The sequence below is a fragment of the Prosthecobacter sp. genome (assembly GCF_044222565.1).
In the GTDB taxonomy this organism is placed as follows: Bacteria; Verrucomicrobiota; Verrucomicrobiia; order Verrucomicrobiales; family Verrucomicrobiaceae; genus Prosthecobacter.
On sequence record NZ_JBGANA010000004.1, the window covers coordinates 288,358 to 485,742 of the forward strand.

Here is a 197,385-nt window from a genome sequence, read left to right on the forward strand (position 1 = left end):
TGCTCCAGGCTTACGTAGCCAATGTGGCAGCGGCATTCGCCGATGCTGCATGGCCGTGGCAGCAGCGCCTGTGCAAAATTCGCATCGTAAATGTTGCCGATGACGGTTGGAATAAAATGGCACCTTCGTGCGTCGCCGCTGCCATCCACCGTAAACGCCGAATGGCCGGCCCTGCACGCCCTTCCCAGGCTCGCATGCGGCACCACATTAAAATCAAAGTGCGGATCAATGCCGCGCAGCATCGCGAGCTCCTCCTGTGAGTAATAATCCTTCTCGCGCTTCCACGCATTGATCCATAGATACGTTTCCTTCGGCAGCGCCGCCCTCAGGGCATGGATGTCATCAAAAGCTTCCCGTTTTCCCACGATCCCCACACTGTGGCGGATCCCCGCCTCCCTCAGCGCCGCGCATTTCGCCGTAAAACGCGGAATGGTTGTCTCAGTCGGATGGTACGTCGTCCACAGCGCGGCCGTCTCGCGCTTACACCCGCTGAGCGACTCCACCGGAAAAGCCAGATTCGTCTGCACAGCCACCCGCCACACATTCGCCATGTGGCTCAGCCGGCACAGTGCCTCCTGATAGTGCCGGTGAATCATCGCCTCTCCCCACGGCGTGAAAAGAAAGCCAATCTGCTCAGGTCGTGATTCCACCCAGTCACAGAATCGCTTCAGGCACTCGGCATCATGCGCCAGCTCCGCCCTTGTGTTTCGCGTTTTCGCAAATGGGCAGTAGTCGCAGCCATAGTTGCAGCTCGAAAGCGGACCTCGGTAGAGAATGGACCAGCGCGGATTCATCATCGGAGTTCAAATGCGGCAATGGCCTCTTTCACCTGCGCGGAATAGAGCCATGGCCCGATCACGTCGCTCCATTCCAGCCCCAGTTGCGTCGGCTGCAGATGCGTTTCCGTCAGCACCGCCGCTCCATGCTCGGTCAGCATGTGGAGCTGCGGGAAATCTTCCATCGCAGCACTCTGGAACATGCTTTTGTAAGCCGCCAGTTCCAGGCCCCTTGCTCGCAGGATGCTTTTGATCACATAGCGCCTCTTCTGGTCACCGAGATCCAGCGTCGCCCCGTACGTGGCCAGCCCATGATCTTGCGTCGCTGAATAATGGTCCAAAATCTCCTGCACACTGTTTCGGCCCACCGCCCATTCCTTCGAGTAATGCAGCGCCCGTGTATAAGACCTCGCCCCTGCGCCCAGTCCCACCATTCCATCCTCCTGGCAGCAGTAATGCACATCACATTCACCCGGATGCTTCGCTGAACGAAACAGCCGCATCGAGATCTGCGTGTAGCCTTCAGACAGCAGAAAATCGCGCCCGCGCCGGTACAGCTCCTCCCGCGCATCCGTCGGCCGTTTGTCCTTCCGCCCCAGCCCCGTGAGTGGTCTCACATAAAGTGGGTAAAGAAAGATCTCCTCTGGCTCATGCCGCAATGCCGCCTGCAACGATGCCTGCCAGTCCTCCCAGGTCTGCCCTTCCACCCCATAGATCAGATCCAGGTTCCTCACTGGAAAACGTGCATCGCTCATCGCTGTCAGCGCTCTCTCCACGTCCGCTGCTTTTTGCGGCCTGCCCAGCGCACGCGTGTCTTTTTCCACAAAACTCTGCACCCCCACGCTCGCCCGCGTCACACCTCTTTCTCGAAGAAGGGCCAGCTTCTCTGCATCCACGCTGTCCGGAGACATCTCCACCGCCAACGGCACATCCGCATTCGTTCGTTGAAAGCTGCCCAGCAAATCGAACAGTCGCCCCAGCTCGCTCGTCGTCAGAAAAGTCGGCGTCCCTCCTCCGATCGCCACACGCGCCACTCTCGCCTCAGTACCCAGCGACGCCTGCAGCGTCTCCACCTGCCGCTCCAGTGAATCAAGATAGCTGATGACACGATTTTTCGCCGCCCCTTGACCCGTCACCGTGAAAAGATTGCAGAACCCGCAGCGCACGCTGCAAAACGGCACATGCGCATACAGAAAGAGCGCATCCTTCGGCTCCTCCGCCCATGCCTCCCTCAGTGGTACCGCCGGGCTCAGCGCGCGATATGCCATCTTGTGCGGATACCCGTACGCATAGCCCTGAAACAATCCGCCTTCGCGCACCTGCTCTCGGATGTCTGTCATGCCTTCTCCTCCCATTCTCTCAAATCCACCACCCCATGCGCATACGGCACATCCCATACCGCGGGCACCGCCATGCGATGTCCCGTAAAACCCTCTTCCCCATACGCCGTCCCATGGTCCGAGCAGGTGATGTGAAACACCGGCCTGCAACGCCGCTGAAACGCCTCCATGAGCACCGGCAGTGCCTCATCTACCGCTCGCAATGCCGCCGCATGACTCTCAAGATCATCCGGTCCCGACTCACGGCAGTAAAAATAGTTCGGCTGATGCAGCGCTGACACATTGATGAAGCAGCACAGCGGCTTGTCCGCTGCCACTTCTCCCACACGTCCCGCCGCAAAACGAAACTGGTTCACCGGCGACTCCCGGCACGTCACCCCAAACTCCGTGCACCAGTGGCTCTCATCAAAAAGGTCCGTCAGCACTCGGCTCAGCGCGGTCTGCTGGTTGAAAAACCCCACCCCGCCGATGCACATGGTATGATATCCCTCGGCTCGCAGACCGGCGATCACATTGGCCTCTTCAAACACCTTCGTGCCGCCTCCCGTTGTCTCACTCCCCGCAAACCGCGCCGCAAACAGCCGCTCACGGCTTGCCTCCGGATCGGCGGGTGTCGGCAGAAATCCCGCAAAGAAGGCCTGATGGGCCGGAAACGTAAAGCTTCCCGGCGTGTGCCTCTTCTCCCAGCCCCCTGGCCCCGTCAGCCGCGCCAGGTTCGGCGTGCGCCCGCCCTCCCACTCCGCCACCGCCACGTCATGCCGCAGCGAATCCAGCACCAGCCACAGCACATCGTGCCCCGGCAGCAGTTTATTCATATTGGGCTGGCTCGTCATTACAGGTTGAAGAACCCCACCCTTGGCGCAAGCCCCCGCACAAGTCATCCATCTCTTCCGCTTCCCAATGGAATGCCAGCCGTGACACACGCCCACAAATATTCCCTCCTCATCCAAAGCTAACCGAAAACCGAGAACTGCTCTTGCCCCCCTTCACACGTAAACCTGATCGCAACTTCACCTTCCCGCAGTTGAAATGCTCCAAGCATGGTACATGTTCGTTTGCCCACCATTTCCCAACCCATGCTTTCCTTCCTCAAAATCCGCAATCTCGCCCTCGTTGAAGACGTGACCTGGGACTTGGCGGCCGGTTTGATCGGCGTCACGGGGGAAACCGGCGCGGGCAAATCCATCATCGTCGGCGCCCTCAAACTCATCCTCGGCGAGCGCGCCGACCGTGCCCTCATCCGCAATGGCCAGGACGCCTGCACCGTCGAGGCTGGATTCCACCTCAAGGACACCCGTGCCATCGATGCCGTCCTCCAAGACGCCGGACTAGACCCCTGCCAGGACGGCGAGCTCCTCATCAAGCGCACCATCAGCGCCTCCGGCGCCAACAAACAGTTCGTCAACTGCTCCCCTGTCACCATCCAGGTCCTCAAAAGCCTCGGCGAGTTCCTCGTCGATCTCCACGGCCCCCACGATCACCAGTCCCTCAATTCCCGCGAGCGCCAGCTCGAGATGCTCGACAAATCCGCCGGCATCGAAGACACCCTCGCCAAATACCAGGACGCCTGGAAGCTCTGGCGCGCCGCCGCCACCGAGCTTGATGACCTCGAAAACTCCGAGCGCGCCAGCAGCCAGCAGATCGACATGCTGAAGTTCCAGGCCAACGAAATCGCCGCCGCCCATCTCAAGCCCGGCGAAGAGGAGGAAATCGAATCCCGCCACCGCATCGCCGCCAATGGCGCACGCCTCGCCGAGCTCTGCGGCAGCATCACCAGCCGCCTCAGCGAAGGGGAGGGGAGCATCATCGATGGCCTCCGTGAGCTCAGCCGCAGCATTCACGAGCTCGAAAAAATCGACCCCTCCACCGCCTCCCTGTTCGAAGGCTTCAAGTCCGCCCAGATCGAGCTCACCGAACTCGAAAGCAGCGTGCAGGACTACGCGGACGACCTCGAGATCGACGGCGCAGAGCTCGACAAGCTCGAAAGCCGCATCCACACCATCCAGACCCTCAAGCGCAAATACGGCCGCACCATCGCCGAGATTTTGGAATTCCTCGCCGAAACCGAGCGCAAGCTCGCGAAGATGGAAAACCGCGGCGAAGAAATCGCCCGCCTCCAAAAGCTCGTTAAAGACCGCGAAGCCGATGTCCTCAAGCTCGGCAAACAGATCTCCAAAAAGCGCAACGACGCCGCTCCCAGGCTCGCCAAAGAAGTCGCCGCCCACCTTACCGATCTCGGCTTCAAACGCAGCGTGTTCGAGGCCCAGCTCGCGGTCCTCCCATCTCCCGGACACAACGGCCTCGAAGAAGTGGACTTCCACTTCGCTCCCAATCCCGGCGAGCCCTCCAAACCCCTCCGCCTCACCGCCTCCAGCGGTGAAATGTCCCGCGTCCTCCTCGCGGTTAAGAGCGCCCTCGCCAAGCAGGATGCCGTCCCGCTCCTCGTCTTCGATGAAATCGACGCCAACGTCGGCGGCAACATCGCCGAAGCCGTCGGTCGCAAGATGGCCGCTCTCGGCGCCACCCATCAGGTCATCGCCATCACCCACTTCCCGCAGGTCGCTTCACTCGCCAAAAGCCACTTTGTCGTCACCAAGGAAATCACCGGCAACATCACACGTTCTCAGATCCAGGAAGTCAGCGCGGACCATCGCGTCAATGAACTCGCCCGCATGCTCGGCGGCAGCACCGAGAGCGCCCGCGTCCACGCCCTCAGCCTCCTCAAAGGCGCAGCCTGACCCTCGCCCGACAGGCAGGCTTGTCCCCAAGCTCCGTCGAACGTCCGCCGGCTTTCTACTCAGAAAGCCGTTCTGGTCAGCTGCGCTGCCACTCCTACGCCGTTTGCGGGCTCCCCAGGCTCATGCGTGGCGGGCGCCCCTTCACACGGCTCAGTGTGGCGCGCAGTGCCAGAGATCCCAGTTGTGTCTGTGGGTTCCAGCCCTTCGGCGCTTTCTTTCCGGCGCTGGTCCACGGCATGCCTTCGGCAATCCATTTTTGGCGGTAGTCGTCAATGCTGATTCCTTTGTCATCGTCAGTTACGCCAAATTGGAATCCGCAGCACGCGCAGATTTCCATCGAGGCTCCGCCGGTGCGATTGCGTGGCGGTTCCGCAAGTTTGTCATAGCCGCAAACGGGGCAGAAGTTGGAGGTTAGTTTCATGGTTGGTTTTTTGGAAGATTTTCGGCTCATTACTGTCAGCGGGAGGATAAGCGTAGGTCGGCAGGCTTCACTGCGCGTCCAGGCTGGCGCTGCCAGTAGCTCGGACTGTCTGGCTTGAAAAAGGTCTTGGTCATGCCCGCCTTGGTGTACGCGGCGAACGCTCCTGTCTTGGGATCGAAGATGCGCAGCGTTCCGTCCGTATCGTCCAGCTTCATCGGCAGACTTTCTGCCCGCGCACGCTGCAGAAACAGCCACGCCTTCGCCGCATAGTCATCCGGCGACTTGCTGGAAAAATCGCGCCCATGTCGTTCAAAATGATCCTGTAACGACTCATAGTGCGCCCAGGTCATCCGCGTGGCCGGGGCCTGTTCGCTCACCGCCGTGGCGGGTGCCGCCTTTTTGTCCGGGGTGATGATATTCAGTACCCGCCGTATCAGGGACGGTGCCGCCTCGGCTGCAGGCGCTGCACCCGCGGTGGTAAAGCTCCCCTCTCCCAGTCGCACCCGCGCGCTGCCCACGCTGAAGTAATACGTGGTGCCGGGCTTCAGTTCGTTCAGCAGGAGCTTGTGCTCGGTCGTCACCACCCCTTCCGCTTTCTGGTTCAGGGCCGTGGGGCTCAGGCCATACTGCACTCGCGTGCCACATGCCACATCCGTGTGCCATTGAATGGTCGCGCTGCTTGCCGTGGCAGTGGTCTGCGGCTGTCCGACGAGCTCCACGGCATGGAGCACGTTATTGCCATAATACGCAATAATGCAACCAAGCAGGTAAACGAGAACCCTCATAAAATCTGTGAAGAATCGACCCAAAGCATTTGTGTGACAGCCCTAAGTGATAACCGTTCAAACTGAAAAGGGCAGACGGGGTTCTCTATGCGATCCTTTTGCTGCCGAGTCAATAGCCTCTGTTTTAAGATGGTGTGTATCCTATAATAAAGAAATACCTGATGTATGTTCGGTTCGGGGAGGATGTTTTCTGGAGTTCTTGCACCGTGCCGGAATGACCCTGGAAGTTCCTTTTTCACTGCGGGAGTCTCACGCTCCGTATCGTCCGCGGCGTTCTCCATTCATCCACTTCCACGCAGATTCAATGTGATCCCTCGGGTCCGTATGGACCGCCTGCCATTGTAGCATTTCTTTAGCAAGTTTAGGTTCCGCGACTAATTCTGAGGGGTCTCCCGCGCGGCGGGGTCCATAAATGACCGAAATCTTTTTCCCCGTGACAGCTTCTGCCGTGGAGATGATTTCCTTCACGCTGAAGCCCCGGCCAGTGCCCAGATTCACGGCGATCGTCTCGCCACCTTTGCGCAGATAGCTCAACGCCAGCGCATGCGCGGACGCGAGATCGCACACATGGATGTAGTCACGGATGCACGTCCCGTCTGGCGTCGCGTAGTCCGTCCCAAACACGGTGATGTTCTCGATCTCCCCCGTGGCGGCCATCAGGATGCGGGGGATCAAATGCGTCTCCGGATTGTGATCCTCGCCGATTTCTCCGCTCGGGTGGCACCCGCTCGCATTGAAGTAACGCAGAAACACTGACTTCAATCCCCACGCAGTCCCGCAGTCGCGCAGCACCCGCTCCAGCATCCACTTGCTCGCCCCATAAGGATTCACCGGCGCCTGCGGATGAGTCTCATCGATCGGGATCCGCACCGGGTCGCCATAGCTCGCGCAGGTGGAGGAAAAGATGAACCGCTTGCATCCATGCCGCTGCATTGTTTCCAGCAGCGTCAGCGGCGCTGCCAGATTGTTGCGGTAATACTTCAGCGGATCCGTCACCGACTCGCCCACATACGCAAACGCCGCGAAGTGCAGCACCGCCTCGGGCTTGTGTTCGGCAAAAAGTTTCTCCACCAGCCCGGCGTCCGCCATGTCCCCTTCCACCAAGGTCACCCGGTCCAGGGGCAGGGCCTCACGGTGCCCGAACACCAGATTGTCCAGGACCACCACCCGTTCGTTCTGCTCCAGCAGATGACGAACCGTGTGTGAGCCAATGTATCCTGCGCCGCCGGTGATGAGAAGGGTTCCTTGTGACATTCCGGAAATACAGCAGTCGAACCCGCCGCTGCCAAACAAAGATTGTCTTAAAATACCCTGAGTAAATGGCCGGACGCCTTCATTGGTCCTCCTGCTTCTTCTTGGCCAGGGTCGATTTCAGCCCCTCGTACTCCGTGTTCATCCGCGTCGCCTGCTCCTTCACCCGCTCCATCATCGTCTTCACCACCACCCGGCTGTTCTTGCTGAACACCAGCAGCGCCACCATGCCAAAGAACAGCAGCCAGCCGTGGCCAAACTGAAATTTGCGGTTGGGGGCGGAGTTGCTCATGGCGCTTTCGGCAGCGGAACCTGCACCGGATGCATCAGGTAGGCAATCAAATCGCGCACCTGCTCCGGACCAAACGCCAGCAGCAGCCCCTCCGGCATCATGGAAAGCGGAGACGTCTCCTGTTTCACGATGTCCGCCTTCTCCAGCGTCATTGTCTCCGTCATCGTCCGCAGCGTGATCGTCCGCGCGTTCGACTCCGTCACCACCCCGCTCAGCACCCGCCCGTCCTTGTGCGTCAGCAGGCTCATCCGGTAGTCCGCGCTCACCACCCCGCTCGGGTCCGCTATGTTCTCCAGCAGATAGTCCAGGTTTGCCCGCCCCGAGCCCGTCAGGTCCGGCCCGATCTTCCCGCCCTGCCCGTACATCGTATGGCATGCCCCGCAGATCGCCGTGAACAGCACCCGCCCCTGGCTCAGGTTCGCCTTCGCCAGCACATCAGGCGTCAGCTGCTTCTTCACCTTCTCGATCAGCTCCTTCTTGTCCGCCGCCGACTCCCGCAGCTCCCCCCACGCCTCCACCAGCTCCTTGCTCAGCGCCTCATCCTTAAACGCCGCGATCTGCCGCGCATGAAACGCGCTCAGGTCCGCCCTCGGAATCTTCCCCGCCTTCATGTCCTTCAGCAGCGCCCTCGCAAACGCCGGCCTCGACACCAGCGTGTCGATCACCGCCGGTCTCTCCGTCGCCCCAAACTTCCGATAACTCCCCGCCAGCTTCTCCCCGATCTCCGGATCGCTGAACAGCGCCAGTCCCCGCACCGCCACAATGTTCAGCAGCCGCACATCAAGCAGCTTCGTGCAAATCTCCCGCAGATCGTCCGGCTTGTTCTCGATCAGCGTCTTCAGTGCCGCCTCCCGCGCCCCCACATCCGCCTTCTCATCCAGCGCGATCTTCTTCACATCATCCAGCGCCCTTCCATCCCCAAACAAAACACTCAGCTCCTGAATCATCTGCGGAGCACTCATCTCCGCTCCGGCCGGCTCGTGTACGGCAGTGCCGGCTTTAGCTCGTTCTGAACCCGCATTCTTCGCCACCAGTGCCACAAACCCATCCCAGGCTTCCGGCTTCCCCGCCTTCCGGATGCCCTTGAACCCCTCCGCCATCCCTTCCAGGATCACCGCGCTCTGCTCCGCCTTCGCCTGCGCCAGCACCGCATTCAGCGCCTCCGGCTGCGTCGCCAGGCTGCGCACCATCCACTTCAGCGTCTTCGGCCACGTGCAGTCCTTCGCCAGCTTCACAAGCGCCATCGGGTCCTCCTTCGCCAGAGGCGAAATGCCATACCATACCAGATACGGCAGGAAGGGGTCGTTCGCATCCTCCGCATGCGCCAGCAGCGCCGCCCCCAGCTCCGCCCGCTTGCTTACCGGCATGCGCATCAAAGTCGAAGCCAGCGTCAGCCTCACAAAGCTCGACTTCTCCTCCTTCGCCATCCTCACCGCATCAAATCCCAGCTCGGGATAGACCGCGCCCTTCATCGGCCCATAGATCGCATCCAGCGGCGAGAACTGCGTCAGATCCCGGATCGCCAGCGCACGTGCATGCTCATCCGCGGAGGTCAGATCCCCCTTCGGCCACGCCTTCCTCCACGCAAACGGCACCTCCGCCTTCTTCGCCTCACCATAGCTCACGCGGAAAATCCTCCCGCTCGTGCGGTGCACCCCCGTGGACTCGTGGCACTCCCCCGTGTCACTCCAGTCCAGAATGAACCCGCTTCCATCCGGCCCCGTGCTGATCTCGATCCCACGGAACCACGGATCATCACTCAGAAACACATCCGGCTCATGGCGCCCCACATAGCCGCTCCCGTTGCGCTCCAGCCGTTCCACATTCGCCCGCCGTCCGTGCATGTTCAGCGTGAAAAGCTTGCCCCGATACTTCTCCGGCCACTGCTCCCCTTGATAAATCATCATGCCAATGTGCGCATGCCCTCCACCCAGGCTGTTCGCCTTTCCATCACGCGAGGCCGTCCAGCTCCCGCTCCGGTCATAGTGGTAATGATCCGCGATCGTATCCAGCTTCTCATACACAAACGGGTTCTCCTTGCTCGAATCCATCAGGTGCGCCCCGTGCATCAGGTGCCAGAGATGCCCCGTCACCGTGTTGATGAAAAACATCTCCCCGTTCGCATCCCAGTCATGTCCCCACGGGTTCGTCGTCCCATGCGTCAGCACTTCCACGATCTTCTTCTCCGGGTGGAACCGCCAGATCCCCCCCTTCATCGGCACCCGCTTCTCATCCGGCGTCCCAGGCACCCCCAGCCTGCCCGGGCATGAGTGCCCGCAGCGTCCATACAGCCAGCCATCCTGGCCAAAGCGCAGCCCGTTCGCAAAATTATGGTAGTTGTCCCGCGCCACCGTAAACCCATCCAGCACCACTTCCGGCTCGCCATCCGGCACATCATCATGATTCCGATCTGCGATGAACAGCACCTGCGGCGGACACATCAGCCACACACCATCACGGCCCACCTCCACGCTCGTTAGCATCTGCACATCCTCGGTAAAGACCTTCCGCGTCTCCGCCACCCCGTCCCAGTCCTTGTCTTCGAGAATAATCACCCGGTCCTTCAGCCCCAGCTCAAACCGCTTCGATCTCTCCGCATACGTATAATTCTCCGCCACCCACATCCGCCCCTTCGCATCCCAGCTAATCCCGATCGGGTTCTGCACATCCGGCTCCGCCGCAAACAGCGTCGCCTTAAATCCCTCCGGCAGCTTCAGCGCCTTCAGCGCCTCCCCCGCCGCCATCGGCGTCGGATTCCCCGGCTCACTGTTATACAGCGCCGGAAAATCAGCAGCAGATGCGAGCGACGTGAAAAAGAGGGCAATCAATACAGGCTTCATGGAACCAAAAGCCTATTGCAGACTCCTCCCCTGACAAGACCCTCTACAAATTATTAATCCGCCAAATGTGTCACCACTCCATGAAGGCTGTTCAGCTCTGGCAGGGCTGCTTGTCCTCAAGCAACCGTCGAGTCATCCAACGCCCACGCTGTCCCCAAAATCCGTTTTGCCAAACGCCGTCAATCACCCCTCCCTCCGCAGCTCCACGTCCTTCTCGCGCATCCATTTCCGCAAGCCCGTAGGGCTGTCACAATCGTAGCCGTGGGCGCCAGCCCACGGTAACTGCCACACCCATCTCTTTCTCCCGTGGAACCGCGTAGCGGTGACACACAATCTCTCATCTGCCCCACCATCCTCCGGCATGGCGCTTTCGATGTCGCCCGCGCCCCTCGTCCCTTCCGGCCAATTTAAAATTCTCAGTTTTCAGTTCCCAGTTTTCAATCCCCTCACCGCCCCGTTCGCTCTACCACCCTCTCCACACCCACCACCCTCCGGCCAACAACCGTCAACCACTGTCAACAATCGTAAACCACCGTAAACTCCCCTTTCTTCCCCTTCTGCCCCCTCCTCCCCTCACCCTCTGATCAGCCACACCGCCGCAAACGCCGTCAGCCAGAACAGCACATTCTCAAACACCTTCTGCGGCAGCCGCTTCAAAATCCACCACCCCAGCACCACCCCCAGCACCACCGCCGGCATCAGCATCACATTCGTCATCAGCGACCTCGGATTGATGATGTCCAGTTGCACGCTGAACGGCACCTTGAACAAATTAATAAAAAGGAAGAACCGGCTGAACACCCCCAGGTGCTCCTTCTTCTCCAAATGTTGCGCCAGCAGGTACACCGTCATCACCGGCCCCGCCGCATTCGCCAGCATCGTCACCACCCCCGCCAGAAATCCCATCGTCCACGTAAAGACCTGGTGCTCCGTCAGCTTTAAAAAATCCTGCCGCCGCTTGTTCAGCACCCAGTTGAAAATCAGCAGCACAATGATGATCCACCCGATCACCACCCGCGCCATCGTGTTGTCAAACTTTCCCAGCAGCAGCCATCCCACGATCACCCCCGCAATCGCCGGCGGCACCATCGGCACGATCCGCCGCCAGCTCCCGCCCTTGCGATTGATGATGTACCCCATGAAATCCGCCGCGATCAGCATCGGCAGGATCACCCCCACCGACTGCTTCGCCCCAAAAATCTGCGCCATCAGCACCACATTCAGCGTCGATGTCCCCGACAGCCCCGCCTTCGACATCCCGATGCACATCGCCCCTAGCGCAGCCAGTACCAGCAGCCACCCATCCCCGGGCAGCAGCGTATGTTCAGTAAGCCAGTTCATCATTCAAAAGCAGCGGTGTAAAAAATCGTCCTCGTCCTCCTGCTCGAACTCGCCCTCGATCCAGCCGCGCCGAATCACATGAAAGCCTTGAAGGAGTGAAACCTTGGAAATCCTCGCGCCCATCCTCTGCCACCACTCCCTCGTCCCATCAATCCATTCTTCATCACTTTCCATCCCCCCACCGCTCCCGTCCGTTCACCGCGAAGTGGTCCGCACTCTCCGAGTGCGGCTCCCAGCACATCCAAGCGCCCTCACCCTTCACCGCCCCGCCTCAATAATCCCGGCTCAGCAGATAATCCGCCAGCTGCCGCAGATGCCCCCCCGTTTCTCCAAACACATCCAGCGCCCGGTGGGACGCCTCTGTCAGCCGCTGCGCCTCCGCGCGTGACGCCTCCAGCCCCATCAGCGCCGGGTACGTGCTCTTCTCCGCCGCCACATCCTTCCCCGCGCTCTTCCCCAGCTTCTCGCTCGTCTGCGTCACATCCAGGATGTCATCAATGATCTGGAATGCCAGCCCCGTGGCCATGCCAAACTCGTGCAGTCCCTTCATCTGCTCTGCGCTCGCGTCAGCGCTCATCCCGCCCAGCTTCACGCTTGTCGTCAGCAGCGCCGCCGTCTTGCCTTCATGAATGAAGCGCAGATCCTCCAGCCCCAGTTTCTTTCCCTCGCCTTCCAGATCCGCCACCTGCCCGCCCACCAGGTGCAGGCTGCCCGCCGTCCGCGCCAGCTCCAGCACCATCACCGCGCTCGGGTGTCGCGCCGTTATCGGCGTCTTCGTCACCAGTTCAAACGCCAGCGCCTGCAGCGCGTCGCCCGCCAGCAGCGCCATCGCCTCGCCATAGACCTTGTGGCAGGTCGGTACCCCGCGCCGCATGTCATCATCATCCATGCAGGGCAGGTCATCATGAATCAGCGAGTACGTGTGCAGGCACTCCACCGCGCATGCATTGAAGATCGCGTCCTCCATCTTCCCGCCACAGGCCTCCGCCGCCGCCAGGCACAGGATCGGCCTCAGCCGCTTCCCACCCGCAAACATGCTGTGCCTCATCGCCCGGTGCAGCGTCGTTGGCCGCGTCTCCGCATTCGGGATCAGACGGTTCAGCGCATCGTCCACATACTGGCAGCGCTGGGAGAGGTATTCTTTGAGGTCGGACATGGCATCCACTTTCAAGCCCTGACTGCCCCCCACTTCAAGCACGATTAACACCCTCCGGAACCCCTGCGGCAGTCCTCATTGTCTCGTCCCGCGATACTCCCCGTCCGGTTCCGTAAATATGACTAAAGTCATGCCGTCATACGAATAGTCGCTTATAAGACAAATCTGTGGAATAAGGCCTTTGCATGGTTTCTCTCACGGCGTCTAGATCATTCAACCAAGAAGAGATGAAGAAGGGGCGTGTTCATTTGGAAGGCAAATATCTTTCGGCTGCGTGGATGGTATGGGTCGCGGGCGCCATCCTCGCTTGGATCAGTCTCACCCCCGTCGCCTGGATTGGCTGGCTGCTGATTCACGCAGGCATGGCTTCCCGGGCCTCCATGCTCATCGCCTGTGGGTTGCTCATCTTTTTGGGCAATTTCTTTCTCCTCAAACGAGTGCTCTCAGATCTTTATCAGGAGGACCGTCCGAAACAGGAGGTCTCTCATGACGGGCGCCAGATCGCCTGCATTCTGGCTCTGCAGATCCTCTTCGCTCTCGCCTGCACCCATCTGTCCGGCTCCTTCAACCCCATCGGCATGCAGCAGTGGTTTTGGATGCCCGTTGCTGGATTTGCCGGCGTCCTTTTGCGCCGCCGCAGGCACATGATCTTGGTGCTCCTCATCACCCTCGTCATTTCCACCGCTCGTGAATACATCGTGCAGGGGCCTCATCACGCCGTGTTTTGGATGTTCGGCCAGATCTCCACCAGCGTTTTCATCATGGGCTGCAGTTTTGCCATGACCCAGGCCTCCAGGCAGCGCATGAACACCGCTCGTCTCGCCGCGGAGCTGCGTTCTGCCAATGCCCGGCTCGAGCTCCAGGCAGACCAGGCCGCCGTCCTCGCCGTGGAGCAGGAGCGCAACCGCCTCGCGCGGGACATTCATGATTCAGTCGGCCACAGCCTCACTGTGGTCGGGGCGCAGCTGGAGGCTGCGGAGGCTTTGCTTTCTCATAATTCCTCCCGTGCGCTGGAATCGATCCAAAAGGCTCAGCGTGCCAGCCGGGAAGGCCTGGCGGAAATCCGCCGTTCAGTGTTCTCCCTCCGTGCCATCCCCCAAGATCAGCGCACCTTGGCCGAGTCCCTCACCTCTCTCATCACCAGCGCTGAGCGCCCCGGCCTGAAGCTCGCCTTGCAGCAGTCCGGAAAATCCCGTTCCCTGCCTTCCTTGGTGGAGATCTCGCTGTATCGCTGCGCCCAGGAGGGCATCACCAACGCCTGCCGCCATGCCGGAGCCTCGGAGATCACCGTGCATCTCGATTTCACTGCGCATACCCACGTCGTCCTCAGTGTGGCGGACAATGGCCGCGGCTTCAGTCAGATCCCGGAGAGCAGCCATGGTCTGAAAGGCCTGCGCGAGCGCGCCACCTTGCTCAATGGTGAGTTTTTCGCAGGAACCGGTCAGCGCGGCGGAGGCTGCTGCCGCATGATGATCCCCGCATGATCGTATGAACGCACCCGCACCCATCAGGACTCTTCTCGTCGATGACCAGTCCTTGTTTCGTGAGGCCATTCACACCCTCCTCACGCTCGACAGCAGTGTGGACGTCGTCGCGGAAGCCGCCAATGGAGAGGAAGCCTTGCTCTTGACTGCCCGGCACCTGCCCCAGGTCGTGCTGATGGACCTCCGCATGCCCCTGATGAGTGGCGTGGAGGCCACCCGGCGCATTCGCGCCTCCCATCCTGAGACACGCGTGCTGGTGCTCTCCACCTTCGATCAGGAGGAGGACGTGTTTGACGCACTCCGCGCGGGTGCCGCCGGCTACGTCCTCAAAAACACCCCGTCCTCCCAGTTGGTGGAGGCCATCAAGATCGTCGCCGCAGGGCAGACCTATCTCCAGCCTTCGGTGGCCACCCAGGTCGTGGCAGAGTTCAACCGACTCTCCCAGTCCAGCGCCCCGTCCCCCGAGGAGCGCCGTCTTGCCAGCCTCCTTTCCCAGCGGGAGGTGGACATCCTCCGCCATCTCGTCCGTGGCATGTGCAACAAGGAGATCGCCGCCGCCTTGAACATCACGGAAGGCACGGTCAAAAATCACATGACCCGCATCCTGGACAAACTCCAGGTCCCGGACCGCACCGGTGCCGCCCTCAAGGCCCGCGAGCTCAAGCTGGGCTGAGCTGAGCCACCGCAGCGTCAAAAAAAGCAGCCTTGTTCCTGCGGAACAAGCACCGCCCCCTCCACACCCATCGCCCCCTCTTACCTACCTCGCCACCAGCTCCTCCCCCCGATACACCACCCGCTCCACCATCCCCTGCAGCGTCTGGTCCAGAAACGGCGTGTTCACACTCTTCGACTTCATAAACTCACGGCTGAAAGTCGTGCTCCGGGCGGGATTGAACACCACAAACTCCGCCACGCCCCCCTCCTTCACCGGCACCGGCTCCAGCTTCATCATCCGCCTTGGCTCCGCGCTGTAGCGCTTCACGATCAGCCCCCAGTCCAGAATCCCCTTCGCGATGTAGCGATCATACAGCGACACCAGTGCCGTCTCCAATCCAGTGATCCCAAACGGCGCGCTCGCAAAATCCTGGTTCTTCTCAAACGGCGTGTGCGGCGCATGATCCGTCGCGATCACGTCAAACCACCCGTCCTTCAGCCCCTGCAGCAGCGCCGCATTGTCCTCCGGCGTGCGCAGCGGCGGGTTCATCTTAAAATTCGTGTCGTAATCCCCGATGTGCTCATGGTTGAACATCAGGTGGTGCGGCGCCACCTCGCACGTCACGCGGATGCCCCGATCCTTCGCCCGCTTGATCGTGCTCATCCCCTCGGCCGTCGTCACATGCTGGATGTTCAGGTGCACTCTCGTGTATTCCGCAAGCCGGATGTCCCGTGAAATGCAGATCTCTTCGCTGATGCTCGGGATGCCCGGCAGCCCCAGCGCGTAGCTGATCTTGCCCTCGTGCATGCACCCCTTGCCGCTCAGCGCCTTCACCTCGCAGTGGCTTGCCAGGGGAATGTCAAAATCACGCGCATACTCCATCGCTCGTCGCAGCACCTGCGGATTGTCCACCGCATAGCCGTCATCCGTCAGCATCACACACCCCGCCGCCTTCATCCCCGCGATCCCCGCCAGCTCCTCGCCCTTTCTTCCCTTTGTGATCGCCCCAGAAGTATAAATGCCAGCCCCAATGCGCGTCCGCCGCGCACTCTCCAGCACACTGCGCACCACCCCCGCATTGTCGATCGCCGGCGTCGTGTTCGGCATCATCACAAACCCCGTCACCCCGCCATTGATCGCCGCCTCCGCGCACGTCGCGATGTTCTCCTTGTCCTCCTGCCCCGGCTCGCGCGCATGCACATGCACATCAAACAGCCCCGGCAGCAAAATCCGCCCCGTGCAGTCAATCACCTCCACACCCTCCACCCCCGTCATCCCAGCCGCCACCCCAATGATCCGTTCCCCCTCCACCAGCACATCGGCTGTCTGGAGCTTCGGACTGTCTTCGCTGGCGATCTGGGCGTTGCGGTAAAGGCGTTTCATGCGTTGCCAGGCATGATGCCGCGAAGCTCCGCCTAGGCAAGCTGGCTTCTCGCCCGCCCGCTCCGCCCAGCCTCCGCACTTCGGGTCATGCCCCACCATGACTCCAGATCATGACCTTTGTCTGCATGCACGCAACGCCTGTCTCATTTACATGAGCTGCCGAGTTCAATTATAAAGAAACTTCCGCAGAATGAAACGCAGAATTGAACAGGCACACATCGGCTCCCATCATTCCGCTTTGGCGCTGAGCCCCAACAACATCTCCATCGAAAGACTGTGCCTTCCCACGGAGGAAACTGCCGAGGAGCAGCCTCCGGCGAAAAAGCCGCTCAAATCCCGCCAGTCCCAGTTCAATCCCGACTGGCACGATGCCAAGGAAATCGTGGTGCCCTTTGACGAAAGTTCCTTTTCCGGCCTCCTGGTGGATGAAAAGACCTTTCAGGCCGCTTATTCCCGCAACCTCCCGCCCCAAAGGCTGGACCATTTCCGGCTGAACACCATGCCGACCATTGGAAAGGTGGCGCTGACCCCCGACTGGCTGGAAGACTTGCTGGGCTTCTGCCACGCGTTGCTGCTCTTCGTCGAGCTGCTCCTGCTGGTTTGGACGGCAGCACTGCTTCTCTCGGGCTTCCCCATATCAAAGGGGTTCTCCTATGTTCTGGTGGCCCTGTGGCCCCTTTCCCTCGCCGCGTTCAAGTTTGTCTTGGCAAAGCCCATGGCCTGCCGCCTCCTAATCTGGTTCGGCGCCTGCCTCACGACTGTTTCCTGGCTGCTCTGGTCCCCGTGGTCCCAGGACTTCATCGCCCGCTCCTCCTCCTACTTCTTCCGCACATAGAGCAGCACCCGGTCATGCGTCAGCAGGCACAGGTCCAGCCGCCCGTCCCCGTTCAGATCCATCGCCCCATAATCATGCGGCTCATGCTCCAGCCCCGTCTTCCCCCGGAAATGCGGATCCGTTTCAAACACCCGGAAATACATCGCACTCTCCCATTTCTGCCCTGCCGCCGGCTGAAAGATCTCCACCACCCGGCTCTTCGCCGAGTCCAGCAGCGCGATGTCATCCACATCCTCTCCTGAAAAAGACGCCGCCACCAAATCTGAGGCCGCCGTGTCCTTCAGCTCGCTGTCAAACGTCGCCACCGTCTCCAGCTTCAGCGTCGCCCCATCCAGCGGCGCCAGTTGAAAGCTCGTCTTGCCCAGCAGCAGCAGCTTCGTGCTCTTCGCCACGTTCGTCAGCACGCACTGTTCGGGCGTCATCACCGGCAGTGCATGCGAGTGGTCCGTCCGGTACACCTTGTCCTCACCCGCCGTCAGTTCATGCAGCTTGCTGTGCGCCGCATCCAGCAGCATCACCGTCACCTTGCCATCCTTCCGCGTCACCAGCGCGCTGTGCAGTTCCGCCGCCGCATCCGGCGCGTTGAACTGCTCCACGATCTGCGCCTTCCCCTCCGCATCCACCTTGAAGGCTCGCGCCAGCTGCTGATGCGCGATCACGATCTCGTCCTTCCCGTCGCCATCCAAATCACCCGTGCTCAGCGCCGCCGGCGCCAGCTTGTTCACAAACGAATCGGGAATCCCCTCCACCCGCTTGTACGGCGCCTTCGCGTCCGTCGTGCTCAGCAGCAGCTGCAGCGGACCCAGGTTCGAAAACAGCGCCAGATCCCCGCGCCCGTCCTGGTTCGCATCCACCACCCGGATGCCGTTGATCCGCCCCGTCTTTACCGTCAGCTCCTGCGTGCTCGCCGTAAATCCCTTCGCCCCTGCCGTCTTCTTCAGCGTGATCAGCTGTGGCTTCGACTTGATCTCGCTCACGCACAGAATCCCCGCATCCGTCGTCAGCGTCAGCAGCGTCTCGCCCTCCTTCGCCTGATAGGCCACCTCCGGATACTGCAGCCGGTTCTCCTGCCAGTGCGCCACACCGATCGACTGCTCGCCCGGGCTCAGCACCACCAGCTCCGCCTTCTTGTCCCCATCCACATCCGCGATCACCAGCGCCTCCACACCGCTCAGCAGCGGAAATTCGCGCCCTTCCTTGAAGCTCCCGTCCGCGTTCCCTTCAAACAACCACGCCCGTGCCGCCTTCGGCTCGGACATCACCACATCCGCATTCCCGTCCCCCGTCAGGTCCCCATGCGCCACCGCGCCGTTCTTCGACTCCGTCGGCGGCATCGCATAGCGGATCGTCGCCGCCCGGTCGCTGTTCGGCTCCGCCTTTCCCTGCACCAGCCGCGCCACCTCCACCATGTTCGTCTCGTTCTGGATCCACACCACGCCGTTCTTCTTCTCCCCCAGCCGGATCCCATGCAGCCAGTGCCTGGACGCCTCGATCTCCAGCCGCCACTCCTCTCCAAAAGTCGTCCCCTCATGCTGCAGCCGCACCAGCAGCGCGTCCCCCTCCGGTGCTGTGTAAAAAAGATCCGCCAGCCCGTCCCCATTCAGGTCACAGCACCCCAGCCCCGCGCATTCACCTTCTCCCAGCGCATGGTTCTGCGGCTCCGCCCATTCCCCGGGCTTCTTTTGCAGCAGCACCATCAGCCGGGTGTTCGTCAGCAGCGCCAGGTCATCGCGCCCGTCTCCATTCAGATCCCGCGCCACCAGCGTCTCCGTGTCATCATTCGTGGAGTCCAGCGTAAACTCCTTCTTCGTCGTCCATGCTCCCTTTTCGTCCTGCATCCGCAGCACCAGCTTGGCCTCTTCCGTGATGTAGGCGATGTCCGCCTTCTTGTCCCCGTTCCAATCCCCCGCCACCAGCGCCATCGCCGCATGCCCGATCACCAGCGGCTGCTTCTCAAACCGGGACGCCTCCAGAATCGGGTTCCACCGGTCCGCGCGCGCCGTCTTCTCAGGCTCGCCCGTCTTCACCCCCTCCTTCCGCTGCAGCAGAAACTCGATCCGCGCCCGCGAGCCATTCACGATCGCCAGATCCGTCAGCCCATCGCCATTAAAGTCCGCCGCACGTGGACTCGACGTGTTCCAGTCCAGTTTCACGATCTCCGGGCCGTCAAAATACAGCGCGGGTTTCTCAGCAAGAACACTGCTCGCAAAAAGCAGCGGCAAAAGGGCGAGTCGCATGGCGTGCGGTTGAATAAAACTAAATCAGGAGGTGATGAAATCTGTCTTCTCTTCCCAGCCTACTTCGCCTCCACCGGCGTGGTCAGGTAGTGCACCTGGATCGCGTCCGGGTGCATGTAGCTCGCGCTCAGCAGGCTGCCGAAGTACTTCTCAAACGTCGCGTTGGACGGGCGCGCACCCGGGTCAAACCAGCTGCTCGCCGCCTCGGCCACCGCTTCCTCAGCGCCCGCCTTCTTCTTGCCCGGCCCCTTCTTTTTCGGTGCATCCGCCTTCGCTTTGCCCGCGCCCGACTTGCTCTCCACCGTTGCAGCCGCCGTGGCGATCATGTTCATCAGCCGCCCGGCGTCAGTCACTCCCACGCCGCTGTAGTTCTTCGGCGTCAGGGAGAGCAGGTTCTGCACATTCGCGCTTTCCCACACACTCGGACCAGACGGGTCCTTCATGCGGCCCAGCACCTTTTTCAGCGTCTCCTGCGGCCCTACGGATACCAGGAGATATTTCCCCGTGTTGCAGTACGCCACCTCCGTCGCCGCGTTCGCCGTCTGGGACATCTTCATCGTGTTGATCGTGTACCCCAGGAAGTCGCTCTCCTCAAACGCGCCAAATCCCGCTCCGATGAACCGCTTCAGGCCGTCCAGCGCTCCGCCCAGCTTGTCCGCGTCCTTCACCTTGAAGCCCATCACCTGACTTTCCTTCGTCCCGTCGCCGTCCTGCACCTGGATCACTTCATCCGCCAGGCTCCCCAGCAGATCTTTCCGGATCTTAAATCCCAGCTGCCCTTCCAGTTCCCCCAGCTTCATCGCCGCCACGATCGCCACCGGACCGATTTTTCCCATCAGTCCAAAGATCGAGTCATACACCTTCCCCAGGTCCATGCGCGTCACACTCGCCGTCAAAATCCCCGCAGGAATAAACGTCGGCAGCGTCACCTCGTTTGCCGTTCCACGCATCAGCGAGATCAGCCCCGCCGGCTTCTCCGGGTGCAGGATCGTCAGGTCCATCCGCGCCTGCGTGTCCGTCATTTCCGCTGTCAGCGCCACCGCCTGCAGTTCCTCCGCTCCCAGCAGGTCCATCACCATCTTCGGCTCGAAGCTGATCCCCATCCCGCTTTTATCCTTGTCCCCCGCCTTCTTCTTCGCCGCCTCCGCCGCCGCCAGCGCCTTCTCTCCCAGCTCTACCAGCTTCACACCATTGAAATAGATCAGCATGTCTCCACCGCCGTTCGTCATCTGGCCTATCCGGCTCAGGTGCTCCCGCGGCACCCCCGGTGCATCGCCCGCATTGTTCTTCAGCGCTCCGATCATGTATTCCATCAGCCCGCGCCGGTTTGCCTCGATCATCACATCTCCCACCACCGCCCACGCTGTGTTCCATGCCGCATCCGCCCCTTCGCTTTCCGCCGCGATCTGCACGCTCACCCCGCCGATGTCCTCCGTCCGCACCTTCAGGTCCGGACTCCCCTTTTTCTTCAGCTCCACCTCCGCCTGCTTCTGCGCCTCGATCTCCTTCTGCTTCCCCGCCACCTCGAACAGCGACACGCTGGGCGGATTTTTGTCAAACTCCGTGAAATCACCGATCACCAGATACTGCACCACCGCTCCCGGGTACTCCTTCAGCGTGTCATACATCCCGCTCCCAAACGTATCCTTGAAAAACTTGTCCCACGGCGCGTCGCCTTCTTTACGCATCGGCGCCATCCAGCGCTTCGCCTCGTCGTCCTGCATGAATTTCGCGTAGCTGCTCTTCTCCCAGTCAGCCAGCAGTTCAGGAGTGTTCTTGATCGCTATCACCCCCACCGTGTTCTTCGGCATCAGAGTGTACCATTGCTCCAGCCGGTCGGCGGCGGAGGCGGGGAGAATGCTGAGGCTGGCCAGCAGCAGGGAAAGATAAAAGGGCGCGCGTTTCATGAAATTGGATGGGGAAGGGGATGTGTTGAAATGATTGGGTTGAACTAACTCGACTTCGGTACCTACTGAAACATCAGCCGCCTGTGGTTACAGATTCCACCTTTGTTTTTTCTTCGGGCGGTGCCGGCGGCGGCAGATAGCGGAATCCGCTGTTCGGGTTCCGTGGGTCAAACGCAAACGCCTCGCGGTTCTTCAGAAACAGCTTCAGCACATTGGACGGGATCGAAAATCCCAGGCCCTCCACGCCTACTCCCGCCGCCTTCATGTTGTTCACCCCCACCACCTCGCCACGCGCATTAAAGAGCGGGCCGCCCGAGTTCCCCGGATTGATCTGCGTCGTGCTTTGAATGTACCACCGCCCCCCGCTCTCACGCGCGCGGATGCTCACGATCCCCTTCGAAACCGACCTCTCCAGCCCCAGCGGACTCCCGATCGCAAACACATCCTGCCCCTGCGTCAGCGAGTCAGACTCCCCCATCGGAACAAACGGCAGCTTGTCCACCGCCGGGTCATCGATCTGCAGGATCGCCAGATCCAGAAACCCGTTCATCGCGATGATCTTCACCTTCGTAAACGGCACCTTCTCCAGCCCGTCCGGCTTCTTCCGGTACACCACCACCGTGATCTCACGCTCCCCCGCGATCACATGCTGGTTCGTGATCACATACCCCAGCTTGTTGATGATGAATCCGGATCCCAGCCCCGACGCCGTCTGGATCTGCACCACAGACTCCGCCACCCGCTGCACATTCTTCTCCACCGTCATCGCCTCACGTGCAGGCTCCACAAAATAAATGTCCTCACCCTGCACCGCCGCCGCCTTCGCCCCTGCCGGCAGCGCCTTCTCCAGAAGGGAAATATCCGTGCGCGGCACCGTCAGCACCGTGTGCCCCAGGTCCAGCACCACCGCATCCTCCCGTTCCTTCAGCATCTCCCCTCGCAGCTCCGCACCATTCTTCAGCACGATCTTCACATTATCCGCCGCCGGAGAAGTCACCGCAAAGCACACCGCCGCCAAAATTCCGAAACACAGGTTTTTTCGCATCACGGCCACAAACGTCAGGGAGCCCCCGAATAAATCAACACCGCAGAAAATGAAAAATCACAGATCCTAGGCTCAAAAACCACCTTCCCCGTCAACAGCACCACCCATCAGCTCCGAACCCACTCAGGAGAATCTGGTTCCGCCTGCATTGCTCCAGAGCAACATCATTCCCAGCTCCCGCCCGCCACCGCCATGGCTCTCCCTCAACCCTCTGAAAAAATCTTTTTACCCCCAATCTTTTTACCCTTCCTCCGGACCTTCACCTCCCCGCCCATCCCGAACACCTGCGCACAAATCTCCGGCCACTCCTCCGCTCAAACCCAGCACCATCCCCGTCTAACCACCCTTCCGAAAAAATCTTTTTTTCCCTTTTACCCTCTCACCCACGCACCCTCCTGCGCCGCGCCCCCTCTCCACCACGACTTCTCTCCGCACACCTTGACGGCATCCCCCTCCGCGCATCTCATGCGCCCATGCCCATGCCCATGCCCGCCACCGCACTCATCGCCGCCGCCCAGACCCTTCGCGAGTCCCTCCGTCCCCTCCGCTTCGCCGCCCCCGTCGAGTACGTCTATCAGCCCCTCGACTACGCCTGGGCACCTCACGAGACCTACCTCCGCCGCTTCGGCAGCAGCAAAAAACGCGTCGTCCTCGTCGGCATGAATCCCGGCCCCTTCGGCATGACCCAGACCGGAGTCCCCTTCGGCGAGATCGCCGCCGTGCGCGACTGGATGGGCATCCATGAACCCGTCGGCAAGCCCGAGCGCGAGCACCCCAAGCGCCCCGTCGTCGGCTTTGACTGCCCGAATTCCGAAGTCAGCGGCCGCCGCCTCTGGGGCCTCTTCGCCCAGCGCTTCGGCAAAGCCGAAGCCTTCTTTGCAGACCACTTCGTCGCCAACTACTGCCCCCTCGTCTTCATCGAAGCCAGCGGCCGCAACTTCACCCCGGACAAACTCCCCGCCGCCGAAACCATCACCATGGAAGCCGCGTGCGATGCCCACCTCCGCTCCGTCATCACCGCCCTCCAGCCCGAATGGGTCATCGGCGTCGGCGCCTTCGCCGAAGAGCGTGCCAACCGCGCCAAAGAAACCCTCCGCGGAACCTTCAAAACCGGCCGCGTCCTCCACCCCAGCCCCGCCAGCCCCGCCGCCAACCGCGACTGGGCCGGCGCCGCCACCAAGCAGCTCGTGAAGCTGGGCGTGTGGGAGTGAGGCACTGTGTGGTTCATCCTTGTGCTTCGAGGGGCTTTGCCGCGGCATGCAGCAAACCCACCTGAATTAGACCAGTTCTCGAAAAGATTGTCATATTGAACCGGCGAGCGCAGCGGCCCCAGTGGCAAGGCGGGAGCGCCGTCTGCTATTGAAGAATAACAGGCAAGCGACTAACGCAGCCAATGGGGCCGCTCCGCCGCCCGGGCAATGTGACAAGATTTTTGAGAGTTGGTCTAAACCTAATGCCGCTAAGCAATGTTGGTGATGGTGAAGTTTCTGGGGTTGGGCAACGAAGTGGGTTTCATCATTCGGGGCCATTTGTCCACGGGGCGTCGGACTCTGCGCTGGCAGGATCTTAATCGACGTGGCGGCAAGGCCGCCTCTGCGATCTGAACACGCACGCGTCTGACCAGTTCTCCCTGTGCCTGTTTGTCCATCAGCCCCTCTGAGGACTGCAGCACCAAAAACAGCGCCGCAACGTATTCCTGGCACATCGCAAAGCTGATGCGCAGCGCTCCGGCCTGTCGCACGGCCTGGTCCGGCGAGACTGCCGCAACGGCCAGACGTTCCTCCGCCAGCAGCGAGCAGGCGATCATCATCGCAGCCACCTGCTGCGCTGCTGTCTCGGTGCGCTGCCCTGCCAGCAGGCTGCCCTGGTTGACCTGCAGCTTGAGTTCCTTGTAAAAAAGCTCCTGCTCCCAGCGCCGTGCATAGAGCTCCAGCAGTTGCTGTGCGCAGGCCTGCTGCTCACTGAGGCTGGTCCACAGCCTTACCTCCGCCCACTGGCCGTTGCCACAGCGCATCTTTCCGCGCACCTCACGCACCGTCAGCGAACTGACTTTCTGCGGCGGGTGCTTGCGCGGTCTGCCACGTGTCCTGGACGCTGGTTCAGCGGGTGCTGGCTGCCCGGCATCTTCCGCCGGGACCGGCTCACGCTCACGCAAGGTCACCGTGACTTGCGCGCTGCCGTCACCACAGGGCTGCTGGACTTTGACGTTGAGCTTGTCGCGCACGCGCACCAAAAAATGGCTGCTGCGAGTCGCACAGTGTTTTTGCAGTTCCTGCAGCATCGGGGCCTGCCCGTAGTAGCGGTCCAAAATCAACAGGCTCTTCTCTGGCAGCGACTCCCACAGCGGCTCGATGAGGGCTTTTTCGCTCATCGGCCCAAAGTCCATGGCAACGCCCAGCGGCGCGTGCGTGCCCAGCTCCACCAGCACGCTGGCGGAGAGCTTGGCAAAGGCAGCCTCGGCGCGTCGCGTGCGCACCTTGGCCACCTGCGCGTTGATCTGCGGCGTGTTGAGCAGATCGAACTGGATGCCGTCAATGCCCACCAGCAGCAGGCCTGCAAAGAAGCAGTCGGGATGCTGGTCTGGCCGCGCCATCGGTCTGAGGGCGTGGCGCATGACGGTGGTGAAGGGTTCAAGCTGCATGTGCGCGCGGCGCTGACTTAAAGCCGAACTGCTCAACCGCACAGCAAAATAGCGCCGCATGATATGCTCCAGGCTGCCGCAGCGATGCAAGCACTGTGCGGTAAGCCCCGCGATGATCTGCCAGCCCTGCAGCTTCTGCCGCGGCCCCTGATGACGGCCTTCAACCAACCCGGGAAACTCCAGCAACTTTTGATCCATCCAACGCCACAGCCGTGCCTGGAGAGAGGGTTCAAAATCTGCGGGTGAAGGATCAGGGATGGATGCGGTTTGCATCCATCTTCAGTTAACCGTGCAGTTCATTTGTACAGCACTCTTTTTCGACGCATTCTTTTTTTTGCTTAGCGGCATTAGGTCTAAACCGCAAAGGTGGAGAGAGTGCCCGGAGGTTTCGCGTTCACAGCGCGGAGGAACTCACCCATGAAACGACTGCACCTGCTCATCTGTCTCTGCATCAGTGGGAATGCATCTGGAGCCCTGCCGCACGAACCCATTGAAATCGGCCACACGCCGCAGTTCGTCCTGGACCTTCAAGTGGTGGACTCCACCTGGGGCTTGAAGTCGAAAGGCGAGCCGGTCACTCGCGTGCTGCATCAGGCGAAAAAGCATGCCGGCAATCCGCTCATCACAGAGGATGATCCCAGCCACCTCTGGGTGCTGCGTGAGGACGATGGGCTCTTTCGCATGTGGTATCAGGCCAATGTGAAAAACGCCGCGGTGTCCACGGGCAAGGGCATCTACTCCGTCTCGGTGGCCTACGCAGAGTCGAAGGACGGCATTCACTGGGAGAAACCGGCGCTCGATCTGTTTCCTGATGCAAAGAAGTACTTCCTGCCGCGCAATTGCGTGATCCATCATCTCGACCAGCCGCAGTGCGAATCTGGCGCGCCGCAGATCCTCGAACTGCCGGAGAAAGATCGCCACGGCTATCGCTACGTGATGCACTACCTGATGACTTCCGCGCCAATGAACGGCCTGCGCCTCATCGGTTCCCAAGACGGCATCCACTGGGACTTCGCGAAGGACACACGCATCGCGAAGCTCTCCAGCGACACGCACAACATCATTCAATACGATGCCGGCCATGAGGAATACGTGATGTTCTGCCGCTCGAAGCACATCTACCGCGCCCCCGGGCAGACCAAGGAAATGACCAGCAGCGGCGAATCCCGCCGCGGCATGTCACGCATGAGCAGCAGGGAGCTCTGGACTGAATGGCAGGTGCGCCCGCAGACCATCCTCATGCCCGACGAGCGCGATGCGGAGCTGGGCTACAACTACTTCATGGCCATGCCCGTGCATCAGCACGCCGGCATCTGGTGGGGCATGCTCGCACCCTTTTTATGGAATGACCTCTACGCCAGCGAGATCGCCTGGAGCCATGACGGCTGGGGCTTCCAGCGTCTGCCAAAGCGCGAGCACTTCATCGAGTTCGGCCCCGCAGGCGCCTTCGATCACTCCATGGTCGTCGCCACACCACGCTGGGTTGAGGTCGGCGATGAATGGTGGTTCTACTACGCCGGCTTCGATGCTTCGCACGATGATTCCGTGCACCGCAAAGGGGCCATCGGCCTCGCCACGATCCGCAAGGAGGGTTTCATCTCCCAGCATGGTCCCAAAACCGGTGGCGTCGTCTGCACCCGGGCCATGCACTGGCCCGGCGGTGATTTAATCGTGAACGCAGACGCCCACGCCGGAAAATTGCAGGTGCGCGTCTCAGACGAACTGCGCAAACCCATCGCCGGTTTTGACTACGACGACATGCCGGCCTTCACCGGCGACAGCGTGAACCACGAGGTGAAGTGGAACGGCAAATCCATGGACGAACTCAAAGGCACCGTCGTGCGCCTGGAGTTCCAGCTCCACGATGCCGACCTTTACACCTTCACCGCAAGACCCCCGGCACAGCCGCCAGCCGGCAAGCACCCATGACCACTCTTGCCAGATCCACCCTCACCTTGGCCGGCATTGGGTTGCTCTGCTGCCACTCCCATGCCGCCGTAAAACGGGGACAGGGTGCAAATAATAGACAAAATCCGCAGCCCCTGTCTCCCCGCCTGGTTCTCCGGAGATGAACTTTTCAGCTGAACGCCCGCCGGCAAGCAGATCTCCCCCCTTGCCGTTTCCCCGTTCAGTTTCGTAATACCACCATGAGCGAGTCGCCTGCATCATCCGCAGCCTCCCAGCCTCTGAACACTCACTCCACACGCTCTCCCCTCCCACACTTCAGGCTTGTCTCACCCCAACCACTCCCCTTAGCCTGCCACCCTCCATGACCGTCCGTAAAACAACCGCGGCCGCATTCCTCCTCCTCGCGACCACCCCCGCCTTCGCCGGCATGCCCTCGCTCGATCTCACCGATGTCGCCAAGGCCCGCCTGGACGTCATCTCGTTCTTCATCTTCGTCTATCTCCTCTGCGCCCTCATCTTCCGCTGGCTCTGGAATCTCCTCTCCAAAGACTTCGCCTGGATGCCCCGCCTCACCTTCAGGCGCTCCCTCGCACTCCTCATCGTCGCCGGCCTCTTTCTCTACTTCATCCTCACCATGATCTCCGGCGCCCGCGAGCTCATGACCCCCGGCGCTTGGGCCAAAAACGGCATCACCTACAAGCTCCGCACCCCCGACCGCGATCCCCAGCCCTGGCTCGACGCCGCCCGCCAGCGCTGGCTCGAAACCCTCCGCGATGCCCTGCGCGACTACGCCGCAAAACACGACGGCAAACTCCCCCCGCACGCCTACGTCACTGACTTCAATGCCACCCTTTGGAAAGGCGCCAGTCCCGACGGCCACTGGCTCATCTACATCCCCGGCCTCACCTTCGGCCCCGCCAACCGCGTGCTCGTTTACGAGCCCGCCACCTACGGCCCCAAACGCTGGGCCCTCCTCACCGACGGCACCGTCGTGCAGATGAATGCAGAAGAACTCGACGAACGCGTACGAAAGGAGTTCGGCCCATGAATGACATAGCTGACACCTCGGAAAAATACTCCCCATCGAGAGTGTTTCGCAAGGTGATGAAAGGACTCCTGTTCGTGATCCTCAGTTTGTTTGTGCTGGGCTTCTTCGAGTTTTTTTACCGTCTGGCCTTTGGCTGGGCGCATTATCTGAGCCAGGTCATTCCGCAGACTCAAATCAATGTAGAATTGCTGCTCTGTTCACTGGCCGCCCTGCTGCTCGGCATGCTCGGCCTGCAGTCGCTCATGTCACGCCTGCGGTCATCAGGCCGCTGGCACTGGCGTTACACCTTCGCCTGGTGCGCCATCCTCATCCTCATGTTCAGCACCAGCATCGCCGCCGTCGGCATCGTGCACCAGACCGGCTGGCTGTTTCGTCTGCCCGTCTGGTACGACATGAACATGGGCCGGCAAATGAAGGCCGTGAGCAATACCAAACAAGTGGTCCTGTGTGCCCAGCAGTATGCGAAGTATCACGACGGCAGACTCCCCGACACCATCGCCGACATGATCCCCGAGATCATCTCCGACACCCGCATCTTCTGGGCCAGCGTTGACTACGCCATGCCCCCCGAACCCCTCGTCTATGCCGGAGCCGGCCTGCATGACAACGACGCCGCCACCCTGCCCATCGTCTGGTCTGCCCACGCCAGCGCCAGCGGCAAACGTGTCGTCGCTACCCTGGACGGCAGCGCCTTCGTCATCACCGAGGAAAAATTCCAGGCCATGCTCGCCACCTTGCGCGAACACCTCGCAAAATCCCAGCGCAGCATGCAGCAGCACTGACTCCAGCCCCTCCATCCTTAGGAAGACGAGGTCAGGTTACAAATAATCGACAATTTGAACGACTTTATAAATTAGTTCATTGGCCATTCGAATCTGATTTTCTGACCTCCGATGATTCTCGAAAGGCTTGCTCCAACGCCTTCAGCATGTGCGGTTCCGCCCCGCGATCGATCCAAGGCGAATGCGCCACGTCATCACTGACTACAATGCCCAACGGTTTGCGCTCAAGAATAGCAAGCGGACATAAAGCACCCTTGCCGTTCCCCCGTTTAGCACCATAATACCACCATGAGCGAGTCGCCTGCATCATCCGCAGCCTCCCAGCCGCTGGACACTCACTCCCCACCCGCGCCCGCCAGTCAGGCAAACGAAACCACATCACCCACCGGTCTCGAAACAGCCCGCAAAACCTTCCAAGAAACCGGCCTCGCCTTCCCGCAGCTCCCTCCTGAACTCGCAGTCGCCCTGGAGCAAAAAGACATCTGGGTCTTCGCCACCCGCGAAGTCAAGATGGCGCTCCACGACATCGACCTCTACGTCGCAGAAAGCTTCCACCCACCGCCGCCCTACCTCGTGCTGGCAGATGCCGGCCACGGCTTCAGCGCCCACAACATCATCTACTACCAAGTCTTCGGCCCCCTGCACCTCTTCCTGCAGTCGTCTTGGGGTGGCGTCTCCAAAGTCACCGAAAGAGACGCCCTCGAAATCGAGCAATGCTTCACCCTTGCCGATGAAATCCTGCAGACAGCCAAAACATCCGGAAAGCTCAAGCCAGACGAAAAACTCATCATCGTGTGCAAGAACACCCTCTGTCACTGGGCCCTGTCTTTGTCCGGCGACACACGGCGGTCCCTGATCTACGAAGAACGCCCCTCACACTTCCTCGCCAGAATCTTGCGCTGGCTGAAAAATCCCAAGCCCAGACACCCCCGGCCCGCCCCCGTTCGCCAACAGGTCGTCGTAAGCTGACCCGCCCAGCGCAGCGTCCCAGCCTCAAGCCGACCACCCTGTCCGCCCCTGGGAAACAACAGCCCAGCGCCCAGCTCCGCCAATGAGATCTCCCCTCCTTCCGGTCAGGCGAACAAAAAGAGCGAAGCCATTTCATACCACGACCTATGATTGCGACTCGCCGAATAGACTGACGATCTCGCATTGAAGGCCAACGGCCTTCCGTCATTGAGCCCAGGGATGCCGAGCGATAGCGAGTGATTCCCTGGGGTTTGCAAGCACAGCCCGGGGAGCAAACCCATCGCTTTCTTAGCACACCGCGTTCACCAGCAGCGTCTTCACGTCAATCCGTCACAGCCACAGCCTCCGCATGCCCCCAGCCCCCAGCCCCCGGTTTCAAGCTTCACGGGCATTGCATTCGCGTTAGTCTATTGAGCACTCATCAATAAGTAGCCCCACGCTCTCACCAGCCCCAAAGGGGCCACCTACCGAAGCCCAGGGCAAAGCGAGCCTCAGCGAGCACCGCCCTGGGTCAGACACCACCAGCCACCCAACAGGAAAGCAAACCCACCACCTCGCCACACCCCACGAGTCCCAGCAGCGTCCACCTCACGCCCCGCCCGAGCAACCCTCCCGCCACTGCTCTGCCTCGCCGCATCCTCTCAAGACAACAGCCTTCCCCTTTTCCCCTGCGTCCTTTCAAACGCACCGCTCACATCCCAGCTCCCAAATCACCCCTCTGAAATTTTTCTACCCCTAATCTTTCTACCAAAAAAAATCCGCCCCTGCGTCCCATCACACCGCCCCAACACTCCAACACAAATACAAATCACACCTCCCCTTCTGAAATTCTTCTTCCCAAAATCTTTCTGCCCAAACATTCCCTCCCGTTAGCTCCCAGCCCCAACTCAAAATCCTCACCTCTGCGGTCTTGAAATCTCTCCTTCCGCCTCTGAACGTGCCGATCACTAGCTGTTTCGTCCCTTGCTCTCCTCGCTATGTCCACAGAGTTCGAACACCATCTCACGCAGTACATTCAGGCCAGGCGTTCCCTTCAAAAGCCAAAGCCGCCTGATCCTGTCCTGGCCCTGCCGCCTGAAAAGCAGCAGGAGATTCTGCAGGCGGCTCTGACGCTGCCATGGACTGATGAGATGTACTACCACAACCACTTCGCAGGAGTGCTGCTTGCCGCAGGCGTGCCCGCAGCGGATGAACTCATCCTTTCCTGGCTCATCAGACTCGGCGAATGCACCTATCCCTTCAACTCCTTGCCGATGGAAGACTTGGTGACATGGGCCGAGCAGCGCCAGTCCTCCAGCGGCTTTTCAGTGCGCCTTCTCACCTTCCTGCGGCAGCATCACCCCCAGTTCTCCAAGCTAAAAACGGACAAGCAATATCGCGCCTTGATGCACCGGCTGGCGGTGGCTCTCGCCCTAGTCAGCAGCGATCCCATTCCCACCCCCAAAGACGCGTGGACCGCCAAAGCCCTCGCCTGGCGCGACTCCCTTCCTGCCACGGACCGCGCCACGTGGGAGTCCCTGCTCAAGCTCGCCAGCACCCAGAAGTCAGGCAGCCCGTCCAAATCCTACCTCAAACAGTCCGAAGCTCTCGCTGCCAGCCTGCCGCAGTTCACCATGATCATGCAGGACATCTTGGAGTCTCTCGGACGGGAGGGCCCCGTCGCAGTCGCCTGGCGCGGCTTCGCTACGGACATGAAGAATCTGCTGGATGAGGATCACACCGACCTTCTGCGCGCGCTGATCTGGGTGTGCGCGCCTCACGCCACACTGACCGATTCACTACGCGATGCCAGCGCACGTTGTGCCACCAAACTCAAAAACATCGGCCCGCTGTGTGCCAAGATCGCCGCCGCCTGCGCAGACACCCTCAGCCGTCAGACCGTGGAGACATCGGCAGCCTCCCTGTCCATGCTTCAGAGTTCCGTGAAGCACAAGAACACGCGCAAGGCTCTGGCCAAGGCCCAGACCTCCATGGCGAAAAAAGCCGGCGCAGATTGGAGCGCTTTGGAGGAGCAGCATGTGCCCGATCACGGTTTTAAATCCGGGCTTCGCATCGGCTCATTCAGCGTGAGGCTCGGCAGTTCAGCCTCCGGCCAGCCGGAGCTGGAGTGGTGTGAAGACGGCGGTGTCCCTCAGCGCTCAGTCCCGGCAGGCCTGCGCGTCACTCACCCTGACGAACTGCAAAGCATCAAGACACTGCTGCGCGATGTTAAAAAGACCCATCGTGCACAGGTGCTGCGCCTGGAAAGGCTGATGTGCCAAGGCCGTGATCTGTCGTTCGAGATCTGGCAGGAGCACTATCTCGATCACCCGATCGTCGGCCCACTCACGCGTCGTCTGCTTTGGAGATTGGGCAGGGAGCTAATTCATCTTCACGAAAATCCCGCCACCTCTGGCAGCTTGGGCGCGAGCATAACTTGCAAGGCTCTCGATGGGCGTACCATCACCGCTTCCACTGATATGCCCGTGCGTCTCTGGCACCCTGCCGAACTCAAAGACGATGAAATCGAGGCTTGGCAAAAGTGGACATTCAAGAACCGCTTCATCCAGCCCTTCCAGCAGGCCTTGCGAGAAGTGCTGCGTGCAGAAGGTGACGCAGAGACCACAGAGGATCTCCGCCACCGCGGCGAGCTTCTCCACCAAGGCGCTTTCGCGGCCCTATGTCGTGACCGTGGATGGCTCTACAGCTTTCACGGCACCCCCGAGCAGTTCCAGCCCTGCATCCATCATCCCCGTGCAAACATACGTGGTGCCATGACCATAACAGAGGAGCTATACCCTGACGGCCGCCCCGGCCTGTGGTTGCGAATCGTCTGCGTCCAGTTCTATCAGGGCACGCACCTTCAGCCCCTCCTCTCAGTCCCTGCCGTCATCTACAGCGAAGTCATGCGCGACGTCGGTCTGTTTCTCGCAGCCAGCCAGTCCACCAAAGATTCAGGCTGGCGCGCCATGGTTCCCAGCGCGGAGACCGAGAAGTAGGCCCTCTCCACACTGCCCCAATACTCCAGCCCAAAACGAATCACACCTTTCACTCTGAAATTTTTCTACCCCTAATCTTTCTACCAAAAAAAATCCGCCCCTGCGTCCCATCACAATCTCAACACTCCAACCCAAAAACAAATCACACCTCCCCCTCTGAAATTTTTCTGCCCAAAATCTTTTTGCCCAAACATCCCCACCCATTCGCTCCATCCTCCCTCTCAAGCTCCCAGTCAGAGCACGCAAAGCCCTCCACACGGCCTCACAAAGCGCCCATTCAAAATCCTCATCTCTGCGGTCTTCTCATCTCTCGCGTTGTAAAATCAGTCTCTCCTCGGTTCTCGCCCCTCCCCGCTACTTTTTGATCACCACATCCCCGCCACTCAGCCGCACAAACCCTCGCTTCTCAAAGCGCACCTCCCGCCAATGCTCCGGCTTATCCGATTCCCCGTCACACACCACCCGATATTCCGGAATCCCATTCTGATACACCACCGAAGGCAGCACACAAACCCACGCCCCTCCAAAAATCCCATTCTCCTCGCACATCTTCAGCCGCGCGATCGCCGTCTCAATCCGGTTCAAAAGCCCAACATGCTCCGCCTTCGCCTCCACGTTGGCAAATTCCCTCTGGCACGACAAACTCTCATGCCATTGTTTAAGATGTTGAATGGTCGGGCAGTCCATCGTGAAAGTAATGCGGGTGCTTGATGAACGGCGCAACAAAGCCAGACAAAATGCCCGGCCTTGATGCCACTGGCGCTTGAACTAAAACGCAGGGCCAGTAGAGGAACGGATTGAGTTAGGAGGCTCAGACCGCACTCCCGAAGAAACGGTTTTATAAAAGTCCTCTCGGTAATCGTACTGATTTCGTTCAATGACGTTGTCTCTCCAGTAAAAACTCTGTGATCCCATGAAATCCCTTCCTCCTTCAAAACGAAGCTCGTGACTTTTCCCCGGATGAACAACCCTTCCAAGATCACTCACGGTCAAAATCATCGCCCGATGGTTTTTGCCGATCAGCAAAAACGAGCCAGTTGATTCACTCCGCCAAATTCCAGCAATGTTTGACGGCGCTTGCTTCGAAAGACCAGCCTTCATGGCGGTTCGCAAAGTGGACTGGATCGAATCCACATCGACGCTGCTTTTGTTCGAACATCCCAAGGATGTAAAAATGAAAAGCAGACTAAAACAAAAGGCCGTTTTCATGATCGTTCTTCGAGTGGTGGTGTATAGTTAGAAGGTGATTGTTCCAGAGCCGGAGTAAATAGCGAAGGGCGCAAATAATTGACAAAAAACTACCCGTTCATCCCGCTGCTATTCAGTCCGGCTCCGCGCCCGGTTCCCAGCATATCAAGCGCAAAAATGACTCTCATAACTCTGGACCATTAGTGTTTCATTAGTGTGCGATTAGTGGTTAAAAATTCTTTTCTGCCGACCGCGTTGTGCGCATCTCAACATCACAACCCCGCCCGCACCACCCTCAGCCTCATAAACGCCCGTTCCCACGAAGACACCGCGTTCTTATACCGCACCGTCACCCGATTCGGCGGCACCGGATTCACCACCGCCACCGCTTCCACATCCGCCGTCCCCCACTGCAAAAAATCCGTCGTAACCTCGATCACATACTGCACATCCGCCGCGCTCGGCACATAGCTCAGCGTCAGGTGATCACTCACCAGCATCGGCACCGGCAGTCCTGACGCATCCGGCGTCAGCGCATCCAGCGCCAGCGCATACTCCATCAGGTTCAGCGTCCCATCCCCGTCCCAGTCGCTCCCATCCGCGGCCAGCGCCGTCCCCGCCGCATCTCCAAAGCTCCGATACCGCCACTGATCCACCGGCGTCGCCAGCACCGTGATCCCCGCGCTCGCCAGCGCCGCATTCGCCGTGATGTTCACACCACCCACCAGCGTCACCGTCCCCGTATAATTCGCCGCCGCAGACGCACCACTCAAAGACACCCGGAACAGCGGCCCCTCATACACTTCCCCCGGCAGCAGAATCCCAGGCACATTCGCAAAGAACGCATTGCTCGACAGCGCCGTGTCACTCTGCGGATCAGCACTGAAAGAGATCGCGATGTCATTCAGGAAAACCTTGTCCGTCGCACTCGTGTTCGTCAGCGTCCCGCTAAACAGCGCCTCCCCACCCGCCGCCACCGGCTGCCCACTCGGAGCCAGCGACATCGTCAGCCCCGCAAACACGAACGCCGCGTGCCCCCACACCATCAAAAAGCAAAACACCGCTCTCACGGCACCGCCTCCCCAATCGCAAACAGCACCGCATTCGCGATCACATACACCGTCCCATCCACCCCGATCACCGATGGCGTGTACGCCTCCCCAATCCCCGGCGTCAGCGTCAGCGGCTCGATCAACGAGTTCGTCTTAAAATCCCACCGATACACCTTCCCATCCTCGCTGTGTACAATCGCCGACTTCTTCGCCGCATCAATCGCCACCGTGTTCACACACCATTCCCTTACCGCCCCCGGCACAGACGCATACTCATCATCCGGCGTCGGCCCCAGCACCGTCAGGATCTCCTTCATCACCGTTGCCCCCGTCACCCCATCCGCCTGCGTGTCATTCGGATCCAGCACCGCAAGCTTGTTGTGTCCGTCACCACCCACACCCGCATAGTTGTTGTACTTCGACAGCAGCAGATACTTCGACGTCCCCTGATAACTCGCCACCAACGAAGCCGGCACCACCGACGGCGTATGATCCCATCCAAAAGCCCCCGACACCTTCGCCTGCGTCAGCGTCTTGTCATAGTGTCTCAGCCACCCGCGGTAATGGTTCACACCCCAAGAATGCTCAAACACCCCAAAATACACATCCCCGTCCGGCCCCACCATCGGCGATGCCGTCCCGTCATCCAGCATCCTCGCATCATCCACCGGGCTCAGCACATCCTTCAGCCTCACCTTGCCCGTCGTCTGCAGCGTCCGGCTGTCCAGCATCAGCAGATACCCAAACCCATTCCCATCCATCACCGCAAAATACAGCGACTTATGGTCATTGCTCAGCGCCGGCGCCAGATTGTGCGGCAGCCGCAAAATCGAGCCATCATCCGCCGCACTGCTCGCACTCACCCATGACCCCGTCCCATCCTCCGCGATCCGCGCGATCCCGCTTTGCAGTGCCGGATTCGTCACCCCGGTCACCACAAACCCAAAAAACAGGTTCCCATATCGGTCCGTGGTGATCGGCGTGTTGATCCGCACATTCGCATCAAAAGTTGCTGAATCCGACACATAACTCGCCATTCCATAGAACACCATTTTGCCCGTTCCACCCGTCCCCGCATCCGGCGCATCCCGGTACGAAACCGTCCCTCCCGCATCCGCAAAGCACACCCGGTTCTTCGGCGTCAGCGCCACCCCATAGTGCGGCACCCAGTTATGCGCTGGCAGCGTGTAACCTGTCCCCATCTGCCACTTCGTTCCACCCGTTGCGCCATCATGCGCCTCAATGCGGAACCCGTCACCCGCTCCCGTCTTCACCGGCACGATCACCGTGTTCTGCCTCGTGACCACTGGCGATCCATAATGCGCATACAACGTCGTCCCCACATACTGCGGCGCCAGATCCACCGGCATTTGCCACAGGATGCGCTGCATTGCCTTTGAACTCACCTGCGACAGCCCCGTATGCTGCGCATCATGCCCATGCCCGCTCCACGGCAGCCCGATGCTCTGCGCCCTCACATGGCAAATCAGCGCAGCGAAGAGCAAAGAGCTGCAAACAAGAGCACGATGGCGAAAACGGATCATCAAAAATCAGATGCCCGTAGTTCACCCAATTTCTTTCCCAAGGTCAAGGCTCGCGTTTCTCCAGTTTCATCTTCAGTTCCATCTTCAGCTGCTCGATCTGCTCCTTCACCTGCTGGAGCTGCCGGCGCATTTCCTCCATCTCACCCTGTGTGTTCGGCCCGCCCTGCGGTTTTCCCTCCCTTGCCATCTGCTGCTGCTTCATGCGCTCCTCCATCTCCCGCCGCAGATGCTGCGCTATCTTCTCGATGTTCTCAGCAGGCTCATGCAGCCCCGCCGCGTGCAGGTGCTCCACCGCCTGCATCACATGCATCAGCCGCTCCTGCTCCGGACTCCCTGGCTTGAAGCCGGGCTTCTTCTCCATCTTCATCATCCCTTCGGGAACCTTTTCCATTTTCTTCCCCGGCTCTCTCTCCCGCAGCTCCGCCATCATCCGTTCCGCCGTTTCATGCAGCTTGTGCGCCTCTTCCATGCGTCCCGCTGCCTTCGCTTCGCCCGCCTGCTTCATCAGTCTCTCCACGGCCTCCTTGGGATTCTCCTTCGCATCCTGGGCAAATCCGGTGCAGGCAATAGCAAAACTGGCAATGATAAGGCAGCTCGTTTTCATGGTGAGCAGTAAACGAAACAGCCCCGGCCGATCTTCCCGCCGCCAAAGATCCGCCGAGAGACTTCGGAGCTGCCACCGTTCAAAGCACGGAACAGGGTCCGCCGCGCAATGCCCCATCCACCACTGCCACCATGAGCACCGCACTTGTCATCACTTTCGTACTGGGACTTGCCATTTTCGGCACTCCACTGTGGTTGCTGACCCCGCGCGAGCAGCGCTCACGAGTGCTCGTTTGTCTGGTGCTCATCCTGCCCATGTCCTGGCTCATGTTCCACATGGTGCGCCTTCCAGCCGACAAATGGCTCATCAAGACCCTTGGTGAAGGCGAACTCCTCACCTGGATCCGCACCGCTTACGCACCTCTTACCGAGGAGCCCGCCAAGCTCTGGCCCCTCCTCCTGCCGTGGGTGCGTAAAGCCATTACTCGGGAGAACGTCGCCTGCTTCGCCCTCGCTCTGGGCCTGGGCTTTGCCCTCGGAGAGATGGTCACCATAGCGGATCTGGTCACGGTGCGGCAGCCCAAAATCGCCGCCCTCCCATGGTATGAACTTGGCGGCTTCATTCAGGAGCGCCTCATGACCTGTGGCATCCACGCCGGCATGACCGCCGTCGCGCTCGTCATATGGCGTTTCCATTCCCGCTTCGCACTGGGCCTGCTGCTCGCCATGATCGCGCATTATCTGGCAAACTTCCCCATTTCGATGAAAAACTGGGGCTGGCTGGGCGGCAACGCGAACGTCTCCATGGCCATCGTCAGCATCTGGGTGGTCCTCTGCTTTTTGGCGGCGATTGCCGCATTGGTCCTGCTGCGCTTCGGGCGCTCCAGCCTCAGCACCAGGCTCTATGGCCGCGCTCTCTGTCCCGGCTGCGGCACCATCTATGATCGTTCGATGTGGGCGATGAATCTGGGCCTATCGCTCCGTTACGAGCGCTGCCCCCACTGCCGCAAATGGCACACCACCACCGCCTTGAAGGAATAACCTGACACTTTATGAAACCTTATGCCCCCCTTTGCCTCCTTTTGCTGAGCGTTTGCACCACAGCTTTTGCCGAAAAGGGCGCGCTCATCTTCAGCGATGACTTTTCCTCGCCCGAAGTCGGCAAGGCATGGAAAGCGCAGTGGCCCGCCCTCGCCATTGTCGAGGGTGCCTTGAACATCAGCCAGGCCAAGCCCGAGCACAGCGCTGTCGGCCTTGTGCCGGTGGGAAAAAAGGACGTGCGGGTCGAGTTCAAATTCAAACTCGGCGGGTCCACGGGCATCAATGCCGTCTTCAATGACCGCGACTTCAAGGAAGGCCACGGCGGTCACCTCTGCCGTGTCTCCCTTTCCCCCCGACTGATCTTCCTGGCCGATGACAAGGAGCGCCTCAGCCACGCCATCGAGGAAATGAAAAAAGACCCGGCAAAAAAGGCCGAGGTGGCGAAACTCGTGGCAGGACGCAGCAAAAGCTTCCCGATGAAGCTCGATCCGCAGAAGTGGTATCAACTCGTCATCGAAGTCAGCGGCGATGAAATCAGCGTGACCCTCGATGGCAAGGTCGTCGGTTCATTGAAGTCGTCCGGCATCGCCCATCCCATGAAGAGCGACTTCTACTTCGCCGTCAGTGGCAAGGACGCGCTGTTCGATGATGTCAAAATCTGGGACCTCCAGTGACCTATTGCTGCATCTTTCCATGAAACCGCACCTTCTTCTCCTTTCCACGGCTTTCCTCAGTTTGCAGTCTTACGCAGCCGGCCTCAAATCGGAATCCTTTGACCGCGACCCCGGCTGGGAAGGGCACAACAACCACATTGTGCCAAAGCAGGTGCTGAAGGTGACGCAGGACTTCGGCTTCAGCCCCACCAGCATCGCCGGCAAGTCAGCTGGTGAAATCGGCGGCCGCATCCAGCGCTCCACCACCCCTGCCTCCTACGCGGCGGAGATCCCCGTCAAGACGCTCGATGACGCATTTTCCGCCTCCGGCAGCTTTGCCATCACCAAGTCAGAAGGCGGCGCGGGCGTCTTCTTCGGTTTCTTCAATTCCCAACAACCCGGCGGCAGCGGCCGGCCCATCGGCTCACTGGGTCTCGACTTCGACTTTGAAGGCAAAGGCGGCCGTCTCGCCACACGCCTCATCACCAACACCAACAAGTCCTGCGGCACCTTCGTCACCCCCTACCTGCCCGGAAAGTATCGCACCACCCCCATCAAGAACGACGGCACTCGTTACCACTGGAAGCTGTCCTACGATCCCTCTGGTGACGGGCAATTCACCTTCACTCTGCGCAGTGATAATCACCCCATGCCGGTCATCGATCCCGCCCTGCCTGCCGCCTCTCTGGCGGAGGAGCGTGCGCGTTTCCCCACCACCAGCACCTTCACCGTCGATCTCACTCCCGGCTTCAAAAAAGAAGGAGCCACCTTCGACCGCTTTGGCATCCAGAACATGATGAAATCCGGCGGCTCCGTGACCATGTACTTCGATGACGTGGTGTTCGGCAACCGCGATGAATCCTTCGCCCAAGACCCCGGCTGGGCTGCGGTCGGCAATCGCACCACCTATGAAGACCGCGAAGTCGTCGGCGCTCACGATTTCGGCTTCAGCGCCGCCACCAACCATGCTGGCGGTAAGCCGGGCGAAGTCGGAGGCGGGCTGTGGCGCAGCGGGGACTACGGATATTATGCAGACCGCGTGGGCCCGCTGAATCTTGAGCATCGTTTGGAATCACGTGGAAAAGTGAAGCTCGTCACGGCAGGACCCGACTCCGACATGCACATCGGCTGGTTTAGCAGCGCCACGAAGGACAAATCTCCCGATGAAGCCGGAAATTTCATCGGCATCCACGTCGGCGGCCCCACCCGCATCGGCCACTACTTCATACCACAGCTTGCTACTGCAGACGGCACCAAGGGGAAGGTGGATCAAGGCCCCATCATCACCCCCGGCAAACTCTACGACTGGTCCCTCGTCTATGATCCTGCGGCAAACAGTGGCAACGGGGAGCTTCGTGTGACCTTGGGCACAGAATCCGCCACACTGCCGCTCAAACCCGGCCAGAAAAAACAAGGTGCCACCCTGGACCGCTTCGGTCTATTCACCTCCCAGGCCGGTGGCCAGATGGTCAAAATTTTCCTCGACGATCTGCAATACACGGCGGCTCCCTGAGCTTCCGCATTTGCAACAACCCTCAGCGCCCTGCCGTTCTATGCAGCGTATGAACCTGTCCTGCACCGCCGCGCTGCTGGTTGCCACTGCCTTTACCGTTTGTCGCGCAGGTGACACACCGCCTCCGACCGAGGCGGAGCTTCGTTCCGCCATCACCAAGAGCCTGGGCTACCTTTCCAAAGGCAATGACACATGGATGGAGGAAAAGAACTGCAACGGCTGCCATCATCTGCCGCAGGTGCTCTGGAACTACCGCGAAGCCCGCATGCGCGGCTTTGCCATCGATGAGAAAAAATTCGATGAATGGCTGAAGTGGTCCGACGAAAAGGGAAAGGACATCAAGGCAGGCCGTGAGATGACCGCCTTCATGAAGCTGGCCCTGCCGGACAATCCGGCGCCCGAGCTGACGAAGATCATCAAGGAAGGACAACTGCCGGATGGCTCATGGAAGGCCGCCGGTCAGTTCCTCGGCCAGCGCCGTGCCGCCCCAGAAGTCACCAGCAATTCATCGCGCATCTTCCTGCTCGCCCTTGCAGCCAGTGACAGCGACAAGCAGGCCAGCGAAGAGGTCATGACCAAGGCAGCCGCCTTACTCGCCAAAGACGGCAAGGCCACCTCCGTCGAAACCCTCGCCTATCGCACGCTCTTCGCCCGCCGCTTTGGCAAGCCAGAGGAAGTGGCCGCCATCAGTGCGGAAGTCATCGCGCTCCAGCATACCGATGGTGGCTGGGGCTGGCAGATCAAAGAACCTGCCAGCGACTCCATCGCCACCGGTCTGGCGCTCTACGCTCTGCAGCCCTCCGCCGATCCCGCTATCGCTCGTGCCCAGCATTGGCTCATCAAGAATCAAAAGGAGGATGGCGGCTGGCCGGTGGACTACAGCAAGATCAGCAGCACCGACCGCAGCAAGCCCGAGAAAGCGAAGTCTCTCAAGGACGCCACCATGATCTACTCCTACTGGGGCACCGCCTGGAGCACCCTGGGGTTGCTTCAGGGCGTGCCGGTGAAGCAGACTCAGGCTGCCATTCCATGAAGTCGCATACGCCCGTTGCTGCCGCTTTCATCTCTCTCTTCTGCCTCACGGCTCTTCATGCCGCAGAATTCCAAGCATCCACCTTGGTGCTGCCGGTGACCGTCACTTCCGCGTTGCCCGTCGGCACAATTCCCATGGATGTGGAGGTGGATTTTGCGGCGTTGCTTCGGAAAGCGAAGCTGCCGGGCGTGTTTGATCCCAACTCAGTGGTCGTGACGAATCTGGCCACGGCAAAGCGCCAACCCCACGCGCTGAGCCCGCATGTGGCCTATGGTGATCGCGCACGGGTGCGCTGGCTGGTCACCAACCCGCAGCAGACAAAGTTTGAGATACGTTTCAGCAACGCCGCACAGCGCACCGTGCTGCTGCCACGCGCAGACACGCCGCTCATCGGCTTGGGAGATCTGCTGCGCTACACGGGAGCGAAACCGCAGGCCATCGCCAGCAGCATGGCCACGCGGCTCGTGGATCTCAATGGAGACGGTGTGCGTGATCTCGTGGCCACCGATTACTACACCACCGAGCCGCTGTGGCCTGAGCGTGTTCCGCAGTCCTGGAGCCCCTTTTTGTGCTATCCGGGTGTTCTAGGTGGCAATGCGCTGCTGTTTGGCAATGCCGTGCGGCTGCGCTATCGCGGCAAGCCGGAGGCGCCCAGCCAGTTCTTCATCGGCGGCTATATGCACGCGGATGTCGCCGATTTGAATGGCGATGGACTGCCAGACCTGGCGTTTGCAGCGGCGGACAAATCCTCGGAGTCCAGCAAGGTGCCGGACGTGGCGAAGTTCATTCACCTTTATCTCAATTCGGGAAAGTATGATGCAGGCGGGATGCCGGTCTTCGTTTACAGCGACCGCGTGAAGCGACCGCCCGGCAACTGGGGGCCGGTGCGCATCGGCGATCTGGACCATGATGGTGTGGTGGACCTGGTGGTCGGTTCCTTGTTCAGCGAGACCAATCCGCGCGCCATGTTTTTGCGCAACACCAACCCCGCGGGCTGGCCGCTCAAGCCTGCGGAGCCCGTGGCCTTCTCTCCGGGCGCGATGGCCGGATTTTTGGATGTGGACGCCGACGGCATACCCGACAGCGTCTGCGTGACGCATGATGTGCGCTATGGCACCCGCAACTTTTGCAGCCGCGTGGCCTGGCACAAAGGCCTCGGAGGCAGCCCGCCGCAGTATGGGCCGGAACAGTTTCTTGAAGGCATTGACGATGAGTTGTGTGAATTCGTTTCCACCGTGGACACAGCCGGCAGCAAGGGGGTGCTCGTCAGCGCGGGCTACATAGGCGAGCGCATTGTCTTCTATGAACTGCAGCCGGGCTCCGGTGGAACGCTCCGTTTCAAACGCAGCGAAGCCCTGGCCGTCAATGCGCCCGTCCGCGCGGGCGATCAGCCGACGCCTTTCATCTGTGACTGGAATGACGACGGGAGGTGGGACCTCGTGTATGGCGGCGGTTTTGGCTGGGTGCGCGTCTTCATCAATGAAGGCACCATCGAAAAGCCGAGCCTGGCGCCGGGACAACATGCGATGTCTGAAGGAAAGCCGATCAATCTGCACATGACGCAGTTCTTTCCCGGCATCGAGCAGTACTGGCATGATCTCGGCTACGTGCATCCTTCCTTCATCGACTGGGATGGCGATGGCCTGCGCGATCTGGTGATGTCAAACGTGGGCAACCGCATCTACTGGTATCGCAATGTCGGCACACGCGCCGAGCCGACGTTTGGAGCGCGTCAGCAGGTCATCTGTGATGGCTATGAGGAAACTCCTGAGCGCACCGCGGCCACCGCGAAGGCCCTCGGAGCGGGAACAAAACAGTGGAAGACTTTTCCATCCGATGCATCCTCATCGCCCTTCTGGTGGCGTGCCCGCGTGGGATTCGGCGATCTCAATGGCGACGGTCTGATGGACCTGGTCACGGCAGATGCCAGCACGCAGCATGGCACGAACAATTTCGCCGACAGCCTCAGCCTCTTCACGCGCTATCGAGATGACAAAGGGCAGTTGAGGCTGCGTCGCGACCACGTCATCAAGCCCGAAGGCGCGGCCGAAAACACCGACCGGCTCAGACCTCCCAGTCAAACCCTGGTGCATGACTGGGACGGCGATGGCCTGCTCGATCTGATCATCAACGACGGCAGCACCATGGACACCGCACCCGCCGTGCTGCGCAACATCGGAACGAAAACCGCGCCCCAATTTGCCGCGCCCAAACGCCTCGCCTGCTACGGTGAAGAGCTCTCCGGCATCGCCAAGCATGGTCCTTATTACGGAATTGGAGACATGGATGGCGATGGCAGGCCCGATCTGATCGCGAGCACCGAGGTCGGCAGCTATCTCTTTTTTCGTCGTACCGCGATGGACATGGACAAGGCGCCCTCCATCAAATGGGGGGAGATGCGCACGGAGGCACACAAAGGGCCGTAAAGCGCACTCAAGATCACTTCTTCTTGCCGGGGTCGTAGCTCCAACCGGCAGCGCGAATCGCCCGGCGAGCATCAGGACGCCAGACGTGCATGGTGGACTCGTAGAGTCCGAAGGACGTGACACCGCGCCCGCTATACGCATTCGCCAGCGCTGTGATCGAGGTGGGAGAGAGGAGGGCCTTGGTGGCCTTCCACTGGTTCGCGGGGTCTACGTCGATGGAGATCTCTGCGGCGGCCATCGCCCTGCCGCGTGTGCCCACGGCGGCCACCGTCGCATCCATGGTCGGACGCGGCGCATTGCCGCTGTACCAGTGACCGTCGATGATGGTGTTGACGAGGCCGGCCTCGATGAACTCACTGCCGCGCAAACCAAAGTTGTCCGGTCCTGAGCAGCGGACGGAGATTTCGATGTCGTTGCCGATGGCGGCGCGCAGCTCGACCAGAAACAGGCGGAGATAATCCGAAAAATGCTCCTGCACCAGCGGGTCATTGTAGAGATCAAACGACTCCATATCCTTGCCATACTTTTTCTTGAAGGCCTCGCTGACGATGGGCTCGTAGCCCGCGATGGGCGGATGCCGCAGCAGGTCAATCAGGATGCCCTTCGTGCCGGTCGAAGCGATCTGCTTCATGAAGCTGACGTAAAAGGTGCGGACTTCGGGATAGGCGAAGCTGAGGACGCGAGAATACGGCGTGAGCTTGTAAGGTTTGACCGGAACTCGCGCGCCCGTCTTCGGGTCTTTTTCTGTCACCAGCACTTGGGCGAGGTATTCCGGATGATCGTGCCAGAAGTTCGCAAAGGGCGGGCGGTTGAAATTGGTGAAGCGCACCATGGCATGCACCTCGCTGCCGATTTCGTTGCCGTATTCCACCGCGACCTTCAGCGGGTCAAACCGCCGCGCGAGGTCAAAGTAAGACATCCAGCCCACCTTGCAGTGGTTTTTCGTGGTGAAGGCCTGCTCCTCCTTTTCAGTCCAGCGCGGGGCCGCCGCCGGGACGGCGGGCGAATTGTCGAGGCAGGTGCCGAAGCTGCGCCAGAAGATGCGTCCGAAGCCGGCCTGCTGATGCCGCCAGATCATCGCGTGGATGTCTTCTTTCGTCTCGGCGGTGCCGTTCCAGAAGATCTCATCTGTCGTGTCGAGCATGGCGAACAGTCTTTGATTCACCGGCGGCAGTTCGAGTTCTTGTTTCGCATCGGCGACTTCCTGTTCCGTCATGGGAACGAGCCGCAGATGGGTGACACCGCCCATCCATCCGGCGCCCGCATGCGGCCGCGGTGCCGGAGGCTGGATGATGTGGATCTTTCTGCCGGTCAGGTCTGCGGCCTTCCAGTAAGTCTCCGCCGTCCTCTCCTTGCCTCCTTGAGGTGCCTGAAGGTATTCAGGGAAGGGTTCGTCCGAGAGTTTGCCCTGGAGGTGCGGCGGACTTCCCATCATGTCCAAGTCGTCGCGATACAGTCCGATGTGAATGCGATACCAGCCGGTCGCATTTGGATCGATGACAAGGTCGGGCACGCGGTAGGGCACGAAGCGCGTCATGGGCGTGACCTCCCACAGCCCGCTCCTGGGGACTTCATCACTGGGAGGCCCCGCCATCAAAATGATGCCATCTCTCGCACCCCAGGCCTGGGCATTGCGATTGAGCCACCATTTTCCCGGTGCGGGCGTGTCCGCCTGCTGATCGGGCTTTGCCAGTGCGGTCGCGGGAATGATGATCTCACTGCGCTCGGCGGATGCGTGTGTGACAAAAGCTGCGGCGGCAAGGCAGGCAACACGGAGAAACAGCGGCGCATTCATGCAGGGTCGGGTGTGAAAGGGTGGCTGACCTTCCACAGGTACGTGTTCCAGCCGCTTTGTTTTCGCGGCGAAATCGCTCGGTGCTTGCCGCCTGAGGGATCATCGATTATCCCTCGCGCCTTATGTCAGCCATTCCCGCCGAATTCCCCGGAGTCACCGCCGTCACCAAAGCGAACGTCTATTTTGACGGCAAAGTCGTCAGCCACAGCATCCTCTTTCCTGATGGCAGCAAGAAAACCCTCGGCCTGATCTACGCCGGGGATTTCCACTTCGGCACCGCCAAGGCGGAGCGCATGGAGATCGTGGCGGGTGACTGCGTGGTGAAACTCGACGGCAGCGAAGCCAAGACGACCTACACGGGCGGCCAGTATTTTGATGTGCCCGCCAACAGCGGCTTCGACATCAGCGTCAGCTCAGGAATCTGCGAGTACATCTGCTCCTTCCTGGATTGATTCTGTTTTGACGTGAAGCTCCCCCGTCTTCACACATTCTTAACTCCGCCCTCCAGGCTGTTCACTGGAGGGCGGCGGTTTCCCAAAGAACATGCCGCCGTCATGAACGACACGACAGACAAGCCCGGCCTTCACAAGCTTTCCACCACCACCCTCGTCATCGCGGCGCTGGGGGTGGTCTTTGGCGACATCGGCACCAGCCCGATCTACACCCTCAAAGAATGCTTCAGCCCGCACAGCCCGCACCATGTGGCTGCCTCGCATGAGAACCTGCTGGGCGTCGTCTCCCTGGTGCTGTGGGCGCTGATCGTGCTGGTCTGCATCAAATACCTGGTCTTTGTGCTGCGCGCGGACAACAAAGGGGAGGGTGGCGTGCTCTCGCTCATGGCGCTGGCATCTCATGGCATGTCGGAGACTTTGAAACGACGCACTGTGATCGTGCTGCTGGGCCTGTTTGGCGCGGCTTTGCTGTTTGGGGATGGCATCATCACCCCGGCGATTTCCGTTCTCAGCGCCATCGAGGGTCTCAAAGACGGCGGCCTGCTGGGCAGCCCTCCGGCGGATGCCGCGGCAGCCTTGCTGTGGGATGAGCACCGGGAGTGGCTCATCATGGGCATCACCATGGTGATTCTCGTGGTGCTTTTTTCCGTGCAGTTCCTCGGCACGGAGCGCATGGGCCGCTTTTTCGGTCCCATCACCGGCCTGTGGTTCATTTCGCTCGCGGCGCTTGGTGCCTGGCATCTGATCCATGGCCCTGAGATCCTGGCGGCCTTCAATCCGCTGCACGGCTGGCACTTCCTGACCACCGGCGGCCACAAGTCCTTCGTCATTCTCGGCAGCGTCTTTCTGGCTGTGACCGGGGGAGAGGCGCTGTATGCGGACATGGGCCATTTCGGTGCCGGTCCCATCCGCCGTGCCTGGTTCATCCTCGTTTTGCCGGCCCTTGCGCTGAATTACCTCGGCCAGGGGGCCATGCTCATGCAGAAGCCGGATCTCGCGCATGCGCCTTTCTTCCAGATGGCTCCCGGCTGGGCCACGCTGCCGCTGGTGCTGCTGGCCACGGCCGCGACGGTCATCGCCTCCCAGGCGCTCATCACCGGCACGTACTCGCTCACGCTCAGCGCCGTGCAGCTGGGCTACCTGCCGCGCCTCAGCATTCGCCATACTTCGGAGCACGCCCAGGGGCAGATCTACATTCCGCTGGTGAACTGGCTGCTCATGTTTGCCTGCCTCACGCTGGTGCTGGCTTTTCGCAATTCGACGAATCTTGCCGCTGCCTATGGCGTGGCGGTGACGATGACCATGATCATCACCACCTTTCTGTTTTACTTTGCCGCACGCCACCTCTGGAAGTGGTCCGTGCTCAAGACGCTGCCGCTGTGCCTGCTCTTCGCCATGATTGAACTTGCGTTCCTCAGCGCCAACCTGGTGAAGTTCTTCGATGGCGGCTGGTTCCCGCTCGCAGTCGGCGCGGTCATCTTCACCCTCATGACGACGTGGGCCACCGGACGCCGCCTGGTGCGCGCGTCCATGGACAAAAGCGCGCTCAGCCAGGAAACGTTGTGCGAAAGCCTAAAGCGCAGTCCGCCCGTCTCCGTGCCCGGCACGGCCATCTTCATGTCCAGCACCCAGGGCCGCACCCCCATCGCCCTGCTGCACAGCCTGAAGCATTACCGGGCCATTCATGAGCGTGTGATATTCCTCACCTTGATCACTGAGGACGAGCCCTGGGTGCCAACAGCACGCCGCGTGCAGGTTGAAAACATTGCGGAAGGATTCTGGCGCATCACGGCCCGCTACGGCTTCATGCAAAAGCCTGATGTGCCGAAGCTGCTGCGTCACTGCAGCAACCAAGGCCTCGAAGTTTCGGCCGAAAAAGCGACCTTCTTCATGGGCCGGGAAATCATCGTACCGAGCGTGAAACCGGGGATGGTCAGGTGGCGCGAGCACCTCTTTTCATTTGCCAGCAAACTGGCGCAGCAGCCCGCAACCTACTTCCGAATTCCCGTGGGCCGTGTGATCGAGCTGGGGCAGCAGGTGGAGATCTAGGTCCTGCTTTAACGCTTTTTTGACGCATCAGGTCCTGCCTTTAACTCGGCAGGGAGTGGAGAGCGGGCAACTTGGTGGTGGAACAACTTCCACCCCATCATGAACGATCTCATCTATCTGGGCATCACTGCCGCGTTCTTCATGCTCTGCGCGCTCTATGCGCGCGGCTGCGAAACCCTCTGATCAAACGCCCGCCATGGAAAACATTCTCATCGGGCTCATCGCCTTCGCCCTGCTCGCGTACCTCACGGTGGCGATGCTGCGGCCTGAAAAATTCTAAACTGACGCGACCCCATGCACTCCACCGACTGGCTGCAATTCACCCTCTTCCTCGGCCTCCTGGTCCTCATCACCAAGCCGCTGGGCCTCTACCTCGTGCAGGTGCTGGACGCTGAAGGCCGCACCTGGCTGGACCCGGTGCTCAGGCCTTTGGAACGGCTCACCTACAAGCTGCTGGGCGTGGACCCGAAGCGCGAGCAGACCTGGCTGCAGTACACCTTTGCCATGCTGGCCTTCAGTCTCGCAGGCGTGGTTTTCACCTATGCAATCCTACGTCTGCAGGATGTGCTGCCGCTGAATCCGCAGGGGTTTCCTGCGCTGAGTCATCATCTGGCCTTCAACACCGCTGTCAGCTTCACCACCAACACCAACTGGCAGAGCTATGGCGGCGAAGCCACGATGTCCTACTTCTCGCAGATGGTGGCGCTGACGTTTCACAACTTCACCTCAGCCGCCGTGGGCATCGGCATCGCCGCGGCGCTGGTGCGGGGCATCTCACGCAGCTCGGCGAAGACGGTGGGCAGCTTCTGGACTGACCTGGTGCGAGTCACGTACTATCTGCTGCTCCCGATCTGCCTTGTCTTCGCCATATTCCTTGTCTCGCAGGGCATGATTCAAAACTTTGACGCCTATGCCAAGGCGAAGACGCTGGAAGGTGCGGAACAGGTGATCGCGCAGGGGCCGGTGGCCTCGCAGGTGGCCATCAAGATGCTGGGCACCAATGGCGGCGGATTCATGAATGCGAACGCAGCGCATCCTTTCGAAAATCCGACTCCGCTTGCCAACTTTGTGCAGATGCTCTCGATCTTCGCCATTGGCAGCGGGCTTACCTACTACCTCGGGCGCATGGTGAAGAACCAGGGGCACGGCTGGGCGGTGTGGGCGGCCATGATGGTGCTCTTTGTGGGTGGCGTGCTCGTCTGCGCGCACTACGAAGCTGTTGGGAATCCCATCCATCAGCAGCTCGGCGTGGCTGCAGCGGACGGCAACATGGAGGGCAAGGAGGTGCGCTTTGGCATCTTCAATTCGGCGCTGTTTGCCACCATCACCACTTCTGCCTCCTGCGGCGCGGTGAACTCCATGCACGACTCCTTCACCGCCATCGGCGGATTGGTGCCGCTCTTTATGATAGAGCTGGGTGAGGTCGTGATCGGCGGTGTGGGCGCTGGATTGTACGGCATGCTTGTCTTTGTCATCCTCGCGGTGTTCATCGCCGGACTCATGGTGGGCCGCACGCCAGAGTATCTGGGCAAGAAGATCCAGGCCAAGGAGGTGAAGCTGGCCATGCTGACGCTGCTGATCCTGACGCTCAGCATCCTGGGCTTCACCGCCTGGGCCAGCGTGAGCGCCTGGGGTGTGGCGGGACTGAACAATGCCGGCCCGCACGGCTTCAGCGAGATGCTGTATGCCTACAGCTCCGCCACTGGGAACAACGGCAGCGCCTTTGCGGGTCTCACGGCTAATACTCCCTGGTATAACACCACACTTGGGCTGGCGATGCTTATCGGGCGCTTCCTCATGATCGTGCCCATCATGGCCATCGCAGGTTCTCTGGCAGGCAAGCAGGCCGTGCCGCCGAGCGCTGGCACTTTCCCGGTCAATGGAGCGACGTTTACCGTGCTGCTGATCGGCACCGTGCTGCTCATTGGTGCGCTCAATTTCCTGCCAGCGCTGGCGCTGGGTCCGGTGGTGGAGCACTTCCTCACCGCTCAAGGGAAGCTTTTCTAAACTGTTGCCATTATTGCCATGTCACACAAACCCACCTCTCTCTTTGACGCTTCCATTCTCGTCCCCGCTATCGGCGGGGCGCTGCAGAAGCTGAACCCGCGGCTGATGGTGAAAAATCCCGTCATGTTTGTCACGCTCGTGGGCGCGGTGCTCACCACCGTGAGCATCTTCACCAGCAAGGCGGATCATGGATTCATCATCCAGCTCAGCATCTGGCTGTGGTTCACTGTGCTGTTTGCCAACTATGCGGAGGCTGTGGCGGAAGGGCGTGGCAAGGCGCAGGCGGCCAGCCTGCGTGCGGCACGCAAGGACACCATCGCCCGGAAGCTGAAAAACGGCACCGAGATCCAAGTGCCAGCTCCTGCCTTGGAAAAAGGAGACCTCGTGGTTTGCGAGACTGGCGATGTAATCCCTGCGGATGGCGAAGTCATCGAAGGCATCGCCAGCGTGGATGAGGCCGCCATCACCGGGGAATCCGCGCCCGTCATCCGCGAGAGTGGCGGTGACCGCAGCGCCGTGACCGGAGGAACGCGCGTGATCAGCGACCGCATTGTCATCCGCATCACCTCGGAGAAGGGGAACACGTTTATCGACCGCATGATCTCGATGGTGGAAGGCGCGAAGAGGCAGAAAACGCCGAATGAGATCGCGCTCACGATCCTGCTCTCCGCCATGACGCTGATCTTCCTGCTCGTGTGCATCACGCTGCGTCCGTTTGGCATCTACTCAGCGGTGGAGTTTTCCACGCCGGTGCTCATTGCGCTGCTGGTGTGCCTGATTCCCACCACCATTGGCGGCCTGCTCAGCGCCATTGGCATCAGTGGCATTGACCGCCTGATCCGGCGCAATGTCATGGCTACTTCTGGCCGTGCGGTGGAGGCTGCAGGAGACATTGATGTGCTGCTGCTGGACAAGACGGGCACCATCACCATCGGCAATCGCATGGCTTCTGATTTCCGCCCGGCTCCAGGCATCACGGAGCAGGAGCTTGCCGATGCCGCGCAGCTTGCCTCGCTGGCAGACGAAACCCCGGAAGGTCGCAGCATCGTCGTGCTGGCCAAGGAGAAGTTTAACATTCGCGGCCGCGAGCTGGCCGCGCCACATGCCACTTTCATCCCCTTCACGGCGCAGACGCGCATGAGCGGTGTGGACCTGGACGGCCGCAGCATTCGCAAAGGCGCGGCGGATTCCATCAAATTGCACATCGGAGGCCTGGGAGGCGTCTATCCGCCGGAAGTTGCCAAAACCGTGGAGGCAGCCTCCCGTGCCGGGCGCACGCCGCTGGTGGTGTGCGAGGGCGGCAAAGTGCTCGGAGTGGTGGAACTGAAAGATGTGGTCAAAGGCGGCATCAAGGAGCGCTTTGCCCAGCTGCGCAAAATGGGCATCCGCACGGTGATGATCACCGGGGACAATCCGATGACCGCCGCCGCCATAGCCGCCGAGGCTGGCGTGGATGATTTCATGGCGCAGGCCACGCCCGAGGACAAGCTCAAGCGAATCCGCGCCGAGCAAGCTGAAGGTCATCTGGTGGCCATGACGGGGGATGGTACCAACGATGCGCCCGCTTTGGCGCAGGCGGACGTGGGAGTGGCCATGAACACGGGCACGCAGGCCGCGCGAGAAGCAGGGAATATGGTGGATCTGGACAGCAATCCGACGAAGCTCATCGAAATCGTCGAGATCGGGAAGCAGCTGCTCATGACGCGCGGCTCGCTGACCACCTTCAGCATCGCGAACGACATTGCGAAATACTTCGCCATCATTCCGGCGATGCTCATGGCCACGTTTCCGGCCATCAGTCCGCTGAACGTCATGGGTCTTTCCAGCCCACAGAGCGCCATTTTGAGCGCCGTGATTTTTAATGCGCTCATCATCATCGCCCTCATTCCGCTGGCGTTGAAAGGCGTGCCTTATCGTGCTGCCGGAGCCGCCGCCGTGCTGCAGCGCAATCTGCTTATCTATGGCCTGGGCGGCATCATTGTCCCGTTTATCGGCATCAAGGCCATTGATGTCATGGTTGCCACCCTTCACCTCGCCTAACATCATGAACTCCATTCTCATTTCCCTTCGCGCCACGCTTGTACTAGCGGCGGTCACCTGCGGTGTGTATCCCCTCGTTGTCACCGGGATTTCCAAGGTGGCGTTTCATGACGAGGCCGCCGGCAGCCTTATCAAGGACAAGGACGGCGTGGTGCGCGGCTCCGCTCTGCTGGGGCAGAACTTCACGGCGGCGCAGTATTTTCACCCGCGCCCCAGTGCTGCGGGCGCCGGCTATGACGCCACCAGTTCAGGAGGCAGCAATCTTGGTCCTACCTCGCAGAAGCTCAATGACGCACTCAAGGAACGCATCGCCGCCTATCGCACTGCCAACGGTCTGGCGGCTGATGCAGAAGTTCCGGCCGATGCTGTCACGGCTTCAGGCAGCGGCCTGGATCCGCATATCAGCGTTAAGAACGCCGAGCTACAGGTGGCGCGGGTGGCCAAGGCGCGGAATCTCAGTGCGGAAAAGGTGAAGGAGCTCGTTTTCGCCAGCACCCGCAAACCCGATTTCGGTTTTTTCGGTGATGCTGGAGTGAACGTATTGGAGTTGAATCTCAGCCTTGATGCTTTGAAATAGTCGACGCAGGCCATGAATGACGACAACCGTCCTGATCCGGATGCATTGCTTGCGCAGATGCAGATGGCGGATGCCGTGTCCAAATCCGGCAGGCTTTTCATCTTTCTGGGCATGTGTCCGGGCGTGGGCAAGACCTACGCCATGCTGCAGGCGGCACAGCAGCGTGTGAAGGAAGGGGTGACCGTGCTGGCTGGCATCGTGGAGACGCATGGACGGCATGAGACGGCCTCACTGTTAGAGGGGCTGCGTGTGCTGCCGCGCAGAAAGCAGGAGCACCGCGGCTTCGTGCTGGAGGAGTTTGACATTGACGCCGTGCTGCAGCAGCGGCCCGGGCTGGTGCTGGTGGACGAACTGGCGCATACGAATGTGCCCGGCTCACGCCATGCCAAGCGCTACCAGGATGTGCTGGAGCTGATCGACTCCGGCATCGATGTCTATACCACGCTCAACGTCCAGCACATCGAGAGCCAGGTGGACATCGTGCGCCAGATCAGCGGCGTGGTCATCACGGAAACGGTGCCAGATTCAATCCTCGACGTCGCGCATGAGATTCAGCTCATTGACCTCAGTGTCGAAAAGCTGCTGGAGCGCATGGCGGATGGGAAAGTCTATCTGGGCGAGCGAGCGGAGCATGCCGTGAGCAATTTTTTCAAGGAGGGCAATCTGACTGCCCTGCGCGAGCTGGCGCTGCGCTTCACCGCGGAGCATGTGGACCGAGACCTGGAGGACATCCGACGCGTGAAACGCGTGAGCAGCCCGTGGAAAACCAATGCACGGCTCATGGTGGGCGTCGGTCCCAGTCCGTATGCGGAGAGTCTCATCCGCTGGACCCGCCGCGCCGCCACGCGGTTGAACTGTCCATGGATCGTGGCCTGGGTGGAAGGCTCGCGTGCACTCTCATCCGTCGAACAGGACCGTCTCACGAGGGCACTGGGGCTGGCGCGCAAACTGGGCGGCGAGGTCGTGTCTGTGACCGGGGAGAACATCTCCGAGGCCCTGCTGCAAGTGGCACGTGAGCGCAATGTGTCGCAGATCGTGGTCGGCAAGCCGGAGAAAACGGTGCAGTGGCGCAAGTCGCTGGCGGACACCCTCATCGCCGGCAGCGGTGACATTGACGTCTGTGTTGTCCGGCCCCTGGCCGCCGCGGACAAGGCGCGCAACCTGGCGCCGCTGCAGGCGGCGGCGCCGGATTCCATTGTCGGCGAATACAGCTGGTCCATCGTGGCCATCTTTGCCATCGCCAGCGTGTGCTGGGGCCTGGTTTCCATCACCGGCTACATGTTTGTCGCGCTGGTGTTCCTGCTTGCCATCGTGCTTGCGGCGCTGCGCTTCAGCCGCGGGCCGGTGCTGATGATGGCCACGCTGAGCGCTGTATGCTGGAATTATTTTTTCATTCCGCCGATTTTCACCTTCCACATCAGCAAGCCGGAGGACTGGATCATGTTTGGCATGTTCTTCATCGTGGCGCTGAGCATGGGCAGCCTGACTTCACGGTTGCGCATGCGCGAGATTGCCGAGCGGCGCCGTGTACGCCAGACGGACGCCCTGCTGCGCGTGACCCAGAGCGCGGCGCTGGCCGCAGAGCCGGAGAAGGGGCTGGCGGAGGCTCTGCGCACGATCAACGAACTCCTGAATGCCAGCACCGCGCTGGTCGTGCGCGAGCAGGACCGCTCGCTGCCAAAAGCGGCGCACAAGGCCAGCAATTTCCAACCTTCGCCCAAAGAGTGGGGTGTGGTGGCCTGGAGCTACGAGAACAAGCAGTGCGCGGGCCGCTATACGGACACGCTGCCGGAGTCCGGCGCCACCTGGTTCCCGCTGCAGACCGCCACCGCCACCATGGGCGTATTGGGGGTGCAGTTTGAAGATTCAGCGCGTCTGGACTTTGGCACGCGGCAGATGATCGAGGCCTTCGCGCTGCAGATCGCGCTCGTTTTGGAAAAGGAGCACTTCATCCAGGCGGTCAGCCACGCGGAGATGCTGTCACAGTCGGAAAAACTGCACCGCACGCTGCTGGACAGCGTTTCGCATGAACTGAAAACGCCCATCGCTGTCATCACTGCCGCGCTGGAAGGGATGAGCGGGCAGCCGAGTCCCTATCTCAGTGAAATTACCACCGCCACGCAGCGGCTGCAGCGGGTGGTGGATGGACTGCTGCAAATGACGCGGCTCGAATCTGAGGTGCTCAAGCCCAGCCCCGACTGGTGTGATGTGCGGGATGTCATCTCAGCTGCGAAGCAGGCGGTCGGCACGCCGCTCAGCGCGCATGAGGTAAGGCTCGATCTTGCCGCGGATTTTCCCTTGCTGAAGCTGGACCACTCCCTGATGGCGCAGGCTCTGGCCAACATCCTGCACAACGCGGCCATCTACACTCCGGCAGGCGCCGCCATCGACATCAGCGCGACTTTGCGCGACCAGAAGCTGCGGGTGGTCATCCGTGATCACGGTCCTGGTCTGCCGGAGGGCGCCGAGCGCCGCGTGTTTGAAAAGTTTTATCGCGTGCATGGCTCGCCACCCGGCGGCACCGGTCTCGGGCTGGCCATCGCCCTCGGCTTCATCCATGCGCTGGGCGGGGAGATCACCGCGCGGAATCATCCTGAAGGCGGCGCGGAATTTACGATCGAACTCAAACGAGTGGCCAGTTTTACACCACCCTCCAAATGACCGCGCTGATCATCGATGACGAAATTCAGATCCGCCGCCTGCTGCGCATGGCGCTGGAGGCGAAAGGCTACACGGTCAAGGAGGCGGAAGCGGGCCAGAGGGGGCTGCAGGAGGCGGTCTTTCTCAAGCCCGATGTCATTCTGCTGGATCTGGGCCTGCCAGACATGGACGGAGTCGAAGTTCTGAAACGGCTGCGCGAATGGAGCAGCGTGCCTGTGCTCATCCTCAGTGTGCGTGACCAGGAGGCCGTCAAGCTCGCCGCCTTTGAGGCCGGAGCGGACGACTACGTTTCCAAACCTTTCAGCACGGCGGAGCTCATCGCGCGGCTGGCCGCCATCCAGCGACGCCTTGGGGCTCATGACGCGGCGAATCTGCAATTTGGCCCGCTTGTGCTTGATCCCGTGCATCATGAGGCAGCGCTGAACGGTCAGCCGCTGAAGCTCACACCCACGGAATATGCACTGCTGGGGCAGCTGGTGCGTCATGCCGGGAAAGTAGTCACTTTGAAGCAGCTGCTCCGCGCCGTGTGGGGGCCGCAGGCGGAGGAGCAGAGCCACTACCTCCGGGTGTATGCGAACCACCTGCGCAAGAAGCTTGAAGGCTCTGCGCTGGAGATCAAAAACGAGCCCGGAATCGGCTACCGGCTGGAGCAGGTCTGAGCACTGCTTTTACACTTTCTTAACGCCACGGCAGCGGCTGTTTACTGGCGGGAGCTTCTTTTGCGGTGAAAGGTATGGCATGCCTGACACCAAGACTCCTTCTTCCGCGCCGGTTTCCCTGGCGGAGGTGGGGCAGTACAGTTGCGGGCTTACCCTGGTGTTCATCCTGGCCTCCGCGTGCTGGGTGCTGCTGCCATACACGGGAGATCTTTTTGTCGCGCTGGTGTTTCTGATGGCCATCGTGCTCGCTGGCACGTGGTGGAACCGCGGGCCCGTGCTGCTGATGGCGGTGGTCAGTGCGCTGGTGTGGAATTACTTTTTCATTCCGCCGCAGTTCACGCTGCACATCGACAAGCCGCAGGACATGGTGATGTTCAGCCTGTTTTTTGTCGTGGCGCTGAGCATGGGGCATCTCATCACACGGTTGCGCGCACGCGAGGCCGCGCTGGCGCAGCACCATCAGGAGCGCGAGCATCTGCTGGAACTGAAACACCGTGCCGAACTGCTGGCGGAGTCCGAGCGCCTGCACCGCACGCTGCTGGACAGCGTGGCGCATGAGCTGAAGACCCCCATCGCCATCATTCGCACGGCGCTGGACGGGCTGGGGCAGGGGAATGTGTATGCCGCGGAAATCGAAACCGCCAACCGGCGGCTGCAGCGCATCGTGGAAAGTTTTCTGGAGATGACACGCGTTGAGTCTGAGGCACTGGAACCGCAGCCGGACTGGTGCGAGATCGGCGATGTGCTGCATGCGGCGACGGCGCCGATCCAGCAAGAGCTGGCCGGGCACAAGCTGCGCATCAGCGGTACTGATGATATGCCGCTGCTGCGGCTGGACAGCCGGCTGGTGGCGCAGGTGCTCGGGAACCTGCTGCACAATGCGACGCGTTATGCGCCCGCGGGCACTGACATTGAAATACACGCCGCTCTGGCCGATGGCCGGCTGGAGCTGCGGGTGCGTGATCATGGCCCCGGCCTGCCGCTGGGTGCGGAGGATCAGCTGTTCGAGAAATTCTACCGCGCGCCAGATTCACCCGCCGGCGGCACGGGGCTGGGGCTGGCCATTGCGCGGGGATTGATGCGGGCGATGAAGGGTGATATTGAAGCGCGAACTCATCCGGAAGGCGGGGCGGAATTCGTGCTGCATCTGCCGGTGAAAATTCGTGAAGCCACATGAGCAAGGCCCTCATCATTGACGACGAACAGCAGATGCGCCGTCTGCTGCGCATGGTGCTGGAGGCTCGTGGCTATGAAGTCTGCGAGGCCGCCGAAGGCCAGCTCGGGCTGCAGGAGGCCGCATTTCACCGGCCCGATGTGGTGCTGCTGGACCTCGGGCTGCCTGGCATGAATGGCATTGAGGTTTTGAAACGCCTGCGCGAGTGGAGCGATGTGCCGGTGCTCATCCTCAGCGTGCGTGATCAAGAGGCCGTGAAGGTGGAGGCCCTGGAAAATGGAGCGGACGATTATGTGACGAAGCCCTTCGGCACCGCGGAGCTTCTCGCGCGTCTCACCGTCATTCAGCGGCGCCGTTTTACGCGTCAGAGCGCGGAGATTCTCGCCGGTGCCTTGAAACTCGATCTGCTGCATCACGAGGCATCGCTGGATGACAAGCCGCTCAAGCTCACACCCACCGAGTTTGCCCTGCTCAAGGTGCTGGCCGAGCATGCGGGGCGCATCGTGACGCAAAACCAGATCATGAAGCAGGTGTGGGCGGGGCAGACCAGCGACCCCAGCGAAGGTCTGCGCGTCCACATCAATCACCTGCGCAAAAAGCTCGGGGAGAGCGGTCCGCGCATCGTGAATGAACCGGGCATCGGCTATCGCCTGGAAGAGGACTGAGTCACTGGGCAGGCTTCTTTTCGATCAGCGACAGCACCACCGAGGCGGGCACGGCTTCGTTCAAGGTCATGAGCGTGGGTGGCAAAGCCGGAGCTGAACTGCCAGCAGGAGCTGCGGGCCGCGGTTCGCCAAACAGCGGGCGGATGCGGGCCACATGGCCGAGCACGTTGCCATGGTCGTCGAGAATGGCGGAGCCGCTGCTGCCGGGCGCCCAGTCTGCGCTGACATCCATGCGCTGCTGCATCGGGCCTGCTGGTTTGGCGGGGGAGTGCAGCCGGTTGACCAGCCCGGAGCTGAAGTGGCCGATGACATCGCGCGGATCGCTGAAGCAGTAGGCGGTGTCTCCCACCTGAACATCGTGGCTGAGGGCCAGCGGCTTCAAATCCTTGGCTGAGACGCGCAGGATGGCGGTGTCTCCGCTTTCATCGGCAAAGAGCACCGAGGTGATGTTCAGCACCTCCTTTTCCCCTCGAATGATCACGGGATAGCCCACCCCTGGCTTCATGTTTGCCGGTGGGGCGACCACATGATGCGCCGTGGCGACCACGTCTGGAGCGATGGCATATCCGCCGGCGAGATTGGTGTGCCAGCGGTCGCACTTGGTGCATTGAAACACCCAGCCCACGCGTACGTGGGAATCGGCGGCCCGTTTGGCGATCTCACGTCCGCGCAGCAGCATGGTGGCGGGAGATGCGAGTTCCAAGGAAGCGGGAACAGGTTGCGCAAGCTGTGACTGAAAAGCCTTCGCGGAGGTCAGCGCCTCTTCTGCGGCCATCTTCTGCACGAGAGCGACGATGGGGTTGGGAGTTGCGTCGGCAGCCGGAGTTTTCGCGGCCGGCGGAGTGGCGCTGGTCCTGGCCGTGCGTGGTTTGATTTCCTTGCCCAGGTTTGCCAGAGCCTGCTCCACAGTGCCACGCAGGGCGGCTCCGCGCAGATCCACTGAGGTCGCCACGATGTTGCCGGTATCTCCGTCGATGAGCCAGCAGGAGGGAATGCCACGCACGCCGTACTGTCTGGCAATGCGGCACTGCCAGCCATCGCCATCGCAGACCTGCGGCCAGCTCATGCCCCTGTCTTTCAAGAAGGCTGGAAGGGTCGAGACCGCATCCTCACTGTCCAGGCTGATGCCGAGAACGGTGAAGCCTTTCGCGGCGAATTCATCATGCACCTTGATCACACCCGGCAGTTCATGCAGGCAGGGGCCGCACCAGGTGGCCCAGAAGTCCAGCATCACCAGTTTGCCTTTGTAATCCTGCGGGAAGCGCACGGTTTTGCCATCGATGGTTTTGGCTTCAAAGCTCGGGGCTGGCTTGCCGATGAAGCTCTCTTGAGCCTGGCGTTGATCGGCGACCTTGGAGGCGGTCGCACTCTTTTCTGCCTCCTTGAGCTGCTCCACCGTCTTGTCCGAGCGCACCAGTTCAAAACGTGAGCCGTCGGCGGCGAGATTCTTTACTTCATACACCGTGCCGAGAAGCTGGAAGGGCTTGCCGAGCGGAAAGCCTTCTGTCTTCATGTCGAAGCGTTTGTCAGCGTTCAAGTCGATGCCGAGCCTGGAACGGTCCAAGGTGAACTCGCCCGTGGTGGAGTCGTCGCTCAGGTAGGCGGCCAGTTCTTTGCCATCGAGGGAGATTTTTCCTGCACGGCCATAGTCACGGCGGTAGATGAGCGCTCCCGGCCCTTTTGAGCCGGCATTGCGATAAAAGAACAGCATCATGTCCTGCTTGGAATCGGGATACTGGACCTGCACTTTGGCCTCGCCATGCCAGGAGATGCTTTCCTTTTCACCCGAGCCGCGAACGGAAGGCTCCCATTTCACCTCGGGATCGTTGGTCAGGTCGCCGTCGCCGTTTGCGTCCAGCCACATGTGCGCCTCCTTCGGAGAGCGCTGGTCCAGGATGAGTCCCAGCAGCTTGCGCGTGCTTTTCGGACCGGTCTCCAAGAGCACGTACTGGGGGTTCATGAGGCCCTCGGGAGCCTTGACGATCTGAGCGGGCTTTTCACTCAGGAAGGTGGTCACCTTCGGGGAGTAATAGCGGGAGGTGTTGAAAAATCCCTCGGTCATCCAGTCCAGGCGGACTTCATTATTATCCGCGAGAACGGGGGCAAGGGGCAGCGCACAAAGGACCAGCAGGAGTGACTTCATAACAGCAGAGGGTTGGAAGGTTGGGGAACGGCTTCGGCTTGGCGAGAGGTTGGTTACGTGAATTAGCCCCCCGTCATTGCAATGTGACATGCAGGGGCATTTCGAGTCATGCCGGGGTCAAGATGAAGCATGATTTCCGGCTTTTCGTTCCAAAGGCCCTGTGGTTAATGGACGGATGTCTTTCTCCCCGACCGAGTCCGCCCCATCCAAGCTCATGCGCCGTGCCTGGCTGATCGTGGGACTGCTGTTTCCCGTGGCGCTGCTGAACTACCTGGACCGGCAGATGATCGCCTCGATGAAGGTGTCCGTGATGGGAGACATCAAGGACATCGGCACGGAGGAAAACTGGGGGCACATGCTGGCGTCGTTCAAATGGGTGTACGCCATCTGCAGCCCCATCGGCGGATACATCGCGGACCGCTTCAGCCGCAAGCTGACGATCTGCGGCAGCCTGTTTGTGTGGTCGCTCATCACCTGGCTGACCGGGCATGTGAGCAGCTTCAATGAGCTGTTTTGGGCGCGCACGCTGATGGGCATCAGCGAGGCGTTTTATATTCCGGCGGCGCTGGCCTTGATCGCAGACTATCATGTGGCCGGGACGCGTTCGCGTGCCATCGGCGTGCATCAAATGGGCATCTACTGCGGGGTGATGGCGGGCGGGTTTGCGGGCTTCGTGGCCGATTCACCGGACATGGGCTGGCGCTTCATGTTCGATTTCACGGGGCTGGCGGGCATTCTGTATGCGATTCCACTGCTGTTTCTGCTGCGTGACGTGCCAAGGCAGGCGGATGAGCAGCCAGAGCATGCTGGATACTCCCATGGCGGTTCATTTGGTGAACTTCTGACCAACCGCAATTTCATCCTGCTGGTGCTTTACTTTACGCTGCCCGCTCTTGCCGCATGGGTGGTGCGCGACTGGATGCCGGCGATTTTGCAAAAGGCCTTCAACATCAGCCAGGGCAAGGCGGGAGTTTCCGCAGCTCTCTACTGGCAGGGCGCGGCGCTGGTTTCCGCGATTCTCGGCGGCTGGCTGGCGGACCGCTGGATGCGCCGCAGCGAGCGCGGGCGCATCTATGTGAGCGCCATCGGCATGATGCTCATCATTCCCGCCATGTTTGGTGTGGGGAATGCTCCTGCTCTGAATTCCTTTGGGCTGGCCATTGCGGCACTGGTTTTGTTTGGCGTGGGCTGGGGTTTCTTTGACTGCAACAACATGCCGATCCTCAGCCAGATCGTGAGGCCGCATCTTCGCGCCACGGGCTATGGGCTCATGAATTTCGTCAGCATGATGTGCGGCGGACTGGCCGACTGGGGCTTTGGCAGAATGAGCGACAGGCACGTGCCGCTGAATGTGATCTTTGGCGTCTTTGCTTTGATCTGTGTGCTTTCGCTGGTGATCGTGCTTATGATTCGGCCGAAGCCGGGAACGTGAAGCTTACAGCGGTCTGCCGCCGCGGATCAGCTCTTCATGCACTTCAGCAAACGCAGCCGCAAGTGCCTGCCACTCTTCGGCTGTCGTGTCCCAGCCGCTGCTGATGCGCACGACGCGCTTCAGTTCTTCAGCGCTGGCGCCCAGAGCGGTCACGACCACGGAAGATCCTTCCCTGCCTGAACTGCAGGCGGAGCCGGTGGAGATGCTGAAGCCACGGCGTGACAGGCGGGTGAGCCATTTCAGATTGTCATGCGCGGGCATGACCATGAGCACGGTGTTCCAGAGACGTGGCGCGGATTCGCTGATCACACGCAGAGGGTCAAAATGTGTGCGCATGGAGGCGATGAAATCATCGCGCAGCCTGCTCTGCACTTTGCCCAACTGGGATGTGATTGTTTCCAATGAGGTCACCATGGCTTCAATGGCCGGATAATTCTCCGTGCCTGCACGGCGTCCGGTTTCCTGCGGGCCGCCGCGGATGAAGCCGAGCCGCGAGTCCTCTCTTGGAAGCACGAGGAAACCGCAGCCTTTGGTGCCACCGAATTTATGAGCGCTGCCGGTGATGTAATCGCATTCGCCGAGATGCGAGGAGTCGAGCTTGCCGAGCCACTGGACGGCGTCGGTGTGAAAGAGCACGCCATTTTCGCGGCAGATGGCGGCGATTTCGCGCCAGGGCTGCAAGGCGCCGCTTTCATTGTTCGCGGCCATCAAGGACACGAGTGCGGGGCGTTTGGTTGAGATCAGGACTTTCACCGCGTCGGGATCCACCAGACCGTCTGCATTGACGGGGATTTCCACCACGTTGCGCCTGCGCGCAGCTTCTCGCACACTTGGGTGCTCAATGGAGGAGATCAAGACTACGGCGTCAGGTGGCAGCGTTGCGAAAAGTGCGTTGTTTGACTCTGTTGCTCCTGAAGTGAACACGATGCGCTCCGCTTCCGCGCCGATCAATGAGCGCAGGCGTTCGCGTGCAGACTCCAGCTGCTGGCTTGCCAGCCCGGCGTCGCGATAAAGGCTCGATGGATTGTGCCAGTGTTTCTCGCTTGCCCGGAGCCATGACTCCCGTGCGGCGGGGTGCAGGGGTGTGGTGGCGTTGTGATCAAAGTAGCCGTTCATGCGGCGGGCTTAAAACGTGAGGGCAGGGGGATGTGATACAGCATCATGAGCAGCGAGAGGCCGATGTAGGGCAGCCATGCTTCGCCCCGGCCCGTGGAGGAGAGGCCATTGACGAAGCCGAGGACGCCGATGCCCTCGCTCAAGGCAAAGAGCACAAAATTGCCCGCGACGAAACGGCCGCGATCCTGAGGGTTGTCCAGACTGAGCTTGCCGGCGGAGAATCCGCCCAGAAGCAGCTGTCGCAGGAGGAGACTCAGGATGGTCGAACTCGCGGCGATGATGGCGATGACGCCGCCCAGTGAGCCGGAGGCAGAAGCATTGGGGCCGGGGGCAAAGGTCATCGAGCTCAGCATCGCGGCATACATGAAGATCGAGCTGCAAAGAACTCCCCAGATGATGAAGACTGTCGTTTGGACTTTGTTCATGGTGCAGTGCTTAATCGTTGCGGATGGGTGTAAACATTCATCGTCTCGCCACGCAGAAAACCGATGAGAGTCTGTCCCGCTCCCTGCGCAAAGTCGACCGCCAGACTGCTGGGGGCTGAAATGGCTGCGACGAGAGGGATGCCTCCGGCCAGCGCCTTTTGAATGATCTCAAACGACACGCGGCCGCTCACCAGCAGGATGTGCCGGTCCAGCGGCAGCAGGCCGCGCTGCAAGGTGTAACCGAGGATTTTATCGAGCGCATTGTGGCGGCCCACGTCCTCGCGCAGCACGACTAGGTTGCCGTTGAGATCAAACAAGCCGCTGGCGTGCAGGCCGCCTGTTTTGGAAAAGGTTTCCTGCGCGGCGCGCAGCTTGTCCGGCAGGCTGGCGATGAGTTTTGGCGAGACCTGCCATTCACCTTTAACTGAGGGGAACTGCTGAAACACGCTCTCGATGCTCGTCTTTCCACACAAGCCGCAGCTCGAGGCGCTGAAAACGTGACGCGTAAGCGAATCCCAGTTTACCACGTTACCGCCGAGAAGCACATCGACGATGTTTCCATGCTCGTTGTTGGTGCTGGGGCATTGCGAGACTTCCAGGATGTCTCGCGGGCGCTGCACCACGCCTTCGCTGACGAGAAATCCGGCGGCGAGTTCTTCATCATGGCCGGGCGTGCGCATCACCACGGCAACGGAGCGGCCTTCGACGCGAATTTCCAATGGCTCCTCACGCGCGGTGACGTCGCTGACTTCGCTGCTGCTGTCCGTGACGATGTTCACCTTGTGCAGGCGCACTTCGGCCATGGCTGATTGCTCCGCAGTCATCACGAGGCCTCCATGAAATCGGCTGGCAGCACTCCCGCAGGCACCCGGCGTGGCTCGGCGATGAGGCGCACCATTTTGTCAAAGATGTCGCGGCCGCGGATGATCTCGATTTCCACGCGCATGAAATAAAAGGGGATGTCCGCCACGGGCAGTTTGGGGAAGCGCACGAAATCTTTCTCTGTGGTGACCATGCAGTGAACATCCCGCCGCACGCAGCGCTCGATGAACTGCTTCAGCTCCGGCCCATGGAAGCGGTGATGATCAGCGAAGCGCGAGATGACCTCCACCTTGGCCCCGAGCCTGCGCAGGCCGTTCTCAAAACTCTCCGGAACTGCGATGCCGGACAGCGCGCCAACGAATTTGTCGCGCAAGGAATCGATAGGGATGCGCTCGCCGGTGTGGATGTTTTCAAAGTGCATGGCGCGGTGGCGGCACTCGATGATCTCGGCGGCACGGTTGTAGCGGCGGATCTGCTTGATCACGTCCTCGCTGTCGCCATCGGATTTGGTGATGAAGATGTAGCTGGCGCGGCGCAGGCTGCGCGGCGGTTCGCGCAGGGTGCCGCGAGGCAGCATGTGGCCGTTGTTGCCGAAGGCGGCGGTTTTGTCGATCAGCACGATGTCGTGGCGGTGCTTGAGCTTGAGGTATTGCAGCCCGTCATCAAGCACGAGGACATCGGCACCGAAGCGCTGGATGGCATGCGCTCCGGCCTTCACGCGGTTTTTGTCCACCACGACGGGAATGCCGGGGCAGTTCTTGGCCAGCATGAAGGGTTCGTCTCCGGCATTATGGGAGTCGAGCAGCACCTTTTCGCCATCCGACACGATGCGTGGCAGCGGCTCGGCTGGCCTGGGGCTCAAGCCGAGGCGTGCGGCCAACTTTTTTGAAAACGGCAGCTTCTTCTGGCGCTTGCTTTTGTAGCCGCGGCTGAGGATGCACACGCGGCGGCCATGCTCGTGCAGGGCTTTGGCCAGCATTTCCACCACGGGTGTCTTGCCGGTGCCGCCGACTGTGAGATTTCCCACACTGATGACCGGCACGCCCAGATGGTGATCATGAATGTAGCGGTGGCGGTATAAATAGAGCCGCGTGCGCACGACCGCGGAGTAGATGCCGGACAGGCCACGGAACACCACCCGCAGCAGCGAGGCACGAATGCCGCGGCGGTTGTTGATCACCACGTCGATGATGAAATTTTCGATGTCTTCCAGAGTGTCCTTCACGAGCTGGCATTGGAGGCTGGAAAGCGCATCACGTCAATGAGACGCCTTGCTGTTTGCTGCGATGAATGCCAGCGGTCTGCGTCAAGACCCCGACCAGTGCCCTGAAGAAGTGAGGCGGTTTTCCTTTTCCGCCAGCGCCAGGATCGTCTGGAAATGCGGGCTCTGGCTCTCGCGGTGCACCACGCTCGTTTCGATCTTTTTGAATCCGGCGCGGTTGAGCATGTCATGCAGGTCGCTCTCGGAAAAGCCGAGCCAGACGTCCGCATACAGGTCACGCGCCTGCTCAAACTGGTGCTTCAGCAGATCCAGCACCACGATGCGTCCGCCGGGCCGCAGGATGGTGTGCGCGGCCTTGAGAGCCTTCTCCGGATTCTGCGCATGGTGCAGCGCCTGGCTGAGGAAGACCAGATCCACGCTGAGCGGCGGGATCGGTGGAGACTCGATATCGCCAAGACGAAACTCGAGATTGGTAAAGCCGTGCTTCTGGGCCAGCTCCGCTCCGTAATCCACCATCTTCTCGCTATTGTCCACGGCGATCACCTTCTTTGCCCGCTCGGCCAGCAACTGTGAGAGCGTGCCCTCGCCCGCACCCAGATCCGCGATGACGAGTGGCGGCAGCAGCTTGAGCAAGGTCTCGCCCAGGCCCTTCCAGGAGCGGCCGGGAATGTAGTGGCGTCCAAATTTGCCTGCCAGCGCGTCGAAGTAGGCCTTCGCCGTCTGCGCCCGCTTGCGCAGCACGATTTGCAACGCCTCGGTGTCTTTGGTGACTTCGCGCAGTTCCGCCCCGGCAGCATCCAGAAGCGCCAGAAAATGCTCGTGAGTGGCCAAGTCCTTGGCGCCAGGTTTGTCGAGCTGGTAAAGCCGGTTTTTGCCGCTGCGGCGGTCCGCCACCAGGCCTGCGGCCTTCAGTTTGGCCAGCTGCGCGGAGATGTTGGACTGCGGGAGAGACAGCACCTCCTGCAGCTCCGCCACGCTCAGCTCCTCCTGCTTGAGCAGCAAAAGCAGCCGCACCCGGGTGGGATCGGCGATCAGGCTGAGGGATTTTAAAACGGAGGCCAAGGTGAGAAGCAACGTATCAACGCATCATGATACATCAATGCCAGAGTTTTCTGACGGGACACGCCTTGTGCTCAGAGCTTTGAAGACGCCCAGATTCCCACTTTGGACTCCTGGGCGCGCCGCCGCAGCGCCTGCAACTCCAGGGCATAGTCATTGATCGACCGCGCATCCGCTGGCAGGCTGGAAGTCACTCCTGCCACGCGTGCAAAGCCCTGCTGCACCAGGAGGTCCGCCAGGTACACCTGCTTGCCCGGGCCGATCTCCACCAAAATCAGGGCATAGTAGCGACTGAGCCCCGGCACCTCCTCCCAGCGGGTCATTACCGTGAAAGGGTGGGTTTTGAGCAGCTGGGTGACATACTGCGCGGCCCGCTGGCCTTCCTCAATGACGCGCTGACTGCTCACGCCAAAGTAGCGCGCCTGGTCCTGCACCCGCTGGGGGTGGGTCAGGGAGGTGTCCGCCGCATCCACAAAATAGAGAACAAAGATATGCTCCTCCTCCGTGTCGCTGACTTTGATGCGCAGGGTGTCGGCCTCGTTTGCACGGCTCTCGATGAGCCGGGCCTTCGGGAAAATCTTAAACGGAGGCAGCGGCGCGTTCCCCGTGCCGGCGTTCGTCTGTCCTGGCGGCAGCTGCGCCACGGCCACTGGCAGCGCCTGCACGGGCCGCGGCCTGCTTTCTTTGAGCAGCACCGCCACGAGCACGATGATCAGCACCAGCACGCAGGTGATGGCCATGTTCAGCAGTGTGTCGCGGAATTGCATTCGTTTCGGTCAGGGGAAATGGGGTTCCCCATTGTCCAGCGTTCCCGCAGGTGCTCAAGCTGCAAGTGCCGCGAACATGAGAATGGCATGCGCACAGCCTATAAAAGTTGGCGGGAAAGAAAAGGGCGAATGCCTCGTAATTGGTATGACCTCCTACCAATTGCATGACCATTGCCCCGCTCAAAACCTCCCTGTCGCTCGTCGAACAGGTCTGCTCACGCCTGGCGCGCCAGCTGCGCGACGAAGCGGACTCCGGCGATGGCAGGCTGCCGCCGGAACGTCTCATGGCCGAGCGCCTCGGCGTCAGCCGCACCGTCCTGCGCGAGGCGACCAAGCGTCTTGAGCTCCAGGGGTTGCTGGAAATCCGCCATGGCAGCGGCATTCGTGCGGTGAACCGGCTGCATAAGCCGCTAAGCGGCTCTCTTTCGATTCTGCTTCCCGAGATGCAGGAGCGCCTGCGCCAGCTGAGCGAGGCGCGCGCTGCCATCGAGCCTGAGATCGCCCGGCAGGCCGCGCTGAAGGCCAAAGCGGCGGATGTGAAGCAGCTGCGCGCCATTCATGAGCGTTTGATCGCGGCTGAGGCGCATGATGAGGCCGTGGAGGCGGACATCGACTTTCACCGCACGCTGGCCCGGATCGCGGGGAATGAAATTCTGAAGCTCATGCTCGAATCGCTCGCCGATCTCGGGCGCGAGAGCCGGCGTGTGACGATTGGCAATGTCGGAAGGCAGCGTGCGATCGACCACCACGCTGCCGTCCTCAGTGCGGTGGCGGCGCACGATCCCAATGCCGCCGCCAGGGCGATGAAGCACCACATGGATGAAGCTGCGCGCGATCTCGCAGTCAAAGCGAAAGGCAAACGATGAAACTGACGCATTGCATCTTCATCCCCCTCTTTGCTGCACGGGTGCTGGCAGTCGATTTTGACCGGGACGTCCGCCCGCTGCTGCAGCAGCACTGCGTGGAGTGCCATGGCGAAAAAAAGCAGAAGGGCGAGCTGCGCCTCGATGCCAAAGTCTTCGCCTTCAAAGGCGGGCATGACGGCATGGCCATCGTGGCGGGAGACGTGGGCAAGAGTCTGCTGCTTCAGCGCATCAGCTCCACCGATGACGAGGAACGCATGCCGCCCAAAGGGAAGCCTTTGTCGGCAATGCAGATTGCGCTGGTGAAGGAATGGATCGCCGCCGGAGCCGTGTGGCCAGAGAATGCCGCGGACAAGGCCGCCGCTGTGGACAAACGGCTCCAGCACTGGTCTGTGCAGCCGGTGCGCGCGGTGAAGGGCGCCACCATTGATTCGCTGGTGAGTGCGAAGCTCACGGAAAAAAATCTCACGATGTCTCCGCCTGCGGATCGCCGTACACTCATTCGCCGCCTGAGCTTTGATTTGCTAGGGCTGCCGCCGTCGCCAGAGCGGGTGGAGCAGTTCGTCCGAGATGCCGACCCCAAGGCCTATGAAAAACTGGTGGATGAACTTCTGCGCTCCAGCCACTACGGCGAGCGCTGGGCGCGCCACTGGCTGGACATCGCCCACTATGCGGACACCCACGGCTTTGAGCGTGATCAGCTCCGGCCCAACGCATGGCGTTACCGAGACTACGTCATCGGAGCGCTCAATGCCGACAAGCCCTACGACCAGTTCATTCGCGAGCAGATTGCGGGAGATGTGATCGCGCCGCAGGATCCTCAGGCTGTTATCGCCACCGGCTTTCTCGCCGCCGGGCCGTGGGATTATGTAGGCCATGTGGAAACAAAGAGCGACATGCTCAAGCGCGCCGCACGTGCAGGAGATCTGGATGACATGGTCACGCAGGTGATTACCTCGACCATGGGCATCACCATCAACTGCGCGCGCTGCCATGACCACAAGCTCGATCCCGTGAAGCAGGAGGAGTACTACCGCCTGTGGGCCGTGTTTGCCGGGGTTAAGCGCGGAGACCGTGAAGTGGATGAAGCGGAGGCAAAGCGCAACGCTGGTGAGAAAACACGTCTCACCCAGGAGCTTGCGGTCACGCGTGCTCACATTGCCAAACTCGCAGGGGATGGCATAGACCTAGCGAGCATGGTGGGTGCCGGCGTCAAAGGGTGTGGCATCGATCTGCGCACCGGAAATCTGACGACCGCCAAGCTCGGCTATCATCGCGACATTCAGACGAACCGCCTTCAGCGCATCGAGTGGCCTGCGGAGGTGAAGGATACGGATCGCTACGTTTTGTCGGTCTTTGTTCCCGATGGCCGGAACCCGGTGCCGGTGTTTGCCAAGCAGGAGGTCACCGGACTTCCCGCCACCAGCGGCCACACCTGGGATGTGATTCGCAACGGTCCGCTCAATGCGCAGCGCAGCACCAAGATCGGCGGTGTGGATTACGCGGAGAAAGATCATTCCATTCTCGGCCTTCATGCCAACAGCGGAATCACCTTTGACCTGGCAAAGATCCGTGAGAGCAGCGGCCTCGGCATCATGCATTTCACTGCGGCGCTCGGCTTTGGCGCGGACGCAGGCGCCGCGGCCTCACGCGCTGACTTCACGGTGTATGTGGATGCCGAGCGCAAGTTTCAGAAGCTCAAGATGCGCAAGGATGAATTCACCCACCTCGATATCGCCATTCCCGCCGGCGCTAAAACCCTAAGTCTCATCGCCACGGATGGCGGCGATGGCATCGGCAGCGACCTGCTGTTTCTTGGCGATGCGCGGCTTGTGCCCGAGGTGGAGCATAGCAGGCTCACCGACGCTGAGCGGGAGCAGCTGAAGCAACTGCGCGCCCAAGCCGTGAAGCTGGATGTCGCGCTCAAAGCGCTGCCGGATCCTGCCAAAGTCTATGCCGTCATCAGTGATGCCAAGCCGCCCGCCATCCAGGTGCAGAGGCGTGGCAATCCGGAGGACTTGCAGCAGCAGGAGGTGCAGCCCGGCGCTTTCGCCTGGGCGAAGCACGCCGGTGTGGACTTTGGCACCAACGCAACACCCGAAGGCCTGCGCCGCCGCATGCTGGCGGAGTGGATCACGCACCCTGATAATCCGCTCACCAGTCGAGTGCTCGTGAACCGTTTGTGGCATCATCATTTCGGACAGGGACTCGTCACCACTCCCAGTGACTTTGGCCTCGGTGGTGACCGGCCATCCCACCCTGAACTCCTCGACTGGCTGGCCGACGAACTCCTGAATAGCGGCTGGTCTTTAAAGCACATGCACAAGCTCATCGTCATGAGCGCGGTGTACCAGCAGCAGTCCACCACACAGAACGACACCGCCCTTAGTCTCGATGCGCAGAACCGCCTGCTCTGGCGGCAGAACCCGCGACGTCTGGATGCCGAGTCCGTGCACGATGCGGTGCTGAGCATCGCAGGCACTTTGAATCCCAAGATGGGTGGACCTGGGTTTCGCGACTTCAATTTCACCGAGGCCTACGCGCCGGTGTACGAGTATGTCACGCCCGACAAGCCCGAGCTTCTGCGGCGGAGCATCTACCGCTACGTGGTGCGCACCACGCCGCATCAGTTTATGTCCACGCTGGATTGTCCAGATCCCGCCAATCTCACCCCGGCCCGTGCGCAGACGACCACCGCTTTGCAGGCGCTCACGCTGAGCAACAACGAGTTCATGCTGAGGCAGGCGGGAAGTTTGGTGACGCGGATTGAAAATGAAACGGACTCCCGCGAAGCCGCCATCCGCCGCGCGTTTCTGCTCTCTCTGCAGAGAGAACCCAAACCGGAAGAGCTTCATGCGGCCAGCCACCTCGTCGCGGAGCAAAACCTCTTCGCGCTGTGCCGCATGCTGCTGAACACGAACGAGTTTGTTTACATCGACTAGACATGAACTCCGCCTTTCCCTGCCATAAGCAAAAACGTTCCGTCTCGCGCCGCGATTTCCTCTGGGAGCTCGGCGGCGGCCTTGGAGGTGTCGCGCTTTCAGCCATGCTGAATGACGCGCAGGGCGCGACGAATCCGCTCGCGTCCAAACGTCCGCCTTTGCCTGCCAAGGCGCGCGCGGTCATTCAGATCTTCTGCCCTGGTGGTCTCAGCCATGTGGATTCGTGGGACTATAAACCGGAACTGACCAAGCGCAGCGGCAAGCCCTTTGATCCCGATGGCAAGATGCAGTTTTTCGCATCGAAGCCAGGCAACTGCCAGGGCAGCTACTGGCCCTTCCGGCAGCATGGGCAGTGCGGGCGCTGGATCAGCGATCTTTTTCCGCAGCTCGCGAACTGTGTGGATGACATGGCTTTCATCCATTCCATGCAGAGCAAGAGCGCGCTGCATGGACCGGCGATGTTCATGGCCAACACGGGGTTTATCCTGCCCGGCTTCCCGAGCATGGGGGCGTGGGTGACCTATGGCCTCGGCAGCGAGAGTGAGAATCTGCCAGCGTTTGTGGTGCTGCCAGATCCGCGCGGCCTGCCGCCCGGGGGCGTGATCAACTGGGGTGCGGGCTTTCTTCCCGCCGTTCATCAAGGCACAACCTTGCAGACGGATGCCGAAAAGCCGCCCATCGCCGATCTTTTTCCACCCAAAAGTTTCGCACAACTGCGCGGCGACACCGAGCAGACCAGCCGCGACTTTTTGCAGACGCTCAACCGCGCCCACGCCGCCGAGCGTGAGGGCAACACGGAACTCGAAGCCCGCATTTCCGCGTACGAACTCGCAGCGCGCCTGCAGCTCAGCGCGCCCGAGGTGACGGACCTGCGCGGGGAGACATCTGCCACCAAGCAGCTTTACCAGCTCGAACATGAAGACATCGGCCCCTTTGGCCGGCAGTGTCTCCTGGCGCGTCGTCTGGTGGAGCGTGGCGTGCGGTTTGTGCAGATCTACTGCGGTGCGGAAAACACCAACGCGAAGAAAATCCGCCCCAATTGGGACAGCCATGAGGACCTCGTGCGCGACCACGGCTACTGGGGGCCGGTGCTCGATACCGGCGCTGCTGCGCTGCTGCGCGATCTCAAATCTCGTGGCATGCTGGACAGCACCCTCGTCATTTGCACCAGCGAGTTTGGCCGGCAACCAGCGGCGCAGGGGAAGGGGAGAGATCATAACCCGGGTGCCTTCACTGCGTGGATGGCCGGCGGTGGCATCCAAGGTGGCAGCGCCTACGGCAGCACCGACGATCTCGGTTCAAAGGCGGCGGAGAATCCCGCCTACTGCTACGATCTTCACGCCACCGCGCTGCACCTGCTGGGTCTCGACCATGAGAAGCTGAGCTTCTACAACAACGGCATCCAGCGCCGACTCACGGATGTGCACGGGCATGTCATCCGGGACATCATCGCATAAGCGCGGCTTTTTTCTGGAAGACATCGCGGCGCTCCTCAGTTTGTCATCATCCTTGAATGAAGTTGAGACATCTCCACCTGCTCCTGGCCGCGCTGCTCGTGTTTTCCGCACCTGCCATGGCGCTGGTGGTTGATTCACTCAGCGCCCTGGGCAAAGCCTTCGCCGGCGCTGATTTCGCCAAGGTGCCGCACGATGTCTTTGGTGATTCAAGAAACGGCCGCCTCGAGATTGGTGCCGAGACGTTCTGCTTGGAAGCATCCGTGTGCGGACTTCTGACCGCAGATCAAGTCGGGCCGGATGTACCCTGAAATTCCCACTCCATCCTACTTTTCATGTCCCAACCTCACATAGCCATCATTGACTGGACCACCTCTCCGCAGGGTGATCCTGAATCCACCATCGAGCGCCGGATCATTGGCGGTGCAGCACGTGTCACGCGCACGCTATGCGAAACAGATGCGGATCTGACCGACGAAGTCTGCACTGCCAATGCCATCATCATCTGGCACAACATGCCCCTTACGGCCAAGGGCATCGCAAGACTGCAAAACTGCCGTGCCATTATCCGCAACGGCGTGGGCTTCGACAGCGTGGATGTGGCTGCCGCCCGGGAGCGTGGCATCTCCGTGTGCAACGTTCCGGACTACGGCACCGAAGAAGTCGCCGACCACGCCATCGCACTCGCCATGGCGCTGTGCCGTCAGATCTTGCCGCTGGATGCCGAGGCGAAACAGCTTGGGTGGAACATCCGCGTCAACCCCAATCTCCGCCGTCTCAGCACGCTCACTTTCGGCATCGTTGGCCTTGGACGTATCGGCACGGCCACGGCGCTTCGCGCCAAAGCTCTCGGCTATCGCGTCATTTTTTACGATCCCTATCTGCCAAACGGAGCCGACAAGGCCGTCGGCATCACTCGCGTGAGAACGCTTGATGCGCTTCTCGCGCAGACAGATGTTCTCTCGCTCCATTGCCCATTGAACAGCGAGACACGCCATCTCATCGCAGAGCGAGAGCTGAGCCTGCTCAAACCCTCTGCCTTTGTCGTCAATACCGCGCGTGGGGGTGTTATCAAGAAGACCGCCATTCTCGCGGCACTCTACGAAAATCGCATAGCCGGTGCCGGCCTTGATGTCATCGAGGACGAGCCCCTCCGTACCGAGGAAGAAGCTGCCACGCCCAACCTTATTGCCACCTGCCACGCCGCGTTTTGCAGCGTGGAAAGCAAGATCGAGATGCGAAGCACCTCCGCCCGAATCGCCCTCGCCGCTGTGAGCGGCGAACTTCTGGAAAATGTCGTCAATGGAGTCGCTTGATCATGCACCTGAAATTCACATTCGCATTTTTTGCCGCTGCTCTGCTTGGCCCGCTGCATGCAGTCGAGCCCATCACTGCCTTCACGCCAAGCACTCGGATTTTATTCCAAGGTGACTCCATCACCGATGGAAATCGCGGGCGCAGCGCCGACCCCAATCACATACTGGGACATGGCTACGCTTTCATCATAGCCGCCAGATTTGGCGCTGATTTTCCAGAGCTGAAGCTCGACTTTATGAATCGCGGCATCAGCGGCAACACGGCGCCCGATCTGCAGAAACGATGGCAGAAAGACACCCTGGATCTGAAGCCTGACATCCTGAGCATCCTCATTGGAGTGAATGACGCAGGCCACAATCTTCCGGTCGAAGAATACGAGCCTGCTTATGAAAAATTAATCGCCGAAGCCAAGGCGGCCAATCCGCAGCTCAAACTTGTGCTTTGCGAGCCTTTCACTCTGCCCGTCGGCAAACGCAAGGATGGCTATGAATCGTGGTTTGCCGGCATCAGGCAACGGCAGGAAATCGTTGCGAGGCTCGCGAAAAAGCATGGCGCGGCGCTGGTGCAGTATCAGCGCGTGTTTGATGAAGCTGCAAAGCGTGCTCCGGCCGATTATTGGATCTGGGACGGAGTGCATCCAACCTACCGCGGTCACCAGTTGATGGCCGATGAATGGGAGCGCGTGGTGCGCGAATTTTGGAAGTGAGTCTTTGTGCCAGATTCCACCCATCCATGCCAAGCTTTGCTCCATTGATTTTTCGCACGCTCCATGAAACACCTTCTTCATCTCATTCCGCTCCTGCTTCTCAGTTCAACATCATTCGCAGACACACGCGATGACGCCACCTGGCTGCGCGAGAAAGGGCAGCTCATCTTCCACGACACCTTCGAGCGCGAGGAAACCGGCAACGGTTTGAAGGCCATCGGCAATGGCTGGGAAAGCGCCACCGCAGATCGTATTCCCAAGATCAAGCAGGCGGATCTCAATGAAGGCATCTTGAAAATCGCCAGTGCCACCAAAGAAGCCGGGCATGCGGCGCACATCCATCACGATGCGGGATTCACTGATGGTGGCGCCGTCATTCGGTTCAAATTTCCTGGCCTCAGCAAGGGCGAATCTCTGCAGCTCGGCTACGTCGATCGTGAGCTCAAAGGCGTCCACGCGGGGCATCTGTGCTACGGCATCGTCAGCCAGAGCGGCATAACGCTGATAGACCACAAGACCGGGGTCATGAATCTCGAAATCCGCAAACAGCGCGAAGAGGCTGCAGCCAAAAAAGCAAAGATCCCCGCGGATCTAGAGGTGCTGCTCAAGACCAAGCAGGTCACCGCGCCCTACAAGCCTGATACCGAATGGCACGAACTCGTCCTCGTCACCGAAGGCGATGAACTGCGCCTCAGCATCGATGGCAAAATTCTCGCCCGCCACCGCTCCGAAGGCTTCGCACACCCGATGAAACGTTGGTTCAGCTTTCTCGTGCCCAGCACTGTCTGGATCGACGACGTCAAAATTTGGAAAATCAAATGACCCAATCTTGAAACAATCTTCTCTCATGAAACCGCTCCACATCCTCACGACCCTCCTTGCCCTGGCCGTCTCAGCACTCGCCGAAGATGCCAAACCTTTGCTGCATGACCACACACTGCCGCTGCTGGCTGCGCCCGATTTTAAAGGTCCGCTCGATTCCAGCTTCAGCATCGCCAAAGGGAAATGGACGCCTGAAGGCGGAGTTCTGAGCGTGCTGGACCTGCCTGAGCAGAAGCACATTCCGGTGCTGCATCATCAAGTGGGGCTAGCCAACGCCACGATCGAGGTGGAATTTCTGATCGAAGGCCCCGGCACTTTTTTGGTCGGCTGCGACTCCACCAAGCACATCGGCCGCGTGGTCGTCACAGCCACTCAGCTGAGCATCGCTGAAGACACGGGGAAGCCTTCGAAGACCATTGCCAAGCTGCCCGTGGAGGCAAAGCCCAACGAGTGGCACAAGCTCCGCGTCGAGTGGCAGGGCGATCAGATGGCCGCGAATCTGGACGGCAAGGAACTGCGCGCCCAGCATGCCTACTTTGCCACGCCCAAAAATCGAAGCTGGCTTGCCGCCGGAAAATCCGTGAAAGTGCGAAATCTTAAGATCAGTGGCGAGGCGAAGCCATGAAGCGCATCCTTCTCCTTCTTCTGCTGTTGTGCAGTCTTGCCAGTGACCTCCGCGCTGCCGAGCCGAAGGTGCTGCTCGAAGAATCCTTTAACACTGAGCTTTCCAAAGACTGGTTCTGGGGCCTCGGCACTTGGAGGGCAAAGGATGGCGTTCTGCGCGGATTTGAGTCCGGCCCGCGCCGCCATGGCCCGGTGAAAATGCGCCGCTTTCCCATGAAGGATCCCAGTCTTGAATGCGACTTCCGCCTTGAAGGAAAGGCGACTTTTGCCGGCATCATCTTCAACGGCTCGCAGGAGCGCGGGCACATCGTCCACCTCGTCATGGCCAGGGATGCGGTGCGCATTCTAGCACATCCGAAGGTGGGAGAACATGCGGACCTCCTCAAGCAGCCAAACGTGCTTGCAACAGGCGAGTGGCACCACGTGAAGATCGAATTCAAAGGCCCAACGATCACCGCAACGATCGACGGCAAGACCGTCACTGCGAGACATCCCTGCATCGGCGAAGAGAAGCAGACCTTCGGCTTGGGAGGCGATTCTGGTGGTCCTGAAGGTGAAAAGGCGGGGGCGCTGGAGTTTCGAGGCCTGAAAATTAGCGCGCCGCCCTGAGCGGCCATGGCCGCGGGCGCTTGGGGGGAGGCCCCTGCTACACCGGTTGACTGGCACCCTCTGTGCTGCATCCTTGCGCACCCCTCCCGCATGAAATTCTTCCTCCCGTTTGCTGCTCTGGTCATTTCCACCTCTTCGAGCCTCGCTCAAGTCGCCTTGGAATCGGTCAAGGGCTTTGCTGATCTCGAAAAAGTGGCCGCCAATCTGGCTCTGCAACCCTACCAGGCACCGACTCAGCAGCTCGATCCGTTTTTCGAAGGATTGAAATACGACGGTCACCGCCAGATCCGCTTCCTGCGAGACAAGGCGCTTTTTGCCGAGCAGGGGGACACCTACCGCATTGAGTTTTTCCACCCGGGCTGGATGTTTAAGAAGCCGGTCGTCTTTTACAACATCAAGGAGCCCCAGACTGTTGAAGTCCCTTTTGACCGCGGTCATTTCGAATACGGCGATCTCAAGGTGCCGGCGGATGCCAAAAATCCCGTGGGCTACGCCGGCTTTCGCGTGCTGGCACCGGACTCCCTGGTTCAGCGCCCCTTTGAATTCATGGTGTTCATGGGTGCCAGCTATTACCGCGCCGTGACCACGCAGCTCGGCTACGGAATCTCGGCCCGCGGCGTCGCGGTGAACACCATTGGCGGAGAGCCGGAGGAGTTCCCTGATTTCACGCATTTCTGGTTCCAGCAGCCCAAGGTGGGAGACAAGTCCTTCAAGCTGCTCGCATTGCTCAATGGGCCGAGCATCACCGGCGCTTACGAATTTGAGTGTGCGCCGGGAGTCAGCACCGAAATGAAAATCAAAGCCACTCTTCATCTTCGCAAGCAGGTGAAGATGCTCGGCATCGCTCCGTTTTCGAGCATGTTTTGGTTCGGTGAGAATTCACACCCCAAGCCCTATGATTTCCGCCCTGAGGTGCATGATTCGGACGGCCTACAGGTCGAAATTGTGGACGGTCCCTCCATCTGGCGTCCGCTGGATGTCAGCCGAGACATGCGCCTGAGCATTTTTGAAACGGACAAGCTCAAGGGTTTCGGTCTCGCGGAGCGCGACCGTGATTTCAACAACTTTCAGGATCTCGAGGCCAACTACCACCGACGCCCCGCGGTGTGGGTGGAGCCTGTAAGCGGATTTGGCAAAGGCGCTGTCACTCTGGTGGAGCTCTCCAGCGGTGAAGAAACTTGGGACAACATTGTGGCCATGTGGAAGCCAGAGCATCTGCCCGGGAAACCTGAAGAGCCGCTGAAGGTGGAGTACAAGCTCAACTGGCTTGATCAGCATTACCCCGGTGCACTCTGCCGCGTCATCAGTTCACGTCGCGGATTTGTCATGGACTCCGATGATCATCTCTATGTGATCGACTTTGGCAAAGGCCTGGAAAATGGCGCTGACAAGCCCAAGGACTGGGTGCCCGACATCGATGTGGTGCTCAGCGCAGGCGAGGGCAAGGTGCTGGACAAGCGCGTGATGCGCAACAGCGAGACCGGCGGCTGGCGCGCCTTCTTCAAGCTGGACATCCCCGAGACCACGAACCTGCTGGAGATCATGATGGAGCTAAAGGACAAGGAAAAAGTCATCTCTGAACGCTGGATGTACCAATGGCGTCGCTAAGCCTCATCGATCTCGGCTGGAATGACTTCTTCGCGAAGCACTTTGAGCCGTATCATGCCCAGGGCTGGAAACCCGCGCGCCTGATCCGTGACAACAAGATCAGCTACGGCGCGCTGCTTGAAGATGGCTCGAAAGGCTTTGATGAATTCGAGGTCATCCTGAGCGGGAAGGTGTATCACGATGCGGAAACGGACGCCGACCTGCCCGCCGTGGGAGACTGGGTGGCGCTGGAAGTCGGCGGCGAGAAGGGCGACAACATAATCCGCGCCCGACTGCCGCGGCAGACCTGCTTTTCACGCAAAGCCTCCGGCTTCAGCGCGGAGGAGCAGGTGATCGCTGCGAATGTGAATGCGGTCATTGTGGTAACCGATGCGGGACCGGACTACAGCCTGCGCCGCATGGAGCGTTACTTCACCCTCATCGCCCGCAGCGGCGCGAAGGCCGTCGTGCTGGTGAACAAGGCCGACCTTTATCCCGACAAACAAAATCAGGAGGCGGCGGCGGAGATCCGCGCGCTGAATGCGGATGCTGATGTATACGTGACCAGCGTGAAGAAACGCAAAGGGCTAAAGGTTCTCAAAGAGTACTTCAAGCGCGGCCAAAGCGTGGCCATCATCGGCTCCAGCGGTGTCGGCAAGTCCGCACTGGTAAATCTGCTCCTGGGCGAGGACTGGCAGTGGGTGGACGAGGTGAATGAGATCACCGGCAAAGGCCGTCACACCACCACAGCGCGCGAGCTGCTGGTGCTCGACAAAGGCGGCATCATCATTGACAACCCTGGCATCAAAGAGGTGCAGATGTGGACGAATGAAACCACCCTGCGCGAGCGCTTTGCCGACATTGACGAACTCGCGCGTCAGTGCAAATACGGTGACTGCAAGCACGGCACTGACGCCGGCTGCGCCATTCGTGGTGCCGTGGAGGCCGGCACGCTGGATGCCGAGCGCTACGAGGGCTACCTGAAGCTGGAGGACGAGATCGCCAAGCTGCGCAAGCAGCGCAAAAAACGCCAGATGACCGTGGAACGCCGCAACAAACGCGACCACAAGATCAAGGCGAGGAATCGTGTCGATCGCGAGGATATTGAGCGCGATTTAAAACCGCGCATGTAGTAGTCTGCCGCCATGCCTCCCCAGCCACCTCCTACGCGCACCGGTCTCGCCCGCGCCATGTCAAAGCTCGGCTTCTGCTCGCGCAGCCGTGCCACCGAACTCATTCGCATGGGGAAGGTGAAGGTGAACCTCGTCGTGCGGAAAAATCCCGAGTTTCCCGTTATACTCAAAAAAGACGTCATCATCATGGATGACGTCAGCATCAATCAGGCACCACGCATCTACGTCATGCTGAACAAGCCCCGCGGCCTTGTGACGAGTGCGTCGGACGAACTGGGGCGCGAGACCGTGTACTCCTGTTTCGAGAATTCCAGGCTGCCCCACCTCTCTCCCGTTGGCCGTCTCGACAAAGCCAGTGAAGGCATGCTGCTCTTCACCAATGACAATGTCTGGGCGGATGCCATCACCAATCCTGACACGCATCTCGACAAAACCTATCACGTGCAGATCAGCGGCACGGTGGATGAGAAGCGCATGGCGCAGATCAGGGAAGGGGTTCTGGACGAGGAGGTGGGAGATCACCTCTCCGCCAAATCCGTCAAAATTCTTCGCACGGGCGAAAAAAACGTCTGGCTGGAAGTGGTGCTGGACGAGGGAAGGAACCGGCATATCCGCCGTCTTCTCGAAGCCTTTAACATTGAGGTTCTTCGCCTGGTGCGCGTCAAGATCGGCATGCTTGTGCTGGGCAATCTCCCCAAAGGCCAATGGCGCGAACTGACGAAGTACGAAGTGCTAAAATCAAAGGAGCCGCAGGTGTAGCCGGTCATTGAGTCACCTGAGCCCAGCTCAATTTGAAGCGCGCCAGGTATTTTTTGAGCCTGTCAGCATCATTCATCTTCGCCCGCTTCGTGCGCGAAACCGCGAACAGCCGCCTGCCTGCATCGGATAGCGTCTTGCTGTCCCGGCACACTCGCAAAACATACTCGAGCTGCGCCAGGTCAAAGGGATCAATCTCCGCCCTTTGCTCTGCCGTAAGCTGTGTGCTTTCCGCTGGCGTCCTTGAATCCCTCCAGCCTTCCATCAAGCGTTCCACCTCCGCCTCCACGCATTCCACTGTAATCCTCCCCTTGGGGGCCAGCGTCGCCATGCGTGTCACCGCCGCGTTCAGATCACGGAAATTGGCGCTCCACTTTGCGTCGGGGCTGCGCGCGAATTTCAGGAAGGACTCTCGCGCCTCCTTGTTCATGCGCACTTGGCGGCGCTGCGTTTTGGCATAGCGCTCCAGCTCGAAATCCAGATTCGCCGCGATGTCTTCCCGCCTCTCGGCCAGGCTCGGAAGCGTGAAGGTCCACAGATTGATTCGCGCGAGCAAATCCTCACGGAATTTGCCCGCGGCCACCTGCGCCCGCAGATCACGATTTGTCCCTGCGATGAGTTGGAAATCGCTCTGCACCGCTTTGTCGGCGCCCATGGGTAGGAAGGTTTTGTCCTCCAGCGCCCGCAGCAGCATCGCCTGTTCATCGAGGCCGAGTTCGCCGATTTCATCCAGGAAGATGAGGCCTTTGTCGGCTTCCTTGAGCAGACCAGGACGATCTGATTGGGCGCCAGTGAATGAGCCGCGTTTGTGGCCAAACAGTGCCGACATCGCGTGGTCTCCACGCAGCGTCGCACAGTTCACCTCCACAAATTTACCGCTGAGTCCCGCACGTAAACGGCGCAGGTCATAGATGCGGCTTGTCAGCATCGACTTGCCCGCGCCGGTCGGCCCCATGATGAGCATGGGCGCCTTGGAATTTACCGCCACCAGTTCGATCTGCTCAATGAGCTTGTTGAAGCTCTTGCTCTTCGTGGCGATGCCGCTCTTCAAGAAATCCAGCGTGCGCTCCTGCTCCTGAGCAAAGCGGGTGGAAAGCCTGTCATACTTGGAGAGATCGAGGTCGATGATCTCGTAACGCCCTGCCGAACTCGCATCACGCCCACCTTCGCGTGAGGGTGAAGTTTGCAGCAACCGCGCAGGGATGAAGTTCGCCTCGTTCAGCAGGAACCAGCAGATCTGCGCCACGTGTGTGCCTGTGGTGAGATGAATCAAATAATCCGTCTTCTCCGGATCAAAGCTGTAGGCGTGAACGAAGTCATAGAGCCGCTCATACACCTCCTGAAAGTCCCAGGGGTCCTTGAGCGCAAATTCGTTCAGCACCACCTCGGTCTCCGGCGAAACCTTGTGGATGTCTGCCTTCACCTGCTGCGCCAGATCCGCGAACTTCGGTTCCACCAGCAGTTCTAGACGTGAAATCAGCAGATCCTCGTGCTGACACATCGCCACTGTGGGCCGCCATTTGGACCAGCGATCCGGCCCAGAAGCACGGTCCAGCGTCGTGCCAAGGAATCCAAAGGTGGTGGCGGGTTTAGTTGAGCGCATCGCGGATAAAAAATTATCCAAAGGGATAATAAAGATACAAGTAGAAGCTGAGGAAGATCGAACGATAAAAAACTCGAAAACCTTTCTTTCCCTTGATCTACAAGGCACGCAGCGTCATCCGGACCTCGCTTTTCAGCACTTGGCACGGCGCTAGCAATAAGGATTGGCACACGAAACAACCAACCTGATCGACACCATGGCTAGCAAAACTCTCTTCTCCACTCTGCGCGGCATCCTTGCTCCAAAGGCCGACAGCTTCAATGAAGCCGGTGGCCTCGCTTACAAGCTCTCGCCACGCCACGCTCTGGCCCAGTATGCGGCCACGGGTTGCCTGAACAGCACCTACTACGCCACGGCGGAAGATCAGCTCCAGCAGGTGCTGAAGCTGTGCGAGAAGGTGCCTACGGACTTCATCGCACGCACCGCGCTGCACTGCCGCCAGAAAGGGTTCATGAAGGACGTGCCGGCCCTGCTCTGCGCCGTGCTGGCCGCCCGTGATGCCGAACGTCTGGAACTGATCTTTGATCGCGTGATCGATGATGCCAAGATGCTGCGCAACTTTGTGCAGATCCTCCGCTCCGGTGTGACGGGTCGCAAGTCACTCGGCTCTCTGCCAAAGCGCCTTGTGCGTCGTTGGTTCGAGACTCACTCTGACGAGGCCATCTTCCGTGCGGATGTGGGGCAGTCGCCGTCGTTGGCGGACATCGTGAAAATGGTGCACCCGCATCCTGCCACGAAAAGCCGCGAGGCGCTGTATGGCTACCTCATCGGGCGCAAGCATGATGCCTCGGCGCTGCCACGCATCGTGCGCGAGTTTGAGTCTTGGAAAGCCGAGCCGCAGGGAAATCCTCCGGACGTGCCGTTTCAGATGCTCACTGCGCTGCCTTTGACCGCAGACCACTGGCAGGCCATCGCCCGTCGTGCCCCATGGCAGATGACGCGCATGAACCTGAACACCTTTGCCCGACACGGCGTGTTCTCCGTCAAGGAGATCACCCGTCTTGTGGCCAGCCGTCTGCGCCACGAGGAGCAGGTGCGCCGCTCCAAGGTGTTCCCCTATCAGCTCATGGCCGCTTATCAAAACGTCGGCGCGGACGTGCCGCATGAAGTGAAGGAGGCGCTGCAGGATGCGATGGAGATCTCGGTTTCCAATGTGCCTGTGGTGTCCGGGAAGGTAATCGTGGCTCCGGATGTGTCCGGCTCCATGCACTCCGCTGTGACCGGTGTTCGCAAGGGCGCCACCAGCAAAGTGCGCTGCATCGACGTGGCCGCCCTGGTAGCCGCCGCTTTCCTGCGCCAGAACCGTGATGCCGAGGTGCTGCCTTTTGAGAACAATGTCGTTCGTGTATCCCTGAATCCCCGTGATTCTGTGATGACGAACGCCCAGAAGCTCGCGTCCCTGCCTTGCGGCGGGACGAACTGCAGCGCCATGCTCATCGATCTCAATGCCCGCAAGGTGCAGGCAGATCTGGTGATTTTCGTCTCTGACAACGAGTCGTGGATGGACACTCCTTATCATGGTCACTTCGGTGGTTCCGCCACCCGCACGATGAGCGAGTGGCAGAAGTTCAAGCAGCGCAATCCGAAAGCCCGTCTCGTGTGCCTGGACATCCAGCCTTACGCGACCACCCAGGCCCAGGAGCGCGCGGACATCCTTAATATCGGTGGTTTCTCCGATTCAGTCTTCAGTGTGATTGCCGCCTTTGCCCGTGGCGAACTCAACGGAGAGCACTGGGTCGGCGAGATCGAAAAAACACCTCTCTAAACAACCCACCCTTTGGAGCCTGGTGAATGCTGGAGCGGACTACATTTTCACGGTAACGTCTCTCCAATTCTTGTCACCAGGCTCCTTTCCCAACCCTTTTCAAAATGATGGCGAATGCCAGAGGAACTACATTGGGACCAATCGGCCGCAGGTTCGAGTCCTACCTGACATGCGCGAGCATGGCAGTAGCTCAGTCGGTAGAGCAATTGGATGCGTTTCTCACACCCTTGTCGCCATCACCTTTTTAAACTCATCGCATCAATCCTGGCGAATGCCGGAGCGGACTACATCGTAACCAGCGGGTGCAAATCCCGCCCCGCAGCAATGCGGAGAAGTCTCTCCATCCTTGTCGCCACTTTTTTTGACAAACCAAATTACCTCAAAGGGTGACGAATGCCCGATGGAACTACATGCATCACATAACGCCTCAGGCCGGGGGTTCGAATCCCTCCGGTCCCACCTTACGGGACCGTAGCTCAGTGGTAGAGCAGAGAAAAACGTTTCATCAAATCCTTGTCGTCACCGCCACTTTCCAAACACAACCATGACATCTCCATTCCACATCACCAACGAAGCCGAAGCCTTCCTGCCTGCGCGTAACAACGCGGGAAAACCGATCACTGTGATCGGGACGGAGGCCATCCGTTCCGGCTTCGACCAGACCTGCATCGATCAGGCGCTGAACTCGCGCTCCGCTCCAGGCGTGACGGATCTCGTGCTCAATCCGGACGCGCACGCCGGTTACGGTGCGCCGGTTGGGTGCGTGATGGTTTCTCCAACGCACATCTATCCGGGCCCGGTGGGTGTGGATATCAAGTGCTCCATGTCGCTTCTGCAGATGAACATTCCTGCCGATGCGATCGTGGACAAATCCATCCGCCGTCGGCTCATAGATGCCATCGTGGAACGTACGCCTACGGGTGCCGGCCGCGGTCAGCGCGAGGCCAAGAAATCGCGTCGCGTGTCCGAAGCTCTCGGTGTGCAGGTGTGCGCCGAAGGTGCGAGCAAGAGCGTGTGTGAAGCACTCGGCATCCCGCCGGAGTGGGCGCTGCGCTGCGAAGACAGTGAGCATTTCGGCCACGACGGAACCGTCTCCGCTTTGCATGAGCGCCTGGACAAGATGCGTGCCTTCAATGGCTTCCCATCCTTTGAAAACAAGATGACCCAGCTCGGCTCCTACGGGGGTGGAAACCACTTCGGTGAGTGCGAGGTGGTGCAGCTTGCCGATGATCCGGCGATGCGTCAGACGGCCGAAGTTTTCGGCCTGCAGGACAACCATGTCGCTTTCCTCAGCCACTGCGGATCCCGCGGGTTTGGGAACATCCTGGCGCAGCGCCAGTTCAAGGCGTTGGAAGGTTTCTTCCGCACCTGGGGTCTGTCCTTCCCAGCCGAAGACAAGCAGCTCGTGTATGCACCGCTCGGTACGCCTGAGGCGGACGCCTATCTCGATGACATGGCGCTCGGGGCGAACTTCGCCACCGTGAACCACATGCTCATCAATGCGCTCGTGCTTGAAGCCTTCCAGGAAGTCCTTCCTGGGGCGAAAGGCCAGCTCGTGTACTTCATCAGTCACAACATCGCCCGTCAGGAGGTGGTGGACAATCAGCTCTCCTGGGTGCACCGCAAAGGCGCCACGCGCGCCTTCCCAGGTGGCCATCACTCGCTCAAAGATACGCCGTTTGCCGCAACCGGTCACCCGATCTTGCTGCCAGGAAATCCGCGCGATGGCTCGGTGGTGATGGTGGCGAAGCCCGATGCTGTGAAAAGCTGCTACAGCGTAAACCACGGCGCCGGCCGCTGCATGGGCCGCAAGGCCGCTGCGCGCACGCTCGATCAAAAGAGCGTGGACGCCGACTTCGACACCCACGACATCCTCTTCAACTCCCGCCAGTACCCGATCGACGAAGCTCCAAACGCTTACAAGGACTTCAAAGAAGTCCTCCGCAGCGTCGAGTCCGCCGGTCTGGCCCAGCAGGTGTGCAAACTGAAAGCCCGCTTCGTCATCAAAGACGCGGCGGAGGCGGATGATTGAGAGAATGAGCCGGAACCCCGAAAATGTGTGAACAGTCAAGAAACAGAGCCCCTTTCAACATGGGTGGAAGTCGATGAGGACCACGATTCAGGAAGCATGATGCTGTTTGGAGATCGGAGCGGCCTCATGGCCCTTCGCGATGCCATTGATATGGCTATTGCTGAGGGCGAGGCTCCCGTGGCTGCCGAGTGCATCGAATTCAGCGGAGTGCGTCGTGTCGATGCACTCCGCACACCCGAACCTCAGTCCTTTCAATCGAAATTGGCGGGAGCCGGTTGTCTGATTTCGATCGCCATCGGGTTCTTGATTTTTCTGCTCGGACTCTGGCAATTGAAATCTCTCATTCAGTGCTTCCTAAGCGGTTCAACGGAAGTCACTGCTATCTCATTTTCGCCGATCCCAGCCCAACTAACATGAAATCCACCCCCATCCTCCAAATCTCCGGCGAGTCCGGCGGCGGGCAGCTTCTGCGTTCCTCGCTCTCCCTTTCTCTGGCCACCGGCCAGCCGTTTCGAATGACAAACATTCGCGGCAAGCGGGAGAAGCCGGGGCTCATGCGCCAGCACCTCACCTGCGTGAATGCCGCGGCGGAGGTATGCGATGCCTGCGTCGATGGCGCGGAGCTGGGTTCCTTGGAACTCGTCTTCCGCCCAGGGAAAGTCGTGGGCGGGGATTACTCCTTTGCCATCGGCTCAGGTGGCAGCACCACGCTGGTGCTGCAGACCTTGCTGCCCGCGCTGCTGCATGCGGAGAAGTCCAGCACGGTGCGCATCGAAGGCGGCACGCACAACCCCATGGCTCCGCCCTTTGATTTCATCGAGCATTGCTACCTGCCTGTGATTCAAACCATGGGCGTGAAGGCCTCTGCCGCGCTGGAGCGCCATGGCTTCATGCAGGCAGGCGGCGGCGTGATCTCGGCAGAAATTCATCCCGTCAAAAAATGGAAGAAGCTCAAGCTCATTGAGCGCGGCGATTCTGTGGGAACTTTTGGCCGAGTCCTCCATGCGCATCTGCATCGCGACATCGCGGAACGTGAGATCGCCACGGCCTCCCATCTACTGGAATGGGCCGCCGATCAGATCGAACTGCGCTATGCCACTGATAGCGCCGGTCCTGGCAATACCATCCTGCTCGGCGCGCGGTTTGCCAATGTGTGCGAGATCAGCACCGGCATCGCCCAAATGGGCAAGTCGGCTGAAGCCGTGGCCACAGGCGCGGCGAAAGGCCTGCGCTCCTATCTGGCCTCTTCCGCACCCGTGGGGGTGCATCTGGCGGATCAGCTTCTACTTCCGATGGCTCTGGCCGGCAGCGGTGTTTTTCACACGCTGGCGCTCAGCAATCACATCCGCACCAACATGGCGCTGATTGAGCAATTTATTCCCGTGAAGTTCACGGTGGAGGAGTTGGAGGCCGGCGTGAAGAAAATTCAGTGTGGCTAAGCGCGCCGCACCGCATCACTCCGCCCATGCTTCACGCAGCAGGCGCAGGTAGTTTCCGCTCATGATGTTGGCGATGTCCTCGTCCTTATAGCCGCGCTTTTGCAGCATGGCAGGAATGCGCGCGAGATCCGCGATGGTGTCAAGATCCTCCGGCGTTTGCTCAATGCCATAGCCACCATCGAGATCCGTGCCGATCCCGCTGTGCAACGCGTTGCCAGCAATCTGACAGACGTGGTCGATATGGTCGCAGATCACCTCCAGCTTCAGCCCCATTTCCTTCGGCGTCGTTTTGCCGCGCACCCAGCCCGGGACCATCATCCACGCATCCAGAGCAGCGCCGATGACACCACCGCGTGAGATGAGCGCCTTGATCTGGTCATCGTCAAACTGGCGTGGATCTGGCACCAGCGCCCGGCAGTTGCTGTGGCTGGCCCACACCCTGCCTTGATGGATTTCCAGCGCCTGCCAGAAGCACTCGTCGCTGAGGTGCGTCACATCCAAAATCATGCCCAGACGGTCCATTTCCTGGATCAATTCTTTGCCACCGGAGGGCAGGGGACCCACCTTGTCATGGCCGAGCGCATAGCGGCACACGCCGTAGTGAGCAGGCCCCATGGCACGCAGCCCCTGCTCCCAAGCCTTTTCCAGATGGCCGACCGTGCGAATGGAATCTGCACCTTCGAGGCTGAGGATGTAGCCGATGGCCTTCTTCTCATCAGGAATGGACGCATCATTCCACAGCGCCACCATCTCATCCAGTTCACGCACGTTTCTGATTTGTCGCATCTCTCCAAGTTCCTCCATGGCCCGATACCATGAGAGCTGCCCCTGCGTCTCCGCCCAGGCCTGCTCCGGAGACATCCACCCCGCGATCGGTGACGGTCCCGGCATGCACCCCGCAAGTTGCGTGGCCACGCAAATGCCCACCCGGCCACGCCGCATGTCAGGAAAGGTCGTCGTGCCACCGGCGCGTCCTTTCCCCGTCATGCCTGCTTCCCGGCGGCGGATCTCATGCGCAGACAGGCGCAGGTCGCGATTGAATCCGCCTAGGGCGTTGAGGCTGAGGTCGAGATGGGCATCGAAGGTAAGCATGAGAAAGAATGACGGATGAGAGAGCCGAGTGATATCAAGACAAACGACCGCCGCCAGCCCGAAGGGCGGGCGAGGCGAATCGATCGAAGCGTCATTCTACGCAGCCTAACGCACTTCTCATTCAAACCGATAGCCTGCGCCGTGCACCGTGCGGATGATGCGTGGCTGAGCCGGGTCTTTTTCGATGCGTTTGCGCAGCTGCGAGATGTGCTGGTCCAGCGCGCGGCTTTCCGGGAAGTAGTCCACACCCCAGACCTCGTCCGCCAGCGTGTTGCGGTCGATCACCTTGCCCCGGCGGTCATACAGGAGCCGCAGCACCTTCACGTCACGCGGGCTGAGCGCCAGCTCCACCTTGTCGCGGTAGGCACGCAGCTCTGTCGGCACGATGCGCAGATCGTCCATGGTAAAGTCATCATCCGTCCTGCCGCCGCCACGCGAGGCTGTGCGGCGCAGGATGGCCCGGATCCGGGCGATGATCTCCTTCACGCCGAAGGGCTTCGTCATGTAGTCATCCGCACCCAGTTCCAGTCCGAGCACGGTGTCAATTTCCTCCGCCTTCGCGGTCAGAAAGAGAATGGGTACCTTTTCATCCTGGCGGCGGATTTGTTTGCACACTTCGTAGCCGTTGAGGCCGGGCATCATCACATCCAGACAGACGAAATCCGGATTTTCCGCGCGGAAAAAGTCCACCGCCTGCAGCCCGTCGCTGGCAGGGATGACTACGTAGCCTTCCATGGTGAGCACTTCACGCAGGGCATCGCGTGTGTGGTCGTCGTCTTCGGCGATGAGTATTTTGGTCATGACTGGTTGGGGAGGGTGAGGATGAATCGTGCGCCTTCGCGGTAATTGGGGCAGACCGTGAGCGAGCCGCGGTGCAATTGTGCCAGTTCGCGGGAGATGGTCAATCCTATGCCGGTGCCGCTCACACCTTCGGCCAGGTCGGAGCGAAGCCGTTCAAACGGCTCAAACACCGTGCGCCGTTTGCCGGAGGGGATGCCCGGGCCACGGTCCTCCACAATGATCCGCGTGTTGCGCTCGTCATGCTCTGTGCGGATGCCGATCCACTTTCCGGCATTGGCATACTTGTCCACGTTTGAAATCAGATTGCCCAGGATCTGCTCGATGGCATCCGGGTCCGCCTCGATGCTTTCCGGCCCGTTCAGCACTGTCACGATCTCAAAGCCCTTGTTTTCCAGCAGCGGCTTCCAGAACTCCACAATGCGCGAGACTGTTTGGTCCAGCGCCAGCGGCTTTGTTTGGATCGTCAGTTTGTCCCGCTGCTGGCGCGCGTAGTTCAGCACGTTTTGGATCAGACGGTCCAGACGGCACGTCTCCGCCTCCACCACTCCCAGCTGCCTCTTTGCGATGCTGTCTCCCTGCGACTCCGCGCGGTGCGCCGCCATCTCAGCATACAGGCGTATGTTCGTCAGCGGTGTCTTCAGCTCATGCGAGATCTGGTTCACAAACGTCACGCGCTGCTGCGCCACCCGGATCTCGCTCGCGCTCTCATGGAAATACAGCCAGCCCACCACAAAGACGAGTACAATGCCGGAGCTCACCCCCAGCAGGATGGGAAACAGGTACGGCTTGGGAAACTCCTCATTCGCCGGTGTGTAGGCCATCTCCCATTGGGAAAGTGGTTCCGAGCAGGCTCGGTGCGCCGCTGGCGCCCCTTCGGAGCCGGGCAGTCTTTTGCCCCATTCGTGCAAAGGGATGCCCTTCACCGTCGTCAGCATCATCCTTCCGGGCGGAATGGCCATTCCTGGCTGCGGCAGGCGCTGAAACAGCGAATTCATGAGCATCTTCGGGTTCATCAGCGCGCAGCTCAGGCTGCCGTCAGCAAAGCGGTGCCAGTACATGAAGACGGAATCCCCCACATGCCACCCGCTCCACATCATCGGCTCCCCAGATTCCACTGGCCGGTCGTCGATGTGGTAGCCAAACATCTTCAGGTAGGTCATCCATGAAGACGCACGCTGCTGCGCCGCGGAGATGCCGGTGGCATATGCCCGCTGAAAAGGCGGCCCGCCATCCTCCAGCGCTGAGACAAACTGCGGCATGCTGTCCGGATTGCGCGTGGACTCCAGAATGGCCTGAATGCGCTCCTCGGCTTTGAAAATTGGCCCCGGCTGGTAGCCAGCCTTGCCCTCAAAGGTTTCGATCGCCTGGCTTTCTCCAGCCACCGACCACGTTTGCGCGACCCAAGGGTGCGTGGCCAGCCGCTGAGACATCAGCCGCGCTGAGCCGATGCTCTGCGCACCCCACGCATCCAGCCTGTCCGTCAGCTGCCGCATGTCATGCAGCAGGTGCTGGTCTGCCGAGCTAAGACGCTCAGCTAGAATGGCTTGCATGGAGGCATCCGTGCGCTTTTCCGCATCACGGATCAGGTACGTCCCCAGCCAGGCCAGCAGGGCCAGTGGCAAAATCACCAGAATGATGAACAGGATCGTGGAGCGGCGTTGAAGCATGCAGGAGGCGGATAATTTAGCCTCATGCTTTATTTGGTCATCTAAAATTTATAAAAACCATAAAAAGAACCGGGGCGGACTTTCGAGTCCGCCCCGGTAACTTGTAGGTGTCTCCAACAGCCAGAAGGATAGCCACACTTGAGAAATGGATGATCTTTTGAGTCCACGGCCGCAGCCGCCTTCCCTTTGATCTGAGGCTAGTCTTCCACAGCAGAAGACAAATGAGTCAGCCTCTTGTGAGCAGGTTGTAAGAAAGTTGTAAGCCGCATTTGTTGCGGCCTCCGTGCGCTGTATGGCCCGCCCTGAACCGAGTTACAAAAAAGGCGGGGCCATCGAGCGGCCCCGCCTTCATAAAAGTACTTCGCTTCCTACGGCAGCTTACAGCAGACACTCTGCGATCTGCACCGCATTCAGAGCCGCGCCTTTGAGGAGCTGGTCGCCCACCACCCAGAAGCACAGGCCATTGTCCAGCGCGCAGTCCAGGCGGAGGCGGCCCACCGCGCAGTTGTCGCGGCCGGCGATGTCCAGAGCCAGCGGATACTGCTTCGCGGCCGGATCATCCAGCACGTCCAGGCCAGGGGCCTTGCTCAGCACTTCGCGCGCGGCTGCCACCGTCACCGGCTTCTCAAATTCTGCACTGATGGCGATGCTGTGCGCGCGGAAGACGGGGATGCGCACGCAGGTCACAGACGCGCGGAACTTGTCGTGGTGCATGATCTTGCGCCCCTCGTTCTCCATCTTCATCTCTTCCTTGGTGTAGCCGGAATCGAGGAAGGAATCCACATGCGGGATCGCATTGAAGGCAATCTGGTGCGGATACACATGCGGCTTGCTGTCCAGCTTCGCGGCGTCCCAGGCGCGGTTTTCACTCGCCCATTCGCGCGACTGATTGGCCAGCTCTTCGATGGCCTGCGCTCCCGTGCCAGACACCGCCTGATAGCTGGAGGCAAAGATGCGCTTCACGCCAAACGCCTGGTGCAGCGGATACAGCGCCATCAGCGAGATCGCAGTCGTGCAGTTCGGGTTTGCGATGATGCCCTTGTGGCTCTTCACATCGGCCGCATTGATCTCCGGCACCACCAGCGGCACGTTCGGGTCCTGGCGGAAGAAGGAAGAATTGTCCACCACCACCGCGCCGGCCTTCACGGCGTGCGGGGCAAAGTCACGCGAGATGCCGCCACCTGCGCTGAACAGCGCGATGTCGATGCCTTGGAAAGAGTCCGGCGTCAGTTCCTGAATGGTGATTTCTTCTCCCTTGAACTTCAGCTTCTTCCCGGCGCTGCGTGCGGAGGCAAGGAGGGTCAGCTTGCCTACGGGAAACTTGCGCTCTTCCAGGCAGCGGATCATCTCCGCGCCCACAGCGCCTGTGGCTCCGACGATGGCGACATTCTTCAGGGTGCTCATGGTATTCTAACGATTCTATCGATGGGGTTGGTTCAAGGGGGCCGCCATAGTAGGGCCTCACCCGCCAGATGCAAGGGCCGGTAAGGGCCCGCAGGGCACCCTGGAGCCCCCCTTTAAAATCGTCCTCGTCCTCATACTCGAACTCGTCCTCGATCAAATCGCTCCGCAACATCCGCCGCTTCCTATTTCTGCAAGTCGCAGCCTCCTCGCCAAATCCTCCTCCTCCGGGAACGCTTGGGTCAAAATACCTTTCGCTCTCCCCCTTGACGAGATCCTAGATCCGCCTCGCCAGATTCACTCCTTGACATAGTGTGAAAACTACACATTACTTAGTGTGTGAAACACACTTACGAATACCCAAGGGCCGCCCTCACCGTGGACTGCGTCGTCTTCGGCTTTGATGGCGGCGAGTCCGCCCTTCAGGTTCTCCTCATCCGCCGCGGCATCGCCCCTTTCAAAGACGATTGGGCCCTCCCCGGCGGCTTCGTGCGTGTTGAGGAAACCCTTGATGAAGCCGCCCGCCGCGAGCTGGCGGAGGAGACCAACCTCTCCACCATCTTCCTCGAGCAGCTCTACACCTTCGGCACCGTGGATCGCGATCCCCGCGAGCGCGTCGTCAGCGTCGCCTACTACGCATTGACGAAACCCGCAGACCACACCACCGCCGCCTCCACAGACGCCGCCGAAGCCCGCTGGTTCCCGGTGTCCGATGTCCCCGCGCTCGCCTTCGACCACGCCGAGATCTTTGCCACCGCCCTAGCCCGTCTCCGCGGAAAGCTCCGTTATGAGCCCATCGGCTTCGAGCTTCTCCCCCCCAAGTTTACCCTCACCCAGCTCCAACGCCTCTATGAAAGCGTTCTCGGCACCAGCATCGACAAACGAAACTTCCGCAAAAAAGTCCTCGGTTACGATCTTCTCATCCCTCTCAAAGAGCAGCATCGCGAGGGCGCCCACCGCCCCGCCCAGCTCTTCCGTTTTGATCCCGTGAAGTACGAGCGCCTCAAGAAGAAGGGATTCCTCTTCGAGATATGAAACGCAGCACCCGCCAGGAGCTCGCACGCCAGACCGTCCAGATTGTCGAGCAAGGACATTACACTGCTCCATCCGGGAAGCGCGTGGACATTTCCCATCTCGTGCGGGCAGCGAAGCACGGCACCCGGCTCTATGAAACGCCCCTCGCCGCGATCGACACGCCACAGCATGCAGGATCCTTCGTTGCCATTGAAGTGACCGGTGAAAGCACCTTCGCCGCCATGCAGCGTCTGCATCGCGAAGGAAAAAACAACATAGGCTGTCTGAATTTCGCCTCCGCCAAAAATCCAGGCGGCGGATTCTTGAACGGCGCGGAGGCTCAGGAGGAGGCCCTCTCGCGTTCCAGCGCGCTGTATGACTGCCTGCTTTGTGCTCCCGCCTACTACGAGCGCAATCGCAGCCATCACTCTTGCCTCTATCTGGATCTCGTCGCCGCCTCTCCCCGGGTTCCGTTCTTCCGCGACGACGCGGGCGAGTTGCTTGAAGACCCCGTGCTCGCCACGGTCATCACCGCTCCTGCGCCAAACGCCGGCGCGGTTTCTCGCAACGAGCCGGGTCGCCTCCCAGAAGTGGAACCCACCCTGCGCCGACGTGCCACCCAGGTGCTGCAAGCCGCCGTGGACACCGGGATCGAATGTCTCGTGCTTGGTGCCTGGGGCTGCGGCGTCTTCCGCAACGATCCCCGCCTCGTTGCCAGGACATTTGCCATGCTGCTTCAGCCCGGCGGCGCTTTCGTCACCCATTTTAAAGAAGTCGTCTTTGCCGTCTACGACCCCACCGGCAGCGGCCCCAACCTTAAAGCATTCAAAGACCAGTTCTCAGCATGAAAACCGAAACACTCGTCACCCAGATCCAGCAGGGCTTCGTTCCGCAGTGGCTGCACTTCTGGGGCCACACACCATCCAAGGACGGCAATCTGGGCAAGAACTGCTTCAGCCAGTGGTGGGCCGGTCATCCCTTCGTCATCGACGACATCACCTATGCCACCGCCGAGCACTACATGATGGCGGAAAAAGCCCGCCTCTTCGGGGACAACGACACGCTGCAAAAAATCCTGCCCGCATCCACTCCCGCCATCGCTAAAAAACTCGGACGCGAAGTGAAAAATTTCGATGATGCCAGATGGCTCCAAAACCGTTGGGAGATCGTGGTGAGTGGCAACTTTGCCAAATTCAGCCAGCACGCCGATCTGCGCGACTTTCTGCTCCACACCGGCGACCGCGTCATCGTCGAAGCCAGCCCCTTTGACCGCATCTGGGGCATCGGCATGGCCGCTACGGATCCGAACGCCGAAAACCCCGCGCAATGGAAAGGCCTGAACCTGCTCGGCTTTGCCCTCATGGAGGTGCGGAAGCAGCTCAGGGAAAAACGGCCATGAATCAAAACCCAAACACTCAACGCATCCTCGGCGGCCTGTATGGCTCCCTAGTTGGCGATGCCCTCGGGGTACCCGTGGAGTTTGCCGGTCGTGAGGCTCGTCAAAAAGACCCCGTGCTCGGCATGCGCTCCTACGGTGTCCATCATCAGAAGGCAGGCACCTGGAGCGATGACGGCTCCCTGCTCCTCTGCTCTGTCGAAAGCCTCGTGGAAAAGGGCTTTGATGCGCAGGACATGGGCGAGCGCTTTCTCCAGTGGTTTGAGCTCGGCCACTGGGCTGCACATGGCTTTGTCTTCGACATCGGCATTGCCACCCGGCAGGCCTTGCTTCGCATCCGTGAGGGCACTCCGGCTCTCCAGGCCGGTGGTCGTGGGCTTTATGACAATGGCAACGGTTCCCTCATGCGCATCCTCCCCGTGGCGCTTGCCTCGTTGGATCTTGGTGCTCCCGAGTTCGCCGAACGTCTCAGTCAGGCTTCAGCCATCACCCATGGCCATGCTCGCTCGCAGATGGCCTGCGTCTTTCACGGTCTGGTGGTTCGCGGCCTGATGCAGGGTGCAAGCCCACAAGAAGCACTCGCAAATGCTCAGGCAGATTTCCACCGCCTCTATGCTGATGCAGACGAGCTTGGCACCTTTCGCGATCTGCTCCGCAGCGATCTCGCCTCTCAGCCAGAGATTCACATCCACTCCGGCGGCTACGTCATGGAAACGCTCACCGCATCGCTCTGGTGCCTTCTTACCACCAGCAGCTTTTCTGAATGCGTCCTCAAAGCCGTGAACCTCGGCGATGACACCGACACCACCGGCTGCGTCGCCGGAGGCCTCGCGGGGCTGCACTACGGCCTCGACGCCATCCCCGCGGAGTGGCGCCTGACATTGCCACGCCAGCAGGATCTCAAAAGCCTCTTCAGTCAGTTTGAAAAAACGCTGCACCCGGCACTTGCATGAACCCTTCATGATCGCCCCCGTCCTCCAGCAGCAGATCGATTTCGACATCGCCCGACTGGCCTCGGATTTCCCGCCCGTCTGGCGGCACGCTCACAAGCAGGCCGTCTATGACCTTGTGCGTTCCGAGAGCGATGGAACGCTTGGCACCCTGCGCTACACCCGTTGGCAGATGGCTCCTCTGCCAGAGGAGTCACCGCTGCACCCGTGCGCCTTCAAAGCCGAGACCGGCTTCTTCCATTATCGCCATTCCGGCCCCGGCATCTGGCACCTCAATTTCGCCGACCCGCGTCTCTTTGCCGCCTATGGCTCACCGCTCATGGCGCAGGACGAATGGCAGGTGCTCGAGCATCCCGTGCTCGGTTCCTTGCGCGAGGCGCTGCTTCGCGATGAGCAGCCCGCTCTCACCCGCGAAAACGGCATCAGCACCCCCGTGCTCATTTCGAATGTGCCGCGCCAGTGCGCATTGGATCTCTCCGGCGCTCGATCACAGAAAAGAGGCTCATCATCCTGGTGGCAAAGCATCATCAGCCTGTTTTGGTTCCCGAATAAAACCACACCTCTGTATGGCAATGCCTTCCAGCAGGCCAGCACCGCCGAGGTTTTGCGCACGATCACTGTCCTCAACCGGCAGTCCAACATCCTTGCCATCTCCGCACCCACTGGCATTGGCGTGTATTCAAGAAGGCAGATCACCGATATTCTTCAGACCGCCACCAGCGGCTTCATGGCTGCCGCGCTTGAATCAGCACGTCAAAACGTGGCTCCCACTGAGGTCACCATCAACACCGGTTGGTGGGGCTGCGGAGCCTTCGGCGGAAATCGTACTCTCATGGCCTTGCTCCAGATGCTCGCCGCCCGCCTCGCCGGAGTCGGCCACCTCACCTTCCACATCGGCCCCGCCAGCGAACTCTTCCACTTCGACGAAGCCCGCGCCTTCCTCGACCTCGTCACCGAAAACACTCAAATCGCCCGCCTCTCCACCATCCTCGATGAAATCGAAAAGCTCCACTTCAGCTGGGGCCAAAGCGACGGCAGCTGACCCAACAGTTATGACGACAAAGTCCAACCACGAACGACTCCAGCGCGCTCTGCTGTCCCTCGACGGCCTGTCAGTCGGCGATGCGTTCGGTCAGAGTTTCTTCTTTGTGACACCAGTCACCGCGGATCAGCGGTTGGACGGTCGTTTCATTCCGCCACCGCCTTGGTTCTTCACCGATGACACGGTGATGGCTGTCGCCATCGTCCGCAGCTTACAACAGCATGGTCACGTTGTGCCTGACTGGCTTGCTCTGGAATTTGCTGCCAAATACACCAAAGAACCTGACCGTGGTTACGGCGGCACCGCACGGGGCATCCTGCAGGCCATCGGTGAGGGCGTGCCATGGCAGGAGGCTGCGGGCCGGGTCTTCGATGGCGAGGGCTCCTGCGGCAATGGCGGTGCCATGCGTGCCGCGCCCATAGGCGCTTATTTTGCGGATGACCTGACGCTTCTCATCAGGAACGCCCGGGATTCAGCCATGGTCACTCACGCACATGAAGACGGTCAAACTGGAGCCATAGCCGTGGCGCTCGCCGCCGCCTGGATGGTTACGCAGCGTGGTGCGTCCGGAAAGAAAGATCATGAACTGATCCAATTCGTTCTCGCCAATCTTCCCAAAACTGAAACGTACTGGCGTCTGAAAAAAGCTCTGACTTTGCCGCTTGAGCTTTCGCCGAAAACAGCCGCTTCAATTCTCGGCAATGGCTCGCAGGTGATTTCTTCTGACACCGTGCCGTTCTGTCTCTGGTGCGCTTGCCGACATCTCGACGATTATGCCGAAGCCCTTTGGGCAGCGGTTTCTGTGCATGGAGACATGGACACCAACTGCGCCATCGTCGGCAGCTTGGTCGCGCTCGCTGCTGGCGGTGCAGGCATCCCCGACGAATGGCTCGCCTCCCGCGAACCTCTCAATCTAAACACCAGGGAAGGGGAGAGCGCATGAAACTCCCTTTCTTCACTCAGCTCGAGCCCGCAAAAAATGTCCTCATCGCCGGCGCAGGGGGCGGCTTCGACGTGTTTGCCGGGTTGCCTCTCTATTTCTGGCTCCGCAGCCAGGGCAAGACTGTGCACTTGGCAAATTGGTCCTTTTCGGAACTCTCGTTTTGCGAAGACAAGCCCTTGCCGCAACTCTCGGTTGTCCGTGGCAACACCTCCGGTTCGTCCGAATACTTCCCTGAAAAGTATCTCGCGCAGTGGCTGGAATCCGAAGGCCATGACACTCCCGTTCATGCGCTCCAGCCAGGCGGAGTTCGGCCCGTCCGCGCAGTGTATGAATGGCTCGCTGCCGCCTTGCGCTTCGACACCCTCATCCTCATCGATGGCGGCACGGACATCCTCATGCGCGGAGACGAGTGCGGACTAGGCACCCCACAGGAAGACATCGCGTCTCTTGCCGCCGCTCACTCATTGCCCGCGGACATTCGGAAATTCGTCGTCTGTCTCGGTCTTGGCGTGGATGCTTATCACGGCGTTTGCCATGCGCACTTCCTCGAAAACGCCGCAGCGCTCTCAGCCATCGGTGGTCACCTCGGCACCTGGAGCCTCCTTTGGGAGATGCCGGAAGCGCAAAAATATGCCGCCGCGGTGGAGTTCGTTCACGGCTGCATGCCACGGCGATCCAGCATTGTAAACGGCAGCATCGTCAATGCTGTCAAAGGCCTCTTCGGTGACGTCCACACCACCACCCGCACCCAGGGATCGCGTCTGTTTATCAATCCGCTCATGAGCCAGTTCTGGGCCTTCGACCTCGACTCCATGGCCCGCAAAAACCGCTACCTCGATCGCATCCAGACCACGGACACCTACAGCGAACTGACCTTTCGCATCTCAAACTATCACAATCAGCAAAAGCTCCGTCCATGGATGGACATACCCATTTAGAAATCGAATGAACCCAGACAAAACAACACGCACCAGCAAATTCCTCAGCCTGGTGCTGCGCCATCAGCCCGAAACCGCTCACGTCGTCCTCGACTCCGCAGGCTGGGTCAGCGTCGAAGACCTCCTCGCTGGCTGCGCCAAAGCTAATCGCACGATCAGCCGTGACGACCTCGAACACATCGTCGCCACCAACGCCAAAAAGCGTTTCGAGTTCAGCGAAGATGGCACTCGCATTCGCGCCAGCCAGGGCCACTCCGTGTCCGTGGATCTGCAATACGAAGCCAAGGTGCCGCCTGCCGTGCTCTATCATGGGGCCGCTGCGCAGTTTCTCGAAAGCATTCGTGCCGAGGGCCTTCAGAAAATGAAACGTCACGATGTTCATCTTTCGGAGGATACCAAAATGACGCTCGAAGTCGGCGCACGGCGTGGCAGGCCCGTCCTCCTCACCATCCTCGCCTCGGAAATGCACCAGGCTGGTCACAGCTTTTACCTCAGCACCAACAACGTCTGGCTCGTGGACCACGTGCCGCCGCAGTTCATCCGCTTTCCATGAGCCAGCTCACGCCCATTCAATACATCGTTGGCGATGCCACTCAGCCGGCCACCACCGGGCAGACCATCATCGCGCATGTTTGCAATGACATCGGCGGCTGGGGCGCGGGCTTTGTCCTGGCTCTGTCAAAGCGTTGGAAACAACCCGAGCTGCAATATCGCCAGTGGCATCGTGAGGGCACTTCGGGTTCCTCCGCATTCGCACTCGGTGCAGTGCAGTTTGTCCGTGTGAGCGAGACCATCACCGTCGCAAACATGATCGGCCAGCACGGCATTCACAAAAGCGCGGACTTGCCGCCCATTCGTTATCCAGCGGTCGATCAAGCCCTGGCTCATGTTGCGGAGGAGGCCCTGCGGCTCAATGCAAGCGTCCACATGCCACGCATCGGCTGCGGTCTGGCGGGCGGTTCGTGGGACCTCATCGAGCCTCTTGTGCACTCCCGTTTTTGCGAGCGGGGGATCTCGGTGACCATCTACGACCTTCCCAAATCCTGACACTTCGTTCCCATCCAATTTATGAATGCTTCACTCACAGCCCTCCAAGCCGACATCACCACCCTCGACGTCGATGCCATCGTCAATGCTGCCAACTCCTCCCTCCTCGGTGGTGGCGGCGTGGACGGCGCCATTCACCGCGCTGCAGGGAAAGACCTGCTGGCCGAATGCCGCACTCTAAACGGCTGCCGCACCGGCGAGGCCAAAATCACGAAAGGCTACAACCTCAGGGCCCGCCACATCATCCACACCGTCGGTCCAGTTTGGAACGGCGGTAACAATGGCGAGCCGGAAAAGCTGCGCTCCTGCTATGCGAACTCCCTCCGCATTGCCTCGGAACACCAGCTCACCAGCATCGCCTTTCCCTGTATCTCCACCGGCGTCTATCGCTTCCCGCCGGATCTGGCGGCACAGATCGCCGTGCAGGCTATTCGCGAGTTCGTCCTAACACCTTCATCGCTGCGGGAGATCATCTTCTGCTGCTTCGCGGAGTCGGATCGGCAGCGCTACGAAACACTGATTCAGTCGCAGCCATGAACACTACCACTCTCTACCGTCCCGTCGGCCCCAAAGAGATGAAGCTGATCGAAGACTCCGGCTGGAAAGCCTTTCCCCCGCGTCTTCCCGACCAGCCCATCTTTTATCCCGTCATGAACGAAGACTACGCCATCCAGATCGCACGTGACTGGAACGTGCCCGCTTCCGGCTCCGGCTTCGTCACACGCTTCGAGGTCGAGTCCGAATACCTGACCCGCTTTGAAGAGCAGGTCGTCGGCGGAGCGGTTCATCGGGAGCTCTGGGTCCTTGCTGAAGAGCTTGAGGAGTTCAATCTTCACATCGTCGGTCAGATCGAAGTGACAAGGCGTTTCCCGGAAACTGAGTAGTCCGAATCACATCTGCCAATGAATCCCAATCCACACATAAATCGAACCTGCGGCTTCCGCATTTCCTGGCTCGATGGGTTGATTCTCGTCTTGGGATCTTTCCTTTCTTGGTGGCTCATGAATCAGTCCTTCCATCTCTGGTGGATCATCCCTGCGGCACTGGGACACTTTTTCCTCTTCTGCAATGTCTTCCTCGTATGGCGACGCTTGGAGCTGCTTTGGGCGGCTTCCTTTGTGGTCAATGTCGTGGCGCATGTCGCATCGAATGAATTTGATTTCTGGCCTCCACTGCTGTGGCAGACGCCGGTGACCCTGCTTGTTGTTGCTTGGCAGATGCGTTCGCCATGGTATCACGGCATCTTTGCGCATCAGATCAATGCCCGTATTCAAGATTACCTCAGCCACAAGCTTTAACCATGACCACCAGTCCCCTCCTCACCGACCTCTATCAGCTCACCATGGCCGCCGGATACTGGAAATGCGGCAAGGCCGAGCAGGAGGCCGTGTTCCATCTGTTCTTTCGCAAGCTGCCCTTCTCCGGCGGCTACGCCATTGCCGCTGGCTTGGGCGATGTGGTCATATGGCTGAAAAACTTCCGCTTCAGCCCGGCAGAGATCGACTACCTCGCCACACTTCCCGGCCGCGATGGCAAGCCTCTCTTTGAACGCGGTTTCCTCGACTACCTCCGCACCCTCGAATGGCGCTGCGATGTCGATGCCATTCCGGAAGGCACCGTCGTCTTTCCACACGAGCCTCTTCTGCGCATCAAAGGCCCGCTCATTCAGGCTCAGCTCGTCGAGACCGCGCTGCTGAACATGATCAATTTCCAAACCCTCATCGCCACCAAGTCCGCCCGCGTCTGCCTCGCGGCACAAGGCGAGGCCGTCTTGGAGTTCGGCCTGCGTCGCGCGCAAGGCCCAGATGGTGCCATCATGGCCAGCCGCGCCGCCTTCATCGGCGGCTGCGCCTCCACCTCCAACGTTCTCGCCGGAATGACCCACGGCATTCCCGTGCGTGGCACACATGCCCATTCATGGGTCATGTCCTTCGATACCGAACTCGAAGCCTTCGAGATGTACGCCGCCGCCCTTCCCAACAACTGCGTCTTCCTCGTGGACACCTACGACACCCTCGAAGGCGTGCGCCATGCCGTAGAAGTCGGCCATCGCCTGCGCGATCGCGGCCATGAACTCGCCGGTATTCGCCTCGACTCCGGCGATCTCGCCTGGCTCAGCATCGAGGCTCGCCGCATCCTTGACGAAGCCGGCTTCCCCCAGGCCTTCATCGTCGCCAGCAATGATCTCGACGAGCACCTCATCGAAAGCCTCAAGCACCAGGGCGCCAAGATCAGCGTCTGGGGAGTCGGCACCCAGATGGTCACCGGCGGCTCCCAGCCCGCCCTGGGTGGAGTGTACAAGCTCGGTGCCATCCGCAATGAAGGAGGAGAATGGGAGCCCAAGATCAAGCTTAGCGAGCAGGCCGTCAAAGTCAGCAATCCCGGCATCCAGCAGGTCCGCCGCTATACCCTGAACGGCGAATTCTGCGGCGATGCCATTTTTGATGAAGAGCACGGCTGCCCCGCCTCCGTGGAAATCGTTCACCCCAGCGATCCCACTCGCAACAAACGCATTCCCGAAGGTGCCACTCACGAAGACCTCCTTCAGCCCGTTTTTCTCGCCGGAAAACTCGTCGCCACTCTGCCCACACTGACTCAGATCCAAACTCGCTGCCGCGAACAGCTCACTCATCTCCATGATACCGTGAAGCGTCTGCAAAATCCGCACGCCTACCCCGCAGGCGTCGAGCATACCTTGCACGAGCGAAAGCTGCAGCTCATTCAAAAGGCCAGAGCGTGAATTCCCCGTCACCACGTCCTTTGATCGCCGCACTCGATGTCTGCTACCACGAGCACGGCGCGACAGCCGCCGCCGTTTTGTTTGCACAATGGACCGATGACAAGCCCATCGCACAGGAACTGAGCCAGATCTCACAAGTAGCCGAGTACGAACCCGGCCAGTTCTACCGGCGCGAAATGCCCTGCCTGCTGGATATCCTCAAGCGCCTGCCCCTGCCACCCGCTGTCATCGTGGTCGATGGTCACGTCTGGCTTCGTCCCGATGAACCCGGCCTCGGCTGGCATCTCCATACCGCCACCGGCATTCCGGTCATCGGCGTCGCCAAAACCTCCTTTGATGGTTCTCCGCATGCAGCCCACGTGCTGCGGGGCGGGAGCCATCGTCCTCTGTTTGTCACCGCCGTGGGCTTGCCGCAGAACGATGCTGCGGAGCATATCCACTCCATGCACGGTAGCTACCGCATGCCCACCTTGCTCAAGCTCGTTGACCACCTCTGCCGCTAAGGCAGCGCCGCACCCAAACTAACTTCTCCATGAAAGCTCTTCTCCTTATCGACATTCAAAACGACTTCATGCCCGGCGGCGCCCTCGCCGTGACGGGCGGCGATGAAATCATCCCCATCGTCAATAAACTCCACCCTCAGTTCGATCTCGTCGTCGCCACGCAGGATTGGCACCCCGCCGATCACGGCAGCTTCGCCGCCAATCATCCCGGCAAAAACGTCTTTGAACAAACCGACCTCGACGGCCTTCCTCAGACCCTCTGGCCCGTGCACTGCGTGCAAAACACCGGCGGCGCCCTCTTCGCTCCAGCCCTCGATACCCGCCGCATCGCGCGCGTTTTCACCAAAGGCATGAACCCGCGCATCGACAGCTACAGCGGCCTCTACGACAATGGCCACCGCGCCTCCACCGGCATGGGCGAGTGGTTGAAAACGCAAGGCGTCCAAGAACTCCACGTCGCCGGCGTCGCAACCGACTACTGCGTCAAATTCACCGTCCTCGATGCCTTAAAAGAAGGCTTCTCCGTCACCGTCCTCACCTCCGCCTGCCGCGGCGTCAATCTCCAACCCGGAGATGTGGACCGCGCCCTCGCTGAAATACTGGCCGCAGGTGCAGTTATCCAACGCTGAGACCAAAAAAAGCCCGCGCTCTGCATGGTGCAAAGCGCGGGCGGAAGGCGTGGTGTGTTACTGCGCCAGGAAGCCGCCATCCACATTCAGCGAAGCGCCGGTGATGAAGGACGCCCCATCGCTTGCCAGGAAGAGCACCGGATTCGCGATCTCTTCCGAGCGACCTCCACGTCCGATGGGATGCAGGGAGCGCATATAATTGGCTGCGTCCTCATTGCCACCGGTGAAGCGGTCAAACATGTCCGTCTCGATCACAGCGGGTGCCACCGCATTCACGCGGATGCCCTGCTTGGCATACTCCATGGCGGCGGCTTTCGTCAGGCCTTCAACCGCATGCTTGCTGGCAATATAGACACTGGCTCCGGCCATGCCAATATGCCCGGCTACGCTGCTCGTGTTGATGATCACACCGCCGCCCTGCTTCAGCATCACCGGAATTTGGTACTTCATCGAGGTGATCACACCCCACACATTGATGTCAAAGGTGCGGCGGTAGTCCTCCTCCTTGACATCCACGATGGCCCCCGTGAGTTCGATGCCCGCATTGTTAAACGCCACATCGAGGCGGCCATACGTTTCCACCGTTTTCGCCACCAGTGCCGAGACGTCAGCTTCCTTGGCCACATCGGCTTTCACAAAGGTGGCTTCACCACCCGCGGCTTTGATTTCGGACACCACGGCCTGGCCCTCGGCTTCACGCCGGCCGCTGACGACCACTTTGGCCCCGGCTTTGGCGAAGGCGAGCGCGGTGACTTTGCCGATGCCGCTGGTGGCGCCGGTGATGAGGACAACTTTGTTTTGGAATGAGGTTTGCATTGGGATTGGATCTTGAGAGTTGGATGTTGGGAGTGTGATGGAGTTAAGCTTTGCCGCCGAAGGAGACGTAGTCATCGAAGTCGAGGTAGTCGAACCACGTGCCGATGTCCTCGCGTGCCTCGCCGCCCGATTTGGAAACCTGCGCGCTGATGTACTCGCGGCTTTCATTGTCAGACGGCACCGCTTCTTCGCGAAAGCGGCTCCACTGGGCGATCTCGTAGTCGCTGCGTTTGTACAGCGCGCTCTTCTCGATCCAGGAGAACATCTCTGAATCCCCCAGCCCCTTGGCAGCTTCGGCTTTCAGGGCTTCATGATCGATGCCGGTAAAGCTGAGGAATCGCTGATCCAGCGGGCAGTTGTAGTGGTATTCGCCGTTTTTACCGGCGATTTCGGCACGGCATTTGTCAAGCAGGCGTGGCAGGAGCACATAGCCGCCGAGGCGGACGCGGGGGCTGCGGGGAGGGCGTTGGGTGAGGTCGATGGACATGAGTGTGGTAGGTTATGGTATGGGTTTGCTGCGGGAAAAGAGGGTTATGCGGTGAGCGCGGCTTCCAGGAAGCCCTTGCTTCTCACTCCAGTGATCGTGTTCACCGGCTGTCCGTTTTTAAAGACGATCAGCGTGGGAATGGCGCGGATGCCAAAGCGCGTCTGAAGGTCCGGGTAGGCATCAATGTCCACCTTGGCAATCGTGGCTTGTCCTTCCTGCTCGGTGGCCAGCTGGTCGAGGATCGGCGACATCATTTTGCAGGGGCCGCACCATTCCGCCCAGAAGTCCACGAGGACGGGCTTGTCGGTGTTGGCCAGGGTTGCGTCAAAGGTTTCGGTGGTTAGGGCGATGGGTTTCATGGATTGGGTTATGTTAAGATTAGACCGGTCGGTTTATTTACGATTAAAAACAAAATCAGGGTGTCAGCAAATCGCGGATAAAATTCAGCGCCTCACGGGGCGGCGTGGCATCCCGGCACACCGCGGAGCGCTGCATGGCGCCGTTCCACAGGTCGTGTATGATTCCCGCCACTTCGGCAGGCTGCACATTTTTGGCGATCTTCTTTTTCTCAATCCCTTCCTGCAGCACCTGCTCCAAAATGACAATCGCATCACGATTTCCTGCAGCGAGCACCTCGCGCATCGCCTCGCTCATGTCGGACACTTCAGCGGCCAGTTTGAGCACCAGGCAGGGGCATTTCCCCTTCGTTTCCATCACCCGGCAGATAGTGCCCTCGCAAAAGCTCAGCAGTCTCTTCAAAGGATCCGGTTCAGGTGCTGGCGACAGCAGCATCTCCTTTTTATAGGCCGTGGCATCGGCCACATAATGCTTCAGCATCTCCACGCCAAAGTGCTCCTTGGATTTGAAATAGTGGTAAAACGAGCCCTTCGGCACCTTCACCGCCTCCAGGATTTCCGTCAGCCCGACCGAGTGAAAGCTCTTCTCGAGCATCAGCCCTTCGGCTGCGTCGAGAATGCGTTCTTTGGTCGTCCGGTCGCTCATGATGGTGTAATCATTAGACTGACTGGTCTAATTCGTCAACTTCCACTTTTCATTTTTTCCAAAACACATGCGCACAGCCCTCCGTTGATCAATGTTTTCCCATCTTCGCATGAAACTAGCCTCTCCCAGCCTTGAAGTCAGCATCGGCACTCAGCGTCTGCGTTTGTATGATGGCAGGCGTCTGGTGCGCGAGTGGCCCTGCAGCACGTCGAAATTTGGCATCGGCTTCACGGAGGGCAGCAACAAGACACCCCTCGGCCGTTTCATCGTGAAGGAAAAACACGGCGAAGAAGCAGAATGCGGCACCATTTTCAAAGCACGGCAGCCTGTCGGCCATTGGTCCCGCGGCATGGAGACGAAGTCAGACCTCGTCCTCACCCGGATCCTCTGGCTGCATGGCACCGAGCCGCGCAATGCGAACACCTACCAGCGCTACATATACATCCACGGCACCAATGACGAAGGCAGCATCGGCCGCCCCGCCAGCCACGGCTGCGTCCGCATGCGCAATCGCGCTGTGATCGATCTCTTTGACCTCGTCCCTGAGGGAACTCCGGTGTGGATTGAGGAGTAGCCAGTTGTAAAAACGTCGTCTGGTTAGGCTTCTACGGAAGCAGTCCCAGCGACTTCAAAAACACATCCGCCTTTTGCATAGTGTCATCGTACAGCGCTTTGTTGCGCATGAGGTAGCCGTGTGCGCCTCCTTCGTTGGTGTCGAGTTCGCAGCGGTTGCCGGCCTTGACCATCGCCTCCTGAAACGCCTTGGCGCCCGCATACGGCGTCACGGTGTCTCCTGTTCCATGGAAGATAATCGTCGGCGGCACACCAGCGCGCACGTGATGCAGAGGAGACAGCTCCTGCCAGCGTTCACCGATCTTCTCACTCCCATAGCCCTCCTTTGAGGTGTCGATCACTGGAAACAGCAGGACCAGCGCGTTTGGAGTCGCCGGGATTTTGAGGTCATCGTCCGACTCGTTCACCTGTTCAAAAAGGGCCGTGGCAGCCGCGAGGTGCCCGCCCGCCGAACCCCCGCTCACGATGATCTTCTGCGTATCAATGCCGAGGTCCGCCGCATGCCCACGAATGTAGCGCACCGCCGAGCGCGCATCCTTCACGCAGTCAAAAACACTGACGTTCGTCTTCTTGCTGTGCAGCCGGTACTGCATGCTGATGCCCACCAGTCCCAGCTTCGCATAATGCGCTGCAAAGGGGTACATCCGTTGTGGGTTGCCGCCAGTCCAGCCACCGCCGTGGATGATGAGAAAGCACGCGCGGCTGTCTCCCGCCTTGAAGCCTTCGGGTTCAAATACATGCAGTTTCAGCTCGTTGTCTCCCGCCTTTTTGTAGGTCAGCACCCTCGTCGGTGTGAGCGCCGCGGCCATTTGGTCCACGGCGTCAGGCGCTTTTGCTTTTGCCGCAGGGGCGGGCGTTTGGGCGTGCGCATGTGCTGTCAAAAGAGCGGCGAGGAGTACCAGTGAGAACTGTTTCATAAGAGATGGGGCATGAACGCGTCCGCACGCGCGGACTTTCACGAGCGTGGGCTGCGCCTCACTCCAGGTTCGGGTCTCCATTTTGCTGCCGCCAGCCTCGCAGCTTGGCCGCGAGTTCTTCCCTTCGCTTCCGCTGTGCAGGGTCTGCGCTCAGGTCCTGCATCTCATCCGGATCACTCAGCAGGTCAAAGAGCTGCTCCCGGCCCGCCTTCGGGTACAGCACATACTTCCACCGCTCATCGCAGATCATGCGCTGCGTGTCGGTAAAGGCTCCCGTCACAAACTCATGCACACGCTCCGTCTTGTGTCTCAGCAGCGGTACCAGGCTCTTCGACTGCACTGTTGCGGGAATCTCCACTCCAGCCAGCTCACACAGCGTGGGAAAAAGATCACTCAGATTCACCAGAGAAGCACTGCGCTCCCCCTTCGGAAGCTCCGGCCCGCAGATGATCAGCGGGCTGCGGATGCTGTGCTCATATTCATTCTGTTTCCCCAGCAGCCCATGGCTTCCCAGTGCCAGCCCCTGGTCACTCGTGAAAATGATGATCGTCTCCTCCGGTCTCGGCAGCGCCTCAAAAATCCGCCCCACCTGCGCATCCAGGTCCGTGATCATCGCATAGTAAATCGCCAGCTCTTCGCGCACCTCGCTTTCCACACGTGGCGTATTCAGCAGCAGTTCATCGCGTCCCTCGATGTTTCCATGATCAAACGGATGCCTCGGTGCAAAGTTCGCCGGCAGCCGCATCTTCGCCGCTTCATAGCGGTCCTTCATCCCCGCCGGCCACTGGCGCGGATCATGCGGAAAGGCGAAGTTCACATGCAGAAAGAGAGGCTTGTCCTTCGGTGCCGTCTTCAGCGCATGGATCGCCCCGTCCGCCATGTGGCGGCTGTTGTCCGGTTGCAGACCCACACCCTTGTCCAGTTCAGCCTTGTTGTCCGCATCCTTGAAAGTCCATCCGCGATACCCCGTCAGCGGCCGCCCGCGCCCATCCATGTCCGGCTGCACAACACCTTTGCCACCGCCACTCGAATACAGCCCGCTCGTCGTCATGTAGCCACGCTGTTTCGGATGCCCGTCATTGTGCCATTTGCCCGTGTAACACGTATGGTAGCCCGCCTTTTGCAGCGTGCCCGCCAGCGTCGCCAGCTTCGGATCAATCGCCCCCGCAGGATACTGCGGCAGCGCCTTAAAAGCAGGATTGCCCGTGAGAATCTGCGCACGGCTCACATGGCAGATCGGATAGCCCGCATACGCGCGCGAAAAGGAAGTGCCTACAGCCACCAGCCGGTCCAGGTTCGGCGTGTCGATCACCCCATTTCCCAGCGCGTGAATCGTGTCCGGCCTCTGATCATCCGCCACGATGAGAAGAATGTCCGGCGCAGCCTGAAGTCCAAGGCCGAAGGCGAGAAATAAAAACAGCAGACGCATGCCGATGAAAACGCCACTCACGGCGTCTCCCATCACACTTTCTCCCCGCCGCCCAGCTCTGCCACATACACCTGCCGCAGCCGCTTGGTAAACTCCGCCGCGCTTTCGTCCGGCGGACTTGCGAGCGGCTCCCCCAGTGAGATGCGCATGCGGATTTTCTTGTCCGGAAGATGCCACAGCGGCCACCCTTTGCAAAGATAGTCGCTGTTCGTTTCGATGAACACCGGCCACACCGGCGCGCTCGATTGCGTTGCGATGATGCCCAGCCCGCCCTGCAGCGTGTTGATGCAGTCCTCCATTTTTCGCGTGCGTGTGCCTTCAGGAAAAAACAGCAGCCGGTCTCCCTGGCGCAGCGCCTCGATGGACTGCTGCAGCATCTTGTGCGCCGGTTTGTTCGGGATGAAGCCCGCCAGCTTCGAGCCTCCGCGTAAAAACGGGTTGTGCATCAGCGATGCCTTCAAAATGCAGCGCAGCCCGTGGACCTTGGACAGGATGAACACCGCATCCCACAGCGCCGGATGATTCGGCGCGATGATCAGTCCGCCTTTCACGCCCTTCAGCGCATCAAATCCTACGTACTCGCATTCATACACACCGCACATCCGCAGAAAGGCCAGAAAGACCCGGAACGCCACGCTCAGCAGCCACTGACCCAGCGCGCGAGATTTTTCCAGCGGCAGCAGCGGCACCAGAACCGCCCCGGCCATCACAAACATCAGCCCCCCCACCGCCCAGTAGGCCATGCTCAGCAGCAGCACAATCACATGCCACACCTGCATGATCACGCGGCAGACCAACGGCGCTGCGCTGGTGCATCTTGGCGATTGCTCTGTCAGTGAATCGTGAATATGACCACAGCATGCCATCTCCCCCCGACCTTGTTCAAGCGCTTTCCTCCCTGCCTCACGGTTCTGAGTTTCGCTTCATCGATGAACTCACCGAGCTCAATCCCGGCGTCTCCGCCAAGGCCGTGTGGAAACTCCAGGGAGACGAAGAATTTCTACGCGGTCATTTTCCCCAGGCGCCCCTCATGCCCGGCGTGCTCATGATCGAGGCGCTTGCTCAGCTCGGAGGCATCCTCATTCAAACCCGCCCCGGAGAAGCCCGGCTGAAAAATCTCCGCCTCACCGCCGTCCGTCAGATCAAAATCCTCGGCAGCATCACCCCGGGCCAGTCTCTCCACATCAGCGCCTCCCTGCAGGCCGTTTTGGACACCCTCGGCCAGGTCACCGGCGAAATCCGCGACGACTCGGGCAATGTCATCCTCACCGGCGCCGTCACGCTCGCTGGTGAGCGCTGACCGCTTCACTTCGGCAGCCTCAGCATGAAGCACGCACCTTCCTTGTGCGCCGCATCCAGCGTGATCGCGCCACCCAGCGCCGTGGCCAGCCGGCGGCACAGCGCCAGCCCCAGTCCCACGCCCGGAGCAGAATGCGCCGCCTGGTCCGCGCTTTTGTGGAAAGGATGAAAAATCCGCCGCCGCTCACTGCGGGAGATGCCGCCGCCATGGTCCCGCACTTTTAGCATCGCAAACTTCCCGCTCGTGTCAGCCTCCACATGGATCACCGGCTCCGCCGCTCGAGGTGCCGCATATTTGCACGCGTTGTCCACCAGGTTGAAAAGGATCTGCTCCACCGCCGCCGCATCCACATGCAGCAGCGTTTTGCGGTCCGCCTCGCTCGCCTGCACCCGCACCTCCATGGCGCAGTCGCTCGCCCGCTGCTGCAGCCGGGGCAGTATCCGGTCCAGCAGTTCACCTATCGTCACATTCTCCGCGCGCGCCTTCGCGCTGCCGCGTTCCAGTCTCGCATAAGCCAGTACATTTTCCACCAGATGGCTCAGCCGCCCCGCCTCTCCCGTCAGCGTGTCCAGGTACGTCTTTCTCTGCGCATCATCCGCCACCATGCCGTCCGCCAGCATTTCTGAATACAGGCGGAAAGTCGTCAGCGGCGTGCGCAGCTCATGCGTCACGGCGGAGACGAAATCAGCTCGTCGCTCGCTCAGCGCCACCGTTCCAAACAGCACCAGCCCCACCGCCACCGCGGCCAGCAGCACACACGCCAGCGCGATGCCCAGGGACCTGCGCAGCGGCGTCCAGAACGGCAGCGGCGGCAGCTGGATCGCACCCGGCACCAGCCGCACTGGCAGCGCCGCAAAGCGCAGCAGGTCATCCTCGGGTCGTGTGCCCGCCGTGGCATTCGCCGCAGGCTCTAGCTTCGCATCGGGAAAGAGGTCGCTGATCTCCCGCAGCAGCGCCGTGCGCAGCGCGGGCCAGTCCAGCCACACCCCCTGCACCATGCGCACCCCATCCAAATAGGCCTCGCGAGTCAGCATCAGATTGCCGCCGAGCCAGACTCCTTGAAACGGGCGCGAGCTGTTTCCGCTCCGGTTGTACATCACGGCAGTTTGCCTCTCCAGGCTCAGAGAGTTCGTGCCCCCGGGGTCGGTGATAGCCATCTTTCCCCCGCTTTCCACCATGGTAGATGCCGCTGCCTTTGCTGCGGGTGCTGGATTCATTGGTGTCAGAGCAGCAGGCATGGCAGCGGGAGGCGGTGCAGGTGCTTTTGCCTGAGTTGCGCCAGGTGCGGTTGCTGGTGCTGGTGCCGGTGCGGGCAAGGGCTTGTTGTCTTCCGCATCCTTGTCATCCTTCGCTTCGGCAGCCGGCTTCGGCATCGCAGGCTTTGAGCTTGGTTTGCTGTTCTCGCCTGGCTTGTCAGCCTCTTTCTTCAGTGCTTTGGCAGGCGCAGTCTTGGTCTCTCCCTCCTTGGAGTCGTTGAGCACCAGCGATCCACCGCCCATTTTCAGTTTGATCATCGGCTGCTGCTTGATCGCCTCCTCCGCCTGCTGATTCACTGCGCGGCTGCGCGAATAATTTTCCGAATTGTTCAGCATCAGCTGCTGGGTGGTCAACTGGCCCTGCTGCGCGTTCCAAGCCGGATTGCGCGGCATCTTCGCGTCATTCATCTCTGCCGGTTTTGAATCATCAATGTCAAAGCGCGCCACGCAGGCCATCTCCGCCAGCAACTGGCGATTAAGCACAAGGCTCGGCGCCGGTGCCAGCCCTCGGGCTGGCGAAGCGGAAGCGGAAGTCGCAGGAGCAGGAGCAGGAGCAGGAGCAGGAGCAGCAGCAGGAGCAGGAGCAACGGCTGAAGTGCTCGTCCCACGTCCTCGGAAGGGTTCGCGCTCCTTTAGCGGCGGGGTCAGTTGCACCGGCCGCCCCAGCAGTTCCCGCAGTCCGCTCAGCCGCTGTTCGCTTCGCGTCAGGTCATCGGCATTGATGAATTGCGCCAGCGCCAGCGTCCGTTCGTTGTTTTGCGGCACTTGTGGCGACTGCACCTGGCCGCGTGAATCCATCTGAAAATGCAGCAGCACATGCTCCGGCACTTCGGACAGCAGCGGAGACGGCACCAGCACCTCTCCCTTCGCCACATTGTCATAGGCCTTGTTCACCACGCCTTCTGGAGCATGGAAGGGCCTGAAATCATACGAGGGTCGTGCATTCTCACGGATCATGAGCGCACTCGCCTGGAAATCCAGCCGCCACAGCGCCAGCCTCACGCGCTCCTGCTGCTCCGCCTCACGCGCCGCCATTTCACGCTCCCTCTCCAGCGCCAGCGTATTCCAGCTCACCCACGCCATCGCCGCCAGCAGCAGCCCCAGGCAGGCGATGAACGTGATCCAGATGTGAAGCGGTTTCCGCATATAAAATAAGCTTAAAAGACCGAATGCCTGCAAATCAGCCGTCAATTTTCCGGCTCCGGCATTAGTGTTCCATAAGTGTTCGATTAGGGGTTTAAAAAATCATGAGTCACGCCAGTTGATATCCTTTCCCCCGCACCGTCACGATCACCCGCGGCGCTTCAGCATCATCTCTCAGCTTATGTCGTAAATTGGCAATGTGCATGTCCACCGTGCGCGTCTCCGTCTGCTTGTTCTCGATGTGCCACACCCGCTGCAGCAGCTCCTCTCGCGAAACCGCCCTGCCTCGGTTCAGCGCCAGGTACCGCAGCACATCACGCTCTCGCTCAGACAGCTCCGCGCTCTCACCATTGTCAAAACGCGCCAGACTCTGGCCGAAATCAATCGTCGCTGCCGTGAGAGTCAGTGTCTCGCTCACAGGCTGCCGTTCAGGCGCGCGGCGCAGCACCGCCTCCACCCGGGCCAGCAGCTCCCGCACGCTGAAGGGCTTCACCACATAATCATCCGCTCCCAGTTTCAGCCCCCGCACCCGGTCATTCTCCTCGCCACGCGCCGAGAGAATGATCACCGGCGTCCCTGGTCGCTCCCGCCTCAGCGCCTTCAAAATGTCAAACCCCGTCGCATGCGGAAGCACCAGATCCAGCAGCATGAGATCAAAGGTGGAGCCCAGCGCCAGCTTCATTCCTTTGTCGCCATCCCCCGCCTCCAGAGTCGTATGCCCCGCAAATTTCAGCGCATCCAAAACCCCGCGGCGGATCGCAGCATCATCTTCAACAACGAGAATGGTGGCAGGCATGGCGTAGTTTCAAGGGGTGCGGGGAAAAATGCACGCCCAAAATCATCCAGCCATCCGCGTTCTTCGTCTGTAAACGGTCTGTAAATAGAACTGGACTAAAATCAGCCGCGTATGCATGCTCTCCGTCGAAGTCATATTGTCGCGCGAACAATACGCCGAACAGCTCATCGGAGCGCGGACTTCAGTCCGCAGCAGGTCGCCCGCACAGAAAAGGAAGTCATCCACACTGCGTGGGGCTCGCAGACGAGTGGCAGGAGGCTTCTTCGCTGGCGCTTTTTCATCTTGCCTTTTTCATGCCGTCTTCAGAGAGTCATCAAATGGTCGCCATCCTCTTTTTCGCCGCTCTGCTGCTCGTACTCGCGATTACCATCCTCCTGCGAAACTTGCCACTCCACTGGCGCGCTGCATTGCTGGCAGGCATCATTGCGCTCTGGTTTTGGGGCATGGCTTTTGCCGTGTCTCACTACATCAAGTTCTCTCACATCTTCAGGCATGCCGTGGGCGATCCCGCCGCTGCTGCACAAGCATTGGCCGACTGCTTGACCATCAGCTCTGCGGTGAATTCCGTCACAGTCCCTCTCCTCATCCTCTGCTCGATCATCTTCATGATCCATCGCCCGCGCACAGTGCCCGCTCCTGCCACCCCACCTGCCATCCTATGAATACCGAAGAGGCCGCAATCGAAGTTTGCCACTACTCCTTGGTCGATTACATCTCCATGGCCGGATGGACGTCTCGCCCATTGGTCTTATCCATACTGGGTCTGCTCATCCTCGGCATCATCCTGTTCAAGAAGCGGCCCTCCCCCAGCGTCCGCTGGGGATATACCATGGCGGCTTCTCTGCCGCTCTTTATCGGCTTCGTCGGCACGACCACAGGCCTCATGACAGTTCTTTCAACTCTTGGCTTAAAGGGTCCTCCTGACAGGGCACGTTTCCATGCAGCCATGGGAGAAGTCATCCTGCCACTCACCATCGGCCTTTTCGGCGCAGCCATCGCAATGACCCTGGCCTTCTTCATCTGGATGCGCAGCATGAAGCCGGCCGGACAATAGTCACCCGGCCGGCTCACCTCATTCAGAATTCATAATTCATCCTTCATAATTCGTTTTCACTTCTCCCACGCGATCCCCTTCTTCTCCGCCTGCTCCCTCAGCGCCTTGCTCATCGCGGTGTCCAGTGTGTCCTTCCCGCTCGACTCCTTGCGCTTCGTCGCCACATAAGCCTCCCGGTCCTTGTTCAGCGCCAGCACCTTCTTCTGAATCTCCGCGCGCTCCGCGATTTTCTTCTCCAGGTACGCCTTCCGCTCCTCGAGGCTCATCTTCTTCATCTCTTGTGGCAGATCCTCCTCTTTCACCTTTGAGATGTCGAAATCCTTCTGCTTGCACGCATCGACGAGATCCCAGGTCGTATTGCAGTAGTTGGCGCTGGCCTTGCTGATCACACGCTGCACCTGCGCACCCGATTCCGCCTTCGCCGCCGCATTGTCATCCTGCGTGAGCTGCCTCGCCTTCGCCGCCGGAGCCGTAGCCCCGTAGTTCACATACGTGCTGTTCAGCGCCTCGTTCAGCTTCACGATCTCCTTGTCCTGCGGTGCATCGACGTGCACGATCGCCTGGTTCTGATCGATCACCAGATACTTGCCGTCTGCCAGCAGCGCTCCCTCGCTCCAGTGCTCCGCGATCCCCTGCGCTTCACCCCCGCAATGAATCGTGTTCACGATGATCCCCTTCGCGATCGCCTCCTTGCAGCTCGTCTTCGAATCCACGGGCCCCTGCGTAAACGGCTCGTTCCCGGCGATGAAGATCGCCTTGTACACTTTCGGATTCGCATCCCACGCCAGGTCTTTCGTCGCCCGCTGGATCACCGCTCCGCAGTACTCATCTCCGCCGTTCGTCGTCAGCGCAAACAGCTCCTCGGACACCTTGTCCAGGTCCCGCGTCAGCGGCTGAATCTGTCGGATCCAGTTTTCTTCAGGCCGCAGCGAGGACTTCCCGTATTCATACAGCGCCACCTGCACCGCCGGCGTCTTGCCACCCTGCTTCGCGGAGATGAATTCGTTCACCAGCTTCCACAGCTGCGTCTTCGCCTGTTCGATCAGCCCGCTCATGCTGCTGCTCGTGTCCAGCAGCACCGCTATCTGCACCAGCGGCGTTTCAGCCGCGGCTTCCACCTTCGTCACCTCCACCACCGGTGCTGGCGGTTGAAGGTCTTTGGCTTTGGCCAGGCACGCAGTCAATGCCGCGGCGATCAGGATATGTTTTGTTTTCATAGTTGATGTTGGATTGATTGATTTGTTTTGAGTTGAGTTGATTGGACCGACGAAAAATCTTCAGCGCACCAGCACCACCTGGCCTCGGTGCTCCAGCAGCAGCTCTCCACGCAGCGCCAGCAGTCCCTGCCGGTTGTCCGCCGCCAGTTCATCCACCAGCCGGCCAAACTCGGCGCTGCCGATCTCGATGACGCGGTCCGGAGCACGTTCAGCCTTTGCCGCGCTCGCATCCGTCCACCGGTTCCCTTTGTTAAAGAGCGCTCCACCCTGGCACTGCTGCACCTTCGTGATCTCGATGGCCTGCATCTTGTCATCCAGCCAGCGGTTGCGCACATTCAGCTGCTTCGACTCCGCTCCCTTCTTCAGATTGTCCTGCTGCGCCACGGCAGCAGGCCCGCTGCGCATCTTCATCGCCTTCTCGCTGTAGTTCTCCGCCGCCTTGCTCGCATTCGCCGGTGCCGCCGCCAGGGAGGTTCCCTCCTCAGCCAGGAAGGCCGTGTATTCACTCAAGATGCCAAACTGCGTGGACAGCCGCACGATCTCATTCACCAGCTCCGTCGTATTCCCGGTCCCGCCATCCGCACCCATGTCACGGATCGCTTCGCTCAGCACCGCGATCTTGTTGCTGGCCCACAGCCGCGCCACAAACGCATTCGCCGTGCTCGCCTTGTTCAGGTTAAATGTGAAGTCGAACTTCCGCTCCCCACCCGCCTCGGCCCCCGTCAGCTGGAAATGCAGCGGCGCTTCTCCGCGGTAGGTTCCCGAAAGCAAAATCTGCTCACCCTCAAACACATCTGGCAGCGGGGCAGGGATCATGTCGCTCACCCGGTTCGGATCATCCTGCACCCGCAGCGCAGGCTTTGTCAGCAGCGGTCCGCGCAGCCTCTCAAACACACGCCCCACCTTCACCTCCACATCCTCCCTCGGCAGCACAAACTCCGCCGTCGCCCGCGTGTCACGCGCCATCCGCGTTAGCAGCGCCGTGTTCACATCCACCCCCACGCCAAAGGTAAACACCCGCCGCTGATGCGGATTCCCCTTGGCCACCGTCTCGCGGATCGCCTTCTCCGAAGTCTGCCCGATCGTCGGCAGTCCATCCGTCAAAAACAGCACGATCGGCAGCATCCCATCCAGCGGCTTCTGCCGCAACGCCTCCACCACCGCGTCATGGATGTTCGTGCCGCCGCTCACTCGCAGCGCGTTGATGTACTCCCGCGCCTGCTTTGTCGTTTCTGCGGTCTTGATCACCGGCTGCGCTGCAAACGTCTCCACCGCCTCATTATAGACGATCAGGTTGAATCCCTCCCCGTCCTTCAGCCCTTCGATCACCTGCAGCGCTGCCGCCTTGGCCTGGTCCAGCTTCGGTCCCGCCATGCTTCCGCTGCGGTCCAGTACCACCGTCACCTCTCTCAGCATCTCCTTCGCATCCGCCTTCGGCTTCGGCGGCGCCATCATCACCAAAAAATACCCGCCTCCGATTTTCGGGTCCGGATACGCCAGCAGCGAAGCCGTCATCTCATCCTTCGCATCTCGCAGCAGGCACACCCGGAACGCCCCCGGGGCTTTCGTCTCACACGTCAGGCTCGCCTCATTCCCGTTCGGCTGCTTCACCGCCACCTCATGGCTCGGTGAATAAATCGAAGCAATCCGCACCGCCGACTTCACCCGCATCGTCAGCTTCCACGGCACCGAATACTCCACCGCCTCGGACCGCGGCAGTACATAATCTATCCGCGCCCCGTCCGCCTCCAGCAGCTGCTCATACGTCACCCGCACCTTTTGCACTCCGTTCGCCGGCACCGGAAACACGCTCGACTTCACCACCGCGTTCCCCACAAATTCCAACAGCGCCGGATCCCGCGTCTGCGCCACGATGCTGTCGTAGATCCGCCGTGCCTCATCCCGCGGCAGCAGCCTCGCTGTCCCCTCCGAGTTTCCGCCCTCAAAGGCAAACATCTTCAGCACCGCCCCGCTCGGCACCGGCACCAGCAGCTCAGACTCCTGCGGCCTCCCTGTCGGATTCCGCAGCGCGATGTCCAAAGTCGTCGTCGCGATCTGATCCGCCACGTCGATCCGCGCCTCCACCTCCGTCACCACCACCGGCTGCGCATGGATCACCCGCGCACTCGGAGAAATCCACCCCGGCATCCGCGGACTCTGCGCCATCAGGGGGCCGGCCATAAAAACAAACAGAGCACAAAAAGTCGTCTTCATGGCTCCAGCGTCCTCCACGCCCCCGGCCTCGTCTGTAAACCCACTGTAAACCCCCTCCCCGGCCGCCCACTCCTCTCCTCCGACAAATCATAAATCATCAATCGTAACTCATAAATCCCACCTCCCTCGCCCTTCCCCATGCCCCTCGCATCCCGCATATCCCAGTCTCGGCTCCCGGCGAAGAAGGCGAACTCCCCCTTGCCAACCCCGGAAGTCCCCCCATATTCGCGCCCCCCTACCAGCCCCTCTTATGGACATCTTCATTGGCATTCTCACTGCAGTCGAGGTTATCGTCTGCCTTCTGCTCATCCTCGTCGTGCTCATGCAGCGCCCTCGTCAGGAAGGCCTCGGCGCTTCCTTTGGCGATGCCGCCGCCAGCCAGGTCTGGGGAGCTCAAACCACCAACGTCCTGCAGAAGTTCACCGTCTATCTTGCCATTATCCTCTTCGGCATCACCATCCTTCTGGCCGTGCTCGTCAGCCGCAAGCAGAACGCCGCCAAGGGCCCCAAACTCTTTGGCGATGCCAAGCCCGAAGCCGTGGCTCCCGCTCCCGCCACCTCTCCTGACGAAGAGCTCAAAGCCAAGCTGATGAAGCAGATCCAGGAAGCCGCCTCCAAAGAAAATGCCGCCAAGGCCGGCGACCCCGCCAAGCCCGCCGAGGCCCCCAAAGCCGACGACAAGAAAGCAGCTCCCGCTCCTGCCACCACTCCGGCTCCTTCTCCAACTCCCGCACCTGCGTCCGCACCGACCCCGGCTCCAACGCCAGCTCCGGCTCCCGCCGCTGCTCCAGCACCCACGCCGGAACCGGCTCCCGCTGCTGCTCCAACTCCTACACCAGCACCCACGCCGGCCCCAGCACCAGCCCCCGCACCTCCAGCGGATCAGCCGAAGTAAGTCTTCCCTCCTTCAGTTCCCCATTCCCCCACAGGGCACGACGCAAGTCGTGCCCTTTCTTTTTTCCGCCCCCGCTCCAACAACCGAGAACCAAGAACAAAGACCCAAGAACAAAAAAGCACATGTGCATTTCCGATAGCGCCCCGTGCGAAAACGGACTTCCCATCCTCCGTTGGTTCTGCCTACCATCACGCCAACCATGAAACGCCTCATCCTCGGCCTCGCTCTGCTGTCGTCATTCGCCATTCCGCACGCGTCCTCTGCGGCGGAGCCGCTGCGAGTCTTCATCCGCTCCGGCCCCAAATCCCACGGCCCCGGCGCTCACGATCATCCTTCCTTCCTGCGCGACTGGGTCCCCCTCCTCAATGAACGCGGTGCCAAGGCCACCGGCGGCGATGCCTTCCCCACCAAGGAGCAGCTCGCTCAAACCGACGTCCTCATCCTTCACCTCGACAGCGGCGGCGACATCAAAATCGGCCAGGAGCGCAAAGACCTCCTCGAATACCTCCAGCGCGGCGGCGGCATCGTCACCATCCATGCCGCCTCCGTCTCCAAAGACCACGACTGGTTCAAGACCATCATCGGCGGCTCCTGGCACCAGGGCCAGACCAAATGGCGCGAGGGGCCCATGCACCTCTACTTCACCGATCACGAGAATCCCATCACCAAGGACCTCTCGAACTTCGCCATGGACGACGAGATCTACTACGACATGGACGTCCTCCCCGAGTGCCGCATCCTCGCCGGAGCCTACACCCCCAAGCCCGCTGGCGCCCGCAATGAAAAAGCCGCCAAGCGCGCCGATGAAATCACCAAGGGCGGCAAGGAAGTCAGCATCTACGACATCCAGCCCCAGGTCTGGACCTATGAAAAGGACAACTACCGCTCCTTCGTCAGCATCCCCGGCCACTACTACGCCAACTTCAGCCGCCCCAATTTCCGCGCCCTTCTCCTCCGCGGCATCGCCTGGGCCGGCAAACGCGACAACGTCGATGAACTCTGCAAGCCCGACGAACTCGGCGACAATCTCCGCTACGTCGAAGGCGGCCCCACCCGCCCCGAGAAAGCCGCCGAAAAACTCGAGATCCATCCCGAGTTCGACATCTCCCTCGTCGCCAGCGAGCCCCTCATCAACAAAGTCATGAACGTCGATTGGGACCCTAAAGGCCGCCTCTGGGTCTGCGAGACTCCCGAGTACCCCAATGGCCGCCGCGAGCTCAATGTCGAAAAATGGAAAGACAGCGGCTCCTGGACCAAAAAATACGACCGCGATCCCATCGACCGCATCTCCATCCTCACCGACACCAATGGCGATGGCGTCATGGATAAAAAACACGTCTTTGCCGACAAGCTCGAACTCGTCACCAGCTTCTGCTTCTACAAAAACGGCGTCATCGCCTGCGCCGCCCCCGACATCTGGTTCCTCGAAGACACCGATGGCGACGACACCGCCGACAAGCGCACCAAGCTCTACACCGGCCTCGGCACCGGAGACACCCATGCCGTCATCAACAATCTCCGCTGGGGCCTCGACGGCTGGGTCTATGCCACCCACGGCTACAGCTCCGGCCACGTCACCTCGCCCGATGGCGCCAAAGACTTCGGCACCGACGGCTCCGGCGTCGTCCGTTTCAAACCCGATGGCAGCGCCTTCGAACAATACGCCTCACGCGGCGGCAATACCTGGGGCCTCGACATCACCTGGGACGGCCAGGTCTTCTTCACCCAGCCCACCAGCGGCAATCATTTCCTCCACGTCGTTCTCCCCGAGTACGTCCTCGCCAAAGGCAAGCTCCCTGGCGTCATGGGCACCAATGGCATGCTGCCAAAGGAACCCACCTATCCCCTCATGTCCTGGCCCGAGCAGGCCTACGTGCAGATCGATCAAGTCGGCAGCTACACCGCCGCCGCCGGTTGCGCCATCTACGAAGGCGGCGCCTGGCCCGCCAGGTGGAACTACAGCTATTTCACCACCGAGCCCACCCTCAACATCGTCAGCCACTTCTTCGTCGAAAAAGACGGCGTCACCTACAAAGCCCACCGCGAAGCCGGACGCGAGCAGACCGAATTCATCCGCAGCAAAGATCTTTGGTTCCGCCCCATCGAAAACCGCGTCGGCCCCGATGGCGCTCTGTATGTCGTCGACTTCTACAATCAGGCCGTCATTCACAATGACACCCGCGGCCCCATCCACGGCCCCGCCAACGCCGCCGTCCGCCCCGACCGCGACCACTACTTCGGCCGCATCTGGAAAGTGCAGCACAAGAAGGCCAAGAAGCTCGATGTGGTGAAGCTCGACAAGAACGATCCCAAGCAGCTCCTCTCCGTGATGGAGAAAGGCGCCAACGCCCACACGGCCGAGCAGGCTCTCCGTCTTTACATGGAAGCCGGAAATCAACACCCGTCCGACATGGTGCCCTCCACCGGCAGCGCCGCTCTCAAGATCTTTGATGTAGAGCGTGATGCCGCAGCCGATCCAAGTCGAGTTGCCAGCATCATTGAAAACTATTCCAAGGCTCAGGATGATTGGACCCGCTCTGCCATCATTGCCGCCTGCAGTGATCACGCACTTCCTGCCATTCAGGCGGCGATTGCCAGCCCCGGCGCTGCCAGGATCGATGCCTTTGTGTCCGCCCTGCTGCCAGCATCGCTGCCAGCCAATACCACCCAGCTCATCTCCGCCTGCGCCACCGCAGACGCCAAAGCCGACGCCCTCAAAATCATCATCCTCCAAGGCATCGCCCAGCAGCTGACCGAAGCACCCGCGCTCACCCCAGAGCTCACCGCTTCTCTCAAAAAACTCCTCTCCCAGCCCGCCCTCGCCCCCGCCACCTTGCCCCTCGTCACCAAGTGGGACAAAGCCGGTGCCCTCGCCACCGAAGTCAAAGCCCAGATCGCCACACTCAGCGCCAAGCTCGGCGACAAGTCCGCCCCTCTCTCCGATCGCATCAACGCCGCCAAATCCCTCATCAGCATCGGCGGCGATTCTCTTCGTATTGTAGTCCCGGCTTTAGCCGGTCCGGAATCTCCGCCAGCCCTCCAGTCCGCCATCATCGAGTCGCTCGGAGAAACCTCCGCCGTGACCGAGTTGGTCCCCGTCCTGAACCAGCTCAAGCCCGCCCTCCAGACCCAGGCCTTCGACGCCATCCTGAAACGCCCCGAAGCCTCCCTCGCTCTCCTCGCCGCCATCCAAAACGGCAAGATCGATCCCAAAGACATCGGCCCCGGCAACATCGCCCGCCTGCGCACCCATCCCAACAAGCAGGTCGCCAAGCAGGCCAATGCCATGATCGACAAGCTCAATCCCAACGCCAAGGCCAAGAACGAGCTCCTCGCCCAGCTCACCCCCGAAGTCGAAAAACCCGGCGATGCCGTCAAAGGCAAGCTCATGTTCACCGCCGCCTGCGCCGTCTGTCACAAGCTCGGCGATGTCGGCCTCCGCGATGTCGGCCCGCAGCTCACCGGCATGGGCGCTCACGGCCCCGCCGAACTCCTCGTTCACATCGTCGATCCCAACCGCGAAGTTGACCCCAGCTTCTGGGCCTGGAACATCACCACCAAAAAAGGCGAGACCCTCGCCGGTGTCATCACCACCGAAAATCAGGCCAGCCTCACCCTGCGCAATCAAGGCGGCGACTTCGAAATCAAAAAAGCCGACATCACCTCTCGCGAAAACACCCGCCGCAGCCTCATGCCCGAAGGCCTCGAAGCTCTCGGCGCTGAAACCCTGCGCGACATCCTCGCCTTCATCTGCGGTGGCGATCAAAAATTCCGCGTCATCGATCTGCGCACCGCCTACAACGCCGACAGCCGCGCCGGCATCTTCGCCAAGGAAGACGCCAAGGACCAAACCGTGACCCTCCACAAGTTCGGCAACGTCACCGTGGAAGGTGTGCCCTTCTTCGTCATGGACCCCGAAAAATCTCAAACCGGCGCCAGCCTCATCGCCCTCAAAGGCGGCGGCAAAGGCACCGTGGCAGAGAACTTCCCCGCAAAGGTCGAGATCGCCACCAACGCCACCGCCGCCTCCTTGCACTTCCTCGGCGGCGTCGCCGGCTGGGGCTGGCCCTTCGGTGGTGACAAAGCCCTCGGCCAGCCTGCCATGACCGTTCACGTCGAATTCGCCGACGGCGACAAGGAAAGCATCCTCCTCAAAAACGGCGAGCACTTCGCCGACTACATCGGCAAAGCCGAAGTCCCCCTCAGCGATGATGCCGGCGACTTCACCCGGCGCGGTCAGCTTCGTTACTTCGCGCTCAACTTGAAGAAAAAAGGCGCTCTCAAAAAGATCACCCTCGAAACCAGCGGCAGCATCGTCACACCCTGCACCGTCGCCATCACCGCCAGCGCCGAACCCGCGAAACTAGGTGGCACAGCGCCCATGCCAAAGACCAACGCAGTCGCTCCCGCCACCGCCGAAGCCGGCCCCAAAGAAGGCGGCAAAGGCGATGGCCCCCTCGTCCCCGCGACACCCATGAACTGGGAACCCGGCAAGACCAAAGTCCTCGTCATCGGCGGCGGCTCCTCCCACAACTTCGCCGAGTTCTTTGGCAAGACCGACGTCGCCACCCTCAAAGCCGCCGGCTTCTCCGCAAACTACACCGAAGACCGCGATCAAGCCGCCGCTGAACTCGCCAACGCCGACGTCGCCATCATCAGCGTGAACCGCAAATTCTTCGACACCGCCGTCTATCGCAAAGCCCTCTTCGACTTCGCCGCCGCAGGGAAGGGGATCGTCATGCTCCACCCCGGCACCTGGTATGGTTTCGGCAGCTGGCCCGAACTCAATGCCCAGATCGTCGGCGGCGGCGCCCGCGGCCACGACCGCATTCATCCCTTCGATGTCAAAGCCGTCAAAGCAGACCACCCCATCATGGCCGGTGTCCCCGCCTCCTTCACCGTCGAAGACGAACTCTACTACGTAAACGCCGAGCCCGACAAAATCCCCGCCGGCACCTCCAAGATCACCGTCCTCGCCGAAACCAGCCCCAGCGACAAATACAAAGCCCCTCACCCCAGCGTCTGGATCACCAACCACCCCAAGGCAAAAATCGTCGGCATCGCCCTCGGCCACGACGCCCGCGTCCACTACCTCAAGCCCTACCAGCAGATCCTCACCAACGCCGCCAAGTGGGCCTCCGGAAAGTAGCCCATCCTAGTAGCCATCTCGCTCCGTCGAGATGAGCCGTGCGCTCCCGCCGCACCTCCAGACATCATCCTGCTACAAAATACCATCCCACCACTGGATCCCTTCAGAATCGTCCTCGTCCTCCTACTCGAACTCGGCTTCCCCTTCGTAGCTTTAGCGAAGAATGGGTCCTCGATCCTTCGACTTCGCTTCACCGAGACCCTGCTATCCCCCCTCAACCCGGGCCAACGGCCCGCAGGAGTCAGCCCAGGGCGCAAGCCCTGGGTTGAATGACGCGGTCCATTCTCTCAAGGCCGCGCTCTGAAAGAGCGCAGGAATGCGTTAAGCAGCACCTCGGCGCGGCATCCTGCAATGATATCGATTTTCGGAACTGAGGTCCGCAGGGTGTTTTGGGCGACGTCCTCACCATTGCAGTTTGGAAGCCGAAGGAATCTTCAATTCACCCCAGTGGATCGGAGATACGGAAAGCGCACAGAGAATAAATTCAATCGCTGCCACCTCTGCCTCTTTGCCCCTCTGCGGCAAACCGAACGTCCTCAAGATCGTCTTCCTGGCAACGAGTCTTGCGACCGCCCCACCTCACACCCTCACAAAAATCCCACGCCGATACATCCACCGCGCCGTCACCAGCATCACCAAAAACGTCATCATCGCACCCATCCAGTCATAGGGTGCCGGAGTCTCAAACATCAGCCTCGCACTCACCACCCGAAAAAATCCAAACCCCGAGCACAAATACAGCGCGATCGGATTCGCCCCCACCCACAAAAACGGCCCCAGCCCTCTTCGCCATCCCCGCACATCCACGCTCCAGTAAAACACCCCCAGCAGCACCGCGCTCCAGCCTCCCGCCACCAGCACAAAGCTCGAACTCCAGATCTTCTTGATCACCGGAAAAAACGGATGCCACGCCCATCCCAGCGCGATCATCACCGCGCCCGTCACGATCAATCCACCCACCTTCCTCATCGGCCTCGCCTCACCCACCAGCCACTGGCCCCCCAGCACTCCCAGCAGCGCCGTCCCAATCGCCGGCATCGTGCTCAGGATTCCCTCGGGATCATGATCCCCGTCATACTTCCGCCCCGGCAGCCACACACTGTCCAGGTAGTTAGTCAGGTTCACGCCCTCCGCAAAATGTCCCGTGCCCACATCCGGCACCGGCACACATCGCAGCAGCCAAAAGTACACGATCAGCAGCGTCGCCATCGCCACGGTCAATCCGCGCGCCCCCAGCCATAGCGAAAGCATACCCGCCGCTGCAGAAGCTATCCCGATCCGTTGCAGCACCCCCAGCCACCGAATTTGATCCAAGCCATCCTTCAATCCACCGGATGCCAGGATGCCCAGAGCCACCAGCACCGCGGCTCGCATCACCAGATGCCTCACCGCCGTCCCACGTCCATCCCTCGCCACGCGCCTCGGCAGCGCAATCGCCATCGACACCCCCGCCAGAAACAAGAACAGCGGAAAGATCAGGTCATAAAATCGAAACCCCTCCCATTTCACATGCTCAAACTGCATGGCGATGTCCGCCACCAGTCCATTCCCCGGAAACGCCCGCCCCAGCACCTTCGTGACCACTGCGGACAGTCCCAAAATCCAGCACATGTCAAAACCCCGCAGCGCATCCAAAGACATCAGCCGCGCCTGCGGCGCGGATACAGAAGAGGTCACATCAGCCATGCCCCAAGCCCATATCAGGAATCCCTTCGCATGACCATCGCAAATTTCACCACGCCCGGTTTGGGGCGGGAGGGTGGTGGGCGCATCTCGGGGGAGCGAGAAGGGAGGCGTCCAAGATGGCTCCTTTGGCATTTGGGGGTGGCAAAGCGTGTGGAAGGGGCTATGGACATGGCCCACCTATTCGTACGACCATGCAACCGACGCCCGCAGCCCCTGAACATTCTGAGTCTGAACTTCTGCAATTTCGCCGTGAGAAGCTGGATGGACTGGTGAAGACGGGCATCGACCCCTTTGGCGGCAGGTTTGACACCACGCATCAGCCCGGCGCGCTGAAGGAGCGGATGAAGTCCCAGTTTGAAGAACTGCAGGTCAGCGTGGCGGGGCGCGTGCTTTCACGTCGTGAGATGGGCAAGGCGACGTTCTTTGACATCGGCGATATCACCGGACGCATGCAGTGCTACCTGAGCAAGGGCGATGTGGGCGACGAGGCTTACGTGCAGTTCAACCAGCTCATCGACATTGGCGATTTCGTCGGGGTGGAGGGGTTTACTTTCGTCACGAAGCGGGGTGAAAACTCCATCCATGTGAAGAAGCTGACACCGCTCTCCAAAGCACTGCGCCCGCTGCCGGACAAGTGGCATGGGGTCACGGACAAGGAGATCAAATACCGTCAGCGCTATCTGGACCTCATTTCGAACGACCGCAGCCGCGAGATCTTTGTGACGCGCAGCAAAATGGTGGCGGCAATCCGCGGCTACATGCAGGAGCATGGCTTTCTGGAAGTGGAGACGCCCATGATGCAGGACGTCCCCGGCGGCGCGGCGGCGAAGCCATTTGAGACGTTCTTCCATGCGCTGAACCAGCCGATGTTTCTACGCATCGCGCCGGAACTCTATTTGAAGCGGCTGCTGGTGGCGGGCTTCACGCAGATTTTTGAGCTGAACCGGAACTTCCGCAATGAAGGCCTGAGCCGCCGGCACAATCCGGAGTTCACCATGCTGGAGGCCTACTGGGCCTATGCGGACTTTGAGAAGATGGCGGACCTGGTGGAAGGCATGATCTGCAGTCTGGCGGAGAACTTCTGTGGTGGGCTCAAAATCGAGCACAAGGACGAGGAGGGTGCGGTGACGAAGACCATCGACCTTTCCCGCCCGTGGAAGCGTACTCGTTACACCGACCTGCTCAAAGGCGTCGATCCGAAGTGGTACGACTACACCCCGGAGGAGCGCAAGGCACGCGCACGTGAGTTGGGCGTGGAAATCGGCGCAAACTTTGAAGACTACGAAGTCACACAGCATGTGTTCGAGCGCCTCATCGAAGCCAGGCAGTTTGATCCTCTCTACGTCACCCATTGCCCAAAAGAACTCGTCCCCCTCGCCAAGCAGAACGCGGAGGACGGCTCGATCGTGGACGTGTATGAACTGATCATCAACGGCCAGGAAATCAGTCCTGGGTATTCCGAGCTGAATGACCCGATCGTCCAGCGCGAGCGCCTCGAGCATCAGGCGGGTGAGGAGACGCAGAAGATCGATGAAGAGTTCATCCTGGCGCTGGAGCATGGCATGCCGCCGGCGGGTGGCATCGGCATCGGCATTGACCGGCTGATCATGATGCTGACGGGTGCAGAGAGCATCCGTGATGTTATTCTCTTCCCGCAGTTGAAGCGGAAGGAGTAGCATTGGCGAGGACCTGATGGGTGGAGTCGAGGGCATGAGGCACTCGATTTTTGCCGCTGAGGAGCGAAGAGGCAGAGGGGGCAGAGTTTTTTTCTCTGCTGCTTTTGTTGCATTGCATCTCTGTTAGTCAGTCCCTCAGGGTTCGGCTAAAGCCGGTATACCAAGACGGCGCTGGGAGAGTGGATTCGCTAAGGATGGCTGGCCTCCTGCAGGAACCGTGGGACGCGCGAAAGTGGCGCTGAAGCGCACGTATGGATTGTTTCGCTGCGCGCACCTTTCGGTCAGCCTGCGGCTGTTTACTTTCGCTGCGCTGCGGTTCCTGGGACCTATCGCGCTGTTGGGCGCTGAATGGCGTTAGCCGGAGGTGGGGGGAGTGAGGGCGCTGGGATCGACAGACAAGAGTGTCTATCGCACTTCCACATAGGGGGCGCTGGGTGCATCTCGGCGGAGCGAGATGAGTGCTGTAATGAAGCGGTTACTTTTTGGTGGCTTTGCCAGCGTCGAGGTAGTCGAGGGCTTTGATGAGCCATTCGGCTTTGGGGGGCTGGTGCCCTTGGGCTGGGATGTTCATCAGTTCGACGGATTTGAAGCCCTCCTTTTTGAAGCCGTTCTCGAAAACGGCGCTGGTATTCTTGAGGTTGAAGTCTTTCTCTCCGGTGACGAGGACGTATCGGCAGTCGGTTTTGGCGAGACCGAGGATCTCGTCGTGCGGGATGTACCGGGCTTCGAAGACTTCGGTTTTGTCGAGCGTGACGATGTCGGTGTAAAAGTTGACGCCCATGAAGGCGATTGTGCCGGTGAACATCTCTGCGTAGGTGACGCCCAGCATGCTGGCGACACGCGCTCCGCCGGAGAAGCCGGAGACGTAAACACGCTGGTCGTCGATGTCGTAGAGATTGCGGAGGTTGTCGTTGGCATCGACGGCCATGCGCATGCGGGCAAAAACTTCGCGATTGTTGCCGGAATTGTGGGCGCCGACGAAGATGAGTTTCTTGTCGGCCAGCACGGCCTCCCACTCGGGAGAGAGAGACGGCGCATTGCTGGGGCTGATCCAGATAAAAAGGCCGTGGGGATCGCCCTTTTTGTATTTTTTGGGGACAATGATGTCGAACTTCTCCATGCCGATGCTGAAGGGCGGCGGCGTCTCGGCGGCGTGCATGCGCATCTTGAGCTGCGCGTTGTCAGAGACTTCCGGGGAGGTGCTGAAAGTGATGGGGGAACGGACGCCGGGCTTGATGCTGGTGTCAGAGGAGGCGGTGGTCTTCTTTGAATCGGCAGCACTGCAGCAGGTGGCGATGGTCAGGGTGAGGACGAGGAGGAAAGTGGTGTGCCGGATCATGGGACGATGAAAGCAAGAAGGCGCCGGGATGTCGATGGCGAAATGAGGGATGGCTGGCGGCCGCGGCCAAGTCGGCCCCACGATCCAGCGCCCGGGTGGGGGAAAGTTTCGTAGCCTGAGAATCATGCAATGTGGCGGTGGCGGGCGGCGTTCAGGGGCGGATATGAAGATCGCGACTATTCTTTCTGCCTTTGTTCTTGCGTTGTCTCTTTCGGCTGACGCTGCTGATCGTGCGCCGAACATCGTCTTCATCCTCGCCGATGACCTCGGCTACACGGACGTGGCCTGCTTTGGCTCCAAATACTACGAAACACCGAACATCGACAAACTGGCGCAGCAGGGCATGAAGATGACGCGCCACCATCACTGCCAGAACTGCCAGCCCACTCGGGCGGCGCTGATGAGCGGGCAGTATGGGCCGCGCACGGGTGTTTATACCGTGGGCGGGATCGGTCGCTTTGAATGGGAGTCCCGGCCGCTGCGTCCGGTGGACAACGTGACGGAACTGCCGCTGGAAAAGGTGACGATCGCGCAGACGATGAAGAAGGCTGGCTATGCGACGGGGATGTTTGGCAAATGGCATCTCGGAGAAGATGAAAAGCACCACCCAGCGGCGCGCGGTTTTGACGAGGCCATCGTGTCGATGGGGAAGCATTTTGGCTTCAAGACGCAGCCGAAGGTGGAGCACCCGAAAGAGGAGTACCTGGCCGACTTCCTGACGGACAAGGCGGTGGACTTCATCCAGCGGCACAAGGATGGCCCGTTCTTTTTATACCTGCCGCACTTCGGAGTGCATTCGCCGCATGAGGCGAAGGAGGACCTCATCGCAAAATTCAAGGACAAGGCACCGGTGGGCGGCCATCACAGTCCGGTCTATGCGGCGATGATCGCAAGTGTGGATGAGAGCGTGGGCCGTGTGATGAAGGTGCTGGATGAACTGAAGCTGGCGGACAACACGGTGCTGGTTTTCAGCAGCGACAACGGTGGCGTCGGCGGCTATGCACGCGAGGGCATCAAGAAGGGCGGAGACATCACGGACAATGCGCCGCTGCGCAGTGGCAAGGGCAGCCTCTATGAAGGCGGCACCCGCGTGCCTTTCATCGTGCGGTGGCCTGGAGTCACAAAGCCGGGCACGAGCAGCGATGTGCCCACGGTGCATGTGGATCTGTACCAAACGTTTGCAGACATCGGCAAGGCTGCCCTGCCAGAGGGACAGCCGCTGGACGGCGAAAGCCTCGTGCCAGTGTTCCGAGATGCGACCGCCGGCCTGAAGCGCGAGGCCATTTACCAGCACTTCCCGGGCTATCTGGGCGCAGGCGAAGGAACCTGGCGCACGACACCGGTAGGACTCATCGAAGTGGGCGACTGGAAGCTGATGGAGTTCTTTGAAGATGGACGCCTGGAGCTGTACAACCTCAAGGACGACATCGGCGAGCAGAAGAACCTGGCAATGGAGATGCCCGGAAGAGTGAAGGAAATGCACGCGAAAATGATCGCGTGGCGGGAAGGGATCAAGGCACCCATGCCGGCGAAGAATGAGGAGCAAAAGACAGCGAGCGAGCCGAAGAAGGGTAAAGGCAAGGGCAAGGGTAAAGCAAAGAAAGCAGATGAGTGAGGCGTGGTAGCTGGCGCTCTCCTCGCAGCCGTTCTGGCAGGAGTGGGATCATCCTGATCCCACACACTCTCGCTCCGCCCATCGTTCCCAAGCCGGAGTACGGGCACTCCCCGCGAATCTTCGCAGGAGCTTCAGTGGCCTTTCCGGGCGAGGTAAACAAACGCGGGCGGGACATTGCCCCAGACGATGCGCGAGGTTTCGACGCCGTGGGTCATCTCGTGCAGGAGGGCGCGAAACTGGCGGCCGCCGGGGAGCTTGTGAAAGCCCCAATACGCAAAGGTGGCGAAGCATCCTCCGGGAGCGAGATGGGGCAGGACATTGTTGAGGATGGCCTCCTGCAAAGAGCGGGGAAAGGCGGTCCAGGGCAGGCCGCTGACGATGGTGTCGAATTTTTCCCCGGCAGGGAGCACCTGGGTGAAGTCAAATTCCTGGGCACCGGCGCATTCGAAGCGCATCTTCGGGAAGCGGGGGCGGAGCTGCTGCACGAAAGTGTCGATGAGCTCGATGCCGAGATACTCAGAATCGTGTGGCATGGAGTCGGCGATGGCTCCGGTGAACGCACCGGTTCCAGGGCCGAGCTCAAGGATGCGCTTGGCACGCCAGACGCCTGCGGCCTCCATCATGCGCTCCGCCAACGCCGGGCTGGAAGGAGCCACGGCTCCGATGGTTTTCCAGTTGTGGCGCAGCTCTTTGACGAAGGTGACGGCGGACATTGAGCCCGATGGTAACGAGCACGTGGTGGGGTGCTAGGATTTTTGCTGGTGAGAAAGTGAAATGAAGGGGGAAGCCCATTTCGCGCAGCAAACAAGGCTACTTCATTTCGGAGGCGATGCGGCGCTGACCCTCCCCGGCGGATTGAGTGTAGGGGTGGGAGGGGCCGAGGCTTTTTTTGAAGCCAATTTGGGCGCGTTGCATGATGGGCAGCGCGTCTTTGAATTTGGACTGCGCTTCGAGGCAGAGGGCCAGATTGTAGCAGCTCAGGAAAACGTCGGGATGCTCGGGGCCCAGCACTTTCTCGCGGAGGGCCAGGACGGTGCGGTGCTCCTGCTCGGCCTCGGCATGGCGCTCCTGCAGTTGAAGTACGGCGGCGAGATTGTTGCGGCTGGCCAGGGTCTTGGGGTGGCGCTGGCCCAGGAGTTTTTCGCGGAGGGCCAGCACGGCGCGGTGCTCCTTTTCGGCTTCGGCATGCCGGCCGAGGTCGTTCAGCGCCGTGGCGAGATTGTTGCGGCTGTCCAGGGTATCCGAATGCTCGGGGCCGAGGATGCGCTGCCGTACGTCGAGCACGGCGCGATATTCCCGCACGGCCTCGGCGTGGCGCCCCTGCTCCTGGAGGGTGGCGGCGAGGTTGTTGCGGCTGAGGAGGGTGTCCGGGTGGTCTTTGCCCAGCACCTGCTGGCGTATCGCTAGGACGGCGCGGTTTTCTTTTTCGGCCTCGGCGTATTTTCCTTCGTGAGCGAGGGTCGCGGCGAGATCGCTGCGGCTGGTGAGCGTGTCCGGGTGCTCTTTGCCAAAGACTTCGCGGCAGGTGGAGACGATGACGCGGAGCTCCGCCTCCGCCTCCGCCAGCCTGCCCTGCGCCGAGAGGGAGGCCACGCTCTGATAATGCTGATGAAGCGCAAGAAGGCGCCCTGTGTCGTGTGCGACCTGCGCTTTTTGGGTCTGCGCATTCAGCGTGAGGCACGAAAGAATGCCGCCCGCACAAGCCAGCAAATATAAGAGCCGTTTCTGCATGGATGTGTGGTGATAATGCGGATGCCGCGATGGCGTGGCAAGACTAAAATACCCCCGCGGGAGTGGCATTGGGGTGAGGATGGAGCGTGGAGAGTCCCAAATTTTTTGAACGACCTTAAGGAGATCGCATCCAACACGCCTGTCAGCTTGCTCAACCAATCATCCCTATGAAAATGCGTCCTTATTCCTTCTATCGTTCCGCCCTTCAACTTTCCGCGGCTTTTCTTCTCAGCCAATGCGCGGGCACCAGGACTGAGACGGTACGCACGGCATCTCCGACTCCGACGGGAGAAGTGACGGTAAAGGCTTATGGTGACACCACGGTGGCCACGCGCCGCCTCATCCACCACCCGCTGACGAACAAGGACATCGGCAAGGTGTATGAGGAAATCACCATCGTGTCTCCGCGCGGCACCTCGGTGGAGGATCGCGTCATCGTTCGTGCGCTGCCGAAGCTGGAGACGAATGTCGTCACGAAGTGATGCGGCAGTGCTGCCTGCCGCCGCCGCCAGGAGTTTGGCCGGTGGCAGGCTGTGTGCTTGACGTGTGTGGTGATATGCAGCGAGACTTCGCGCCACACACGCCATGCCCTACCTCCTCGATGCGCTCGTCATTTTCGGATACTTTGCCCTGATCATTGGCATCGGCCTTTCTCAGCGCAGCAAGAGCGGCAGTGTGGAGGGCTTCACGCTGGGAGACCGGCAGATCGCGTGGTGGGCGGTGCTGGCATCTATCCTGGCGGCGGAGATCAGCGCGGGGACGTTTTTTGGGGCACCGGGTGAAGGGTATGCGCTTCGCAACTTTACATACATTCAGCTGATCGTGGGATACCTGCTGGCGCGGGTGGTGGTGAGCGCGGTATTTATTCCTGCGTATTACCGGCACAATGTGGTGAGCATTTATGAGTTCCTGGGACAGCGCTTTGGGCCGCGGACACGGAGGCTGACCTCGGTGGTGTTTCTGGTGACCCGTACGCTGGCGAGCGGGACGCGACTGTGGGTGCCGAGCATGCTGCTGGTGCTGGTTTGGCATCTGCAATATCCAAACGAGACGCTGGCACCGATGAAGGAGTTCCTGCTGACGGGCGGGGCGCTGGTGTTTGTGACGCTGGCGACCGCGCTTTACACTTCAATAGGGGGCATTCGTGCGGTGATCTGGACGGATGTGATCCAGATCATCGTGCTGATTTGTGCGCTGAGTTTTTCGCTGATCTATTTGCTGGGGCACATTCCCGGCGGGTGGGCGGGGGCGGAGAAGCTGCTGACCGGGGATAAGGATCTGCTGGTGTGGGACTGGGGATTTAAAGAGGGCGCGGGCGTGTGGGGGAACATCAAGGGAATCCTGGAACAGGAGTACACGGTGTGGGCGGCGTTTTTGGGATCGACCTTTGTGACGCTGGCGACGCATGGGACGGACCAGGACATGGTGCAGCGAATGCTGACGGCGAAGAACAAGAAGCAGAGCGCGATGGCGACGATTCTCTCCGGACTGGCGGATGTGCCGATCACGCTGGTGGTGCTGGCAATCGGCATTCTTTTGTGGGTTTACTACCAGCAAAATCCGGATGTGACGCTGCCGCACAGCGAGGACGGGAAGGTCTTTGCAAACAAGGTGTTTCCGCATTTCATCCTGACGGTAATGCCGGGGGGAATTCGCGGGCTTGTGCTGGCGGGAGTGCTGGCGACGGCGATGGGATCTCTCAGCACGGCGCTGAATGCGCTGGCGACAAGTTATGTGAGGGACTTTCACTTCCGCTGGTTTGGCGAGCCTGCGACGGATGAGGGGAAGGTGCGAGTGCTTCGGTTCGGCACGGTGCTGTTTGCGGCGCTCTTAATCGCGGTGGCGCTGGGGACGGCGTGGGTGACGGTGCACAACCCGACGCTGCGGATCCTGCCGATCATCCTGGGCATTTTTGGCTACACGTATGGCTCGCTGCTGGGGGTGTTTATGGTTGGGCTGTTTACTCGCGGGCGGGGCAATGATTTTGGAAATGCGCTAGCGATGCTGGCGGGGTTTGTGGTGGTGGCTTATCTGAGCGGGCTGGACATCGATGTGCTGAGGCTGTTTGACGCGAAGAGCACGTGGAAGCATGCGGACTGGGTGCCGGTAATCGAGTTCCCGTGGCGGATTATGTTTGGCACTGTCGTGACCTTCAGTGTGGCCATCCTCTTCCGCACTCCAGTTCAGACCCAGCAGGACATGAAGGCATAAAAAAGCGCGGACCGTTTCCAGTCCGCGCCTTTGTTGATTCTTTGACGATCTTGACGGCAGAGCCGCCTTGACCGCTTCCCACTCTTACGAGTAGCTGGCCTGCTGGCCTTTGATGTCGCGCTTCTTGATCCAGGGCATGAGGCCGCGGAGGCGGGCGCCGGTCTTTTCGATCGGGTGCTTCTCGCCGTCCTTGAGGAGCTTGTTGAACTTCTTGTAGCCGGTCTTCGTCTCGCGGATCCATTCCTTGGCAAACTTGCCGGTCTGGATGTCCTTGAGCGCTTCCTTCATGCGCTTCTTGACGGACTTGTCGATGATCTTTGGACCGACCTTCACGTCGCCCCACTTGGCGGTTTCGGAGATGGAGAAACGCATGCCGGCGATGCCGGACTCGTTCATCAGGTCCACGATAAGCTTCAATTCGTGCAAGCACTCGAAGTAGGCCATCTCAGGGGAGTAGCCAGCCTCGACGAGAACTTCGAAGCCTGCCTGGACGAGGGCGCTGGCGCCGCCGCAAAGCACGGTCTGCTCGCCGAAGAGGTCGGTTTCGGTTTCTTCCTTGAAGGTGGTCTCGATGACGCCGCCGCGGGTGCCGCCGATGCCGTGTGCCCAGGCGAGGGCGATCTTCTTGGCCTGCTTGTCAGCGTTCTGATAGATGGCGATCAGGGCGGGGACGCCTTTGCCTTCGGTGTACTGACGGCGCACGATGTGGCCCGGGCCCTTCGGAGCGACCATGATCACGTTCACGTCGGTCGGGACGATGATCGTCTTGAAATGGATGGCGAAGCCGTGGCTGAAGAGGAGGGTCTTGCCCTTCGTCAGGTTCGGCTTGATGTCCTTGTCGAAAACATCGGCGATCTTGGTGTCTGGCACGGCGACGAAGATGACGTCGGCCTTCTTCACAGCTTCCGCGGTGTCATAGACCTTGAGGCCCTTTTCTTCGGCGACGGCGCGGCTCTTGCTGCCGGGGTAGAGGCCGATGATCACATTGACGCCGCTCTCTTTGAGGTTGAGGGCGTGGGCATGGCCTTGGGAGCCGAAGCCGATCACTGCGCAGGTCTTGCCTTTGAGCGGTGCAAGGCTGGCGTCTTTTTCTGTATAGATTTTCGCGGGCATAGTAGTTCTGGTTAGAGGGGCGGCGATAGTGCTTCAAGGGGGGGGCGGGGTCAACCGGGTTTTTCCCGGGGTGCCAAGGCTGTCGTTGACCGGCTGGAAAGCCGTGGGTAGTTTCCGGGCTCCAATTATGAAACCCACCATTGCCCTGCTTTGCGCCGTGCTCGCGGCCACCTCCCTCACTCAAGCCCAGGAAGTCAAACCCGCACAAGCTGTGGCCGCCCCCGCCGCTGCAGGACCCGTACCTATGGACAAAGTCAGCTATTTTATCGGCCTTAACATCGGCGAAAACTTCAAGAAGCAGAATGTCGCCATCGACGTGGTTGCCTTGAGCGAAGCCATCAAATCGGTCATGGCCGGCGAAAAGCCGAAGTACACCCCGGCTGAACTGGAAGCCGCCATGCAGGCCTTCGAAGCGAGCATGCAGGCCAAGGCGGCGGAGCGCGTCAAGGAAGCCAAGGCCGCCGGAGAAAAATTCCTGGCCGATAACGGCAAGCGCAAGGGCGTGACCACCACCGCCAGCGGCCTGCAGTATGAAGTGCTCAAGGCAGGTGACGGACCGAAGCCTGTGGCGACGGACAAGGTGAACGTGCACTACCACGGCACCCTGCTGGACGGCAAAGTCTTCGACAGCTCCGTGGAGCGCGGCATGCCGATCACCTTCGGTGTGCAGGAGGTCATCAAAGGCTGGACGGAAGCGCTGCAGCTCATGCCCGTGGGTTCCAAGTGGAAGATCTTCATTCCTTCCCAGCTCGCCTACGGCGAGAACGGCGCAGGCGGAGACATCGGCCCGAACGAGACGCTGGTCTTTGAAGTCGAGCTGCTCGGCATCGTGAAGTAAGTTTCCCCACGCCATCTTTAACCATTCAAAAAGGCAGGTCTGCGGACCTGCCTTTTTTGTGGAATGGAGGCTACTTCGGGCCGGCGTGGATGATCATCAGCTTCTGCCAGATTTTGCGGGAGAGGCCCGTGGTGAGACCTTCGATTTCGTCCACCGTGCTAAGTACGACGGCGTCATCAGAACGCTGCAGGTACAGCGCGGCGAGCTTGCCCACCAGGGAGAGCATTTCGCTGCAGTAGTCGAGGTAGCGGATGAGCTGATCGGGGGAGAGTTCGTCGGAGGGCGAGGATGGCGTGGTGACCAGTGTCCCCGTGGCGCGCTGCGGGTCTTTGGTGAGCTGATGCATGTCGATGACATGGGCCAGGGAGCGCAGCTCGTGCAGGGCTTTGAGAATGCGCCGGCGCTTGATGCGGCTTTCGAGGCTCACGAGAAAGAAAATGCCCGCACCGATGAAGATGACGTCATTGATGCCGGACTCCATGGCCTGGATGAACTCCAGCCAGGTCACGGAGCCGGGCTGAAATTGAATGCGCAGCTGCGAGATGCTCATCAGGACCCCGGCGGCGAACAGCCCCAGCAGGAGCAGAATCGATAGGTGGATCGAAATGGAACGCCTTGCCGACTCGACAACACGCTGGCGTGCATCACGCGCGATGTGGCAGAGGTGCGCCGAAACCTGCCGGAGTCCGGCTTCCGGAAAGCGTTCTTCAATGCGCCGCGAAAGCTGCTCGACCGTGGCGACGATAAGTTCGGGATTGAGCTGGGAGTAATTGCTGGCGCTGTTGTTGTTCTTCTTTGACATGCTCAAGGTGGACTGTGCCGGATACGCAAATGGGCGAGGTAGATGTTGGCGGGATTTTTGCCAACGCCTTTGGGCTGAGGGTATTCGTGGGAGGAGTAATAGGCGAGGAGGACTTCGTCGTTGGACACGCCATCGGCAAAGCTTTGATAGGCGCCGTCTCCTGCGCTGGGGATGATCCACGGCTTTTCGACGCCGCTGGCGGTGACGGTCCAGACTTTGCACACGCTGGGAAAGCCGGTGGTGCTCTTTTCTGGCAGTGCGCGTGCGGCCAGGAGGATGCCGCCGCCTTTGGTCTGGTGCAGTGCGGGCCCGCCAAAGTTCCAGGCGTCGGTGGCAAAGGCCTTCCATGGGCCCAGCGGTGCTTTGCCAAAGACGACGACACCGGGGTTGCTGTTGCGAATGGCGCTCACCAGAGTGCCGTCGGGCGTCCATGCCACATCGGACTCATGGCCCCAGCCCGACCCGCCTGCCTGGCTGATGGCGCTGGTCGGGCCTTCGCCATAGGTGTGCATGCCGGTGAATTTGATGCCGTCTTCGGAGCGGTAGAGGATCAGGCCGAAGGAGCCGCGGCTGTCTTTGCCGTGAATACCACAACGTGCCAGGCTGTAGAAGGCGCCGTCGGGCCCCCGCCGGATTCGGAAGAGCCAGCGGCGCTGCGAGGTGAACGTGAGCCGGCTGTCGGCCTTCGGCTGGACAAATTCGGTTTCGAGCTCGCGAGGTTCCGTCCACGTGAGGCCGTCGGCAGACTGGGAGAAGAAGTCTTCCTTGGAGTGGAAGACCACTTGTACTTTGCCCTTGTTGTCAAACACCAGCGGATCCCGGCAGTCATGCTCGCGGGTGAACTCCGCGACCTTTTCCCAGGCCTTGAGGTCTTTGAAGGACGCTCGAATGACGACGATTTTCGCAGTGGGGGAGTCATGGGCCTCGGCGCTGCGAAAGGTCACGTAATAGAAATCGCCCACACGTGCGATGCCCGGGAAACCGTTGTGGTGTCCGTCTGCCCAGATCGGCTGCACCCACACGTTCTGAACCTGCGCTTTGGGAAACGGGGCAATGTCCTGGGCGTGCAGAGATGCCGCAAGGAGGAAGGGCAGGAAAAACGTTTTCATGCGGGGAGAACGTTGGCAGAGAGCCTGGTTTGTCTGCGGGAATGGAATAGGCACGGCGGATTCAATACAGCCACGGCACCAGTTCTCGAAAAGAAACCCATTCGCACCTTCGTGCACAGCCGCTCCATCGCCAAGGCTGGATCGCTCCTTCAGGCGGAGGGGGGGACCATCCTGGTCCCCCCTTCTGAACTCGAGTGCACATCCTCCGCCCGCCCCCCGCATTCAGCAAACCCTCCGGAAGCTTCGAACAGGCCTGATAAACTGACTGCATCGTCTTGGAGACCACGGGTCTTCCGTCATTCAGCCCAAGGGTGCCGAGATTCAGCGAGTGCTCCCCTGGGTTCTGGCTGGCAATCCGGGAAGCGAACCCGCCGTCTGCTTCTCTCGCCCTTCTGCATTCTCTCTTCCGAGTTTGCCAGGCTTCTCCTGAAATGCCACCATTCGGCCCGCATGATCTCCCTTCGTCCCATCCTCCTCCTCCTCATCTGCGCCCTCACCAGCCTCGCCCATGCACAGCAGAAGGAATGGCCCGAAGTTGAAAAATTCGCCACCTCCATCTCCAGCATCCTCTGGGACCTCCGCGGCACCAATTCCCTCAAGCACCTCCGTTACGACGGTAAAAACATCTTCCCGGTCACCTCCACCGGCCAGAATCAATCCCCCTTCAAAGACCACGCCTTCGTCGATGTCGGCGTCTTCCAGCTCGTCTTCAGCGACACCCGCGCCGCATGGTACTTCGTCAGCGATGACCTCCGGCTCATCACCCCCGTCAACATCAGTGACATGGTCGAGTTTAAAGCCGAGTCCGGCACCGCCATCACGCCCGTCAAAAACTTCCCCCAGGACATTCAGAACATCGTCTGGGTCGGCAAAAATCAGCAGGCGGAACTCAAGCTCCGCTGGAACGGCAAAGAACTCGAAATCGGCGCCAAAACAGACAAATGGATCGTGCAGAAGATCGATGCCATCGTCGCCAATCGGCGCGTCCTCGAAGCCTCCGGCGCAGACGGCAGCCTCTTCTGGCTCGCCGTCTCCGCGGACGGCTCTGAAGCCACCTGGCTCAAGATCGAAGACGTCTTCGGCGGTCACCTCCACGCCTCTCCCGGCAAAGCCTCTCAGACCTCCGCCGCCACCGGCCTCACCCCTCAGCTCAACGACCTCGCCAACCACGCCGAAGACCTCCTCAACTCCGGCGAAAAACTCCGCGCCGCCACCCTCCTCCGCGAACTCGAACGCAAAAGCGCCGCCAACAAAGACACCCTCAAAAAACTCCGCACCCGCTTCGCATCCCTCGAGTAAGTAGCCCAGTTGCGCCGCAACTGGGCCTCAAGGCCCCCCCACCCCATCAGCCTTGCGAGTTGGTCACGCTTACTCAAAGCGCGCCAACAAAGCACCCATCCCGCTCCACCGAGATGAGCCCAACGCCCTCGCCCATAACTCCGGGAAATCTTGCTACCCCTAATTTTTCTACCTTTAAAAATCTGCAGAAACCACTCCCAGCTCACTTTCCCTCATAAAACGGAAACAGCTCCTTAATCTCCTTCGCACTCGGCTTCCTCCCATACTCACACACCTCAAACGTCTCCGCATACTTCACCGCCTTTCCCTTCTCCTCTCCATACAGCTTCACCAGCAGCTCCCGATACTTCTCCGCCTCGCTGCTCTGCCGCGCACCCCAGCGCCTCTTCAGCCACGCGCGCCGCGCCACCTCATCACTCGCCGGCGGCACATCCTTCTCCACATACTCCGCCGAGCCGCTCGCCCCGCCCTCATAAGCCTGGGAGGTGAGCTCATGCAGTCCCTCCAGCTTCTGCTCAAATGAATCGTCCACGCTCACCGCAATGTCCGGCGTGAACGGATACGGCTTCTGAAATCCGTCGCTCGAATACAGAAACACCGGGTTCTTTTTCAGCGGCGCCACATCCGGGCAGATGAACGGCACCGTCACCATGAACGCCGCATCCTGGATCAGCACGCCCACATAGCGATGATCCGGATGATAATCCCACGGCCGGTGCGCAATCACGATGTCCGCCTTCCACTCACGAATCACCCGCGTAATCAATTTCCGGTTCTCCAGCGTCGGCAGCAGCTCCCCGTCATGAATGTCCAGCACCTGGGATGTCACGCCCAGCTTCGCCGCGCACGCCTTCGCCTCCGCCGCCCTGCGCAGCGCCAGCGGCCCTCCCGCTTCCTTCCAATGGCCGATGTCCCCGTTCGTCACAGACACCAGCTTCACATGGTGCCCCATCCTCGCCCACTTCACCGCCGTCCCCGCCGTCTTATACTCCGCATCATCCGGATGCGCCCCAAACACCACAATCCTCAGCTTCCCATCCCCAGCCTCCTCCGCATGCAGCGTGAAAGTGGCGAGACAAACAAACAGAAGAGTCAGTGAGCGAATCATGGCAGCAGCATTACGCCGCCACGACACCAAGTCGTTCAAAGCTCACTTCAGATGACACCCTGCAACAGCCACGACAAGAGACCAAAATGCAGCCATACCCGCATCGTGAGGTCAAGGAATGAAAGCAGTGCCAGCGACGATAAGACAGCAATGCACCCTTTTCCCCAAACCGGGGCGCGCATAAAAATGAAAATGGCGAGTGTCAGATGGAGCACCGCAAACGGCAGAATGCCGAAAAATAGCGACCGGTAGTTAGGTGATGATACCTGCGGCAAAAACAGCGTCACAAACCAGCTGAGGCTCAGCAAGCCAAACCCCAGCCAAGTAAGCAGCTCCCTCAGCATCCTCAGCCTTCCTCACCCTTCGGCTCCGGCAGCATGAAGCCCACGACAAACGCAATCACCGCCATCGCCGTGGCGATGTAACCCGCAGCCATCGCCACATGCATCGGCCGCACCGCCAGCGCGCCACCCGCCAGCATTGGCGCCAGCCAGCTCGTGTTCAGCGTCGCCATGCAGGTGCCGATCATGCGCCCGCCCACATTCGTTGCAAAGCTGCCGCCCGTGCCGCGCAGGTGCATCGGAAACACCTTCGGCAGGTATTCGCCGAAGTAGCTGAACTGCGCCACCGTGACGAGTCCGCAGATCGCATAGCCCCACAAGAAGGCCTGCCCGCCGTCCTTAAACAGCATGAAATAAGTCACCGGCAGAATAACGAGTGCCGGAATCTGAAACACCTTCAGCAGCTTCACACGGCTCATGCCCACGATCAGCAGCACCGCCAGCAGCACGCGTCCTACCAGGCCGCCCATCTCCTGATGGAACTGTACCTTGTCCGCCATTTCCTTCACCTTGGCGTTCACCGGCTTCTGCTTGTCAAAGTTGGCCTTCATCTCAGCCTTGAGCGCGCCCTTGGCGGCATCGTCCAGGCCTGGGGCCTTCAGCTTGGCGCTGATCTCCATGTCCGTCTTTTTCAGGGCCGCAAGCTGGCCGGCCTCGGCCTTCAGTTCAGGCAGTCCCGGCGTCACACGCGCCACCGTCACCTGCAGCGCTCCAAAGGCGATGCCATACGCACATGCCGAAAGAATCGTCGTCACCAGCGTCACACGGCGAAGCTCGGGCGAAAACAAGGCGCCAAAGCTCGGGCGCTTGAGGGTGCCTGCGACTTTTTTGTCCTTCCAAACTTTGGACTCAGGAACAAATGGCAGCATCAGCGCGATCGGAATCGCCGGCAAAATGCCCGACATCAAAGTGTAGCGCCATGCGCCAATGCCCGTGCTGCCGGCAGGCAGCCCCCAATGCGGCAGCGTGTCCAAATTCTTGCTGATCCACACGCTCACCATCGTCACCAGCAGTCCGCCCAGCGAGGCGCAGGCCTGCGTGATCCCCAGCCACTTCTCTTTCTGGTGCTTGTCCGTAAACACCTCCGCGAGCCAGGTAATCGCCGCCACAAACTCCACGCACACCCCGATGAACGTCGTGCAGCGGAAGAAAATAAACATCGGCAGCGAAGTCGCGAACGCCGCGCAGAACGGCGAGAACGAATACACAAAAATACTCGCCGCCATGATCGTCTTGCGGCCAAACTTATCCACCAGCCACCCGCCCAACAGACCAAACACACCACCGCACAGCGCCGCGATCCACAGCAGCTTGCCCACCCACTCCGTCACGGATGGATCACTCGGCAGCACTTTTAGCAGCTCCGCGATCGCCGGCGCCGCCACCAGCGGCGTCATCAGCAGTTCATACGTGTCGAACAAAAAGCCGATGCTGGCGATGATGATGATGAGCCAGTGAGTGAGAGTGAATTTGGGAGCGGGATTGGACATGGCGGGCGATGCTGTCAGGTAGATGGGGCGAAGTCAACGCGCACCGTGGCCAGAATTCATCATCCAGTGTGCTCCCCAAACAACATCCGACAAGTGTCGGATTTATCTCGACAAATCCGACACTTGTCGGCATTCTTTTGCCAAATATGGTACACAACTCACTCCCACCGCTCTCCGCCGCCGAGCAGGCGCTCATGGACATTCTCTGGAAAAAGCACCCCTCCGGAGTCCGTGAAATCCTCGAGGCCGTGAACAGCGGCCGTGCCGACCCCGTCACCCGCAACACCCTCCAGACCCAGCTCACCCGCCTCGAGGCCAAAGGCTGGATCCGGCGCGATGACTCCAGCCGCACCCACTCCTACGAACCCGCCGTGCACGAGCGCCCCGGCCGCACCAGCGTCCTCGCGGACCTCAAGCGCCGCTTCTTCGGCGGCAGCAATGTCGCCCTCGTCCGCTGTTTGGTGGAAAGCGGTGACATTACAGAGCAGGAACTGGCAGAACTGCGCCAGTACGTCCGCACCACCACCGCCAAAAAAGGAGGCAAGCCATGAACTCGGACACCATTTCCTGCCTCAATTTCATCGTCCACAGCCTCGTCATCGGCGCCTTCGCCTGGCTTCTCGTCCGCTTCGTCATCCGCGATGCCCTCCGCCGCTGCATTCTGGCGAATCTGGCCGTCCTCATGTGCCTCTACACGCCCTTTGACATCTCATTCCGCGATTTGCTGCCAAAACAAGCCCCCGTCCCCGTCTGGACACCCATTCAGGAAACCTTCAAAGCCGACTGGCGCATTACCGTCACCCCCGCTGCCCCTCCCACCGCCGTCGTCACCCCTCAGGCGCCCGCCCGGACTCTGAACGATCTTATAAGACTGCTGCGCCATCTTTCCTGGCTCATTACAGGAATCTTGTGGCTACGTCTGGCATCCCAAAGCATCCGCGTGCAGCGTTGGGCATGGCGTTTGCGCCGCCCTTCGCTAGATGAGTTGGAAAAACTGCCCGATGATTTGGATCTCGCACGCATCCGCGTCTTCGACCACGCCGGCAGCCCCTGCGTTGCCGGCTGGTTCTTCCCCGTCATCGCCGTTCCAGCCACGGCCTTTGAAAGACTCACTCCTCACCAATGGCGTTGGCTCCTGCGTCATGAGGGCGAGCATTTGCGCCTCCATGACACCTTTGTCGTCTGTTTGCAGAATATCGTGCGCTCCTTCCTCTGGTGGAATCCCTTTGCCCATGCCCTCACCGAAGAGTACGCCCGTGCCCGCGAGGAAGCCTGCGATGCCGCTGCTGTCGGTGAAGAGCGTGACCACGCCGCTTACGCCGACTTCCTCCTCACCTGGGCCGCCCACTCCGCACCGCAGTCAGCCTGTGTCATGCCCATCGCCCATTCACGCCCCGCGCGCCGCCTCAAGGCACGTCTGGTGGCATTGATGGAAGCACGCGGCGTGCGGAAGAAACTGGGCGCCCTCTTCGTCCTCGCATGCCTCGCCTTTCTGAGCATCGCGCCACTCATTGCAGCTTCTTTCGGCATCGCCACCGCATCGGCACAGGAAGCAGCAAAGCCCCAGGAAGACGAGGGTGCGATGTACACACGTCTGTACAAGGTGTCTCCCGATTTCTTGAATGGGGACCCGATTCCATCAGATCCCTTTGCAGCAGGAAAAGAGGCAACAACTACCATCACCAAAAAATCCGCCCGGCAAATTCTGGAGCTGCAAGGCATTCCCTTTCCGGCAGGGGCCAGCGCCATCTTTAATCCCGTGACCTCACAATTGATCGTACGCCATCACAAAGGAGCGCTCAATCAGATCGAAGCCATCATCGACCGCCTCAGCAAGCGGCCGCCGCTGGTTTACTTTCAGTGCAAGCTGATCATGGCAGAAAGTTACTTCGGGGCGCATGAAGCCATCTTACGGTCTGATGAAGCCACGGATCTTTGGCGGCAGCTGTCGCAGAAGAAGGGCATGGATCTGGCAAGCATGCCGTCAGTCACGATGCAGCTGGGGCAGGAAGCCATCGCCGAAGTCGTGCGCGAAGTCTTTCCCGAGAAGCTGCCAGAAAAAGGCACGACCAGTGTGTTCAAATTTATCGGGCCTAGCATCAAGCTCCACGCCAGTGCGATGCCGAACGGCAAGGCGCAGGTCACGGCAAAAATAGATCTGGGTGTCGATCCTCAGGCAACGCACTCCTGGCTGCCCCAGAAGGGCGACAAGCCGGATTGGAACCGCGTCCAGATCCATACGGTGGCGGGCCAGGCGGAACTGGCGAGCGGTGAGACGCTCGTTCTGCATCTCCAGACCTCGAAAAAACCCGTCACTGTACTCATCACCGCCGAAGCGCTGAATCCGCAGGGGCAGAAAGCCGTCAGCTTTGAATCAACCGCCACCGTTCGACCCTCCACCACTGGCATCGATGTTCCGGACAAAGTTGTCAGCGAGTGGTCGGTGCGCGTTTACAAGGTTCCCTCCAGCTTCCCGCTGGACAAGCCGCCGGTTGCAGTGCTCGAGGCGGCGGGCATCCCATTCTCCAAGCCTGCGGACGCTGCGCTCAAGGATGGAAAACTCACCGTGCGCCAGACCAGACCCAATTTGGACCTCATTGAAGCGTGGCTTGATTCGCTCCACCAAGCCACGGTGAAGAAGCGCGTTGTCGTCACGGTACAGGCAGCAGAGGCAAAGGGTGACTTTTTAAAGCTGATGGAAAAATGGCTGCCCACGCCGCCCGGCTATCAAAAGCCAGTCGCTATCAGGGACCCCTTGCAGTTGTCGAACATCGATCCAGCGCCATCGGAAGCCATTTTGCGGCAATTCACCACGGCAGGTATTTTCACCAAGGCCCAGTTTGAGGTGGTGACCAAACGGGCCGTTAAGGCTGAGACATTGAAGCCTAAAAGTGCCCCGGCGGACAAGGAGCAGCGGTATGAGCTTCCTGCGTTGTTAGGGGGCGGGGAAGTCAGTGTGGAATCACACATCGGCGCGGATGGGAATACCATTGAGTTTATCGTCGCCAATGACCCAGGCACGCCCAAGCGCATTTCCACCGGGGTGGCCATTTGGGGCGGCCAGACATTCGTGCTGGCTTCCCAACCCTCCCCGGGGGTGTCACGATTTCTATTCGTCACCGGGTCCATTGAGGAAGAGGAAGGGAAAAAGTGAAATCAGCTTTTGCTGCTCATCTCCATCTCCTTCATCATGCTGCACCATGTTGCACGATCTCACCTCCGCTCCCGCCACTGATCCGCTCAATATTTACCGTTATCGCGACTGCCTTTATGCGGTCGATCTGATCACTGCGGCGCTCAGTCTGGATTTCTTCACCTGGCTTTCCGCAAATCCTTCCACCCTGGAAGGCATTTGTGCGCACTTCGGTTTCACCGAGCGCCCTGTGGATACCATGATGACCCTGTTTGCATCTAACGGCTGGGTGCAAAACATCGGCGGCGTGTACTCCCTCACGGAGACTGCCAGGGAACATCTGGTCGCTGGTTCGGTATGGGATGTGCGCCCTTATTATGCCTCCCTTCATGAGCGCCCCATTGCGCGGGATTTCATCGAGGTGCTCAAAAGCGACAAGCCTGCAGGCTGGAGTGGTGACAAGGCGGCCTTTGACTGGCACAAGGCCATGGAGCAGGAGGACTTCGCGCGGAAATTCACCGCCGCCATGGACTGCCGAGGTCTGTATCTCTCACAGGCCCTGGCCAAGAAGCTCGATCTCACCGGTCGTAGCCGTTTGCTGGACATTGGCGCAGGTTCGGGCATCTACGCCTGTGCCATCACCGCGCAGCACACACACATGAAGGCGATCGCGTTCGATCAGTCTCCGGTGGATCGCATTGCAGGGAAGCTGATTGCGGAACGTGGCTGCGCGGAGCGCGTTAGCGTAGCCACAGGTAACATGTTTGACGGACTTCCCGAAGGCTGTGACGTGCATCTCTTTTCCAATGTGTTGCATGACTGGGGTTTGCCAGAAGTGAAGAAGCTGCTGGCCGCTTCACACGCGGCGCTGCCCATCGGCGGCATGCTCATTATTCATGATGCCATCATCAAGGCAGACAAGACCGGTCCGTTGCATGTCGCGGAATATTCCTGCCTCTTGATGCATTCCACGCAGGGGAAATGCTACAGCACCGGTGAGTACGCAGAGATGCTAGACAAGGCTGGATTCGTTCCAGGTGCTTATCATGACACCGCCGTGGCGCGCGGATTCATGACAGCAATTCGACGTTAAAAATTAAATTGTGCAAAGAAACTGATTTGTCGTATCGTCTCAGTGTTCGCCAATTATGAAATTCTTCACACTGCTCTCCATCCTTGCTCTCACCGCTTCTGTTCGTGCTGAGACCACACTCACCATGACCGGTGTGCACAACTGCTGCGGCAGTTGCGCCAAGGGCATCATCAAGGCCGGCAGCATTGGCGAAGGTGTGACCATCGACGTTCCCGAAAAGAGCACGACGGTGACCATCACCTCCAAGAAGAAGGGCGATGCAATGAAAGCCGCTGAGGCGATCATTGCTGGAGGCTACTTCGGCAAGATCGAAGGCGCAGAATCCGACTCCAAAAAATCCACCAGCAAGCCTGCGACGGCGGCAAAGCCTGAAGCCAAGATGGCCAAGGCCACCGTTTCCGGCGTGCACCTCTGCTGCAAGAAGTGCGAAGTCGCCGCAGCCAATGCTGTGAAGACTGTTCCGGGCATCACCAAGAGCGACATCGTCGCCAAAGCCACATCATTCACTGTCGAGGGCGAGTTCACCAAGTCTGAACTGGAAACCGCCCTCAATGCCGCCGGCTTCGCCGGTGACATCAAATAACTACCGCAACCAACAACGAGCGGGGCCGGGGCTTGCGAAAGCGACCCCGGCTTTCTTTTTGCCGTTACGCGAGTGTCCCGCTTGCTTCAAACTCGAGCAAACGGGACGGTTGTTCTACACCATCGCCAGTGCCTGCTCCACACTCGCTCCGTCATGCACCATGGACATCAGCGCGCGGGTGATGCCGGTGGGATTCGGATGCTGGATGACATTCCGGCCATAGACGATGCCTGAGGCTCCCTGCTCCAGCAGGCCCTGTGTGCGCTCCAAAATCTCGCGGTCACTCACACGCCCGCCTCCTCGCACCAGCACCGGGATGCCTGAGGCGGCTTCGATGACTTTGTGGTAGCTGCTCACATCGGTCGTCGGATCCGCCTTGATGATGTCCGCCCCCAGTTCCACCGCCTGACGCACCAGATTGGTGATGGTGGGTTCGTCTCCATTGACCATGTAGCCGCCGGCGATCTCGTTCGGCTGAAACACCAGCGGCTCCACCATCATCGGCATGCCGTAGTAGTCCGCCTGGGGCTTGAGCTTGAGGATGTTTTCAATGCACTCCGCGTGCACTTCCGGCGCTCCGGGGATTTGAAAAAGGTTCACGCAGACGCACGCCGCGTCATGGCGCACTGCCTGGAGCATGCAGTCCTCGATCATGAGGCTGAAGCGGCGATTTTCCGGCAGCGTCTTGCCATAGATGTTCGCCACATCCGTGCGAAGGACTAGACTGGGCTTCTCGCGTCCGGGGATTTCCTGCAGATGCCGCGCCATGCCAAGCGTGAGCTGAATGGCGTCCGGCCCGGCCTCGACGAGCTTCTTCACCACCTTGCGCATGTCTTCAATGCCCTGGATAAATCCCGCTTGATTGAAGAACCCATGGTCGACAGCGACATCGAAGCAGCGGCCGGACTTGGCATTGAAGAGGCGTTTGAGGCGGAAGGATTTCATGGTGGAAAGGATTGTAGAAGCGTGGCGAGACGGGTTTAACTTTCACAAAGCCTGGCGTAAAACCGCAATCAACTCCTCATGCGTCAGTGCCACCGGATTCGCCTTCATGCTGCTCGCTGCCGCAGCTTTCCGTGCGATTTCATCGAGATCGGAGTTCACGATGCCCCAGTGGCCAAGTTTGGGGATGCGCAGGCGTTCGGTAAGGGCGTGGAGGCAGCTCACCGCATCGCCTCCCAGCATTCCATCGACTTGAGCAAATTTGCTGCGGTCTTGCACGCGTCGGGCGTTCGCTTCCCAAACGGGGGCCAGAAGGGCGGCGCACACGGCGCCATGCGGCGCGTGAAACATGCCGCCGATGGGGGCGGCGAAGCCGTGGACGGCACCGAGTCCGGCATTGGCGAGGGCGATGCCGCTGTTCAGGGCGCAGAGAGCCATGTCTTCACGCGCATCGAGATCGTGGCCGTTTTGAAAGGCGCGCTCGAGGGAGCGCACGGCACGCTGGATGCCATCGAGGCAGAGTGCGTCCGTCATCGGCTGCGCGCGGGAGCAGACGAAGGCTTCCAGGCATTGCGTGAGAGCATCCATGCCGCTGGCGGCGGTGACGGATGAGGGGACATCGGCGGCGAGTTCGGGATCGATCAACGCAACTCGCGGCAGCATGGAGATATGCCGCAGGCTGGCCTTCACGCGGTGCTGGGTGCTGGCGATGACGGCGTTGCGCGTGGCTTCGGTGCCGGTGCCTGCAGTGGTGGGTACGGCGATGTAGGGCAGGGAAGCGGCGTCCAATGGTTTGCCTTCGCCGATGACTTCGATGTAGCGCATCAGGTCACCGGGCTGAGTGCTCATGGCGGCGATGGCTTTGCCGGCATCCACCACGCTGCCGCCGCCGATGGCGACGATGACATCGGCGCTGCGCTGCCTGGCGAGGGCGACGCCAGATTCAATGTCTTCAACGGTGGGCTCGCCGCAGATGGAGTGGATGCCGACATTTGGCAGGCGCTCTGCGTATTGCTGTGGGCGGCTGCCGGTGATGAGGAGGGGACGCTGGCCGAAGCTGCGGCAGAGGTCCGGAAGCTCGCGGAAGGTGCCGCGGCCGAAGATGATGCGCTGGGCGGTGGCGAATTCGAAGCGGTTCATGGGCGCAGCGAGTTTGAGATCAGGCGGCGGCGGGGAGTTCTGTTTCTTCGACCGGAACCTTTGCTGCAGGGGAAAGCTGAACAGCGTATGCGTCGGGGGCGCGGCTCAGCGTCATGACGCATTCGAGGTGCTTTGTTTGCGGGAAGAGATCGAAGGGCTGCACGGTGCCGAGCTTGAACCCGGCCTCGGTGAAGAGCACTAGGTCGCGCATCTGTGTGGCGGGATTGCAGGAGATGTAAACGACGCCCTTGGGATTGAAGGCAAAGAGCTGGTGCAGAAATTCGGGGCTGCAACCAGCACGCGGTGGATCGATGATGACGACCGTGTCGGCTCCGGCATGCGGAACGTCTTTGAAAACGTGCTGGGCATCCGCGGCGATGAAGCGGCAGTTCGTCAAGGAATTGATTCCGGCGTTGTGAGCGGCCTTTTTGACGGCGGTTTCGGAAATCTCCACGCCGATGACCTGCTCGAAGTCGCGCGCGGCGCTGATGGCGAAGAGGCCGCTGCCGCAGTAGGCATCCACAAGATATTTCGCGCCGGTGGCTTTGGCTTCGTCGATCGCGTGGCGGACGAACTTGGGCAGGATGAAGGGATTGTTCTGGAAGAAGTCTCCCGCCTGGAACTCGAAGCGGACTCCGTCCACATCTTCGACGGCGATTTCATCGGGCCGTGTGAGGACGCCATTGTTTGCTGCACGCATGAGCAGGGTGGCGCCGTTTTTGAACTCGGCGGAGTTCGCACGGGCACGCTCACGCACGGTGGCGAGCTGGGCATTGAGCGCGGGCATGGCGATGGGACACTGCTCGACATCGACCATGGCATTGCGGGTGCGGGCACGGAGGAAACCGATGGCGCCAATGCCGCCCTCCTTGGGGCGATGAAAATGCGGGGTGATCTTGGAGCGGTAGCCGTACTGAACGGGCGAGGGAATGACCGGAGCCACGGGATGCTCGATTTTGGCCATGTGCTTGAGCAGATCGGCCACCTGGCGCTGCTTGGAGGTCAGCTGTTCCTCATACGACAGATGCTGGTACTGGCAGCCGCCGCACTGGCCGAACAACGGGCACTGAGGCGTGACGCGGTTCGGCGCCGGCTCGATGACTTCGACGAAATCGGCCTCGCTGTAGTTTTTGTGATTGCGGAAGACGCGGCACCTCACCCGCTCTCCAGCGAGCGTGAAGGGAACGAAGACGACCCAACCGTCCACACGGGCGACTCCCGCTCCTTCGTTGGTGAGGCTTTCGATACGTACGTCCAGCTCCTGATGATAGGCGAAGGGATGAGGATTGAATTTGCGCGGCGGTTGTTGCATGCGTCGCGTCACTTTGCTGGGGGATTCATTTTCATGTAGGTGCGGCCAATGATCTTGCCGGTCGCGGGATCGAGAGTTTCGACGCGCAGCTCTTTCAAAGCCTGCACGCCATTGATCTTCTGCGCGCTGATGACTTCGTAGCGTTTGATGACCTTGCTGTTTTGATCATAAGCCAGCATCTTGAGAGCGGTGCCGCTGGCCTGATGGACGTAGATGTCCACGGCATGGTAGGGGCTGGCTTTGCCGGGATTCATCACGCGCACCAGCCAGCACTTGAGGTTGCTGACACGGGTCTCCTGCATCAGCTCCGGGCGCGGCCAGTAGAGAAAGCCAAGGGAGAGGTCTTCATAATTAAAGTCCATGCCGCGCACCTGGCTGCCGAGCTGGCTGGACGGGACCTGCCGGGTGACGCCTTTGCGAGTCTGGGAAAGCGTGGCGGGAGTTGTATTGAAGTTCAGGCGGATGCCCTCGACGGGCGGTTTGGTGAAAAGGAAATTCATGACCTGATTTCCCATGGTAAGCTCCATCGGCTCGGTGCGGCCCGTGTCGCCATCGCGCAGTTCGCCCTGCAGCTTTTGATTCTGCTGGGCGTAGTTTTGGCGCACTGCCTGCAGGATTTCTTCCGCAGACCTGGGTTTTGAATCTGCGGCACGCAGGGTGGGCGTGAGCAGAAGAGTGACAAAGAGAATGAACTTCATGGCGGGCAGGGACAGGCCTGGAATGACGCGAGGGGGGACGCGTCCTTACCACCCTTTTCCTGGCAATGCTACTGCTTCACCGGGTCGTCCAGCGTCATGTAGGTGCGGCCCACGACGGAATCGTTGGCGGGATTGATGGTTTCGATCCGCATTTCCTTGAGGGTGGTGGCTCCCTCCACTTTTTGAACTTTGGTCACCTGATAGCGCTTCACGATCTTGCTGTTTCGATCCCAGGCCGCCATTTTGGCGGCGCCGCCGCTGCCCTGATGCACCCAGAGGTCAACCGCGTGGTAGGGGCCTTCCTTGCTCGGATTCGTCACACGGACGCGCCAGCACTTCTGGCCGCTCACGCGGTCATCTCCCATGAGCTGAGGACGAGGCCAGTAGAGGAAACCAAGGGAGAGGTCCTCATAGTTGAACTGCATGCCGCGGACCTTGTCTCCATGCTGGGAGTCCGGCACCACGGAGGAGCCGCCCTGGCGCACCTGATAAAGGGTGGCCGGGGAGGTGTTCATGTCCAAGTGCACGATTTCGGGGGGCTGGTTTTTAAACAGAAAGCGCATGACGCGGTTCTGCATGGTCAGCGTCATGGGCTCCACGCGGCCGGTGGCATCATCGCGCAGCTGGCCGTTCATCTTGTAGTTTTGCAGCGCGTAGCTGTTTTGCACGATGCGGACGATTTCCTCGGCGGTTTTAGGCTGGGGATCTTCGCCGCGCAGGGCGGAGGCGAGCAGCAGCGGGAGCAGGAAGAGACGTTTCATAAGAGGGAAGGATTGGAGACGACACTTTGACATGCGGGCGGCGTCCACTATTCAATGCGCGCAACCACCATGCAGCGCCAGCGCTTTCTCCATGCCGCCCTGGGCCTGCTCACGCTCTGGCGCTGGGCTCTGCTGCCGACGCTGGATCTCGCGCCGCAGGAGGCGGAGGCGGTCTTTGCCATCAAGCATGGCGGGTGGGGTGGTTTTTTTGGGCTGGGGCCGCTGCTGCAGTTTTTTGCGAGGCTGGGAATCATGATCTGCGGAGCGAACGAAATAGGGGTGCGCTTCTTTGCGCCGCTGCTGGCGCTGGCGGCATCTCTGGCGGTGTGGCGGCTGGCACGTGATCTCTTTGATGAGACGATCGCGAGCTGGACGGTGGTCATCGTGAATGTGCTTCCTGCATTCAACCTCGCCGCCGTGACGCTGACGCCGGCCACGGTGGTCTGCGCGCTCGTCCCTGCCGCGGCGCTTTGCCTGCGCCATGCGCTGCAGGAGACGAATCCGCTGCACCGTGCCTGGGGGGCTTCGGCGGCCTGCGTAGCGCTCGCACAGCCCCCCGCCTTCGCCTTCATGGCGGCGGTGGTTTTGTTCTTCGCCCTGCCGGGGCGGTTGCGGCATCATCTGCATGGGGTGGGTTTCAAGATAATCGCAGGGGCGTGGGCGGTGGTCGTACTAAGCTGGCTGATCTGGCAGCGCTGCGCTGGCTTTCCGGCGCTGGCGGGGTGGCGCTGGCTCCCGGAGTGGCGGCTGCTGCCGAATGTGCTGCGCTGGCTGGTGCTGGCCTCTCCGCTGATGCTGGTGCTCTTGGTACTGAGTGTACTGGCGGGATTCACCTCCAGCATGCTGATCTCCCACCGCCGGCTGCCCATGGCCATGCTGCTGCCGCTGGCGGCGCTGGACTTTTTTTACGGCCCCCATGAAGGGTGGCCGGACGCGGGGGCCGCGGTGTGGATGCTGTTTGCAGCCATGCTGCTGGCCCACCGTGCGGCGGTCACCCAAACGGCTGAAATCGAGCACAAAATCAGTCTGCGCACCATCGCCATCGTGCTGGCGGCGGTGCAAAGCGCCTTTCTGGTGCAGACGGATCTGCCGCGCACCCTGGGGCTGAGGTGGCCTTTCGCGACCCATGGCAGCGCCGCGCAGCTGCCAGGTGCGGACCCCTCCGGAATGATGCGCGGCTGGCGTGAGAGCGCCAAGGCCGTCTCCGGGGTGCTGGAGGAAGCAGGAGGTGGAAAATGGTTTGTGCTGGCGGCGGACAGGCAGCTCGCCGTGGAGCTGGATCACTACATGGGCCGGGACGAGGCGGTGCAAACTCCGGCGAATGATCTCCGTGGCTTTGCGGGGCGCAGCGCGCTGTACGTCACGGATGAAGGCGACATGCCTGAGGCGCTCAAAAAGCGCTTTCAGAGCACGGAAGTGCTCTCCGTGGCGAGGGTCATGCATGCAGGGAATGAGGTCCGGTGGCTGAAAATCTTCGCTTGCCACGATTATCGTCCGCCCGACCTTTAATGCTCTTTTCTGCCAAACCATGCCATCGTCCCCCGCCATTTCCGTCGTCGTGCCTCTTTATAATGAGGAGGACAATGTCGTGGAGATGCAGCAGCAGATCGACAAGGTGCTGAACGGGCGGGATTACGAACTGGTACTGGTGGATGACGGCTCAAAAGACCAGACCCTGGCACGCGTGCAGCGTGGCGCGCGGGTGCGGGTGATCGTTTTTGAAAAGAACAGCGGCCAGAGCGCTGCCATGCACGCGGGAATCAACGCCGCGCTGGGAGACGTCATCGTGACGCTGGACGGCGATCTGCAAAATGACCCCGCCGACATCCCGGCGATGATCGCGAAGCTGGACGAGGGCGGCGGCTATGACCTGGTGTGCGGCTACCGCGCCAAGCGCAAGGACACGACTTTTAAGCGCCTGCAGAGCCGCATCGCCAATTTTGTGCGCTCCCGTTTTGTGGGCGACCATGTGCGTGACACGGGCTGCACGCTCAAGGTGATGCGCCGCGACTGCCGTGAAGCGCTGCTGCTTTTCAACGGCATGCACCGCTTCATTCCAGCGCTGATCCGCAACATGGGCTGGAGCGTGACCGAAATGCCGGTGAACCACAGGCCGCGCATCCATGGCGTGAGCAAGTATGGCTTTGGCAACCGGGCGCTGCGGGCCACGATGGACATGTTCGGAGTGCGGTGGCTGAACAGCCGGCGCACACGATACGTGATCCGAGAGGAGAGGGTGGGGTGATGCGTTTCTGTTGTTGACGAGGCAACCGCTTCGCAGCCATGCTGTGACACAGCACCAAGGATGAACCTACGCGAACAACTGCGACTACTGCTGCCCGAAATCTTACCGCATGATCCTGCGGATTCGATCAAGGGCACCGAGCTCATCCGTCTGGTGCGCCTGCGCCTGGGAGATGGGTACAGCGATGCCACGCTGCGGTATCATTTTTCCATTCTGAGCTACGATCCGACCTCGCCCATCGCCAAGGTGGACCAGGGGCAGGGATATTATCAGCGGCAGAAGAAAACACTGAGCGCCGGCAGCAATGGCGTGACACGGCAGGGCCTCTTTGACAGCGAGCTGGGAGAGAGCGACCAATGCTGGTCGCGCTACCTGCGGGTGGTGGCCATCTATGAGCGGCTGTGCCTGCAGCGCTCGCGTTTTCCTTTTTTGCTCAACCGCAACAGCAGCGGCGCCCCAAGCATGGAGGGAGAATGGGACATCCCGGATCTCGTGGTGGCGGACTGGGATCTGGACGCGGGCAGCGATGACGCGCCGCGATTTGATGCGGCGATGCTGGACCTGCGCCGGCACCTCGGAGGGCCGGAAGTGGGCCTGGCGGGTGTGCAACTGAAGCTGAGCGTGGCGCTGGACACCTTCAGTTCTGACTTTTTCCAGGCGCTGAGCGCCACGCGCTGGACGCTGCAAAGCGAGATCGTGATCGCGGAAGGATTAAACGATGAAGCGCTGGTGGATGCGCTGCGCAGCCTGGGCCATCAGTTTGGCGTGGGCATCAGCTGCCTGGGCATTCCGCTCAGCGTGCTCGATGAGCTGCCTTCCGCCAAGGAACTGCGCGCCATGACGGCGGCGGAGTTTGAGGCGGTGCACAATCTGCTGCGCATCCAGAAGATCACACTGCCCACACCGCGCCACAGCATTGACTGGCCCGCGCTGAATGCGCTGCGGAAGAAGCATGAGTCCGTGACCGATCTGGTGCGGTGGCTGTCCGAGTGCCTGGCAGATGATCTCCTGAAAGTTCTTCGAGAAACGCGAGCGCTGCTGGCACTGCCAGACAATAACTTCGTCTGGTCATCCTGGGACAATTCCGAGGAGGCATTGAACGAATTTGATCAAATCATTTCAGACATCGAATCGGATGGATTCTGGGCTCATTCAAGGAAGCTCTCTCTTCTATTTGCTCCGACAGGCTCTATTCAAGAAGTCAGCATCAGCAGTGGCTGGGGAAAGCTGTTTCTGGATGTGGCCGTGAGATTTGACGCTGCGGTTAGATAGGCATGAACGAGCCGTCATTTCGGCAGGAAGATTGCTGTGCAAGTGGGGGAAATGAATTCAATTTCGCGGACGTTCACTGAATCCACATGACACGACGCACCTTTCTCACTTCTGCCGCTGCGTTTGCGGCTGCGCTGCCTGCATCGGGAGCCTTGCGGGGGAAGAAGATGGGGATTGTGATTCATTCGTACTGGAAGCGCTGGCAGGGGAAGTACTCGAGCATGAAGTTTCCGCCGTTTGAGCATGCGCTGGATGTGCTTGATCATGTGCGTGATCTTGGGGTGGGATCCCTGCAGACGATGGTGGGCGGGTGGACGAGCGAGTTTGCACAGAAGGTGCGCGCGACGTGCGAGTCCTACATCATCAAGCTGGAGGGGAGCATCACGCTGCCGAAGAATGAGAACGATGTGGGGCGTTTCGAGCAGGAGGTGCGCATCGCCAAGGAGGCGGGGGCCACGATCTTCCGCTCTGCGACGGGCGGGCGGCGCTATGAACTGTTTTCCAGCCTGGAGGAGTTCAGGCACTGGAAGGACGGTGCGGTCAAGTCCATGCAGCTGGCCGAGCCCGTGGCGAAGAGGCAGCGGGTGAAGATCGGCATTGAGAATCACAAGGATTTGCATGCGGCGGAACTTGCGGAGGTGCTGGGCCGGCTGGGCAGTCCGCACATAGGCGCGTGTGTGGATACCGGGAACAGCATCGCCTTGCTGGAAGATCCGATGACGGTAGTGGAAACGCTGGCGCCTTTTGCGGTGACCACGCACATCAAGGACATGGCGGTGCAAGAGACGCCCACGGGCTTTCTGCTTGCCGAGGTACCGCTGGGGGAGGGCATCCTGGACCTGCCGCGCATGTTTGCGCTGTTTGAGAAGTACAATCCAGGGATCGGCTACCACCTGGAAATGATCACGCGAGATCCGCTGGACATACCTTGTCTGAAACCGGGATACTGGGCCACTTTCCCCGACAAACCGGGCACGGAACTGGCGCGCACGCTGAAGATGGTGCGTGAGCACAATGCGGCGAAGCTGCCAAAGACCAGCGGCCTCAAGCTGGAGGAGGCGCTGGAACTGGAGGAGGGGAACATTGTGAAATGCATGCACCAGGCGGGTGAGAAACTGGGCTTCATGCCATCGCTGAAGCCCAAACCCGCGCCGAAGAAGGAGGAGCATTGATGCATGGACGGTTGAGGAATCCGCCAGCGCATCCATGATGGGCAGTCCGTGCCCGAACTTCTTCCCACCGCCGATTCCACACCCATTCACGACGCCAAGATGGCGTTGCAGAAGTATTTTGGCTTTCGCGAGTTTCTGGACGGGCAGGAAACGGTGATGGCCAGCATCCTGAGCGGGCGCGATACGATGGTGATCATGCCCACGGGTGGCGGCAAATCTCTGTGCTACCAGCTTCCGGCGATGGTGATGGAGGGCGTGACCGTGGTGGTGAGCCCGCTCATCGCCCTGATGAAGGATCAGGTGGATGCGCTGGAGCGGCGCGGCATTCCGGCCACGCTGATCAACAGCTCTCTTTCGCTCAGCGAGCAGCAGGCGCGCATCGATGCGCTGCGGCGGGGTGAGTACAAGCTGGTATATGTGGCGCCGGAGCGCTTTCGCAGCCGCATGTTTACCAATGCGCTGCGGCAGGTGCAGATCGCGCTGTTTGCGGTGGATGAGGCGCACTGCCTATCACAATGGGGTCATGATTTTCGCCCGGACTACATGCGGCTGGGCGAGGCACTGGCACAGCTGGACCGGCCGCAGGTGGTGGCGCTGACGGCTACGGCCACGCCTGAAGTGCGGGGGGACATTTTGCAGACGCTGGCGCTGAGAGACCCCTTTGTCACGATTCGCGGTTTTGAGCGGCCGAACCTGAGCCTGAACATTGCACAGACAAAGTCGAACGCGGAGAAGTATGAGCGGCTGCGGAAGATCATCACGCAGTTCAAGACCGGCATCGTGTACTGCTCCACGCGGAAACGGGTGGAGGAGGTGGGCGAGGAACTGAGGTCATGGAAGCTCAAGGTCATCGAGTACCACGGCGGACTGGATGACAAGGAACGTGAGTCGCGGCAGACAAAGTTCATCACGAAGAAGGCGGACGTGGCGGTGGCGACGAATGCCTTTGGCATGGGCATCGACCGCTCGGACGTGCGGTTTGTCGTTCACTTCGACGTTCCGGGCAGCGTGGAGGCCTACTATCAGGAGGCAGGGCGTGCGGGACGTGACGGCGAGCCTTCCCAGTGCGATCTGTTTTTCAATTTTGCCGACACCAAGACGCAGGAGTTTTTCATCGATGGAAACAATCCGAGCGTGGACGTCATCCGCGGGGTGTACCAGACGCTGCTGAATGCGGCGGATTCGAACCACGAGGTGCAGGCGTCGATTGACGAAATCACGGAGCGCTCGGGTGCGAAGAACAGCATGGCGATTGGCTCTGCGCTGAGCCATCTGGTGCGAAATGACTACATTGAACGGTTCGACATTCCCGGGAAGCGTGTCCGTGGGACGCGGCTGCTGCAGCCGAATGTGCTGACGCGTGATTTGAAATTCGATGTGGAGGCGCTGCGCGAGAAGGACCGCCGTGACCGCTCGAAGCTCAAGGCGATGATCGACCTCTGCTATGACGACAAGGCCTGCCGGCAGGAGCAGATTCTGCGTTACTTTGGCGAGAGCGAAAGCACGCCCTGCGGCAGCTGTGATGTGTGCCGGGCGGAGGGTGTGGAAGCACCGCGCGAGGGGACGCAGGAGGAGGTAACGATGCTGCGTCAGGCGCTCAGCGGCATCGCGCGCATGTCCACCAAACATGCCGATGGCACGTGGGAGGGGCGCTTTGGCAAAGGGCGCATCATCCAGATGCTGGTGGGCAGCAAGTCCAAGGAGATCGTGGATGCAGGGCATGATCAGCTCACGACCTACGGGCTGCTCAAGCATGTGGGCACCCAGGCGCTGCATCCACTGTTTGCGGAGCTGGAAAAGATGGGTCTCATCGAGACCAGCAGCGGAGAGTTTCCGAAAGTGACGCTGACTGCACGCGGCGCCGATGTGATGAAGAAGGGGCTGAACGTCAGGATGCGATGGCCTTCCATGCATGCGCCGGCGGCAAAGCCAAAGGGCAAGACAGCGATGAACGAAGAGCTGGCGGCGCGTGAACTCGGTTTCGACGATGCGTTGTTTGAAAAACTCAAGCGCCACCGCACGACGCTGGCCGAGTCTGAAGGAGTGCCGCCTTACATTATATTCAGCAACCAGACGCTGGAATTCATGACACGGCTGAAGCCGAAGACGATTGAGGCTGGAATGAAGATCCGCGGTGTGGGAGAGAAGAAGGCGAAGGAATATCTGCCGGACTTCATTCAGATCATCAAGAAGCATGGATGATTGGCTCCGCCGCTGATGTGTAAAGACACTATTTATCCTTCATTGTAGAATTCACTTGGTTCTGACAATAAACAACGAGGCATCAATGCATTAGCTGGGCGGGTCGAATAGAGAACTTACAAGCACCTGACAAATTACTTACCGCATCATGATTATTTAACCTAACTTGGCGCTTGTGTGTAGTAAGCATGTACTTAGCTTGTCTGCATGAAGTCTGCTCAAGGAATATTCTCATTCGTTTCATGGAAAGCGGTAATAGCCTCTTTCATGGCGGCCATGGTCGGCGAAGCTGCCGGGCAGCTGCCGTTTCAATCCTCACAGTGGGTCCCAAGCCAGCCCCAGTCGACGCAGGCGGTACTTACGGAGATCACTTTTGACCAGTACAGCCCCGGGGCTTACAGCAGTGCTGTTTCGGAGTCCTTTTATAATTCCGCTGCCAATCCGAATGGACCGGCGCCAACGAATTATTCCAGCATCGGGGGGCCGGGTCTGGTGGGTATTGGCGCGGCTTCAGGCTTCGGTTCGGGGCCTTCGGCTTTGTTCACTGGTTTCGCGGACAATGGAAGTCCCGATGTCCTCACCTTGTATTCAACAATCGTCACGACGAGCTTTGCTCGTTATTTGGATGGCCTAAGCTTTGATGTCTATTCGGGAGAACTTCCTGGAGGATTGCATGGTCCCACCTCCTTCTATGTGCAGATATCCAGGGACGACGCTTTTTCGGTCTATTGGCAGAGCGAACTGGTTCAGCTGACGCCGGGCACGGCCAATGCCATTCATTGGGATATCACCAATCCAGATGGAAACGACTCCAATGGCGACGGATTTTTCGTCATGAGTCCATTACCTTCATCATCGCCGGACACGGATTGGAGAAGCATCAGTTTTGAACCTTGGTACAGCTCCGCCCACGTGGATGTCCGGATCATTGCGAGCGGCGCCAACAGCACTCTGACGGGTCTGGGACTGGACAATATTCAGATCACCGGGGTGGTGGTGCCGGAGCCCTCCTCGTGCCTGCTGCTTGCCTTGGGTTTGTTCGTCATCGGCGGACGTTCGCGCCCCCGCCGGGCATGAATTTCCGCACGGGCTCCAGACGTTCGGAAGAGTGAAGGTCAGGGCCTCAGCTCCACAGCCTTGTAGCAGCGGTGTTCGAGGAGGGAGGGCAGCATGCCTTTGACCTCCGGGCGCATGAGGTACGAGTGTGTGTACCAATAGATCGGAATGATCGGCGCTTCATTGAGCAGCAGGGTTTCTGCCTCGTTCAGGTAGTGCAGGCGTCTGGCCACATCGCCTTCCTGAAAGCTTTGATGGATCAGCTCATCGTAGCGTTTGCTGCCCCAGCCGGTGTTGTTGTTGCCATCGCCCGTCTGCCAGCAGCCGAGGAAGGTGGAGGGATCAAGGTAGTCTCCCACCCAGGCATAGCGGGCCACCTGATAGTCGAGCTTGCGCTGGGATTCGATGTAAACGCCCCAGTCCTGGTTCAGCACTCCTGCGGGTATTTTGAGATGCTCCTTCCACATGGCCTGCACAGCTTCTGCCAGCGCGCGGTGGGCGGGGCTTGTATTGATGAGGATGTCAAAAGGCGGAAAGCCCTGGCCGTCTGGAAAGCCTGCCTCAGCCAGGAGTTTGCGCGCCTCGGCGGGATCAAAGCGCATGATGTCCGGCACCTGGTAGCTGGCGTTGCAGCCGGGCGGTGTGAGGCCGGTGGCTGGTTTTTGTCCGGCGCGGAGGATGTTGCGCGTGATGCTCTCGCGGTCGATGGCGAGAGCGAGCGCACGGCGCACCAGCGGATTGTCGAATGGTTTCCGGGTGGTGTTAAGGCGATACATGTACACGCTGAGCAGCGGATCATTGTGGTAGCTGGGCGACTTGCCTTTCTCGTAGGCGGGTATTTTTGAGAGGGGCATCGTCAGCGTCACGTGGAGCTGGCCGTCGGCAAAGGCGCGCTCTTCGGTGGTGTCATTGGAGATGGGAAGGAAGACGATGCCGTTGAGTTTCACGGTGGCGGCGTCCCAGTAGTGCGGATTGCGCTCCACTTCGAGAGCCTGGTTCACATCCCAGCGCTTGAGCTTGAAGGCGCCGTTGCAGACCATGTTGCCAGGGCGGGTCCACCGGGTGTTGCGGTCGGTCATGCTGCCAAATTTTTCGATTGCCTGCTTCGGCATGGGGAACCATGCGTAGTGCTTGATCATGCTGGGCAGGTAGGGCGCGGGACCCTTGAGTGTGATCTGCAGCGTGAGCGGATCGAGGGCCTTGACGCCGACTTGTGAAAAGTCGGTGATTTTGCCGGTGTGGTACTCCTCCGCATTTAGGATAGGGTAGAGCATGCCGGCGTAGTCCGCGCCGAGCTTTGCGGTGAGAATGCGCTGGTAGGAGTAAACAAAGTCGGCGGCGGTCAGAGGTGCGCCATCGCTCCATTTTCCCTGAGGCTGTAGCTTGAAGGTCCAGACTGTAAAGTTTTCCTGCGTCCAGGAAACGGCCGCACCGGGTGCATCTCCATCCGGGTTTCCCGGGGCCGGAGAGATAAGGCCCTCAAAGAGCGCATGAAAAATCATGTGCTCCGGCTGACCGCTGGCCAGTTGTGGATCGAGCGTGGCGGGTTCCGTGCCATTGCCAAGCAAAAGGATGCCGGCACGATTGGCCGCCTCCACCCGGGTGGGTCTGCTGGTGCGGAGGTGATGAAAAAACGCGATGCCGCCCAGGCAGGCGGCGAGAATGGCAGCACGAAGAATCCAGCGCATGCCATCACATGACACGAAACGCGCCACTCGTGCAACGAGGCATCAACAAAACGGCCCCGCCAGTCAATTGGCGGGGCCGAACGGGGGCATGCTCTCACATCAAGGGTTCCACGCTACTACCTGTGGTATCCATGATGGTGGTGGCTGTAGCCGCCGTAACCATAGTTCGGCCGGCAGCCGGCGCTGCCGACACCCAACCCAACACCCAGATTGATGCGGGGTGGCTGCACATACACAGGCCTCGGCGTCACGTAACCGCTGGAGTAACCGCCCGCATAACCTGCGGCGAGGCCTGGGGTGATCCATTGGTAGATGGGGCGGCCGTAGGCATCAAGGGTGGCAGCCTGATAGACGGCGATGATGGGTGTGCCATTGGGGTTGTAACCCACGATGCGGGTCTCGCCGGGATAGTCGGCCCGAGCACTGGTGGGAGCTGCGAAACCAAAAACTGCGGCTGCAGCGAGGACTGAGAAGAGTGTTTTCATTGGAGAGTGGAATTTGTATCCGCACTCTCTGACGTGGCTGCTTCACGACTATTCAGCCCGCCTGAAACTTTTTTTCAATCTACTGCTGGGACATCGATTTGGGATCAAAGGCATCCCGCAGTCCATCTCCCAGAAGGTTCAGCGACATGAGGGTGGCTGAGAAAAAGATGCCGGGATACATCAGCAGCCAGGGATAGCTTTCCATGGAGTTGGCGCCTTCCTGGATCAGTACGCCCCAGCTGGCATCCGGCGGCTGAATGCCGAGACCGAGAAAGCTCAGCGCAGCCTCCAGCAGCATGACGCCCGGCACGGTAAGGCTGGCGTAGACGATGACCGGGCCAGAGACGTTTGGCAGCAGGTGCTTCCAGACAATGTGCCAGAAGCCCGCACCTGAGGCCCGCGCTGCCGTGACGAATTCAAGGTTCTTCAGCGCCAGGACCTGACCACGCACCACACGGGCCATGGTCAGCCATTCCACTGCGCCGATGGCGAGAAAAATCAGCCAGAACTTTCGCCCGACGATTGCCATGAGGAGGATGACGAAATTCACAAAAGGGAAGGCATAAAGAATGTCCACGATTCGCATCATCGCCGCGTCCGTGCGGCCGCCTGCAAGACCTGAGATCAAACCATAGAGGACACCAATGATCACCGCGACGGCCGTGGCCAGCAGGCCCACTTCCAGAGACACACGTCCGCCGTAAAGGATGCGTGTGAGCATGTCCCTTCCCAGCGGGTCTGTGCCCAGCCAGTGAGAAATGCTGAAGTCCGCGGCCTTCAGCTCCAGATCCTGGTGCGACTGATCGTATGGCGACAGTTCCGGACCGATGAAGCACAGGAGAAACAACGCGATGAGGAAGCTCAAAGCCAGCGCGTTCATGCGGTTCCGCATGAGCCGCCGCCACGCTGCCCGCATTGGAGAAAGTCCCTGGCTCGTCGCTGTGCTCATGCGTGAAGCCGGATGCGCGGGTTGAGAATGGCCTGCAGGATGTCCACCAGCAGATTGAACGTGACGATGAGGGCCGCGAAAAAAGTGGAGAGGCCGATGGCGAGCGGGATGTCCTTGTTGATCGCCGCAGAGACAAAGAACTGGCCCAGCCCCGGCAGTTGAAACACGGTCTCCACGATGAATGAACCCGTGAGAAGACCTGCTGCGGCGGGCCCGAGGAAATTGAGGACGGGCAGGCTGGCGAGTTTCAGCGCATGGAGGAACACGACGGAGAACTCGCTGGCTCCTTTGGCCCGTGCGGTGCGGATGAATTCCTGCGCCAGCGTTTCACGGAGGCTGCCACGGGTGAGCCGTGCGATGTAGCCGCTGTAGATGATCCCCAGGGTGAAAGCCGGCAGCACCCAGTCCGAAGGGTCAAACCAACCCGAGGCATTGAACCAGCGCAGGTGCAGGCCAAAGAGCGTGGCCAGGAGCGGCCCGAGCACCATGCTGGGGGCGAGGATGCTCAGGGTGGCTGCGAGGGTGCTGGCACGGTCCCCGAAGGTGTTCGGACGCAGCGCCGCCACCGCTCCCAGCGGTACACCGAACCCAAGCGCTATCAGCAGCGCGGCACAGCCCACCTTTGCTGAGACCGGAAAACCGGAGACGATGATCTCATCCACGCCCCGTCCTTTGTAATGCCAGGACTCAGGCAGGTTCAGCGTGGCGTAGTGTTTAAACTGCAGGCCCAGCTGCACGATCCATGGTTTGTTCAGACCATAGTATTCCTCCTGCGCTTTCTGCGCCTCCTTGCTGACGGCGCGCTCGCTCCGCACCAAGCCGCCTGGAACCTGCGATGACAGTGCAAACGTGAGCGTGATCACCGCAAAGATCACGATGATGCCCTGCACGATGCGGCTGACGATGAAGCGGATCATTTCGACTTCTCGTAAAGATCGCTGATGTCCGCTGCGGCGAGTTCGATCAGGTAGGTCGCTATTTTGGCGCCCAGCGCATTGAAGTACTGTTTGCCTTTCTCCGCGGTGCTGTGCTGGGGATCTCCGGAGCCGGTGTCGTTGGTGGCCTTTGTCCAGGCACGCTGCGCCCAGGCCCATTTTTCATTGATGGCGTTCAGCTTCCAGCGGTTGTCGGTGCCCGGACCCCATTCGGATTTCGGCAGCACCAGATGCGGGTGAAAGTGCAGCATGAGGCTGGTCTCGCGCTCGTCGGCGTGATCGCCCACGATGTCGAAGATGTCATCTCCCTTCACGGCCTGAAACCAGGACACGGTGGAGAGAAACATCTTTGGGTGGCGGGCCTGCAGCTCGCGGAGCATCTGGCGGAAGTCATTGCCGCCATGGCCATTGAGGATGACGAATTTCATCACGCCCACGCCTTCCAGGCTGCTGATCACGTCCTCCAGCACCATGAACTGGGTGCTGGGCTTCATGTTGATGCAGAAGGGGATGTCGAGCTGGCCCGTCTGCACCCCGAAGGGCATGTTGGGCAGGATGGCCACTTTGGCCCCCGCCTCCCAGGCGATGCGGCCTGCCTCGGCCGCGATGGCGTCATTTTGCAAAGAGTCCGTGGCGTAGGGCAGGTGCCAGTTGTGCGCCTCCGTGGCACCCCATGGCAGCACGGCGGCCTCGTAGCGCGTGGCGTGCACGTGTTTCCAGTTCGTTTCAGCAATGATCCAGGGTCTCGGGCTCATGGGGTGCATGTAAAAGAGGCGGGCGCTGGATGCAACGTCCGACAAACTCGGTCTTTAGTGCCGTTTCTTTTCACCCCCATGCTTCGTCCGCTGCTTTTCCTTTCCCTCACAGCTTTTTCCGCCGCTGCGGATATTTCCTTTTCCCGGCAGGTCGCGCCGGTGCTGCTCGACCAATGCGTGGAGTGCCACCGGGCAGGCAAGGCCAAGGGCAGCTATCGCCTGGACAGCATTGAACTGATGCTCAAGGCGGGCGACAGCGGCACCGCGCCGGTGGTGCCGGGCAGGCCGGATGAGAGCGAGCTGTATCGACTCATCGCCACGGTTGAGGCCGATGACCGCATGCCCAAGAAGGCCGATCCACTTCCCGAAAAGGAGGTGAAGCTGGTCCGCGACTGGATCGCGAACGGTGCCAAACTGGACGTGACGGATAAGAAAGCGCCGCTGCGCGCCATCGTTCCGGAGCCGGAGAAGTCCCTGGCTCCTGCGAGGTATCCGCGACCGCTGCCTGTCACCGCAATGGTGCTGAACCCTGCCGGAGACACGCTGGCATGCAGCGGCTATTTTGAAGTCACGCTGTGGGATGCAGCATCAGGAAAGCTCAAATCGCGCATCGACGGCATGCCGGAACGCATTCTGGCACTGGCCTGGGTGGCCGCAGATAAGCTGGCCGTCGCGGGTGGTGTTCCCGGGCGCTCCGGCGAAGTCTGGATGGTGAATCCCGCCAAGCCGGCGGAGCGCAGGCGGCTGGTGAGCTCGCGAGACTGCGTGCTGGCCATGGCTGCCAGTCCTGATGGCAGGCTTCTGGCCTGTGGTGGCGCGGACAATCAGGTGCGCTGCTTTGAGCTGCCCTCTGGCAAACTGAAGTGGCAGATCGAGCCGCATGCAGACTGGATCATGGGCATGGCCTTTTCCCCTGACAGCCAGCACATCGCCACGGCCAGCCGAGATCGCACCGCCAGACGGATTGATGCCGCCAATGGAGAGATCGTGGCCACTTTCACACAGCACGACTGTGCGGTGATGAGTGTGGCCTTTACCCCGGACAGCAAGGAAGTCATCACGGGGGACATCCAGGGAGAGATCCGCCGCTGGAATGCGAATGGCGAGGGCAAAAAGGACTCCACGCTGCGTCCCGGCGGCCGCACCGAGGTGCTGGCAGTCGGCTTTCTCGATGCCACAACGCCTCTTGCCGCCCTTGGAAATGGGGCCGTGGTTTCCGTCGATACCAAGACTCGGAGTGCGCGGGACAAGATCACCCGCTATGAAGACCGGGTAAATGTTCTCCTGTTCCAGCGCACTGACGGCGGCACCCGCATCATCTCCGGCTGTCACGATGGCAGGGTGCGCGTGAGCGAGGTGGGAAAGACGGAGCCGGTCTTGCAATTCATGGCTTCGCCGGGATGGTGATGCGCCATGTTTGACGCCTTTGAATCACGCACTGACCCGCTTGCCAGCCGCCTGGTGTTTCTGCAGAGAGTGCTGAAGTCCGCCCTGCTGGCTTTCGTTGTGTCCGGCCTGGCTCTAGGGGTGGGGGTGTTGGGCTACCATTACATTGCCAGGTTCACATGGATCGACAGCCTTCTGAACGCATCCATGATTTTGGGCGGCATGGGGCCGATGGGCGACCTGCCATCAGACTCGGCTAAAATCTTTGCGTCTTTCTATGCTTTGTTCAGCGGCCTGGTGTTCATTTCCGTCATGGGCATCGTCCTGGCCCCGGCGGCTCACCGTGCGCTCCACTTGTTTCATTTAGATGAAGAAGATGATGAAAAGGAGGACCGGAAATCATGAAAACGGAACGAGTCGTCATTGTCGGTGCCAGCAATAATCCAGAGCGCTACAGCCATCGTGCCCTGCTGCTGCTGCGGAAATATGGCCATGAGGTCGTGCCCGTGCATCCCGCGCTGGCGGAGATCGAGGGCGTCCCCGTCGTGGCAGACCTGCGCGGCATCTCCGGCCCGGTGGACACCGTGACGATGTATGTCGGAGAGGCCATCTCGAAGGGGCTGCAGGAGAAGCTGATCGCACTGAAACCACGGCGAATCATTTTTAATCCTGGCGCGGAAAATGCGCCTCTGGCCGCCGCTTTGCAAAAAGCCGGAATCGCCTGCGAGGAAGCGTGCACTTTGGTGCTGTTGAAAACGGGGCAGTTTTGAACACCGCCCTCTGCCTGGAGGTCTCAGGCATCAACCCCATGTTAGAGATTCACAAATATCGCATCTATGAACGCAGCCGGTTGCGCGCCCAAGGCATGACGGATGACGAGATCGAAAAAGTGCTGCACCTGCCCTTCAAGCCTGCCTTTATCAATGGCAAACGCCGTGAACGGGAGTCTGACGGTGAGAATCAGATGCCCACAGGCCAGTTCGCCTTCCGCAGGTCGCGCTGAAGCAGCGGCCTTGCCCGCCCGCCACGACCTGCTAGCATCGCGGCACCCACCGCATGCCCGCGAACCGCTTCTACACTTCCTTTGACATCGAAACGCTCGAGCCGCGACCCGCGCATGCCGGCGAGTATCGGAGTCCGTTTCAGATCGACCGTGACCGCATCATCCATAGCAGCGCGTTCCGCCGTCTGCAGAACAAGACCCAGGTGTTCCTGTCCGGGGAGTATGATTTCTACCGCACGCGCCTGACGCACAGCATTGAGGTGGCGCAGATCGGGCGCAGCATCTGCGGCTGGCTCACGCAGCAAAGCCAGTTTCTCGAAGATGAATGCTTCATCGATTCGGATCTTGTCGAAAGCGCCTGCCTCAGCCACGATCTCGGGCATCCGCCCTTCGGGCATTCAGGCGAGCGCACGCTGCACCGGCTGATGGCGCCCTATGGTGGATTTGAGGGAAATGCGCAGACGCTGCGCATCCTCACCCAGACGCTCTTCAGTGAGGGCCGCAATGGAATGAACCCCACTCGCGCGCTGCTGGATGGTGTGCTGAAGTACAAGACGCTGTGGTCCGAGGACAAGCAGGCGAAAAATCACTTCCTCTACGACGAGCAGGAGCGCTGGCTCGATTTCACCCTCGGCGGCCAGGCCTTTCCCGTGGAGCTTACGCCTGGAAAGTCGCGCAATGGCTTCCGCAGCATCGAGTGCCAGATCATGGACTGGGCGGACGACACCGCCTACTCGCTCAATGACATTGCGGACGGCATCCACGCCGGATTCATCAATGTGCAGCGTCTGGAGCGCTGGGCAGGGGAGCAGGATCTTTCGGAGGCGGACCAGGCAGACGTGGAGTTTCTCTGCAAAGCCGTGCGTGAAAACCGCGTGGAAGGCCGCCTGAACCGCCTCATCGGCGAATGCATCCGGGCGACGAAACTGGTGACGGCGGCAAATTTCCTCAGCCAAAGCACGCGGCGGCATCAGCATGCGCTGGAGATTGATCCCGTGCTTCGCCGGCGGGCTGACCTGCACAAAAAGATCGCTCTGGAGCTGGTCTTTTTAAGTCCGCAGCTGCAGCAGCTGGACCACAAGGCGGACTTCATTCTGACGCGTTTGTTTGGAGTGCTGCAGGAGCGATACATCGACAGTGTGCAGCCCAGGGGATTGCATCTGATGCCTGCGGCGATTGAAAAGGAGATCCAGGCTGCCCCAGACGCGCCAGCACGCGCGCGACTGGTGTGCGACTGGATCGCGAACATGACGGACCATTTCGCCTTCCGCACCTACCGGCGCCTTTTTGACGCGGACTTTGGGTCGATCACGGATTTTGTGTGATCAAAGCGAAGGAAGGAGAGGGATCATCCTGATCCCTCATCCTTCCTTGCGAAGCACTCACAGCTGCGCAATGCGGCGGCAGACTTCCTCCACATTGGCGCGGCTGTTGAAGGCGCTGATGCGGAAGTAGCCTTCGCCGGCGCTGCCGAAGCCGCTGCCGGGGGTGATGACGACGTTGGCTTCGTTGAGCATCTTGTCGAACATCTGCCAGCTGGTGAGGCCGTTCGGGCAGCCGACCCAGACGTAGGGGGCGTTCACGCCGCCGAAGACCTGGAGGCCGGCCTTTTTGCAGGCCTCGACGAGCAGGGCGGCATTGCCCATGTAGTGCTCGATGAGCGCCTTGACCTGGGCCTTGCCTTCGGGGGAGTAGATGGCCTCGGCGCCGCGCTGGACGATGTAGCTGGTGCCGTTGAACTTGGTGCTATGGCGGCGGCTCCAGAGGGGATGGATGGCCTGTTTGCCGCCAGCCTTGGTCTTGCCCATGAGGCCCTTCGGAATGATGACGATGCCGCAGCGCACACCGGTGAAGCCACCGTTCTTGGAGAAGCTGCGGAACTCGATGGCGCAGTCGCGCGCGCCTTCGAGTTCATAGATTGAGCGCGGCAGTTCTGGATCGCGGATGAAGGCTTCGTAAGCGGCGTCGTAGAGGATGGTGGTGCCGTTGGCCAGGGCGTATTTTACCCAGGCTTCGAGCTGCGCACGGGTAGCGACGGCGCCTGTGGGGTTGTTCGGGTAGCAGAGGTAGGCCAGGTCCACGGGCTCGTTCGGGATCTCGGGCACGAAGCCGTTGGCCGGCGTGCATTTGAGGTAGTGCAGGCCTGCGTAGGCGCCGCTTTCGTCGGCATCGCCGGTGTTGCCAGCCATGACGTTGGTGTCCACGTACACGGGGTACACGGGGTCGGTGATGGCGATCTTGTTTCCGGCGCCGAAGATGTCGAGGATGTTGCCGGTGTCGCACTTGCTGCCGTCCGAGATGAAAATTTCGTCGGCTTCCACCTGGATGCCGCGGGCCTTGAAGTCGTGCTCGGCGATGGCGTTGCGCAGGAAGTCGTAGCCCTGCTCCGGGCCGTAGCCGCGGAAGGTGCTGCGGTCGCCCATTTCATCCACAGCCTTGTGCATCGCGTTGCGCACGGCCTCTGGCAGAGCTTCGGTCACGTCGCCGATGCCGCAGCGGATGAGGCGCTTTGCGGCCTCAGTGTTGGCCTCGGTGAAGGCCTTCACCCGGCGCGCGATTTCAGGGAAGAGGTAACCGGCTTTGAGCTTGTTGTAGTTTTCGTTGATGTAGGCCATGGCTGGAAAGGGGGGAAGGGGGCGGGCAGTGTGGCGAGAGCTCGCAGGGATGCAAGAGAGTCAAACTCGTGACGCGGTGGTGAATAAGTATTTACAATTCTTACATTTGCGAATTCATATCATGGTTGAGATTCAAAATTGTCGAATCCCTCCATTTTCATGAAGAATAACGCATTCTCGCTAAGCCTTTGCTTATGGGCAGCCTGCCTGATCAGCAACTGCGCGTACCACGAGATTGCCGTGCAGAAAAAGGAGATCAGCGCGCCTTCGAAGCCCTTTGGCACCGGGGGCAGGATGGTCAGCTACAACAAGCCTCAGCTCTGGAACAAGCGCCTCCTGACCTGGCGACTGGACACCGCCGCCGCCCCCTTGCCGAAGCGCCTGGTGGAGGCGGACCTGCTGCGCGAGATCGATCAAAGCTTCAAAAGCTGGGAGGCCGCCGGGGTCTTCACCTTTGCGCAGGCCCGGGTCGGCGAGCCGTCAGACATCGTGATCAGCTTTAGCGCTCCTCCCGGCCGCACGTGGGACGGTCAGCTCGGCAGCATGGGCCATGCAGCTTTTCCGTGGAGCTCTGACCGGGGGCACATCTACCTGGACCCTTCCGAATGGTGGAGCACCGGGTCCTTTGCCCTGATCGGCGATCCCATCACAAGATGGCTGCCGCATGAAATCGGTCACGTCCTTGGCCTGCAGCATTCCCGTGATGAAGGCCAGACCATGGCGGAGACTGGCCCTTACAGTCTGCCGGACAAGGCCAGTTTTAGCCAGCTGCGCCACCTCTACGCGCCGCTGACACCTGTTTTCACCTGGGTGCAGTGTGTCATGGATGTCTCGGGAGAAGCTGAATAAGCTCGGCCATGGCGGCGGCGGGTAAGAACCGGCCCCCTCGTGCCGTCCATTCTGCATGCAACGTCCGTTGATCGTCTGGCTGGCCCTGACCCTGTGCTCTTCCATCCCCGGCATTTCTGCTGAGGAGCTGAAGTTCCCCACGACTCCGCCTACCGAGCCGCAAAACGCCGCGAAGACCTTCCACGTCCTCGACGGGTTCCAGATGCAGCTCATTGCCGCCGAGCCCCTCGTCACCGATCCCGTTGCCATCACCTACGATGAGGACGGCCGCGCCTACGTGTGCGAGATGAACGACTACCCCTACACGGACAAGGAGCACCACAAGCACGCCCAGGAAAACCCCACCGATCAAGCCATCGGCAAAGTCCGCCTCCTCACTGACACCGATGGCGACGGCATCTTCGACAAAGCCACCGTCTTCGCCGAAGGCCTCTCCTGGCCCACCGGCGCCGCCTGCTGGAAAGGCGGCATCTTCGTCACCGCCACCCCCGACGTCTGGTACCTCAAAGACACCAATGGCGACGGCGTGGCCGATGTGCGCCAAAAAGTCTTCACCGGCTTCAAAAAGCTCAACGTCCAGGCCGTGATGAACAACCCCATCTGGGGCCTCGACCACCGCATCTACATCGCCGGCGGCAGCAACGGCGGCGAAATTCAGCGCGCTCCCGGCAGCGAGTCCGTCATGCCGCTGCCCGCCGACTTCAAACCGCTCTCCATCAAACGCAACGACTTCAGCTTCGATCCCTCCACCGGAGATGTCCGCCTTGAAAGCGGCGGTGCCCGCTTCGGCAACACCTTCGACGACTGGGGCAACCGCTTCCTCTGCAACATCCGCAATCCCTGCCAGCACGTCGTCCTGCCCTATCGCTACCTCGCACGCAATCCCTACCTCGTCGTCCCCAGCGCCCTCAACGACTGCGCCGAGGCCGGCGATCAGCTTCCCGTCTATCGCACCAGTCCGCCCGAGCCCTGGCGCGAGTTCCGCGCCAAACGCTGGTTGCAGGAAGGCAGCACCCTCCCCAAGAGCGAACTCGTCGGGGCCGGCGTCGTCACTTCCTCCGCCGGCATCACCGTCTATCGTGGCGATGCCTATCCTCCCGAGTATCGCGACTTCGTCTTCGTCGCCGACGTCGCCGGCAATCTCTTCTACCGCATGAAGCTCGTCCCCGACGGCGTCACCTTCAAAGCCGTGCAGGTCGATGGAAACAAAAACTTCTGCACCAGCGACGACCTCTGGTCCCGCCCCGTCAACTTCGTCAACGCCCCCGACGGCTGCCTCCACGTCTGCGACATGTACCGCGAAGTCATCGAGCACCCCTGGAGCATCCCCGACGACATCCACTCAGCCGTCGATCTCCTCCGCGGCCGTGACAAAGGCCGCCTCTTCCGCCTTGCGCCGAAGTCATTCAAAACACGCGGCACGCCAAAGCTGAGCGCCGTCAGCACAGCTGAACTCGTCGCCCTGCTTGATCATCCGAATGCGTGGCACCGCGAAACCGCCCAACGCCTCCTGTTTGAGCGGCAGGACAAAGCGGCGGTGGAGCCGCTGCGACAGCTTGTGACGAAAGGCAGCACCCCCCCGGGGAAAATGGCAGCGCTATGGGTGCTGGAATCGCTGAACTTTTTCGGCTCATTCGATGTGAAACGGTTCGACGAAATTCAAGACTCGGGTAGCTACATGGCCGACGATAACACTCCGAAAGGCTGGACTCTTCTCGAAGGTCTCGGCTTCACCAAAGAAGGCCACGAGTTGCTAAAACAGGCCATCAAAGACGAAAATCCTTACGTTCGGAAAGAGGCGCTGCTGGTGCGTCCGCAGGCTTTGCTGGCACCGACCACTCTGAACGAACTCTATGAATTGCGGCCCGAAACCGCAGCTTTGCTTGGAGATCGAAATCCTGTTCCAGCCATTGAGGCAATCCGGCTTCACGTGCGTTTCCTCAGCCCGGCCTCCCTGGACGCAATTGGACGCCTATGCGTGATCCACCGCGACAATCCGCAAGTCCTTCAAGCCGCTCTCTTGGCGGTGGGCGACTTTCCCACACCGCCATTGCTTAAGGTCGTTTTCTCGCCCGAATTTGGCGATTCGAAAACGCTTCAGGACTTTGCTGGCGAATGCATGAAGATGATTGGGCGTCGCTGCAAGGATATCCCTGTCAATGACGCGCCGTTCCATGCCTGTCTCGCCCTTGTGCGTCGCGGTCCTATAGATGCGATTACGATGCGTTTGCTGGGGGACCTTGCAACTGAACTACGCAGATCGCGAACATCGCTTCAAAAAATAGTTTTTCACCATTTTCGCACTGATTCCGACCAAGAATGGCTGCAGCGCTTCGCTGAACGGGTGCGCAAGAGCATTGCCGATGAACAAACGCCTCCAATGCAGAGAATCAGCGCGATCACACTTTTGCCCGAAATCGGTGATTCGGCAGAAAATGCCCGCAAGGTGTTCCCTTCCTTGCTGTCGCCGAACAACAATCCGGAAATTATTACAGCCGCTCTTGAAGCACTAGGCTCTTACTGGGAGCCTGTTGTTGCTGATGTGATAATCGAAGCCTGGCCGACTTTGACGCCACCACTTCGAGAAAAAGCCGCCATTCAATTGCTCGAGCGTGTTGACCACGTGAGCAAGCTGCTGGATGCCATCGAAACCAAAGCCATCCCTGTTAACCAACTCAGTGCCGCGACCAAGGCAATGCTGGGAAGGCAAAAGCTGTCTTATCTGCAAGAACGTGTGTCCAAACTCATCGGCGATGGCGGATCCTCGAATCGCAAGGAAGTCATCACCAAATATGAGCCAGTGCTCTCCATGACCGGTAACCCCGCCAATGGCGCCAAAGTCTATGAAACCCTCTGCATGGTCTGCCACCGTCATCTCGATCGCGGCAACGACGTCGGCCCCAACCTCGGCACCATCAAAGCCTGGACCGCGGAACAAATCCTCACCAACGTCTTCGACCCCAACCGCGAAGTCTCACCCAACTTTGCGCTCTACATCGTCGAAACCAACGACGGCCGCACCCTCTCCGGCCTCATCACCAGCGAGACCGCCGGCAACCTCACCCTCAAACGCGCCGACGGCGGCACCGACACCGTGCTGCGCAGCGAAATCAAATCCCTCACCAGCCCCGGCATCTCCCTCATGCCCGAAGGTCTCGAAGCCGCCATCACTCCCCAGCAGATGGCGGACTTGATCGAATACCTGAAGAAGTAACAACAGAGCACTCCAGCAAAGCAGCGGTTTTGCCAGGAAGGCCTGGCACTTGATCGCTCCGGCGATGCTATCTCAGCAGATGGAGTCATCGCGGAATCGTTGCGAACCAGCTGGATCACTTTTCGCTGCTACTTTGCCTTCTTTCTCAACAAGACCGCAAACACGGCCACCAAAGCCCCCACTCCTCCTATGATGGCACCTACGATGGCTGCGCGTCCCACTCCTTTAAAAATCGACGAACGAGCGGCAGGCCCTTCCACTCGCGGATTGGCAGCCAGGACCATGTCTCTCCAGGCAGTCACCGACTGCTCGGCCCACTTGCGATCCGCCTCAGACTTGAGATCGGTGTTGGCATAGAGGTAAATCAGCCGTCCGTTCACGGGCACGATCATGCTGGCGGCCACCACCTTGCCTTTGACATTCTGGTCCCCTGATTTCGCCGCCACATTGAGCGCCATCGTGAAGCCAAGACTGGAGGGCGACTCATCGAAATAACCCAGCACCGCGACATCGCTCACGCTCAGGGCGGCGTCTGCACCCACCGCATCCTGCAGAGCCTTTTCCGCCTTGCCGGAGGCCTTGGCGAGTTCCTGGCGGATCGTGTCCTGCGCCTTGTCGAGCTCCGCTTTGGTCTGCTGCTTCATGTCCGCGAAGGTGCGGTCGCCGATCTCCATGCTTTCGATGGAGCGCAGCACCTGCGCATTGAAGCTGCGTCCTTCGTGGGCCGTGCTTTCTTTCGGCGGATCAAACCGTGCCAGATAGCGGTTCGAGGCGGGCAGGAGGTCGTTCACCAGGCGGTCTTTTCCGAGGTCTAGTCCATCCACGCGTTCAAAGCCCGCTGGCGCTGGGAGCTTGAGGGTTCGTCCGCCGACCACGACGTCCTCTCGCGTGCCGGGCTTCGCAGCGTCCTGCCCGTATGTATGATTCAGGCTGAAGCAGAGCAGGAGAGCAAGAGTGGCGTTAAGTCTCATGCCTGCAATGATTTCGCAGGAGCCTGTTGAAATCAACACAGGACACTGAAAAGGACGGAAGCACAAAACTCAGGCCACCACAGGCGCGATCACCTCTCCATAGACATCCGTGAGCCGGAAGTCGCGGCCTGCATACCTGTAGGTCAGCTCCTCGTGGTTGATGCCCAGCAGGTGCAGGATGGTGGCGTGCAGGTCATGGACGCTGGTGGGATGATCCTGCGCGGCAAAGCCAAACTCGTCCGTGCTGCCGTGCACCGTGCCGCCTTTCACACCGCCGCCGGCCATCCACACGCTGAAGCCGTAGTGATTGTGATCGCGCCCCAGCTTGGATTTCGCGCCGCTCATCTCCACGGTGGGGGTGCGGCCAAATTCTCCGCCCCAAATGATGAGAGTGTCCTCCAGCATTCCGCGCTGCTTCAAGTCTGCGATCAAGGCCGCGATGGGCTGGTCGATCTCCGCGGAGAGCTTGCGGTGGTTTGCCTCGATGTTGTCGTGATTGTCCCAGGGCTGGCCTGCCCCATGCCAGAGCTGCACCATGCGGACGCCACGTTCCAGCAGACGCCGTGCGATGAGCGTCTGCCGCCCATGCACGCCGTCGCCATACATCGCGCGGATGTGTTTTGGCTCCCGCGTCACATCAAAGGCATCCGCCGCCTCCATCTGCATGCGGTAGGCCAGTTCGAAGCTTTGGATGCGCGCCTCCAGCCGCGGATCATTTCGTTTCTGGCGATGCTCTTCGTTGATGCGGCGCATCATCTCCAGCTGGCGAAGCTGCACACGCGAGTCCGCATGCGGGCTGCGGATGTTTTCGATCAAACGGTCCACCTGCTGATGCTTCGAATCCACATAGGTGCCTTGATACGCGCCGGGAAGAAACGCCGCCTGCCAGTTCTCCGCGCTCTTGATCGGCATGCCGCCCGGACACATGGCGATGAAGCCCGGCAGGTTATCATTGGCACTGCCCAGCCCATACGTAAGCCATGCCCCCAGGCTGGGGCGCGCCTGAATTGAATCCCCGCAGTTCATGAGCATCAGCGAAGGCTCATGATTTGGCACCTGCGCCTGCATGGACCGGATCACCGCGATGTCATCGATGTGCGCCGCGGTTTTGGCAAACAGCTCGCTCACTTCGATGCCGCTTTGGCCATAGCGCTGAAACTTGAACGGTGACGGAAACGCCGCGCCCGTCTTTCGCTCCGTAATGCGGTGGCTGGGCACGGGCCTGCCCGCATAGCGTTCCAGGGCGGGCTTGGGATCAAACGTGTCTACATGCGAAGGCCCGCCATTCAGGAAGAAGTGGATCACCCGCTTTGCCTTCGGCGCGAAGTGCGGCCGCGGCGCTGCCATCAAGTCGCCAAGTCCCAGCATGGCCATCCCCATGCCGGAGCGGCTCAAAAATTCGCGGCGAGTGGGAAAGGCGCTCATATCAGTCCACAAACATGAATTCGTTCGAGAGCATCAGCACCTGCACCAGTTGCTCCCAGGCATTGAGCTGAGATTGTGGCACCGCGGCAAAATCCTTTTCAGCGTCCCAGGCCTCCCGTGGCATGTCTCCACCGGCACCGGTGGTGCTGGGGCTCGGCACGATCTTGGGCGCCCAGAGAAACTGATCGCTGTTCAGGCCGTCGCCGATGTCCACGATGAAATCGAGCGTGTCGCCCTTTTGAAACTCGATGGCAGTGAGGCTCAGGTCGGCCGTGGAACCATGCAGCCGGGTGTCGCGCAGTTTGCCCAGCCGGGAGTGGCTCATGAACCCGCGGATGCCATCTCCGGCTTTGGGCTCATGAATGAGAATGGAGTGAATGTCATACGCGCCACTGGCAGGTGCGGCCCAGCGGCGCACCACCGCGTGTTTGCGGTCGTTTCCCGGATGTCCGCCCGTGGCGGTGAGCTGGGCCCAGCCGAGTTCCGCATTGGGCCATTTATCCGCGCCCTGCCACGCGCTGCCCGTGAAGTGCGGCAGGTCCTTGAAATCCTTCACACGGCCTGTGCTCTCATCCCATTCACCGTAGCCGTACTGCCATGACTGGGAGTGATCTGACTCCGTGATCAATGCGGTCTGGTCGTCAGCGAGAAAACGCAGCCCAGACGCGAGTTCGCCTCGCGTGGGATCGCGTTGAAATAGCTCGCGGTAGATGAAGCGAATCCTGGCTGCATCCGCTCCGGAAGCAGCGGCTCTTTGCACCAGCGCCCGGGCCTGCTGGACCACAAAGGGGTGGTTCATGCCAAACAGGGCCTGCTGCGGCACCGTGGTTTCCGTGCGCTGAGGGATGGAGAGATCGGGATTGGCAAAATCAAAAGTCCGCATCACTGCCGGGACGTTTTCACGATCCACCTCTGCGTAGAGCGTGCGGCGCGTGTTGGCTGCGGAGAACAAAGCCGCGGGACGACCTCCGAGCCGCAGATCGATATTACCCGCCGCCGTAAGCCAGGCGTCCCGCGCCTCTTCAAAGCTGAGGCGGTGCGGGTTCATGCGTGACAGCAGCCGGTTGTCAGGATCGCGCGCGTCGCTGGCGCGGCTGTCCTGCTGATAAGTTTCTGAGAGCATCATGAGCCGGTGCATCGCCTTGAGGCTCCAGCCGGAGTCCATGAAGCGCTGCGCCAGCCAGTCGAGCAGTTCTGGATGCGTGGGCGCGCCGCCCTGCTTGCCAAAATCGCTCGGTGTGCTGACGATCCCGCGTCCAAAATGATGCTGCCACAGGCGGTTCACCATGACGCGCGCCGTCAGCGGATTGCGCGGGTCTATGATGGCCTGCGCGAGCTCCAGTCTGCCGCTTCCTTTGGTGAAAGGCTGCTGCTTGCCAAACGCGCTCAGAAACTGCCTCGGCACTTCATCGCCCTTCGTCAGCGGATTGCCGCGCAGCAGCACTCTGGGCGTGCTGGGCAGCGGGCGATCCACCAGAAGGGTGGCATGCTCCGGTGCGGTGCTGTTTTTGAGCAGGTATCTGTCCACCTCTGCCTGAGCCTTCCACAGTTCGGTGATGACTCCGGTGGGGAAATACATCTCAATGTTGGCGATGTGCTCCTCGGGCACATAGGCCGGTGAATCCGCCTTTTTGAGTGCTTCCTCCGTCAGTTCGACTCCTGGATGAGCCTCTGCCCATGCTTTCCAGCGATGCACGATGAAAGGATTGATGTCCTTTTCGTCGATAATCTGGTCGAAGCCCTGCTCGGGGTACTTGTCCAGCTCGGTCAGTGCTTTTTGGTAGTCCGCGGCACGCGCACGGGTGCGGGCCATCTGCTCCTCGCGGCGCTTTGCCATGAGATCACGATTCTTTTTCACCAGCTCCGCCAGCTGTGAGTCTTCGCCCGCCGCACACGGCACCAGGGCCTCGGCGCTGCTCTGGAAGATGCCGTAGAGAGAATAATAGTCCCGTGTTGGAATGGGGTCGAATTTGTGGTCATGGCAGCGTGCGCAGGCGACCGTCAGCGCCTGCGTGCCGCGCATGACGACGTCAATACGGTCATCAATGATGTCATGCGTCACTCCTAGAAAGCGACGCCCCAGCGTGAGCAGGCCCATCGCCGCGAGATCTGGCGACTTGGGCGGTGCCACCTGGTCCGCTGCCAGCTGCAGCAGCAGGAAGCGGTCGTACGGCATGTCCGCATTCAGCGCGCGCACCACCCAGTCCCGATACGGAGTGGCATGTACCCAGTGCTTTTCCTCCCGCGCATAGACATAGCCCTTGGTGTCTGAATAGCGCGCCACATCCAGCCAGTGTCGCGCCCATTGCTCGCCGTAATGCGGGGAGGCGAGGAGACGCTCGATCAGGCGCGGGTAGGCCTCAGGCGCGGCATCATGCACAAAGGCTTCCGTTTCCTCCGCCGTCGGCGGCAGACCGGTGAGATTATACGTGGCCCTGCGGATCAGGGTGCGCGCGTCGGCACGCGGCGAGCCTTTCAGGCCCTGCTCTTTCAGCTTCTGCTGAATGAACTCATCCACTCCCGCCGCCCTCACAGGCCTCAGCGGCTGAAATGCCCAGTGCTCCGCCGCGAAAACGCTGGCGGAAAACATGAGGGAACCAAGCTGGATGAGCGCACGACGCATGGGCACTCGTACTACGCAGTGAGAAAGAGATGTCCTTCCATTCGACAGGCGTCGTTTGCCCGGTTATCTCGGAGAATGTTCACAGGTCTCGTTGAAACCACCGGCAAAGTCCTTTCTCTGGAGCCACGCGGCGAGAGCGCGCGGCTCACTGTGAACGTCGGTCCCATGGCTGCTGAACTGGCTGATGGCGAAAGCGTGGCCGTCAATGGCTGCTGCCTGACGGTGACTGAAAAGAACGCGAACGCGCAAACTGCCTGTTTTGACCTTCTCATGCAGACCCTGAAGGTCACCAGCCTCGGCGATCTCCAACCGGGCTCTCTTGTCAATCTGGAGCGCGCCATGGCCATCGGTGCACGCTTCGGCGGTCATTTTGTACAAGGGCATGTGGATGCCACCGTGAACGTGCTGGACTGGAGCGAGCACGGCCAGGATCACCGCCTCGAAGTGGAGATCCCGGCGGAGCAGCGTGGCCTCATCATTCCCAAAGGCTCCATCTGCCTCGACGGCATCTCCTTGACCGCTGCGGAGGTGAAGGACACTTCTGTCGTGTGCTGGATCATCCCGCACACCTTTCAGCTTACCAATCTCCACACCAAGAAGCCGGGCGACCGCCTCAATGTGGAGTTTGACATGCTCGGCAAATACGTGCGCGAGCTGATGCGTGCCATGAAGTGAGCGTCCATGTGGCCGGGCAGGCCGTTACTCTCCAGATGCCGGTTTTAGAAGTCCAGTCCCTCACCAAAAACTACGCGGAACGCACCATCCTGCGCGGCGTTTCGTTCAACCTGGACCAAGGCCAGCGCGTGGCGCTGCTCGGCCCCTCTGGCAGCGGCAAAACGACGGTGCTGAACTGTGTCGGCGGTGTCGATCATGCGGACAGCGGCAGCGTGATGATCGCAGGGCATTGCGTGGAAAACTTGAGCGCGGATGAACTTGCCCACCTCCGGCGGCGGCACATCGGCATGGTGTTCCAGTTTTATCATCTGCTGCCCACACTCAGTGCAGGGGAAAACATCGAGTTGCCCCTGCAACTGCTCGGCGTGGCCATGGCAGAGCGCGAGGCCCGGGTGCGGGAGTTGCTGGAGCGCGTGGGTATTTCTCATCGTGCGGGCGCACTGCCCGGGCAGCTCTCCGGCGGCGAGATGCAGCGCGTGGCCATCGCGCGTGCCGTGGTGCACCGTCCGCAGTTGATCCTGGCCGATGAACCCACCGGCAGCCTGGACACTGCGACGGGTGCGCAGGTACTGGATCTGCTGGCGGAGATCGTCCGGGAAACCCAGGCTGCGCTGCTGCTGGTGACGCACAGCCCGGAGGCGGTGAAGCACTGCGAACGCGTGCTGCGCATGCAGGACGGCCAGATCGTGGAAGGCGCATGAGCACGGTACTTCTCATCCTGCAGCTCTGCGCTCTGCGCCACTGGCGCCTCGCCTGGCGGCAGCAGCTGGCGCTCATGCTCATCCTCGCGCTCGGCTCCAGCGTCTATCTCGCGGTACGGCTGGCCAGCAATGCCGCGCTCTCGGGTTTTGAGACCTTTACCGAAGGCATCACGCGCCAGCCAGACTGGACGGTGCTGGCGGCCTCGGGTCCTCTGCATGAATCCGATCTGCGCGAAATGCGCACGCTCCTGGCGCATCGTCCCGTGAGCCTGCTGCCAGTCGTTGAGGAAACCGTCACGCCCGTGCGCAATGCCGGAAATGGCGAGATCGGATCGCGTCCCACCTGGCGGCTGCTGGGCGTGGATTTCATCGCATTGCTCAATCTCCGGGGTGAAGCACCCGCCAGACTCGGCACCGCAAATATGCAGTCGGTGAAGGATGGCGTGTATGCCAGTCCAAAGCTCGGCGTAAAGGTGGGCGAGGAGCTTGGCCTCATCGTGGATGATCGCGTGATCTCCATGAGGGTGGCCGGACTTGTGCCGGAGGTGCCTGGAGTTCCAAGTCTGCCTGCGCATCTTCTGCTGATGGATCTGCCGGCGGCGCAGAGTCTATTGCAGCGCGGAGATCGTGTGGATCGCGTGGAGGTGCTGGCCCAGGACAGCGCGACCTTCCCGAATCTGCGTCAGGAAACTGGCACGCTGCTGAAATCCAAATGGCAGGTGCGTGGCGGCACGGACCGTCGGCAGCTTGCTGGCACCATGACCCAGGCCTTCCGCCTCAATCTCGCCATCCTCTCCCTCCTCGCCTTGCTGGTGGGTGGCTATCTTATCTTCCAAGCTCTCGATGGTGTCGTGCTGCGGCGACGGGATGAGATCGGCATTTTGAAATCCCTTGGCGTAACGGATCGTGCCATTCAGATCGCCTTCCTCCTCGAAGCTGGACTGCTCGGACTCTGTGGCGGCACGCTGGGTGTGCTGCTCGGCTGGCTCGGGGCACAGGGGGCTGTGGGCGGAGTGGCGAAGACGATGAACGCACTCTATGGCGCCACCAGCGGGCAGTCGCCTGCGCTGAGTATGGGCGAAGCATCACTGGCTCTATCCATTTCCATCGCCGCCAGTTTGATCGCCGCATGGTGGCCCGCACGCATGGCGGCACGCACACCACCCGCGCACATGCTGGGGCGCCACGCCACTCCCTTTGAAGGCGGCACTGTGTGGCGTGTGGAATGGATCGGCTGGACCATGATGCTGGCCGCGATTGTACTGGCCCAGCTTCCGGTGCTCCGCTTTGAAAACGGCACACGTTTGCCGCTCGCAGGTTATGCTGCGGCACTGCTCTGGATGGTGGGTGCGGGGCTGGCGGCCGCTGCCGCGTTGCGCCTCATCGCGCGCAAAAAAACTTTGTCTGCTGTGTGGCGCATTGCGCTTTCCCATCTGCGCCGTCCTACCGTGAGGCATCGATTTGCCGTGGCTGCTTTGGCCAGCGCCGTCTCCATGACGACGGGCATGGCTGTAATGGTGGCCAGCTTTGACCACACCATGCGCGGCTGGATAGACCGCACCATGAAGGCGGACATCTACATCTCCAGCGCCGGAGCACAGAGTGCGTCGTCCACTCATGCCATCTCGTCGGAAACGGTGGCGGAAATTGGCCGAGAACCCGAGGTGCTGGAGATGGCTGCCTTGCAGGCAAAAACGCTGCTGTGGCAGGGCGGGGAAGTGCTGGTCCTCGGCAGTGATCCGGCCTTCGCGCACAAGCACGCGCTGTATGCCTGGGTGCAGCCTCCGCGTCATGAGGAGTGGTGGCATTCAGACTCTGGTGTCACGCCTGCCATCATCAGCGAGAGCTGGAGCGAACGTTTCGGCACACGTGTGGGAGATGTGATCGACCTCGCGGGCCACCCGGTACGCGTGGTCGCCATGAATGCGGAATACGGCAACGAGCGTGGTTCACTCACCGTGCCGGGAACGGCATTCCGCCAGTGGTTTGAGACGGATGAAGCATGGCGTGTGGTCTTGATGCTGAAGCCGGACGCGGATGCGGAGACCGTGCGGCAGCACATCGAGGCAAAGCAGCCGGGACTGAGCGTGTTTACCAATGCGCACCTGCGGCGCGAGGCGCTGCGCATTTTCCGCCAGACCTTTTCGGTGACTCACGCCTTGGAGGTCATCGGCGTGATCGTGGCCGTGGTCGGTCTGGGACTCGCATTGGCCAGCCTCCTGCTGGAGCGGCGCGCAGTGCTGGCCACGCTGCACTCTCTTGGCATGACACGCGGAGAGATCGCCCGGGCCGCAGCGCTTGAGGGCTTTGGCGTGGCCTGTGCCGGAGCCATGACGGGCATCGGAGCAGGCTTGTGGCTCGGCTGGCTGCTGGTGTATCGCATCAACAAACAATGCTTCGGCTGGACCCTGCAATTTCACGCCGTGTGGTGGCATCTCGCACTGCTCGGCGCCGCGGTCATCGCCGTCGGCATGCTGGTTGCCGCCATGGTCGGGCGCTGGGCCGCGCTGCTGCCTGCGGAACACTCGGAGGAATGACATGAAGCACCTCTTTTTTCTCTTTCTCATCGCCACTTCTTGTCTGCACGCACAGACCACGGCGGATGGCTTCGCCCTTCCTCAAGCGGGAAAAAAATTCGCCTTCCCGCGCGATCACGGCAGCCATCCTGAATTCCGCACCGAGTGGTGGTATGTCACCGGTCACCTTGATGGCAGAGACGGCCGCCGCTTCGGCTTTCAGGTCACCTTCTTCCGCCAGGCCCGCCGTGAAGATGACAAAACACTCCATCTGCACCTGGCCCACGCCGCACTGCTGGATGCACAATCCGGTCGTTTCCTGCACGAAGAACGCCTCAACCGCGCAGGCTGGGACGCCGCTAGCTCTGAAACCACTCTTTCCGTGCGCAATGGCAACTGGTCCCTCACGCTTGATGAAGCCACCCAGCACATCCACATCGCCGCCACGGTGAAGCACGAGGCGCTCCTCCAGCTCGACCTCGTTCCATCCAAGCCTCTCGTCATTTTCGGCAAAGATGGCGTCTCACGCAAAGGCGCATCAGCCTCCGCCGCCAGCCACTACCTCACTTGGCCTCGCTTAAATACCAGCGGCACCGTCAAGCTAGGCGCGACAGAGCATTCCGTGAACGGCGAGGCGTGGATGGATCACGAATTCAGCAGCAGCCAGCTGGATGAAGGACAGGTGGGCTGGGACTGGGCTGCTCTCCAGCTCAAAGATGGCCGTGAGATCATGGTGTATCGCATGCGCCGGAAAGACGGCACGCTCGACCCCGCTTCGACCCTCGCGCTCATTGATCCGCAGGGCGGTGTCCGCCACTTTGCGAGCGATGCTTTCACATGGGATGTCATAGGAACGTGGAAAAGCCCGCGCAACGGTGCCGAATATCCCAATCACATTCGTGTCCGCTTTGAGGGGGAGTTCTTCGAATTAAAACCCCTTGCCGCAGACCAGGAGCAGGACGGCGGCATCACCCGTCTGCCCTATTGGGAAGGTGCCTGCGATGTGCTCGATTCCCAAGGCAGGGTCCAGGGCCGTGCTTTTCTTGAACTTGCAGGCTACGCGGGAGACCTCACCCTGCATCTTGCACCGGCTTCGAAGTGACTCCTCAGGAGTACTTCACATCCTTGCGCGGCTCCATTTCAAAAGCCGTGCTCTCCTGTTCGGAAATGTTCGGCTTGAGCACCTCTTCGCGGAATTTGATGTAGTGAGGATCGTCCTGGCAGATGGCCAGCTTGTCCATTGTCTCCACTTCAAGATAGACGAACCACGGGTAGGGGTCGGAGGGATTGACGCGCTTGCCAGTCTTCACGGTGAGCACCTCCGTCACGCGCAGGAGCATGACACGTGTCTGGGACATCATTTGCTCCAGTTTTTCCTCAGTCACCTGAGGCTTCAGCTGAAACAGGCTGAGGTAGGCAATCATGGCGGCAGGAAAGAGCGGGCCGCGGGCTACGACTTCCAGTCGAGCACGCCTTTCTTCCAGGCATAAACGAAGGCCACTCCCAAAACGGAGACAAAGCCTGTGGCCACCGCGAGGATGGAGCCTCCAAAGGCCGCGAGGTAGTCTTTGTAAACAATGGACCAAGGGTAAAGGAAAACGACCTCAATGTCGAACAGCACGAAGAGCATCGCCACGATGTAGAACTTCACGCTGAAGCGCGGCTGGCTCTCGCCCACCGGCAGCATGCCGCACTCATAGGCGGAGTCTTTGATCGCGTTGCGCTTGGCGGACTTGCCGGCGATCGCCGAGAAAAGCAGGGTTCCCACGGCAAAAGCACCGGCGATGAGAATCTGGAGCAGGACTGGGATGTAATTTTCAAACATGGGGGTGAAAGACAGCGAGATGGGTAGCAAGAGGCGGTCCAGCGTCAAACCCGGAAACAAAAAGGGCCGCCTTGCGCGAAGCAGGGCGGCCCGAGATTATCAGAATGTCTTAGCTGCGGGCGGCGGCTGCAGCCGTGGTGCGGGCCACGACGGCGGCGCTACGGGCGGCGATGGCGGCATTGTGCGCGGCGCGCAGACCATCGAGACCGCGGTAGGTCTTGCCCACTTTGGCGCAGAGGCCACGGCTGACGAGGTTCTGCAGCTTCTCATAGGAACGCAGGCGCAGCATTTCTTCACCGCCGCTGACGGCGTTTTTCAGCTTGAGATTGTCATAAACCAGACCGAACAACGTGTTGAACTCATAAGTCTCCGGCTTTGAGAGCACATTGACTAGCTCGTCAGTGACATGATCAGGGACTCGGCGGGAGAAGCGTGTCTTGCGTGTCGGTGTGGTAGTAGGCATATGGACTTCCATCCTAGCACAAAAACAGGCTCTTTGCGACGGTTTTGTGATTGGAGGAGGTTTTTTCTCCTACGCTGCATGCGCAATGATAGAAGATGTCCTCTGCCCTCGTTTACTCTAGCTGGCAAGAGTTGATCTGTGATTACATTGGATGGTCAATTTCCAGTGGCTCGAGTAGTCAAGGGGCCAAATTTCACCGAGATAGGTTACTTGCCGATCTTATAAAGCGCGCCGCTGCTTCGAATGAACAACGCCCCTTCCGCTACAGCTGGCGAAGCAGAAATCTGTTCCCCGAGCTGATTTTGACGGATCAATTCAAACTTCTCCGGCGAGGCCTTCACCAGAAAGCATTCTCCGCGGTCATTGCAGAAGAGCATCTTGTCCCCCAGAACCAGCGGGGCAGGGACGTGCTTGCCCGCCAGGCGGTCGTCCCAGAGGTCTTTGCCCGACTTGGCATCCACCGCGCTCACGACGCCCCCCCGGGTGATTTGATAAACGGTGCCGTTCACCAGCACTGGCGCGGCCTCGCTCGCATTGCGCTTTTCACGGTCCCAGACCACGTGGCTTTCGGTGATGTCTCCAGTCATCTTGTCGTCAATGCGCACACCGATCGTGTGGGCACGCTCGGAGCCCGTGTTTAGAATGAGCATGTCGCCAAAACGCAGCGGGGGGATGGCGGCATTGAAGCCCCCGTGGCGGATGGTCCAGAGTTCTTTGCCCGTCTTGACGTCATAGCCAAAAGCGGCGCGGGACCCGATGGAAACGAGCACCTCCTTGCCCCCCATCTCAAACACACCCGGAGTGTGGTAGGCTTTCCGCATGTCCCCATCCCGCGTGGGTTTGCCCTCTTTGTCGAGATCGCCGTAATCAGTCGTGCGCGCGGTTTTCCACACGCTCTTGCCGGTCTTCTTGTCGAGTGCGGTGACGAACTGCTGGTCGATCCCGTCAAAGGTCAGGATGATCAGATCACCATAAATGATTGGCGATGAACCTGGCCCGCGGAAGTGGCGCACATTGATGTCCCGGCGTTCCCACACTTTCTTCCCGTTAGCTGGGTCAATGCGCGCCGTGCCATAAGTGCCGAAGTGAACGTACAATGCGTCCTCTTCCAGCACGGGCGAAGGAGCTGCGTAATTGTTGATGGGATTTCCCAGTTCTTCAGGAGCGGCATTTTCGAAGACCAGGTTATGATGCACGACTTTACCGCTATGCCGGTCGATGCCATAGACGAACTGCTTCGTCCCGTCCGTCGTCGCGGCAGTGAACCAGACCATGTCTCCGCCGATCACCGGTGAGGAATGGCCCTGTCCTTCCAGTTCCGTGCGCCACGCGATGTTTTTGCCCGTGGTGCTGTCCCATTCCAGAGGAACGCGCGCCACTTCTGCCTCAGGCACGATGCCATCATGCGTGGGCCCCCCCTTTCCGGGCCAGAATACAGGCTTCGTAGCCGGTTGGGCGCCGGCATGGGCGGCCAGCAGGGCAAGGGAAAGGGCGGTGAGGGCGGTCGTGCGGATCATGGGCGTGAAGTTGACGGAGCTGGCGGGAAATTCTTTCGCCGGGGAAAAGAGCATGCATGGTTGGCGGCATCCACACGTATCCCTCGACGACATGAAAAAAGCCATTCTCACCTGCCTTGCCCTAAGCCTTTGCCTTCATTCCCTCCGTGCGGATGACAGCCTCGAACAACTCCGCCGCGCCGCGGAAAAGCTGAAGAATGAATTCGCCAAGGTAAAGGAGCAGGGAGAGGTCAAAGGCCGCGAGTGGTACAAAAAAGCCAAGGACCGTCTCACCGTGAGCCGGGAGGAATACCTGAAGCAGTCCGGTGCTGCACTCACCCGCTGGAAGGCGGACATCGACGTGCTCAAGGAGCAGATGGGCCGCGAGTATTTCAAAACCCGCGTCACAGCCCTGGAGCAGCATCATGCGTTTGCCGTGAAGGAAATGGAAACGCTCTCCACCATAACGGATGAGGCCCAGTTCCGCGCACGCCAGAAGAGCTTCGACAAGACCCTTTGGACCCTTGAGGCCGCCATCGAGCAGGCACAGGAAGAAGCCGGTCTCTAAGGCGCAAGCTGCGCCCATAACGCCGCAACAGCGGCGCGGCATTGCCATGTGCTGCCGGTTATGGTGAAATCAATCAAAGCCCCCTCAGCCATGAAAAAGCTTCACCATGTCATCGCCGCCATCGACTTCACGCCTTCGTGTCTCGTCGCCTTGAAGGAGGCCGTGCACCGTGCCTCCCTCGATTCTGCCGCCATCACTGCCGTCCATGTCATGGATGAGTTTCTGGTGCATGAGCTTAAAAGCGCCCTCTCCACGGACCAGGCCACGATTCGCGCCGAGTGGCAGGAGCGGCTGAAAAAATTCGTCACGGATGCGGAAGTGGGTGCATGCGTGAATGTGGAGGTCCGCATTGGCAATCCGTTTGCCGAACTGGTCGAGGCCTGCCGTTCCTGCAGTGCCGATCTCCTCGTCATGGGGGCGAAGGGGTCGAAAAACGAGCCCCACCGCATCGGCGTCATTGCCGCCAAATGCGTGCGCAAAGCTCCCGTCGATGTGCTTGTGGTGCGGGAGGATGCGCAAGGTCCCTTCAAGAAGGTCGTCGCCTGTGTCGATTTTTCCGAAAACTCCGCCAAGGCCGTGCAATGTGCGTTGCATATCGCACAGCAGGACGGCGGCACACTCGACTGCCTGCACGTGTTTCAGAGCGCGCTTGCCATGTCTCTCGACTACGGTGGCTTTGCTCCATCTCTGCCTGCCAGCTATGATCCTGAATCGGTGGCTGGCTGGCGCAGGGATCTCGCGGCCTTCCTGGAGCCGCTCACAAGTCAGGCGGGGGATGTCCAGATCACCCAGCACGTCAAGGAGCTTGTCAATATTCGGGAGGCCATTCTGGATCATGTGCAGGAGTTGCAGGCCACTCTCGTCGTTCTGGGTACGAACGGCAAAACCGGACTGCGTGAAATGCTCATCGGCACCACGGCGGAAAAAATTGTCCAGCATGCCCCCTGCTCGATTCTCGCGGTGAAACCGGACGGCTTCGTCATCGCGCCTGATTGAGTGCCTCTCCGTTCATGAAGTCTTCCTCGCCCGCCGAACCCGAGCCCAGCATCGCCCAGCTGCAGGCGGCGCTGCAGGCCAGCGAGCAAATCTCCAGCGCCATCGTCGAGACCGCCGTCAATGCCATCGTCACCATTGACTCCAGCTGCGTGATTGAATCCGCCAACACTGCCACCGAGCGTCTGTTTGGCTATCAGAGCACCGAGCTCATCGGCAGGAACATCAGCATCCTCATGCCGCAGCCGTATCGGGACCGGCACGATGCTTATGTGCAGAACTATCTGCACACCGGCGTCAAACGCATCATCGGCATCGGCCGTGAGGTGGTGGGCCGGCGCAAGGACGGCTCCGTATTTCCCATCGACCTTTCAGTAGGCGAGGCCGTGCTGCCCAGCGGACGCCGCATCTTCACCGGCATCATTCGTGATCTCACCGAACGCAAGGCGCTCGAGGACAAGATCCTTCACATCAGTGAAGAGGAGCAGGCGCGCATCGGCCAGGACATTCATGATGATCTCTGCCAGCAGCTCGCAGCCATCGGCTGTCTCGCGAAGGTCGCTCAAAAAAACCTCGCCAAAGCCGGCAGCCCGGAGGCGCAAAACCTGGCCGAGATCGTCCAGCTGATCAGCCGCGCCAACACCCGTGCGCGTGAGACTTCCCGCGGACTCATGCCTGTGGTGATCGACTCAGGTGGTCTCATGTCCGCTCTCGAAGAGCTGGCGGCCGGCACCAGCCGCGCGTTTGAGGTGGATTGTGATTTTCGTTATGACAATCCCGTTCAGATCAATGACAACACTGTATCCGTGCAGCTCTTCCGCATCGCGCAGGAGGCCGTCTCAAACGCCGTCAAGCACAGCCAGGCCCGGCGTGTGGAAATTCGGCTCGCACGTCAGAACGGCAGCATCGTCCTGACCGTGCGTGACAACGGCATCGGCATTCCCGACACACCTTCCAAAGGAACAGGAATGGGCCTCTTGACCATGAGCCATCGCGCACAGATGATGGGGGGTAATCTCACACTTGAGCCGCGCACCGGCGGCGGCACCCAGGTCACATGCAGCGTTCCCGCACCACCGAAAAAAACGTGAAGCGCCTCGTCCTCATCGACGACCACCCCATCATGCGTCACGGTCTCGCCCAGTTGATCCGTGCTGAAGACGGACTGGACGTCATCGGAGAGGCCGGCAGCGCGCGCGAAGGATTTGAAATCGTGCACAAGCTCAAGCCCGACCTCGCGGTCATCGATCTCACCCTGCCGGACAAAAACGGTCTTGAGCTCGTCAAGGACATCCGTGCCGCGCATCCTGCCACGCAGTGCCTTGTGCTCTCCATGCATGATGAAACACTCTACGGTGAGCGTGCGCTTCGTGCAGGCGCCCGTGGTTATGTGATGAAGGAGGAGGCTGCGGATCACCTCGTCACCGCCATTCACAAAATCATCAGCGGCGGACTCTATGTGAGCGAAGCGCTCAACACCCGCATGCTGGAGCAGGTCAGCGGCGCCTCCCGTTCCAAAGCCACTGGCATGGATGCTCTCACGGACCGCGAACTCGAGATCCTCGAACTCATCGGCAAAGGTGTCGCCACCAAGGTCATCGCCGCGCAGCTCAGCATCAGCGCCAGAACGGTGGAAGCCCATCGCGCTCACATCAAGGAGAAGTTCGGCATGACCGACGGCGCCGCCTTGGTGCGATACGCCGTGCAGTGGGTGGAGAGCAGGAAGAAAGTGTAGCCGTTTTGGGATGATGCCGGCGGGTGGAACCGTTGTCCGGGTCGTTCGTTTCGTCACGATTATCACCGCCCGTCTCGAGCGGATTTAATGACGTTTACGCAGGGAGCGGAGGTGCTGTACGCAGGGAAACAACCTCAAATATTGATTAAATTTGCGTTGACGCTGCGCAGTGCGCTCTCATAACCTGCAATTACGGCAACCGCCGCCAACAACACTATGGCCAAGAAAGCAACCAAAGCAAAACCTGCAGCCAAGAAGGCCGCAGCCAAGAAAGCCCCGGCAGCCAAGAAACCTGCCAAGGCAAAACGCAAACCCAATCCTGCTCTTATGAAGCCGGTGCAGCCTGACGCGGTCCTCGGCGCCGTCGTTGGGACCAAGCCTGCTCCTCGTGGTCAGATCACGAAGAAGCTGTGGGACTACATCAAGAAGAACGGTCTCCAGGACGCCAAGAACAAGCGCAACATCAATGCCGATGACGCATTGAAGGCGGTGTTCGGCGGCAAGAAGACGGTGACGATGTTTGAGATGACCAAGCTGGTCTCCAACCACATCAGCGCTTAATTCCCTCCTGAATTCCTCACGCCGCGCCCGGTTCATCCTGGCGCGGCGCTTTTTTTGCCTCACGGCACACACGTCACGTAATCCAGCTCCATGAACTCCGCCACTTCGGGAATCCAGCGCTCCTGCACAAAGCGGCTGTGCTCCGGGTGCTCGCTGTAAAACGCATAGGCCGCCTCATTCGCAAATTCCATCGAGAGGCCAAAGGTGAAGCTGTTTTTCAGGCTTGTCTGGCGCAGGCACTCAAACTTCTGCACGCCTTCGATCTTTGCCAGCGCGCAGGCCGCCCGCAGAAAATCCTGTTCTGCGGCTGAGCCGGAAGGGTGCTTGAGACGAAAGGCAACGGTATGTCTGATCATGATGAGTGAAGGGAGGGCAGGGGATTACGAAGTCAAAACCACGCCTCCGTCATCTCCCGGTCGAAAAGATAGACGCTCTCAAAAGTCCCAGCGCTGCGCTTTCCCATTTGCAGGCGCCACTTCGATAAAATCAATTTCGCTGTCTGGAAGATACACGCGCAGCGTCCCCAGCGGACCTTTCTCGCTGAGATCAATTTTAAAGTCCTGCCACTCGCCCGCTTTCACCTCAAACGCTGAGGAATGAATCACGCTGGGATCGGCCGCCATGTTCGGCAGAGAGTCGATTTTGCCTGCGCCGCCGTTTGCGCTGCGCACACGCATTTTCACCGTCGCGGGACCCGTCATCTTTGCCGTGCCATGACCAAGGAAGGCTGCGCCGGGTTTCCCGAGGCTTTTCATCGTCACGATCCCATCGCTCACGGTCGCTTTGCAGCCGCGCTCTTTCCACGCATAAAGCGGATCGTCATTGGCCGCCGGTGTCTTGCCAGCCACCGGCTGATACGCCGGATTGGGCCTGGGGTAGTTCGCTCCCGTGTCTTTGAGAAAGCCATCGATCATTGCCTCAAGCTCCTTCACTTTGTCCGGCATGGTTGCAGCGAGGTCATGCGCTTCACTGATGTCCTCCCGCAGATTGTACAGTTCATGCGTGCCCGGATTGCCAAACCAGCGCAGCAGTTTGAAATCACCGCTGCGCACCCACACACCGCCGGCGCGGTGAGCACCCGCATGCGGATGGTAGTTGAAGTAGGCCTCGCGCTGCAGCGTGCCTTCGCCTTTGAGCAGCTTTGCATAGCTCACTCCGTCAAACACCTGCTGCTCCGGCTTCGCGATACCCAGCAGATCGATCACCGTCGGGTAAACATCGATCGGGCCCACCACCGCTTCGCTCGTGCTCGCAGGCTTGATCTTCCCCGCCCAGGCCCACATCATCGGCACGCGGGTGCCGCCTTCATAGAGCGTGCCTTTGCCATCGCGCAGCGGCGTGTTCATCGTTGGCGGCTGGTTGCCCGCCCACTTCTGCCAGTCCTCATTGGCAGACTTTCGGCCTTCGTTCGTCGTGTTGCTATGCTGGTTTCCTCCGTTGTCAGAGGTGAAGATGATGATGGTGTTGTCAGCGACACCCTGCTTGTCCAGCTCTGCCAGGATGCGCCCAAAACATTCGTCCACGCTCTTTAGCATGGAACCCATGATCGGGTTGCCCTGCCGTCCGCTCGGGTCTTTCTTCGCCGCGAAGTGCCGCGTGTACTCCTCCTTGTGCCCCCACGGCCCGTGCACCCCGTAGCACCACAGGTTCAGGAAAAAGGGACCGCCCTTGCTTGATTCGATAAACTTCACCGCTTCGGCGGCCTGCCGGTCAACAATGTACTCTCCCTGCGGACCATCGGTGATCGTGCCGACCTTGGTTTTGCCGCCTGGCTTGCCTTCCGCCAGCACTCCATACGGAGAAAAATACTCTCCCGGCGGTCCTGGATCTGGATGGCAGTGAAATCCCACGTCAAAGCCCTGCTGCTCCGGCCAGTATGGCTGCGTCAGTCCCAGATGCCATTTGCCAATGTGCGCCGTGCGATACCCCGCACCCTTCAGCGTCTCCGCCAGCGTGATCTGCGCCGGCTCCAGGTAGTTCTTGCTCTCCGGCAGCAGCATCGGCGCATTCGCCGGGGCGCTTGTTGGCAAAAACACGTGCCCCGCCTCCTGCGGCGGCTGGTGCCCACTTGCCGTCGTGATGCCATGCCGCGCCGTGTATTGGCCGCTCAGCAGGCTGCCACGTGTGGGCGAGCACAGCGGCTGTGAGTACGCATTCGTGAACCGCATCGCCCGCGTGGCAAACCGGTCGATGTTTGGCGTCTCATAATACTGTGAGCCATACACCCCGCTGTCCATCCAGCCCATGTCATCCGCTAGGAACAGCACCACATTCGGCTTCGCCCCCCAGGACGAAGGCGCGACGACGAATGACAAAAGAAGAAGTGGGAGCAGCCTGAATTTCATGGTCCGCTGTGAACGCACATATCCCGCGGGAATTGCGCATTAAAATTTGCGGCCCGGCGCTTCCACGCTCCTCTCCCCCGCAGCATGAAAGCCTTCTTCAAGCTGCACGAGCATGGCTCCTCCGTCCGCGCTGAGATCATTGGCGGCGTCACCACCTTCATCACCATGGCCTACATCATGGTGGTCAATCCGGCCATCCTCTCCTTCGCCGGCATCCCCGCCGGGCCCAGCACCGTCGCCACCATCCTTACGGCGGCAGCCGGCTGCGTGCTGATGGCCCTGATCGCAAACCGCCCCTTCGCCGTCGCGCCTTACATGGGCGAAAATGCCTTCATCGCCTTCGGCCTTGCCGCGCTTGGCATCGGCTGGGAGCAGCGGCTCGGTGCCGTCTTTGTCAGCGGCATCCTCTTTCTCATCATCACGCTCCTCGGCGTTCGCGGCTGGCTTGCGAACTCCGTTCCCGTGAGCTTGAAGCACAGCTTCGCCGTCGGCATCGGCCTCTTCCTCGCTTTCATCGGCTTGTATGAAACCGGCATCGTCACCAGCTTCGTCTCCGGCATGCCAGCACAGGCGCTGCAAGCGGATCCCCACGGCCTCTTTCTCGCTCCTGCTGTTCCGGTGAAAATCGGAAATCTGCACGATCCGCAAGTGCTCCTGGCCATCGGCGGCTTTCTGCTGATGGCGGTGCTCATGATTCGCAAAGTACGCGGCGCACTCCTCATCGGCATCGTGGTCACAGCATTGACGGGCGGCCTTCTCGGCTTCGCTCATGCGCCCAAGGCCATCACCGCGCTGCCCTTCACCGGTCATTACGACTTGAGCCAGATCGCCTTCAAGCTCGACATCACCGGCGTGCTGCAGCTCAGCTTTCTTCCCGTCCTGCTCACCCTCTTCCTCATGAGCTTCCTGGACACCCTCGGCACACTCACCGGACTCGGCGCCGCCGCCAATCTGCTCGATGAAAAAGGCAGCTTCCCCCAGGTGGAAAAACCCATGCTCGTGGATGCCCTCACCTGCATTTTCAGCGGCCTCGTCGGCACCTCCACCAGCGGTGCCTACATCGAATCCGCCACTGGTATCGCCGCGGGTGCCCGCACGGGTCTCGCATCTCTGGTCACTGCCGGGCTTTTTTTGCTCTCTTTGTTTTTCATCCCATTGATCGAGCCCCTGCAGCAGCTCCGCTTTGCCTACGGCCCGGCCCTTATTGCAGTCGGCGTGCTCATGACCGGCTCGGTGCGTCGCATCGACTTCGAAGATCTCACCGAATGGGTCCCCGCCTTTGTCACCATCGTGATGATGCTCTTCACGTACAACATTGCCAACGGCCTCACGGCCGGCCTCGTCGTGCATCCCGTCCTAAAACTCGCCACCGGTCGCATCCGTGAGTTAAACGCCGGCATGATTGTTCTCGGCCTGCTCTGCGTGGCTTATTATCTCTTCGGCCTGCCGCATTGATCACGAATCCCACTGGCTGCGCTGCACGCCGATGAAAGTCATGCCCAGCCCCACCAGCACATGCACAAACAGCACGAAAGCGCCGAGTGGTGGGCTGATGAGATCGGTGTGGGTCACCTGCTTCACCGCATCGTAAAAAGCGGTGCTGCTCATGCTGCTGAGGCTGCCGCTCCAGCTCCAGAACGCCACCACGAGCGGCTGCACCCAGTTTTCCAGCCAGTCCGGCAGGGTGAGCACCGCGCCTGAGAGTGGAAGTTGGAAGCCCACCAAGTAGATGCAAAGGATCGTCGCTTTTTCCGGCGTCTTGCTCAGCGCCGAGATGCCCAGGCACACGCTCGTCATCGCCGCAGAGGCCAGCATTAGCAGCGCCAGTTTGACCACCAGATCCCCTGGCAGCCCTCCGACAACAATGTCCACGAAGAACCCCATCCATAAACTTTGCGCCAGCACAAAGATTCCGAGGAAAATCACCTTGCTGCCGATGTAGGCAAACGGGTGCAGTCCTCCCAGCTTCTCGCGTTCCAAAATCAGCCGCTCGGACGCGATCTCACGCGCCGCGTTGTTGCTGGCCATCAGCGTCACCAGCACCACCTGTAGCATGATCAGCCCTGAGACCAGGCCGCCTGCCTGGAGCTGCTCCTCCTTATGTTTGGCCATTTGGTTCACCTCCACCTGCGCGTTGTCATCCTGATGCACGGAGAGCGATCGGATCGGCTTGATGCCATCGAGCGCAAAGATCACCACCAGCAGCGGAAAGCCCAGCAGCATCGCCAGGTGCAGCCACACCTGTGCCTTGTCCCTGCGGAAGATGGTCCAGCGCCGACGCAGCAGCTCAAACAGCTGCGTCATCATGGACGGCATTTCCACCGGCGGCAGATCCAGATGCTCATGCGCCGGGTTTTCCTCCACCTTCGCCACGGTGCGTTCCTCCCGCACCGAAGTCTTGGACGGGCCGCTGCTCTTCCGCGCCTCCTCATCCTCTGGCAGCGCCTTCGTACCGTCAAATCCGTGGCGCTTGTAGTATGTCTCACGGTGCTTCTCCCAGGACTCATGCCAGTCGCCTGCCTTTCTCTCAGTAAGCTTCAGATAAACCTCCTCCGGATGCTCCGCGGCAAAGTAATGCATCATCGACTTCGGCGGCCCATGGTACGTCAGCACCCCCTGGTACATCACCATCACGCTGTCGTAGGCATCCAGACTCGCGAGGCTGTGCGTCACATTGATCACCACGCGCTTCGGGTGCCCACGAGAGAGCTCGCGCAGCAGGTTCGTAATCTCGTTTTCAGACTTCGGATCGAGCCCGCTCGTCACTTCGTCGCAAAGCAGCAGGCAGGGATCCGTCACCAGCTCCAGCGCCAGTCCCAGCCGCCGTTTCTGGCCGCCGGAGAGGACCTTCACCTTCCGGTCCGAAAGATGCGTCAGCCCCGTCACTTCCAAAATGTGATCCAGCGAAGGAATAAAGTCCTCCGTCTGCGCCAGCTGCGTGCGCAGCACCATCGCACTGGCGATGCTTTCCTCCACCGTCAGCAGGTCATACGCCACGCTGAACTGCGGCACATACCCCAGATCTCCGGGATGCAGGTCCTCCTCCGCGCTCAGATCACGTCCGTCCCACAGCAGCTCTCCGGAGGTCTGCTGCTGAATGCCGGTGATCACCTTCAGCAGCGTCGTCTTGCCGCAGCCGGACGGCCCCACGATCGCCACCAGGTGCGCCGGCGGGACGTTAAAGCTCACTTCTCGCAGCAGATGCAAAGTGCTGTCGTTTTCCGAGCCCGACGGACCATCGACTTCAAGACAAACGTTGAGTGCTTTGAGCATACAGGTTAAATAAGTAACCCGAAACTAGGCCGGAGATTACCGCTCTGGCGATGAAAAAAATCCATCCGCAGCCAAAATGCAACGCCGCCAAAGACCGGGCAAGCGCCCCTCCTCCTCTCCGTTTCGCTGGCTCAAGTGGCTGGCGGCCCTGCTCGTCGTCATCGGCATCGTCCTCGTGCTGCTGGCCCCCTCCCTGGTCACCGGTTACATCCGCTCTTATGTGCAGACAGATGATTTTCGTGAAAAGGCTGCGGAAATGATCGCAGCCCGTTCCGGCGGCACAGCTCACATCGCCTCTTTGACTTGGAACGATGACACGGCATCTGCATCCGACTTGTCCGTGGAGGCGCCCGAGTGGACTTTGGATGCCGGAGGACTGCATGCCTCTCTCGATTTTGGTGCCATACGAATGGGAAAATGGAGCATTCAAAATGCCGGGGCGGACGAACTCAGCCTTCGGCGTACGGCACCCGTTTCCTCGGGCGGCTCATCCTCAGAGCCCGCCGCCAAGTTTGACGACAGCAATGACGGCATCCCCTTCTTTCTGCGCCGTTATATCCCCAGCAGGACCACCGTCAGCGGTTTCGATGTCCATCGCTTCCTGTTTGAGCAGGCAGGCTGGAAAATCTCGGACACCCAGCTGCGTCTCGGAAACTGGCAGAGCGGCGAGGTTTCCGTCTCTGGAAAAATGACGGGAGGCAGGCTCGTCACACCCATCATGGCGCCAGAGCAGAAGGAACCGCTCGGCTTTGACGTGGCCAAAGCCACCCTTCGTCTTGGCAGCAGCCAGCTGCAGATCAGCGATGCCTCCTTGCGCTGGAAGCAGGAGTCCACAGCCACTCTTCGCGGCTCCATCAAGCCCGAATCCGGCGCATGGCAGGTTTTTGTCCATGGCAAAGGAGTTCCGCTGGATGAATTTCTTGATGCATGGTGGGACCAGCGTCTCTCCGGCAAGATCGAAGGAGACCTCGAAATGTCCGGCACCCGCGATGCGCCGCCTTCGTGGAAGGCCGATCTCGTGCTTCGGGATGGCGTGCTCACCGGTCTGCCCATCCTGGACAAGCTCGCCACCTACACCAACACCCAGCGCTTCAAGCGCATCGTGCTGGACACCTGCACCGCCACCATCCGCCCACAGGGAGATTCTCTTCGCATCGAGAACATCGTGGTCCAGTCCAACGGCCTCCTCCGCATCGATGGCGCTCTCAATATTCGCGGCCGCCTGATCGAGGGAGATTTCCTTCTTGGCGTCACTCCCGAGACTTTGAGCGGCATCCCCGGGGCCAGCAGCCGTGTCTTCGTCGAAAACAACCCCGCAGGGCCTGCGGGCCTGCATTGGACGCGCGTGCACGTTGTCGGTACCTTCGATGCCCCGCAGGAGGACCTGAGCAGCCGCCTTATTGGCGCCGCAGGCATGTCCCTGCTTTTTGACACCCCCGGCGCCGTTGTCGAAAAAGGTGCGGAGGTTCTGCTCAAACCCGTTCTCGGCGGGGAAGCCGCCAAAATACCCGGCAAGGTCATCGAAGGGGCCACCGGCCTGCTCGAAAACGGCGTGAACGCCGGTTCCGGCCTCATTAACAAGGTGCTGCCTGTGTTCCCGGGAAAATGAGAAAGTTGCACGGCGGGGATGTGCCGCTAGCATGCACCACGTCCCATGTCCACCCCCGCCCCCATCTCCTTCGCCCCCCGTGAGTCGAAGCATGCCATCGAAGAAGGCATGCTCTTTGCCCCGAAGTTTGATGAGCATGGCCTCATGCCCGCCATGGCGGTGGACGCGGACACTGGCGCCCCCCTGATGCTCGCCTACATGAACGAGCAGTCGCTCAAAATGACCCTGGAGCTCGGTCAGGCCGTCTATTGGAGCCGCAGCCGCAACCAGCTCTGGCACAAAGGCGCCACCAGCGGCGAGTTTCAGGAAATCATCGAAATCCGCACCGACTGCGACCAAGACGCCCTTGTGCTCCGCGTCAAACAGCACGGCGGCGGCTGCTGCCATACCAAGCGCCCCACCTGCTTTTACCGCGTCGTCAAAGCCGCCCAAGGTGAAGCTCTGCTGGAAGCCGTGCCCTAAGCCGGGCATTTCGAGAGCCATGCGCCCGCGCGGGATATGGGTTCGAGTGCGGAACTAGGCCAGCTCTCAAAAATCTTGTCACATTGCCCGGGCGGCGGAGCGGCCCCATTGGCTGCGTTGGTCGCTTGCCTGTTATTTTCAAATAGCAGGCGGCGCTCCCGCCTTGCCACTGGGGACGCTGCGCTCGCCGGTCAAAATGACAATCTTTTCGAGAACTGGTCTAGGCCTAATGCCGCTAAGCAATCGTTGTGACGGCGAAGTTTCTGGAGGTGGACGACGAAGAGGTGTTGATCATGCGTGGCCATTTGTCCACAGGGCGTCGGACTTTGCGCTGGCAGGATCTTGTTCGTCGTGGTGGCAACGCT

173 protein-coding genes (1 of these 173 only partly in view) are annotated in these 197,385 nt (G+C 60.4%); 98 read left to right on the forward strand and 75 right to left on the reverse strand.

The features are described from left to right. The 3 genes in view from ACILSR_RS07765 to ACILSR_RS07775 are tightly spaced (each overlapping or abutting the next) and all read right to left on the reverse strand, a layout consistent with a single transcriptional unit that may run on beyond the window. On the reverse strand, positions 1-797 hold the 5' portion of the coding sequence (locus tag ACILSR_RS07765) for an STM4011 family radical SAM protein (RefSeq protein ID WP_395749175.1). 88 nt of this gene lie to the left of the window's left edge; the window shows 797 of its 885 coding nt (coding positions 1-797); its start codon is at positions 795-797; its stop codon lies beyond the left edge, outside the window. Further along, complete coding sequence (locus ACILSR_RS07770; RefSeq protein ID WP_395749176.1) at positions 794-2,116, reverse strand: STM4012 family radical SAM protein; 1,323 nt, start codon at positions 2,114-2,116, stop codon at positions 794-796. The genes ACILSR_RS07765 and ACILSR_RS07770 overlap by 4 nt, the downstream gene beginning before the upstream one ends. Next, positions 2,113-2,931, reverse strand: coding sequence for an STM4013/SEN3800 family hydrolase (locus tag ACILSR_RS07775; RefSeq protein WP_395749177.1), 819 nt, complete (start codon positions 2,929-2,931; stop codon positions 2,113-2,115). The genes ACILSR_RS07770 and ACILSR_RS07775 overlap by 4 nt, the downstream gene beginning before the upstream one ends. A gap of 261 nt (positions 2,932-3,192) precedes the next feature. Here ACILSR_RS07775 and recN point away from each other — a divergent pair, with 261 nt between their 5' ends. After that, on the forward strand, positions 3,193-4,854 hold the full coding sequence (gene recN, locus ACILSR_RS07780) for a DNA repair protein RecN (protein ID WP_395749178.1): 1,662 nt from the start codon (positions 3,193-3,195) through the stop codon (positions 4,852-4,854). A 94-nt stretch (positions 4,855-4,948) separates the two neighbouring features. Here recN and ACILSR_RS07785 read toward each other — a convergent pair whose 3' ends face one another. From ACILSR_RS07785 to ACILSR_RS07815, 7 genes are all read right to left on the reverse strand, one after another. Further along, a complete protein-coding gene (locus ACILSR_RS07785; protein ID WP_395749179.1) occupies positions 4,949-5,275 on the reverse strand; it encodes a hypothetical protein in 327 nt (108 codons plus the stop codon). 35 nt (positions 5,276-5,310) lie between these two features. Beyond that, positions 5,311-6,060 carry a fibronectin type III domain-containing protein gene (locus ACILSR_RS07790; protein ID WP_395749180.1) on the reverse strand — a complete coding sequence of 250 codons (750 nt, stop codon included), beginning with the start codon at positions 6,058-6,060 and terminating at the stop codon, positions 5,311-5,313. Positions 6,061-6,309: 249 nt separating this feature from the next. Further along, the gene (gene galE / locus ACILSR_RS07795) at positions 6,310-7,314 is read right to left on the reverse strand and encodes a UDP-glucose 4-epimerase GalE (RefSeq protein ID WP_395749181.1); all 1,005 of its coding nucleotides are present in this window, start codon (positions 7,312-7,314) and stop codon (positions 6,310-6,312) included. 79 nt (positions 7,315-7,393) lie between these two features. Beyond that, a complete protein-coding gene (locus tag ACILSR_RS07800) occupies positions 7,394-7,603 on the reverse strand; it encodes a hypothetical protein (protein ID WP_395749182.1) in 210 nt (69 codons plus the stop codon). Beyond that, entirely contained in the window at positions 7,600-10,443 is a 2,844-nt protein-coding gene (locus ACILSR_RS07805) for a PVC-type heme-binding CxxCH protein (protein WP_395749183.1), read from the reverse strand. Before ACILSR_RS07805 ends, ACILSR_RS07800 begins: the two co-directional genes overlap by 4 nt. Positions 10,444-11,016: 573 nt before the next feature. After that, complete coding sequence (locus ACILSR_RS07810; RefSeq protein WP_395749184.1) at positions 11,017-11,787, reverse strand: sulfite exporter TauE/SafE family protein; 771 nt, start codon at positions 11,785-11,787, stop codon at positions 11,017-11,019. 268 nt (positions 11,788-12,055) lie between these two features. Beyond that, a complete protein-coding gene (locus ACILSR_RS07815; RefSeq protein WP_395749185.1) occupies positions 12,056-12,940 on the reverse strand; it encodes a polyprenyl synthetase family protein in 885 nt (294 codons plus the stop codon). A 185-nt stretch (positions 12,941-13,125) separates the two neighbouring features. Between ACILSR_RS07815 and ACILSR_RS07820 the strand changes: the two genes are divergently transcribed. Both ACILSR_RS07820 and ACILSR_RS07825 read left to right on the forward strand, forming a co-directional pair. Beyond that, positions 13,126-14,424: a sensor histidine kinase gene (locus ACILSR_RS07820; RefSeq protein ID WP_395749186.1), complete on the forward strand. Its 1,299-nt coding sequence runs from the start codon at positions 13,126-13,128 to the stop codon at positions 14,422-14,424. 4 nt (positions 14,425-14,428) lie between these two features. Further along, positions 14,429-15,097, forward strand: a complete 669-nt coding sequence (locus ACILSR_RS07825) for a response regulator (RefSeq protein ID WP_395749187.1) — start codon at positions 14,429-14,431, stop codon at positions 15,095-15,097. A gap of 84 nt (positions 15,098-15,181) precedes the next feature. On the opposite strand, the gene ACILSR_RS07830 is transcribed toward ACILSR_RS07825, so the two are convergent. Then, positions 15,182-16,462 (reverse strand): dihydroorotase, encoded by a 1,281-nt coding sequence (locus tag ACILSR_RS07830; RefSeq protein ID WP_395749188.1) that lies wholly within the window; start codon positions 16,460-16,462, stop codon positions 15,182-15,184. Positions 16,463-16,652: 190 nt separating this feature from the next. On the opposite strand from ACILSR_RS07830, the gene ACILSR_RS07835 reads away from it, so the two are divergent. Further along, complete coding sequence (locus ACILSR_RS07835; protein WP_395749189.1) at positions 16,653-17,297, forward strand: hypothetical protein; 645 nt, start codon at positions 16,653-16,655, stop codon at positions 17,295-17,297. Here the strand turns inward: ACILSR_RS07835 and ACILSR_RS07840 are convergent. The 3 genes from ACILSR_RS07840 to ACILSR_RS07850 form a co-directional block, all read right to left on the reverse strand. Next, on the reverse strand, positions 17,279-19,534 hold the full coding sequence (locus ACILSR_RS07840; RefSeq protein WP_395749190.1) for an FG-GAP repeat domain-containing protein: 2,256 nt from the start codon (positions 19,532-19,534) through the stop codon (positions 17,279-17,281). The two genes, ACILSR_RS07835 and ACILSR_RS07840, sit on opposite strands and share 19 nt — an antisense overlap. A 59-nt stretch (positions 19,535-19,593) precedes the next feature. Then, entirely contained in the window at positions 19,594-21,441 is a 1,848-nt protein-coding gene (locus tag ACILSR_RS07845; RefSeq protein WP_395749191.1) for a hypothetical protein, read from the reverse strand. 73 nt (positions 21,442-21,514) lie between these two features. Next, positions 21,515-22,486 (reverse strand): S1C family serine protease, encoded by a 972-nt coding sequence (locus tag ACILSR_RS07850; RefSeq protein ID WP_395749348.1) that lies wholly within the window; start codon positions 22,484-22,486, stop codon positions 21,515-21,517. A gap of 479 nt (positions 22,487-22,965) precedes the next feature. Between ACILSR_RS07850 and ACILSR_RS07855 the strand changes: the two genes are divergently transcribed. Beyond that, complete coding sequence (locus ACILSR_RS07855) at positions 22,966-23,697, forward strand: uracil-DNA glycosylase family protein (RefSeq protein WP_395749349.1); 732 nt, start codon at positions 22,966-22,968, stop codon at positions 23,695-23,697. 248 nt (positions 23,698-23,945) lie between these two features. On the opposite strand, the gene ACILSR_RS07860 is transcribed toward ACILSR_RS07855, so the two are convergent. Then, positions 23,946-25,400, reverse strand: a complete 1,455-nt coding sequence (locus ACILSR_RS07860; protein ID WP_395749192.1) for an IS4 family transposase — start codon at positions 25,398-25,400, stop codon at positions 23,946-23,948. 144 nt (positions 25,401-25,544) lie between these two features. Between ACILSR_RS07860 and ACILSR_RS07865 the strand changes: the two genes are divergently transcribed. The 5 genes from ACILSR_RS07865 (at position 25,545) to ACILSR_RS07885 (ending at position 32,812) form a co-directional block, all read left to right on the forward strand. Further along, positions 25,545-27,056: a hypothetical protein gene (locus ACILSR_RS07865; RefSeq protein WP_395749193.1), complete on the forward strand. Its 1,512-nt coding sequence runs from the start codon at positions 25,545-25,547 to the stop codon at positions 27,054-27,056. 340 nt (positions 27,057-27,396) lie between these two features. Continuing rightward, on the forward strand, positions 27,397-28,083 hold the full coding sequence (locus tag ACILSR_RS07870; RefSeq protein WP_395749194.1) for a hypothetical protein: 687 nt from the start codon (positions 27,397-27,399) through the stop codon (positions 28,081-28,083). After that, entirely contained in the window at positions 28,080-28,865 is a 786-nt protein-coding gene (locus tag ACILSR_RS07875; protein ID WP_395749195.1) for a hypothetical protein, read from the forward strand. The genes ACILSR_RS07870 and ACILSR_RS07875 overlap by 4 nt, the downstream gene beginning before the upstream one ends. A 288-nt stretch (positions 28,866-29,153) precedes the next feature. Beyond that, on the forward strand, positions 29,154-29,834 hold the full coding sequence (locus ACILSR_RS07880) for a hypothetical protein (RefSeq protein WP_395749196.1): 681 nt from the start codon (positions 29,154-29,156) through the stop codon (positions 29,832-29,834). 977 nt (positions 29,835-30,811) lie between these two features. Beyond that, on the forward strand, positions 30,812-32,812 hold the full coding sequence (locus ACILSR_RS07885; RefSeq protein WP_395749197.1) for a DUF4132 domain-containing protein: 2,001 nt from the start codon (positions 30,812-30,814) through the stop codon (positions 32,810-32,812). Between the two features lie 354 nt (positions 32,813-33,166). On the opposite strand, the gene ACILSR_RS07890 is transcribed toward ACILSR_RS07885, so the two are convergent. The 5 genes from ACILSR_RS07890 to ACILSR_RS07910 form a co-directional block, all read right to left on the reverse strand. Continuing rightward, positions 33,167-33,538, reverse strand: a complete 372-nt coding sequence (locus ACILSR_RS07890) for a hypothetical protein (RefSeq protein ID WP_395749198.1) — start codon at positions 33,536-33,538, stop codon at positions 33,167-33,169. A gap of 42 nt (positions 33,539-33,580) precedes the next feature. Next, a complete protein-coding gene (locus tag ACILSR_RS07895) occupies positions 33,581-34,021 on the reverse strand; it encodes a hypothetical protein (RefSeq protein WP_395749199.1) in 441 nt (146 codons plus the stop codon). Positions 34,022-34,272: 251 nt separating this feature from the next. Further along, positions 34,273-35,070 carry a hypothetical protein gene (locus tag ACILSR_RS07900; protein ID WP_395749200.1) on the reverse strand — a complete coding sequence of 266 codons (798 nt, stop codon included), beginning with the start codon at positions 35,068-35,070 and terminating at the stop codon, positions 34,273-34,275. Beyond that, positions 35,067-36,596 (reverse strand): hypothetical protein, encoded by a 1,530-nt coding sequence (locus tag ACILSR_RS07905; RefSeq protein ID WP_395749201.1) that lies wholly within the window; start codon positions 36,594-36,596, stop codon positions 35,067-35,069. Before ACILSR_RS07905 ends, ACILSR_RS07900 begins: the two co-directional genes overlap by 4 nt. Before the next feature lie 43 nt (positions 36,597-36,639). Beyond that, on the reverse strand, positions 36,640-37,200 hold the full coding sequence (locus tag ACILSR_RS07910) for a hypothetical protein (RefSeq protein ID WP_395749202.1): 561 nt from the start codon (positions 37,198-37,200) through the stop codon (positions 36,640-36,642). Positions 37,201-37,331: 131 nt separating this feature from the next. Between ACILSR_RS07910 and ACILSR_RS07915 the strand changes: the two genes are divergently transcribed. The 5 genes from ACILSR_RS07915 to ACILSR_RS07935 are packed head-to-tail and all read left to right on the forward strand — an operon-like array spanning position 37,332 to position 43,805. Further along, positions 37,332-38,180 (forward strand): hypothetical protein, encoded by an 849-nt coding sequence (locus ACILSR_RS07915; protein WP_395749203.1) that lies wholly within the window; start codon positions 37,332-37,334, stop codon positions 38,178-38,180. 11 nt (positions 38,181-38,191) lie between these two features. Next, positions 38,192-38,854, forward strand: coding sequence for a hypothetical protein (locus ACILSR_RS07920; RefSeq protein ID WP_395749204.1), 663 nt, complete (start codon positions 38,192-38,194; stop codon positions 38,852-38,854). A gap of 19 nt (positions 38,855-38,873) precedes the next feature. Next, complete coding sequence (locus tag ACILSR_RS07925) at positions 38,874-40,346, forward strand: hypothetical protein (RefSeq protein ID WP_395749205.1); 1,473 nt, start codon at positions 38,874-38,876, stop codon at positions 40,344-40,346. Between the two features lie 49 nt (positions 40,347-40,395). Next, positions 40,396-41,379, forward strand: a complete 984-nt coding sequence (locus tag ACILSR_RS07930) for a hypothetical protein (RefSeq protein WP_395749206.1) — start codon at positions 40,396-40,398, stop codon at positions 41,377-41,379. After that, positions 41,376-43,805, forward strand: coding sequence for an FG-GAP repeat domain-containing protein (locus ACILSR_RS07935; RefSeq protein ID WP_395749207.1), 2,430 nt, complete (start codon positions 41,376-41,378; stop codon positions 43,803-43,805). The genes ACILSR_RS07930 and ACILSR_RS07935 overlap by 4 nt, the downstream gene beginning before the upstream one ends. Positions 43,806-43,818: 13 nt before the next feature. On the opposite strand, the gene ACILSR_RS07940 is transcribed toward ACILSR_RS07935, so the two are convergent. After that, entirely contained in the window at positions 43,819-45,600 is a 1,782-nt protein-coding gene (locus ACILSR_RS07940) for a hypothetical protein (RefSeq protein WP_395749208.1), read from the reverse strand. 122 nt (positions 45,601-45,722) lie between these two features. On the opposite strand from ACILSR_RS07940, the gene ACILSR_RS07945 reads away from it, so the two are divergent. From ACILSR_RS07945 to ACILSR_RS07990, 10 genes are all read left to right on the forward strand, one after another. Continuing rightward, on the forward strand, positions 45,723-46,052 hold the full coding sequence (locus ACILSR_RS07945; protein WP_395749209.1) for a pyrimidine/purine nucleoside phosphorylase: 330 nt from the start codon (positions 45,723-45,725) through the stop codon (positions 46,050-46,052). Between the two features lie 102 nt (positions 46,053-46,154). After that, positions 46,155-48,101 (forward strand): potassium transporter Kup, encoded by a 1,947-nt coding sequence (locus ACILSR_RS07950; RefSeq protein WP_395749210.1) that lies wholly within the window; start codon positions 46,155-46,157, stop codon positions 48,099-48,101. Positions 48,102-48,258: 157 nt separating this feature from the next. Continuing rightward, on the forward strand, positions 48,259-48,381 hold the full coding sequence (gene kdpF / locus ACILSR_RS07955) for a K(+)-transporting ATPase subunit F (protein WP_395749211.1): 123 nt from the start codon (positions 48,259-48,261) through the stop codon (positions 48,379-48,381). Positions 48,382-48,395: 14 nt separating this feature from the next. Continuing rightward, positions 48,396-50,108, forward strand: coding sequence for a potassium-transporting ATPase subunit KdpA (gene kdpA / locus ACILSR_RS07960; RefSeq protein ID WP_395749212.1), 1,713 nt, complete (start codon positions 48,396-48,398; stop codon positions 50,106-50,108). An 18-nt stretch (positions 50,109-50,126) separates the two neighbouring features. Next, positions 50,127-52,148 (forward strand): potassium-transporting ATPase subunit KdpB, encoded by a 2,022-nt coding sequence (kdpB, locus tag ACILSR_RS07965; protein ID WP_395749213.1) that lies wholly within the window; start codon positions 50,127-50,129, stop codon positions 52,146-52,148. A 4-nt stretch (positions 52,149-52,152) separates the two neighbouring features. Further along, positions 52,153-52,725: a K(+)-transporting ATPase subunit C gene (gene kdpC / locus ACILSR_RS07970; protein WP_395749214.1), complete on the forward strand. Its 573-nt coding sequence runs from the start codon at positions 52,153-52,155 to the stop codon at positions 52,723-52,725. Positions 52,726-52,737: 12 nt separating this feature from the next. Continuing rightward, complete coding sequence (locus tag ACILSR_RS07975) at positions 52,738-55,386, forward strand: DUF4118 domain-containing protein (protein WP_395749215.1); 2,649 nt, start codon at positions 52,738-52,740, stop codon at positions 55,384-55,386. Next, positions 55,383-56,045 (forward strand): response regulator, encoded by a 663-nt coding sequence (locus tag ACILSR_RS07980; protein WP_395749216.1) that lies wholly within the window; start codon positions 55,383-55,385, stop codon positions 56,043-56,045. The genes ACILSR_RS07975 and ACILSR_RS07980 overlap by 4 nt, the downstream gene beginning before the upstream one ends. A 79-nt stretch (positions 56,046-56,124) precedes the next feature. After that, the gene (locus ACILSR_RS07985; RefSeq protein ID WP_395749217.1) at positions 56,125-57,222 is read left to right on the forward strand and encodes an ATP-binding protein; all 1,098 of its coding nucleotides are present in this window, start codon (positions 56,125-56,127) and stop codon (positions 57,220-57,222) included. Next, complete coding sequence (locus ACILSR_RS07990; protein ID WP_395749218.1) at positions 57,219-57,884, forward strand: response regulator transcription factor; 666 nt, start codon at positions 57,219-57,221, stop codon at positions 57,882-57,884. Before ACILSR_RS07985 ends, ACILSR_RS07990 begins: the two co-directional genes overlap by 4 nt. Position 57,885: 1 nt before the next feature. Here ACILSR_RS07990 and ACILSR_RS07995 read toward each other — a convergent pair whose 3' ends face one another. Continuing rightward, positions 57,886-60,027, reverse strand: a complete 2,142-nt coding sequence (locus tag ACILSR_RS07995; protein ID WP_395749219.1) for a redoxin domain-containing protein — start codon at positions 60,025-60,027, stop codon at positions 57,886-57,888. Between the two features lie 175 nt (positions 60,028-60,202). On the opposite strand from ACILSR_RS07995, the gene ACILSR_RS08000 reads away from it, so the two are divergent. Next, positions 60,203-61,459: an MFS transporter gene (locus ACILSR_RS08000; protein ID WP_395749220.1), complete on the forward strand. Its 1,257-nt coding sequence runs from the start codon at positions 60,203-60,205 to the stop codon at positions 61,457-61,459. A 3-nt stretch (positions 61,460-61,462) separates the two neighbouring features. On the opposite strand, the gene ACILSR_RS08005 is transcribed toward ACILSR_RS08000, so the two are convergent. The 6 genes from ACILSR_RS08005 to ACILSR_RS08030 all read right to left on the reverse strand — a co-directional run bounded on the left by ACILSR_RS08005 (position 61,463) and on the right by ACILSR_RS08030 (position 66,870). After that, positions 61,463-62,575, reverse strand: coding sequence for a cysteine desulfurase family protein (locus tag ACILSR_RS08005; protein WP_395749221.1), 1,113 nt, complete (start codon positions 62,573-62,575; stop codon positions 61,463-61,465). Further along, positions 62,572-63,000 (reverse strand): hypothetical protein, encoded by a 429-nt coding sequence (locus ACILSR_RS08010; RefSeq protein WP_395749222.1) that lies wholly within the window; start codon positions 62,998-63,000, stop codon positions 62,572-62,574. The genes ACILSR_RS08005 and ACILSR_RS08010 overlap by 4 nt, the downstream gene beginning before the upstream one ends. Then, positions 62,997-63,803, reverse strand: coding sequence for a formate dehydrogenase accessory sulfurtransferase FdhD (fdhD, locus tag ACILSR_RS08015; protein WP_395749223.1), 807 nt, complete (start codon positions 63,801-63,803; stop codon positions 62,997-62,999). The genes ACILSR_RS08010 and fdhD overlap by 4 nt, the downstream gene beginning before the upstream one ends. Positions 63,804-63,823: 20 nt before the next feature. Continuing rightward, positions 63,824-65,047, reverse strand: a complete 1,224-nt coding sequence (gene lpxK / locus ACILSR_RS08020) for a tetraacyldisaccharide 4'-kinase (RefSeq protein ID WP_395749224.1) — start codon at positions 65,045-65,047, stop codon at positions 63,824-63,826. 81 nt (positions 65,048-65,128) lie between these two features. Further along, positions 65,129-66,106 carry an ArsR/SmtB family transcription factor gene (locus ACILSR_RS08025; RefSeq protein WP_395749225.1) on the reverse strand — a complete coding sequence of 326 codons (978 nt, stop codon included), beginning with the start codon at positions 66,104-66,106 and terminating at the stop codon, positions 65,129-65,131. 71 nt (positions 66,107-66,177) lie between these two features. After that, the gene (locus tag ACILSR_RS08030) at positions 66,178-66,870 is read right to left on the reverse strand and encodes a hypothetical protein (RefSeq protein WP_395749226.1); all 693 of its coding nucleotides are present in this window, start codon (positions 66,868-66,870) and stop codon (positions 66,178-66,180) included. A gap of 164 nt (positions 66,871-67,034) precedes the next feature. Between ACILSR_RS08030 and ACILSR_RS08035 the strand changes: the two genes are divergently transcribed. The 12 genes from ACILSR_RS08035 (at position 67,035) to ACILSR_RS08090 (ending at position 79,686) form a co-directional block, all read left to right on the forward strand. Beyond that, positions 67,035-67,736, forward strand: coding sequence for a FadR/GntR family transcriptional regulator (locus tag ACILSR_RS08035; RefSeq protein WP_395749227.1), 702 nt, complete (start codon positions 67,035-67,037; stop codon positions 67,734-67,736). Beyond that, positions 67,733-70,675 carry a DUF1553 domain-containing protein gene (locus tag ACILSR_RS08040; RefSeq protein ID WP_395749228.1) on the forward strand — a complete coding sequence of 981 codons (2,943 nt, stop codon included), beginning with the start codon at positions 67,733-67,735 and terminating at the stop codon, positions 70,673-70,675. Before ACILSR_RS08035 ends, ACILSR_RS08040 begins: the two co-directional genes overlap by 4 nt. Positions 70,676-70,677: 2 nt before the next feature. Next, on the forward strand, positions 70,678-72,132 hold the full coding sequence (locus ACILSR_RS08045) for a DUF1501 domain-containing protein (RefSeq protein WP_395749229.1): 1,455 nt from the start codon (positions 70,678-70,680) through the stop codon (positions 72,130-72,132). Positions 72,133-72,248: 116 nt separating this feature from the next. Beyond that, positions 72,249-72,440 (forward strand): hypothetical protein, encoded by a 192-nt coding sequence (locus ACILSR_RS08050; RefSeq protein WP_395749230.1) that lies wholly within the window; start codon positions 72,249-72,251, stop codon positions 72,438-72,440. Positions 72,441-72,464: 24 nt separating this feature from the next. Continuing rightward, on the forward strand, positions 72,465-73,445 hold the full coding sequence (locus ACILSR_RS08055) for a C-terminal binding protein (protein WP_395749231.1): 981 nt from the start codon (positions 72,465-72,467) through the stop codon (positions 73,443-73,445). A gap of 2 nt (positions 73,446-73,447) precedes the next feature. After that, complete coding sequence (locus ACILSR_RS08060) at positions 73,448-74,152, forward strand: SGNH/GDSL hydrolase family protein (protein ID WP_395749232.1); 705 nt, start codon at positions 73,448-73,450, stop codon at positions 74,150-74,152. 63 nt (positions 74,153-74,215) lie between these two features. Beyond that, the gene (locus ACILSR_RS08065; protein WP_395749233.1) at positions 74,216-74,974 is read left to right on the forward strand and encodes a hypothetical protein; all 759 of its coding nucleotides are present in this window, start codon (positions 74,216-74,218) and stop codon (positions 74,972-74,974) included. A 25-nt stretch (positions 74,975-74,999) separates the two neighbouring features. Continuing rightward, a complete protein-coding gene (locus ACILSR_RS08070; protein WP_395749234.1) occupies positions 75,000-75,599 on the forward strand; it encodes a hypothetical protein in 600 nt (199 codons plus the stop codon). Next, positions 75,596-76,207, forward strand: a complete 612-nt coding sequence (locus ACILSR_RS08075) for a family 16 glycoside hydrolase (RefSeq protein WP_395749235.1) — start codon at positions 75,596-75,598, stop codon at positions 76,205-76,207. The genes ACILSR_RS08070 and ACILSR_RS08075 overlap by 4 nt, the downstream gene beginning before the upstream one ends. A 90-nt stretch (positions 76,208-76,297) precedes the next feature. After that, positions 76,298-77,815 (forward strand): glucan biosynthesis protein, encoded by a 1,518-nt coding sequence (locus ACILSR_RS08080; RefSeq protein WP_395749236.1) that lies wholly within the window; start codon positions 76,298-76,300, stop codon positions 77,813-77,815. Continuing rightward, positions 77,803-78,927, forward strand: coding sequence for a ribosome small subunit-dependent GTPase A (gene rsgA / locus ACILSR_RS08085; protein WP_395749237.1), 1,125 nt, complete (start codon positions 77,803-77,805; stop codon positions 78,925-78,927). Before ACILSR_RS08080 ends, rsgA begins: the two co-directional genes overlap by 13 nt. A gap of 12 nt (positions 78,928-78,939) precedes the next feature. Further along, positions 78,940-79,686, forward strand: coding sequence for a pseudouridine synthase (locus ACILSR_RS08090; protein ID WP_395749238.1), 747 nt, complete (start codon positions 78,940-78,942; stop codon positions 79,684-79,686). 4 nt (positions 79,687-79,690) lie between these two features. Here ACILSR_RS08090 and rtcR read toward each other — a convergent pair whose 3' ends face one another. Further along, the gene (gene rtcR / locus ACILSR_RS08095; protein ID WP_395749239.1) at positions 79,691-81,286 is read right to left on the reverse strand and encodes an RNA repair transcriptional activator RtcR; all 1,596 of its coding nucleotides are present in this window, start codon (positions 81,284-81,286) and stop codon (positions 79,691-79,693) included. 196 nt (positions 81,287-81,482) lie between these two features. On the opposite strand from rtcR, the gene ACILSR_RS08100 reads away from it, so the two are divergent. From ACILSR_RS08100 to rtcA, 4 genes are all read left to right on the forward strand, one after another. After that, positions 81,483-83,051 (forward strand): TROVE domain-containing protein, encoded by a 1,569-nt coding sequence (locus tag ACILSR_RS08100; protein WP_395749240.1) that lies wholly within the window; start codon positions 81,483-81,485, stop codon positions 83,049-83,051. Between the two features lie 544 nt (positions 83,052-83,595). Continuing rightward, positions 83,596-85,083 (forward strand): RtcB family protein, encoded by a 1,488-nt coding sequence (locus tag ACILSR_RS08105; protein ID WP_395749241.1) that lies wholly within the window; start codon positions 83,596-83,598, stop codon positions 85,081-85,083. Between the two features lie 27 nt (positions 85,084-85,110). Beyond that, positions 85,111-85,500, forward strand: a complete 390-nt coding sequence (locus ACILSR_RS08110) for a hypothetical protein (protein WP_395749242.1) — start codon at positions 85,111-85,113, stop codon at positions 85,498-85,500. Continuing rightward, a complete protein-coding gene (gene rtcA / locus ACILSR_RS08115) occupies positions 85,497-86,522 on the forward strand; it encodes an RNA 3'-terminal phosphate cyclase (RefSeq protein WP_395749243.1) in 1,026 nt (341 codons plus the stop codon). Before ACILSR_RS08110 ends, rtcA begins: the two co-directional genes overlap by 4 nt. A gap of 15 nt (positions 86,523-86,537) precedes the next feature. Here rtcA and ACILSR_RS08120 read toward each other — a convergent pair whose 3' ends face one another. The 4 genes from ACILSR_RS08120 to ACILSR_RS08135 form a co-directional block, all read right to left on the reverse strand. Further along, complete coding sequence (locus tag ACILSR_RS08120) at positions 86,538-87,614, reverse strand: dipeptidase (RefSeq protein ID WP_395749244.1); 1,077 nt, start codon at positions 87,612-87,614, stop codon at positions 86,538-86,540. A 117-nt stretch (positions 87,615-87,731) separates the two neighbouring features. Beyond that, on the reverse strand, positions 87,732-88,415 hold the full coding sequence (locus ACILSR_RS08125) for a response regulator transcription factor (RefSeq protein ID WP_395749245.1): 684 nt from the start codon (positions 88,413-88,415) through the stop codon (positions 87,732-87,734). Then, positions 88,412-90,082: a sensor histidine kinase gene (locus tag ACILSR_RS08130; protein WP_395749246.1), complete on the reverse strand. Its 1,671-nt coding sequence runs from the start codon at positions 90,080-90,082 to the stop codon at positions 88,412-88,414. Before ACILSR_RS08130 ends, ACILSR_RS08125 begins: the two co-directional genes overlap by 4 nt. 378 nt (positions 90,083-90,460) lie before the next feature. Next, positions 90,461-91,486 carry an aspartate-semialdehyde dehydrogenase gene (locus ACILSR_RS08135; protein WP_395749247.1) on the reverse strand — a complete coding sequence of 342 codons (1,026 nt, stop codon included), beginning with the start codon at positions 91,484-91,486 and terminating at the stop codon, positions 90,461-90,463. Between the two features lie 336 nt (positions 91,487-91,822). On the opposite strand from ACILSR_RS08135, the gene ACILSR_RS08140 reads away from it, so the two are divergent. The 15 genes from ACILSR_RS08140 to pncA are packed head-to-tail and all read left to right on the forward strand — an operon-like array spanning position 91,823 to position 102,685. Next, positions 91,823-92,518, forward strand: coding sequence for an NUDIX hydrolase (locus tag ACILSR_RS08140; protein WP_395749248.1), 696 nt, complete (start codon positions 91,823-91,825; stop codon positions 92,516-92,518). Then, entirely contained in the window at positions 92,515-93,345 is an 831-nt protein-coding gene (locus tag ACILSR_RS08145) for a TIGR02452 family protein (RefSeq protein WP_395749249.1), read from the forward strand. The genes ACILSR_RS08140 and ACILSR_RS08145 overlap by 4 nt, the downstream gene beginning before the upstream one ends. Then, positions 93,342-93,896 carry an NADAR family protein gene (locus tag ACILSR_RS08150; protein ID WP_395749250.1) on the forward strand — a complete coding sequence of 185 codons (555 nt, stop codon included), beginning with the start codon at positions 93,342-93,344 and terminating at the stop codon, positions 93,894-93,896. Before ACILSR_RS08145 ends, ACILSR_RS08150 begins: the two co-directional genes overlap by 4 nt. Further along, positions 93,893-94,846 (forward strand): ADP-ribosylglycohydrolase family protein, encoded by a 954-nt coding sequence (locus tag ACILSR_RS08155; RefSeq protein WP_395749251.1) that lies wholly within the window; start codon positions 93,893-93,895, stop codon positions 94,844-94,846. The genes ACILSR_RS08150 and ACILSR_RS08155 overlap by 4 nt, the downstream gene beginning before the upstream one ends. A gap of 7 nt (positions 94,847-94,853) precedes the next feature. Further along, positions 94,854-95,885 (forward strand): hypothetical protein, encoded by a 1,032-nt coding sequence (locus ACILSR_RS08160; RefSeq protein ID WP_395749252.1) that lies wholly within the window; start codon positions 94,854-94,856, stop codon positions 95,883-95,885. Further along, entirely contained in the window at positions 95,836-96,828 is a 993-nt protein-coding gene (locus ACILSR_RS08165) for an ADP-ribosylglycohydrolase family protein (protein ID WP_395749253.1), read from the forward strand. The genes ACILSR_RS08160 and ACILSR_RS08165 overlap by 50 nt, the downstream gene beginning before the upstream one ends. Beyond that, entirely contained in the window at positions 96,825-97,766 is a 942-nt protein-coding gene (locus ACILSR_RS08170) for a DUF1152 domain-containing protein (protein WP_395749254.1), read from the forward strand. Before ACILSR_RS08165 ends, ACILSR_RS08170 begins: the two co-directional genes overlap by 4 nt. 7 nt (positions 97,767-97,773) lie before the next feature. Then, the gene (locus tag ACILSR_RS08175; RefSeq protein WP_395749255.1) at positions 97,774-98,319 is read left to right on the forward strand and encodes an RNA 2'-phosphotransferase; all 546 of its coding nucleotides are present in this window, start codon (positions 97,774-97,776) and stop codon (positions 98,317-98,319) included. After that, positions 98,316-98,813, forward strand: coding sequence for a macro domain-containing protein (locus ACILSR_RS08180; RefSeq protein WP_395749256.1), 498 nt, complete (start codon positions 98,316-98,318; stop codon positions 98,811-98,813). Before ACILSR_RS08175 ends, ACILSR_RS08180 begins: the two co-directional genes overlap by 4 nt. Before the next feature lie 21 nt (positions 98,814-98,834). Then, positions 98,835-99,350 (forward strand): O-acetyl-ADP-ribose deacetylase, encoded by a 516-nt coding sequence (locus tag ACILSR_RS08185; RefSeq protein WP_395749257.1) that lies wholly within the window; start codon positions 98,835-98,837, stop codon positions 99,348-99,350. After that, a complete protein-coding gene (locus ACILSR_RS08190) occupies positions 99,347-99,697 on the forward strand; it encodes a hypothetical protein (protein WP_395749258.1) in 351 nt (116 codons plus the stop codon). Before ACILSR_RS08185 ends, ACILSR_RS08190 begins: the two co-directional genes overlap by 4 nt. 18 nt (positions 99,698-99,715) lie before the next feature. Continuing rightward, the gene (locus ACILSR_RS08195) at positions 99,716-100,111 is read left to right on the forward strand and encodes a hypothetical protein (protein ID WP_395749259.1); all 396 of its coding nucleotides are present in this window, start codon (positions 99,716-99,718) and stop codon (positions 100,109-100,111) included. 2 nt (positions 100,112-100,113) lie between these two features. Beyond that, a complete protein-coding gene (locus ACILSR_RS08200; RefSeq protein ID WP_395749260.1) occupies positions 100,114-101,553 on the forward strand; it encodes a nicotinate phosphoribosyltransferase in 1,440 nt (479 codons plus the stop codon). Continuing rightward, positions 101,550-102,056 (forward strand): endonuclease V, encoded by a 507-nt coding sequence (locus tag ACILSR_RS08205; protein ID WP_395749261.1) that lies wholly within the window; start codon positions 101,550-101,552, stop codon positions 102,054-102,056. Before ACILSR_RS08200 ends, ACILSR_RS08205 begins: the two co-directional genes overlap by 4 nt. A gap of 29 nt (positions 102,057-102,085) precedes the next feature. After that, complete coding sequence (pncA, locus tag ACILSR_RS08210; protein WP_395749262.1) at positions 102,086-102,685, forward strand: bifunctional nicotinamidase/pyrazinamidase; 600 nt, start codon at positions 102,086-102,088, stop codon at positions 102,683-102,685. Between the two features lie 57 nt (positions 102,686-102,742). On the opposite strand, the gene ACILSR_RS08215 is transcribed toward pncA, so the two are convergent. The 4 genes from ACILSR_RS08215 to ACILSR_RS08230 are packed head-to-tail and all read right to left on the reverse strand — an operon-like array spanning position 102,743 to position 104,990. Continuing rightward, complete coding sequence (locus ACILSR_RS08215) at positions 102,743-103,501, reverse strand: SDR family oxidoreductase (RefSeq protein WP_395749263.1); 759 nt, start codon at positions 103,499-103,501, stop codon at positions 102,743-102,745. A 43-nt stretch (positions 103,502-103,544) separates the two neighbouring features. Next, positions 103,545-103,988 (reverse strand): DUF5069 domain-containing protein, encoded by a 444-nt coding sequence (locus ACILSR_RS08220; RefSeq protein WP_395749264.1) that lies wholly within the window; start codon positions 103,986-103,988, stop codon positions 103,545-103,547. Between the two features lie 44 nt (positions 103,989-104,032). Next, positions 104,033-104,347 (reverse strand): thioredoxin, encoded by a 315-nt coding sequence (gene trxA / locus ACILSR_RS08225; protein WP_395749265.1) that lies wholly within the window; start codon positions 104,345-104,347, stop codon positions 104,033-104,035. A gap of 55 nt (positions 104,348-104,402) precedes the next feature. Continuing rightward, a complete protein-coding gene (locus tag ACILSR_RS08230) occupies positions 104,403-104,990 on the reverse strand; it encodes a TetR/AcrR family transcriptional regulator (protein ID WP_395749266.1) in 588 nt (195 codons plus the stop codon). Positions 104,991-105,099: 109 nt separating this feature from the next. Here ACILSR_RS08230 and ACILSR_RS08235 point away from each other — a divergent pair, with 109 nt between their 5' ends. Continuing rightward, a complete protein-coding gene (locus ACILSR_RS08235) occupies positions 105,100-105,564 on the forward strand; it encodes a L,D-transpeptidase family protein (protein ID WP_395749267.1) in 465 nt (154 codons plus the stop codon). 31 nt (positions 105,565-105,595) lie between these two features. On the opposite strand, the gene ACILSR_RS08240 is transcribed toward ACILSR_RS08235, so the two are convergent. Genes ACILSR_RS08240 through ACILSR_RS08250 form a run of 3 tightly spaced genes read right to left on the reverse strand, consistent with a single transcriptional unit; the run spans position 105,596 to position 108,688 of the window. After that, positions 105,596-106,480, reverse strand: a complete 885-nt coding sequence (locus ACILSR_RS08240; protein WP_395749268.1) for an alpha/beta hydrolase — start codon at positions 106,478-106,480, stop codon at positions 105,596-105,598. Between the two features lie 58 nt (positions 106,481-106,538). Next, positions 106,539-107,909 carry a sulfatase-like hydrolase/transferase gene (locus ACILSR_RS08245; RefSeq protein WP_395749269.1) on the reverse strand — a complete coding sequence of 457 codons (1,371 nt, stop codon included), beginning with the start codon at positions 107,907-107,909 and terminating at the stop codon, positions 106,539-106,541. A 32-nt stretch (positions 107,910-107,941) separates the two neighbouring features. Continuing rightward, entirely contained in the window at positions 107,942-108,688 is a 747-nt protein-coding gene (locus ACILSR_RS08250; RefSeq protein WP_395749270.1) for a lysophospholipid acyltransferase family protein, read from the reverse strand. 80 nt (positions 108,689-108,768) lie between these two features. Between ACILSR_RS08250 and ACILSR_RS08255 the strand changes: the two genes are divergently transcribed. Further along, positions 108,769-109,209: a 3-hydroxyacyl-ACP dehydratase FabZ family protein gene (locus tag ACILSR_RS08255; RefSeq protein ID WP_395749271.1), complete on the forward strand. Its 441-nt coding sequence runs from the start codon at positions 108,769-108,771 to the stop codon at positions 109,207-109,209. 5 nt (positions 109,210-109,214) lie between these two features. On the opposite strand, the gene ACILSR_RS08260 is transcribed toward ACILSR_RS08255, so the two are convergent. Together ACILSR_RS08260 and ACILSR_RS08265 are read right to left on the reverse strand one after the other, a co-directional pair. Next, the gene (locus tag ACILSR_RS08260) at positions 109,215-111,611 is read right to left on the reverse strand and encodes a sensor histidine kinase (protein ID WP_395749272.1); all 2,397 of its coding nucleotides are present in this window, start codon (positions 111,609-111,611) and stop codon (positions 109,215-109,217) included. Positions 111,612-111,717: 106 nt separating this feature from the next. Continuing rightward, complete coding sequence (locus ACILSR_RS08265) at positions 111,718-112,404, reverse strand: response regulator transcription factor (protein ID WP_395749273.1); 687 nt, start codon at positions 112,402-112,404, stop codon at positions 111,718-111,720. 293 nt (positions 112,405-112,697) lie between these two features. Here ACILSR_RS08265 and ACILSR_RS08270 point away from each other — a divergent pair, with 293 nt between their 5' ends. Further along, positions 112,698-113,066, forward strand: coding sequence for a hypothetical protein (locus ACILSR_RS08270; protein ID WP_395749274.1), 369 nt, complete (start codon positions 112,698-112,700; stop codon positions 113,064-113,066). Further along, positions 113,063-113,458: a hypothetical protein gene (locus ACILSR_RS08275; RefSeq protein ID WP_395749275.1), complete on the forward strand. Its 396-nt coding sequence runs from the start codon at positions 113,063-113,065 to the stop codon at positions 113,456-113,458. Before ACILSR_RS08270 ends, ACILSR_RS08275 begins: the two co-directional genes overlap by 4 nt. A 56-nt stretch (positions 113,459-113,514) precedes the next feature. Here the strand turns inward: ACILSR_RS08275 and ACILSR_RS08280 are convergent, their stop codons facing one another. Together ACILSR_RS08280 and ACILSR_RS08285 are read right to left on the reverse strand one after the other, a co-directional pair. Beyond that, on the reverse strand, positions 113,515-114,675 hold the full coding sequence (locus ACILSR_RS08280) for a VWA domain-containing protein (RefSeq protein WP_395749276.1): 1,161 nt from the start codon (positions 114,673-114,675) through the stop codon (positions 113,515-113,517). Between the two features lie 60 nt (positions 114,676-114,735). Then, positions 114,736-116,889 carry a VIT domain-containing protein gene (locus ACILSR_RS08285; RefSeq protein ID WP_395749277.1) on the reverse strand — a complete coding sequence of 718 codons (2,154 nt, stop codon included), beginning with the start codon at positions 116,887-116,889 and terminating at the stop codon, positions 114,736-114,738. A 250-nt stretch (positions 116,890-117,139) separates the two neighbouring features. Between ACILSR_RS08285 and secG the strand changes: the two genes are divergently transcribed. Both secG and ACILSR_RS08295 read left to right on the forward strand, forming a co-directional pair. Next, positions 117,140-117,784 (forward strand): preprotein translocase subunit SecG, encoded by a 645-nt coding sequence (gene secG, locus ACILSR_RS08290; protein WP_395749278.1) that lies wholly within the window; start codon positions 117,140-117,142, stop codon positions 117,782-117,784. A gap of 199 nt (positions 117,785-117,983) precedes the next feature. Continuing rightward, positions 117,984-122,933, forward strand: coding sequence for a PVC-type heme-binding CxxCH protein (locus ACILSR_RS08295; RefSeq protein WP_395749279.1), 4,950 nt, complete (start codon positions 117,984-117,986; stop codon positions 122,931-122,933). A 579-nt stretch (positions 122,934-123,512) separates the two neighbouring features. Here the strand turns inward: ACILSR_RS08295 and ACILSR_RS08300 are convergent. Then, positions 123,513-124,619 (reverse strand): acyltransferase family protein, encoded by a 1,107-nt coding sequence (locus tag ACILSR_RS08300; protein ID WP_395749280.1) that lies wholly within the window; start codon positions 124,617-124,619, stop codon positions 123,513-123,515. A gap of 191 nt (positions 124,620-124,810) precedes the next feature. On the opposite strand from ACILSR_RS08300, the gene lysS reads away from it, so the two are divergent. Beyond that, positions 124,811-126,295, forward strand: coding sequence for a lysine--tRNA ligase (gene lysS / locus ACILSR_RS08305; RefSeq protein WP_395749281.1), 1,485 nt, complete (start codon positions 124,811-124,813; stop codon positions 126,293-126,295). Between the two features lie 475 nt (positions 126,296-126,770). On the opposite strand, the gene ACILSR_RS08310 is transcribed toward lysS, so the two are convergent. Next, complete coding sequence (locus tag ACILSR_RS08310) at positions 126,771-127,634, reverse strand: alpha/beta hydrolase family protein (RefSeq protein ID WP_395749282.1); 864 nt, start codon at positions 127,632-127,634, stop codon at positions 126,771-126,773. A 163-nt stretch (positions 127,635-127,797) separates the two neighbouring features. Between ACILSR_RS08310 and ACILSR_RS08315 the strand changes: the two genes are divergently transcribed. Then, on the forward strand, positions 127,798-129,249 hold the full coding sequence (locus tag ACILSR_RS08315; RefSeq protein ID WP_395749283.1) for a sulfatase: 1,452 nt from the start codon (positions 127,798-127,800) through the stop codon (positions 129,247-129,249). Positions 129,250-129,380: 131 nt separating this feature from the next. On the opposite strand, the gene ACILSR_RS08320 is transcribed toward ACILSR_RS08315, so the two are convergent. Next, positions 129,381-129,962, reverse strand: coding sequence for a class I SAM-dependent methyltransferase (locus ACILSR_RS08320; protein WP_395749284.1), 582 nt, complete (start codon positions 129,960-129,962; stop codon positions 129,381-129,383). Positions 129,963-130,059: 97 nt separating this feature from the next. Next, positions 130,060-130,980: a tetratricopeptide repeat protein gene (locus tag ACILSR_RS08325; protein WP_395749285.1), complete on the reverse strand. Its 921-nt coding sequence runs from the start codon at positions 130,978-130,980 to the stop codon at positions 130,060-130,062. A 167-nt stretch (positions 130,981-131,147) separates the two neighbouring features. Between ACILSR_RS08325 and ACILSR_RS08330 the strand changes: the two genes are divergently transcribed. Beyond that, positions 131,148-131,462 carry a hypothetical protein gene (locus ACILSR_RS08330; protein ID WP_395749286.1) on the forward strand — a complete coding sequence of 105 codons (315 nt, stop codon included), beginning with the start codon at positions 131,148-131,150 and terminating at the stop codon, positions 131,460-131,462. A 103-nt stretch (positions 131,463-131,565) separates the two neighbouring features. After that, entirely contained in the window at positions 131,566-133,191 is a 1,626-nt protein-coding gene (locus tag ACILSR_RS08335) for a sodium:solute symporter (protein ID WP_395749287.1), read from the forward strand. An 84-nt stretch (positions 133,192-133,275) separates the two neighbouring features. Here the strand turns inward: ACILSR_RS08335 and ilvC are convergent, their stop codons facing one another. After that, complete coding sequence (gene ilvC / locus ACILSR_RS08340) at positions 133,276-134,304, reverse strand: ketol-acid reductoisomerase (RefSeq protein ID WP_395749288.1); 1,029 nt, start codon at positions 134,302-134,304, stop codon at positions 133,276-133,278. Positions 134,305-134,431: 127 nt separating this feature from the next. Between ilvC and ACILSR_RS08345 the strand changes: the two genes are divergently transcribed. Then, positions 134,432-135,142 carry an FKBP-type peptidyl-prolyl cis-trans isomerase gene (locus ACILSR_RS08345; protein ID WP_395749289.1) on the forward strand — a complete coding sequence of 237 codons (711 nt, stop codon included), beginning with the start codon at positions 134,432-134,434 and terminating at the stop codon, positions 135,140-135,142. A 70-nt stretch (positions 135,143-135,212) separates the two neighbouring features. Here the strand turns inward: ACILSR_RS08345 and ACILSR_RS08350 are convergent, their stop codons facing one another. Both ACILSR_RS08350 and ACILSR_RS08355 read right to left on the reverse strand, forming a co-directional pair. Next, entirely contained in the window at positions 135,213-135,944 is a 732-nt protein-coding gene (locus tag ACILSR_RS08350; protein ID WP_395749290.1) for a hypothetical protein, read from the reverse strand. 2 nt (positions 135,945-135,946) lie between these two features. Next, positions 135,947-137,053 carry a sialidase family protein gene (locus ACILSR_RS08355; RefSeq protein ID WP_395749291.1) on the reverse strand — a complete coding sequence of 369 codons (1,107 nt, stop codon included), beginning with the start codon at positions 137,051-137,053 and terminating at the stop codon, positions 135,947-135,949. A 450-nt stretch (positions 137,054-137,503) separates the two neighbouring features. Here ACILSR_RS08355 and ACILSR_RS08360 point away from each other — a divergent pair, with 450 nt between their 5' ends. Further along, the gene (locus ACILSR_RS08360) at positions 137,504-138,352 is read left to right on the forward strand and encodes a hypothetical protein (RefSeq protein WP_395749292.1); all 849 of its coding nucleotides are present in this window, start codon (positions 137,504-137,506) and stop codon (positions 138,350-138,352) included. Between the two features lie 202 nt (positions 138,353-138,554). On the opposite strand, the gene ACILSR_RS08365 is transcribed toward ACILSR_RS08360, so the two are convergent. Genes ACILSR_RS08365 through ACILSR_RS08375 form a run of 3 tightly spaced genes read right to left on the reverse strand, consistent with a single transcriptional unit; the run spans position 138,555 to position 141,291 of the window. Then, positions 138,555-139,460 carry a PIG-L deacetylase family protein gene (locus ACILSR_RS08365; RefSeq protein ID WP_395749293.1) on the reverse strand — a complete coding sequence of 302 codons (906 nt, stop codon included), beginning with the start codon at positions 139,458-139,460 and terminating at the stop codon, positions 138,555-138,557. A 47-nt stretch (positions 139,461-139,507) separates the two neighbouring features. After that, positions 139,508-139,804: a hypothetical protein gene (locus ACILSR_RS08370; RefSeq protein ID WP_395749294.1), complete on the reverse strand. Its 297-nt coding sequence runs from the start codon at positions 139,802-139,804 to the stop codon at positions 139,508-139,510. Between the two features lie 2 nt (positions 139,805-139,806). After that, positions 139,807-141,291, reverse strand: a complete 1,485-nt coding sequence (locus tag ACILSR_RS08375; RefSeq protein ID WP_395749295.1) for an MFS transporter — start codon at positions 141,289-141,291, stop codon at positions 139,807-139,809. Positions 141,292-141,437: 146 nt separating this feature from the next. Between ACILSR_RS08375 and ACILSR_RS08380 the strand changes: the two genes are divergently transcribed. From ACILSR_RS08380 to ACILSR_RS08395, 4 genes are read left to right on the forward strand one after another with little or no spacing between them, the layout of a single operon-like run. Beyond that, entirely contained in the window at positions 141,438-141,842 is a 405-nt protein-coding gene (locus ACILSR_RS08380; RefSeq protein ID WP_395749296.1) for a BlaI/MecI/CopY family transcriptional regulator, read from the forward strand. Beyond that, positions 141,839-144,445: a M56 family metallopeptidase gene (locus tag ACILSR_RS08385; protein ID WP_395749297.1), complete on the forward strand. Its 2,607-nt coding sequence runs from the start codon at positions 141,839-141,841 to the stop codon at positions 144,443-144,445. Before ACILSR_RS08380 ends, ACILSR_RS08385 begins: the two co-directional genes overlap by 4 nt. A 46-nt stretch (positions 144,446-144,491) precedes the next feature. Beyond that, the gene (locus ACILSR_RS08390) at positions 144,492-145,517 is read left to right on the forward strand and encodes a methyltransferase (RefSeq protein ID WP_395749298.1); all 1,026 of its coding nucleotides are present in this window, start codon (positions 144,492-144,494) and stop codon (positions 145,515-145,517) included. Between the two features lie 55 nt (positions 145,518-145,572). Continuing rightward, positions 145,573-146,100, forward strand: coding sequence for a hypothetical protein (locus ACILSR_RS08395; protein ID WP_395749299.1), 528 nt, complete (start codon positions 145,573-145,575; stop codon positions 146,098-146,100). 114 nt (positions 146,101-146,214) lie between these two features. On the opposite strand, the gene ACILSR_RS08400 is transcribed toward ACILSR_RS08395, so the two are convergent. From ACILSR_RS08400 to ACILSR_RS08420, 5 genes are all read right to left on the reverse strand, one after another. Beyond that, positions 146,215-147,045 (reverse strand): class I fructose-bisphosphate aldolase, encoded by an 831-nt coding sequence (locus ACILSR_RS08400; protein ID WP_395749300.1) that lies wholly within the window; start codon positions 147,043-147,045, stop codon positions 146,215-146,217. Between the two features lie 42 nt (positions 147,046-147,087). Further along, a complete protein-coding gene (locus ACILSR_RS08405) occupies positions 147,088-148,182 on the reverse strand; it encodes an iron-containing alcohol dehydrogenase (RefSeq protein WP_395749301.1) in 1,095 nt (364 codons plus the stop codon). Positions 148,183-148,201: 19 nt separating this feature from the next. Then, the gene (locus tag ACILSR_RS08410) at positions 148,202-149,494 is read right to left on the reverse strand and encodes a class I SAM-dependent RNA methyltransferase (RefSeq protein WP_395749302.1); all 1,293 of its coding nucleotides are present in this window, start codon (positions 149,492-149,494) and stop codon (positions 148,202-148,204) included. 8 nt (positions 149,495-149,502) lie between these two features. Beyond that, on the reverse strand, positions 149,503-150,192 hold the full coding sequence (locus ACILSR_RS08415) for an outer membrane lipoprotein-sorting protein (protein WP_395749303.1): 690 nt from the start codon (positions 150,190-150,192) through the stop codon (positions 149,503-149,505). A gap of 68 nt (positions 150,193-150,260) precedes the next feature. Beyond that, positions 150,261-150,953 (reverse strand): outer membrane lipoprotein-sorting protein, encoded by a 693-nt coding sequence (locus tag ACILSR_RS08420; RefSeq protein WP_395749304.1) that lies wholly within the window; start codon positions 150,951-150,953, stop codon positions 150,261-150,263. 54 nt (positions 150,954-151,007) lie between these two features. Between ACILSR_RS08420 and ACILSR_RS08425 the strand changes: the two genes are divergently transcribed. From ACILSR_RS08425 to ACILSR_RS08450, 6 genes are all read left to right on the forward strand, one after another. Then, entirely contained in the window at positions 151,008-152,462 is a 1,455-nt protein-coding gene (locus ACILSR_RS08425) for an ArnT family glycosyltransferase (protein WP_395749305.1), read from the forward strand. A 19-nt stretch (positions 152,463-152,481) separates the two neighbouring features. After that, on the forward strand, positions 152,482-153,198 hold the full coding sequence (locus ACILSR_RS08430) for a glycosyltransferase family 2 protein (protein WP_395749306.1): 717 nt from the start codon (positions 152,482-152,484) through the stop codon (positions 153,196-153,198). 60 nt (positions 153,199-153,258) lie between these two features. After that, positions 153,259-154,470 carry a hypothetical protein gene (locus tag ACILSR_RS08435; RefSeq protein WP_395749307.1) on the forward strand — a complete coding sequence of 404 codons (1,212 nt, stop codon included), beginning with the start codon at positions 153,259-153,261 and terminating at the stop codon, positions 154,468-154,470. 86 nt (positions 154,471-154,556) lie between these two features. Further along, positions 154,557-155,642, forward strand: coding sequence for a sugar phosphate isomerase/epimerase family protein (locus tag ACILSR_RS08440; protein ID WP_395749308.1), 1,086 nt, complete (start codon positions 154,557-154,559; stop codon positions 155,640-155,642). A gap of 48 nt (positions 155,643-155,690) precedes the next feature. Continuing rightward, complete coding sequence (locus ACILSR_RS08445) at positions 155,691-157,844, forward strand: RecQ family ATP-dependent DNA helicase (protein ID WP_395749309.1); 2,154 nt, start codon at positions 155,691-155,693, stop codon at positions 157,842-157,844. A gap of 207 nt (positions 157,845-158,051) precedes the next feature. Then, on the forward strand, positions 158,052-158,921 hold the full coding sequence (locus tag ACILSR_RS08450; RefSeq protein WP_395749310.1) for a PEP-CTERM sorting domain-containing protein: 870 nt from the start codon (positions 158,052-158,054) through the stop codon (positions 158,919-158,921). A 38-nt stretch (positions 158,922-158,959) separates the two neighbouring features. Here ACILSR_RS08450 and ACILSR_RS08455 read toward each other — a convergent pair whose 3' ends face one another. The 5 genes from ACILSR_RS08455 to ACILSR_RS08475 all read right to left on the reverse strand — a co-directional run bounded on the left by ACILSR_RS08455 (position 158,960) and on the right by ACILSR_RS08475 (position 163,712). Continuing rightward, a complete protein-coding gene (locus ACILSR_RS08455) occupies positions 158,960-160,588 on the reverse strand; it encodes a peptide ABC transporter substrate-binding protein (protein ID WP_395749311.1) in 1,629 nt (542 codons plus the stop codon). A 116-nt stretch (positions 160,589-160,704) separates the two neighbouring features. Then, positions 160,705-161,073 carry a hypothetical protein gene (locus ACILSR_RS08460; protein WP_395749312.1) on the reverse strand — a complete coding sequence of 123 codons (369 nt, stop codon included), beginning with the start codon at positions 161,071-161,073 and terminating at the stop codon, positions 160,705-160,707. Between the two features lie 79 nt (positions 161,074-161,152). Next, a complete protein-coding gene (locus tag ACILSR_RS08465) occupies positions 161,153-162,022 on the reverse strand; it encodes an ABC transporter permease (protein WP_395749313.1) in 870 nt (289 codons plus the stop codon). Then, positions 162,019-162,939, reverse strand: coding sequence for an ABC transporter permease (locus ACILSR_RS08470; protein WP_395749314.1), 921 nt, complete (start codon positions 162,937-162,939; stop codon positions 162,019-162,021). The genes ACILSR_RS08465 and ACILSR_RS08470 overlap by 4 nt, the downstream gene beginning before the upstream one ends. Next, on the reverse strand, positions 162,936-163,712 hold the full coding sequence (locus ACILSR_RS08475; RefSeq protein ID WP_395749315.1) for a creatininase family protein: 777 nt from the start codon (positions 163,710-163,712) through the stop codon (positions 162,936-162,938). The genes ACILSR_RS08470 and ACILSR_RS08475 overlap by 4 nt, the downstream gene beginning before the upstream one ends. 78 nt (positions 163,713-163,790) lie before the next feature. Here ACILSR_RS08475 and ACILSR_RS08480 point away from each other — a divergent pair, with 78 nt between their 5' ends. The 5 genes from ACILSR_RS08480 to dgt are packed head-to-tail and all read left to right on the forward strand — an operon-like array spanning position 163,791 to position 167,426. Further along, on the forward strand, positions 163,791-165,119 hold the full coding sequence (locus ACILSR_RS08480; protein WP_395749316.1) for a c-type cytochrome domain-containing protein: 1,329 nt from the start codon (positions 163,791-163,793) through the stop codon (positions 165,117-165,119). A 6-nt stretch (positions 165,120-165,125) separates the two neighbouring features. Then, positions 165,126-165,503 carry a hypothetical protein gene (locus ACILSR_RS08485; protein ID WP_395749317.1) on the forward strand — a complete coding sequence of 126 codons (378 nt, stop codon included), beginning with the start codon at positions 165,126-165,128 and terminating at the stop codon, positions 165,501-165,503. Then, complete coding sequence (locus tag ACILSR_RS08490; RefSeq protein ID WP_395749318.1) at positions 165,500-165,868, forward strand: CoA-binding protein; 369 nt, start codon at positions 165,500-165,502, stop codon at positions 165,866-165,868. The genes ACILSR_RS08485 and ACILSR_RS08490 overlap by 4 nt, the downstream gene beginning before the upstream one ends. A 38-nt stretch (positions 165,869-165,906) precedes the next feature. Beyond that, positions 165,907-166,101, forward strand: a complete 195-nt coding sequence (locus tag ACILSR_RS08495; RefSeq protein WP_395749319.1) for a hypothetical protein — start codon at positions 165,907-165,909, stop codon at positions 166,099-166,101. 53 nt (positions 166,102-166,154) lie between these two features. After that, positions 166,155-167,426, forward strand: a complete 1,272-nt coding sequence (gene dgt, locus ACILSR_RS08500) for a dGTP triphosphohydrolase (RefSeq protein ID WP_395749320.1) — start codon at positions 166,155-166,157, stop codon at positions 167,424-167,426. A 57-nt stretch (positions 167,427-167,483) separates the two neighbouring features. Here the strand turns inward: dgt and ACILSR_RS08505 are convergent, their stop codons facing one another. Further along, the gene (locus ACILSR_RS08505; protein ID WP_395749321.1) at positions 167,484-168,716 is read right to left on the reverse strand and encodes an LL-diaminopimelate aminotransferase; all 1,233 of its coding nucleotides are present in this window, start codon (positions 168,714-168,716) and stop codon (positions 167,484-167,486) included. A 159-nt stretch (positions 168,717-168,875) separates the two neighbouring features. Here ACILSR_RS08505 and ACILSR_RS08510 point away from each other — a divergent pair, with 159 nt between their 5' ends. After that, the gene (locus ACILSR_RS08510; protein ID WP_395749322.1) at positions 168,876-169,565 is read left to right on the forward strand and encodes a matrixin family metalloprotease; all 690 of its coding nucleotides are present in this window, start codon (positions 168,876-168,878) and stop codon (positions 169,563-169,565) included. A 55-nt stretch (positions 169,566-169,620) separates the two neighbouring features. Continuing rightward, positions 169,621-172,779 (forward strand): PVC-type heme-binding CxxCH protein, encoded by a 3,159-nt coding sequence (locus ACILSR_RS08515; RefSeq protein WP_395749323.1) that lies wholly within the window; start codon positions 169,621-169,623, stop codon positions 172,777-172,779. 128 nt (positions 172,780-172,907) lie between these two features. Here the strand turns inward: ACILSR_RS08515 and ACILSR_RS08520 are convergent, their stop codons facing one another. The 3 genes from ACILSR_RS08520 to ACILSR_RS08530 form a co-directional block, all read right to left on the reverse strand. Next, positions 172,908-173,750, reverse strand: a complete 843-nt coding sequence (locus ACILSR_RS08520) for a hypothetical protein (RefSeq protein ID WP_395749324.1) — start codon at positions 173,748-173,750, stop codon at positions 172,908-172,910. A 69-nt stretch (positions 173,751-173,819) separates the two neighbouring features. Beyond that, the gene (locus tag ACILSR_RS08525) at positions 173,820-175,175 is read right to left on the reverse strand and encodes a DUF1501 domain-containing protein (protein WP_395749325.1); all 1,356 of its coding nucleotides are present in this window, start codon (positions 175,173-175,175) and stop codon (positions 173,820-173,822) included. 1 nt (position 175,176) lies between these two features. Then, positions 175,177-177,765: a DUF1549 and DUF1553 domain-containing protein gene (locus tag ACILSR_RS08530; RefSeq protein ID WP_395749326.1), complete on the reverse strand. Its 2,589-nt coding sequence runs from the start codon at positions 177,763-177,765 to the stop codon at positions 175,177-175,179. Between the two features lie 108 nt (positions 177,766-177,873). On the opposite strand from ACILSR_RS08530, the gene ACILSR_RS08535 reads away from it, so the two are divergent. From ACILSR_RS08535 to ACILSR_RS08550, 4 genes are read left to right on the forward strand one after another with little or no spacing between them, the layout of a single operon-like run. Continuing rightward, positions 177,874-178,473 (forward strand): riboflavin synthase, encoded by a 600-nt coding sequence (locus tag ACILSR_RS08535; protein ID WP_395749327.1) that lies wholly within the window; start codon positions 177,874-177,876, stop codon positions 178,471-178,473. Then, entirely contained in the window at positions 178,470-179,174 is a 705-nt protein-coding gene (locus tag ACILSR_RS08540) for an ABC transporter ATP-binding protein (RefSeq protein ID WP_395749328.1), read from the forward strand. The genes ACILSR_RS08535 and ACILSR_RS08540 overlap by 4 nt, the downstream gene beginning before the upstream one ends. Beyond that, positions 179,171-181,711: an FtsX-like permease family protein gene (locus tag ACILSR_RS08545; protein WP_395749329.1), complete on the forward strand. Its 2,541-nt coding sequence runs from the start codon at positions 179,171-179,173 to the stop codon at positions 181,709-181,711. Before ACILSR_RS08540 ends, ACILSR_RS08545 begins: the two co-directional genes overlap by 4 nt. A gap of 1 nt (position 181,712) precedes the next feature. Continuing rightward, positions 181,713-182,792, forward strand: coding sequence for a lipocalin-like domain-containing protein (locus ACILSR_RS08550; RefSeq protein WP_395749330.1), 1,080 nt, complete (start codon positions 181,713-181,715; stop codon positions 182,790-182,792). A gap of 4 nt (positions 182,793-182,796) precedes the next feature. Here ACILSR_RS08550 and ACILSR_RS08555 read toward each other — a convergent pair whose 3' ends face one another. The 4 genes from ACILSR_RS08555 to ACILSR_RS08570 all read right to left on the reverse strand — a co-directional run bounded on the left by ACILSR_RS08555 (position 182,797) and on the right by ACILSR_RS08570 (position 185,495). After that, positions 182,797-183,114, reverse strand: coding sequence for a Dabb family protein (locus tag ACILSR_RS08555; protein ID WP_395749331.1), 318 nt, complete (start codon positions 183,112-183,114; stop codon positions 182,797-182,799). Positions 183,115-183,140: 26 nt separating this feature from the next. After that, positions 183,141-183,515 carry an NADH-quinone oxidoreductase subunit A gene (locus ACILSR_RS08560; RefSeq protein WP_395749332.1) on the reverse strand — a complete coding sequence of 125 codons (375 nt, stop codon included), beginning with the start codon at positions 183,513-183,515 and terminating at the stop codon, positions 183,141-183,143. Between the two features lie 109 nt (positions 183,516-183,624). After that, positions 183,625-183,978 carry a hypothetical protein gene (locus ACILSR_RS08565; protein ID WP_377171142.1) on the reverse strand — a complete coding sequence of 118 codons (354 nt, stop codon included), beginning with the start codon at positions 183,976-183,978 and terminating at the stop codon, positions 183,625-183,627. 206 nt (positions 183,979-184,184) lie between these two features. Beyond that, positions 184,185-185,495, reverse strand: coding sequence for a PQQ-binding-like beta-propeller repeat protein (locus ACILSR_RS08570; protein ID WP_395749333.1), 1,311 nt, complete (start codon positions 185,493-185,495; stop codon positions 184,185-184,187). Positions 185,496-185,586: 91 nt separating this feature from the next. Between ACILSR_RS08570 and ACILSR_RS08575 the strand changes: the two genes are divergently transcribed. From ACILSR_RS08575 to ACILSR_RS08595, 5 genes are all read left to right on the forward strand, one after another. Then, complete coding sequence (locus tag ACILSR_RS08575) at positions 185,587-186,042, forward strand: hypothetical protein (RefSeq protein WP_395749334.1); 456 nt, start codon at positions 185,587-185,589, stop codon at positions 186,040-186,042. A gap of 90 nt (positions 186,043-186,132) precedes the next feature. Continuing rightward, positions 186,133-187,038 (forward strand): universal stress protein, encoded by a 906-nt coding sequence (locus ACILSR_RS08580; RefSeq protein WP_395749335.1) that lies wholly within the window; start codon positions 186,133-186,135, stop codon positions 187,036-187,038. Between the two features lie 14 nt (positions 187,039-187,052). After that, the gene (locus ACILSR_RS08585; RefSeq protein ID WP_395749336.1) at positions 187,053-188,126 is read left to right on the forward strand and encodes a PAS domain S-box protein; all 1,074 of its coding nucleotides are present in this window, start codon (positions 187,053-187,055) and stop codon (positions 188,124-188,126) included. After that, a complete protein-coding gene (locus tag ACILSR_RS08590) occupies positions 188,093-188,770 on the forward strand; it encodes a response regulator (RefSeq protein WP_395749337.1) in 678 nt (225 codons plus the stop codon). Before ACILSR_RS08585 ends, ACILSR_RS08590 begins: the two co-directional genes overlap by 34 nt. 216 nt (positions 188,771-188,986) lie before the next feature. Beyond that, positions 188,987-189,331: an SWIB/MDM2 domain-containing protein gene (locus ACILSR_RS08595; protein ID WP_395749338.1), complete on the forward strand. Its 345-nt coding sequence runs from the start codon at positions 188,987-188,989 to the stop codon at positions 189,329-189,331. Between the two features lie 59 nt (positions 189,332-189,390). Here the strand turns inward: ACILSR_RS08595 and ACILSR_RS08600 are convergent, their stop codons facing one another. Further along, the gene (locus ACILSR_RS08600) at positions 189,391-189,687 is read right to left on the reverse strand and encodes a Dabb family protein (RefSeq protein WP_395749339.1); all 297 of its coding nucleotides are present in this window, start codon (positions 189,685-189,687) and stop codon (positions 189,391-189,393) included. Positions 189,688-189,765: 78 nt separating this feature from the next. Further along, positions 189,766-191,676, reverse strand: a complete 1,911-nt coding sequence (locus ACILSR_RS08605) for a sulfatase (protein ID WP_395749340.1) — start codon at positions 191,674-191,676, stop codon at positions 189,766-189,768. 84 nt (positions 191,677-191,760) lie between these two features. Here ACILSR_RS08605 and ACILSR_RS08610 point away from each other — a divergent pair, with 84 nt between their 5' ends. After that, complete coding sequence (locus ACILSR_RS08610; protein ID WP_395749341.1) at positions 191,761-193,131, forward strand: NCS2 family permease; 1,371 nt, start codon at positions 191,761-191,763, stop codon at positions 193,129-193,131. Here the strand turns inward: ACILSR_RS08610 and ACILSR_RS08615 are convergent, their stop codons facing one another. Continuing rightward, positions 193,132-194,949, reverse strand: coding sequence for an ATP-binding cassette domain-containing protein (locus tag ACILSR_RS08615; RefSeq protein ID WP_395749342.1), 1,818 nt, complete (start codon positions 194,947-194,949; stop codon positions 193,132-193,134). A gap of 76 nt (positions 194,950-195,025) precedes the next feature. Here ACILSR_RS08615 and ACILSR_RS08620 point away from each other — a divergent pair, with 76 nt between their 5' ends. Beyond that, a complete protein-coding gene (locus tag ACILSR_RS08620; RefSeq protein WP_395749343.1) occupies positions 195,026-196,558 on the forward strand; it encodes a hypothetical protein in 1,533 nt (510 codons plus the stop codon). 45 nt (positions 196,559-196,603) lie between these two features. After that, positions 196,604-197,020, forward strand: a complete 417-nt coding sequence (gene hisI / locus ACILSR_RS08625; RefSeq protein ID WP_395749344.1) for a phosphoribosyl-AMP cyclohydrolase — start codon at positions 196,604-196,606, stop codon at positions 197,018-197,020. The last annotated feature ends 365 nt before the right edge of the window (positions 197,021-197,385 follow it).

Coding starts and splice junctions, on each gene's coding strand:
- ACILSR_RS08525 (WP_395749325.1), bottom strand. CDS start 175,175: ATGAGCGCCTTTCCCACTCGCCGCGAATTTTTGAGCCGCTCCGGCATG.
- ACILSR_RS08435 (WP_395749307.1), top strand. CDS start 153,259: ATGAACCTACGCGAACAACTGCGACTACTGCTGCCCGAAATCTTACCG.
- dgt (WP_395749320.1), top strand. CDS start 166,155: ATGCCCGCGAACCGCTTCTACACTTCCTTTGACATCGAAACGCTCGAG.
- ACILSR_RS08350 (WP_395749290.1), bottom strand. CDS start 135,944: ATGTCAAAGAAGAACAACAACAGCGCCAGCAATTACTCCCAGCTCAAT.
- ACILSR_RS08170 (WP_395749254.1), top strand. CDS start 96,825: ATGAAACTCCCTTTCTTCACTCAGCTCGAGCCCGCAAAAAATGTCCTC.
- recN (WP_395749178.1), top strand. CDS start 3,193: ATGCTTTCCTTCCTCAAAATCCGCAATCTCGCCCTCGTTGAAGACGTG.
- ACILSR_RS08580 (WP_395749335.1), top strand. CDS start 186,133: ATGAAAAAGCTTCACCATGTCATCGCCGCCATCGACTTCACGCCTTCG.
- ACILSR_RS08050 (WP_395749230.1), top strand. CDS start 72,249: ATGGCGCTGGTGGTTGATTCACTCAGCGCCCTGGGCAAAGCCTTCGCC.
- ACILSR_RS08230 (WP_395749266.1), bottom strand. CDS start 104,990: ATGAGCGACCGGACGACCAAAGAACGCATTCTCGACGCAGCCGAAGGG.
- ACILSR_RS08385 (WP_395749297.1), top strand. CDS start 141,839: ATGAACTCGGACACCATTTCCTGCCTCAATTTCATCGTCCACAGCCTC.
- ACILSR_RS07995 (WP_395749219.1), bottom strand. CDS start 60,027: ATGAAGTCACTCCTGCTGGTCCTTTGTGCGCTGCCCCTTGCCCCCGTT.
- ACILSR_RS08605 (WP_395749340.1), bottom strand. CDS start 191,676: ATGAAATTCAGGCTGCTCCCACTTCTTCTTTTGTCATTCGTCGTCGCG.
- lysS (WP_395749281.1), top strand. CDS start 124,811: ATGCAACCGACGCCCGCAGCCCCTGAACATTCTGAGTCTGAACTTCTG.
- ACILSR_RS07885 (WP_395749197.1), top strand. CDS start 30,812: ATGTCCACAGAGTTCGAACACCATCTCACGCAGTACATTCAGGCCAGG.
- ACILSR_RS07920 (WP_395749204.1), top strand. CDS start 38,192: ATGAAACCTTATGCCCCCCTTTGCCTCCTTTTGCTGAGCGTTTGCACC.
- ACILSR_RS08585 (WP_395749336.1), top strand. CDS start 187,053: ATGAAGTCTTCCTCGCCCGCCGAACCCGAGCCCAGCATCGCCCAGCTG.
- ACILSR_RS08390 (WP_395749298.1), top strand. CDS start 144,492: ATGTTGCACGATCTCACCTCCGCTCCCGCCACTGATCCGCTCAATATT.
- ACILSR_RS08545 (WP_395749329.1), top strand. CDS start 179,171: ATGAGCACGGTACTTCTCATCCTGCAGCTCTGCGCTCTGCGCCACTGG.
- ACILSR_RS08180 (WP_395749256.1), top strand. CDS start 98,316: ATGAGCCAGCTCACGCCCATTCAATACATCGTTGGCGATGCCACTCAG.
- ACILSR_RS08300 (WP_395749280.1), bottom strand. CDS start 124,619: ATGGCTGATGTGACCTCTTCTGTATCCGCGCCGCAGGCGCGGCTGATG.
- ACILSR_RS07805 (WP_395749183.1), bottom strand. CDS start 10,443: ATGAAGCCTGTATTGATTGCCCTCTTTTTCACGTCGCTCGCATCTGCT.
- ACILSR_RS07895 (WP_395749199.1), bottom strand. CDS start 34,021: ATGAAAACGGCCTTTTGTTTTAGTCTGCTTTTCATTTTTACATCCTTG.
- ACILSR_RS08150 (WP_395749250.1), top strand. CDS start 93,342: ATGAAAACCGAAACACTCGTCACCCAGATCCAGCAGGGCTTCGTTCCG.
- ACILSR_RS08505 (WP_395749321.1), bottom strand. CDS start 168,716: ATGGCCTACATCAACGAAAACTACAACAAGCTCAAAGCCGGTTACCTC.
- ACILSR_RS07945 (WP_395749209.1), top strand. CDS start 45,723: ATGTCAGCCATTCCCGCCGAATTCCCCGGAGTCACCGCCGTCACCAAA.
- ACILSR_RS08400 (WP_395749300.1), bottom strand. CDS start 147,045: ATGAAATCCTTCCGCCTCAAACGCCTCTTCAATGCCAAGTCCGGCCGC.
- ACILSR_RS08040 (WP_395749228.1), top strand. CDS start 67,733: ATGAAACTGACGCATTGCATCTTCATCCCCCTCTTTGCTGCACGGGTG.
- ACILSR_RS08460 (WP_395749312.1), bottom strand. CDS start 161,073: ATGAAAACACTCTTCTCAGTCCTCGCTGCAGCCGCAGTTTTTGGTTTC.
- ACILSR_RS08245 (WP_395749269.1), bottom strand. CDS start 107,909: ATGCGTCTGCTGTTTTTATTTCTCGCCTTCGGCCTTGGACTTCAGGCT.
- ACILSR_RS07950 (WP_395749210.1), top strand. CDS start 46,155: ATGAACGACACGACAGACAAGCCCGGCCTTCACAAGCTTTCCACCACC.
- ACILSR_RS07975 (WP_395749215.1), top strand. CDS start 52,738: ATGAATGACGACAACCGTCCTGATCCGGATGCATTGCTTGCGCAGATG.
- ACILSR_RS08395 (WP_395749299.1), top strand. CDS start 145,573: ATGAAATTCTTCACACTGCTCTCCATCCTTGCTCTCACCGCTTCTGTT.
- ACILSR_RS08240 (WP_395749268.1), bottom strand. CDS start 106,480: ATGAAACAGTTCTCACTGGTACTCCTCGCCGCTCTTTTGACAGCACAT.
- rtcR (WP_395749239.1), bottom strand. CDS start 81,286: ATGCGCTCAACTAAACCCGCCACCACCTTTGGATTCCTTGGCACGACG.
- ACILSR_RS08480 (WP_395749316.1), top strand. CDS start 163,791: ATGCTTCGTCCGCTGCTTTTCCTTTCCCTCACAGCTTTTTCCGCCGCT.
- ACILSR_RS08285 (WP_395749277.1), bottom strand. CDS start 116,889: ATGAAGACGACTTTTTGTGCTCTGTTTGTTTTTATGGCCGGCCCCCTG.
- pncA (WP_395749262.1), top strand. CDS start 102,086: ATGAAAGCTCTTCTCCTTATCGACATTCAAAACGACTTCATGCCCGGC.
- ACILSR_RS08100 (WP_395749240.1), top strand. CDS start 81,483: ATGGCTAGCAAAACTCTCTTCTCCACTCTGCGCGGCATCCTTGCTCCA.
- ACILSR_RS08030 (WP_395749226.1), bottom strand. CDS start 66,870: ATGCAATTCCGCGACACACTGCTGAACATGGCCATCACCTGCGTGCTG.
- ACILSR_RS08155 (WP_395749251.1), top strand. CDS start 93,893: ATGAATCAAAACCCAAACACTCAACGCATCCTCGGCGGCCTGTATGGC.
- ACILSR_RS07925 (WP_395749205.1), top strand. CDS start 38,874: ATGAAACCGCACCTTCTTCTCCTTTCCACGGCTTTCCTCAGTTTGCAG.
- ACILSR_RS08330 (WP_395749286.1), top strand. CDS start 131,148: ATGAAAATGCGTCCTTATTCCTTCTATCGTTCCGCCCTTCAACTTTCC.
- ACILSR_RS08260 (WP_395749272.1), bottom strand. CDS start 111,611: ATGCGGAAACCGCTTCACATCTGGATCACGTTCATCGCCTGCCTGGGG.
- ACILSR_RS08410 (WP_395749302.1), bottom strand. CDS start 149,494: ATGCAACAACCGCCGCGCAAATTCAATCCTCATCCCTTCGCCTATCAT.
- ACILSR_RS08320 (WP_395749284.1), bottom strand. CDS start 129,962: ATGTCCGCCGTCACCTTCGTCAAAGAGCTGCGCCACAACTGGAAAACC.
- ACILSR_RS08000 (WP_395749220.1), top strand. CDS start 60,203: ATGTCTTTCTCCCCGACCGAGTCCGCCCCATCCAAGCTCATGCGCCGT.
- ACILSR_RS08465 (WP_395749313.1), bottom strand. CDS start 162,022: ATGAGCACAGCGACGAGCCAGGGACTTTCTCCAATGCGGGCAGCGTGG.
- ACILSR_RS08620 (WP_395749343.1), top strand. CDS start 195,026: ATGCAACGCCGCCAAAGACCGGGCAAGCGCCCCTCCTCCTCTCCGTTT.
- ACILSR_RS08165 (WP_395749253.1), top strand. CDS start 95,836: ATGAAATCGAAAAGCTCCACTTCAGCTGGGGCCAAAGCGACGGCAGCT.
- ACILSR_RS08325 (WP_395749285.1), bottom strand. CDS start 130,980: ATGCAGAAACGGCTCTTATATTTGCTGGCTTGTGCGGGCGGCATTCTT.
- ACILSR_RS08190 (WP_395749258.1), top strand. CDS start 99,347: ATGAACACTACCACTCTCTACCGTCCCGTCGGCCCCAAAGAGATGAAG.
- ACILSR_RS07980 (WP_395749216.1), top strand. CDS start 55,383: ATGACCGCGCTGATCATCGATGACGAAATTCAGATCCGCCGCCTGCTG.
- ACILSR_RS08450 (WP_395749310.1), top strand. CDS start 158,052: ATGAAGTCTGCTCAAGGAATATTCTCATTCGTTTCATGGAAAGCGGTA.
- ACILSR_RS07940 (WP_395749208.1), bottom strand. CDS start 45,600: ATGAATGCGCCGCTGTTTCTCCGTGTTGCCTGCCTTGCCGCCGCAGCT.
- ACILSR_RS08485 (WP_395749317.1), top strand. CDS start 165,126: ATGTTTGACGCCTTTGAATCACGCACTGACCCGCTTGCCAGCCGCCTG.
- ACILSR_RS07840 (WP_395749190.1), bottom strand. CDS start 19,534: ATGCGACTCGCCCTTTTGCCGCTGCTTTTTGCGAGCAGTGTTCTTGCT.
- ACILSR_RS08295 (WP_395749279.1), top strand. CDS start 117,984: ATGAAACGCCTCATCCTCGGCCTCGCTCTGCTGTCGTCATTCGCCATT.
- ACILSR_RS08335 (WP_395749287.1), top strand. CDS start 131,566: ATGCCCTACCTCCTCGATGCGCTCGTCATTTTCGGATACTTTGCCCTG.
- kdpF (WP_395749211.1), top strand. CDS start 48,259: ATGCGCGCGGCTGCGAAACCCTCTGATCAAACGCCCGCCATGGAAAAC.
- ACILSR_RS08195 (WP_395749259.1), top strand. CDS start 99,716: ATGAATCCCAATCCACACATAAATCGAACCTGCGGCTTCCGCATTTCC.
- ACILSR_RS08105 (WP_395749241.1), top strand. CDS start 83,596: ATGACATCTCCATTCCACATCACCAACGAAGCCGAAGCCTTCCTGCCT.
- ACILSR_RS07770 (WP_395749176.1), bottom strand. CDS start 2,116: ATGACAGACATCCGAGAGCAGGTGCGCGAAGGCGGATTGTTTCAGGGC.
- ACILSR_RS08160 (WP_395749252.1), top strand. CDS start 94,854: ATGATCGCCCCCGTCCTCCAGCAGCAGATCGATTTCGACATCGCCCGA.
- ACILSR_RS07870 (WP_395749194.1), top strand. CDS start 27,397: ATGACCGTCCGTAAAACAACCGCGGCCGCATTCCTCCTCCTCGCGACC.
- ACILSR_RS08365 (WP_395749293.1), bottom strand. CDS start 139,460: ATGATTCGCTCACTGACTCTTCTGTTTGTTTGTCTCGCCACTTTCACG.
- ACILSR_RS07985 (WP_395749217.1), top strand. CDS start 56,125: ATGCCTGACACCAAGACTCCTTCTTCCGCGCCGGTTTCCCTGGCGGAG.
- ACILSR_RS07845 (WP_395749191.1), bottom strand. CDS start 21,441: ATGAAACGCGCGCCCTTTTATCTTTCCCTGCTGCTGGCCAGCCTCAGC.
- ACILSR_RS08130 (WP_395749246.1), bottom strand. CDS start 90,082: ATGCTTCAACGCCGCTCCACGATCCTGTTCATCATTCTGGTGATTTTG.
- ACILSR_RS08080 (WP_395749236.1), top strand. CDS start 76,298: ATGAAATTCTTCCTCCCGTTTGCTGCTCTGGTCATTTCCACCTCTTCG.
- ACILSR_RS08590 (WP_395749337.1), top strand. CDS start 188,093: ATGCAGCGTTCCCGCACCACCGAAAAAAACGTGAAGCGCCTCGTCCTC.
- ACILSR_RS08060 (WP_395749232.1), top strand. CDS start 73,448: ATGCACCTGAAATTCACATTCGCATTTTTTGCCGCTGCTCTGCTTGGC.
- ACILSR_RS08520 (WP_395749324.1), bottom strand. CDS start 173,750: ATGAGACTTAACGCCACTCTTGCTCTCCTGCTCTGCTTCAGCCTGAAT.
- ACILSR_RS08035 (WP_395749227.1), top strand. CDS start 67,035: ATGACCATTGCCCCGCTCAAAACCTCCCTGTCGCTCGTCGAACAGGTC.
- ilvC (WP_395749288.1), bottom strand. CDS start 134,304: ATGCCCGCGAAAATCTATACAGAAAAAGACGCCAGCCTTGCACCGCTC.
- ACILSR_RS08200 (WP_395749260.1), top strand. CDS start 100,114: ATGACCACCAGTCCCCTCCTCACCGACCTCTATCAGCTCACCATGGCC.
- fdhD (WP_395749223.1), bottom strand. CDS start 63,803: ATGGCCGAAGTGCGCCTGCACAAGGTGAACATCGTCACGGACAGCAGC.
- ACILSR_RS08440 (WP_395749308.1), top strand. CDS start 154,557: ATGACACGACGCACCTTTCTCACTTCTGCCGCTGCGTTTGCGGCTGCG.
- ACILSR_RS08070 (WP_395749234.1), top strand. CDS start 75,000: ATGAAACCGCTCCACATCCTCACGACCCTCCTTGCCCTGGCCGTCTCA.
- ACILSR_RS08495 (WP_395749319.1), top strand. CDS start 165,907: ATGTTAGAGATTCACAAATATCGCATCTATGAACGCAGCCGGTTGCGC.
- ACILSR_RS08380 (WP_395749296.1), top strand. CDS start 141,438: ATGGTACACAACTCACTCCCACCGCTCTCCGCCGCCGAGCAGGCGCTC.
- ACILSR_RS08375 (WP_395749295.1), bottom strand. CDS start 141,291: ATGTCCAATCCCGCTCCCAAATTCACTCTCACTCACTGGCTCATCATC.
- rtcA (WP_395749243.1), top strand. CDS start 85,497: ATGAAATCCACCCCCATCCTCCAAATCTCCGGCGAGTCCGGCGGCGGG.
- ACILSR_RS08610 (WP_395749341.1), top strand. CDS start 191,761: ATGAAAGCCTTCTTCAAGCTGCACGAGCATGGCTCCTCCGTCCGCGCT.
- ACILSR_RS08145 (WP_395749249.1), top strand. CDS start 92,515: ATGAAACGCAGCACCCGCCAGGAGCTCGCACGCCAGACCGTCCAGATT.
- ACILSR_RS08415 (WP_395749303.1), bottom strand. CDS start 150,192: ATGAAGTTCATTCTCTTTGTCACTCTTCTGCTCACGCCCACCCTGCGT.
- ACILSR_RS08065 (WP_395749233.1), top strand. CDS start 74,216: ATGAAACACCTTCTTCATCTCATTCCGCTCCTGCTTCTCAGTTCAACA.
- ACILSR_RS08490 (WP_395749318.1), top strand. CDS start 165,500: ATGAAAACGGAACGAGTCGTCATTGTCGGTGCCAGCAATAATCCAGAG.
- ACILSR_RS08215 (WP_395749263.1), bottom strand. CDS start 103,501: ATGCAAACCTCATTCCAAAACAAAGTTGTCCTCATCACCGGCGCCACC.
- ACILSR_RS08550 (WP_395749330.1), top strand. CDS start 181,713: ATGAAGCACCTCTTTTTTCTCTTTCTCATCGCCACTTCTTGTCTGCAC.
- ACILSR_RS08255 (WP_395749271.1), top strand. CDS start 108,769: ATGCCATCTCCCCCCGACCTTGTTCAAGCGCTTTCCTCCCTGCCTCAC.
- ACILSR_RS08090 (WP_395749238.1), top strand. CDS start 78,940: ATGCCTCCCCAGCCACCTCCTACGCGCACCGGTCTCGCCCGCGCCATG.
- ACILSR_RS07820 (WP_395749186.1), top strand. CDS start 13,126: ATGGTTTCTCTCACGGCGTCTAGATCATTCAACCAAGAAGAGATGAAG.
- ACILSR_RS08310 (WP_395749282.1), bottom strand. CDS start 127,634: ATGATCCGGCACACCACTTTCCTCCTCGTCCTCACCCTGACCATCGCC.
- ACILSR_RS08475 (WP_395749315.1), bottom strand. CDS start 163,712: ATGAGCCCGAGACCCTGGATCATTGCTGAAACGAACTGGAAACACGTG.
- ACILSR_RS07930 (WP_395749206.1), top strand. CDS start 40,396: ATGAACCTGTCCTGCACCGCCGCGCTGCTGGTTGCCACTGCCTTTACC.
- ACILSR_RS08420 (WP_395749304.1), bottom strand. CDS start 150,953: ATGAAACGTCTCTTCCTGCTCCCGCTGCTGCTCGCCTCCGCCCTGCGC.
- ACILSR_RS07835 (WP_395749189.1), top strand. CDS start 16,653: ATGAAACGCAGAATTGAACAGGCACACATCGGCTCCCATCATTCCGCT.
- secG (WP_395749278.1), top strand. CDS start 117,140: ATGGACATCTTCATTGGCATTCTCACTGCAGTCGAGGTTATCGTCTGC.
- ACILSR_RS07815 (WP_395749185.1), bottom strand. CDS start 12,940: ATGTCCGACCTCAAAGAATACCTCTCCCAGCGCTGCCAGTATGTGGAC.
- ACILSR_RS08270 (WP_395749274.1), top strand. CDS start 112,698: ATGCCGTCTTCAGAGAGTCATCAAATGGTCGCCATCCTCTTTTTCGCC.
- ACILSR_RS08315 (WP_395749283.1), top strand. CDS start 127,798: ATGAAGATCGCGACTATTCTTTCTGCCTTTGTTCTTGCGTTGTCTCTT.
- ACILSR_RS08615 (WP_395749342.1), bottom strand. CDS start 194,949: ATGCTCAAAGCACTCAACGTTTGTCTTGAAGTCGATGGTCCGTCGGGC.
- ACILSR_RS08005 (WP_395749221.1), bottom strand. CDS start 62,575: ATGAACGGCTACTTTGATCACAACGCCACCACACCCCTGCACCCCGCC.
- ACILSR_RS08275 (WP_395749275.1), top strand. CDS start 113,063: ATGAATACCGAAGAGGCCGCAATCGAAGTTTGCCACTACTCCTTGGTC.
- kdpB (WP_395749213.1), top strand. CDS start 50,127: ATGTCACACAAACCCACCTCTCTCTTTGACGCTTCCATTCTCGTCCCC.
- ACILSR_RS07825 (WP_395749187.1), top strand. CDS start 14,429: ATGAACGCACCCGCACCCATCAGGACTCTTCTCGTCGATGACCAGTCC.
- ACILSR_RS08120 (WP_395749244.1), bottom strand. CDS start 87,614: ATGCTTACCTTCGATGCCCATCTCGACCTCAGCCTCAACGCCCTAGGC.
- ACILSR_RS07775 (WP_395749177.1), bottom strand. CDS start 2,931: ATGAATAAACTGCTGCCGGGGCACGATGTGCTGTGGCTGGTGCTGGAT.
- ACILSR_RS08075 (WP_395749235.1), top strand. CDS start 75,596: ATGAAGCGCATCCTTCTCCTTCTTCTGCTGTTGTGCAGTCTTGCCAGT.
- ACILSR_RS07860 (WP_395749192.1), bottom strand. CDS start 25,400: ATGCAAACCGCATCCATCCCTGATCCTTCACCCGCAGATTTTGAACCC.
- ACILSR_RS08425 (WP_395749305.1), top strand. CDS start 151,008: ATGCGCGCAACCACCATGCAGCGCCAGCGCTTTCTCCATGCCGCCCTG.
- ACILSR_RS08430 (WP_395749306.1), top strand. CDS start 152,482: ATGCCATCGTCCCCCGCCATTTCCGTCGTCGTGCCTCTTTATAATGAG.
- ACILSR_RS08220 (WP_395749264.1), bottom strand. CDS start 103,988: ATGTCCATCGACCTCACCCAACGCCCTCCCCGCAGCCCCCGCGTCCGC.
- ACILSR_RS08455 (WP_395749311.1), bottom strand. CDS start 160,588: ATGCGCTGGATTCTTCGTGCTGCCATTCTCGCCGCCTGCCTGGGCGGC.
- ACILSR_RS08570 (WP_395749333.1), bottom strand. CDS start 185,495: ATGATCCGCACGACCGCCCTCACCGCCCTTTCCCTTGCCCTGCTGGCC.
- ACILSR_RS08510 (WP_395749322.1), top strand. CDS start 168,876: ATGAAGAATAACGCATTCTCGCTAAGCCTTTGCTTATGGGCAGCCTGC.
- ACILSR_RS08515 (WP_395749323.1), top strand. CDS start 169,621: ATGCAACGTCCGTTGATCGTCTGGCTGGCCCTGACCCTGTGCTCTTCC.
- ACILSR_RS08280 (WP_395749276.1), bottom strand. CDS start 114,675: ATGAAAACAAAACATATCCTGATCGCCGCGGCATTGACTGCGTGCCTG.
- ACILSR_RS08370 (WP_395749294.1), bottom strand. CDS start 139,804: ATGCTGAGGGAGCTGCTTACTTGGCTGGGGTTTGGCTTGCTGAGCCTC.
- ACILSR_RS07810 (WP_395749184.1), bottom strand. CDS start 11,787: ATGATGAACTGGCTTACTGAACATACGCTGCTGCCCGGGGATGGGTGG.
- ACILSR_RS07905 (WP_395749201.1), bottom strand. CDS start 36,596: ATGATCCGTTTTCGCCATCGTGCTCTTGTTTGCAGCTCTTTGCTCTTC.
- ACILSR_RS07790 (WP_395749180.1), bottom strand. CDS start 6,060: ATGAGGGTTCTCGTTTACCTGCTTGGTTGCATTATTGCGTATTATGGC.
- ACILSR_RS08470 (WP_395749314.1), bottom strand. CDS start 162,939: ATGATCCGCTTCATCGTCAGCCGCATCGTGCAGGGCATCATCGTGATC.
- ACILSR_RS08125 (WP_395749245.1), bottom strand. CDS start 88,415: ATGACCAAAATACTCATCGCCGAAGACGACGACCACACACGCGATGCC.
- ACILSR_RS07910 (WP_395749202.1), bottom strand. CDS start 37,200: ATGAAAACGAGCTGCCTTATCATTGCCAGTTTTGCTATTGCCTGCACC.
- ACILSR_RS08345 (WP_395749289.1), top strand. CDS start 134,432: ATGAAACCCACCATTGCCCTGCTTTGCGCCGTGCTCGCGGCCACCTCC.
- ACILSR_RS08595 (WP_395749338.1), top strand. CDS start 188,987: ATGGCCAAGAAAGCAACCAAAGCAAAACCTGCAGCCAAGAAGGCCGCA.
- ACILSR_RS08600 (WP_395749339.1), bottom strand. CDS start 189,687: ATGATCAGACATACCGTTGCCTTTCGTCTCAAGCACCCTTCCGGCTCA.
- ACILSR_RS07880 (WP_395749196.1), top strand. CDS start 29,154: ATGAGCGAGTCGCCTGCATCATCCGCAGCCTCCCAGCCGCTGGACACT.
- hisI (WP_395749344.1), top strand. CDS start 196,604: ATGTCCACCCCCGCCCCCATCTCCTTCGCCCCCCGTGAGTCGAAGCAT.
- kdpA (WP_395749212.1), top strand. CDS start 48,396: ATGCACTCCACCGACTGGCTGCAATTCACCCTCTTCCTCGGCCTCCTG.
- ACILSR_RS08555 (WP_395749331.1), bottom strand. CDS start 183,114: ATGATTGCCTACCTCAGCCTGTTTCAGCTGAAGCCTCAGGTGACTGAG.
- ACILSR_RS08535 (WP_395749327.1), top strand. CDS start 177,874: ATGTTCACAGGTCTCGTTGAAACCACCGGCAAAGTCCTTTCTCTGGAG.
- ACILSR_RS08235 (WP_395749267.1), top strand. CDS start 105,100: ATGAAACTAGCCTCTCCCAGCCTTGAAGTCAGCATCGGCACTCAGCGT.
- trxA (WP_395749265.1), bottom strand. CDS start 104,347: ATGAAACCCATCGCCCTAACCACCGAAACCTTTGACGCAACCCTGGCC.
- ACILSR_RS08135 (WP_395749247.1), bottom strand. CDS start 91,486: ATGAGCACCCTGAAGAATGTCGCCATCGTCGGAGCCACAGGCGCTGTG.
- ACILSR_RS07785 (WP_395749179.1), bottom strand. CDS start 5,275: ATGAAACTAACCTCCAACTTCTGCCCCGTTTGCGGCTATGACAAACTT.
- kdpC (WP_395749214.1), top strand. CDS start 52,153: ATGAACTCCATTCTCATTTCCCTTCGCGCCACGCTTGTACTAGCGGCG.
- ACILSR_RS08185 (WP_395749257.1), top strand. CDS start 98,835: ATGAATGCTTCACTCACAGCCCTCCAAGCCGACATCACCACCCTCGAC.
- ACILSR_RS08530 (WP_395749326.1), bottom strand. CDS start 177,765: ATGTTTTCCGCCAGCGTTTTCGCGGCGGAGCACTGGGCATTTCAGCCG.
- ACILSR_RS08565 (WP_377171142.1), bottom strand. CDS start 183,978: ATGCCTACTACCACACCGACACGCAAGACACGCTTCTCCCGCCGAGTC.
- ACILSR_RS07865 (WP_395749193.1), top strand. CDS start 25,545: ATGAAACGACTGCACCTGCTCATCTGTCTCTGCATCAGTGGGAATGCA.
- ACILSR_RS07875 (WP_395749195.1), top strand. CDS start 28,080: ATGAATGACATAGCTGACACCTCGGAAAAATACTCCCCATCGAGAGTG.
- ACILSR_RS08010 (WP_395749222.1), bottom strand. CDS start 63,000: ATGAACAAAGTCCAAACGACAGTCTTCATCATCTGGGGAGTTCTTTGC.
- galE (WP_395749181.1), bottom strand. CDS start 7,314: ATGTCACAAGGAACCCTTCTCATCACCGGCGGCGCAGGATACATTGGC.
- ACILSR_RS07830 (WP_395749188.1), bottom strand. CDS start 16,462: ATGAAACGCCTTTACCGCAACGCCCAGATCGCCAGCGAAGACAGTCCG.
- ACILSR_RS08575 (WP_395749334.1), top strand. CDS start 185,587: ATGAAAAAAGCCATTCTCACCTGCCTTGCCCTAAGCCTTTGCCTTCAT.
- ACILSR_RS08560 (WP_395749332.1), bottom strand. CDS start 183,515: ATGTTTGAAAATTACATCCCAGTCCTGCTCCAGATTCTCATCGCCGGT.
- ACILSR_RS08055 (WP_395749231.1), top strand. CDS start 72,465: ATGTCCCAACCTCACATAGCCATCATTGACTGGACCACCTCTCCGCAG.
- ACILSR_RS08405 (WP_395749301.1), bottom strand. CDS start 148,182: ATGAACCGCTTCGAATTCGCCACCGCCCAGCGCATCATCTTCGGCCGC.
- ACILSR_RS08360 (WP_395749292.1), top strand. CDS start 137,504: ATGATCTCCCTTCGTCCCATCCTCCTCCTCCTCATCTGCGCCCTCACC.
- ACILSR_RS07855 (WP_395749349.1), top strand. CDS start 22,966: ATGCCCATGCCCGCCACCGCACTCATCGCCGCCGCCCAGACCCTTCGC.
- ACILSR_RS07990 (WP_395749218.1), top strand. CDS start 57,219: ATGAGCAAGGCCCTCATCATTGACGACGAACAGCAGATGCGCCGTCTG.
- ACILSR_RS08045 (WP_395749229.1), top strand. CDS start 70,678: ATGAACTCCGCCTTTCCCTGCCATAAGCAAAAACGTTCCGTCTCGCGC.
- ACILSR_RS07915 (WP_395749203.1), top strand. CDS start 37,332: ATGAGCACCGCACTTGTCATCACTTTCGTACTGGGACTTGCCATTTTC.
- ACILSR_RS08250 (WP_395749270.1), bottom strand. CDS start 108,688: ATGCAGGTGTGGCATGTGATTGTGCTGCTGCTGAGCATGGCCTACTGG.
- ACILSR_RS07800 (WP_395749182.1), bottom strand. CDS start 7,603: ATGAGCAACTCCGCCCCCAACCGCAAATTTCAGTTTGGCCACGGCTGG.
- ACILSR_RS08355 (WP_395749291.1), bottom strand. CDS start 137,053: ATGAAAACGTTTTTCCTGCCCTTCCTCCTTGCGGCATCTCTGCACGCC.
- rsgA (WP_395749237.1), top strand. CDS start 77,803: ATGGCGTCGCTAAGCCTCATCGATCTCGGCTGGAATGACTTCTTCGCG.
- ACILSR_RS07850 (WP_395749348.1), bottom strand. CDS start 22,486: ATGCGAAAAAACCTGTGTTTCGGAATTTTGGCGGCGGTGTGCTTTGCG.
- ACILSR_RS08265 (WP_395749273.1), bottom strand. CDS start 112,404: ATGCCTGCCACCATTCTCGTTGTTGAAGATGATGCTGCGATCCGCCGC.
- ACILSR_RS07935 (WP_395749207.1), top strand. CDS start 41,376: ATGAAGTCGCATACGCCCGTTGCTGCCGCTTTCATCTCTCTCTTCTGC.
- ACILSR_RS08175 (WP_395749255.1), top strand. CDS start 97,774: ATGAACCCAGACAAAACAACACGCACCAGCAAATTCCTCAGCCTGGTG.